Origin of the sequence: Dokdonella sp. (assembly GCF_044227025.1) — a bacterium.
GTDB lineage: Bacteria > Pseudomonadota > Gammaproteobacteria > Xanthomonadales > Rhodanobacteraceae > Dokdonella_A.
Genome location: NZ_JBGAFX010000004.1, coordinates 225797 through 455882 on the forward strand (window position 1 = coordinate 225797; position 230086 = coordinate 455882).

Below are 230086 nucleotides of genomic sequence, written 5' to 3' on the forward strand. Positions count from 1 at the left end.
TTGACCGCCTGGCCGTCGTATTCGAGCGTCGCACTCGATGCCGAGCGCTCGTTGGAGAACGCAATCGCGTCGTAGCCGTACAGGACGGCCGCGACCGCGAGGATCGCCGAGTTGATCGCGGTCACCGGGATGTGCCCGTTGTACGCGCCCTGCTTGTTGTACTCGAACAGCAGCGGCGACAGCTCGCGCCGCATGTTCAGCAGCGGCAGCCCGGTGCGCGCGGCGCAGGCTGCGATCAGCGGCGAATTGCCGACCCACACCGCGGTCGCATCCTCCCCGGCCGCCTTGAGGATTTCGACGCTGACCAGCGAATCCTTGCCGCCGCCGATCGGCACGAGGGTGCGCCGGGGCGATCCGCTCCCCGCACTGGCAAGTGCTCCTGTGGGAGCGGCGGAAGCCGTGATGCCCTTCGCCCCCTCGGTCGCGGCCGAAGCCGCCCGCACTGGAAACCGGATCCTGCCGCGCAAATCGAGCTTGTTGTGGTACGCGAACTCGCCGAGACCGTGCAGATACAGCGCCTCGAGAAATTCCGCCGCCGCTTCGTCGAGCACGCACGACTCGACGCGGATTTCGCCTGGCACACCGGCCTTGTAATAGCTGACCCCGGCGATCAGGTGCAGCAGATCAAGCGCCGCATCGAACGCGGCCGCTCGCTCCGGCGCGAGCGCCGGCGCATCGGGGAACACGATGCGCTCGACGAGTTCGGACCCGTCGTCGAACGCATAGACGAGAGAAGCGACGCCGTCGGCGTAGTCGCAGCGGACGAAGCGGAAAGCGCGTGCCACGCGCGGACTATCGCTGCTCATCGGAATCCTTGCTGCCAAACAGTCTTTGCTCTTCACGGGCGATGCCCGACGCCACCAGTCGTGCGACAGCCAGAACCATGGCCTGTCCGACTACGAGAATCGCCAGGACCAGGATTGCCAGCATGAGCAGGAGCGTGCCGGAGATACCGGGCGTGGACTGATAGTGCGGCATCGGCGCCAGTGCGAGAGGCAGCACCGCGATGAACTGCAACGGGAAATAAATCATCGCCCCGACGAAAATACTGCGTCCCAGGAACGCGCCGAGGCTGCGCCGTGCCCAGCGCGAAGGAAGCCAGCCGTCCCTGCGCGTCACGAGGAACAAGGCGACCCCGTAGGACACCGCCAGCGGAATTCCCACCCACCATACATTGAGCTGTTTTGGAAAGTAGGAAGGGAAATCGGCGACATGAAGCCGATAGAACTCACCAGCGCACCAAATGGCGAGAACAGCCGCCAGCATTCCACCGGCCACGGTTGTCATTCGCGCTTCCGTCACAACACCACCTCGGCGGCCGGCTCGCGCAGGTTGTAGCGCGAGGCCATAACCGCACCATACGCACCAGCCTGCGCGATCAACAGTACGTCGCCTTCGCGGCATTCGGGCAGGCGGCGGTTGTTGCCGAGCACGTCACCGCTTTCGCAGATCGGGCCGACCACCTGCACCATCGTCGAAGCGGGTTCGCCGAGGCGCGTCAGGTTCACGATCTCGTGCCACGCCTCGTACAGCGCCGGGCGCATGAGCGAGTTCATACCGGCGTCGACGCCGACGTAGTGCACGCTGCCCTTGCGCTTGGTCTGGGTGACGCGTGCGAGCAGCACGCCGGCCTCTGCGACGAGGTAACGCCCCGGCTCCATCCACAGCGCGAACTGCGGATACGCGCGCTTCACTTCGGCGAGCGACTCGCCGAGCGCGGCGAGGTCGAGCGCACTCTCGTCAGGGCGCGACGGCACACCGAGTCCGCCGCCGATGTCGAGCGATTCGATCCGGCTGAACCCTTCGGCGAGACTCGCGAGCTGGCCGTACACCGAACGCCAGTGCGAGGCATCGAGGATGCCCGAGCCGAGGTGCGCGTGCAGGCCGGTGATGCGCGCGCCGCGCTCGCGTGCGAGCGTGCGGAATGCGTCGAGCTGGTCGAGCGCGAGGCCGAACTTCGAACCGTCGCCGCCGGTGCGCACCTTGTCGTGGTGACCGCGTCCGCTGCCGAGGTCGATGCGCAGGTGGATCGCGTGATCGGCGAACAGCTCGCCCCAATGCTGCAGTGGATGCAGCGCGTCGAGCGTGACGTGCACGCCAAGCGCGAGCGCGGCCGCGTACTCCTCGCGCGGCGCGAAGTTCGGCGTGAACAGGATGCGCTCCGCTTCCAGCGTCGGCAGGGTTGTCCGTACGGCTTCGATTTCGGCCAGCGACACGCATTCGAATGCGAAGCCTTCCTCGTGCAACGCTTTCAGGATCGCCGGGTGCGGATTCGCCTTCAGCGCGTAATGCCAGCGGTCGACCGCGCCGAGCGCGCGCAGCGCACGCGCCTGCGCGCGCACGACGCCGAGCGAGTAGACGTAGCGCGGCGACGCCGCGCCGGCCAGTTCCAGCAGCGCAGCGCGTTCGCGCCGCCACCACGATTCGCGTGGCGTCGCCGCGGGTTCGCCGAGCTCGCGCCAGCTCGGCCCGAACACCGCACCGTCCTCGACGCGCAGCGCGTCGGCACGGATCAGCAGCGCGTGCAGGCGCGGAATGAGGTCGTCGACGAGCGACTCGTCGACGACGAAGGTGAGGTTGAGGTTGTTCGACGACTGCGAAATCAGGTGTACGTCGAGCGCGCCGAACTCGGCCAGCACGCCGGACAGTCGGTGCAGTTGCGCACGCATGCCGCGTCCGACCAGGGTGATCGCCGCGCACGGCGCGATCACCTTGACCCGGCAGATCTTCGCGAGGTCGGCGGCGAGCGCGGACAGCACGTCGGAGTTGACGAGGTTCTCGCTCGGGTCCAGCGACACGGTCACGTTCGTCTCGGCCGAGCCGATCAGGTCGACCGACAGGCCGTGGCGCTTGAACTCGGCGAACACGTCGGCGAGGAAGCCGACCTGCTGCCACATGCCCACGGTCTCCATCGACACGAGCGTGACGCCCTTGCGCGCGCTGATCGCCTTCACGCACGGCGCCGCGTCGGCGGCGACCGCGCGGATCTCGGTGCCGGCGAGCTGCGGGCGGTTGGTGTCCTTGATGACCAGCGGCACGCCGGCGCGGCGCAGCGGACCGAGCGAACGCGGATGCAGCACCTTCGCGCCGGTGGTGGCGATCTCCTGCGCTTCCTCGTAGTCGAGCCGCGCGAGCAGGCGCGCATCCGGTACCACGCGCGGGTTGGCGCTGAACATGCCGGGTACGTCGGTCCAGATCTCGACGCATTCTGCCTTGAGCATTGCACCGAAATAGCCGGCCGAGGTGTCCGAACCGCCGCGGCCGAGCAGCACCGTGCCGCCGTCGCCGTCGCGCGCGATGAAGCCTTGCGTGATGAACACATCGCCGCGTGAAGCGAGCGACGCGGCGAACGCGGCGTCCGGCACCGCCGGCACATTCGCCGAAAGATGGCGCGCCCACGCGCCCTGGTTCGCCAGCGGCTGCGCGACGAGGTGTTCGCGCGCATCCAGCCAGCGTGTTTCGATGCCTTGCGTGCCGAGGAAGGAGACGCCGAGCGTGCTCGACATCAGTTCGCCGAGCGCGAACACCTCGGCCTGCCACGAGAGGTCGCCGGCGGCGCGACGGCCATCGATGATGAGCTGGTCGAGCCGTGCCAGCCAGCCGTCGAGCGCATTGCGCGACGGCAACTCCAGCTCGCGCAGCAGCGTGTTGTGCCGCTCGACGATCGCGACCTGCGCTTCGCGGCACGCTCCGCTGTCGGTGCGCGACTCCGCGATGCGCTTGAGCAGGTCGGTGATGCCCGACAACGCCGACACGACGATCAGCACATTCCGCCCGCGCGCGTGATGCGCGGCGGCGATGCGCGCGATCGTCTCCCAGCGCGGACGCGTGGACACGCTGGTGCCGCCGAACTTGGCGACGACCCACGGCTTGTGCGCAGCAGACGCGACGGAGCTCAAACGGATCCCAGGAGGTCGGAAGTGGCCGGCATTCTTTCGTGCAGCGCAGCAGAACGCAACCAGATGGCGCCGTGCGGGCAATCCGGTGGCAACGATCTGATCGCCACGATCGGCGCACTTTTGCGGCAGAATCCACACCCCCTGTCATGGACGAACGCTTGGCTTATGAGCAATGGTCATGTCGCGGCACGCATGCGCCGCTTCGCGCAGGTGGACGTGTTCACCCAGCGCGCCGGCTACGGCAACCCGGTCGCGGTCGTGTTCGAGGCGGACCTGCTCGACACGGCGACGATGCAGCGCATCGCCAACTGGACGAACCTGTCGGAGACGGCATTCGTGCTCGCCGCACGCGGCGGACGCGCGGATTTCCGCTTGCGCATCTTCACGCCGCGCCAGGAGCTGCCATTCGCCGGGCATCCAACGGTCGGCGCGACCCACGCGGTGCTTGAAGCGCGCCCGCAGCTGGCCGAGCGCCACCGGCTCACGCTCGAATGCGCTGCCGGCCTGCTGCCGGTGCGCATCGAGCGCAACGGCGGATCGCCACGCATCTTCGTCGAGGCGCCGACCGCGACGTTCGAACCGACCGCCGCGTCGCTGGCGGTCGACCTCGTACTCGGCGGTGCGTCGCTGGCGCATGCGGCACCGCGCCTGGTCGATGTTGGCGCACGCTGGCTGGTGGTCGAATATGCGGACGCCGCGGCGGTGCGCGCGATGCAGCCCGACTTCGAACGCATCACCGCGCTGACCACGCGCGAGCGCGACGTCGTCGGCCTGTGCGTGTTCGCGCGCGAACCCGAGGGCGACGCGGCGATCGTGGTACGCGCGTTCTGTCCCGCCGACGGCATCCCCGAGGACCCGGTCACCGGCAGCGCCAACGCGGCCATCGCGGCGTTCCTGCGCGACAACGGCCGCCTCGCCGCGATCGGCCCGCGCTACCGCGCAAGCCAGGGCCGCGAAGTCGGCCGCAACGGTTTCGTCGATGTCGTCGTCGACGAAGCCGCCGGCACGATCGCGATCGGCGGCGATTGCGTGACCTGCATCAACGGCACGATTGCCTTGTAGGGCGGTACGCGCGAATGCGCGTGCCGCCGCGCGGTTCGTCGCAGCGTGCTCTTCGTGGGAGCGGCGGAAGCCGCGATGCTGTCGCTCGGCACCGGGAAAGCATCGCGGCTTCCGCCGCTCCCACAGAAGTACAATATCCCGAACCGCGCGACGATCGCGCGCGACTGGGGCATGATCGCGGTCCTGTGATCGGCGAGGCAAACGGCATGAACGACACGGCTCCGGTCGAAGCGGTGGCGCAACCCGTCGGCTATGCGAGACGCCTCAACGCATGGGACGCCGCGATGGTCGTCGTCGGCGGCATCATCGGTTCGGGGATCTTCCTCACGCCCGCCTCGATCGCACGCCAGACCGGTTCCAGCGGTGAGCAACTGGCCGCCTGGGCGGTCGGCGGGGTCATCGCGCTGATCGGCGCGCTCTGCTACGCCGAACTCGGCACGCGCCGGCCGAACGCGGGCGGCGGCTACGTCAACCTGCGCGATGCATTCGGCCTGGTCGTCGCATTCGTCTACGGCTGGAACCTGCTCGTCGTCAATCACTCGGGCAGCATCGCCGCGGTCGCGACCGTGTTCGTCGAATACGCGGCGGCCGCGCTCGGCGTCACGCTCGCCGATCCGCGTCCGTACGCGGTCGGCGCGATCGTGTTCCTCGCCGGCGTCAACTGGTTCGGCATCCGCGCCGGATCGCTCACGCAGAACATCCTCACGGTGCTCAAGCTCGCCGCGATCGCGATCCTGATCACGGTCGGCCTGTCGGTGCGCGGCGCGCCGCCGCCGGTTGCATCGACCGGCTCGATCAGCCCGTTCGCGTTCGCCGGCGCGCTGATGCCGGTGCTGTTCTCGTACGGCGGCTGGTACTACGTCAACGACATCGCCGGCGAAGTGCGCGAGCCGCAACGCACGATCCCGCGCGCGCTGATCTTCGGCATGCTGCTGGTCGCCGCGTGCTACCTGCTCGCGAACCTCGCCTACCTCTCGGTTCTCGGCCACGACGGCCTCGCGGCGAGCAAGGCACCGGCGGCCGACCTCATGCGCCATGCGTTCGGCGAACCCGGCGCGCGCGTGATCGCGGCGGGCATCGCGATCTCCACGCTCGGCTTCGTCAACATCTCGATGATCGGCGCCGCGCGCGTGTTCCAGGTGATGGGTGCGGACGGCGTGTTCTTCCGCTCCGCCGGCCGCCTGCACCCGCGCTGGCGCTCGCCGAACGTGGCGCTGCTGCTGCTCGCGTTCGCCGCCAGCATGCTCGCGATGACCGGCACGTTCGACCAGTTGCTCAACTACTCGACCGTCGGCGACTGGCTCGGCATGGCCGCGGTCGTCGCGACGTTGTTCTGGTACCGCCGCCACCAGCCGCTCGACGCCGCGACGTTCCGCACGCCATGGTTCCCGCTGCTGCCGATCGTGTTCCTCGTCGTCGTCGCCGGCGTCGTCGGCACGACGATCTGGCAGCACCCCGGCGACGCCGGGTGGGGCGCCCTGATCACGCTGGCGGGGTTGCCGGTGTATTTCATCTGGCGCTACGCCTTGGGAAGGGTGAATGGATGATGTAGCGACTAACGGCCCGGCGGCACGCGCGGCGCGCGTACCGCCCTACGACGCCATGCACTCACCCAACCCGTAGGGCGGGTCGAGCGCGAAAGCGCGAGTTCCGCCGATCCATCCAGGGGAAAGATTACCGGCCCGGCGGCACGCGCGGCGCGCGTACCGTCCTACGACGGCGTGCACCTCACCCAACCCCTAGGACGGGTCGAGCGCGAAGCGCGAGTCCCGCCGGTCAATCCCAGCTCGCGTTGATGACACGGCATGCGGCCGCCAGCAGGACACCGCTGCATGCGACGGCCGGCCCGCCACGCGCGCCGGATCGAAGCCGCGTCTCGGCAGCCTGCCGCGCGCATGCGACAATGCGCCGATTGCGCATGCAGCTGCCGCGCGTGCGGCCCGCGAGGACTCGATGCCCGACAAGACCCCCGCCCCTTCCGTCGACACCGCTGCCGAATCCGGCGCCCGACCCACGCCGAAGGTGCAGGCGTCGATCCCCGTCACGGTGAATGGCAAACCGTATTTCCACGTCGGTGATCCGGCGATGCCGCTGCTGTGGTTCCTGCGCGATACGCTGCGCCTGACCGGCAGCAAGTTCGGCTGCGGCATCGGCGCCTGCGGCGCCTGCACGGTACTGATCGACGGCAAGGCGGCGCGCGCGTGCGTGATGCCGATGAACGGCGTCGCCGAACGCAAGGTCACGACGATCGAAGGCCTCGAGGGCGATGCGCTGCACCCGGTGCAGCAGGCGTGGATCGACGAGGACGTCGCGCAGTGCGGTTATTGCCAGGCCGGGCAGATCATGGCCGCGGTCGACCTGCTCAAGCGCAAGCCCAGACCGAGCGACGACGACATCGCCGCGATCGGCAACCTGTGCCGCTGCGGCACCTATCCGCGCATCCGCAAGGCGATCCTGCGCGCGGCGGAATCGATGCAGGGAGACAAGAAGTGAGCGCGCCGGTCGATGGCGGGCGGCGCCGCTTCCTCGTCGTTTCGCTGACCGCGAGCGGCGCGCTGCTGCTCGGCGTGCGCGCGGCGTTCGCCGGACCGACGCCGGGCGTTCCGCCGGAACTCCTCGGCGACGACCTCACCGAACTCGGTCCATTCGTGCGCATCGAACGCGACAACCGCATCGTGATCGGCGCGCGGGGTTGCGAGATCGGCCAGGGCGTCATCACCTCGCTGCCGATGCTGATCGCCGAGGAACTCGACGTCGACTGGTCGCAGGTGCGCGTGGTGCAGTTGCCGTACGGCTACATCGACACCGACCAGGGGCCGTCGAACCGCTACGGCGACCAGGGCGCCGGCGGCAGCACGAGCGTGTCCGACGGCTGGAAGGATCTGCGCCAGGCCGGCGCGAGCGCGCGCTGGCTGTTGCTGCAGGCGGCGGCGAAGGAATGGAATCTTCCGGTTGCGCAGTTGCGCAGCGAGGCCGGCGAGGTCATCGCGCCGGACGGACGCAAGCTGACCTACGGCGCGCTCGCGCGCAGCGCCGCGTCGATCGCGCTGCCGGACCAGCCGGTCGCGCTGAAGAAGCCCGAACAGTTCCGCATCATCGGCAAGCCGACCAGGGTCGCCGACGCGCGCGAGATCGTCAGCGGGCGCGCGCGCTACGGCATCGACGCGTACGCCCCCGATGCGCTGGTCGCAGTGATCGTGCGCTGCCCGCACCTCGACGGCACGCTCGACTCGTTCGACGACGCCGAGACGCGCAAGGTCGCCGGCGTGGTCGACGTGATCGCGTTGCCCGGACCCATGCCCGGCGAGCCGTTCGACGGGCCGCTCGCGAGCGGCGTCGCGGTGCTCGCCGAACACAGCTGGGGCGCGCTCAAGGGGCGCGAACTGCTCAAGGTGAAATGGAAGGATGGGCCGTGGAGCACGGAGTCGAGCGCCGCGCTCGCCGCGGCCGCGAAGGCGCTGCTCGACGCCAACACCGATGGCACACCGGTGCGCCACGACGGCGACTTCGCCAAGGCGCGCAAGCAGGCGCGCCAGTTCGTCGAGGCGCGCTACGAGGTGCCGTTCCTCGCCCATGCGACGATGGAACCGCCCGGTGCGCTGATCGAGATCAGGCAGGACAGCGCGCGCCTGGTGGCGTCGCTGCAGAGTCCGGGCAGTGCGTCGGAAATGATCGCGCGCATGACCGGCCTCGCGCGCAAGGACATCGAGATCCAGATGACGCGCGCCGGCGGCGGCTTTGGCCGGCGCCTCGAAAACGATTTCGTCGCCGAGGCGGTCTCGCTCGCCAAGGCGGCGGGCCGCCCGGTCAAGCTGATGTGGACGCGCGAGGACGACCTGCAGCACGACTTCTACCGTCCATTCGGCGTGCATGCGCTGAGCGCGACGCTCGATCGCAGGAAGCAGGTCAACGGCTGGACGCATCATTGCGCGGCGACGCCGCGGCCGTATCGCGAAGGCGGAGGACGCAAGCGGCCGATCAACACCGGCTGCCTCGAAGCCGACGATTTCCCGGCCGGCCTGGTCGCCAATCTCGACAAGACGTTCTTCAGCGTCCCGTCGGGCATGCCGCGCGGCTGGTGGCGCGCGCCGCTGCACACGTTCCATGCGTTCGCGGTGCAGAGTTTCATCGACGAGGTCGCCATCACAAGCAAGCAGGACGCGGTCGCGTTGCGCCTGGCGATGCTCGGCGAGCCGCGCACGATTCCCTATTCGGGGCATGGCGGTCCGACCTTCGACACCGGCCGCATGGCCAATGTGCTCAAGCTGTGCGCGGCAAAGATCGGCTGGGGCGAGCGCCGCAGCGACGGCCACGGCCTCGGCATCGCCTGCCACTTCACGTTCGGCGGCTACGCTGCGCACGCGTTCGAGGTCTCGGTCGAGGGGCGCGAGCTGCGCATCCATCGCGCGGTGTGCGTCGTCGATGTCGGTCGCGTGGTGAACCCTCTCGGCGTCGAGGCGCAGATGATGGGCGGCACCATCGACGGCATCTCGACCGCGCTGCATCTCGCGATCACGGTCAAGGACGGCCAGGTGCAACAGAAGAACTTCCCCGACTACCCGCTCCTGCGCATGGCGCAGGCGCCAAAGGGCGTCGAAGTGCAGATCGTCGAATCCACGGCCGACCCGGTCGGTGCCGGCGAGATGGGCATCCCGAGCGTCGCGCCCGCGCTCGCGAACGCGGTCTACGCCGCGACCACGGTGCGCGTGCGCAAGCTGCCGCTGATGCCGGAATTGATGCGGATGCTGTGAGGTGGCGGCGGCACGCGCTCGCGCGCGTACCGCCCTACATGACGGCGGAGCACCGTAGGGCGGGTCGAGCTGCGCAGCGGCGAGTCCCGCCGCTCAGACCGCCAGCGCGACCGTAGCCGCGAACCCGCCGAGCACGGCAAGACTCGGCACATCGGTGAGTGCGAACACGACCGGGTCGTCGTGCATGCGTCCGCGGCGCGCGAGGGCCCACACGCGCGCGAGCCATCCGGCGAGCAGCGGCAGCAGCAGCCACAACCAGTGCGGATGGCGATACAACGCGGCGCTCTTGGTGCTGTCGATGTAGAACGCCAGCACGACCAGGCAGACCAGGGCGGCCGCCATGCCGCTGCGCCCGATCCAGGCGAGGTCCGCGGCACGGTAACCGCGACCGGCGATGGCCGCGTGCCCGTCCGCCGCGACATGGTGCGCTTCGGCGTAGCGCTTGAGCATCGCCAGGCTCAGGAACAGGCACAGCGCGAACGACAGGAACCAGCCGGAAGCCTCGACCGGAATCGCGACCGCACCGGCGACGATGCGCAGCGTGTACAACGCCGCGAGCACGAGCACGTCGACGACGACGATGCGCTTGAGCAGCAACGAATAGGCAAGCGTCGTCGCCGCATACACCAGCAGCACGAGCGCGAAGCGCGGCGGCAGCAGCAGCGCGACCGCAAACGCCGCGAACGTCAGCACGGGCGCCGCGACGAGGCCGGCCGCAATCGGCAAGCGGCCAGCCGCGAACGGGCGTGCGCGCTTGCGCGGATGGCGACGATCGGCATCGAGGTCGACGAGATCGTTGAGCACGTACGCACCCGAGGCGCACAGGCAGAACGCGACGAACGCCAGCACGGTCGCGCGCCATGCGAGCGGATCGAGTATCCGGTGCGCGGCGATCGCCGCCACGAACACCAGCAGGTTTTTCGACCACTGGTGCGGCCGCAAGGCGCGCAATGCCGCGCGCACGAATCCGCCGCGCGATTCGAATACACGCGCGATCGTGCGCCGCCCACCCAGGCGCCGCAGCAGCGCCCGACTCGCATTGGCGACGATCGTCTCGCGCGCATGCGACCACACGGCAAGATCCGGCGTCGCATTGCCGACATAGTCGAAACCACGCTCGCCGTACAGCGCGACCAGCGCCTCGGCCTTGCGCGCACCGGCGAGATTGCGTTCGCCGTCACTGCCAAGCACGCGCTCGAAGCCCCCGACGTGGGCGGCGACAGCTTCGGCCAGGACTACGTCCGATGCGCTGCACAGCACGCATCGGCGCGCGTGCATCCCGTGCAGCCACGCAAGCACGCGCGTGTCGTACGGCAGGTGCGCGACATCGAGCGTGACGCGCCGTGCGATCTCGCGCTTCAGATGCGCCTTGCCGCGCAGCAGCCACACCGGCAGCAGCAGCAGGTACAGCGGATTGCGACGCAGCAGCGCCAGCGTCGACTCGTACAGCAGGTCGGTATGGACCAGGGTGCCGTCGAGGTCGACGCACAGCGGCACATCGTTTTCCTGCATGCAAACTCTCGCCGCTGGGCGCACGCCGGGGCGTCCGCGTGTCGAAGGAATGCCGGTCGCGCCGGCGCATCGAAGAATAGCCCAACCATCCGCCCAGCATCGCAGGCTGGGAAGCAGGTCGCGCGCGCAGCGGCGCGTCACGCCGCGATGCCCCCTTCGGCTGCACGGGTTACGCGCGTACCGCCCTAGTTCGCGGGTTCGCAACCGCCGGAGTCGGCGCGTTTCTCCGCGCGGTGCCGGATGGCCTGCGCATCGGAGAGGCCGACCCACTTGAGGTACTTGCCCGCAACCTTGTCGCCGAGCGAGACATCGGGCGCGAACGCGCCGGCGAAACGCGTCTTCTTGCAGTCGAGCGGGTTGATCGGCGCATCGATCTGCGCCCAGCGTGCCCTCGCTGCCTCGCGCTCGGTCTTCGGCTTGCCCGGCAGCGTCGGTGCACCATCGCCGAGGCGGATCGAACCGTCCGGATTGAACAAGCGCGGCGCGCCATTGCCGCCCTCACCCACGCGCGCGTGCATCGCGTCGGGATCCTCGATCGCGGTCAACGGCGGTGGCGCCTGTTTCACTTCCGGCAATGCGACCTTCACCCGGCTCGGCCGCGAGACGATCGGCGGTTCCGGTTCCGGCGGCGGTGGCGGCAGTTCGCTCGCGGGTTCGATCAGCATGACCTGGATGATCTGCGGTTTCGGCGGGGCGAAATGCCAGTTGCGCATGCCGAGGCCGAAGCCGACGACCTCGAACAGGGTGATCAGGAATGCGATCGATCCGCCGAGCCACAACAGCCTGCGGTCGCGCAGCGGTTTCTCCCAGCGCAGGCTGCGTTGCCATGGCAGGCGATCCGCGGCGAAGCGCAGGCGACCCGGCTCGGACAGGGGCACGGGCGCGCGCTGCAGCATCGCTGGCGATGGAGGATGCTGCTCGGTCAAGGGAGAAAGGATCGGAGAATGTCGCGGCAGGATAATGATCGCGTGCTAAAGCGCTGTTAAGGGGGCTGTGGACAACTCGACTTTTACCGGCTGTTTCCGCGAAAAACGGAAATCCGCAGCCCTGCTTTCAATGGCTTGAACTCACTGGACTCCGCTTTCATCGCGCTTCGCGTTCGCCCTTCGCGCATGGAGCCAGTCGGCGACCCGCGAAGCGGTGCGGGCGGCGTCATGCCCGAGCAACGGCCCGACATGGCTCGCGCCGGCGATGCATTCGAAGTCGGCGCCGAGCATCGCCGCGAGCGCGCGGCTCGCTTCCGGCGGCACGTCGAGGTCGCGTTCGCTCGCGATCACCAGCACCGGGCAGTCGGGTGGATCGACCACCAGGCCCGCACGCGCTTCGTCGAGCACGGCGCCGGATTCGTCGCGCCAGCGGCGGAATGCGTACATGCAGGCCGCCTCGTCGGCGTCCGGCAGCGCGCGCCGGGTTGCGTGCAGCGATGCGTCGCTGCGCCAGCGGATCACCGCGGGCGAGCGCGGCGCGGGCGAAGGCAAGCCGGCCGGCGGCATCGGATTGACCAGCACCACCGCATGTGCGCGCACTTCGCGCGCGACCATGAGCGCGAGCAGGCCGCCGAGGCTGGCACCGACGAGGTCGATCCCATTGGCCGAATACGCGGCGCACCAGGCGACCACCTGCGCGCGATAGTCGGCCAGACGAGTCGCCGCGAGGCCGCCCCCGACGGGCATCAGGTCCGGCGCAAGCACCGGGCGCCCGCAAACGGCGAAGGCGCGGGCCCAGATGCCCCACTCCCAACCGCCACCCCCCGCGCCATGCACGCACACGACGGCACGCTCGGACGCCCCCTCATCACGCATTGCGTCTTGACCCCTCGCTCCGATAGGTCAAGTCTATGCCTGCGCCGCACCCGCCTGCGGCGCACATCCCGCCATGACCGTCCCCGTGGCGCCCCGAACCGTCCGGCATGGGGCCGAGCGGACGACCATGACGGCCTTCGAGCCGCGCCGGCACATGCCGCGTGGTGCCGCCAATGGGAGGTCCGCTCATGTCGTACAGCACCGATGGCATCAGGAACATTGCGCTTGCAGGTCAAGCGAGCGCCGGCAAAACCACCTTGTTCGAAGCCCTGCTGCATGCCGGCGGCGCGATCCAGACGGCAGGCTCCATCGAGAAGGGCACCACGGTGTCCGACAGCGATCCGATGGAGAAGGAACGAAAACACTCGATGGCCGCGGCGATCGCCTCGATCGATGTCGGCGACGTGCACATCAACCTGCTCGACACCCCGGGTTTCCCCGACTTCCGCGGCCCGACGCTGTCCGCATTGAGTGCGGTCGAGACCTGCGCGATCGTCATCGACGCCGTCACCGGCGTCGCCCACACCACGCGCCGCCTGATGGAGCGCGCGCGCGAACGCGGCCTGTGCCGCTTGCTGGTCGTCAACAAGATCGACCACGAAGGCGTCGACCTCGAAGGGGTGGTCGAGATGCTGCGCGACGAATTCGGCAACGAATGCCTGCCGATCAACCTGCCGGCGAAGAACGGCAGCGCGGTGGTCGACTGCTTCTACCAGCCGCAGGGCGATTCGGACTTCTCGTCGGTCGCCGAAGCACACCAGCACATCATCGACCAGGTGGTCGAGATCAACGAAAGCGTGATGGGCCACTACCTCGACGACGGCGAGGCCGGCCTGTCGGGACAGGAACTGCACGATGCGTTCGAGCAATGCCTGCGCGAAGGCCACCTCGTGCCGATCTGCTTCGTGTCGGCGCGCACCGGCACCGGCGTGAAGGAGCTGCTCAACCTCGCCGCGAAATTGCTGCCCAACCCGAAGGAAGGCAATCCGCCGCCGTTCGTCAAGGGCGTCGGTGCCGATGCGCAACCGATCACGTCCGATCCCGATCCGAAGAAGCACGTGATCGCCGACGTGTTCAAGATCATCAATGATCCGTTCGTCGGCAAGCTCAGCGTGTTCCGCGTCCACCAGGGCACGATCAAACGCGACACGCAGCTGTTCATCGACGACGGCAAGAAGCCGTTCAAGGTCGGCCACCTGTTCAAGCTCAAGGGCAAGGACCACGTCGAGATCGAGCAGGCGATTCCTGGCGACATCGCCGCGGTCGCCAAGGTCGACGAGATCCACTTCGACGCGGTGCTGCACGATTCGCACGACGAGGACCAGATCCACCTGAAACCCGTCGATTTTCCGGTGCCGATGTTCGGCCTCGCGGTGCAGCCGGCGCACAAGGGCCAGGAGCAGAAGCTCGCAACGGCACTCGCCCGCCTCGGCGAGGAGGATCCGTGCTTCCGCATCGAGCACAACAAGGAACTCAACGAGACGATCATCCGCGGCCTGTCCGACCTGCACCTCAAGCTCATGCTCGACCGCATGAAGGAACGCTACGGCGTCGAGGTCACTACCCGACCGCCGCGCATCGCCTACCGCGAGACGGTCGCCGCGAAGGCCGAAGGCCACCACCGGCACAAGAAGCAGACCGGCGGCGCCGGACAGTTCGGCGAAGTATTCCTGCGCATCGAGCCGCTGCCGCGCGGCGGCGGCTTCGAGTTCGAGGACGAGATCAAGGGCGGCACGATCCCGGGCCAGTTCCTGCCGGCGATCGAGAAGGGCGTGCGCCAGGTCCTCGAACACGGCGCGATCGCCGGCTACCAGTTGCAGGACGTCAAGGTCGTCGTCTACGACGGCAAGTACCACGCGGTCGACTCGAAGGAAGTCGCGTTCATCTCCGCCGGCAAGAAAGCGTTCCTCGACGCGATCACCAAGGCGAAGCCGCAGGTGCTCGAACCGATCGTCAACCTCGACGTGACCGTGCCGAACGCACACATGGGCGACGTCACCGGCGGCCTCGCGGGCAAGCGCGCGCGCATCAACGGAACCGACTCGCTACGCGGCGGGGAGATCATCATCAAGGCGCAGGTACCGCTCGCCGAAGTCACCGACTACCAGACCGAACTGAAGGCGATGACAGGCGGCCAGGGCCGCTACGCGATCGAGTTCAGCCACTACGAGCCGGTGCCCCCACAGGTGCAGAAGCAGCTCACCGAGGCGTACAAGCCGCGGCCCGAAGAAGATTGACCTTCGCTTTGATGCCAGCCGGCGTCCGCGCATTGCGGGCGACGGCTGTCAACCATGTCCCGCCATTCCAGCCGAGGAGATCGACCATGGTTTCGTTGTTGCAGTTGTGGCTTCCGATCCTGCTTTCCGCCGTCGCCGTGTTCATCGTCAGCAGCATCGTGCACATGGTGCTCAAGTGGCATGCGCCCGACTACCACGGCTTCGGCAACGAGGACGAAATCCTCGCCGCGATCCGCAAGGGCAATCCGGACCCCGGCATCTACATGATGCCGTTCTGCAAGGACATGAAGGACATGGGTACCCCGGAGATGCAGGCGAAATTCCGCCAGGGACCCGTCGGAAAGTTCATCCTGCGTGCAGGACGGGAATTCGGCATGGGCAAGCCGCTCGCGCAGTGGTTCGTGTTCTGCCTCGTCATCTCGCTGTTTTGCGCCTATCTCGGAGCGCACACGCTCGCCGCGGGAAGCGCGTTCGCGTTCGTGTTCCGCGTGATCGGCACCGCCGCGTTCATGGCCTACGGCTTCGGCGCGTTCATCCAGGGTATCTGGTGGGGCCAGCCATGGGGCGCCGTCGCAAAAGACGCGCTCGACGGGCTCCTGTTCGCACTCTCCACCGCGGCGGTGTTCGCCTGGCTCTGGCCGCATTGAACTCATCGCACACATGAACCCGGCGGCACGCGCGATGCGCGTACCGCCCTACATGCCGCGACATGCCCGTAGGGCGGTACGCGTCTAACGCGTGCCGCCGTCGATACACGATTGGGGGCGCACGCGCCGCGCGCGTGCAGTCCAATGAAACGGCATTTTCCTACGTCGGTTCGATCGCTACTCCACTTCCAGCGCCCATCGAATCAACGCACGCTTCATGCATGCCGAACTATCGACGCGCCTGGATACCGGGAGGCACATTCTTCTTCACGGTCGCGCTGGCCGACCGAAATCAGTCGCTGCTGGTTTCCCACATCGCATCGCTACGACAGGCCTTTCTGACGGTACGCTGCCGGCATCCTTTCGACGTCCGTGCGATCGTCGTCCTGCCCGAGCATCTTCATGCGATATGGACCTTGCCTCCCGGTGATTGCGATTTCGCAATGCGCTGGAAGCTCGTCAAGGAACGCTTCTCAAGCGATATCCGGCGCGCCGACCCACGCCATCGCCAGATATGGCAAAAACGCTACTGGGAGCATGCGATCCGCGACGAGCGCGATTTCGACGCGCACGTCGACTACGTGCATGGAAACCCCGTCAAGCACGGGCTGGTGCAGGATTCGAGGCAATGGCCGTACTCGTCGATTCATCGCCGCGGAGCGGAAAATCCAGCCTGCACATCCACATTGATCGCATCCATTCGCGAATGAGGCGCCGTTCCGGCGGCACGCGCGATGCGCGTACCGCCCTACATGCCGCGAGATCCCCGTAGGGCGGTACGCGTGCAACGCGTGCCGCCGTGCCAATCCCGGCATGGCGTCCATTCGCGAATGAGGCGCCGCTCCGGCGGCACGCGCGACGCGCGTACCGCCCTACATGCCGCGACATGCCCGTAGGGCGGTACGCGTCCAACGCGTGCCGCCGTGCCATACCGCGCATGGCGTCCATTCGCGAATGAGGCGCCGATCCGGCGGCACGCGCGATGCGCGTACCGCCCTACATGCCGCGAGATCCCCGTAGGGCGGTACGCGTGCAACGCGTGCCGCCGTGCCAATCCCGGCATGGCGTCCATTCGCGAATGAGGCGCCGATCCGGCGGCACGCGCGATGCGCGTACCGCCTACGGTTCAGCGGCCGCCGCCGGCGGCAACGCGGGTTTGCGCGAGGCGGGACGGTACGAGCCGACGAAGATGCCGAGCAGCGACAATGCGACGCCGATCCAGTCGAGTGCGTGGGTAGGACGCGCGAACAGCAGCACGTCGAAGATGAAACTCAGCGCCGGTTGCAGCAGGAGCAGCAGGCCAATGGTCGAGGCCGGCAACTGGGGCATCGCGCGCGTGAGCAGTACCCAGCCGAGCACCTGGCCGCAGAATGCGAGGCCGAGCAACGCGGACCAGCTCTGCGCATCGGGGATCGCGAACGACTCGCCTTCGACCAGGGCGACGATTCCGAGCACGAACGCACTGACCAGCGAGCTCACGCACAGCAGCTGCGCCGGCGCGAGCTTCACATGACCGGCGCGCTGCGCGTGCCGCGTCGACAGCATGTAGATCGCATAGGCGAATCCGGTGACGGTGCCGAGCACGACGCCGAGGCGGTATTGCTCGCCGACCGACGACCAGTCGAGGCCGACCAGCAGGTAGAGGCCGACGAACGCGAGCGCGATGCCGGCGATGAACGCTGCGCCGAGGCGCTCGCGATACAGCAGCCAGCCGGCGAGCGCCATCAGGAACACCTGGAAATTGCCGAGCAGGGTCGCGAGCCCGGGTCCGACGTAGAGGATGCTCCGGTGCCACATGACGAGGTCGATCGCGAACGCGGCACCCGGCACCAGCAGCCAGGCGAGCTCCGCCAGCCGCACAGGTCGCCACTGGCCGAGCACGACCAGGCCGGCGAGCAGCATCAGGCCACCGAAGCCCATGCGGTAGAAACCCGACATCGTCGGGCCGACATGCGCGACCTTCACGAACAGGCTGGTCGTGCTGATCGCACTCGCACCGAGGATCATTTGCAGCAGCGCTGCGCGCGGGAGGGCCGCCGACTGCACGTGCATCAGGCGACCCTGTCGGTGGCTTCAAGCGATTCGGTTTCCGCGGCGGCATCGCGCAGCCATTCCTGCAGCGCCGGCAGGTCCAGCAGCGTATCGACGTACGCCTGCGCGACCGCATCGATCTCCACGCCGTAGCTGACGAAGCGCATCACGACCGGTGCATACATCGCGTCGGCAATCGAAAAACCCCCGAACAGGAACGGGCCGCCGGCGCCGAATCGCGCGCGGCAGTCACGCCAGATCGCGCCGATGCGCGCGATGTTCGCGAGCACGTCGGGTCCGAGCGGCGTGCCGTGCGTGCGGCGCCGGCAGTTCATCGGCAGCGCCTTGCGCAGCGCCTGGAAACCCGAATGCATCTCCGCGCTGACCGAACGCGCGACCGCACGCGCCGATGCATCGGCCGGCCAGCCGGCACCGCCGAGGAGGGTCTCGTTGGCGTACTCGCAGATCGCGAGCGAGTCCCAGATCGTGATGCCCGCATGGCGCATCGCCGGCACCGCGCGGTTCGGCGACCAGTCGGCGATCGTCCGAGCGAACTCCGGCGTGTCGAGCAGCAGGCGCTGTTCGTCGAAGGCAACCCCGTGATGGCGCAGCAGCAGCCACGGCCGCAGCGACCACGAGGAATAGTTCTTGTTGCCGATGATCAGCAACGGCGTGTCGGACATGGGGTTTCCCTTTCGGTGGGGATCCGGTCGGTGAGGATCTATGCCGGCAACGCGTCGCCCGCACAGTCGTCGGCGCGCGCGCGCTCCTCGCGCAGGGCGTCGTCGATCGCCTGTACGATCGGCGCCGCACGTTCGACATCCTGGTCGGCCACCATGACGTTGACGAGGTTCCAGTACGGCAATTCGCCGACGGCACCAGTCAGGTATTCGCCGCTGACGAACGCGGTGATGCCGTCGAGCGCGAGCGAACCCTTGACGAGATTCGCATCGATGATGTTCTCGGCCCGATAGACGATCTTCATCCACTCCGCCTTCGCCGGTGCGGGACAGCCAATGTGAGCAACCGTGGCATCTGTCGCAGCGCGGCACATGGCACGGCCCGCATGTGGCTATTATGCCGATCATCGCCGCCCGCCCGCGACCGCCCTCCTGGACGGCGCGCAGCGCCGCGGCTCCGAGAGCCCTGGATGATCCTGCCGTTCCAAGACGACCAGCTGGCCGAACGCATCCGCGACTGTGTCGTCGAACTGCTGGTCGAACGCGGGGCGGGGCGCAGCATCTGCCCGAGCGAGGCCGCCCATCGGCTGGCCATCCAGATCGGCTGGCGCTGGCAGGACCTGATGCGGCCGGTGCGCACGGTCGCCTCGGCCCTGGTCGAAAGCGGGTTGCTCGAGGCGATCCAGCACGAGAGCGTGGTCGACATCCGCCAGGTGCGCGGGCCGATCCGCCTGCGCCTGCGCACCCTGCCGGGCGTGCGCAGCGTCGCCTGAGCCTCGCTCCTCTGGGCAAGACACAAATCCGTTCGTGTTGAGCGCAGCGGAGCGAAGCTCCGCGGAGTCGAAACACTTCGAACGCTCACGGGCCTCCGAGTCCGGCCCTGCGGGCCCTTCGACTGCGCTCAGGACAGGCCTGCGCCCAGGGTGAACGGTGCACAAGTACCTCGTGCCTGCTGATTCCACCCGTCGTCCCCAGGCCAATTCGCTTTCACCGCCTGCCCCGCTACACTCGGCGTTCCCCTTCGACCGGACGCCGCCAGACGCGGCGATCACGCATGACCGACGCCGCACCTGCCGCCGCACCGGGCAATTTCATCCGCCAGATCGTCATCGCCGACCGCGCAGCGGGCAAGCACGACGGTCGCGTCAAGACGCGCTTCCCGCCCGAACCGAACGGCTACCTGCACCTCGGCCACGCCAAGTCGATCTGCCTCAACTTCGGCATCGCGGCCGACTTCGCCGGCACCTGCAACCTGCGCTTCGACGACACCAACCCCGCCAAGGAAGACATCGAGTACGTCGACGCGATCAAGGCCGACCTGCACTGGCTCGGCTTCGAATGGGATTCCCTGCACCACGCCTCGGACTATTTCGAGATCCTCTACCTGTGCGCGGAGAAGCTCATCCGCGACGGCAAGGCTTTCGTCTGCGACCTCAGCGCAGACGAAGTACGCGAATACCGCGGCACCCTGACCGAACCCGGCCGCAACTCGCCGTGGCGCGAGCGTGGCGTCGAGGAGAACCTCGACCTGTTCCGGCGCATGCGCGCCGGCGAGTTCGCCGACGGCGCGCGCACGCTGCGCGCGAAGATCGACATGGCCTCGGGCAACATCAACCTGCGCGATCCCGCGCTGTACCGCATCCGCAAGGTATCGCACCAGAACACGGGCGATGCGTGGCCGATCTATCCGATGTACGACTATGCACACTGCGTGTCGGACGCGGTCGAAGGCATCACCCATTCGCTGTGCACGCTCGAGTTCGAGGACCATCGCCCGCTGTACGACTGGTGCCTCGACCAGCTCGACGTGCCGAACATGCCCGAGCTGGTCGAACCGATGCGCCGCGCCGGCCTGACCGCGGCGAGTCGCCCGCAGCAGATCGAATTCGCGCGCGGCAACCTCGACTACACCGTGATGAGCAAGCGCAAGCTGATGGCGCTGGTGTCCGAGCGCCTCGTCGACGGCTGGGACGACCCGCGCATGCCGACGCTCGCGGGCGTGCGACGTCGCGGTTTCCCGCCGGCCGCGATCCGTGCGTTCTGGGAACGCGCGGGCGTGACCAAGCAGAACTCGGTGATCGAGTTCAGCGTGCTCGAAGGCTGCGTGCGCGAAGTGCTCGACGCGAGCGCGCCGCGCCGCATGGCCGTGCTCGATCCGCTCAGGCTCGTCATCACCAACCTCGAGGCCGCGCACGAGGAATCGATCGAATTCCCGAACCACCCGAAGAACGCCGAGCTCGGCACGCGCAAGGCGCCGTTCTCGCGCGAGCTGTGGATTGAACGCGACGATTTCTTCGAAGTGCCGCCGAAGGGCTTCCATCGCCTCGTGCCGGGCGGCGAAGTGCGCCTGCGCGGCGTCGGCATCGTTCGCTGCAACGAAGTGGTGAAGAACGCCGATGGTTCCATCGCGCGGGTCGATTGCACGCTCGACCCGGACACCCGCACCGGCATGACGGGCGCTGACCGCAAGGTCAAGGGCACGATCCACTGGGTCAGCGCAAGACACGCGGTGGCGGCCGAAGTGCGCCTGTACGAGCGCCTTTTCACCTGCGCCGACCCGGATGACACCAGCGACGGCAAGACCTATGCCGACCACATCAACCGCGATTCCAAGCGCGTCGTGCAGGCCTGGGTCGAACCGGTTGCGGCGACGACGCAGCGCGAACACGTCGTGCAGTTCGAGCGCCTCGGCTATTTCGTCGCCGATCGCCACGACCACGCCGAAGCGAAACCGGTGTTCAACCGCGCCGCGACCTTGCGCGATTCGTACGCGAAGGCGTGAACGAAACGCGGGCACGCGCGAAATCAATGTGTTATGTAACAAAATGCTGCGAGTATTCGGGGACTGCGCGCGCCGATAAGCGATGAGGTGTTCCATGCGACTGAAACTACTTTCGTCCCTGTTCGTCTGCTGCGTCGTGCCGCTCGCCGGCGCAGCACCGACCACCGTCACCGTCGACAACGCGACCGCGGCACCGGGCGGGCAGCCGACCGAAATGGAGTTCCCTCTCACGCGCAGCGGTGATCTCGCCTATGACGCGCTCGTGCGCTACCACACGATCGACGGTACCGCCGTCGCGGGTACGGACTACGTCGCGGCCTCGGGTACGGTCACGATCGAGGCCGGGAGCGACCAGGCGACGATTCCCGTCACCGTGAACGCCGCGACGGGTGCGAGCGAGAGTCGAACGTTCCAACTCCTCGTCGACGATGTCATCGGCGTGGGGGTCATCCCCAGCTATGCGATTCCATTGGCTTCGCCCGCTGGCGACTCACCTCGTTCACCGGTGTCCGCGGACGTCAACGGCGACGGCAGGCCGGACGTGCTCGTCCTCGCGGCCTCGGATGACACAATGTTGGTATTTCTCAACGAAACGCCGCCCGGGGCAGGCGTCGCCACGTACGCGGCGCCGGGCGTGTTCGCGACCGGTGACACGCCTCGAACCCTCGTCGTCGCCGACATCGACAACGACGGCAGGCCGGATGCGCTCGTCGCGAACTTTCTCGAAAATACGATATCGGTGCTCCTCAACACGACGGCGCCCGGAGCGACCACGCCGACCTTCGCCGCGCAGCAGACCTTCGTCGTCGGGATTTTCGATGCCCGCTCGATCGCCGTCGCCGATTTCAACGGTGACGGCCGCATCGACGTTGTGGCCTCGCACGACGATTTCTCCCCTACGCCGGGCCTCACCGTGTTGCTCAACACGACGATGCCGGGATCATCGGTGGTCACGTTCGCACCGCGACAGGACTTTCCCGCCGGAGTGGGCACGTGGGACGTGACCTGCGCGGACCTCAACGGGGATGGCCGCCAGGACGTCGTCGTCGGAGATCTCAATGCTGCTCAACTGTGGGTACTGCTCAATACGACGGCACCGGGTGACACAAGTGTTTCGTTCGCGCCGCCACAGGCGATTCCGGCAGGCACCGAGCCGAGGAGGATCGTGGCTGCCGACATCGACGGTGACGGCAGGCGCGACCTCGTCGTCGCAACGTCCGGCGCCAACACGGTGTCGATCCTTCGCAACACGACGCCTGCGGGCTCGATGACCGCGACCTTCGCCGCACCCGATGCATTCGCGGTCCCCGCGCATTCCGTGGACGTGTTCGTGGCCGATCTCAATGGCGACGGGCGACTCGACGTAGGTGTAGCGGATAACGTTTCCTTCGCGTCCACGTTGCTTTTCAACACCACCACGTCCGGCGCGTCGCATTTCGACTTCGCCGTGCAATCGCAGATCCCGCTCGCCGCGGCGTATCCGTCGGGCATCGCTGCGGCGGACATCAACGGAGACGGAATCGTCGATATCCTCGTGAGCGACGAGGTCAGCAACAGACTGCTGACGGTGCTCGGCGAAACCGTCGTCGATCGCGCGTCGCCCGCGTTCGCCACGGCTCGGACTTTCGCCGTCGGCATGCAACCACGCTACGCAGCAGCGGCCGACTTCAACGCCGACGGCAAACCCGACCTCGTCGTCGACAACGCGTCCGACGATTCGATCTCCGTCCTGCTCAACGCGACCGCGGCTCCCGGCGCCGAGCCCGCCTTCGCGCCGCAGCAGGTGTTCGCCGACGACGACGAACCCTTGCAGGTCATCGCTCCCGATCTCAATGGCGACGGCAGGCCGGATATCGTCACCGCGAACTCGGTCGCGAACCGTTTGTCCGTGCGCCTCAACGCCACCCCGCCCGGAGCCGCGGCTAGCTCGTTCACGCCGATGCAGACGATCGCGACGGGAGTCGGCCACGCGGCCAATTCGATCGTCGCCACCGATCTCGATCGCGACGGCAAGGTCGATATCGTCGCCGCCGATTGGGGCTTGCTCGAACTGGACGTGTTCCTCAACACCACGAACGCCGGAGCGTCGAGCGTGAGCTTCGCGCCGCGGCAGGGGTTCGCCGTCGGCTCGCCGAATTTCGTGACCGCGGCCGATCTCAATGGCGACGGCTTCGACGACCTGGTCGCGGTCAACCTCGGGCTCGACAGCGTGTCGGTGATGCTCAACGCGACGCCGGCCGGTGGTCCGCTCGCATTCCGACCGCCGCAGGATTTCGGTGTCGGCGACGCGCCGCGCGCGGCCGCGGTCGCGGACATCAACGGTGACGGCAAGCCGGACCTGCTCGTCGCCAACCGCAACGACGGCACCGTGTCGCCACTGCTGAACATCACCGAGCCCGGCGCGACCGCTGCCGCGTTCATCGTCGGCGCGCCAATCACTGCCGGCGCCCACGCCTACGCGGACCGGGCCGTCGACATCGACGGCGACGGCAGGGCCGACATCGTCGCGACCGACCAGGAAGGCGCTGGCGCGACGCTGCTGCTCAACGCGACGGTCCCGGGCGCGACGTCGGCCACGTTCGATGCATCCGCGATCGACGCGGGCACGAGGCCGTATTCCAGCATACCGATCGACGTCGACGGCGATGGATGCCTCGATCTCGTCGTCGTCAACGACGTGCTCACCGGTGGCTTCGTATCGGTACTCCCCAACGAACAGTTCCGCACGATGGTCACGGGCAGTCCTGCCATCGGCACCATCCTGGGCGACGCGATCTTCGCCGATGGCTTCGACTGACGAAGCACGGCTTGCTGCGGCGGTCGCAAGCGGCAGCGCCGCTGCGACCACGGATCCCGCGCTCGCGCGGTGCGCCGATTGGTTGGCACGCAAGCCGGCGCTCGCCACACGGCTCGCATCAATCAATGAACCGGACGAACTCCACGCAGCCCTGCTGGCGGCGAACGCGGCACACGGCCATGCGGACGATGCGCCCGCGCTGGCGACGCTCGCGTTCGAGCGCGCTGCGCCGCCCCATCCGCCGCGCGCCACGTGGCCACTCGCGCAGCGGCGCGGCTGGCAACCGCTCGTGCTGGAGTGGAGTGGCGCGGGTGCGGAGATCGTCTGGGGTTGCGGTGAAGTGCCGGACACCGTCGCGTTCCATGAGCAAATCGTCGCCACGCTGCGCTATCGCCCGTTCAACCGCTGGTTCGCGCAACGCACGCCGCTCACGCCCGCGTTCGTCGCCGAGCTCGAAAAAGATGCACTGCCGCTCGCGGGCCTGGTTCTGCATGAGTCGCGCTGTGGTTCGACTTTGATCGCGCAGGTGCTGAAGGCGTGGCCGGGCACGCGCGTGGTCAGCGAGCCGGGGCTGCTCGACACCGCCCTCACCGCTGCGCTGTCGGGCATGGACCCGACCGCGTCCACGTTCCGTGCCGCGCTCGCCGCATTGCGCCAGCCTGCGCACGACGATGCACGCGTCGTCATCAAGCTCGACGCATGGCACGCGCTCGCGCTCGGCGTGCTGCGCTCGCTGCTGCCCGAGGTGCCGTGGTTGTTCGCGTATCGCGATCCGCTCGAAGTGCTGGTTTCGCACCAGAAGGAACCCGGCCGCCACACGGTGCCCGGCATGCTGCCCGAAGCCTGGCTCGCACCCGCCTTCACCGACGACACGCAGCTGCCGATCGAACACGCGGCACGCGTACTCGGTTCGCTCTGCGCCGCCGTCGTGCCGCACGCGCAGGCCGCGCAGCTCGTCAACTACGCGGAGCTCGCCGACCCCACGTCGGACGCGCTGTCGACCCGCATCCCGCGACTGTTCGGCCTCGATCCCGCCGCCGTCGACCGCGAGCGGTTCGCGGCCGCGCGGGCGCATCACTCGAAGCATCCGCGCGAAGCATTCGTCGATGATCGCGCCGCCAAGAATGAAGCCGCGACCGACGCTCTGCGCGAGATCGCGGCGCGCTGGATGGATCCCCATCACGCCGCCCTCGAAGCGATCCGCCTGGGCGCGACCGACCTTTCCGCATCCTCGTAGGGCGGGTCGAGCCGCGCCGCGGCGAGTCCCGCCGCAGCCTGCACGCTCACTGGTGATTGCGATCGCAAGCCATGCCACGGCGGCACGCGCCTTGCGCGTACCGCCCTACGCGTGCACACGGATGGGGCGCATCCGTAGGGCGGGTCGAGCCGCGTCGCGGCGAGTCCCGCCGCAGCCTGCACGCTCACTGGTGATTGCGATCGCAAGCCATGCCACGGCGGCACGCGCCTTGCGCGTACCGCCCGTACGCGTGGACACGCGGCATCTTCGTAGGGCGGGTCGAGCCGCGTCGCGGCGAGTCCCGCCGCTGCATGCGCGTTCACCTGTGATTGGGATCGCAAACCGTGCCATGGCGGCACGCGCCTTGCGCGTACCGCCCTACGCGCTGAACACGAGGCTGCAGCAGGTCACCGCACCTTCGGCTTTCTGCAATTCGGACACGTTCACTGTGACGACTTCGATGCCCGCCGCGCGGATGCGTTCGTGCGTGCGCGGGAAGCATGCCGGCGAAATCACGCGGTCGCCGATGCGCAGCACGTTCGCGGCATGCTCCTCCGCGGGATCGACCTCGATGATGCAATAGTCCGCGAATGCCTCGCGATCCACCCACGCGGGCTGCAGCAGCACAGTATCGTCTGCGAGCGCAGTGACCGCCGACTTCAGGTGCAGACAACCACGGATCGCGACGCCGTACACGGAATAGCCGTACTCGCCGAGGATCGCGCGCAACTGCGCGATGCCTTCCGCATTGCTGCGCGCCGATTCTCCGACGTACACGCGCTTGCCGATGCGCAGCACGTCACCGCCATCGAGCGTGCCGGGCGCCTCGATCGCGCGCAGCTCGCGATAGTCGGCGAGCGCACGCGCGACCTGCGGTCCTTCGCCGCGACGCGATTCGGCGCCAGGACGCGTCATCACCGCGACTTCGTCGACGACGACCGCGACATCCTCGACGAACACCGCATCCGGGAATGCCGGTTCCGCCGGAAGCTCCGCGACCTCACAGCCAAGCGCCGCAAGGGCGCGCTGGTAGGCTCGATGCTGTTCGTTCGCACGCGCATGGTCGATCGGCGCGCGATCGACGAACGACAACTCGCACTCGGACAGGCTCGGACTCACTTCGCGCGTGATTGCGATCAGCATGGGGCATCGACATCCGCTGCGACGCCGGGTCGCGGGACACGCATTGTCGCCCAGCCGGTTCCGCGCCGCACATTCCAAGTGGCCCTATGCGGCGAGGCATCGCGCCGCTAGGCTGCAGCGCCTTCAGCCCGCTGAGGTTGGTCATGCCGCTACCGCACGCGACTCTTGGCTTCGCCCTGCTCTGCCTCGGCATGGCGCTGACGCCGGGCCCTAACATGATCTACCTGACCTCGCGCTCGATCAGCCAGGGACCCGCGGCCGGGCTGACCTCGCTCGCGGGCACCGCGCTCGGATTCGTCGTCTACTCGCTGCTCGCCGCATTCGGCCTGACCGCGCTGCTGTTCACCGTGCCGGTCGCCTACGACGTGCTGCGCTTCGGCGGCGCGCTCTACCTCGCCTGGCTCGCATGGCAGGCGCTGAAACCCGGAGGACGCTCGCCGTTCGCGCCACGCGAGCTGCCGAGGGACTCGCGCCGCAAGCTCGTCGCGATGGGCTTCATGACCAACCTGCTCAATCCCAAAGCCGCGCTGCTCTACCTCTCCCTGCTGCCGCAGTTCATCGACCCCGACGCCGGCCACGTGCTCGCGCAATCCCTGCTGCTGTGCGCGATCCAGATCACCATCAGCCTGCTCGTCAACGGCAGCGTCGTCGTGCTCGCCGGTTCGATCGCCAGCTTCCTCGCCGAACGTCCGACCTGGCTCACGTTGCAACGCTGGTTCATGGGAACAGTGCTCGGCGGCCTCGCGATCCACATGGCCGCACAGGCGAGGGCGCGCTGACGCGTGCATGGCGCGCGAGTGCAATGGAAGGCGCTTGGTACTCCCCTACGCGACCGCCTCGCTCCCATCGGGAAGGTACAGCACCTCGCCCTCGGGATCGAACACGCATAGCCCATGCTGCCCTGCGAGAGATCGCAGCTGACCCAAGCGTTCCTCGTCGAATTCATCGAGGTCGAACGTCATCTCCAGCATGGGGCCGGCCGGCTTGTTGTGCGTGAAATCTTCGTACCAGACCGCTCCCTTTGAACCGTCTTCAGGCCAGGTCTGCAACAAGGCTTCGAAGAAGGCGGCAATGCGCGACGTCGGCGCTCGCGACTGTCTCTCCAGTGGTCGACAAGCTCTGCCGCTGTCCCGGCATCGGCAAGGTCGCGCGCGTCAATCGCGAATAGCATGGCTTCACTCATCGACATTCCTTGCGAGGTTGGGTGGGATGGTGCCCGTACGCCGAGGCCGCAATGGGAACGTGTGGCTTCGTGCCGGCGGATTCCATCATGGCTCGAACGCTTTGCGTTCAACGGAAAGCCGGATACACGACTGCAACCGTACCGCTTGCCAAAGCTGCCTTCACTCGGTCACTTGCAAGGGGAGTCCATACACGAATTGTTAGGTGCCGCCCTTTGAAAGCTGCACCCACCCATACTCTCCGAAGTCATGAACGGCGAGCGTTGCGGGTACAGGGTATGACCACCCACCAGCTTTCCACCATGACTCAGCGAACCAACGCGAGAGTAGCGAGACCGTGAGTTGAAGGCCTGGGAACTCGTCGGGCCCGACAAAATACCGCTCATCTATGTCCGCGACTTCTTCCAGACCGAGTCCGAGTTCAAGTGACCTTCCGGGGAAAAGACTTGGGTCCTTGTGATCCACCTTGTTGTTCCTTCCGCGCCAGTAGGCCCAAGTACTGGGCGCTCCACCGTACTCATCGGGAAAGATCTCGAAGCTCGCCTCATCTACACCTTGACCTATTGGTAGGGCCTGCAGCTCTCGGAGCACGGAAATTGTTCGATCCGAAAGACGATCAAGCTTGTGCTGATACATCAACGCGAATTGCTCTTTGTTCAATCCGTAGGGAACCATCTGCGGCACCTAACGCTTGAGCTAAGCGGCCGCTGCCGCGAATGCGCACGATCTTACACCGTGCCGATCCGCAGCGGTCCGCTTGAGTGATCGAATGGACTCCCCTCGTGTCGCCACACGGCTTCAATGAGCCAGACTGAAGGGTTTAGCCTTCAGGACACGGGATCACGAGAGGAGTCCGCCATGCATGCTACGCCCAAATCCGCCATCGCTTCCACCGTCGCCGTTGACCTCGCCAAGGACGTGTTCGAACTCGCGTTCGCCGATGCCGATGCGCGCATCCTCGAACGTCGACGCCTGAGTCGAAGCGCGTTTGCGAAGGCGTTCGACAACCGCTCCCCGTTGCGCATCGTGATGGAAGCCTGTGAATCGCCCCGGAAATCCCGGAGGCTGTTTGGTTTGAGTCACACCTCGATGGCGGACTCGTGCTGACGATAATAGTTTTCTTCGGCTTCTGCTGGAGGAATGTATCCGATGGAGCCGAGCAGGCGGCGATGGTTGTACCAGTCGACCCACTGTAAGGTCGCCAGTTCGATCTGCTCGCGGCTGCGCCACGACTGACGGTGCACCACTTCGGCCTTGTACAGGCCATTGATTGTTTCGGCGAGTGCATTGTCGTAGCTGTCGCCCACGCTGCCGACCGATGGTTCGATGCCTGCCTCGGCCAGTCGTTCGGTGTAGCGGATCGATACATATTGCGAACCGCGATCGCTGTGATGAACCAGTCGGTTCGCCGGACTTCGCGCATGCAGCGCCTGTTCCAGTGCGTCCAGCACGAACTGCGTTTGCTGGCCAGCGGACACCTTCCAGCCCACGATGCGCCGTGCATAGACGTCGATCACGAAGGCCACGTAGGCGAACCCTTGCCACGTCGAGACGAAGGTGTAGTCGCTCACCCATAGCTGATCGGGCCGCTCGGCCTTGAACTGCCGATTCACGCGATCCAGCGGGCACGGGCGCCCGGGATCGGGCTTGGTCGTACGAACGGCCTTTCCACGGACCACGCCGACGATGCCCAGCTCTCGCATGAGCCGCTCAACCGTACAACGGGCCACGACCCAGCGCTCACGTTGCAACTGCTTCCAGACCTTCCTCGCCCCGTACACCTGCTGGTTCTCTTCCCACGCGCGCCTGACCTGCGGCAGCAACGCGGCGTCGCGTTGTAGACGCGCCGGTCGCTTCGTCGGATTGGCGCGGCGCCCCGCGTGCAGGTAATACGTCGACGGGGCGATCGGCAATACCCTGCAGATCGGCTCGACCCCGTACATCGACCGGTGTTCATCGATGAAACGCGTCATCACTTGGATCGGCGGTCGAGCTCCGCCTGCGCAAAATACGCACTGGCCTTGCGCAGGATCTCGTTGGCCTGGCGTAGCTCCTTCACCTCGCGTTCCAGCGTCTTCACGCGCTCTCGCTCCGCCGTCGTCAGACCGGCACGCGACCCTTGGTCGCGCTCGGCCTGCCGAACCCAGTTGCACAGCGTCTGCGCCGTGCAGCCGATCTTGGCAGCAATCGATTCGATCGCCGCCCACTGCGAGGTGTGCTCAGCCTGGTGCTCGCGCACCATCCGAACTGCTCGCTCTCGTACTTCCGGGGCATACTTGTTGGGCTTCTTCATGACTCCATCCTCTCAAAGGTTGGAGCCTCCGGGAAAGCCGGGGCGATTCAGTGCGTCGAGAGGATCACCTGAATTCTGCGCTGTCGCGAAAGCCAGAGCAGAAACCGCACAAGACGGCGTTGTGCTCTTGGGTGCAATGACGCTTCTACCTCATCAATAAGCAGAAGCGAGTTCTCGGGAAGGCCTTGAAGTGTTCGGAAAAGATCAAGGGTTGCATCCTCTCCGGCGCCTTGATGAAACTGCGACAATTCACCCCATTCGCGCTCTAGAACGCCAACTGATCGCTTCTTGTCAACGTCGGATGTGGCAAAGCGCGCTTTGCTGTACTGGCGCCCAAGAACATGTGAAAGACGATCTCTAAACGCATCGTTAATCTCACTACTCTCTACTTCGGCGGCAGCTGAGCGAGCTATCTTCGCGTAACCAGCTGACGCGTCGAGTGGTAGCGTGCGCGCGATATCGAGCAGGTATACGTCTCTCTTTGGAGCGCTCTGAATCGCCCCGGCTTTCCCGGAGGCTCCAACCTTTGAGAGGATGGAGTCATGAAGAAGCCCAACAAGTATGCCCCGGAAGTACGAGAGCGAGCAGTTCGGATGGTGCGCGAGCACCAGGCTGAGCACACCTCGCAGTGGGCGGCGATCGAATCGATTGCTGCCAAGATCGGCTGCACGGCGCAGACGCTGTGCAACTGGGTTCGGCAGGCCGAGCGCGACCAAGGGTCGCGTGCCGGTCTGACGACGGCGGAGCGAGAGCGCGTGAAGACGCTGGAACGCGAGGTGAAGGAGCTACGCCAGGCCAACGAGATCCTGCGCAAGGCCAGTGCGTATTTTGCGCAGGCGGAGCTCGACCGCCGATCCAAGTGATGACGCGTTTCATCGATGAACACCGGTCGATGTACGGGGTCGAGCCGATCTGCAGGGTATTGCCGATCGCCCCGTCGACGTATTACCTGCACGCGGGGCGCCGCGCCAATCCGACGAAGCGACCGGCGCGTCTACAACGCGACGCCGCGTTGCTGCCGCAGGTCAGGCGCGCGTGGGAAGAGAACCAGCAGGTGTACGGGGCGAGGAAGGTCTGGAAGCAGTTGCAACGTGAGCGCTGGGTCGTGGCCCGTTGTACGGTTGAGCGGCTCATGCGAGAGCTGGGCATCGTCGGCGTGGTCCGTGGAAAGGCCGTTCGTACGACCAAGCCCGATCCCGGGCGCCCGTGCCCGCTGGATCGCGTGAATCGGCAGTTCAAGGCCGAGCGGCCCGATCAGCTATGGGTGAGCGACTACACCTTCGTCTCGACGTGGCAAGGGTTCGCCTACGTGGCCTTCGTGATCGACGTCTATGCACGGCGCATCGTGGGCTGGAAGGTGTCCGCTGGCCAGCAAACGCAGTTCGTGCTGGACGCACTGGAACAGGCGCTGCATGCGCGAAGTCCGGCGAACCGACTGGTTCATCACAGCGATCGCGGTTCGCAATATGTATCGATCCGCTACACCGAACGACTGGCCGAGGCAGGCATCGAACCATCGGTCGGCAGCGTGGGCGACAGCTACGACAATGCACTCGCCGAAACAATCAATGGCCTGTACAAGGCCGAAGTGGTGCACCGTCAGTCGTGGCGCAGCCGCGAGCAGATCGAACTGGCGACCTTACAGTGGGTCGACTGGTACAACCATCGCCGCCTGCTCGGCTCCATCGGATACATTCCTCCAGCAGAAGCCGAAGAAAACTATTATCGTCAGCACGAGTCCGCCATCGAGGTGTGACTCAAACCAAACAGCCTCCGGGATTTCCGGGGCGATTCACTCTCCGGAACACGCCATCGCTTTGTTGGCTTCGTGATCCGGAAACTATCGACATTGGTTCCGCGCTTAACTCGAAAATCAATCAAGACACCTTGGATCGAGTCCCAATGAGTGTCAACAAAGAATGATGAAGGATAAAAGCGCCTTTCTTTGTCCTTGTTGTCATACGCACAAGCAGCAGCTTTCATTAAGGTGCTCTTGCCGCTCCCGTTCTCACCAACCAAAGCAACAACTGGAAAGTTGAACTCTACGGCCTGTCCCGACCAGCCACGGAGCCCGTCAATCTTGACCATTTGGAGAAACTGCGGCCATAGACCAGCTTGATACTGACCTCTAATCGTGTTTACCTCGGTGTAGTCCATGGGTCTCTCAGACTCCAATGCGCTGCGGGCTAACGCTTGAGGTAAGTGGCCGCTGCCACGAGCTGCATGAAGATACCGCGCCGATTCGCAGCGGTCCACTTGACCGAATAGTTAGGTTGCGTTGGCACCACTGCCGATGGGAACTCTGACCTCGGAGTAGTGCATGCGGGCGAGGTCACCACGAGCTTCCAACTTGCCACGTGCAACATGCTCTTTGACCCGCTGCGCGAAAAACACGTCAGGAACGCCGGCAAGTTGAACTTGTTCCAGCGCAGAGCCGACGACGAGCGAAACTTTGCGCCAAGAGCTAGTGCAATGCATCGCGAGGGCGTTGTCGATTGCCTCGACCTGCACATGAGTAAGATTAGCTACAAGGCTCAACTGCGCTGCGTTGAGAGGAGGATCGGCCTGCAGGTGTTCCATGCCGTTCACCAACGAAACCTAACTACATATATACCCCGATACCGGGGCGATAACGCCTATCGTGCGCGTGCCGTGCAAGCGCGGTCAAGCCGAATTCCTACGTCCAATCAATGCTTTCGCCGACAGCGAACGCGCCGCCGGAACGGCAAGCTGCGTGCGCTATCCGACGAATGCGAGCGGTTATGTCATATCACGGCGAATCCGGGGCGATAACAGGTGCCGGCGCGGCGGCGCGCAAACCGACCCTGTTTGCCGAAGTTCGGCGCCGGATGCGGCTCATGCACTACAGTTTGGCGACGGAACGGATCTACGTGCAGTGGATGCGTCGGTTCATTTTCGCCAATGGTCGACGCCATCCGCGCGAACTCGGCGGTGAAGAGGTGGAGCGCTTTCTCTCCAGGCTGGCAACTGAAGGCGACGTTGCCGCGAGCACGCAGAACCAGGCGTTGTCCGCCCTGCTCTTCCTCTATCGCGAGGTTCTGCGCATCGATCTGCCGTGGATGGAGAATGTCGTGCGCGCGAAGCGCCCGCGTCGTGTTCCTGTGGTGCTGGCGCACGACGAAGTGACGCGACTGCTCGCAGCAATGGACGGCCGGACCTGGCTGCTCGCGAGCCTGCTTTACGGTACCGGGATGCGTCTGATGGAATGCCTGCGCTTGCGCGTGAAGGACCTCGATTTTGCACGCAACGAAATCGTCGTGCGCGACGGCAAGGGTGGCAAGGATCGACGCACGATGTTGCCGCGCGCGCTGGTCGAGCCGTTGCAGCGCGAAATCGAGCGTGCGCGCCAGTTGCATGTACGCGATCTGGCCGCGGGCTTCGGCGAGACGCGCCTGCCGCATGCGCTCGCGCGCAAGTATCCGCGCGCGGCGCGCGAGTTCGGTTGGCAATTCGTGTTTCCGTCGGCGCAACGTTCGCGCGATCCGCTCGACGGCAACGAGCGTCGCCACCATTTCGACGATGCCATGCTTTCGCGCGCGTTGAAGCGGGCGCGATCCGTCGCCGGCATCACCAAGCCGCTGAGCGCACATACGCTTCGGCACAGCTTTGCGACGCATCTGCTCGAGGCCGGTTACGACCTGCGCACGATCCAGGAGTTGCTCGGACACAAGGATGTCGCGACGACGCAGATCTACACGCACGTGCTCAATCGCGGTGGGCAGGGTGTGGTGAGTCCGCTGGATCGGCGGGGATCTGCCGCGGTTTGATCCTTGATACCGGTTTGAGAATCCTTGGGACCCGCTGGGCTGGCTTCCGCGACCGGCGTTCGTTGAACGGACACTGCTGCGCGGTCAGCGATGCTGGTTCATGCTGCGATGCGCGGAGACCTTGCGATTCTCATGGCGGCGCAGGCGCGCACATGCAGACGCCGGGGTCGCGGCAGCGGGCGGCTGCATTGGGTGATCCGGCATGGGCTGTCGCCGGATGATTGCGGAATGTCGCTCAGCTATCCCGGCGCGTCGCTCCGCGATATCGACCTTTCACTCTCCGAATACCACGTTTCACCACCCGAACCCGACATTTCGCCCCGCGATCTCGGCGCTTCCCCTTGCGAGTCCGGCCGTTCCCTCCGTGATCTCGACCCGCGAGCTCGCGATCCCGGCGTTCCGCCGCGCGATCCCGAATCGCCGAGTTCCGGGCCCGGCCTTCCGAGCTTCGAGCTCGACTTGCCGAGTTCCGGGCCCGGCCTTCCGAGCTTCGAGCTCGACTTACCGAGTTCCGAGCCCGGCGTTCCGGGCTTCGATCCCGACTCGCCGAGCTCCGATCCCGGAGTGACACTCCGCGTGCCTGGAACGCCGGGTTGCGTTGCCGGCACGCCGAGCCCCAGGCCCCGCTGTTCCTTCTCCCACCCTGCGGGAGAAGATGCCGGAGGCGGATCAGGGGAGGCGTGCGATGACCGCCGGGTGAACGTGCAGGTTGGTGGTCGAGGCACGCTGCCCCTCACCCGCGCCTGCAGCGCGAGCTCTCCCGCAAGCGGGAGAGGTGACAGGTGCGTGGCAGGCGGGGATGCATCCAGGCGATTCCCCTCACCCGCCGCGCTTGCGCGCGTCGGCCTCTCCCGCAAGCGGGAGAGGCGACAGTTTTTGGGACGACACTCAGCGTTGAGCGACCCGTTCGCGCTCCGGCACGCGTTGCGGCCAGCCGCCGGCGAGGGCCTGGTACAGGGACACGGCGCCGGTGATGCTGCGCGTGCGCGCGTCGGCGAATGCGTCCTGCGCCTGCAGGCGGCTGCGTTCGGCGTCGAGCACGTCGAGCAGGCCGATGGCACCGGCTTCGTAGCGCACGCGGGCGAGGCGTGCGGCGGCGGCGCTGTCGGCGGCGGCGCGTTCGAGCTGGGCATCCTCTGCACGCGCCTTGGCGTAGCGCACGAGCGCATTCTCGGTGTCCTCGAGCGCGAGCAGCACGGCCTGGCGGTACTGCGCGAGCGCGGCATCGGCGTCCGCACCGCTCTCGGCGATGCGCGCGCGCACGTGGCCGACATCAAGGAACGACCAGTCGACGCCGAGCGCGAGCAGGTGCGTTTCGCTGTCGCGTTCGAACAGCGCGCCGGTGCCCGCCGCCTGGGTGCCGATCAGGCCGCCGAGGGTGAAGCGCGGGAACAGGTCGGCGGTGGCGACACCGATGCGCGCGGTCGCCGCATGCAGGCGCTGTTCGGCGGCGGCGACGTCGGGGCGACGCCGCAGCAGTTCGCCGGGTGTCGCCGCGTCGAGGCGATCGGGCAGCGCCGGCAACTCCGCCGGCGCCTGCAGGTCGGCGATGAGCGCGTCGGGCGTGCGTCCGGTCAGCACCGCGATGCGGTGCATCGCGAATGCGATCTGCGCTTCGAGCGCGGGGATGCGCGCATCGGTCGTCTCGAGTTGCGCACGTGCGCGCGCGCTGTCGAAGTCGGTGCCGCCACCGGCGTCGACGCGCGCGTCGACGAGGCGCAATGTCTCGCGCTGGTTGTCGGCATTGTCGCGCGCGACGCGCAGTCGCTCCTGCAGGCCGCGAAGATCGATGTACGTGCGCGCGACCGAACCGGCGATCGCGACCTGCGCCGCGGCGAGATCCGCCGCGCTCGCGGCGGCGTCGGCGCGCCCGGCTTCGATCGAACGGCGGATGCGGCCGAACAGGTCGAGTTCCCAGGCGGCGCCAACGCTCGCGTCGTAGCTGCGCGTGTCGCGGTCTTCGCGCGACACGCCCGGCAGCTGGTCGGCACTCGAGCGGATGTCCTGCGCGTTCGCGCCCGCGGTGATCACCGGCAGCGCGTCGAACTTCGCGCCACGCAGTTGCGCATTGGCGCGCTCGTAGTGCGCGAGCGCGACCTTGAGGTCGTTGTTCGCGGCGAGCGCCTGCTCGATCAGCGCGGCGAGCCGCGCATCGCCGAAGCGGGTCCAGAACTCCGCATCCGCGGCGGACGGCGTCGGATTCGCATCCGCTGCCGCCTGTGCGAAATGCTCCGGGACCTGCGTCTCCGGTCGCACGTAGTCGGGGCCCACCGCGCAGCCCGCCAGCGCGAGGGTTACCGCGAGCGCAAGCGCGCTCGTCTTGAACAGGCCGGGACGGATGCTACGCATGGCTCACCTCCAGGTGGTGCGACACCAGCGGACGACTGCCGAACAGCTTGCGCAGCGCGACGTAGAACACCGGCGTCAGGAACAGGCCGAACAGGGTCACGCCGATCATCCCGGAGAACACCGTGATGCCGGTCGCCGCGCGCACCTCCGCGCCGGCGCCGTGCGACAGCACGAGCGGCACGGTGCCGGCGATGAACGCGATCGAGGTCATCACGATCGGGCGCAGGCGCAGGCGGCACGATTCCAGCGCGGCTTCGACGATGCCCTTGCCCTGCATCTCGAGCTCGCGCGCGAATTCGACGATGAGGATCGCGTTCTTGCAGGCGAGGCCCATCAGCACGACCAGTCCGACCTGCACGAACACGTTGTTGTCGCCGCCCGTGAGCTTCACGCCGAGCAGTGCCGCGAGCATGCACATCGGCACGATCAGGATCACCGCGAGCGGCAGGGTCCAGCTTTCATACAGCGCGGCAAGCACGAGGAACGCGAGCAGGATTGCGAGCGGGAACACGATCAGCGCCGCATTGCCCTGGGTGACCTGCTGGTAGCTGAGATCGGTCCACTCGATCTTCATGCCGTTCGGCAGCACCTTGTCGGCGGTGGCCGCGACGATGCCCATCGCCTGTGCCGACGACAGCAGGCTCGGATCGCCCTCGCCGGCAAGGTCCGCCGCCGGATAGCCGTTGTAGCGCAGCACAGGATCGGGGCCGTAGGTCTGGTGGATCTTCACCATCGAACCGATCGGCACCATCTCGCCACGGTTGTTGCGCGTGCGCAGCTTGGCGATGTCCTCGACGCTGTCGCGGAACGACCCGTCGGCCTGCGCGATGACCTGCCAGGTGCGGCCGAACTGGTTGAAGTCGTTGACGTAGACCGAACCGAGGTAGGTCTGCAGCGTATCGAACAGCTCGGTCAGCGAGACACCCTGCGCCTTCGCCTTGACGCGATCGACCTCGGCGTCGAGCTGCGGCACGTTCGCCTGGTAGCTCGAGATCGGGAAGCCCATGCCCGGCGTCTGCGCGATCGCGCCCTGCATCGACTGCACGGCCGTCTGCAACGCGCCGTAGCCGAGGTTGTCGCGGTCCTCGATGAACGCCTGGTAGCCGTTGCCGTTGCCGAGGCCGAGGATCGGCGGCGGCATCAGCGCGAACGTGAAGCCGTCCTGCAGCCCGGCGATCTTCTGGTTGATCTCGCCGACGATCTCCGCCGCACTGCGATGCCGCTCGCTGAAGGGCTTCAGCGGGAAGAACACCACGCCGGTGTTCGGCGTATTGGTGAACTGCAGCGCATTGAGGCCGGGGAACGCGACCGAATGCGCGACGCCTTCGGTCTTCATCGCGATGTCGGCGACCTTCTTGAGCAACGCATCGGTGCGCTCGATCGAGGAACCCTCGGGCGTCTTCACACCGGCGATCAGGTACAGCTTGTCCTGGGTCGGGATGAAGCCCGGCGGCACCACGCGGAACATCATGCCGGTCGCGACGAGCAGCACCGCGTAGACGACGAATACCGCGCCGCGCCGGCCGAGCGTGCGCGACACGCCGCCCTGGTAACGCTCGGAGTTACGCTTGAAGAAGCGGTTGAACGGACGGAACACCCAGCCGAACAGGCGGTCGATCAAGCGCGACAGCGCATCCTTCGGTGCGTCGTGCGACTTCAGCAGGCGCGCGGCGAGCGCCGGCGACAGGGTCAGCGAGTTGATCGCGGAGATCACCGTCGAGATCGCGATGGTGACCGCGAACTGCTTGTAGAACTGGCCGGTCACGCCCGAGAGGAACGCCATCGGCACGAACACCGCGCACAGCACCAGCGCGATCGCGATGATCGGGCCGGACACTTCGCGCATCGCCTGGTGCGCAGCTTCGAGCGGCGTGCGCCCTTCCTCGATGTTGCGCTCGACGTTCTCGACCACGACGATCGCATCGTCGACGACGATGCCGATCGCGAGCACGAGGCCGAACAGGCTCAGCGTGTTGATCGAGAAGCCGAGCAGGTACAGCGCCCCGAACGTGCCGACGATCGACACCGGCACCGCGATCAGCGGGATGATCGACGCACGCCAGGTCTGCAGGAACAGGATTACCACCAGCACGACCAGCAGCACCGCTTCGAGCAGCGTGCTGACGACCGCCTTGATCGAGTCGCGCACGAAGATCGTCGTGTCGTAGACCGCCTCGTACTTGATGCCGGCCGGGAAGCGCTTGGCGATCTCGTCCATGTTCGCGATGACGTTCTTCTGGATCTCGAGCGCGTTCGCACCGGGCGCCTGGAAGACGCCGATGCCGACCGCGTTCTTGCCGTCGAGCTGCGAGCGCAGGGTGTAGTCGCCGGCGCCGAGTTCGAGGCGCGCGACGTCGGACAGGCGCACGATCTCGCCGTCCGCGCCCGCCTTGAGCACGATGCCGCCGAACTCTTCCACCGACTTCAGGCGGCCCTGCGCATTGATGAGGGTAAGGAAGTTGCTGTTCGGCATCGGCTCGGCACCGAGCTGGCCAGCCGAGACCTGCACGTTCTGCTCGCGCATCGCGCCGACCACGTCGCTCGCGGTGAGGCCGCGCGAGGCGACCTTGTCCGGGTCGAGCCACGCGCGCATCGCGTAGTCGCCGCCGCCGAAGATCTGCGCGTCGCCGACGCCGGGCAGGCGCGCGAGCGAGTCCTTGACGTGCATGCGCGCGTAGTTGCGCAGGTACAGCGTGTCGTACTTGCCGTCGGGCGAGGTCAGGTGCACGACCATGAGGAAGGTCGGCGACTGTTTCTGCGTCGTCACGCCCTGCCGGCGCACGTCCTCGGGCAGGCGCGCGAGTGCCTGCGCGACGCGGTTCTGCACGCGCACCGCGGCGTCGTCCGCGTCGGTGCCGGGACGGAACGTCACGGTCATCTGCAGCACGCCGTCGGAACCGGCGACCGACTTGATGTACATCATGTTCTCGACGCCGTTGATCGCTTCCTCGAGCGGCGTCGACACGGTGTCGGCGATCACTTTCGGATTGGCGCCCGGGTACACCGTGCGCACGATCACCGACGGCGGAACGACCTCGGGGTATTCACTGATCGGCAGGATCGGGATCGCGATCAGGCCGGCGGCGAAGATCACGATCGACAGCACCGCCGCGAAGATCGGCCGGTCGATGAAAAATCTGGAAAAGTCCATGGTTTGTCCTTGCGCGGCACGCGGCCGCATCGAAGCCCGCTCCCGCACGGGAGCCTTCAGTCGTGTGGATCAAAGCGACACCGGCGCGCGAACGCGCGTCCAGGTCGAACCCGCATCCGTTTCGCATCGCCCCCTCCGCGCGGGAGGAGGCGATGCACCCGCTTACTTCATGGCGACCGGATCCTTGCCCGGCGCGGCGCCTTCTTCCATCGCGATCGTCTTCGGCTGCACCGGCATTCCGGGGAAGAAGATCTTCTGCATGCCGCGGATGATCACCGCGTCCTGCGCGTCGAGGCCGGAATCGACCACGCGCAGGCCGTCGATGACGCGACCGGCCACGATGTCCTTGCGCACCGCCTTGTTGTCGGGGCCGAGCACGTAGACGTACTTGCGGTCCTGGTCGGTCAGCACCGCCTTGTCGTCGACCAGCATCGCCTTGAACTCGGCGCTGCCCTCGAGCTGCACGCGCGCGAACAGGCCGGGCGTAAGGGCGCGGTCGGCATTCGGCAGCACCGCGCGCGCATGGATGGTGCCGGTCGTGCTGTCGATCCGGTTGTCGATGAAGTCGACCGTGCCGACGTGCGGATACCCGTCCTCGTTGGCGAGGCCAACCCGCACCGGATTGCGCAGCTCGGCGCGCTGGCCCTTGCGGGCGAGGTCGGCATAGCGCAGATAAGCCTGCTCGTCGCCTTCGAAATCGACATACATCGGGTCCATCGAGACGACCGTGGTGAGCAGGGTTTCGTCGGCGCGCGCGAGGTTGCCGATCGTGACCAGCGCGCGGCCGGTGCGCCCGGCGATCGGCGAGCGCACTTCGGTGAACTGCAGGTCGAGTTCGGCGGTGGCAACCGCGGCTTCGGCGGCGCGCACGGCCGCGTTGCCCTGCGCGACGGCGGCATGGCGCGTGTCGAACTCCTCGCGCGAGATCGCCTTCGCCGTGACCAGGGTCTGCGCCCGCGCATCCTGGGTCTGCGCGAGCTGCGCTTCGCTGCGCGCACGCGCGAGGTCGGCCTGCGCCTTGGCGAGTTGGGCGCGATACGGTCGCTGGTCGATCACGAACAGCAGGTCGCCCTTGCCGACTTCACGACCTTCAACATAGGCGACCTTGTCGACGTAGCCACTGACGCGCGGCCGCAGCTCGACCGTCTGCACCGCGGCGACGCGGCCGGTGAAGTCGTCCCACTGGCGCACGTTCTTGACCAGCACCTGGGCCACGCTGACCTCGGGCGGCGGGGGCATCGCGGCACCGCCTGGAGCCGCATGGCTGCTGCAACCGGCGGCGATCGCCGCTGCCACGCCCGCAGCGAGGGCTAGGGCAGCGGGCCGCAAATGGAACTTTGCAAAGGCGGTGTGCGGATTCATCAGGTGTACCTCATGGCATTTTCGAAGGATCGGGGGTGCTCGGCGGCGCGGCTGACCGTGCAGCGTCATGCGGCGGCGCCGTTTGCGGCTATTCGTTTCTTGCGCAGCGTCCCGGGCTGGCGCCAGTCCATTCATCGACGTTCGGCCGCGGCACGGATCGACAGCGGGCGGTATCGGCGTGGCTCGTTGGCCTCGCGCAATGGAGTAAGGGCGGAGATTCATGTTCAATAGAGCTTGAAAGCGGGAATGACCGTCCCGACATCGGGCCAATCCCCGACCGGAGTCCAGCATGGCCCGAGACCTCAACGACACGCTGATCTTCGTAAGGGTGGTCGAACATGGCAGTTTCATTGCAGCCGCGCGCGCGCTGCGGCTGCCGAAGACCTCGGTTTCGCGCAAGGTGCAGGAGCTGGAGGAACGCCTCGGCGCGCAACTCCTGCATCGCACGACGCGCAAGCTCGGCCTGACCGAGGCGGGCACGATCTATTTCGAGCATTGCCAGCAGATTGCGCGCCAGCTCGACGAAGCCGAGAGCGCGGTCGGCCAGTTGCAGGGCGGACCCCGCGGCTGGCTGCGGGTGACCGCTCCGTACTCGATCGGCATCACCTGGGTCGCACCGCTGCTGAGCGAGTTCTACGCGCTGCATCCGGAACTCAAGGTCGAAATGGTCCTGACCCAGGAACCGCTCGACCTGATCGCGAAGGAAATCGATGTCGGCCTGCGCGTCGGCAACCTGCCCGACTCCAACCTCGCCGCGCGCCGCCTCGCCGTATTCCGCACCCAGGTCTACGCGAGCCCGCTCTACCTGCAACGCTTCGGCGAGCCGCTGCACCCGGATGAACTGCCGCGCCACCGCACGCTTGCGATGCACAAGTCGCGCAACAACGGCGACTACACCTGGACACTCGGCGACGGCGAACGCTACATCGACTACAAGGTCAACCCGATCCTCGTCGCGAACGATCCCGCGCCGCTGATCGGCGCGCTGCTGGGCGGGGAAGGCCTGATGCTGGCCAGCGACGTCACCGCCAAGCCTTATGCCGAGCTCGGCCACGTGCAGCGCGTGCTCGCCGGCTGGACCGGACCCGAGGTCGATTTCAATGCGGTCTTCTCGCGCGGCCGCGTGCCGTCGCCGAAGGTGCGCGCGTTCGTCGACTTCCTGGTCGAACGCCTCAACTTCGACGCCGACTACATGCACACGCTCTGCCCGAACGAGCGCGCCCGCGCAGCAGGCGGCGACGCAAAGGCGACGGTCAAGCAACAACTTGCGCAGGCCGACGCGGTGGTGAAGCGGGCGCTGGCAGAGATCGGAGATTGACGTAGGGTGGGCTCAAGCCCACCTTGCGCGGCTCATGCACGAAGCCGGTGGGCCAGGGTCCACCCTACGAGGCTGTGCTTTCGTAGGGCGGGTCGAGCGCGCAGCGCGAGTCCCGCCGCATGCCGCGACCACCGGCCCGGCGGCACGCGCTACGCGCGTACCGCCCTACGACATCGCGGCTTCCGTTGCTCCCGCAACACCTGTCAATCGAGCGTGTAATCGAACACGTACGAATGCGCGCCGCCGTCGGCAATCACGATCGTCATGGACCCGCCGAGGCCGACGAGTTCGCCGGTGCCCGAATCCGGGACCACCTTGATACCCTGCGTCGCCACGCCGCGCGCCATCGTGCAACTGTGCTGGAGTACGAACGTGCCTCTTCGTCCATCGAGCGTTCCGTCCACACGCTCGATCGCGACATAGCCGGCCGAGGTCGGTTCGGCGGTGCGGAACGAAATCATCTCGCCCTGGCTGGTCGCCTCGAGCGCGCCCTGGAAGCGTTTGTCGAGCGCCATGCGGCCGATGCCAGCGGCTTCCGCCTGCGGGTTGTCGGCCTTCTGCGGGATGATCTTGACGTCGAACGGTCCGCTCGCGCGATGGTTCATGGGGACTCCTTTGTCGGTGGCGCTGGCGATGGTCGCCGGCTGTTCGGTCGCACCCGCCGGCAGCGGGCCAGCGAGCGCGAACACGACAACGCAGATGCGCATTCTCGCGTAGAGTGGACTGGCCATGCTCGCCCTCATGGTGACGAGGGCGCATTCGAGCAGGATCGCGAAGATGAGGATTGGAAAAACGCGACGGCACGCGGAAACGCGGCGATGGTGAACTTCGGTCCCGGCCATGCACGTGGCATCCTGCATCGCGTCGCGCCGGTCGAACGCTTCCACCACGCACGGCACCCGGCCGACGGGCCGCTGGCCGCCTTCGTGCAGCACTACTGGATCGTGCGCTGGAACCTCGCCGGCCACGCGCCGCAACGGCAGGAAACGCTGCCGCACCCGAATGCCTATCTCGTGTTCGAACCGGAAAGCGCGCTCGTCGCCGGGGTCGCGACCGGACGCTGGACGCGGCTGCTCGAGGGCGACAGTTTCGCGTTCGGCGTGAAGTTCCGCCCGGGCGGGCTGCGTCCGTTCCTCGGCCGCGCGGTTTCAGCCCTGACCGATTGCCGGCTTCCACTGGGCGACGTGTTCGGCGACGAGCAGGGCCTGCACGCCCGCGTGGTCGCATGCAGCGACGAACGGGCGATGATCGATATCGTGCAGGCATTCCTGCTCGAACGCATGCCCGCGCCGGACCCGCAGGTCGATCGCATCGCGACACTCGTTGCCGAGGTCGAGACGGATCGCACGCTGACCCGTGCCGCTGCGCTCGCCGCGCGTCACGGCACCAGCCTGCGCGCACTGCAACGCCTGTTCGACGACTACGTTGGCGTCGGCCCGAAATGGGTCATCAACCGCTATCGCCTGCACGAAGCCGTCGACCGCCTCGCCGACGGCGACAAGGTCGACTGGACCGCGCTTGCTCTCGACCTCGGCTATTTCGACCAGGCGCATTTCATTCGCGACTTTCGCAGCCTGGTCGGGCGCACGCCGGGAGAATTCGCGCGCGACCTGCGCAAATGACGGGGCGGCGCGATTCGCCATGCCTGCCACCCCATGCGTGATAACGCAGCTCGTGCGGCGTATGCTGCTCGCATGCGCACCTTCATCGTCCTGCTCGCCCTGCAACTGATCGCCTGCGCCACGGCGACCTCGGCGCCGCGCCTGCTCGGCCCGCCGATCAAGGCCGATGCCGTCGACTACAGCTGCGCGACCGACGCCGACTGCGCGATCAAGGACATCGGCAACTGCTGCGGCAGCTATCCGACCTGCGTGAACCAGGCAAGTCCGACGTTCCCCGACAAGGTGCGCGAAGAGTGCGCGAAGAACCACACGGCCGGCGTCTGCGGCCATCCGGACGTCAAGGGCTGCAGCTGCATCGAGGGACGTTGCAGCAATGTGCTCGAAGGCGACGGCGCGAAACACTGACCATCAGTCCGGCGCGAGCGCGGGGCGTGCGGGCGCGTCGTTCGACCGATGCTTGCTTTGCACGAGGCGTTCCCACGGCAGCGACCACGCGCGCGCGACGAGCGCACCGAGCGCCCACGCGCCGAGCACGCCGGGGACGTAGGCGAGGAAGCTCCAGTACGGCGCGATGCCGCTCGCTTTCCACATCGCGACGACCGCGAACACCACGAACATGTGGCCGAGGTAGATCTCGTAGCTGAGGCGTCCGAACGAGCGCAGCCACGCCGTGCCCGCGAGCGCGCGCCGGCCTTCGCGATCGAGACCGACTGCGAGGCAAGCGACCGAGAGCGTCAGAACCAGCATCACGCCGTTGCCGATCCACGACCACCACCAGCCCTCGACGAACAGCACGCTCGCGAGTCCGAGCGAACCGCCGATGACGAACGCGCGATCGAGCCACGCGGGTCGCGCGGGCCAGCGTGCCGCCGCAAGCGCCGCGATGACGCCCGTCGCGATCGCTGCCATGCCCGGCAGGTACGCCTTCTCCTGCCAGATCTCGTTGCCCTCCAGCGCGGCGCGCGTCGCCGGCAGCGACAACGCGAGCGCGGCGAGCAAGGCGACCAGCACGCGCTCGCTGCGCACGACGAGGCACACCAGCGGAAAGCCGAGATAGAACACTTCCTCGATCGAGAGCGACCACAGCACGTCCCAGCCCCCCGGAAGATAACCGGTGACGCCCTCGTACCAGTTGAGATGCAGGCCGGCGACCGCGAGGACCGCGCGGCCGAGCGACTGGCCGTCGCGCTGGATCACGTAGTCCGTGGCGCCCGCCAGGTGCAGCAGCGACAGCACGGCCACCAGCAACACCAGGCACGGCACGATGCGCGCGGCACGGCGCCGGTAGAACGCACCGGCGTCGATGCGCGCGAGCGTGCCCCAGCGGCGGATCGAATGGCCCGCAATCAAGAACCCGGACAGCACGAAGAACACGAACACCGCCTCGTACCCGTTCCAGTTCAACGCGGAAAGGATGCGCCGCGGCACGAACTCGTCGAGCGCGCTCGCCTTCAGCGGCAGGCGCAAGCCGATGTGGTGCAGCACGACGAGCAGGATCGACAGTCCGCGCAGCAGGTCGAGGCCGGGATTGCGCGAAATGCTCGATGCGACGTCCTGCGGATTTTCCACGCCTTGCACCTTCGTTCTGCCTCGACCGGCGCGCATGGTGGAGCGCGGCGCGCGCGTTGGCAACCGGTGGATTCCCGCCCTTCGACTCCGGCGCCGCCGCGCCTGCGCGGTGAATGAAGACCCAGGGATCCGTTCGTGTCGAGCGCAGCCGAGCAAGGCTCCGCGGGCAGATCTACACCACAAGCGTTCGCGTCGAGCCGCGGCGCAAGGCTCCGCGGAGTCGAAACACACCACATCCGTTCGCGTTGAGCGCAGCGAGCGACAGCGAGCGCAGTCGAAACGCCCGCGGCCCCTCTACGCCGGCGTGACGGACCCTTCGACTTCGCGCCTTCGGCGCTGCGCTCAGGGCGAACGGGTTTCGGGTTTCGGGTTTCGGGTTTCGGGTTTCGGGTTTCGAGTTTCGGGTTTCGGGTTTCGGGTTTCGAGTTTCGAGTTTCGAGTTTCGAGTTTCGAGTTTCGGGTTTCGGGTTTCGGGTTTCGGGTTTCGGGTTGGAGCGGGCCGAACGCCCTGATTGCGGCAACGCGGGCCGGACACTAACCTCGCAACGACCACCGACCAAGGGTTCGCCATGCCGAATGCCGCGATCACCCTCACCCTGCCCGCATGGATCGAACAGGAATTCGATCCCGCGCAGGTCCACGCCGGCAACGAGGCGCGCGTCGCGCTCGCGATCCGCCTCGCGCGGCGCAATGTCGAACACGGCACCGGTGGCCCGTTCGGCGCCGCAGTGTTCGATGCAGACGGCCACGTGGTCGCGTACGGCGTGAATCGCGTGATGCCGGAATCGTGTTCGGTTGCACACGCCGAGATGATGGCATTCATGGGCGCGCAGACGAAACTGCGCCGGCACCGCCTCAACGAGGGCGGCCAGCGCTACGTGCTCGCGACCAGCGCGCAACCGTGTTGCCAGTGCTACGGCGCGAGCTTCTGGGCCGGCATCGACGAACTCCTGATTGGCGCGCGCTCGAGCGACGTGATGGAACTCAGCGAGTTCGATGAAGGCCCGCTGCCGGCCGACTGGATCGGCGAACTTGAACGGCGCGGCATCGCGGTGCGGCGCGACATCCTGCGCGACGAGGCGCGTGAGGTATTCCATCTCTACGCGCGTGCAGGCGGCTCGAGTTATTGAATCCCAAGAGTGTCGCGCTGAACGGTGGGACGCGCCGCTGCGCGGCTGTTGTCCCACCCTACATTGGCGCGAACTCGGGCGGCGCGGCATCGCGGTGCGGCGCGACATAGTGCGCGACGAGGCGCGCGTTGTCTTCCATTGGCATGTACGATCCGAATGGGCGGCAGATTGAATGCGCTCCGCAGCGCCGCGGGGCACACATGCCAGGACCGGTTATCAGGAGTTCCCATGCGCTTTTCATACATGCGCCGAATCGCCTCCGCTGCCCTGCGTCCGAGCTTAGGGCTCGCGCTTGCCGGCGCGCTCGGGCTCGCCCATTCGCAATATGTTCCACTGGCTGATGTCGTGCAGATCGCATCCGGCTGGGATCACAGTTGCGCGATCGTCGGTGCTGGCGCCGTCAAATGCTGGGGCATGAACAATGCGGGTGCGCTCGGAGACGGTACGCAGATCGATCGTTCGATGCCGGTGGCGGTCGTGGGATTGCAGGAGGGTGTGACGACGCTCGCGGCAGGGGGCTGGCACTCCTGTGCACTGGTCGCGACCGGCGGCGTGAAGTGCTGGGGCGCGAATGGATCTGGACAACTTGGCAACGGTACCTACGCATCGCAACTCGTCCCGGTCGATGTCGTGGGACTTGGCGCCGCTGCCATCGCGATCGCGGCCGGCGATGACCACACGTGCGCCGTGCTGGAAACCGGCGGAGTCAAATGCTGGGGCTCCAATGGTTCCGGTCAACTGGGCAATGGCTCCTATCTGGGCAGCCCAGTACCGGTGGATGCCTCGTGGCTGCTGGGTGCGCGGGCCGTAGCTGCCGGCTTCGACTATACCTGCACGCTCGTCGATGGCGGCGCGGTCACGTGTTGGGGCACCAACGGATTCGGACAGCTCGGAGACGGGGTTACGCAAGGTCGCCGGCCGACTCCGTGGCCAACGGTGGCCGGGCTGGATTCGGGCGTGGCGTCCATCAGCGCCAAGTCGTCGCACACGTGCGCTGCCATGCTCGTCGGCAAGGCCAGGTGCTGGGGCTCGAATTGGGCCGGTGAACTCGGGGGCGGAGACAGCTCATCCCATTCGACCCCGATCGAAGTCGTCGGGTTGGGTTCGGTCCAGTCCGTCGCATTGGGCAACGGATTCAGTTGCGCGCGCAGCACTGAGGGCGCCATCGAATGCTGGGGAGGCAACTCCGACGGCACGCTGGGCAACGGCACCTTCCGCGGCAGCCTCGTACCGGTCGACGTTGCGCTACTCTCCGGGGCTCTCGCCATCAACGCAGGTGGCCGACATGCGTGCGCAATCACGAACCTGCACGAAGCGGTCTGCTGGGGAAACGATTTTTTCGGGCAGCTCGGAAACGCCACGACGACGCAACGTCTGACCCCGGTTGACGTGATCGGCGTCGGCAGCATCGACGCCGTCAGCGCCGGGTTCAGCCATACATGCGCATTGACCGCCGCGTCGACAGCCGCTTGCTGGGGCAACAACTACGGCGGCCAGCTCGGCGACGGCACGACCGAGCGGCGACTGGTTCCGACGGACGTGACGGGTCTCGGCAACGGGGTCCGGGCCGTCAGCGGCGGCCGCCGTCATTCCTGCGCGATCGATGCATCCGGAGGCGTCGAGTGCTGGGGCGAAAACGCGTACGGCCAGCTCGGCGATGGCAGCACGACCGATCGCGCGACACCGGCGGCGATCTCCGCGCTGGGTGCCGACAACCTCGCGATAGCAACGGGCTGGTATCACACCTGTGCCATCACTTCGGCCGGCGGCGCAAAGTGCTGGGGCGACAACAGCTCCGGCCAGCTCGGCGATGGCAGCACGACGCAGCGCGAAACGCCGGTCCAAGTGGCCGGACTCGCGAGTGGGGTGCTTGCGTTGGCACTCGGGGAAACCCACACCTGCGCCCTCATGCAGACGGGTGGCATCAAATGCTGGGGTGGCAATTGGTCCGGCGAGCTCGGCACGGGAGACGGCCAGCAACACACCACGCCCGTCGACGTACCCGGACTCATGAGCGGTGTCCGCGCGATCAGCGCGAACACCACGATGACCTGCGCGCTGACCGACAGTGGCATGGCGAAATGCTGGGGCTATGGCGTCGTCGGCAACGGCAGCCCCAATGGTTCGTCCCCGACACCCGTCGACGTCGCCGGACTTTCCTCCGGCGTCGTCGCGATCACGCAAGGTGCGCTGCATGTCTGTGCACAGCTCATGGATGGAGTGCGCTGCTGGGGCCGAAACGATTTCGGCCAACTTGGCGACGGAAGTCGCGAAACGCGACTCGTGCCGACGGAAGTAGTGGGACTGGGTGGTCCGGTAGAAGCGGTCAGCGCCGGCAGTCAACATACGTGCGCACTGATGGCAACGGGCGCACTCAAGTGCTGGGGCTCCAATGCCTATGGCCAGGTCGGCGATGGCACTGCCGAAGGCATTCCGCTGCCCCAGACGGTCGTCGTGCCCGGCGATCCAATCTTCCGCAGCGGGTTCGAATAGCCACGGCTCACCGCAAACGAACCGTCGGCGCGACACCGGTGGGACGCGCCGCTGCGCGGCTGTTGTCCCACCCTACCCGCTCCGGTTGTCACGTCGACGCGGTCGGCGCAGGCAGGGCGGTACGCGAAGCGCGTGCCGCCGTCACGCGTCAATTGAAGCCGTCGGCGAAGATCAGGTCGGCACCCGAGACCACGAGCAGGTTCGCCGACATCGCCGGCAGTGCGTTCAAGGTCAATGACGTGGTGCTGATCGTGCCGGTGTCGATCTGATGAACGCCCGTGGCGCCGTCGAAGCCATACAGCTTCCAGCTCGTTCCCGGCACGCTCGCGAACGTCAGCGGGACATTCTGAGCGGTGGTCGTCTTGTTGGTCAGCAGCACCATGGTGCGTCCGCCGGACACGAACGCATACGCGCCGACCTGGTCGACGTTTGCGCTCTGCGCATGCACGCTGCTGCCCTGCACCTTCGCGCCGGCGCCGTCGTAGTTCAGGAACAAGGTGAACGCGCGCTCGGCCTTGCTGTTCGCCTCCGGCGCGACCCAGCGCGTCGCCATGTCGACCCCTTCGCGGGCGAAGATGCCGAACAGTTCCGCCTGCGCGACCGCACCGCTGGTGGTGCCGTCGTTGCCCCAGTTGTATTCGGTGATCGCGAGCTTGGTCCCCGCGCAATACTGGTCGATCCACGCGCGCACGCGCGGGATCAGGTTCGGCTTGCTGTAGTGGTTGGCGTCGCCGTCGCCAAGATCGGCGATCCACGATTCGGATACCCACGCCGGGTCGTACAGTTCCTTGAGCGAGCGCAGGCGCCGCGCCGCCGTGGTTGGCGAATCGTCGTCGTTGAGCGCGACATTGCCCTGCGGGTAGTAGTGCAGGTCGAGGTAGTCGACGACGCGCGCGCCGCCGGCAAGTGGATGCGCGCATACCTGTTGCAGGTACCACGCGACGAACGGCGTGCCGCCGTGCGCGGCGCGGTCGCTGCCATCGGCGCAGTTGTCGGCCGCCGATCCGAACAGGTCGCAGTAGCCCCATGTCACCGGACCGGTCACCTTCGCCGCAGCATCCTGCTGCTTGATCGCGGTGCCGTAGGCGAGCGCCTTGTTCCAGGTCTCGTCATAGGTCGTCGGCGCGGGATGCACGTCGCGGTGGGTCGAATTCCACAGCATCACCTCGTTGTCGAGCGAGTAGAAGCGCACGCCACCCGCCGCGGCGTTGCCGAACGTCGACTGCAGGTGCGCGATCCACTCCTTCTGGAACGCCGGTGTAACTTCGCTCGAGGTGTCGTGCGGATCGTTGTTGATGAGGTGAAAGCGGCCTTCGTTGCCGTAGGGCACGCAATCAGGTGACGAATTGCTGGCAGGATTGCAGTCGCCGCTGCCCGCATCGGTGTCCCACGGGTCGACCGCCGCGCTCCATGGATTGGCGGGCACCTGCGTGCCGTAGGTCGCGACCGAGAAACCGGCCAGATAAGGATGCTGCAGCGGGCTGTCCGCGCGCGGCGTCCAGCCGATCGTCGGGATCGTGATCAACGCATCCGCGCCGTAGCTGCGTGCTTCGCTGATGAACGCGTCCGCGTCGTTGTTCAGCGGCGGCACGTGGGTGCGGTCGCTTGCGCCCGGGATGTTCTCGAAATACCAGTCGAACGCGGTGCTGTGCACGTCGACCTTCCAGTTGTAGCGCGTTGCACCGTTGCCGCCCCAGCGCCGCAGCGGATAGCCGACGACGGCATTGCGTGCTCCGTCGCCGTAGGCGACGCCGAAGATCAAGGGCGTGAAGGGGCGCACGTTCGCGCTCGCATCGACACTGACCGCAACGGCCGCATGCGCCGCATCCGGCAGGAGCGCCACGAGTGCCAGCACCAGCGCGGCGGGCAGGCTCCGCTTGAAGAACATGGGCATGGTCGTCCCCAGTCAATGGCGAGGCGCACACCCTATTCGCCCGCTCGCGCGGTTTCCCGCGAAGCCGTCACACTCGTCAGCGCGGACCGGGCCGGGCATCATGCACAACCCGCCTTGCGCAGCCGCCATGTCCGTTTCCTCCCCTTCCAGCCTGCTCGCCTACTGCCGCCCCGGTTTCGAGGGCGAGTGCGCGCAGGAGCTTTCCGGCCGCGATGCCCTACTCGCCGGCGCCGGCTACGCGCGCGCCGCGCGCGGCAGCGGTTTCGTCGAATTCGTCACGCCGGACGCCGAGGCGCTCGCCGGCAGCTGGCGCGACCTGGTGTTCGCACGCCAGCTGCTGCAGGTACTCGGCAGCGCGCGCGACCTGCCGCCGAAGGACCGCCTCGGCGTGCTGCTGCCGATCATCGAGGCGACGGAGTCCGCGCAGGGCCCGCGCCGCTGGTGCGATGCCTGGGTCGAGGCGCCCGACAGCGACGCCGCGCGCGAACTCGCGCCGCTCTGCCGCGGCCTCAATGCCGCCCTTGTCGGCGTGCTGAAGAAGAAGCAGCTGATCGACCGCGCCTCGCGCTGGCGCCTGCACCTGTGCCTGACCGCGACCGACGCCGCCTACGTCGCGATGGCCGACATCGCGCACACGGCACCGTGGCCGGGCGGCATCCCGCGCCTGAAATTCCCGCGCGCGGCGCCGAGCCGCTCGACGCTGAAGCTCGAGGAGGCCCTGCTGGTTTTGCTCGACGAGGGCGAACGCGAGCGCTGGTTGAAGCCGGGCATGCGCGCGGTCGATCTCGGTGCCTCGCCCGGCGGCTGGACCTGGCAGCTCGTCGCGCGCTCGCTGCACGTGGCGGCCGTCGACAACGGTCCGATGGACGCGGACCTGCTCGCGTCCGGGCTGGTCGACCACCTGCGCGCCGACGGTTTCCGCTACCGACCACAGAAACCGGTCGACTGGCTGGTGTGCGACATGGTCGAGCAGCCGCGCCGCGTCGCCGCGCTGATGGCGGACTGGCTCGCGACCGGCCAATGCCGTTACGCGATCTTCAACCTCAAACTGCCGATGAAGAAGCGCCACGACGAAGTGCAGCTCTGCCTCGCCCTCGTCGCCGACGCACTCGCGGCGGCGGGCAAACGCGTCGAGTTGCGTGCCAAGCAGCTTTACCACGATCGCGAGGAGATCACGGTGTTCGCGCGCGCGTCCTGAACGCCGCGCGACCGCTCGCGATCGGGAGATCTTGTCACTGCGCATCGAGCGGCTATCCTTGCACCGACACGGCCGCGCCCGATCGGCGTGCCCGCATTCCCTTTCATGGATGACGATGAAACGCCTGCGCGCCTTCCTGCCGCTGCTCGTTCTGATCGCGCTCGGTGTCGCGTTGTTCTTCGGCGGCGTGCTCGATCGCTTCGACCCGCATCGGATCGTGCAGGAAGAAGCCGACCTGCGTGCAGGCATCCTCGCCCATCCGCTGCTCGCCGGACTCGCCCAGGTCGGCCTTATGACGCTCGCGATCGCGACCGGCATTCCCGGCGCCGTGGTCATCGTGCTCGCCGGTGGCATGCTGTTCGGCATCGTCGAAGGCACGTTGCTGTCGGCGATCGGCACCACGCTCGGCGCCCTGATCCTTTTCCTCGCCAGTCGTTCCGCCTTCGCGCAGGGGACCGGCAAGGCACCCGCGATGGTGGAACGACTGCGCGCCGGATACGCCGCCTACCCCGTCAGCTATGCGATGTTCCTGCGCCTGGTGCCGTTCTTCCCGTTCGGCGGCGTCACCATCGCCCTCGCCGGACTCGGCTGCCCGCTGTGGCTGTTCCTGCTCGCGACCGCGACCGGCGGCAGCGTGATGATCGCGTTCGAAACAGCGCTCGGCGCCGGGCTCACCGAAACCATTGCACGCGAAGGCGCGGTCTCGCTGAACCTGTTCACCCACCGCGGCGTACTGCTGCCCGTGTTGGGCATGGCCGTGCTCGCGCTGGGGCCGATCGTGCTGGCGCAGTTGCGGCGCAAGCCGAAGGATTGACGTTCGGGCTTCGCCTCCAGCACCGTTCTTCGGCGCCCGCGCCCTTGCCAGCGGGTCGCGCCGGCCCTTCCGCTCGTGGTGCGCAGCCGGACGAATCAACCGACCGCGTCACCCGAGCGATGCGCGACCCATGCGCCGGCGAGCGCCGACGCGTACGGAATCGCCTGGGCGGCAAGAATCGTGATCCACAGCTTGCCTTCGACATAGTGGATGCCGATCGAGTTGATCATGCCGACCACGCAGGCGGCGAGGGCGAGGAACAGCAGCATCTCCTCGCTGACTGCGGTGAACGGATTCGGCTTGGCGCCGATGCGGCGGCTCTTCGCGGTGCGGATGAACTCGCCCTTCTTTCGCCACAGTCCTTCGAAGATGCCGCGCGCAATCGCATGTGAAAGCCCCATGCTGGCGACCGAGGCGGCGAGCGTGTCCTTCCACGAACATGGCACGCGCACGCGGTAGAGAATGATCCCGAACGCCGCCTTGAACAGGAAGAAGCCGATCAGCGGCACCAGGAACAGGTACATCGGCAGGGTGAAGTACTGCGGCGCCACCACCATGCCGAGCGTCCACAGCATCGCCATCAGCGTGAACACGAGGTGCAGCGCGTCGCCGAACCACGAGAACCAGCCGGTCAGGAAGTGGAAGCGCTGTCCGCGCGTAAGCGTGGAAGCGCTCGAGGTCATCCAGTCCCAGCGCGCCTTCATGATCTGCATCGCACCGAACGCCCAGCGATAGCGCTGCGACTTGTACGCCTTGAAGTCGGCCGGAGTGAGGCCCTTGCCCATCAGTTCGTCGACGTAGACGAGGTCGTAGCCGGCCTTCATGAGGCGCAGGCCGAGCTCGGCATCTTCGCAGATCGTCCATTCCGACCATGCACCGGTATTGGCGAGCAGGTCCTTGCGCACCATCGTCATCGTGCCGTGCTGGATGATCGCGTTGCGCTCGTTGCGGTGGTGCATGCCGATGCGGAAGAAACCATCGTATTCCCAGTTCGTCATGCGCCGGAACGCGTTGTGCTCCCAATCGCGGTGCGCCTGCGGGCACTGCACGACGGCGACGTTCGGATCGGTGAAATAGCCGGTCAGCGCGCGCAGCCAGTCGCTGCGCACCTCGTAGTCGGCATCGACGACGGCGACGACTTCGGCGCGCGGATCGGTCACTTCGAGGCCGTAGTTGAGCGCGCCAGCCTTGAAGCCGGGCCATGGTTCAAGGTGGTAGAAGCGGAACCTCGCGCCGAGCTTCGCGCAATGCGCTTCGACCGGCTTCCACACGTCCGGGTTCTTGGTGTTGTTGTCGAGCACGAGCACTTCGTAGTTCTCGTAGTCGAGCGCGGCGAGCGAGTCGAGGGTGAGGATCACCATCTCGGGCGGCTCGTTGTAACAGGCGAGGTGGATCGACACGAACGGCTGCACGTCGCCCGGCGCGGGCACCAGCGGCTTGAACTCGCGCAGCCAGCTCGGGCGCCACAGCACTTCGGTGAACTCGAAGCCGTTGATGAGCAGGATCAGGATGATCGCGAGCTGCGCCGGGAACAGCAGCAGCAACATGCCCCAGTCGAACGGACTCAGGTAGAAGTCGTACGGCAGGGTCGCCATCCACACGAGGATCGACGCGGACAACTGCACCAGCGCAAGGAAGAACGCGATGCCCATGGCGCGGAAGCGGATGAAATGGCGCGCGAACCAGAACATCGGCAGCAGCGCGATCAGCGACGCGAGCGTGGCCTTCCACGGCCAGATCGGGTCCTCGATCACGGTGCCGGTGAACGAGAACTTCGGCTCGCGGCTCGCGTTGAAGATGCCCCAGTACGCCTCGACGCGGCCGCTGAGCTGCTCCTTCCACGGTTGGTCGATCGCCTCCATCACGTAGTAGTCGATCTTCTCGCGCTCGGCGACGTTGAACCACTCGCGCAGGAAGTGCGCCTCGTCGGCGAGCGAAGCCTGCGCGTACTCCTTGCGATCACCGTTCGACGGCCAGCCGACTTCGCCGATCACGATCGGCTTGCCGGGCGAGACCTTGTCGACGATCTCGCGCAGCGACTTCAACTGGCCGAGCACGAAGCCGACCGCGTCCTTGCGCGGCACGCGTTCCCAGTACGGCAGGATGTGCACGGTCACGAAATCGACGTGCCGGATAAGCTCGGGATTGCGCTGCCAGCTGTCGAGCGGCTCGGCGGTCGAGACCGGGATCTTCAGCTGCGCGCGCGCGCGATCGATGTAGCCGACCAGCGTGCGCACACTGGTATCGCCGCGCAGGATCACTTCGTTGCCGACGATCGCACGATCGATGTTGTCGTTCTTGCGCGCGAGCGCGATCAGCGCCGCGAGCTCGCGTTCGTTGCGTTCCGAGCGACCCTCGATCCACGCGCCGGCCATCACGCGCATGCCGTAGAACTTCGCGATGCGCGGGATCTGCGGGTTCTCGACCGAGGAATAGGTGCGCAGGCGATCGCTGTATTGCGACAGCAGGCGGATGTCGCGATCGATGTCCGCTTCGTCGGGATAGATCTGCCGGGTCGGGTCCTGGTAGCGCTGGAACGGGTTGAAGGCGAGACCGCCGATCTTGCCGTGCCAGTCCGCGATGTGCACCGGACGGTTGAGGAACCCCCACAGGCCGATGTTCAGCGCCGCCACCAGCAGGGTCAGGAACAGCGCGCGCCAGAACGACTTGCGCACGACGGGAGGGCGGGTGGCGTTCAAGCGGAATTCTCGACCAGACGGCGCCGAAAAAAGGGGGCGCAAACGCTTTGCAGCATAGCGGAACGGCGCGCGCCGGCTCAACGACCTCGCGGGGCGCTGGCGCCTGGTTCCCGTTGCGCTCGGGAGGTGAAGGCCGGGTGATTCGCGCCGCCTGCGCTGCTGTCAAAAAAAAGGCCCCCTTGCGGGGGCCTTGAATTTTCGCTTTCGAATCGCTCCGCGAATCGCGGAGTTTGGTTACGGGCCGTCGAAGCCGTTCGCGAAGATGCGGTCGATGCAGCTGACGCCGACGGTGACCACGTTCGCGCCGGACACCGTGCCGCTGCCGTTGGTGACCGTGCACACTTCGGTCGGGTTGATCGGCTGGGCCGACACGGTGACCGCGTACGTCGCGCCATTGTTGAGCGGGAGCGGGAACGTGAAGCTGCCGTTCGCCGCGATCGGCAGGGTCTGCGCGCCGGCATTCAGCGACAGCACGAGACCGGTACCGACAAGACCGCTGACATTACCGCCGATCGTGAAGGTGCTCACCGCACAGGTCACGGCCACGTTCGTCACGTTGGCCCCGGCGATCACGCCGCTGCCGTTCGCGACCGAGCAGGTCTGGCCGGCCGGCTGCGTGCCGACGGTGACCGCGTAGCCCGTGCCATTGGCGAGGCCGGTCGGGAACGTGAAGCTGCCATTCGCCGCGACCGGCAAGGTCTGTGAGCCGCTGTTGAGCGAGAGCACGAGGCCCGCACCCGACAGGCCGCTGACGTTGCCGCCGACGGTGAACGTCGTCGGACCCGCGCAGGTGACCGCGACGTTGGTGACGTTCGCACCGCTGATCGTGCCGCTGCCGGTGAACGTCGTCGGACCCGCGCAGGTGACCGCGACGTTGGTGACGTTCGCACCGCTGATCGTGCCGCTGCCGTTCGCGACCGTGCAGGTCTGGCCAGCCGGCTGCGTGCCGACCGTGACCGCGTACGGCGACAGGTCGGCGAGGCCGGTCGGGAACGTGAAGCTGCCGTTCGCCGCGACGGGCAAGGTCTGCGCGCCCGCATTGAGCGAGAGCACCAGGCCCGCACCGGTCAGGCCACTGACGTTGCCGCCAACCGTGTACGTCGTCGGACCGCTGGTGGCCGGCACGAGGCACCACTGGTCGAGCGTGCCGGTGTCGCCACCCGCGTTGTCGGAGGCATTCAGGGTCCAGGTGCCCGCGAGGGTCTGGCCGATGAACGGAGTCGCGAGCGGGTTGTTCGGCTTGACGTTGCCCGACAGCGCCGGCGGCGTCGCATTGCACTGGCTTTCGACCAGCACGCCCGAACCGTCGTCGATGACCACGTCGATGTTGTCGCCGCTGCAACCGAAGCCGCTGCCGGTATAGCCCGGACGGTCGATCACGATCGAGCTGCCCGGGGCCTTGCTGAGCGTGAACTTGAGGTCGCCCACCCAGGTGTGGGTCGCCTTGATCACGAGCTTGAGGTCGGTCAGCGTGCCCGGAGCGGCCACGACCAGGTTGTCGTTGACGCCTGCCGGGAGGTTGTCGGTGATCGCCAGCGCCGGCGAACGGCAGATCAGGTTCGCGGTGGTGAAGCTGAAGGTCGGCGAAGCCGCGCCGGTGCCGCAGGCGTTGCTCGGCGTGACGCGCCAGAAATACGTCGTGTTGCCGGCCAGGTCCGTTGCCGGCGTGAACGTCGTGCCGGTGACGGTCTGGGTCAGGATGATCGAACCGAAGCCCGCATCCGTGGCAACCTCAAGCAGGTACGACTGGGTGTTGCTGCCGGTCCAGGTGAATGCCGGACGCAGCGCCACGCCATTCACGCCATTCGCGGGTGCGGTCAGCGTCGGCGCGCCGGGCGAGCCGACGAACACGGTCATGCCGATGCTGGTCGACTGGTTGGTCGCGGCCGCGCCGGTGCCGTTGATCGTCATCGGGTAGGTACCCGCGGCGACGCCGGTGGTGACGATCGACAGCGCGCTGCTGCCCGGCAGGGTCGGCACCGGATTGGGCGTGAACGAACCCGTGCTCGGCGCAGGATTGCCTGCAAGGGCGAGCGTGACCGGGCTGTTGTAGCCGGAGATCGAACCGACATTGACCGTGAAGGCCGCCGGCGTGCCGGCGCAAACCGCAACGGTCGGCGGCGTCGCGTCGAGGCTGAAGCCGGGCGACAGGCTGCAGCTCGGGAACTTGAAGCTGCCGATGCGCGTCTTCCAGCCGAACGTGCCCGTGGTCGCGTAGTACTCGCTGGTGAACCAGAACGTGCAGTCGTCGACCGGGTCGACGGTCAGGTCGCTGTAGTCACCCCAGCGGTTGCCGGTGCCGGTCTGGTGGCCGGCGCCATCGAACAGGTGCGCTTCGGTCTGCGGCAGCGTGCCGATCGGATCGCCCGAAAGGCGACCGGCGTAACGCAGCTGGGGGTTGATGGTCGGGCTCGACGCACTGTAACCAAGCGCGATGTTGCCGACGGTGTCCATCGCGATGCTGCCCATCCAGCGCCAGTCCGTATCGGGCTGGTAGGTGCCTTCCTGGAAGATCGTCGGCGTACCGCTGGTCGCATTGCGCATTTCGAACCAGCGCACACCGGTGACCGCGTTCGACAGCACGGTGTAGTTGCCGAGTAGCGACTCGTGGCCATTGATGTTGCGATAGGCGAGACGGAACATCAGGCGATCGGCGATGCCGTCGAGACGGTCCGCTGCGACGTTGCCGATCTGCGGTACGCAGGCGCGGCCCGCGGTGCACGCGGCCGCGAAGCCGGCAGCGGCCGGCGGGCTCGGCACGGCCGTGAAGGTCGTGTTGGCCGGCGTCACGAAGTCCGCATGGAAGCGGTAGGTGTCGTAGTTGCCCGTATCCGGGAACATCACGAACGGATTCGGCGCACCAGCGGGTGGCAGCGTCGAGCCGTCGAGATCGGCCGGCAGGAACGGCGCAAACGAGGCACCGAGCGGCGCAGCGGTCGACAGGAACGTCGCCGGCGTGCCCGCGAGCATCGCGGCACGGTCGAACGCATACGGCTGCGGGCCAAGGTAGGCCGTGCCCGCGGCGTTGAACACGTTCATGCTCATGTAGTACCCGTCAGGCCACACGCCCAGATGCGGGTAGTCGTAGAAGTTCGAACCGAGGTGGAAGCCGTAGCGGTTGTACGTGCCCGTCGCATCCGAGGTGGTCGACACCGCGATGCACTCGTCGGTGATGTTCGAGGTCGCGGACGCGAACTGGCTGATCACCCAGCGCTGCGCGATCTGGTCGTACAGCACGACCGGATCACCGTGGCCGTTGTTCTCGCAGACGCCGCCGAAGCCGGCCCAGAACGAGGCGGTGCTGACCGGACCGAGCACGGAGGCACCGGTGGTCTTGTTGAAGACCTGCACGCCGCCGTTGGTCATCTGCACGTACTGGGTCGCGCCGACTTCACCATTGGTATCCGGCGGTGCGCAGCCGCAACCGTTCGGCTGGCCGTCGAAGTTCATGATCGTGCCCGGCATCGGCGCCGCCGGCGATGGCGACATCAGGTGCTGGACGACCGGATCGACGCTGTCGACATGCTGTTTCGGGAAGCCCCAGGCCGGATTCTCCGCGGCCTCCTCGGCGGCTTCTGCCATGTTGTGCTCATGCCAGCCGGTGGCCATGATGTAGAGCGGCAGCGACACATCGTGCTGATACGAGACGCCGACCTGGATCTGGCCCGCTACCTGTTCTTCCTTCGTCCGCGGTGCTTGCGCGAACGCAAGGCTCGCGCAGGCCATGCCGAACGCGGCAAGCACCGCGCCCGACAGATATCGCTGCTTCGTCAACCTCATTGGGTTTCTCCCGGATTGAAATGCGCGCCGGACGAACGTCCGGATCGAGCCGTTTGGCATCCGGATCCCCCGACCCGGTTGCCTTGGTGCAAAACACGAAAAGCTGCCGCCAGCGGAAGCGTTCCGCCGTCACGGCTGATTCCTGATCCCCCCATTTCCGACCGCGCGGTGCAGTGTCAGCACCGGCACGGGGAGTCAAACCCCTAGTCCCGCGGATCCATTGCCGATCAGTCCATGGGCGGACTTTACGGGCGACGCGCGCGCCGGGCAAGTGTGACCGCAAAAACCGGCGGGGTCGGACCCTGCGCGTGCGCGGCCATGCTCAGGCGTATGGATCAATGCCAGGGCGGAACAGCAATCGCGGCCGGGGCCGGCGTGCGTCGCGCGCCGCGGACGCGGGGAGCGCCTCACCAATCGGTGGGGCGGTAGTCCTTGAGGAACTGCCCCCAGACATGTTCGCCGGTATTGATGCCGGAAATGATCGGATCGACGATGCGCGCGGCGCCGTCGACGATGTCGAGCGGCGGATGGAAGCGCTCCTCGATGACCTTGCGCGCGGCGATCTCGGCCGGATCCTCGTCGGTCACCCAGCCGGTGTCGACGCTGTTCATGTGGATGCCGTCGTTGTGGTAGTCGGTCGCGGAGGTGCGCGTCATCATGTTGAGCGCGGCCTTGGCCATGTTCGTGTGCGGATGGCGGGTCGTCTTGAAGTTGCGGTAGAACTGGCCTTCCATCGCCGATACGTTGACGATGTGCTTGTCGCGCTCGGGCGTGCGCAGCATCAGTGGTTTGAGGCGCGCGTTGATGATGAACGGCGCGATCGCATTCACCAACTGCACTTCAAGCAGTTCGACCGACGGCACCTCCGCCATCAGCAGGCGCCACGAATTGCGGCCACGCAGGTCGACCTGCTGCAGGTCCTGGTCGAGGCGACCCTGCGGGAACAGGTGGTCCTGCGCGAGCAGTTCTTCCGGCAGCATCGGGATCTGCGAGAGTTCCGCCGCGCGCGTGAGGCCCGGCAGTGCGGCGCTGCGCGCGCCGATCGCGTTGGCGGACTCCGGCAGGATGTTCGAGCCGCGCAGGCCTTCGTAGTGACCGACCAGCGCGCGCACGTGTTCGGGCAGGTCGTGCAGCGCGGCCGTTTCGCCGTCCATCATGTGCGCGTAGAACTCGGGCGGGCGACGCACGGTCTGGCACGCGTTGTTGATGATGAAATCGAGGCGCGGCCGGGTCGCGACGAGCTCGTGGCAGAACGCTTCCACGCTCGGCGTGTGGCGCAGGTCGAGGCCGAACACCTGCAGGCGATGGCCCCATTCGCCGAAGTCCGGCTCCGCCGCGTAGCGAGCCGCCGAATCGCGCGGGAAGCGCGTCGTCACGATCAGCTCGGCGCCACACCGCAACAGCTTGAGGCCCGCCTGGTAACCGATCTTCACGCGCCCGCCCGTGAGCAGCGCTACGCGCCCGCGCAGGTCCGCGAGTTCGCCGCGCTTGGCGAAGTTGAACGCCGCGCAGGCCGGGCAGAGCTGGTCGTAGAACGCGTCGATCGTCGTGTACTTCTGCTTGCAGACGTAGCAGTGCTGGCGCTCGATCGATTCGCGCGGCCCCGACCCGTCGCCATCCTCGTCCTTGGCGACGAAGCCTTCCGGCGGAAAAACATTCGGCGTGGAAAAGACCGGCTTGCGGCGCAGCGCGCGGATGCCCGTCGCATTCAGCACTGCATCGTCGGCGCGGATCTGCGCCTTGCTGCGCGCGCGCTCGGCCGCCTTCAGGCGCTGGCGGCGCGCGACCGGATCGGGCAGGTAGACGCGCGCGACCAGCTGGTGCAGGCGCGCGCGCTCCGCGTCGGGCAGGCGATCGAGCAGCGTGCGGTCATCGGCGACGGCTTCGAGCACGTCGAGTGCGGTGCGCAGGCGCTCCGCCAGGTCGAGGTCGGCCGCATCCGGCGCGTGCGGGGTGGCCGTCTTCATCGTCACAGGTACATTTCCGTCATCGAGGGACAAGGCGCGCGCCGCGGTCGGGACCGGTCGCGCGAACCGAGTATTTTGCCCGGTTTCGGGCTGGATCACGAACCGTGGCAACAGGGACGGCGCGCGAACGTGCTGGATGTTCGGCCCGGACGCCCGGACCGTCGCGCCAAGAACAGCACCTGTACGGCGATGCTGCGACATCGCGGCGTGCCGCAGCCGCAAGGAAGGAATGCAGCGGCGCCATCGACGTCGAAGATTCGTCGCTGTACTCGGTGCCGTACAGGGCGTGGCCGCCGGTGCTGCTGGTGCTCGCCGCATTCATCTACTTTTCGGGGCGCTGAGAAGCAGTCCTCAGGGTCGAGCGTGCGAGAAGTTCGCGTATCCGCACCGGAGCCCTTCGTACGCTGTCGCGTCCTGCTGGACATCACCCCGCCCTTCCGGCTGAATCGCGCTTCCCGCTCGCGCATTCCTCCGAGGTGATCCATGGACCTGCAACTCACCGGCAAGCTCGCCCTCGTCACGGGTTCAACGAAAGGCATCGGCCATGCGATCGCGGCGACACTCGCGCGGGAAGGCGCGCGGGTCATCGTCAATGGCCGCACGCAGGCTTCGGTCGCATTCGCGCAGGATGGGATCCTCGCCAAGGTGCCGGCGGCAAAGCTCGAAACGTTCGCCGGTGATCTCGCCTCGGCCGCCGACGCCGAACGTCTGGTGCAGGCGTTTCCCGCGGTCGACATCCTCGTCAACAACCTCGGCATCTTCGAGCCGAAGCCGTTCGAGGACATTCCCGATGCGGACTGGCAGCGCTTCTTCGACGTCAACGTGCTGAGCGGGGTGCGTCTCAGCCGCGCGTACCTGCCGGGCATGAAGCAGCGCAACCAAGGGCGCATCGTCTTCATCAGCAGCGAGAGCGCGATCCAGATCCCGACCGAGATGATCCACTACGGCATGACCAAGACCGCGCAGCTCGCAGTCTCGCGCGGGCTCGCGGAAACGTGCGCGGGCACGGGCGTGACCGTCAACGCCGTGCTGCCCGGCCCGACCCGTTCGGCGGGCGTCGACGAGTTCGTCGCGCAGCTCAGTGGCGGCCAGCCGTTCGAGGCGTTCGAGCGCGAGTTCTTCACGAGCGTGCGACCGAGCTCGCTGCTCAAGCGCTTCGCAACCACCGACGAAGTCGCGAGCATGGTCGCCTACGTGTGCAGCCCTCTCGCGTCCGCGACGAACGGCGCGGCACTGCGCGTCGATGGCGGCGTGTTGCGGTCGTGCGTCTAGGCACGCTCCCGGATGCGGTGGGCCAGGGCCCACCCTACTTGAAGATGTCCTTGTTCTTCGCGTAGCTCAATGCCTGTTGGCGTGTCACGACGCCGCGCTTGACCATGTCCTGCAGGCACTGGTCGAGCGTCTGCATGCCGTACTGGCTGCCGGTCTGGATCGCCGAATACATCTGCGCGACCTTGTCCTCGCGGATGAGGTTGCGGATCGCGGGGATGCCGACCATGATTTCGTGCGCGGCGGTGCGGCCGCCGCCGACCTTCTTCAGCAGCGACTGCGAGATGACCGCGCGCAAGCTCTCGGACAGCATCGATCGCACCATCGGCTTTTCACCGGCCGGGAACACGTCGATGATGCGGTCGATCGTCTTCGCGGCGGAACTCGTGTGCAGGGTGGCGAAGACGAGGTGTCCGGTCTCCGCGGCGGTCAGCGCGAGGCGGATGGTTTCCAGGTCGCGCAACTCGCCGACGAGGATGTAGTCCGGATCCTCACGCAGCGCCGAGCGCAGCGCCTCGTTGAACCCGTGCGTGTCGCGGTGCACTTCGCGCTGGTTGATGAGGCACTTCTGCGAGGTGTGCACGAACTCGATCGGATCCTCGACGGAGAGGATGTGCGCGTATTCGTTCTTGTTGACGTGGTCGACCATCGCAGCCAGCGTGGTCGACTTGCCCGAGCCGGTCGGGCCGGTGACGAGGATCAGGCCCTGCGGCTGCTCGATCAGTTCCTTGAAGATGCGCGGACAGCCGAGGTCCTCGAGCGTGAGCACTTCCGACGGGATGGTGCGGAACACCGCACCGGCGCCGCGGTTCTGGTTGAACGCATTGACGCGGAAGCGCGCCAGGCTCGGGATCTCGAACGAGAAGTCGACCTCGAGGAATTCCTCGTAGTCGCGGCGCTGCTTGTCCGACATGATGTCGTAGATCAGCGAGTGGATCTGCTTGTGCTCGAGCGCAGGGATGTTGATGCGGCGCACGTCGCCGTCGACGCGGATCATCGGCGGCAGGCCGGCCGACAGGTGCAGGTCGGACGCCTTGTTCTTGACCGAAAACGCCAGCAGCTCGGCAATATCCATCGCTCTATCCCCTGAATCGACGCAGGTTGGGTCGGCGGATGGTTGTTCGGCCCGCCGTTGCGGCAGTATAGCCACAAGAAAACGTGACCGGGCGCGACCTTGCAATGAATTTCAGCGAAACAGCCTGCGCTTCGGCCCGCGCCGCCGTGCTGGCGCGCATTGCGGCAGCGCGGCAAGCAAGCGCAACCGACGTGCGCCTGCTGGCAGTCTCGAAGACCCAGCCGGCATCGGCGGTGCGCGCGCTGCATGCCGCGGGACAACGCGCCTTCGGCGAGAACTACGTGCAGGAAGCGCTGGCCAAGCAGGCGGAACTGGCCGACCTCGGGCTCGAATGGCATCTGATCGGTCCGCTGCAGTCGAACAAGTGCCGCGAAGTCGCCGAGCACTTCGACTGGCTGCAGACGCTCGACCGCGCGAAGCTCGTCGACCTGCTCGCGCGTCATCGCCCGGCGGCACGCGCGCCGCTCAACGTGCTGGTGCAGGTCAACATCGACGACGAGGCGAGCAAGTCCGGCTGCACGCCAGGCGCGGTCGAAGGGCTCGCGGCCGCGATCGCGGCACAGCCCGCGCTGCGGTTGCGCGGGCTGATGGCGATTCCGGCGCCCTCGCCCGATGCCGCAGTCCGCCGCGCCGCGTTCGCGCGCATGCGAGCGCTGTACGATGCGCTGCGCACGAAGCATCGCGACCTCGACACGCTGTCGATGGGCATGTCGGACGATCTCGACCTCGCCATTGCCGAGGGCGCGACCATGGTGCGCGTCGGTACGGCGCTGTTCGGCGCACGCGCCGGCGCCTGAGCGCGCGACCGTGCTTGCGGCGGTTCCACGCGGTCGCCGAGTCCGCTAACCTCGCGCGTCTACCGGAGATCCACGCATGAGCGAACAGGTACGCATCGCCTTCATCGGCGGCGGCAACATGGCGCGCAGCCTGATCGGAGCGCTGGTGCGCGGCGGCACGCCGGCGCAGGCGATCTCGGTCGCAGAGCCGAATGCGGAACTGCGCGCCCTGCTCGCGCGCGACTTCGGCATCACCGTGCACGACACGGCGCTCGCCGCAGCCACAGGCGCCGGGGTGATCGTGCTGGCGGTCAAGCCGCAGGTGATGAAGGCGGTCTGCACCGAACTCGCCGCCAGCGCCGCGTCGTCGCGTCCGCTCGTCATCTCGATCGCCGCCGGCATCCGCATCACCCAGCTCGCCGAATGGCTCGGCGGCGAGTTGCCGATCGTGCGCTCGATGCCGAACACGCCTGCGCTCATCGGCGCGGGCGCGACCGGGATGATCGCCAATGCAGCGGCCAGCGCGACGCAACGCGAGCAGGCGCAGGCGATCCTTGGCACGGCGGGCACGACCGTGTGGATCGACCACGAGGACCTGATGGACACGGTCACCGCGCTGTCGGGCTCCGGGCCGGCGTACTTCTTCCTGCTGGTCGAGGCACTTGAGGATGCCGCGGTCGCGCAGGGCCTCCCGCGCGCAACCGCGCGTTCGCTCGCGACGCAGACCTGCTTCGGCGCCGGCCGCATGCTCGCCGAGGACGGCGAGCCGCCGACGGTCCTGCGCGAGCGCGTGACCTCGCCCGGCGGCACCACCGCTGCGGCGCTCGAAGCGTTTGCGCAGGGCAACCTGCGCGCGCTCGTCGCCAGCGCCGTCGCCGCAGCGACCGAGCGCGGGCGCGAGCTGTCGGAGAAGTATTCATGAGGCATTGCGCACCCGCTTGACCGCGCCGGTTCGACCACACACGCATCGCGGCTGAAGCCGCTCCCACATCGCTCCGACGCAGGACATCCGATGGGTTATCTCGCCAACGCCGGCCAGCTCCTGATCAACTTCGCATTCGGCCTGCTCGTCTCGCTGCTGGTGATCCGCGTGCTGCTGCAACTGGTGCGCGCGAACTTCTACAACCCGATCTGCCAGATGCTCTACAAGCTGACCAATCCGGTGCTGATGCCGCTGCATCGGCTGGTCCCGAACCGGCGCAACTTCGACATCGCCGCCGCGCTGCTCGCGTGGCTGCTGAGCGCGATCAAGCTCGCGCTGCTGTACGCGATGTTCGGCCAGGGCCTGCGCATCCTCGGGCTCGTGGTGATGGCGCTGGCCGACCTGCTCGACTTCGTGCTGCTGCTCTATCTCGGACTGATCTTCGTGCGCGTGCTGCTTTCGTTCCTCAGTGTGGAACGCGCCAACCCGATCGTGCCGCTGGTGATCCAGCTGACCGAGCCGCTGCTGAAGCCGGTCCGCCGGCGCGTGCCGGCGATGGGCGCGCTCGACTTCTCGCCTGCGATCGTGATGCTGGCGATCGGGTTGCTGCGCCTGCTGCTGGTGGCGCCGCTGCTGGACCTCGGCAAGCAGCTGGCGCAGGCGGCGATGTAGCCGGGCGGACGATGGGGTGCGCTCACCGCGCGGTGATGGCGCGCACCGTGCGCCGCGCATCGAGCACGAGGCGCAGGTCCGCCCGCGCCGGCAACGTGCGCAGCGCATGCCGGCTCAGTCGCTCGTAGTGCATGAGGAACCGTCGCAGCGCCGCGCCATCCATCGCGCGTGGCGCTCCGCGTCGGCGAAGGCGGCGTTCCTGCTCGCCGCGCCAGTGCGCGACCACGTCGAAACGCGGCGCCTGCAACAGCACGAGCCGATCGAGCCGTCGCCACGCGCGCGCGCAGGACCCTGCCAGTTCGTCATTGACGTATCGACGCCACCGGCCGTCGGCATCCTCGTCGCGTTCCAGCGCATTGACCGGTCGCGCGAGCGGCGCAGACGACTGCGGGGCTACGCCAACGCACCAGCCCTCGAGCAGGACCAGTGCCGGCGCCCGAGTCACTGCACGCCAGCGCGACGGCGGCAGGCGCGTGTCGCGCCCCTTGTCGAAACGCGGCACGCGCACCGGCCGCGCCGGGCTCGCGCGCGCGAGGCCGGCGAGCACGCGCAGGAGCAGCGCAACGTCGTGCGTTCCGGGCACGCCGCGCGTGGCGAACAGAGGATGTACCGCCTGCGCAAGCCGCAGGCGCTCGCGCCGACCGAGGTAGAAGTCGTCGAGCGACAGGACCTCGCAGCGCAAACCGCGCGAACGCGCGCGGCGCGCGAGCTGGCGCACCAATGTGCTCTTGCCGCTGCCCTGGAGGCCGGAGACGCCGATGCACAAGGGGCGCTTCCGGTGACGCGGTATCCACCCGTGCACCACGTCGAGCGTGTGCTCGACCACGTTCGCGGCGAACTGCGTGTTAGCATCGCGCCGCATGGCGAACTCCCCGCAACCACCACTCGACGCACTCTATCAGGAGGCGCTCGCGACGTTCGATACGCTGCTCTCGCAGGCGCGCGGCGAGGGCGATCCCGAACCGACCGCGATGACCCTCGCCAGCGTCGAGGGCGCGCGCGTGAGTGCACGCATCGTGCTGCTCAAGGGCGTCGACGCGCGCGGTTTCCGCTTCTTCACGAACTACCGCAGCAGCAAGGGCGAACAGCTCGCCGCCCATCCGCAGGCCGCGCTGTGCTTCCACTGGAAGACCCTGCGCAACGGCGTGCAGGTGCGCGTCGAAGGGCGCGTCGCCACGCTCGAGGCGGCGGAGTCGGATGAATATTTCGCGACGCGGCCGCGCGCCAGCCAGATCGGCGCGTGGGCTTCCGCGCAGTCGCAAACCCTTGCCGACCGCGCCGAGTTCGAGGCGCGTATCGACGAATTCGAGCGTCGCTTCGAATGCGTGCCGGTCCCTCGTCCACCACACTGGGGCGGCTTCGTGCTTGCGCCGGACCGGATCGAGTTCTGGTACGGCGCCGACTTCCGCCTGCACGAACGCCAGTGCTACGAACGCGACGCCGACGGCGCGTGGTCGCGTCGCATGCTGTATCCGTGACGCGATGATCCTGCCGGTCTACCGCGTCAGCGTTTGGGTGCCTACCGAACACGTGCAGCGCGTGCTGGACGGGATCTGCGCCGTCGACGACCTGCGCATCGGTGACTACGACCGCGTCGCGTGGATCGCCGCGCCCGGTGTCGAGCAGTTTCGTCCGCTCACCGGCGCAGACCCCGCACTCGGCACCATCGGCGAGCTCGAAAGCGGTGCCAGCGTGCGCATCGAGTTCTGCATCCCGCGCGATTCCGGGCGCCTGCAGCGCGTGATCGACGACGGCATCCGCCCGCATCATCCATGGCGGATCCCCGCGATCTTCGTCGACGAGTCGCTGCTGCCCCTGCCCTGATCTGCGGCGCCTTGGGAGCGCTGCGGCGCGCCATGCGACAATCCGGCGCATGTCGAGCGCTATCGGTCCACGACGCATCATCTGCCTCACCGAGGAACCGACCGAGGTGCTGTACGCGCTCGGCGAGCAGGACCGCATCGTCGGCATCTCCGGCTTCACCGTACGGCCGGCGCGCGCGCGAAAGGAAAAGCCCAAGGTCTCCGCGTTCACCAGCGCGAAGATCGACGAGATCCTGCGCCTCGAACCCGATTTCGTGGTCGGTTTTTCCGACATCCAGGCCGACATCGCGCGCGATCTCGTCAAGGCCGGCATCGAGGTGTGGATCAGCAACCATCGCAGCGTGGCCGGCATCCTCGACTACATCCGCCGTCTGGGCGCGCTCGTCGGCGCGCACGAGCGCGCGGAACACTATGCGCGGTCGGCCGAGCGCCATCTCGCCGCGGTCGAGCAGGCCGCGCGCGCGTTGCCGCGCCGGCCGCGCGTCTACTTCGAGGAATGGGACGAGCCGCCGATCAGCGGCATCCGCTGGGTCGCAGAACTCGTGCGCATCGCCGGTGGCGACGACGTGTTCCCGGAGCGCGCGCTGAAGCCGCTCGCGCGCGACCGCATCCTCGCCGATCCGCTGGAAGTCGTGCGCCGCGCGCCGGACATCATCCTCGGCTCATGGTGCGGCAAGAAGTTTCGTCCCGAACGCGTCGCCGCCCGCCCGGGCTGGAGCGCGATTCCCGCCGTGCGCGATGGTGAACTGCACGAGATCAAGTCGCCGCTGATCCTGCAACCCGGCCCTGCGGCATTGTTCGATGGCCTCGACGCGATCCACGCGATCGTCGCGCGCTGGAGCCACGCGTAGCGCGGAGCTTGCCCCGCTGCCCTGCGTAACGCGGCCGGACGAGCCGAGCAAGCTCGGCGCTGCAAAATGAGCGCGCGAAACCCTGTCCCGCTTCCTTGAGCGGAGCCAGGTCCGCTATGTCGACTCCTGTTCGATCGCCTGGCGCATGACCGCGACCAAGCGTTCGAGCTCAAGCGGCTTGGTCAGGTAGTGATTCGCTCCAGCGCGCAGCGAGGCATCGCGCGCGTCGGCGCTCGCGTTCGCCGAGAGCGTGACGATCTGGCCGCGATAACCCTGCGCGCGCAACTTGTACGCGGCGGCGTTGCCGGACATCCCGGGCAGTTCGACGTCGATCAGCAGGACGTCCGGCGCCGCTCGCATCACGCTTTCGAGCGCCGCAAGCGCGTCGCCGAGCAGGTCGACCGTGAAGCCGAGATCCGTAAGCAGCACTTCGAGCAATTGCGCGATGTCCGGGTCGTCGTCGACGACCAGTACCCGACGGCCGCGCAACGTCGCATCGTCGACGCGCGCATCCGACGACAGGCTGCTCGCCGAAGGCAGGTCGACGCGGAAACACGTGCCGCGGCCGGGCTCGGACTCGACCGCGAGCGTGCCCTGCATCTGCTCGACCAGCCGGCGCACGATGCTGAGGCCGAGGCCGGCACCCTTGCTGCCGGCCTGGCCACCGCGATTGAACGGCTTGAACACGCTGTCGATGAATTCCGGAGCGATCCCGATGCCGCTGTCGCGCACTTCGATCTGCAGACGCTGTCCCCGCCACGTCAGCGCCAACGCAACCTCGCCGCGCGCGGTGTAGCGGATCGCGTTCGACAACAGGTTCGTGGCGATCTGGCGCAGCTTGACCTCGTCGAAGCGCGGCACGCTCGCATCCTCACGCACGAAACGGGCGAGGAAGCGGACACCCTTCGCTTCGGCCAGCGGCGCGAACATCGCCTCGATGTCGGCCAGCAGCGCAGCGAGGTCGACGTCGACCGGATTGACGAGCCCGCCACCGGCTTCGCCGCGACCGTATTCGAGCAGGTTCTCGGCGAGCGTGAACAGATAGGTCGCGCTGCGTCGCACCGCCTGCAGCGCCTGCTCCGAAGTCGCATCGACGCGGGCGCGGCGCTCGATCAGGTGCAGATAGCCGAAGATCGACGTCAGTGGCGTGCGGAACTCGTGGCTGAGCGTGGCGATTAGCGCATTCTTCAGCGCGTTGGCTTCTTCCAGGCTGGCGCGCTGGCGCTCAAGCTCACTGCGGATGTCCTTGAGCTGGCCAATCGCCTTCGACTTGGCCTGGCTCGCGATCACCGCCTCGTGCACCAGCTGCTGCTGCGAACGCGCTTGCGACCGCGCGTCTTCGACATCGAGCAGCAACAGGTGGAATCCCGGGCCATCCGCGATCAGGTGCACATGCGCGCTGCGACCGTTGGCGAGCTCGACGAACGGAATATCCTGGTCGTGGTCGAGCGGCAGGCCGACGAACAGATCGCGCAACGTGTGCAGGCTCTCCGCATCTTCCACGTCGATGCCGTGGAACGCGGCGTCGCCGTGCGCAGCCTGCAATTGCCAGTCGAGCGAGAAACTCAGCAGCAACAGGTGCGCGCGATCGACCAGCACCGCACGCAGGTAAGCCTGCGCCACCGCCGGCAGGGTCGCGTCGACGATCATGCGCGCAACCTCGTGGCGATTTCGGCAAACACCGCTTCAACGCCGGCGCCGGACAGGGCGCTGGTTTCGAACACCGGCAGGCTGCGGCGCAATTCGGCCAGCGTCGCCGGCGCGACTTCCCAGCGATCCAGCAGGTCGAGCTTGTTGACGGCGAGCACCGCGAACGCGTCGGGAAGGCTGCTGCGCGATTGCATCAGCAGGTTCAGCGCGGAGGACAGACTGCCTTCGCGGGTGCCGTCGGCGACCAGCAGCAGGGCCGAGGCACCGCGCAGATAGCTCACACTGGGCGCATCCAGCGCGCTGCGCCCGGCGATGTCCCACAGCACCAGCTTGACCGCGTCGCCGCCGGGCAGCGCGACTTCCCTGCTGTCCACCTTGACCCCTACCGTGGTCAGGTACTTGTCCGAGAACGTGCTGCGCACGTAGCGCGCGACAAGGCTGGTCTTGCCGACGCCGAAGTCGCCGAGCATGCACACCTTGTACACGGCGGTGCTCATGGCGTCCCCTCGACGATCGTCGCGCGCACATGCGCCGCACGCCGGTCCGGCGCCCCATCCTGGCCATCGAGCGGGCGCGCGCCGTCGATGCCACGCGCGGCGAGCGCGAGCACAAGCCATTGCGCGCGTTGCAGGCGCACGCGCGCGTTCGCCTCGCTGCTGCCGCTGTCGTCGTTGCTGCCGAACACGTTGATGGCGATGCGTTGCCGCGCCACCGGCGCGAGCGCCGATGCGCGCTTGAGTGCGGCCGCAATGCGATCGACGGCGGCTCCCGCGTCCGGCACGGGTTCGGCGTCCCGCACGAACGGCACGACGAGGTCGTCGAGGCTCGCAAGCACGCGGCCGAGTTCGGTGCGCGCGACGGTGGCCGCATCCATCGCGGGTACCAGCCTCGATTCGACGCGCGTGACACCCGCGATCCAGCCCGCGCGCGCCGCGGCGCCATCGATCCATTCCGCCGGCGCTTCGCCATCGAGGTGGAGCACGCCGCCGTGCACGGTCGTTGTCACCGTCGAAGGCGGCGCCAGCAGGCGCATGGCACGCCGCGCGATCAGCGCATCGTCGGTCGAAACGTAGCCGGATGTGTCGAGATGCGGCACCACCTTGCCGAGATCGGCCGCGGCCAGCAGCGGCGCCAGCGGCGGCGCATCGGGATCGAGCAGGCCTCGTACGACGAGCGACTTCCATGGCTTCGATTCGATGCCGCCGAGCACGAACCCGGGCTGCGCGACGAGCTGCGTGCGCAGTGCCTGCACCCGCGTGCTCCAGCGGAAGCGATCGACGGCGAACCAGCCCGCGAGCGCCAGCGCGATCAGCGCGATGACAACGATCGGAGCATGCGAGGTCCTGCGCGCGCCGATCGGCGCGGTCGCGTTTTCGGCATCGCGCAGCAATGCGTGCGGGTCGAGCAGCTCGCGCACCAGCATGTTGTCGCCGATGACGTGCAGCGACGCCTCGGCCGGCAGTGCGAGCATCTGCGCGTGGATCTCCTCGACGCGCTGTTCAAGCAACACGCGCAATTCCGCCGGCGGCACACCGTGCATGAAGCACGCAAGACTCGCCCGCGGGCCATGCTCGACCCACACCAGATACTCGCCGACCTGCGCCGAGTCGAGTGCACCACCGCGGTCGTCGCCGACCGAATCGTCGACGAAGTCGCCGAGCGCCGTCAGCATGCCGGCGATCGCATCCGCATCGAGCGACTGCTGGCCGGTAGCGGAGGCGTGCTGCAGGACGAGGCCGCTGCCGCGTTCGATCAGGAACACGTGGTCGATGCCGTAGGAAAGGCGATGCTTCAGCACGACCTGCGCGTACGGCACGCCGCCGCGCCAGGCTTCGAGGCGCCATTGCAGTCCGCGCAGGGTGAAGCTGCTCTCGATCGCGCCATTCAGGTTGTCGACGAGACCACGCAGCGCCTCGGAGATCGCCTTGCGGATCATCGGACCGATGATCGGGAACAGTGCGTCGACGATGCTCTGGCGGTTGTTCTGCACCGCCGTGCCGAGCGCCTGCGCGACCGGTTCGGAAAGGGCGCTGGCGACGCGCGTGTTGTCGCCGACGCGGAGCGCTTCGACCGCCGCGCCCGGCAGGCGCCGGGGCAGGTCGTGCTGGTTGCGCTCCAGCTCCTCGATGCGCGCGCGCGCGGCGGCGAGATCACGTCGCTCGCCACCGAGCAGCAACTCGCGCAGACGCTCGAAATCGTCCTCGGAAGCGTGCTCGCCGGCGGCCCGCTCGTCCGTCGCCGCAGCCGACGGCACGATCGCGGCAGGCGACGGGTCGAGTGCGTTGCCGGATGGCGGGATGGTCACGCGCCGCTCCGTCCCGCTCCTACTTCGGCGACGGCAGGTCGAACTCGCCGCGCAGGCGCAGCGCGAATTCGGTCAGCAGGGCGGCGAGATCGTCGCGCCCGACCTTGTCCGCGCGCAGCTCGGCGCCGGCGCGCGAGAGCGCCGTCTCGGCTTCCCCCGCGCGAGCATGCAGGCTCGCACCGAGGTCGGCGATGCTGCCGCGCAGGCGTTCGTCGCTCTGCGCGAGCTCGCGGCCAAGCGCCTCCAGCGCCTTGTTGAGTTCCCCACGCGTGGTGCGCGCGGCCTGCTGCAGGCGCGATTCGAGATCGTCGATCGCGCCGTTACGGTCCTCGATCTCCTGGCGCACCAGCTTGTTCAGCTTGTCGAGCTGGTCGTCGAGGCGCTTGTCGATCTGAGAGAGGCGCTTGTCCTGCGCTTCGCGCATGCGGGCGATCTCGGCTTCGAAGCGCTGGTTGAGGTCCTGGAAGCGACGTTCGTAGTCGCGCATCTGCCCGCCGAACAGGATGTCGCGGATCTGGTCGACGTTGCGGTCGGCCGCGTCGGGCGCCGGCTTCTTCGGGTCTGCCATGAGCTTGCTCCTGGTGTGCGGACGGGAGACCTGCGGACGCCGTTCCGGCGTCGCGCGCGCGCGCGCTTCGACCTTCTTCTTGCGGGAAACCGGTTTCGCTGCGGTGGCCATCGCATCCCCCCGGAACTGTAGCGGCATTCTTGCACTCCGCGCGGCCGCCGCACAGGCCGGCTTCAGATCGGTTCGAGCCGGTAACCGTGCTGGTAGATCGCGGCCAGCCGCCAGCCGTGCTCGCCACTCAGTTCGAGCTTCTTGCGGAGCCGGCTGACGTGGGTGTCGACGGTGCGCGTGGAAACAGCGGCGCTGAGGTTCCAGACATTCTCGAGCAGGGCGTCGCGGCTGACGATGCGACCATGTCGCCGGAACAGGAAACTGGCGAGGTCGAACTCGCGCTGGGTCAGCTCCACCTCACGGCCGTCGACGCTGATGCGGCGGCGCGCGCCGTCGAGCGAATACGGTGGCAGTTCCAGGCTGTCGCCCGCCTCGTTGTCGGCGCCGTGACGGCGCAGGACGACATTGACGCGCGCGATCAGCTCGCGCCGCTTCGGCGGCTTTACCACGTAGTCGTCGCCACCGCTGGCGAGTCCGCGCACGATGTCGTCCTCGCTGTCGCGCGCGGTGAGGAACACGACCGGCAAGCGGCTGTTCGGTGACGAGCGGATCGCCTCGATCACCTCGATGCCGCTGCCGTCGGGCAGCATCCAGTCGAGCAGCAGCAGGTCGACCGCCTCGCCACCCTGGCGACGCCGGTACTCGGTGGCGTTGCGGTACAGCCGTACCGTGTAGCCGGCATCCTCCAGCCACTGCCCGACCAGCGTCGCCATGTCCTCATCGTCCTCGAGCAATCCGACTACCAGGCCGAGTTTATTCATGGAGGGGACGCGATAGGTAGAGGGGTCAGGCCGGCCGCTCCTCGGGACGGATCAATCGACGATGAAGTTGATGCGCATGTTGACGCGCCACTCGGTGATGCTGCCGTCGGGACCGGTGACCACCTTGATGTCGTTGACCCAGGCACCGGTGATGTTCTTGACCGTCTGCGAAACCTTGCGCAAGCCGTGCTGCACCGCATCCTCGATGCCTTTGGTGGACGAGCTGCTGAGTTCGATGACCTTGGCGACGGACATGACCAGGCTCCTTCACAGTGATGACGATCCCACTATAGCAAAGCAATGACGAGGCGGATGCACGACCCGCCCGGGCATGTTCAGGCAGGCGCACGCTCGCGTGGCAGCCAGCGCAGCCAGAGCAGGAACACGACCAGCGCGTCCAGCACGATCAGCGCCTGCCAGAGGTACAAGTGGAACCAGTCGAACCAGGTGCGGTTCCACTGGCCGAGGTAGAACAGGCTGATGATGCGCACGAGATTGAGCGACTGGATCGCGCCGAAGCCGACGCCGAGGCCGGCCAGCCGATGCTTCCACGGTGCCGGGAACGCGAGCATGGCCGCGACGAGGATGATCACCGCCTCGACGCCGTTGCAGCCACGCTCGATCGAGATCGCGAAGCCATTGGTGGTGCTCTGCAGGATCTTGCCGTACGAGATCGCATGCGAATCGAACAGGCCGACCAGCCATACGCTGACCTTCGCGATCGCCGCCGTGAACGGTTCGATCACGTGGTGGTCGACCGGTTGCAGCAGTTCGGCGTAGAACAGCACGCCGAGGATGGCGAGGAATTTCAGGATGAAGCCGAGCATCTGCTATTGAGGGCCGAGGAGTGAGGAAGGTCTGAACAACGTCCGCCATTCCGCAGAAGGCCGGAATCCATTTTGATCTTCCCCAGAAGGCCAAGCGCACATGGATCCCGGCCTTCGCAGGGATGACGAGATAGGAGCGATGCATCGCTGTGCAGAAGCACAAGGATAACGGACTTGCCGCAGACGCGGACACGCCGGCAACCCTCGGCCCCCAGCCCCCAGCCCTCAGCCCTGTTAGCATTTCCCAATGAATCCCGCACCCAACCTGTTCCTGGTCGGTCCCATGGGTGCCGGCAAGACGACCGTCGGCCGACAGATCGCCGAGTTGTTCCGCATGCCGTTCATCGACCTCGACCACGAAATCGAAGCACACACCGGCGCCGCCGTCGGCCTGATTTTCGAACTCGAGGGCGAAGCCGGGTTCCGCCGACGCGAGCATGCGGCGCTCGCCGACAGCGTCGCACGCGACGGTATCGTGCTCGCAACCGGCGGCGGTGCGATCCTCGACGCGGACAACCGCCGCCTGCTGCGTTCGCGCGGCTTCGTGATCTGGCTCGACGCGAGCGTCGACGCGCAGCTGGCGCGCCTCGCGCGCGATCGCCAGCGACCGTTGCTGCAGGCGCCCGACCGGCGCGAACGACTGGAGAAGCTCGCCTGCGAGCGCAATCCGCTGTATGCGGAGATCGCCGACCTGCGCCTGCCCTCGACCGGCGTCGGCAACAGCATGCACGCCGCGCACGACCTGCTCGACCTGCTCGAAGCGCGCTGGCGCCGCGGCGACAGCGAGGCCGCCGCATGACGCCGCTCACGCTCGACGTCGCGCTCGGCAAACGCAGCTATCCGATCCACATCGGCACCGACCTGCTCGGCGACGGCGCGCGCTGGCGCAGCGCGATCCGCGCCCGTCACGTACTGGTCGTCACGAACGAAACAGTCGCGCCGCTATACCTCGCGCGCGTGCAGGACAGCCTTGCCGGGTTCGAGCAGGCGGCGCTGATCCTGCCGGACGGCGAGCAGTACAAGACTCTCGCGCATGCGGGCCACGTGTTCGATCGGCTCGCCGCACTCGGCGCGACCCGTGACGCGACCATCATCGCGCTCGGCGGCGGCGTCATTGGCGATCTCGCCGGTTTCGCCGCCGCGTGCTGGATGCGCGGCATCGACTTCGTGCAGATGCCGACCACCCTGCTCGCGATGGTCGATTCCTCGGTCGGCGGCAAGACCGGCGTGAACCTGCCCGCCGGCAAGAACCTTGTCGGCGCGTTCCACCAGCCGCGTGCGGTCGTGGCCGACACCTCGACACTTTCGACGCTTCCACCGCGCGAATACCGCGCCGGACTTGCCGAAGTCGTCAAGTACGGCGCAATCGGAGACGCCGCGTTCTTTGTTTGGCTGGAAGCGAATGCCGGCGCACTGATCGCGCGCGAGCCCGTCGCGCTGGCCGAAGCGATCGCGGCGAGCTGCCGCCACAAGGCCGGCGTGGTCGCCCGCGATGAACACGAACACGGCGAACGCGCGCTGCTGAACTTCGGCCACACGTTCGGCCACGCACTGGAAACCGCGACCGGCTACGGCACCCTGCTGCACGGAGAAGCGGTCGCGATCGGCATGCTGCTCGCCGCGCGGCTGTCCTCGTCGCTCGGCCGCGCACCGATCGAAGACGCGCAACGCCTGTCCGCGCTGCTCGCCACCTTCGCCCTGCCGACGACACCCCCGCCGGGCGATCCGCAGCAACTGGTCGAACTCATGCGCCTCGACAAGAAGAATGTCGCCGGCACGTTGCGCCTGATCCTCTGGCGCGGCATCGGCGCCGCCGAAGTCGTCGCCGGTGTCGACGAACGCGAAATCCTCGCCGCGCTTGCGGAGAGCGGGTCGAACATGAGGCAGTAGGGCGGGTCGAGCGCGATGCGCGAGTCCCGCCATGCGGCGCGATGACGCTTCCGGCGGCACGCGCTTCGCGCGTACCGCCCTACCGCGCTCGCGCACGTGCCGCGACAGCGACAATCAGAACTTGTGCGCGAGCCTCACGAACCACGCCGCGCCGTTGAGCCCGAACTGGACCGCTTCGTACCTGAAGCCGTTGTCGGTCTCGTCGGGGTTCTGCGCGGTCGGGAACTTGTCGAGGATGTTCATGCCGCCGACGGTCAGCTTGGTCGCGTCATTGAAGCTGTAGGTCACGCTGACGTCGGCCGAGGTCGCGGCGCCGTACTGCTGGTTCGGCACCGGCGGTCCGGAGAACGTGCCGAGGGTCATGCGTCCGAAGTAGATCAGCTTGAGGTTGGTGTCCCAGTTGCCGATCGAGTAGTCGAAACCGAGGGTCGCCTTCGAGCGCGGCGCGCCGCCTTCGATGAACAGCCGGTCGCGTTCACCCAGCAGCGAATCCTCGCGGCCGACCAGGTTCGGCGGCGTATGCACCTTGCGCACCTTCGTCGTGCCGCGGTTGAACGCGAGGAAGCTCTCGAGGCGACCGTTGCCGAGGTCCATGCCGTGGCTCACGGTCAGGTCGAAGCCCTGCGTGCGCGTGTCGACCGAGTTCACGAAGAACTGCGCCGAGCCGACGCCGAGCTGTTCGAGGATCGCGCCGATGTCCGGGTCGGAGGTGTCGAAATACCCGGTCAGCACGATGCGGTCGTCGATGTCGATGCGGTAGCCGTCGAGCGTGACCGAGACGTCCTCCATCGGCTTCCATGTGAAGCCGACCGTCGCGCTGCGCGACTTCTCTTCCTTGAGGTCGGGAATGCCGGCGGCGCGCGCGATCGCCCCGCCGTTCGGCGCGAGCACGACATCGACCGGCACGCCGCTGATGAAGTCGGTGAAGGTCGAGGAGAACCAGCGCTGCTGCAGCGACGGCGCGCGGAAACCGGTACTGAGCGAACCGCGCAGGAGGAAGTCGTCGGTGACGCGGAACGCGCCCGCGAGCTTGCCGATCGCGGTCGAGCCGAAGTCGCTGTAGTGCTCGTAGCGCACGGCCTGGTCGGTCATGAAGCGATCGGTCCAGTTCGTCTCGACGTCGGCATAGGCGGCCCAGCTGTTGCGGCTCTTGTCGGTGGCGTCGGCCGGCTGGAATCCGGGGAAGCCCTGGCTGCCGGCGTTGCCGCCGCCGGGACCGTCGGCATCGATGTACGAACCGGGTTCTCCCGCGAAGATCTGGTAGTTCTCGTGGCGGAACTCGCTGCCGAACGCGATGTTGGTGCCGTGCAGCCAGCCGTCGAAGAAGCGCGAGAAGTCGAGGTTGGTGGTCGCCTGCGTGAACGAGAAGCCGCCCGCGTTGAACTGGTTCGGGCTGAGGCCGGCGCCGCCGCTTTCGAGGTCATGGTTCGCGATCGACGCATTCAGCGTGTGGCGGATCGTGTCGATCAGCTTGTTGTAACCGAGCGTCTGCGACACGTCGATGCGCCAGTCGTTCCAGTTCCACCAGATGCCGGCGGTGCCGTGGCGGTCCTGCACGTACGGATCGATGAACGGCACGAAGCCGTCCGGGTACATCGCAGCGGAATTGCGCGACGGGATGTCGTCCGAACCGAGCCCGCCGCGCGCGAACGCGCCGGACGAGGCATCGCGGTTCTGCAGGCCGCCGTCGAAATAGAAATGCGCGCTGTCGCCGAACGGCAGGTCGCCGTTGAAATACACCGTGCCGTTCCTGACCTGGGTGTCGCCGATCGTGCGCGGATTGTCCGGGCCGGAGCGGTTGGAGCGACCGCGATCGAGGTATTCGCCGGTCAGCGCAACCACGCCGTCATTGCCTACCGCGAAGCCGCAGTAGCCGGAGACGATCCAGTTCTCGCCGTCGCCGCGCGAGTACTGGCCGTAGCCGGCGAGGCCTTCGCAACCCTTGCGCCGTTTCAGCGCGATGTTCATCACGCCGGCGATCGCATCCGAGCCGTACTGCGCCGCGGCGCCGTCGCGCAGGATCTCGACGTGGTCGATCGCGAGCAGCGGGATCGTGTTGAGGTCGGTGCCGGTATTGCCGCGGTTGCGCGCACCGAACAGGTTGACCAGCGCAGTGGAATGCAGGCGCTTGCCATTGATGAGGACGAGCGTCTGGTCGGAACCGAGGCCTCGCAGCGCGGCCGAATCGACCGAGTCCGCGTTGTCGGCGCCGGTCTGGTGGCCGGAGGTGAACGACGGCGCGGTGTACTGCAGGGTCTGCGCGAGATCGAACGAACCGCCCTGCTCCGCCGCCTTCTGCATCGGCAGCATGTCGACCGGTACCGGTGTGTCGGTGTCGGAGGAGCGGTCGAAGCGGCGCGAGCCGAGCACGGTCAGCCCTTCCAGTTCGGTGACCTGCTTGTCGTCGACCGCCTTGGGCGCCGAACCCTGCTGCTCGTCGGCGGCGAATGCCGTGCCCGACAGCGTGCCTACGCTTCCAATCAGGGCCGCGGCGATTGCCGCGCGCAGCGTGCGCGATGTGTCCATGAAACCCTCCCCGGGTATATTTTTTTGGTGCGCGGAGCTTACCCGATTCCCTGCGCGGCGAGCTGCGACCGAGAGCCGCAGCGGCTTCAGGTTCTGCCGCGTGGGCGTGGCTAACGCCCGCAGCGCCTGCGGCGCTACAATTGCCTGCTCTGTCGCGATGGTACCCATGCGCCTGTTCATGCAAACCCAACCCGCCGGTGCGGACGCGCCGCGCTACTACCAGCTCGTGCTGCAGCAGGATCTGCTCGGCGGCTGGACGCTGTTCCGCGAATGGGGCCAGCAAGGCAGCCGAGCGAGCAGCAAGCGCGAGGTCTACCTCGAACGCGACGCCGCATTGAGCGCGTTTGAAAGCGCGCGCGATGCGCAGCTCAAGCGCGGTTTCCACGTGATGTTCAGCCAGGGCTTCGAAGGGCCGCACGCGCGATAGGGAACCTCTGTACCACCGATGTCGTCCCTGCGAAGCGCGGGCCCAGCGACTTCAAACCTTTGAATGCAAGACACCGGATTTCCGCCTGCGCGGGAATGCGCGTCAACGAAGGACGTCCCATGCCCACACCCGACCATCGTTTCCTGCGCGCCCTGCGGCGCGAACCCGTCGACATGACGCCGATCTGGATCATGCGACAGGCCGGTCGCTACCTGCCCGAGTACCGCGCCACGCGCACGCGCGCCGGCAGTTTCCTCGCGCTCGCACAGACGCCGGAACTCGCGTGCGAAGTCACCCTGCAACCGTTGGCGCGCTTTCCGCTCGATGCGGCAATCCTGTTCTCCGACATCCTCACGATTCCCGATGCAATGGGCCTTGGCCTGCATTTCGTCGACGGTGAAGGCCCGAAGTTCGCGCGCCCGCTGCGCAGCACGGCCGACATCGCGCGAATCGGTGTGCCCGATCCGGAAACCGATCTGCGCTACGTCACCGACGCGGTTCGCCTCGTGCGCCGCGAGCTGCGCGAACGCGCGCCGCTGATCGGCTTTTCCGGCAGCCCGTGGACGCTCGCCTGCTACATGATCGAAGGCGAAGGCTCGTCGAGCTTCGCGCGCGCGAAGGCGCTGGCGCTCGAGGACCCGGCGACGATGCACCGCCTGCTCGAGGTGCTGGTCGAATCGGTCGTGGGCTACCTCGCCGCACAGGCGGCGGCGGGCGCGCAGGCATTGATGGTGTTCGACACGTGGGGCGGCCTGCTCGCGCCGGCGATGTTCCGCGAGTTCTCGCAACGATCGCTGGCCGCGATCGCCCAGCGCCTGAAGGCCGACGCGGCGACGCGCGATGTACCGCTGATCCTGTTCTCCAAGGGAGCGAATGCACACCTCGAAGCGCTCGCCGACACGGGCTGTGATGCACTTGGCGTGGACTGGACGATCGACCTCGGCGAGGCGCGCGCGCGCGTCGGCCAGCGCGTCGCGTTGCAGGGCAATCTCGACCCGGCCACGCTGGCCGCCTCGCCGGAAACGATCCGCGCGCAGGCCCATCGCGTACTGGACGCGTACGCGGGCGCGCCGGGCCATGTCTTCAACCTCGGCCACGGCATCACCCCCGACATCGATCCCGCCCATGTCGCCGTGCTGGTCGATGCCGTGCACGCGTATCGAAAGAGCGCGTAGGGCAGTACGCCGCGACAACCGGATGCGATCGTGCGCCTGGTCCCACCTACCGGTACGAGCGCTTCCAGGGCTTCTTCAGCTTGCCCATGAGCGAGGGCGTGGGCTCGGCCGGACCGGTGCGGTGCGCGCGCGGCGTCCATTCGATCAGGCCGATCGCATCGTAGGCGTTGACCAGATTGAACACCTCGGCCATCGGCGCGCCGGCTGCGGCGGCGACTTCGTGCAATCGCGCCGGTTCGAGCAACGCCTTGGCGATGCGGAAGTAGCGTGCCAGATCCTTGTCGATATCGAACCACTGCTTGAGCCGGTAGGTTCCGCCCGGGTCGAGATGGCGCGCGAGGTGTCCGTCCCCCTGCAGCAACACCTGCAACCAGACCAGGCGCGGATAGGCATGCGCCTGCTGCTCCGCGCGCGCTTCGGCGAGTTCCGCGCCGGTCAGCGGTTGCCAGTCGCACAGGCGCCACTTCGCCCGGCAGTACGGCTGCAAGGCGCCTAGGCCGCCCGCGGCATGCGCGACCTTGTTCTTCGGATCGAGCATGAGCACCGGCGCGCCCGGGAGCGAATAGCGTGCCGGCATGCGCAGCAGGGAGCCTTCCAGATATTCGCGCAGGTCGCGTGGGGCGGTCTCCTCGAGCATCGCCTCGCGCGTGGCGTACTTGCGCGTGACGTCGGTCGGGATGACCGCGCGCGGCACCGGCGCGTCGCGCGCGACCATCTCGCGCAGTTCCAGCGGTTGTGGCCGCAACGCCTCGTCGAGGCCGCTGGCCGGCAGCGCGAGGTCGATCGGCGGCGCAACCGAGGAATCCTCGCCGAGGTCCTGACTGTAGAAGTCCTCGTTGCGGGTCGCGCTGGCGATTTCCGGCTCGGGCGACGCACTCGCCCGCACCTTGTTCAACACATCGACCAGGTTGGCGCGCGTGAGCGGTCGGCGCAGCACGAGATCGGCGCCCTCGACGTCGCGATCGGAGAACACCACGCAACGCACGCCGGTGCCCTGGGCGCGCGTGCGGGCCATCTGGCCGGCGAACACGTCGGGATCGACCACGAGCAGATCGGCGCCGCTTTCCTCGCCCCAACGCCATTCCTGGCCCAGCGTTTCGGCACACTTGCGGATCAGGAGGCGCAAATGCGCGACTTCCTGCTCGGATACTCCCGCCACAGCGATGGTCTTGACGTCGCTCACGTGCTGCACAACCTGGATATCCCCTTGGCGGGAAGCATCCTACGCGCCCAGTTGCCGTGTCGACAATCCATCGCGCGCGACAGGGTCAGGTGGCGCGGCGTTTTTTCGCGCCGGCGTTGCGTGCCACCGGGCGACGCTTCGGCCGCAGCAGGGTTCCGCTGCATTTCGGCGCACCGCAACGACAGGCCCAGATCGCCTTCAGGCGCGGGGTGAGGCGCTCCTCCAGCACGATGCCGTAGTCGTAGGTCAGTTCCTCGCCGACGCGCAACGGGCGCAGCGTCTCGATCAGCACGCGGTCCTTGCGCCGGTCGCCGCCTTCGTCTTCCTCCAGCAGGGCGCGGCAATTCGGCTTGCAGCTGTGGTTGATCCAGCGCGCGATGTTGCCTTCGCTGGTCGCATCGATGACGTACTGGTCATTCAGCGTGAACAGGAACGTATGGCCGCTGTCGCTGGTGTTCGCGTAGAGACGATCCGCTTGCGCATGGGTCAGGCGCTTGCCGCGGTATTCGATGAGTTCGATGCCCTTGGGAATGTCGACGAGGGCGAAGACGCCATTGCCGTGGATCGGCGAGCGGCGGGCTGCGATGCGTTTTGGCATGGAGCGCTGGGAGTTCGGCTGGAAGGGAACGCGCATCATAACGCGTCCCGCGCGCGCCGCTCGATGCGTTGCGTCGGCGTGCCGTCGTGCTAGCGTGCGCAGCGCATCCCCAGCGCGAGTCCGCCCAGCCCATGCGTTCCCTTGCCCGTGCCTTCCTGACCGGAGCGGTCACCTTGCTGCTCGCGGCGACCTGCGGCAGCGCGCTTGCGCGCCGTTCCCCGCACAAGCATGCGGACCGCGACGCGAGCGCCGCGACCGGTTCCTACGATTACTACGTGATGGCCCTGTCGTGGTCGCCGACGTACTGCCAGGCCCATCCAGACGAGGAGGAGCAGTGCGGCCACAAGGGTTACGGCTTCGTCCTGCACGGACTGTGGCCGCAGTACGAGGGCGGCAATGGCCCGCAGCGATGCACCAGCGATGCGGAACCGGACCGGCGCACGGTGGCGCAGGCGCTCGCGTTCATGCCCAGTCGCCGCCTCGTCAACCACGAGTGGCGCACGCACGGCACCTGCAGCGGACTCGATCCCGCCGCCTACTTCCAGCTCGCCGATCGCGCGTTCGCCTCGCTGCAGGTCCCGACCGAACTGAAGGCGCCGCGGCGCGACGTGCAGACTACCGCGAACGACCTGCGCGCCGCGCTCAAGCGCGCGAACCCGGCGCTGCGCGACGACATGCTGAGCCTGCATTGCAGCCAGGGAGAGCTGGTCGAAGTGCGGCTGTGCCTCGACAAGGATCTCGCCCTGCGCCGCTGCGGCAAGCGCATGCGTACCGGTTGCCCGGTGTCGGCACCGTTCACCATTCCCGCGACGAACTGACCGCGTTCGATATCCCGCAGGGCCGGCGCGCCATGCGCCGGCCCGATCGTCCTCAGCGGGCGCCGAAGGTATAGCGCGCGCTGAGCCAGTACGAGCGCGCGGGCATGCGGTAGTACTGCGCGTCGCCGAGTTCGCTTTCGGCGACGGCATCGCGCCGGTCGGACAGGTTGTAGCCATCCAGACGCAGCTCCCAGCGATCGAACGCATAGCCGATACCGGCATCGACCGTGGTGTAGGAGCCACCGAGCGAGGTATTGCGCTTGTTGAGCCAGCGCTCGCCGACGTAGTCCGCGGCGACATGCGCACGCAGCCCCTGCAGCGGCGCGTAGATCAGGCCGACGCTGGCCAGATGCTCGGGCGACATCTCCAGGCGCTTGCCATCGAGCTGGGTCGGCGTGCCGTCGAAGTCCTGCACGTAGTCGGCGAAGCGCGCGTCGTGCCAGGCCCAGGTACCGATCACGCTGAGGTCGTCGGTGAAGTGCCAGCGCGCTTCGACTTCCGCACCCTTGAAATGCTCGTTGCCGGCATTCGTCAGACCCGGCAGCCCGTCGATTTCCTGGCTGACGACGAGATTGTGGAAGTTCATGCGGAACAGCGAGGCGTCCCACTCGAACCGGCCATCGAGGTGGCGACCCTTGATGCCGACCTCGCCGCTCTGCGCATCTTCCGGCTCGAGGATGTCGAACTCCGGCTCGGGGCCGAAATCCTTGACCGCCGGCTTGAACGCATCGCGGTAGCTCGCGTAGACCGTGAGCTGGTCCCTGCCGTCCTTCCAGAAGCGGTAGCTGGTGCCGAGCGCACCGGACAAACGGCTTTCGTCGCGGTGGTCGCTGCCGGACTCGACGACTTCCGGCTCGTCGCCGGTGAGGTCGACGCCGATGCCGCTCGAGGATTCGCGGGTGTGGTTGAAACGCAGGCCCGCCTCGATCCGCCAGGCATCCGTGACCGCGTATTCGAGGTCGGCGTAGATGCCGGTGAAATTGCGCCGGTCATCGAGCCGGGTCGCCTCGTCGATGTGCAGCGAACGCCAGTCTGGCGCGTTGCTGCCACCCGGGAAGGTCGCGTACTCGAAGTTGTCGCTGTGCTGGTCACCCTTGCCGTACAGATGGTCGATGCCCCAGACGAGGGTCGAGCCTTCCGCCAGCGGCGTCGCGACGTGGCTGTCGAAATACACTTCCGTGCGATGCACGCGCTGGTGGAAGCCGTCGGCATTGTGGGTGACGCCGTCGTCGGCGAAGTCCTCGCGCAGGAAACCGCGCACGTTCGTCGCGTTGCTGCGCGCATAGGCGAGACGCGTGTCCCAATCGCCGAGGCTGGTCGGCACGACGTAACCGAGTGCGAGCTGGCCACGATCCTCGTTCTGCTCGGCGCCGCGCGGATTGGCGTTGCCGTCGAGCGGCATGCGCTCGGTCAGCACGCCGTGCTCGCGCGGGTGCGGACTGGTCGGGTCCTGATTCAGCTGCGTGAAGTCCGCATCGAGCGAGAACCGCCCGGCGCCGAGATCGCCGGCGCCGCGATAGAGCAGGTGCGCGCGGTCCCAACCGGCGCGGTCGGTCGCAAGATCGTTCTTGTCGCCATCGACGAGCAGCGACTGGCTCCAGCCTTCGCCAAGGCCGGAAAGCGGGATCGCGGCGGCAAAATGCGCGCTGCCACGACTGCCGATGCCGAACTCGACCTGCGCCGGACCCTGCCCGGCGCCGTAATGGATCACGTGGATGACACCGACGAAACTGGTCGCGCCATAGCTGACCGGCGCCGCGCCCTTCACGACTTCGATGCGTTCGACGTTGGCGAGATTCAGCGTCGCCAGCGCCGGCGTGAATGCACCGCCGGACGGAATGCCGTCGACGACGAGCAGGAAGGCGTCGAATTCGCGCAGTCCCCACAGCGCCGGAACGGACGAAGCCGGGCCGCCGTCGCCGCCCGGCGCGATGTCGACGCCGGCAACCAGCGACAACGCGGTGCGCAGGTCGTTCGCGCCGCGCGCGCGCAATTCGGCGCCGGTGACGACGCTGACATCGGCGGCGACTTCATCCAGCGCCAGCGGGATCTTCGAGGTCGTGACCTCGACGTCCCCGAGTTGCTGCGACTCCTGCGCGGACGCCGCGCCACCCAGCATTACCAACACCGCCGCCCACGCGACGCGCCGGCAGGACGTGTATTTGCACATGATCCCTTCCCCAAGGTGTATGACCGGGCGCAGTCTGGACTTTCGCGCAGGGGCCGATAACGGCCCGCAGACCGATGCGGACATCGGTCCGTGGAAGTATCGGCACGACCAGCGACACACGTATGCTTCCCCAATGACCTGCACTCCAAACCCGCCATGACCTTGCCGCGACCGCGCCTGCGCGGCCTGGTGGTCAAGCTCGCTTTGTTCTACGCGCTGCTGTCGCTGCCGACCCTGATGCTGGTCGAGGCGGTGATCCTGACGCACGAATTCCAGCGCCTGATGCAGGGACTTGCCGAAGGCAATCTCGAGCGCGCGGCGAGCGAGGGCGCCGCCGAGCTGGCGCGGCATCGGCCGTGGCAGGCACCGGATGCCGACGGCGGCGCGGCGACGCGGATCTGGCTCGACGCCTGGGCGCTGCGCCTGCAGCAGCCGCGCGGCGGGCTGACACCGGACGAGTCCTACCTGCTGCTCGAGTTGTCCGACCGCCCGATCACCGCGAGCGTGCTCGCGCCAGACGGCCGCGAACTCGTGCGCACGCCTGCGCTCGGCGATCCGCGCACGACGCCTCCGTCCGCCGATGAACTCGCCCGAGTCGCCGTGGCTCGGGAAGCGATCGTCCTGCGCGACGACGGCAGCGCCTACCGGACGCGGCGCGCGCTCGCCCCTCTGCGCGACGCCGACGGCAGACTGCGCGCCCTGCTTAGCGTCGAGTTGCGCCTGCCCTCGCCGTGGCGCCACCTGCTGTCCGAATCGAGTTTCGAATCGCCGACCGTGTTCGGCTTCCTCGTCGTGTTCGGCCTCGCCTCCTCGATCTTCCTCGCCGCGTGGGTCACGCGCCGGCTCAATCGCATCGCGCACGCCGCGCGCGGCTGGAGCCGCGGCGATTTCTCCGACCGCATCGACGACCACTCGCAGGACGAACTCGGCGCGCTGTCGACCCTGCTCGACCGCATGGCGCTCGACCTCAAGGGGCTGCTGCGCACGCGCGCGCAACTGGCTACGCTGGCCGAGCGCCAGCGCCTCGCACGCGACCTGCACGACACCGTCAAGCAGAAGGCGTTCGCGCTGAACCTGCAACTGGCGACCGCGAGACGCCTTCTCGGCGACGCGCCCGGCGCCGAGCGGCTCGAACAGGCGCAACGTGTGACCCAGCAGATCCAGCAGGAACTGTCACAGATCCTCGACGAATTGCGCGCGTCCGACGCCGACCTGCCTTTCAGCGAACGCCTGCGCACGCGCGTGGTCGAGTGGTCGCACCTGAGCGGCATCGCGACCGATGCCGCGCTCGAAGATGTGCCACCGCAGGCGACCCAGATCGAGGAATCGCTGCTGCGCATCGTCGACGAGGCCTTGTCGAACGTCCTGCGCCACAGCGGGGCAAGCCGGGCTGAGGTCGGGCTCCGCCAGCAGGCGGAGCGCATCCATCTCGTGATCGCCGACAATGGGCGCGGCGCGCCGCAGCAGCCGGCCGCCGGAATGGGCCTGCGCAACCTGCGCGAACGCGCATTGTTGCTGCCGGGCGGCCAGTTCGAACTCGATGAGCGTCCGGACGGCGGCCTCAGGGTTGCCGTGAGCTTTCTCGTGGTGGAGACTTCCAGTCGATGAATTCCCCGATTCGCATCGTCATTGCCGACGATCATGTGCTGGTTCGGCAAGGCATCCGCGCGTTCCTCGAAACGCATGCCGACCTCGATATCGTCGGCGAGGCCGAGGACGGCACCGAGGCGCTGCGCCTGTGCGTGGAGAAGCAGCCGCACGTCGCCTTGATCGACCTGGTGATGCCGGGCGGCGGCATCGAGACGACGCGCACGATCCGCGAAGCATGTCCGGAGACCCAGGTGGTCCTGCTCACCTCGTTCGAGGACCCGCAGCAGATCGTCGCCGCGGTGCGTGCCGGCGCGCTGTCGTGCCTGCTCAAGGATGTCGACGCCGATGCGCTCGCCGAGGCCGTGCGGAAGGCGGCGCGCGGCGAGGCGGTGCTGCACCAGCGCGTCGCTGCGCGGCTGATGGAACTGCTGCGCAAGGAGAACGAGCCGGGCAGCGAGATGCTCGACCTGCTCAGTCAGCGCGAGCGCGAGGTACTGGCGCTGGTCGCCGAGGGTCTCAACAACCAGCTCATCGCGGAACGCCTCGGCATCGGCGAGAAGACGGTCAAGACGCACGTCAGCAACGTGCTCGGCAAGCTCGACGTCAGCGATCGCACGCAGGCCGCGGTGTTCGCGTGGAAGAGTGGCCTGAAGCAACGCCCGCAGCACTGAATCCCTGGGGCCGTCCCTGGCCCTGCCGGATTCGCATCCGGCCTCCCTCTCTCTCCCGATCAACTGGCGCCGATCGAGTGCGGCGCCTACTTGTCTTCGCCCGCCGGACCCCCGTCGGGCGGATATTCGCCGGTCTCCACCGGACGCACCGAATCGCGCAAGGCCTGATCGGCGCGCGCGCGCTGGCGTCGTCGCAATTCGTCCGCGATCAACTCCTCCGCCAGGCGCCGTCGCTGCTCGTTGCGACGTGCGTCCTCATCACGCGTTTCACCCATTTCGTCGCGCCCCTGTTCGCGATGACGGGTTCGCGACCGCGCAGCCTTCGGCGGCTCGGCCGTCGACGCATCCGTCGGGTATCACCATAGGGGAATGGCAGCCGCCGCGGCGCGCCGGAACGCGTTGGCGTAAGGGGAATCCCCCTCGCGCGCGAGCGGGAAAATCCCTCAGCCCGGACCGGGTCGTGCGCTCGCGATAGACTGGGCACCTAGGATCGCGCGCGAACGGACGGGCCGCTCGATCCACATGGGGGCCGCATGATCACGAGACTATTGCGTCATCCGACGTTCGCGCTGCTCATCATGGCATCGCTGGCCTCTCCATTCGCGTCGGCGCAAGTCGCCGTCGAGATCGTCGGTGACACCGCCCACGCGACGATCCTGCTGGCCGACGGGCAGGGCGGCACCTACGACGCGGAAGTCACGATCGCATTCGACGCACCGCTCAACCTGACCGCAAGCAGCCTCAACCTGACGGCGGCATTGTTCAACCCCGCCGATCCCGTGATGAGAAGCCGCCTGCCCGCCGGGCTGTCCTTCACCGATGCCTTCCCGATGATCGTCACGGTCGAGCCGCCGACGCTCGACTGGATATTCACGACCGCGTTCGACGGCGCCGAGGATGGCAGCGGCGCGCTGTCTTTCCGCAACGACTACCAGTTGGAAATCCACACGCACAACCTGGCCTGGTCACCCGCCGGCCCCCTGCGCCTGCTCAAGGCGCCCGTGGGCGGCTCCTTCGCCGACGTCACCGAAGACGTGCTCGAAGGCAGCGCGCGCGCACGCGGACGCGGCGGCGCATTTTCGCAGTTCGTCATCGGCGTGGATGCCAACAACAGCGGCCTGCCGCTGATTCTCGGCGTCATCATTCCGAAGACATCGGCGCTCAGTTTGCGCCTGGTTTCGGCGGTGCTGGACGACCTGCTACGCGGCCAGCTGGTCGGCTTGCTCGCCGACGTGCTCACGGCGGTCACCAGCGCGATCGTGAATCCGGTCCTCGGTTGCACGAATGCGCTCGTCCCGCTGGACCAGTTCATGGCGAGCGTCCAGCAGAATGCGGATTCCGGAAATATCGCCAATCTCTGGCGCGCGCAGCACGACGTGGTCAACGACGCCGGTGAACTCGAGAGCCTGGCGCAGACGCTCCGCTTCAGCCTGCTGCGCTGCACGGGCGCGCCATGACTGGCATGCGATGCCGGCGCGGCTGACCACCTACCCACCGGACGGTGCCGCCCTCGTGCGGCTGCTGGACGAAGAGGCGACCTATCGCATCGGGAGGGCCAGCACCTGCGAGCTACGCATCGACCATTCTTCCGTGTCGCGCTTCCATGCCGAGATCCGCTGTCGCGAGAACGGCTGGTACCTGCACGACACGGGCAGCAAGAACGGCTTGCGCGTCGACGGGCACCTGGTGCGCGGCAAAGAGCTGGTCAAACGCACCTGGTTCTCGATCGGTGACGTGCAGTGCTCGTTCGAACTGCTCGATGAGTCCGCTGCCGAAGCACAGCGCGCCGCCAACCTGAGCCGTCGCGCGGTTTCGCGCGCACTGTCGGCGCAGCTGCAACAACCCGCAGTGGGGATGAGCACGTTGATCCCCCAATTGCTCGAAATGGTGCTGCAACTGTCCGGCCTCGAACGTGGGTTCGTGTTGTACGCGGCGGCAGGCGAGCCGCTGCGCGTGCGCGCGAGCCGCGCGCTCAAGCCGATCGACTTCGCGGGCGACCGCTTCGCCGGAAGCGCTTCGGCGGTCGACCGTGCCCTCGCCGGCGGGAAGTCCGTCGTGTGTTGCGATACCGCGGATTCGCCTTGGCTGGCAATCCGTCCCAGCGTTCGACTCGGTGGAATCCGCGCAATCGTCTGCGTTCCGCTCGCGATGCAGGACGGCTCTTCCGGCGTGATCTACGTGGACAGCCGTCAGCCTGGTCCGCCCGTCACCGAACTCGATCTGGAACTGGTCGAGAGTGTCGCAAGCCAGGCAGCGACGGCGATCGAGGCTGCGAGCCTTCGCGACAGGATCGCCGGCCTGCTTGATCAGTTGTCGGATGCCGGAGAAGCGGCGCCTGCCTGGGAAGACCTGCTCCGCGCTCGCGCGTAGCCGTTGCCAGCGGCGGGCCGGCCCTGTGCGAACTCGGGCTTCCGCGCTATCGTGCGCGCGTGAATGCCAAGATCTCCGAGGATTCGCCAAGCGACGCGGCAGCAACGCTGACCGGCCATTTCGCCGCCAGCGAACTGCGCGCCGGCGACATTCTCGGCGGACGCTTCCGAATCGAGTCGCTGATCGGCATCGGCGGCATGGGCGTCGTCTACCGCGCGCACGACCTTTCGCTTGAAATCGACGTCGCGCTGAAGCTGCTGCGCCCGGATCTCGCGCGGCGTCCGGAAGCTTTCCGGAACTTCCGCCAGGAACTGTTGCTCGCGCGCCAGGTATCCAGCGCGCACGTTGTGCGCATACACGACATCGCCGAGCATGAAGGACGCTGGTTCATCAGCATGGACTTCATCCGCGGCGAGTCGCTCGAACAGCGCCTCGACGACGTGCGTCGCCTGCCGCCGGAGCAGGCACTGGTCATCACGCGCGGCCTGCTCGAAGGCCTCGGTGCAGCGCACCAGCGCGGCGTGGTGCATCGCGACCTGAAGCCGGCGAACGTGCTGCTCGACGGCGACCACGCCTACATCACCGACTTCGGCGTCGCGCGCATCCTCGGCGCGACGGGCATGACCCAGACCGGCATGATCATCGGCACGCCGGAGTACCTCTCGCCGGAGCAGGCGCGCGGTGCGGCGATCGACGCGCGCAGCGACCTGTATGCCGTCGGTTTGATCTTCTACGAGATGCTCGCGGGCGAACTGCCCTTTTCCGGCGGGACTCCGGCGGAGGCGGTCGTGCAACGAATCCTGCGGCCGCCGCCCTCGCTGGCCAGGATGCGCCCCGACCTCCCGCCCTGGATGCACGCGTTCAGCGAACGCCTGCTCAAGGTGAATCCATCGCACCGCTTCGGATCCGCGCGCGAGGCTACGCGCGCGCTGGATGCGCGACGCGTGCCCCGGCCACCGCTGGACAAGCGCATGCTGTCGTTCGGCGCTGCCTTGCTGCTCGCAGTCGCCGCAGCGGGTAGTTGGCTGTGGCTGCATCCGTGGTCTGCGCGGCCGCCGATCACCGCCACCGTGCCGGCCATACCCCGCATTGGCGTGATGCCGCTGGCAACCGCGGCGAACGACGCCGAGCTCGCGGCTGCGGCTCGTGGCATCGGCGAGCATCTGGGCAACTGGCTGCGCAACGACCCTGCGATCGCTTCGATACCCGGCCGGCGCCTGCTCGATGCACAGGCACGCACCGCACCTGACCTGCAGGGGGATGCATTGCAGCGTCGATTGCCCGATCTCGCGAGGGCCGCCAACGCGACGGCCCTGATCGTGGGCGAACTGCGCCGTGCCCCACCCGGCTTGCTCCTCGAGCTCCGCTGGATCGAACCGGGCAAGCCGGGGAATACACCGGTGCTGACCGCACGCGGTGCGGATTTCGCGTCGCTGTTCAAGGACTACGAATCGGCCGCTGCGACGTGGCTCGCGGCGTCGCAGCTGCGTGCCGGATCGTCGCCCCGCCTGCAGCCAGCGGCGCTGACGGCGTTCGGGCAGGCCCTGCTCGCGCTCGACCAGCACGATGCACAGGCCTCCGCAGCGAGCCTCGCCGCGCTCGTCGCGACCGATCCGGGCAGCGCGCTGTTGCAACGTGCGCTGCTCGAAGCGCAGGAGTCCGCGCACCAGCAACTCCCGGCGGAGAATACGCGCGAGGCGGTGATGCAGCAGTTCGGCAAGGACCCCAGCCCGCTCGGTCGCGAATTGCTTGCGCGCGCACTGGCGAACGACGATGGCCAGAAGGCTCGCGGCGTGCTGGAACAGGCGGTGCATGACTTTCCACACGATCCGGCGCTGGCCCTGTTCGATGCGGAGACGCTGGCCGCGAACGGCAGCGGCATCGAGGCGCTCGAGGTGTTGCGGAAGTTCGTCAAGACCGACGACCAGGACGCGCGGGCGTGGTTCCTCCTCGGACGCACGTCGATCCAGCAGGGCCAGGCGCAGGCGGCGATCGACGACTACCTGGTGCGCGCCCTCGTACTCAACACGCGCGGACGGGACGGCGCGGCTGAAGCCGAAACACGCAATGCGCTCGGCGTCGGCTACGAACGCCTCAGCCAGCTCGATGCCTCGTCCGAGCAGTACACGCGCGCGGCGAAAACGCGCGAGCAACTCGGCGACCGGGTCGGGCTGGCCAAATCGCTGCGCAACCTCGCGATCGTGCAGGCCGAGCAAGGCGAACGCGAAAGCGCCGAGCGCACGCTCGACCGGGTCAAGGGCCTGCTCGAGGATCTCGGCGACCGCGCCAGCCTTTCCGACCTGCACAACGATCGCGGCGTCATTGCCGAGGAGCGCGGCGACTTCGCCGCGGCATTGGCCGCCTACCGCGAGGCGCTCGCGATACGCCAGCAACTCGATTTGCCGGATGGGATCGCGGAAAGCCTCAACAACGTCGCGTTCGCTTCCTTCCAGCTCGGACAGTTCGACAATGCGCTGGTGTATTGGCAGCAGGCCGCGGCGCTGCACCGCAAGCTCGACGACAGCAACGGTGTCCTGCACATCCAGCAGGGCATCGGCCTGCTCGACATCGCGCGCGGACACTTCGCTGCCGCACGCGAAGGCCTGCAGGCATCCCTGCGCAACGCGGAGGACCGCCAGTTGACCGAAGAGGCGGCGGCCGGCCACCTCAACCTGGCGACGCTGTCGCTGGCCGAGGGCCGCTACGCCGATGCGCTCGACCACGCGGAGCGTGCACGGCAGCTCGCCGCGCGTCGTTCCGACCTGCGCATCGCGACCGAAGGCAGCCTGCTCAAGGCGCGAGCGGCCAGTGCACTCGGCGACGATGCCGGGGTCGACGCCGCCCTCGCCTCGATTGAATTGGCCAAGATCAACGACGAACAGCGCGCGATGTTCCTGCTCGCCACTGCACAGCGTGCGCAGGCCGGCGGCGACTACACGACGGCAGCCGCGAAACTCGAAGAAGCCGAGAAGGCCGCGACAGCAGCCCACAGCGGCAAGGTCGGCATGGAGATCGGCCTGCAACGGGTGCGCCTCGCACTCGTCGATGGCAGTCGTGCGCGCATCCCCAAGCTGTTGGCTGCCGTGCGCGCCGACGCGACGCATCTGGGCGAGGTTCCCGTGCGCCTGGAATGGCTTGAACTGGAAATGGTCGCCGCGCTGGACGGTGGCGATCGTGGCGACGCGATACGCCGCTACCGCGAAGCGTTGCCACTGCTGAAGGACGCCGGCCGCTGGGCCGATGCGCTGTTCCTGCATCGTCTGGCAGCACGCGCTTATCCCGGCGCGTCGGCGGAAGCCGACGCGGCGCGCTCGGCCGCCGACGCAGCGCGTGCCCAGATGCTGGCCGATGCGCCGGACGAAACGCGTGCCCGCTTCGAGCAGCGCATGGAACTACGCCTGAAAGCAGAAGCGGGTGCCGCCGATGGGCACTGAGCATCCGGCCCCGGCCGACCTGCGCCTCCAGCTGGCCCAGCTCCTGCAGGAGCACGACCGCCTGGCGGCGCGCCTGCGCGAGGGCCAGACGCATTTCCGCCGCATAGCGCGCTCGGTCTGGCGCGTGCAGGAGGAAGAACGCGGGCGCTTCGCACGCGAACTGCACGATGGTGTCGGCCACAACCTGACCGCGATGTTGCACCTCCTTGCCGGCGCGCTCGCCAGCCTTCCCGCAGGCGCCGGGCTCGAACGCGCGCGCAGCGACCTGGCACGCGTGCAGGCGGTCGCCGAATCGACGTTGCAGGACACGCGTGCGCTGTCTCGCCTGTTGCGGCCGCAGATCCTCGACGATCTCGGTCTCGAGCCCGCATTGCACTGGCTGGTGCGCTCGTTCTCGGAAACGCACGGCCTCGGCGTGACGCTCGACTACGATGCGGCTGCGACGACGCTCGACCGCGACCGCTCCACCCTCGTGTTCCGCATCGTGCAGGAAGCGCTGGCGAACATCGCCAGGCACTCCGGTGCGACACGGGTCGACGTCACGTTCAGGACGGGCGAGCGCGACGCCGAATTGAGTGTGCGCGACGACGGTCGCGGCTGCGTCGCGCAAGCGGCACTCCAGCGGGGCAGTGAGGGCGGCAGCAGCGGCCTCGGCGGAATGCGTGATCGTGCGCGCCTGTTCGGAGGCACTCTCAGCGTAGACTCGGCTCCGGGCGACGGCTTCCGCGTGCACGTGCGGTTTCCGTTGACCGACTCGAACCCGGAGGCCGAAACATGATCCGCCTGCTCATTGCCGACGACCACACGGTGTTGCGCGAATGCATGGTGGCGACGCTGCGCGCGAGCGGCGATTGCCTCGTGGTCGGCGAGGCCGGCGACGGGATCGCCGCGATCGAGCAGGCGCATGCGCTGCGCCCTGACGTCGCGGTCATCGACATTTCGATGCCGCGGCTCAGCGGCATCGACGTCGTGCGCCGCATCACCGAGGAGCTGCCACGCACGCGCGTGCTCGTGCTGACCATGCACGAAGAGGACGAGTACGTCGTGCAGATGGTGCGTGCCGGCGCCGCGGGCTATCTGGTCAAGGATGCCGCCGCGGACGAACTGCTGAAGGCAATCCGCTCGATCGCCGCGGGCGGCGTGCATTTCGGCCCGTACGCGACGAAGATCCTGGCCGGTCGACTGCACCAGCCGCAGGACCTGCCGCAGGATCCGTACGGTTCGCTGTCCGACCGCGAACGCGAGGTGCTGCACCTGGTCGTCGATGGCCTGACGATCAAGGAGATCGCGATACGCCTGTCGATCAGCGCGAAGGGCGCGGAGAACCACCGCAGCAGGGTGCTCGCCAAGCTCGATGTGCGCAACAGCGCAGAGCTGGTGCGCTACGCGGTGCGCAAGCGCATCGTCGAATAGCTGCCCTGGTGATCGGGCCGAGCGATTCGTCCTGCGTCGGACCTAGCGCGCTTCCTTGCCGAATACGGCCTGCGTCTTCGCGCGAACGAAACCGGCACGCTCGTAGAAGCGGTGTGCGCCTTCGCGCTCCACGCGGCTGCGCACGCGCATTCCCTCGCAACCGAGTGCATGCGCCCATGCCTCGGCCGCGCGAAGCAACGCACTGCCCAGACCCTTGCCGCGCGTCGATGCGGCGACGACGAGGGCACGGATCTCGGCGCAGGAGCCATCCGTCAGGCTCGTGCGGATGGCGACGTGCAACCATCCCGCCACCGTGCCCGAAGCATCTTCGGCAACCAGCACGCAGTCGCGCGGGTCAGCCTCGATCGCGGCGAGGCGCGACACGATCTGCGCGCGCGTCGCCGGATAGCCGAGTTCACCGCACAGGTCGGTGATCGCCGTGGCATCGTAGGTGCGTGCAACGCGTATCGTCGTCATCGAAACCTCCATGCCGGGCACACTAACGCAGTCGCCTGCGTGAAGCATGGCGCAGCAATGGCGCAGGCATGGCGATCCGCGGACCTCAGTCGCAGCAGCCGTCCCCGCCCTTGACCGTGTGTGCATGGCTCGCGGCGACGCCACGCGTGTTTCCCTGCACGCTCGCGGTATGGTGGTCGGCGACGACGCGGGCGACGCACATCGACATGCGCTTGCCGGTCGGGATGTGCAGGAACTCGTTCGGGCCGTGCGCGTTCGAGTGAGGACCAAGCACGCCGGTGATCAGGAACTGCGCGCCGGGGAATTTCTCGCCGAGCATGCCCATGAACGGGATCGATCCGCCTTCGCCGTTGTAGGCGACCGGCGCGCCGAAGAACTGGCGCGAGGCAGCGTCGACCGACTGCTCCAGCCACGGCGCCAGCGCCGGCGCTTCCCAACCGCTGCCGGCTTTCTCGACCTCGAACGTGACCTTCGCACCATACGGCGGGTCCTTTTCGAGCAGGCGCTTGAGGAACTCGCCGCCCTTCGCCGCATCCAGCGTCGGTGGCACGCGCAGCGACAACTTCACCGCGGTGTACGGGCGCAGCACGTTGCCGGCGGAATCGAGCGCCGGCAGGCCACCGACACCGGTCACCGACAAGGCCGGGCGCCAGGTTCGGTTGAGCACGAGTTCGGCGAGGTCGGCATTCATCGGCTGCATCCCGTCGACCAGCGGGAACTTCGAATACACCGCATCGCCGAGGATCTGCGCGGTTCGCCGCGCCTGCGCGACGCGCTGCGCCGGGATCTCGACATGCAGCTCCTGCGGCCTGATCGCACCGGTCACTTCGTCTTCGAGGCGCGACAGCACCTGACGCAGGATGCGGAAGCTCGACGCAACCACCCCGGATGCGTCACCGGAATGCACGCCCTCTTCCAGCACCTTCACGGTCAGGTTGCCGCCAGTCAGGCCACGCAGAGAGGTCGTCAGCCAGAGCTGGTCGTAGTTTCCGCAACCGGAGTCGAGGCAGACGATCAGCGACGGCTTGCCGATGCGCGCGGCGAGATGGTCGACGTAGTACGGCAGGTCGTAGCTGCCTGACTCCTCGCACGCTTCGATCATCACGACGCAGCGTGCGTGCGGGATGCCCTGCGCCTGCAGCGCGAGGATCGCGGCGAGCGAACCGAAAATCGCATAGCCGTCGTCGGCGCCACCGCGCCCGTACAACTTGTCGCCTTCGAGCACCGGCTTCCACGGGCCGAGGTGCGCCGACCAGCCGGTCATCTCCGGCTGCTTGTCGAGATGGCCATACAACAGCACGGTGTCCTCGCCGCTGCCGGGGATCTCGATGAAGATCAGCGGCGTGCGCCCCGGGAGGCGCACCACCTCCAGCTGCATGCCGGGGATCGGCTGCGCCTTGGCCCAGCTCGCCATCAACTCGACCGCCTGGTCCATGTAACCGTGCTCGGCCCACTGCGCGTCGAACATCGGCGACTTGTTCGGGATGCGGATGTATTCGGTGATCTGCGGGACGATCTGCGTGTCCCACAAGCCGCCGACGAAACCGCTGATTGCATTGGAATCCATCTGTGCACCTGTTCGATTGTTGGCGCGGCGCGCGAACGCGCGCCGCGCTCGCCGTCTGGCGTTGGCCGCGGCCGTGAATCGTAGCCGATCAGCACGCTTTGTTCGCGTGCCGGCTCAATGCGGGAACGCGCGGATCGCGCCGCACCCGAGCCAGCCCAGCAACACGACAAGCCGGCGCCACGCCGGCCGCGCGCGCCGCGGTGGCGGCCCGCAGGCGAGGCGCCGCGCCAGCGCGGAATCGGCGATGTAACCGTGCACGAACAGCATCTGCGTCGCCGTTCCGCGCGCCGCCTCGAGGAGCGCCGAACCCGTCGGTTCGAGTTTCGTTTCACTGGTCATGCGTATCTCCCGAGAAGGTGGTCGCGCGCATCGAGCGCCGTTCGCTGAATCGCGCATGCCAGTCCGCCAGGCGCGGTCGGCCGAGGGCAAATGCGTATACCCCGCGGAATTCGATCCAGCTGAGCGCCGTCGCCAGCGCGACATCGCCGATGTCGGGTTGCCGCGTCGCCTCGATGCCGGCTTCGGCGAAGTCGCACGCGAGCGCGATCTTGCGCAGTTGACCGTCGCGGAACTCCGGCCAGCGCAGGTGACGCGGTCGTCGCTCGTCCTCCCAGCGCACGGCAATGCCGGCGTCCGCGATGCCCTGTGCGAGCGCCTGCATGCGCAGCGCGCGAAAGCGCTCCGGCGCGTAGGACGGGATCAACTTGCGACCTGCATGCAGTCCGTCGAGGTATTCGCAGATCACGGCCGAATCGAACAGCACGGTGCCCGCAGCGTCGATCAGCACCGGCACCTTGCCGAGCGGATTCGACGCGAACACCTCGTCGTTGTTCAACAACGGGCTGGTTTCGTGATGGATTACATCCAGGTCGCGCGCGATGCCCATTTCGTGCGCGGCGACAAGCACTTTGCGCGCATACGGCGAGTGTGTCTGGTACAGCAGTTTCATCGGTGGACCCCTGTCGAAGAAAGGGCTTGGTGCGACGCTAGCGAGCATCAGTCGGGAAACAGTCGCGCGCGCAGGTCGGGCGCGACGTTGGCGCCGCAAAGAATGGTCGCCACGCGGCGACCGGCATGGCACTCGCGCCGCGCGAGGATCGCCGCGACGCCGACGGCGCCGGCTGGCTCGAATGCGCGCCCGAGGCACCGGTGCAGCAGCCGCATCGCATCGACGATCTGCTGTTCGGACACCGCGACCACTTCGTCGCAGCATCCGCGCAGGAATGTGAGCGTCGCTGCGATCGGCTCGCGCACCGCGATGCCGTCCGCCACCGTGTCGGCCGTGCGGGTGTTCACCGCGCGACCTGCCTCGAGCGAAAGCTTCATCGCCGGCGCATTGGCTGCGACGACCGCGACGATCCGCACATCCGGCGCCCGATCGCGCAGCGCTACGGCGACTCCCGCCAGCAACGCGCCGTTGCCGAGCGGCACCAGGATCGTCTCGAAACGCGCACTCGCGGCCAACTCGAGACCGATCGTGCCGGCGCCTTCGGCGATCGCGGCATGCGCGCCATCCTCGACGAAGCACAGGCCGTGCATGGCCGCGTGTTCGCGCGCAGCGCGCTTGGCAGCGTCGAAGTCCGGCCCGCCGATGCGCACGTCGGCACCGAAACGACGCATCGCATCGACTTTCAATGGATTCGCGCTCGCGCCGACGAAGACCGTGCACGCGTGGCCACGCCTCGCCGCGGCGCGCGCGAGACCCTGTCCGAAGTTGCCGGCGGAAGCGCAGACCACGCGCTCACCCGACCGCAGTGCCGTTGCGGCGAACAATTCGGTACCACGACCCTTGAACGAGCCGATCGGATTGCACGTTTCGTCTTGCGCCGACAAGGTGCAACCCAGTTCGGCATCGAGCGCGGCGCAGCTGACGACCTGCGCGTCGAGGAAGACGGGATCGATATGCGGCGACGCCGCGAGGATGTTGGCGAGCAGCGGCGTGGATTGCATGCGAGGGTGACTCCGATTGCGGCACTCGATGAAGTGACCATGCTAGAGTCACGCTGCGCGGCGCAGCCGCGTTTATTCCGGCGGAAACGCCCAGTTTCCGCGCCATTGCCCGCTTTCGCGCCCAGATGCCACCGGAACTCGACAAGCACGATCGCAGGGTGCTCGCCCTGCTCCAGCACGACGCACGCATCTCGGCCGAAGCGATAGGCGCGGAAATCGGCCTGTCCGCGTCGGCGGTGCAGCGACGCATCGCACGCCTGCGCGATGAGGCCGTGATCACCGGGGAAGTCGTGGTGGTCGACGCACGCAGCGTCGGTCGGCCGCTGACGATGATCGTCGACCTCGAGATGGAACGTGAGCGCACCGATCTGCTCGCCGGCCTGCGGCGCTGGATCGCTGCCGAAGTCGCGATCCAGGAAGCATGGTACGTGACCGGCGATGAGGACTATGTGCTGGTCGTGAGCGCGCGTGATGTCGAGAGCTACGAAGCCCTGATGAGCAGGCTGCTGGCCGAGAACGCGAATGTGCGACGCTACCGGACTCGCGTCGTGCTCGGCACGCTCAAGCGCGGGATGGCCGTACCGCTCGATCCGCCCTGACGCGCGCGACCCTGCGCCTCGACGCTCGGGAGCGTAGGAAATTTCCTACGCGAACGGTCGGCAAGTACCTACGCCGGTTCACGACCCGCGACACTCCCGGCACACCCTGCAGCCGCCTAAGCTGTCTCGGAACCGCGCTACCCGGCCACGAGCCCGACGGCCGGTCGACGTTTCCGGTTTCACCTTCCCCAACGCGATTGCTGATGAAATTCCTGCAACACATCAAGCTCCTCCTGCTGCTGGCCCTCGCACTGCTGCCATCGACGGTGTTCGCACAGGTAGACATCAATCATGCCGACGCGAAGACACTGGCCGAATCCCTGAGCGGCGTCGGTCTGGTCAAGGCGGAAGCCATCGTGGCCTATCGCGCCTCGCACGGTCCGTTCCGGCATGTCGAGGATCTCGGCGGAGTCGCCGGCATAGGCGCGCGCACGATCGAAGCGAACCGCGAGGCGATCGTCATCGTCATCGAGAATCCGTCCGCGCACCACGCCGGCGGCGCCCCGCAACGGGGCCAATGACGCCGCTCGCGGCGCACTTGATCGGCGCGAGCGCGCTTCCTGTACACTCGCGCCCCGCCGAACGGCGGTTTGCACTCGATGATCCTCCCGCGTTACCACATCGGCCCGTCGACGATCGCGGGCGCAGGACAAGGCTTGTTCCTCGACGAGCCGGTCGCGCGTGGGCGCCTGATCACCGCGCCGGACGCCATCCCGCGCGTGTACACGTTCGATGAGATCAATGCCCTGCCGGATGCCGCGCAGCTGTTGCGGGCGACCGTGCGCTGGTTCGAGGACCGCTACACGGTCACGCCGGAATGGCCGGACGAGTGCTACATCAACCACGCATTCGAGCCGAACGGCTTGTGGCACCTCGGCTTCGTGTTCGCCGCGGACGACCTGCCGGCTGGTGCCGAGATCACGGTCGACTACCGCCACCTGCTCGCGCCCGGCCAGGAAGAGGAATTCCTCGACGCGCGCAGTGGCGAGCGCATCGTCGGCTTCGCCTGGACCGAGAGCCTGCGCGCGTCGACGCACGCGCTCGCCGCCCTGCTCGGCTGATCCGATGCTCGAGATCGCGACCCTCGAAACCGAACGCCTGCGCCTGTGCGCGCTCGGCGAACGCCACTTCGAGGCGTACGCGGCGATGCTTGCCGACGCCAGCAGCACGCGATTCGTCGGCGACGGCCAGCCGCTCGACCGCATGAACGCATGGCGCTCGATGGCGATGCTGCTCGGCCACTGGGCGCTGCGCGGCTGCGGCATGTGGGCGGTCGAACTCAAGCACAGCGGCGAATTCATCGGACGTGTCGGCCTGCACTATCCGGAAGGCTGGCCCGACCTCGAACTCGGCTGGATGCTGGTGCCGGCGCAGCGGCGCAAGGGCTACGCGACCGAGGCCGCGCGCGCCGCACTCGCATTCGCCTTCAACGATCTGCACGCCGCGCGCGCAATCAGCCTGATCCGCGCCGAGAACAGCGCCTCCGAACGCGTCGCGCGCCGCCTCGGCGGACGCCAGGCGACGACGATCGATTTCCTCGGTCATGCGACCCTCGTCTACACGTATCATCCGCCGGTCGCCTGAGTTCCCCTGCCGCCCACGCACATGACGCGCCTGTCGCTGCTTTCACCGCCCGCTTACCAGCGCACGCGCTGGAAGAACGACGGCGGCTGGACCACCGAGGTCGCGCGCAGCGGCGGAGACGATTTCCGCTGGCGCGTCAGCATCGCCGAAATCGAGAGCAACGGGCCGTTCTCGTCGTTCCCCGGGGTCGAGCGCGACCTGCTCCTGCTCGAAGGCAACGGCATCGAACTCGACATCGACGACGCGCCGCCGCGCAAGCTCGTGCAGCGCTTCGAACGCGTGCATTTCGCCGGCGAAGCGCGGGTCGATTGTCGCCTCGTAGCCGGCCCGACGCGCGACTTCAACGTGATGGCGCGGCGCGACGCGGTGCGCGCGGAAGTCGTCGCGCGGCCGCTGGTTGGATCGATGGTGATCTTTCCGGAACGCGGCGCCGAATGGTGCGTGCACGTGTTCGCGGGCAGCGCGACCGCACGCTGCGATGCGCAGACGCTCGCGCTGGATACCGGTACGTCGCTGCTCGCGGACTTCCGCGAGGGCGGCAGCCGCCTCGTGATCGAGGGCGGCGGCGAGCTTGTGCTGGTGAAGTTCGTCGCGCCGGAGGCTTGAAGAACCTCCGGGGTAGCGAACGCAGCCGGCGCTGCGCTCAGGGTGAACGGACTATTGGATGGCTGGACTCCCCACCTGTTCGCGTTGAGCGCAGCGAGCGCAGTCGAAACGCTTGCGACCCTTCGACTCCGCGCCTCGACTACGCGCCTCCAGTGCTGCGCTCGGGGCAACGGATTTTGGGGGATCGTCGCGTCAGCCGCCATCGCGACCGCGCAGTGTGTGCCACAGGTACGGCGCCAGCAGTGCGAGGCCGATGATCCAGTGCACGAGCGCGACCGCCGCGCGGGTGTCGTCGCCGCTGCCGTAGTAGAGCAGCCATCCACTCGCGATCAACATGATGAACACGCCCGCGACCACGATGCCGCTCGCGCGACGGCGCGCGCGCCAGGCCGGGATGACATGGATCGGCCACAGCAGTCCGAACAGCCACAGTGCCGCGAACGCGGCACCGCCGTGCAGGCGCAACGACCAGATCTCGAGTGGATGCGGTTGTTCGCCGAATTCGCCCGCCCGGCGCAGGAAATAGTGCAGCACGATCCAGGCAACGCCGCTCAGCCAAAGCACGCCACCGATGCCGTGCACGATCCATTCGCGCCGGCGCGACAGGCGCGCGACGCGCTTGCCGGCGTGGTGTCGACGATGCCTCATTCAGCACCGAGCATGCGCCAGCGGCGCTCGCCGTCGCGCAGGCACGCCGATGCGCGATGCCGACGCAGCAGGCGTTCGCCGATGCGTGCGTCGGCGAGCACGACCTTGGTCAGCGCGTCCGCGATCATGCAATTCGCGGCGAGCACGCTGACCGCGCGGCGTGCCCGCAACGCGCGGCCGGTACGCGGATTCACATGCGCGGCGCACGCGCGCGGCGCGACCACGCTGGTCGCAAGCGCGGCGTCGCCCAGTTCTATCGAGGGTGCGGCTCCACCGTCCCCGTGGCGCAACGCAATGCGTTCCGGTGCGGCGCCGTACCGCGCGAGGTCGCCACCCGCATTGACGCTCGCCGCAGACGCGCCGGTTGCGCGCAGGCACGCGAGCGCGCGATCGACCGCATGGCCCTTGGCGATTCCGCCGAGGTCGATCCACACCGGCTGGCGCCGGCGCACGCGCGAGTTCGGCAGCAGTTCGATGTCGCGCCAGCTCCCCGATGCCGCTGCGCGCGTCGCGGCCGGCGTCGGCAGCACGCCTCGTTCGACCAGGTGCGGCGCGATCGCCGGATCGAAGCGTCCGTTCGATTCCTCGGCCAGCGCACAGGCCGCTGCGAGCACGGTCCAGGTGCGCGCGTCGACCTCGACCACCGCTCCCGGGTTCGCCCGATGCAGGCGCGACAGGTCGCTGTCCGCCTCATGGAAACTCATGCAGCGATGCACCGCGGCGACCTCGGCGAATGCAGCTTCGATCGCCGCGATCGCCCGCGCTTCGGCAAGCCCTTCGACGCGCATTTCGACGAGGGTGCCGAGCCACGGGCGTGCGCGCGTGATCATCGGCATCAGCCGGCCGCAAGCAACGCGCGCTGGTGCAGCTGCAGCAGGCGATGCACGCCCTCGGTGACATGGCGCGTCGAGAGCGTGGCGCCCGAAATACCCTTGATGTCGCGATCAAGTTCGACCGCATCGCGTGCGGTCTTGCCGACGAACTGCCTGCGCCACGCGGCGAGGCGCACTTCGCTGCCGTGCGTCTCGCGATAGTCGAGGATCTCGATCGCCTTGACCGCACCGTTCGCGTCGAGCGCAAGCGCGTAGGTGATGAGCTCGGTCTTGCCGATCACGCGATCGACCATGAACCAGCCAAGACGCGTTCCACCCTTGACCGCCTCGAACAGCTGCGGCGTCCAGCCGGCGCCGCCAAGCTCGGCCGCGAGCACGGTGTCCACCGGCGGCAGCGCGCGAAACGCGTCGGCGTCGGCGAACATCGCCTGTTGTGCCTCGGCGAGGCTGAGGTACTGGGTCGCCCAGGCCGCGTGGAATGCGGGAACGGCAGCCAGACCGAGCGGGAGGATCCAGCGCGAGCGAACGGAAGGCGTCATGGCCGAACTGTCTCCTGCGAACGTGGCGCCGCGCAAGGGGCGGCGCCGCGCCGACGATCAGAACTGGTAGCCGACGCCGAGATTGAAACGGTTGCCGTAGCCCAGCGCGAGATCCTCGAGATTGAAATGCTGGTAGTCGGCCTTGAACACGACCTGCGGCGTCAGGTAGTAGTTGAGGCCGAGCGTCCAGACGCGCTCGGTGTCGGCCGCGGGTACGCCGAGGCCTTGCGGCATCGGCGCATACGCCGCCGCCGTGTTGAACATCTCGTAGCGCAGGAACGGCGCGAGCGAGGAATCGCCGCGTTGCCACGCGCGCCACGCAGCTTGTACATAGCCGCCCCAGAACGACTTCGGCACCGGCGTCGGATTGCCTACGAAGCTGACGTTCAGCGCCTCGGTGTCGCTGATGCGACCGCTCGCATACAGCGCGGCGAAGTCGAACGGACCCGGCTGCCAGCGCACGTGCGCTTCGCCGAGCGTGAGACGCGCGTCACGGGCGAGGAAGCTGTCGTCACCCTGTCCGATCTTGCCGGTGAACACGCCGCCGCCCGCGCTGAAACCCGGGATGCCCTGCCAGTTGAGCGCGGCATAGACCGAGGGATCGTGCGCCTTGGCGAGCGCCAGCTCCTGGTGGATCGCACCCAGCGGGGACTCGCGCCCCTCGGCAGAGGTCGCGTCCCACTTGCCCAGGTCGAAACCGGTGGTGATGCCGACGTTCCATGACAGGCCCGCGTCGGTGCTGCCGAGCAGCGATACGCCACCTTCGCGCCACGTCGAGGGAATGATGGCGGTCTCGACGAAATTGCGTTCGACGCCGTAGTAGGTCGCCGGCTCATGCCGTTCGTTGATCAAGCCAAGCGGGATCAGGGTCAAGCCCGCGCGCACGGCCATCGCCGGATTGACCTGATGCTCGATGTACAGCTGCTCGACTTCGCTCTCGCCCGAATCTTCGGCCGACACGATCGCGTGTTCCCACTCGAGTTCGCCATAGACGTGCGTGTCCTCGCTGAAGGCATGGCTGAAGCCGATCACCGCGCGGCGTACGTCGGCCTGCGCAGCGGCGCCATTGCCGGTCGGACGCGAGTAGTTGAGCTCGCCGTAGCCCCACAGGCGCGTGTCGTCGTGCGTCGCGGGCGGGGCGGCAGCGAGTGTCGCTGCCGGCGCTGGTGCGGGAAACGGTGCAGGCGCGCTTGCCGCGGGCGGTGCAGCGGGCGCGGCGCCAGCTGCGGAATCGTTCGCGCGCGTGCCGCGCAGCTGCGCCATTTCCGCCCTCAACGCCCCGACCTCGGCACGCAGCGCCGCGAGCTCCTGGCGCAGGCTTTCCTCGTCCGCATGCGCAGGTGGGGCGGCAGCAAACGCGGCGACGAGCGCCAGCGCGATCGGGGTGCATCTCATGGTGTTCTCCGTGACATGGGGAATCAGGGTGCGGATGGCGGCAGGTTGCGCGCTGGATCGGCCGTATCGGTCGCCGCGTCATAGCCGTCGGTGAGCGTGCCGAGGAACGCGACCAGATCGTCGATCTCGGCATCGTCGAGGCGCGGCGCCTGGCCCGGGCGACGGTCGTACGGCACTTCCGAGGCATTGACGTTGCGCGCGAACTCGGCCGGCAAGTCGTCGAACTTGCGCAGCGCGCCGTCCTCGCCGCGCGGATAGAATTCGTCGGGATGCGTGTCGCGACGCACGTAGAAGCGGATCGCGTCGCGCAGGTTCTTGAACAGGCCGTTGTGGAAGAACACCTGGCGCGTGGCGACGTTGCGCAAGGTCGGCACCTTGAACGCGCCGCACAGGTCGCGCCGGTCGGCGAGATCGACGCGATCGGGACCACACAGGCCGAGGTCGAAATAGGTCGGCTCCGCGTTCGCGGGAATTTCCATGTTGCGGGGCACGCCGAGGTTGTCGTAGGTGTAGTCGGTGAACAGCGGCGGCGAGCCGTCGGCGCCACGCTGGCTCGCATGGCAGCCGTTGCAGTTGCCCTTGCGCGGATTGTTGAACAGCGCGAGTCCGCGCAACTCGGCCGGCGCAAGCAGGACCCTGCCGGCGAGGAACGCGTCGTACTTCGCGTCGAACGGATGCAGCTCCGGCGCCGACTGCTCGAACGCGGCGAGTGCGAAGCGCACGCGCAGGAACACGCCGTCGGCATCGTCGAACGCATCCTCGCCGAACAACGCACGGAAACGATCGGCGTATGGCGCGGCCTCGACTTTCGCGGTGATCGCCGCCGCGTCTGCGAGCGCCATCTCGTGCGGCGCCACGAACGGTCGCGCCGCCTGTTCGAGCAGACTCGCCGCGCGGCCGTCGCGATTGAAGCCCGCGGTCGGCGTGCCTTCCTTGTCGAACGAGAACGCGGCACGATTGAGGTAGCGCAGCGACGGCACGCTGCGGAAACCAGGCACGTCGAGCAACGCACCACCGGCCTGCACCGACAACGCGTTCGACTGCGCATGCGCGTGAGCGGGGTCGTGGCAGGTCGCGCACGACATCTGTCCGGATGCGGACAGGCCCGGGTCGAGGAAAATCTCGCGCCCGAGCGCGGCTGCCGTGAGATCGCCGTCGGCGGCATGGGCCGGAACCTCGGCAAGACCGAGTGCGAGGATCGCGAAGGCAAGGCGACAGGACGCAAAGCGACGCGGCATGGGGTCGACTGCAAAGAGAATTCAGATGAGAACGATTCTCAATTGTTTCCGCATTCGAGTCAACCGGCAGGCCACCCAGCTCATCGCCTGCGCAACCGCTCCGCCTCCCCGCGCAGCACCGCATGCGCGGACTGCCCGAGATCATCGAGCAGGCGTTCGAGGAACGCCGGCGTGGCGGTTTCCGCGGCATGGCGCAACCACCGCAGCGCGGCTTGCGCATCGCCCTGCTGCATCAGCAGCGACGCATGGCTGACCTGGCCACGGAAGTCTCCCGCGTGCGCGGCGCGCCGATACCATTCGGCCGCCGCTGCGGAATCCCGCTCGACCGCCCAGCCTTCGTCGTAGTGGCGACCGATCATGTTCATCGACTTCGCATGGCCGCGCTCGGCCGCGCGGCGGTACCACGCGAGCGCCTGCGCGCGATCCTGTGCGACGCCGCGACCGGCGCCGAGCAACTGCGCAAAGTTGTACATGCCCCACTCGCTGCCCTTCGACGCAGCCTTGCGATACCACGCGGCAGCGAGTTCCGCGCTCACCGCGGCGCCGAAGCCAAGTTCGTGGCAGCGGCCGAGCATGTTCATCGCCTGCGCATGACCGCTGTTCGCGGCGAGCGCGTACCAGTGCAAGGCCTCGTCCGCGTCACGAACGACGCCGCGCCCTTCCGCGAGCGCCTGTGCGTACAGCGCCTGTGCGTCGACATCGCCCGCATGCGCGGCCGCACGCACTTGCGCGATCGCCGCCTCAGACATCCGACCACTCTCGCAACAGGTTGTGGTACAGCCCGGTCAGGCGCACGAGCTCGGGCGCGTTAGGCAATTTCTGCGTGAGCTGCTGGATCGACACGTCGAGTTCGAACAGCATGCGGCGCCGCGTCTCGGAACGCACGAGGCTCTGGATCCAGAAGAACGCGGCGACGCGCGCTCCGCGCGTGACCGGCTTCACCTCGTGCACGCTGCTGCCCGGATACAGCACGAGGTCACCGGCCGGCAGCTTCACGCCGTGCGTGCCGAACGTGTCCTCGACGACGAGTTCGCCGCCGTCGTAGTCCCCGGGTGCGCTGAGGAACAGGGTCGCCGAGAGATCGGTGCGCACGGGTTCGGGGCTGCTGCCGGAACGGTCGTAGCGGATCGCATTGTCAACGTGGACGCCGAACGACTCGCCACCTTCGTAGCAATTGAACAGCGGTGGATACACACGCCGCGGCAACGCGCCGGCGAAGAACGTCGTGTTGCGGCCGAGCGCCCGCAACACGAGCGCGCCCAGTTCACGCGCGAGCGGGTCGTCCCCGCCGAGCTGGCGGTTGCGCTTCGCCTGCGCCGACTGCGCGCCCGCGGTGACGCGCCCGTCGATCCACGCGGCGCGTCCGAGCGCCTCGCGGCAGTGCGCGAGTTCGCCTTCGTCGAGCACATTGGGCACATGCAGCAGCATCGTCTTCCCTCGAAGACGCGACGGCAGGGCTCCGTCGCGTCAGCTCGATCAAAACACCCAGGTCGCGTTGAGCACGGCGGAACGCGCGTCCCCCGGCGTGCCCCAGGCGACGTCGCCGGCGGTGCGCACGCGCGCGAGGTATTCCTCGTCGAACAGGTTCGTCACGTTGAGCTGCAGGCGCAGGTGCCTGTTGACCTTGTAGGCGACCATCGCGCGATGCATCCAGTAGCCGTCGACCGAATTGAGCGGACCGCTCGGATTCGCGGCGGAATGCTGGCTCACTTTGTAGCTGCCGACATGGGTCGCGCCGTAGCCGAACTGCCACTGTTCGGAGAGGTCGTAGGTCGTCCACAGGCCCAGCGAGTTGTCCGGCGTCGACAACAGCGGGTCGCCCTTGGTGTAGTCCTGGCCCTGCGAGGACACGTAGTTCGACGCGCCCCGCACGACTTCGCTGTCGAGATGAGAGTAGTTCGCGTAAACCGCCCAGTGTTCGGTCAGGTTGCCGCTGACGCCGAGCAGCACGCCGTCGACGCGCGCGCGGCCGTCGAGCGTCTGCTGGCCGGACGGGTTGTCGGGATTGCCGGGGTCGGCGACGCGGTAGTTCCTGCGGTCGTTCCGGAACACCGAGCCGGTCAGCGACAGGCGGCCGCCGTAGAGGTCCCACTTCGCGCCAAGCTCGTAGTTCACGGCCGTCTCGGGATCGACATTGCAGTTCGCGGTGCCGGTCGTGCTCGCCGCCGTGCACGAGCCGTTCACCGACGCCGCCGACGGCGTCTTCGAATTGCTGTAGGCGACGTACACGCTCGCGTCGTCGACCGGCTTGTACACCAGGCCGGCGCGGTACGAGAACAGGTTGTCGCCATTCTCCGCGGTCGGATTGGCACCCGTGATCGCGCCGATGTTGCTGTTGTCGGGATTCGGATTCGCCGCGGTCGGCGCGACGAACTGCTTGACGATCGCGCTGTTCGAACGTGCCTCGTTGCGCTCCCAGCGCATGCCCGCGTTGAGCGACCAGCGATCGCTGAACTTGAGGTTGTCGAACACGTAGAGCGCGCTGTTGTCGAGTTCACCGTCGACCTTCGAGGTCAGTGTGCGGTGAGCCGGACCGGTGTAGTACGAATCCGGATCGCCAATCGGCATGAACGGGAAATAGCCCGGCGCCGCGTACGGATTCGTGCCGTCGTCGTTGCGGTACTGACTGTAGCCGGACAGCGCGTAGTCCTCGTGCGACAGCGAGACGCCACCGACCATTGTGTGTGCGATCGCACCCGTGCTGAACTCGCTGGTCAGGTCGGTCTGGTTGTAGAGGATCTTGTTGGTGGTGTCGCGGATGTTGCCGCGCGGCCCGCTCGGCATGTACATGCCCGTTGGCACGACGACCTCGAACGGCGTGCCACCGTTGAGCGTGCACGACGCACCGCTCGGCTGCAGGTTGCCGGGCAGGCAGAACGTGCCCTGGGGCGGGTCGACCAGCGAGAACTGGGTCACGCGCTGCGCGCGCGCGAGATTGCGGAGCGAAAAACCGTCGCCGAACGTGTGCTGGAACACGCCGGTGAGGGCGTCGGCACGGATCTGTTGCGTGTCGTAGTTGCGGTAGCCGTAGTAGGCGCCTCGGTCGACGCCCGCCAGCACGTCGCCCTTGAACGTCGGGATGCCGTATTGCGGAACATTGTCGTCGTGCTGGTGGAATCCGCTCAGCGTGAAGCTCGTGTCGGTGCCGAGGCCGAAGCCGATCGACGGAGCGATGCCCCAGCGGCGGTAGTTCTCGACGTCGCGCCCCGGCACGTCGTTGCGGTGCGCCATCAGGTTGAGGCGCACCGCGGTGGTGTCGCCAACCTGCTGGTTCGTGTCGAGCGTCGTGCGCGCGTAGTTGTCGCTGCCGATGGCGGCGTTGACCAGCGTGCGGTCGCCGAGCAACGGCGTCTTGCTCACGAGGTTGACCGAACCGCCCACCGAACCCGAACCCGAGTAGACCGAGTTGGCGCCGTTGACGAGCTCGACATGGTCGAGGTTGAACGGATCCGAACGCGTGTACTGCGCGCTGTCGCGCACGCCGTCGACAGTGATGTCATTGCTGCCGGTGAAGCCGCGCAGGTTGATGCTGTCCCCGTAGCCGCCGCCGCCTTCGCCGGCCCCGAACGTGATGCCGGGCAAGGTACTCAGGATGTCGCGCAGGTTGAGCAGGTTTTGTTCGGCAATGATCTTCTGCGGCACGATCGTGATCTGCTGCGGCGTATCGAGCAGGGGCGCGGTGAATTTCGGCGACGCCGCCTGGTTCAGCACGCTGCCTTCGACGGTGATGCTGTCGAGCTGCTCGGCGACGTGCTGGTCGCCGTCGGCGTCGGCGTTGCCGGCGGTCGCATCGCCGACACCGCCCGCACCGGTTGCGAGAGCGGGAACGCCGGAAACGAATGCCGTGCCGAGTGCAGTGGCTAGCAGACGCTTCGGCGTCGCGTGGCTCGCGGTGATGTACGGGTGGTGGGACATGATCACGATCCTTCGGGGCTTGCGGTGGTGGTAGCGAAAGGCATGGGTGGCGGCAGGCTAGGTAACGACGGCATCGAGCGGCTGTCGTGCGGCCGCACGGCGCAACGCGTCGTTGCGCCGGCGCAGTACCCACATCCACACGCCGCTCAATGCGAACAGGGGCATCAGCAGCGCGGCGGTCGCGGCGACGATGCGGCCCGGCACGCCGAACCAGCTGCCCGAATGCAGCGGGAACAACGAGGCGACGAAGCGGCGGCCGCGCGGCAGTTCCGCATACGGCTCGCGGCTGCGCACGCTGCCGTCGCCAGGGTCGAGCTTGAGGGTGTCCCAGGCGCGATCGTGCGGACTCGTCGCCGTCTGGTAGCGGATCTCGAGCGCGCCGTCGACCGTCGCCGACGTCGCGATGCTCGCGCGCGTAGCGTCGGGTGCCTCGCGCAGGAATGATGCCCACGCTGCGTCGAGCGAAGCGACCGCGGGCGCGTCGTTGGCCGGTCCGCGACGCGCAGGCATGGGCACGCCGGCGAGACCGTTGACCGCGTTGCGATAGAAATCGTACGACCACCAAAGGCCGGTCGCCGCCGCGACAAGATAGGGAATCAGCAACCAGGTGCCGACGACCGCATGCAGTTGCCACCAGAAGGCGCGCCCTTTCGCGGCGGTGTTCACGCGCAACCAGGCGGACGGCGAACGCGCCCGCCGCGGCCAGCGCAGGTACAGCCCGGTCGCGATGAACACGAACATCAGTGCCGTGCTCGCGCCGACGACCTGCTTGCCGACCGGCCCGACCGCGAGATTGCGATGCAATTGCTCGACCGTCGCGAAGAACGCGGTGCCACGTTCGGCACCGAGTACGGCACCCGAATACGGATCGATCGCGATCCCGCTCGGCCGCTCGCCCGAACGCGCCATTCGCATGCCGACTGCATGGTCATGCCCTTCCCAGGCGATGCCGCGTACCGAGTGCCCGGGCATCGCCGCGTGAGCGGCGGCGATCCAGCGATCCGGCGTCAGCGCTGCGCGGCCTTCGGCGCTCACGCGCAGCGCGGGGTTGAGCCATGACAGCACGGGCTGTTCGAGCCCGAGAAGGCCGCCACTGAACCCGACCAGGCCGAGCACCAATCCGGCGCTGATGCCGGCGAGCCAATGCAGGCGGAACAGCATGCGTTTGGACAGCGAACGACGCACTTTGCGGAGCCCCACTGGAGAAGGTGCATGATTGAATCACAAATGCGAATCATTCTCAACAGCATTACTTTTGATCGAATCCGTACACCAATGCGTTGGCAGCGGCGAATCCGTTGGGACACACTCCGACGATCTCCCGTCGTCACTGGAATCCGGCGATGCGCATCCTGATCATCGAGGACGACGCCGCGATCGCCGACGCGATCGGAGCGGCGCTCACCCAGGCCGGTCACGCGGTCGATCGCCTCGCCAGCGGTCGCCAGGCCGACACCGCGCTGCGCGACCATCCGTACGATCTGGTGGTGCTCGACCTTGGCCTGCCCGACGTCGACGGCATCGAGCTGCTGCGGCGGCTGCGCGCGCGAGCCGACGCCGTACCGGTGCTGGTCGCGACCGCGCGCGAGGAACTGGAGGAGCGGGTGCGCGCACTCGATCTCGGCGCCGACGACTATCTGGTGAAGCCGTTCGCGTTGCGCGAATTCGAGGCGCGCGCGCGTGCATTGCTGCGTCGGCGCACGACCCAGGGAGTGCCGGAACTGCAACTCGGGCGCATGCGCCTGGACCTGCCGCGCCGGCGCGCGCAGGTCGATGGCACGCCGCTCGAACTCACCCCGCGCGAATTCGGACTGCTCGAAGCGCTCGCCTCGCGCCTCGACCGCGTGATGAGCCGCGAGCAATTGATCGAGGCACTGTGCAGCTGGGACACGACCCTGACCGACAACGGGCTCGACATCGCGGTCTACCGCCTGCGCCGCAAGCTCGACGGCAGCGGTGTGCGCATCCGCACCGTGCGTGGCCTCGGCTATTTGCTGGAAGCGGCCGATGCGCTCACCTAGCCTGCGGCGGCGCCTGCTGACGATCCTGGTCGTGCCGATGGCACTCGCGTGGCTCGGCAGCGGCGCGCTGATCTACGTGCTCGCGCTGCACTACGCCAACATCAACTACGACCGCTCGCTGGTCGACGGCGCGCGCGCGCTGGAACGGATGATCCGCAGCGAGTCGGGCCGCGAGGAACTCAGCCCGCAAGTGCGCATCCTGATGGAGTACGAATCGGCCGAGCCGACCTACTACGTCGTGCGCAGCCTCAAGCACGGTGTGCTCGCCTCAAACATCGACCTGCCGGCCGGGATCCCGTTGCCGGTCATCGACGCGACGCCACGCCTCGATTCCGTCGACGGCATCCGCCGCCCCTTGCGCGTCGCCTCGCTGGCGCTGCACGGAGATGACAGCGGCGACACCATCGTCGTGTCCGTCGCCGAAACCCTCGCTGGCCGCCACGCGCTCGCGCGCGAAATCCTCGTCGGCACGCTGCCGATCGTGTTGCTGCTGATCGCGCTCGTATTGGTATTGGTCTGGGTCGGCGTCAGTCGCGGCCTGCACCTGCTCGACCCGCTGGTCGAGCAACTCGCGCAGCGCCGCGCACGCGACCTGTCGCCGCTCGACCAGCGCGGCGTGCCAATCGAGATCCGCCCTTTGACGCGCACGATCGACGCCCTGCTCGCGCGCCTGCGCGAACTGCTCGAGCTGCAGGAGCGCTTCATCGCCGATGCCGCACACCAGCTGCGCACGCCGCTGGCCGGACTGCGCCTGCAGGCCGAGCGCGCGCTCGGCGACCCGCGTCCGGAAAGCGTGCGCGACGCGCTCGTCCATGTCGAACGCCTGTCGGCCGGCGCCGGGCGCGCCGCCGGCCAGCTGCTCGCGCTCGCGCGGGCGCAGGCGATCAACGAGAGTGCCAGCGGCGCGGCGCGCGTCGATCTTGCGCAGCTGGCGCGCACCTACATCGCCGAACGCGTACCCGATGCGCTCGCCGCGCAGATCGATCTCGGCTACGAAGGACCGGCGCACGGTGCCGACGTCGCCGGGGATCCGGTAATGTTGCGCGAAGCGCTGGTCAATCTGGTCGACAACGCGCTCAACCATGCCGGCGAGCAGGGCAGCGTGACCGTCTCGCTGACCTGCGAACTCAGCACGATCGCGCTCGGCGTGGAAGACTCGGGTCCCGGCGTTGCGGCGGAATGGTGGCCACGCCTTGGCGAGCGCTTCTTCCGCCCGCCGGGGAGCCGGCGCGACGGCTCGGGCCTCGGCCTCGCGATCGTGCGACGCGTGGCCGACAGCCATGGCGCCGCGGTCGTGTTCGGCCGCGGCCGCGACGGCGGTGGCCTGCGCGTCACCCTGCGCTTCGCGGCGCTGGCGCCGGACGAGCCTCAGCCGTCGCGATCGTCGCGCGTGTAGACGACACCGTGTTCGACCTTGACCGGAAATTTCGCGGTCGGTTCGTACGCCGGCGGGCACAGCGCCGCACCGGTGGTGATGTCGAAGCGTGCGCCGTGCCGCGGGCACTCGATTTCGCGTCCCTCGATGACACCGCCGGTCAGTTCACCGCCGTCGTGGGTGCAGACGTCCTCGATCGCGTACAGCTCGCCATCGACATTGAATACCGCGATCGGCGTGTCTCCGTCCCACACGACGCGATACTCGCCCGGCAGCAGATCGGCGGTCTCGCACACGCGCAGCCAGTTCATCGATTCGATCCTCCGCAAGAGCGAAAGCCTGAAACACGAAGCTACACCCCGAGAGACTTCACCAGCAGCTCGAAGCGCAGGTCCGCGCGCTTGGGAATGCCGAAACGCTCGTCGCCGTACGGAAAGGGCCTGTACTGGCCGGTGCGGCGATAGCCGCGGCGCTCGTACCATGCGATCAGTTCGTCGCGGATCGAGATCACGGTCATCTGCATCTCGTTGCAGGTCCAGTCGTCGCGAGCGATGCGCTCGGCCTCGGCCAGCACGGCGCGGCCGATGCCGCCGCCCTGCAACTGTGGGCTGACCGAAAACATGCCGAAGTAGCCGGCCTGCCCCTGTCGCTCGATGTGCGCGCAGGCAAGCAGGCCGGCAGCGGATTCTGCCAGCAGCACCACGCTGCCGGGTTTGTCGAGCAGTGCCGCGACACCGGCCGGATCGGTGCGCTGCCCGTCGAGCATGTCCGCCTCGGTGGTCCAGCCACGCTTGCTGCCTTCGCCGCGATAGGCGGACTGCACCAGCGCGACGATCGCATCGACGTCGGCCGCCTGCGCGACGCGGAAACTCCAGGATGCGGCCGTCGTGGTCATGCGGGTTCCGTCTTCGGTGGTGGCGTGCGACGCACCTGCCAGCGCCGCCCGCAGGGTGGCCCAGGGCAGCACTGCGCATTTTCGTCGCAAAGGATGGTGCTGCAAGTCGCGCATCGCGGCGAGTGCACCCAGCCCTTCGGCGTCGCCGTGGCCGGCGATGAATTCGCCGAAGCGGCGATCGAGCGCCGTGACCTCGTCCGCGTCGAGACCGGTGACGAGATCGCCGAGCATCGACGCGGCTGCGGTCGCGATCGCGCAGGCCTCGCCGCGGTGGCGCAGTTCGACGATGCGACCGTCCTCGCAACGCAGCTCTATCCGCAGGCGGTCGCCGCACAGGGGATTCGCACCGTCGGCGGCATGCGTGCTCGCGACCAGCGAGCCGCGATGGCGCGGCGCGCGATAGTGGTCGAGCACGATTGCGCCATACAGCGCGGCGTCGGTCATTTCGGTCAGGCCAGCAACTTGCGTACGCGCGCCAGCGCCGCGACGAACCGTTCGACCTCCGCATGCGTGTTGTAGAACGCGAGCGATGCGCGCAAGGTCGCCGGCACGCCGTAGAACTGCATCAGGGGATGTGCGCAGTGGTGACCGGAGCGCACCGCGATACCCTCGTGGTCGAGCAAGGTCGCAAGGTCGTGCGCATGCGCGCCTTCGACCAGGAACGAGATCACCGGCACCTTGTGCGCCGCCTCGCCGATCAGGCGCACGCCGGGCAACGCACGCAACGCGTCGGTCGCGTGCGCGAGCAAGTCCGCCTCGTGCGCGGCGACGCCCGCGTGATCGAGCGCGCCGAGGTAGTCGATCGCGGCAGCCAGCCCGACGAAGCCGGCGATGTTCGGCGTGCCCGCCTCGAAGCGGTGCGGCGGCTCGGCGTAGGTGGTGCCGTCGAAGCGCACTTCGCGGATCATTTCTCCGCCGCCGAAGAACGGTGGCATCTCGCGCAGGATTTCCCTGCGCGCCCACAGCGCGCCGGTGCCGGTCGGGCCGAACAGCTTGTGCCCGGTCATCGCGTAGAAATCGCAGCCGAGCGCGCGCACGTCGACCGCGAAATGCGGCGCGGCCTGTGAACCGTCCACCAGCAGCGGGATGCCGCGCTTGCGCGTCGCGCGCGCCAGCTCGGCGACCGGATTGATCGTGCCGAGCACGTTCGAAACATGCGCGACCGCGGCGAGCTTGACGTCCGGCGTCAGCGCTTCGATGAACTTCTCGACGATCAGCTCGCCGCGCTCGTCGATCGGGGCGACCTTCAGCCTGGCGCCGGTGCGCTCGCACACGAGTTGCCAGGGCACGATGTTGGCGTGGTGCTCCATCGTGGTTACGAGGATCGTGTCGCCGGGTCCAAGGCGCGGCAATGCCCAGCTGTACGCGACCAGGTTGATCGCCTGGGTGGTGCCGCTGGTCAGCACGATCTCGTCGCGCGAGGGTGCATTCAGCAGGCGCGCGAGCTTGTCGCGCGCCGATTCGTAGGCCGCGGTCGCCTCCTCGCCGAGCTGGTGCACCGCGCGCGCGACGTTCGCATTGAACTCGCGGTAGTAGCGATCGACCGCCTCGATCACCGCGCGCGGCTTCTGCGCGGTATTGGCGCTGTCGAAATAGACCAGTGGCTTGTCGTGCACGCTGCGCGCGAGCAACGGAAAATCCGTGCGCACGCGGTCGACATCGAAATCGCCAACCGGATCGTGCAACCGCGTCATGCAGCCTCCTCCGCCTGCGGCAGGCGTCCCGCAAGCAGCGCGTCCACGCGCGCACGCAGCGACGGCGGCCCCAGCTCGGCAAGCACGGCGCTGCAGAACGCCGAAACCAGCACGCGCCGGGCGAGATCCAGCGGCAGGCCGCGCGAGCGCAGGTAGAACAACGCGCGATCATCGAGCTGGCCGACGGTCGCGCCGTGCGCCGCCTTGACCTCGTCGGCATGTATCTCGAGCACGGGCTGGGTGTCGATCTCCGCCTGCGCCGACAGCAGCAGGTTCTTGTTCGACAATTGCGCGTCCGCGCCGTCGGCACCGGCGGCGACCGTGATCGCGCCGTGGAACACGCCGCGTGCGCGCTGGTCGGCGACGCCGCGCCAGCGGATGTCGCTGGTGGTTTCGCGTGCAACGTGGGTGACAGCGAGATGGGTGTCCGCATGCTGACGCGCCCGCAACGCGAACACGCCACGCGACTCGAAGCGCGCGCCGCGCCCGGCGAGGTCGACCACGAGGTCGTGTCGCATCAGCTGCGCGCCGATCTCGATCGCGTGCTGGCGCAGCAGCGAGTCCGCGCCGAGATGCGCGGCACTTCGACGGATCAGCGAGGCCCCGTCGGCGGCATCCTGGATCTGCACCAGCTCGAGCCGCGCAGCATCGCCAAGCGCGTGTTCGAACACGAGGTTGCCGAGCTGCGAACTTGCGCCGGCGCCAACGTGATGCTCGATCACGCGCAGCGACGCGCGCGCCCCGAGTTCGGTGCGCGCACGCAGGTTCCACGCGATCTCGCGCTCCGCCGGCGCCCCGATGAAGACGAGGTGCACGGCCGGTTCGATCCGCGCATCCGCATCGACGCGCAGCAGCACGCCATCGAGCGCAAGCGCGACGTTCATGCGCGCGAAGGCGGTGGGGTCCGTATCGGCCTGCAGCAGCGCATTCAATTCGTCCGGATGCTCGCCGAGCCGCAGGATGGTGAGCCCGGCAACATCCATGGGCCGGGAGAGATCGCGCCGATACAAACCGTTGACGAACACGACGCGCGGGCCGTCGACATCCGGCAGCGCGAGAATGGACGCGTCGATCGCACGGCCAAGCCCGCCGCAATCGCCATCGACATGGCGACGCTGTTCAAGGGCGCGCAGGCTGGTGTACTTCCAGCCCTCGTCGCGCGCGCCGGGCAGGCCGTCGCGCAGCAACGCGGCGGCCGCGCCGTTGCGCACCGCCGCCTGCGGCGCGGATGCGACGCGTTCGCGCAGCAGTGAATCAAGCAGCGCGCTCATATCAGGCCGCACCGGCGCTGGCTGCTTCGGGCATCCGGCGCCCGCCGATCCACGCATAACCGTGCTCCTCGAGCTTGTGCGCGAGCGACTTGTCGCCACTCTCGACGATGCGCCCGTCGGCGAGTACGTGCACGAAATCCGGCTCGATGTAATCGAGCAGGCGCTGGTAGTGGGTGATCACGAGGAACGCGCGCGCAGGATCGCGCATCGCGTTGACACCGTCGGCGACCATCTTCAGCGCATCGATGTCGAGGCCGGAATCGGTTTCGTCGAGGATTGCCAGTGCAGGCTCGAGCAACGCCATCTGGAAGATCTCGTTGCGCTTCTTCTCGCCACCGGAGAAACCTTCGTTGACCGCGCGATGCAGCAACTCATCCTTCAGGTGCAGCACGGCAAGCTTCTCGCGTACCTTTTTCAGGAATTGCATCGAGTCGAGTTCCGCTTCGCCGCGATGGCGGCGCTGCGCGTTCAGCGCGGCGCGCAGGAAATACGTGTTGTTGACGCCCGGAATCTCCACCGGGTACTGGAACGCGAGGAACACGCCTTCGGCGGCACGCTGCTCCGGCTCGAGGTCGAGCAGATTGCGACCGTTGTATTCGACCGTGCCCGCGATGACTTCATAGCCCTCGCGACCGGCCAGCACGTTGCCGAGCGTCGACTTGCCGGCGCCATTCGGTCCCATCAGCGCGTGCATCTGGCCCGCCCTGACCTCAAGCGAAAGGCCCTTGAGGATTTCCTTGCCGGCGACGCGGACGTGGAGGTTGTCGATCTTCAGCATGCTGTGCATCTCGTTGGGTCAGGCATTCGCGCGGCGGCGCAGGACTACGTGGACGAAGGGTTGCGGACGTCCATCCGGGGTGACGTGCACGTGACGCGTCTTTTCGGCCAGCTCGAAGGCAGGCGCGAAGGTCGCCTCGAGCATCATCGCGTCGTAACGGCAGACCGGCAGGTCGCTGCACCGTTCGGGACCATCCGGCGCGAACGTGGCGATCAGCGCGAGGCCGCCCGGGCGCACCGCACGCGCGGCCGCGGCGACGTAGCGCGAGCGTTGCTGCGCCTCGGTCAGGAAATGGAACGCGGCACGGTCGTGCCAGAGGCCGTAGTGCGCCGCGGGCAACCTGACGTCCGTGACGTCGCCGACGATCCACTGCACGCGCTCGGCATTTTCGCCGAGTCGCTGCCTCGCCTGCGCGAGCGCGACATCCGACAGATCGAGCACGCTCACGTCGTTGAAGCCACGCGCGAGCAGGTCGTCGACAAGGGTCGAACGACCTCCGCCGATGTCGATGACCGGTGCATCCTGCTTGAGCTTGCGCAGATCGATCAGCCGCAACGACTCGACCAGGTGCGGGCGATACCAGCTCGTCTGCGCCTCGTCCTTCTCGCGGTACACGGCATCCCAGTGCGCAGGATGGGTCGGATTCATCCAACCGCTCCTTCGAGGGAGACCTCGAGCAGCTTCTTCGCCTCGACCGCGAACTCCATCGGCAACTCGCGGAACACCTGCTTGCAGAAGCCGTCGACGATCATCGAGACCGCGTCTTCCTCGCCGATGCCCCGGCTGCGGCAGTAGAACAGCTGGTCATCTGAAATCTTCGAGGTGGTCGCCTCGTGCTCGACGATCGCGCCGGGGTTCTTCACCTCGATGTACGGGAACGTATGCGCACCGCACTTCTTGCCGATCAGCAGCGAATCGCACTGGGTGTGGTTGCGTGCGCCATCGGCGCCCTTCTCCACCTTCACCAGACCGCGATAGGTGTTCTGGCCGCGCCCCGCGCTGATGCCCTTGGAGACGATCTTCGACTTCGTGTTGCGGCCGATGTGGATCATCTTGGTGCCGGTGTCGGCCTGCTGGCGATGGTGGGTCAGCGCGACCGAGTTGAACTCGCCAACCGAATCGTCGCCGCGCAGCACGCAGCTCGGATACTTCCAGGTGATCGCCGAGCCGGTTTCGACCTGCGTCCACGAGATTTTAGAACGCGCGCCGCGGCAGTCGCCGCGCTTGGTCACGAAGTTGTAGATGCCCCCGACGCCGTTCTCGTCGCCGGGATACCAGTTCTGCACGGTCGAATACTTGATGCTGGCGTCGTCGAGCGCGACCAATTCGACCACGGCCGCGTGCAACTGGTTCTCGTCGCGCATCGGTGCGGTGCAGCCTTCGAGGTAGGACACGCTCGCGCCCTCTTCCGCGATCAGCAGCGTCCGCTCGAATTGGCCGGTGTCGCGCGCATTGATGCGGAAATAGGTACTGAGTTCCATCGGGCAGCGCACACCCTTCGGCACGAACACGAAGCTGCCGTCGGAGAACACCGCGGAGTTCAGCGCGGCGAAATAGTTGTCGCCGGTCGGAACGACGCTGCCGAGATACTTGCGCACCAGTTCCGGGTGCTCGCGCACGGCTTCCGACATCGAGCAGAAGATCACTCCGACCGCCGCGAGTTCCTTGCGGAACGTGGTGCCGACCGAGACCGAATCGAACACCGCGTCGACAGCGACGCCGGCGAGGCGCGCGCGCTCGTGCAGTGGCACGCCGAGCTTGTCGTAGGTTTCGAGCAGTTTCGGGTCGACCTCGTCGAGCGACTTCGGGCGGTTCTTCGGCCGCGAGAAATAACTGATCGCCTGGAAGTCGATCGGCGCGATGTCGAGCTTCGCCCAGTGCGGCGGCGTCATCGTCAGCCAGTGGCGGAATGCGGCGAGCCGCCACTCGGTCATCCACTCGGGCTCTTCCTTGCGCGCGGAGATCGCGCGCACGGTGTTCTCGTCCAGCCCGGGAGGCAGGCTTTCACTTTCAATGTCGGTGACGAAGCCGGCCTCGTAACGACGACTCAGTGCGTCCTGGATTTCCTGCGGTTGGGTGGCCATCGGGCTGCCTGTTCTCTTGCTCGTCTTTCCCGCGCAAGCGGGATGCGCCTCAAGCGCTCGCCACGCGCAATGGAATCGTGCCGGCGCGCTTTGGCGGCGGCTTGACCATGTCGGCGAGCGTCACGCTCGCGAGCGCATCGGCGATCGCGTGGTTGATGCGCTGCCAGTTCACGCGCACGCCGCAATGCGGTTCGTGTCCGCAGGCACCGGCGTGCGCGCTGCATTCGGTCATGCCGATCGGACCTTCCATGGCGGTCACGATGTCGGCGATGGTGATCTTCTCCGACGCCCGCGCGAGCCGATAGCCGCCGTTGATGCCACGCGTCGACACCACGAGCCCGGCCTGCGCGAGCTGCTTGAGCAGCTTGCTGACGGTCGGCGCCTCGAGCCGCGCGCGCTCGGCCAGTACCTGCGCGCTGAGCACGCCGTCGCCGGCTGCCGCGAGGCAGGTCATGACGACGGTGGCGTAATCGGTGAGCTTGCTGACGCGGAGCATGGGTGCGGAACCTAATGAGGACTGAAATAGTACTATTTAAGCGCGGTCGCGGTCAAACCGCACTACACTTTCGCGACCTTTCCGGCTGGAACTCCCGCGTTGACCCGTACCCCAGAACGCATGGACGCGCTGCGCCGCTTCGCCGCGGGCGCATCCGGCTCGAACCGCATCGAGGTGGAACCCGCTTCGGCCGACGCGAGTTTCCGCAGCTACTGGCGCGTCGAGGCCGACGGCCATCCGGCGCGCGTGGTGATGGACGCGCCACCGGACAAGGAGGACATCGGCCCGTGGCTCGATATCGGCCGGCGCCTGCGCGCGGCCGGCCTGCATGCGCCGGCCGTGCTCGCGGTCGATCGCGAGCAGGGTTTCGTGCTGATGGAGGACCTCGGCTCGCGCACCTACCTGCCGGCCCTCAACGATGCGACGGTCGATGCACTGTATGCCGATGCGCTCGATGCGCTGCTGCGGATGCAGACGCACATCGGGACCGACGGCCTGCCCGCCTACGATCGCGACCGGCTCGTCGCCGAGATGGAATTGCTGCCGGAATGGTTCCTTGCACGCCACCTCGACTACACGCCGACGTGCGAGGAATGGGACGTGATCGAGGCTGCGTTCACCTTCCTCGTGCATGCGGCGCTGGAGCAGCCGCGCGCGTTCGTCCACCGCGACTACCACAGCCGCAACCTGCTGATCACCGACGACGAAGGCGCGCCCGGACTCGACCGGCCGGCGCTGCCGAACCCGGCCATCATCGACTTCCAGGACGGGGTTAGCGGTCCGATCAGCTACGACCTCGTGTCACTGCTGCGCGACTGCTACATCGAGTGGCCGCCGCAACGGATCGACGGCTGGGTCGAAGCGTACCGCCAGCGCCTTCGCCACGCGCGCATCATCGACGCCGACGTCGACCAAACGCGATTCCGCCGCTGGTTCGACCTGATTGGCGTGCAGCGCCACCTCAAGGTGCTCGGCATCTTCTGCCGGCTCTGGTACCGCGACGGCAAGCCGCAGTATCTCGCCGACCTGCCGCTGGTCTGGCGCTACGTGACCACGGTCGCGTCCGGTTACCCCCAACTGGAAACATTCGTCGCGCTGCTCGAGCGCGCGCGTGGCGGGCGCGACATCACGCAGGCGCGCGAAACTGCATGACCATCCACAGCGCGATGATCTTCGCTGCCGGCCGCGGCGAACGCATGCGGCCGCTGACCGACGGCACACCGAAACCGTTGCTCAGCGTAGGCGGCAAGCGGCTGATCGAGCATCACCTCGAAAAGCTTGCCGCGATCGGCGTGCGCGAGGTCGTGGTCAACACCTCGCACCTGGCCGAGCAATTTCCGCTCGTGCTCGGCGACGGGTCGCGCTGGGGCCTGCGCATCCGCTTCAGCCACGAGGGACCGCAGCCACTGGAGACCGGTGGCGGCATCCGGCATGCGTTGCCGCTGCTCGGCGACGCGCCGTTCATCGGCGTCAGCGCCGACATCGTCAGCGACTACGACTACGCGCGCCTGCCGGCGAAGCCGGCGGGCCTCGCGCACCTCGTGATGGTGCCGAATCCGGACTTCCATCCGCGCGGCGATTTCTGGCTCGACGGCGCGCGCCTCAACGAGGAGGGCGTCGGCGAACGCCTCACTTTCGGCAACATCGGCGTGTACCGGCCCGAACTCCTCGCCGGCGAGACGGCCACCCGTTTCAAGCTGCTGCCGATGTACCAGCGCGCGATGCGCGAGAGGCGCCTCGATGGCGAACGGTTCGACGGGTTCTGGCGCAACATCGGCACGCCGGCGCAACTGGCCGACGCCGACGCACACGAAATCGCGCGGCGGCCCGCAGTGCGGTGAAGGGACTGGTGGCGCCGCCCCGGGATCCGTTCGCGCTGAGCGCGCCGGCCCAGGCCGCGGCGTCGAAGCGCCCCCGGTGCGACTCAGTCCAACAGCGAGCGCAGGAACGGCACGGTCACGCGTCGCTTGGCTGCGAGGGAAGCAGCATCGATCGTTTCGAGCAGATCGAGCAGGGTCGCGAGGTCGCGGTTGCGCCGCGTGAACAGCCAGTCCAGCGCGGCGTCGTCGAGTTCGATCCCGCGCGCGAGGGCGCGTTCGCGCAGCACGATGCGTCGCTCGACTTCATCCAGCGGCTTCAACGCGAACTGGGTGCAGGCGGCAAGGCGCGAAACGAGGTCCGGCAAGCCGATCCCGAGTTGCGCCGGCGGCGCGGCGGCCGCGAACAGCAGTGTCGCATGGTCCGCGCGACAGCGGTTGTAGAGGTCGAACAGCGCATGCTCCGCGTCGCGGTCGCCGGCAATCGCGCCGACGTCGTCGATCGCGAGCAGTTCGCTGCCGCCGAAGCCACGGATCGCCGTCGCGCGCGCTGCGCCCAGCCGCGCGAGCGGCAGGTATTGCGCGCTGCGGCCGTTCGCGTTCGCCGAGGCGCACGCCGCGATCAGCAGGTGCGTGCGACCGCTGCCCGCTCCGCCGTGCAGGAACACCCACGTCGGGTCCGCCGCATGTGCGAGCGCGCGCAGGCCGTCCAGCACGAGGCCATTCGGACCGGCAAGGAAACTCTCGAAACGCTGGTGCGCAGGCCAGCGCAACGCCAGCGGCAACTGTCCGCTCATGAATCGGGCGCGGAGGCAGTCTTCACCGACTCAGCGGGGCCGGAAGCCGCGGCGGCGGAAACCGCTTCCCCCGCCTGCGCCGAGATCGGCGTGCCCGCGACGACGATCACGGGAGGCTCGGCTTCGGTGGTGTACAACGCGCTCGCCAGGTAACGCTCGTAGAGATACCTCAGCACGACCATCACCACCGAAGCGACCGGCAGTGCGAGCAGCACGCCAAGGAAGCCGAACAACTCGCCGCCGGCGAGTACCGCGAAGATCACCGCGACCGGATGCAGGCCGATCTTGTCGCCGACCAGTTTCGGTACCAGCACATAACCTTCCAGCGTCTGCCCGATCGCAAACACACCGAGCACGAGCACGACATGGGTCCAGTCCTGGTACTGCACCAGAGCGGCTATCACGCCCATGACCACGCCGGTGATCGCGCCAAGATACGGCACGAAGCTGATCAGGCCCGCGATCATGCCGATCAGCGGACCGACGCTTACACCCGCCAGCCAGAGGCCGATGCCATAGAACGTGCCGAGCGCGAGCATCACGCTGAGCTGGCCACGCAGGAACGCGCCGAGCACGTCGTCCGATTCACGCGCGAGGCGCGAAACGACCGGCTCGATCGAGCGCGGGACCAACGCATGGATGCGCGCGACGAGTTCGTCCCAGTCGCGCAGCAGGTAGAAACCGACGACCGGGATCATCACCAGGTTGAGCGTCCAGGAAACCACCGCCATGCCGGACTTGGACACCTTGCCGAGCACGCTGGCGGCGAAGCCACCGGCCTCCCTCCAGTGCGCCTGCAAGGCGTCGAAGATCTTCTGCGTGTCGAGGATGTCCGGGGAAACGCCGAAACGCGCCTCCAGCCACGGGGTCGCACGCGCCTGGAACCAGCCGAGCCAGACCGGCAACTGGGCGAGGAATGCGCTGATCTGGCGTTCGACGAACGGCACCAGCAGCAGCAGCACCAGTACCACCACGAGGCCGACGACGAGAAACACGAGCGCGACCGCGAGACCGCGCGTCATCCAGCGTTCGAGGCGATCGACGATCGGATCGAAGAGGTAGGCGAACAGCGCCGCGACCACGAACGGCATTAGCACCGGCGAGAGCAGGTAGAACACGCCGCCGATGCAAAGCAGCAGGATCAGCCACTGCCAGCGCAGGTGCAGGTTGCCGCCACGGTCTTCGATCATGCCTTCTTCTCCCGGCGCGCCTGCAACGCGGCGCGCGCGCGCGCGCCCCAGACGACGATGTAGTGCAATCCGCTGGCGACGGTGGTCGCCGCGGTGGCCGTGACCAGCGCAATGCGCAGCGACGTGGGCAGCATCAGCCAATGCGACAGGCGCAGCAGCTCGCTCAGCACGAACACGAGCTGGACCACCGTGGTCGCCTTCGACAGCCGGCTCGGCGCCGCGTCGAACGGCCCGACCAGGTTGTGATACGCGATCGCGCCCGCGACGATCGCCAGGTCCCGCCCGACCACCAGCGCCGCGAGCCAACCCGGCAGGTCGCCAGCGAGCGCGAGCCAGACGAACGTTGCGGTGAGCAGCAGCTTGTCGGCAATCGGATCAAGCATTCCGCCGATCCAGCTCTGCCAGCCGAAGCGCTTGGCGAGGAATCCGTCCAGCGCGTCGCTGAACGCCGCGATCGCGGCAAGCACCAGCGCTCCGTCATAGCGCCCGCTGTCGATCAGCCAGCACAGCGGCAGCACCAGCAGGATGCGCAGCGCGGTGATCAGGTTGGGCAGGTGGCGCAGCATCGCTGCTCCGCTCAGTGCGCGAGGACGAGTGCCGCGTCGGCACCGTCGGCGTGCGCCGTCGACGCCGCCAGCGTGCGCTCCATGCCGACCGCATCGAGGAAGTGCGCGAGATCGGTCGAGAGCGAGACACGCACCAGGATGCCGTCCGCGGTCGCCTGCATCGGCTGCGCGGCCTTCACGAAGTTGCTCTTGCCGAGATAACCGATCACATGCGCGTAGTCGTCGGCGCTGCGGATGTCGCCGATCCACAGCGTAGCCTCGGTCGGCGTGTCCGGCGCGAGCGGCACGTTCGCGAGGGGCCCGAGGCCGAGCCGCTGAAGCATCTGGTCGACCGCGCTCGCGTCGAACTGCACGACCAGGGTCATCGGCGCATCTCCGCCGTCGTTGCGACGGTAGGAGTACTGGAGCAGGTAGCGCTCGGCCTTCTCGATCGCCTTGGCGACGTCCGGACGCGCGATCACGCTGCTGTCGCCGGCCTGCTCGATCACGACGTGCGCAAGCGCGGTCTTGAGCGCGCCGGCGCGCTCGTCGTCCGATTGCGAATTGACCGGCGCGGTGCCGCTGTAGGTCGCCGGACCAGCCAGACTGGCCAGCGGCGCCAATGCCAGGACCCAGCCGAGCAGGCGCAATGGAGCGTTGAGTCGCACGGGGTCGTCCTTGCCTGTCGATGGCGCAAGTCTGCCCAAAGCATGCCGGCGCGTCCATTCCGCCACGCTTTGCTAGAATGCGCGGCCCCGCGCACGCCGGCCCCCATTCATGTCCGCCGAACTCGAGTCCCTCAGCTACCGCGCCGCCGGCGTCGACATCGACGCGGGCAACGAAGTGGTAGAACGCATCAAACCGCTGGTGCGCCGCACGTTCCGGCCCGAGGTGATGGCCGGCCTCGGCGGCTTCGGCGCGCTGTTCGAACTCGGCGGCCGCTACCGCGAACCGGTACTGGTGTCCGGCACAGACGGCGTCGGCACCAAGCTCAAGCTCGCGCAGATCCTCGGCCGCCACGACACGATCGGCATCGACCTGGTCGGCATGTGCGTCAACGACGTGCTGGTCCAGGGCGCCGAACCGCTGTTCTTCCTCGACTACTTCGCCACCGGCAAGCTGCATGTCGACACCACGGTCAGCGTGATCGGCGGCATCGCCCGCGGGTGCGAACTTGCCGGCTGCGCGCTGGTTGGCGGCGAGACCGCCGAGATGCCGGACATGTATCCGTCCGGCGAGTACGACCTCGCCGGCTTCACCGTCGGCGTGGTCGAGAAGTCCGCGCTCGTCGACGGCTCGCAGATCGAGGCCGGCGATGCGATCATCGGCATCGCCTCCAGCGGCGCGCACTCGAACGGCTACTCGCTGATCCGCAAGATCGTCGCGCGCGTCGGTGCCACCGTCGACAACGGCGGCTTCGATCTCGACGTCGGCGGCGTGAAACTGGGCGATGCACTGATGGCGCCCACCACGATCTACGTCAAGCCGATCCTCGCCCTGCTCAAGCAGCAGAAGCTGCACGGCATGGCGCACATCACCGGCGGCGGCCTCAGGGAGAACATCATCCGCGTGGTGCCCGATGGACTCGGCATCGCCCTTGACGGCAACAGTTGGAAACTGCCGCCGCTGTTCGACTGGCTGCAGCGCGAAGGCAAGGTCGCGCGTGAGGAAATGCTGCGCACGTTCAACTGCGGCATCGGCTACACCCTGATCGTGCAGAAGGACCAGGTTGGCATCACGCTCGACGCGCTCGAAGCACTCGGCCTCACCGCATGGACGATCGGCGCGGTCGAGACCGCGCATGGCGAAGAGCGGGTGCACATCTCGTAGGGCGGTGAAAAGGGGACGGAGGCATTTTTCCGCGAAATGCCGGACACGCAACGGACGAAATCGAAAAATGCCTCCGTCCCCTTTTCGCGTCGCGGTCCTCGCCTCCGGTCGCGGCTCGAACCTGCAGGCGCTGATCGACGCGCGCGACGCCGGCGCGTTGCCGATCGAACTCGTGCTGGTCGCGAGCGACAAGGCGCAGGCGAATGCGCTGCGTCGCGCGGAAGCAGCCGGCATCGCGACGCTCGCGCTTGATCCAAAATCGTTCGCGACACGCGCGGCGTACGACGCGGAACTGTTCGCGCGTGTCGCCGCCGCGGCACCGGACCTGGTCGTGCTGGCCGGCTTCATGCGCATCATCGATCCGGCGGCGCTCACACCGTGGCAGGGTCGCATTCTCAACATCCATCCATCGCTGCTGCCGAAGTATCCCGGGCTGCACACGCATCGACGCGCGCTCGAAGCAGGCGACGCAACGCACGGCGCAACCGTCCACTACGTGACCGCCGAACTCGACGGCGGACCGCCGATCGCGCAGGCGGTCATCGATGTCCGCGCCGGCGACACGCCGGACTCGCTCGCCGTGCGCCTGCTCGCCGAGGAACACCGCCTGCTCATCGCAACCGTCGCGCTGTTCGCCGCCCGTCGCATCGCCCTCGACGGGTCGTCGCGCGTCCTGCTCGACGGTGTCGCGCTGGCCACACCCTTGCGCCTCGGCGCAGACCTTTGAAGCCGAAGCGCTGCACGCTTCGTTCAGGCACACGCGGCGATACTGCGGCGTCCCGTTATCCGGTCCGCGCCATGAAGAGCCTGTTCTTCGCCACCGTCCTGTTCGCTGCCGCGCCTGCCATCGCAGACACGGCCATCAAACCGTTCCACGCCGAGTACGCGACGTTGCGCAACGGCGACGAGGTCGGGCGCACGATGCTCGACTTCGGCGACAACGGCGACGGCAGCTGGACGTTGCGCAGCGAAACGCGCGGTACCTCGGGCCTGGCGCGGCTCGCCGGCATCCATATCGTCGAAACGTCGCGTTTCCGCTGGAAAGACGGCCGTCCTGAAGCGCTCGTCTACGACTACAAGCAGGAAGGCGCATTCAAGCAACGCACGCGCCATGCCGACTTCGACTGGTCGGCGAACGAAGTGCGCGTGAGCGAGGGCGGCCAGACGTTCCGCTACCCGATCACGGCGAAGATCATCGACCGCCAGGCGGTCACGCTGGCGCTCGCCGCGGACCTCGTGCGCGGTGCCAGCGCGTTCGACTACCCGGTCGCGGTCAAGGATCGCATTGAGCCGATGCGTTACGTGCGCGGCGCAGTCGAGACGTTGCATGTACCGGCGGGCGCGTACAAGGCGCAGCTGATGCGGCGCGACGGCGAACCGGGCGCCGATCGCAAGCGCGTCGCGCGCAGCTGGTTCGCCGAGTCGCTCGGCTGGCTGCCCGTGCAGATCGAGCAGACTGAAAAGAAGGGCGATACGGTGACTTTGCAACTGGCCTCGATCAGGGAAGCCAGCCACCGCTGACCTCGCCGGCAAGGCTGCCGCGACGCATCGTCGGCGCAGGTCGCGCACAGGTACTCGCGATTTTTCGCGGCCGGATGTTCGGATTTCGCACCGTTCTCCGTTTCCATCGTTCAAGGCTGCGGCGTATGCTCGCACCCGCCACGAACGACCGGGAATCGCCATGGCAAGAATCCTGTTGCTGCTCGCATTCAGCCTCGCCTGCGCATCCGCGCGGGCCGAGACACCCCCTGCCGATTACACGTGGCCGAACCTGACCGACTTCCTCAAGCAGTTGATCGACAAGGTCGGCGCGCCGGTCAAGGTCTACAAGCTCGAATTGGATCGCGACGGCAAGGTCGACCTGTGGATCCAGAATCAGGCCCATCCCGACCTCGTCGACAGCTGGGAATACGACCAGGGCAGGATCGAGGGACCGATCCCGGTCAAGTTCGATCACTACCCGTCGGTTGCCGCGCTCGACCACCACGTGATCGAACTCACGACGATCGACTTCCCGCGCCTGCCCGACATGCTCGCGACCGCACGCGCAAAGCTCGGTCTGCCGGATGGACGCGTCGTGCTGATCGAACTCGAACGCGGCGATTCGAGCGGATTCATTTCGCTGACCGACTCGCCGATCTGGACGTTCCACCTCGATTCCGCGCGCCACGACGGACGCGTCGAATTCACGCTCGGCGGGAAGGTGCTCGATGTCGACAAGGACTGAGGGGCGCAGCGCGTTCGTGCTCGGCGTGCTCTGCGCGCTGCAGGCGGTTGCCGCCGAAGGGCCGGTCGCACCGGCGCATCCGCTCGACGACCCGGCCGCGCTCAAGGCTGCGTTTGCTGCGCGCATCGCGCGCCCGGTCAACGTGCTCGCGTTCACGTTCGGCGAACACTACGCCGAGGCGCTGGTGCAGGACGCCGCCGCGAGCGACGAGTTCGACGTGTTCGAAGCTGCGCCGGGCCAGCCGATGGCCGAAGGCAAGCCGAAGAAGGCCGGCGAGGTCGACTGCAAGAAGAAGATCCCGTTCGCCCAGCTCGACCTCGCCACCGGCGCGCATCTGCTCGTGCAGACGCGCGCGATCGCCGCGGCGAACGGCTACACGGTGCCCGAGAACGTGCTGCTCGGCGCCGACATCTTCTGCAACCAGTTCGGCTGGCGCGCGCTCCTGACCTCGGAGGCGAACTCCGACACGATGCTCGAGATCTCCTGGACGCCGGACGGCGCTTCGCCCAAGGCGCGCCAGCTGAAGGACGGCGACTGGGTCAAGCTCGACATGAAAACGCTCGCCGCGGGCACGGCCAAACCACCCGCTGCGGCGCCGAAGGCCGAAGAGAAAGTCATCGCCGGCGACGGTCGCGCGCGCGATTTCCTGCGTGGCATCGACGCCGATCTCGCGCGCATCGAGGCGCAGGTCGGCGCGCCGCTCGGGTTCCGCCACATCAGCATCGACGCGAGCCAGCTCGCGGTCGACGTGTTCCGCCCCGACAACCGCAAGAAGGTCGCGACCTGGCTGGTCGACGCCGAGAATGGCGGGATCCGCCTCTGGCGCGAGGACGAGACGATGGTGCTCGACTGCAACAAGCCGTTCGCGACGGCGGATTTCCCGCTCGCGCAGTTGCCAGCGCTGATCGCCGGGGCGCCCGCGTTGATTCCACCGATGGCGCAGGCGTCGATCAAGAACGTGGCGATCTACCGCAGCGGCTTCTGCGGCAAGCCGCACGTGTTCATCCAGATCGAGGACGAGCGCGGCTACGGCAACGTCGAATACGACCAGCGCGGCAAGCTCGTCTCCGCCGAAATCCAGTAGGGCGGTACGCACATCGCGCGTGCCGCCGCTTCGTCGGTTACGGACGGCAATTCGGACTCGGCGGGACTCGCGCTGCGCGCTCGACCCGCCCTAGCTTGCGCGATGCGTTGATGCCTTCGTAGGGCGGTACGCGCGCCGCGCGTGCCGCCGCTTCGACGACCAACGGCAATAGGGGATCGGATGGGCGGGATTCGCGCCGTGCGCTCGACCCGCCCTACTTTGCGCAATGCGTTGATGCCTTCATAGGGCAGTACGCGTGAAGCGCGTGCCGCCGAGTTGCGATCGCAGCTTCTAGTGTCACCCTACGCCGGCAGGCGCCGGATATGCGCGCCGAGCCCGCCGAGCTTCTCCTCGATGTTCTCGTAGCCGCGGTCGATGTGGTAGATGCGGTCGATCTGCGTGTCGCCCTCGGCGACGAGGCCGGCGAGCACCAGCGACGCGGACGCGCGCAGGTCGGTCGCCATCATCGGGGCGCCGGACATCTTCGCGACCCCCTTGATGATCGCGCTGTTGCCCTCGATCTGGATGTCGGCACCGAGGCGTTGCAGTTCGAGCGCATGCATGAAGCGATTCTCGAACACCGTCTCGGTGATGATGCCGACGCCTTCGGCGACGCAGTTGAGGGCAGTGAACTGCGCCTGCATGTCGGTCGGGAACGCCGGATAGGGTGCGGTCGTGATGTTGACGGCCTTCGGGCGGCGTCCGCGCATGTCGAGCTCGATCCAGTCGTCTCCGGTGGAGATGTGCGCGCCCGCATCCTCGAGCTTGGACAACACCGCGTCGAGCGTCTTCGGGCGCGCGTGCTTGGTCATCACCTTGCCGCCGGTGATCGCGCCGGCGACGAGGAAGGTGCCGGTCTCGATGCGGTCGGGGAGTACTTCGTAGGTCGTGCCGTGCAGGCGCTCGACGCCTTCGATGACGAGCGTCGCGGAGCCGGCGCCGCCGATCTTCGCACCCATTGCGTTGAGGCAGTTCGCGAGATCGACGACCTCCGGCTCCTGCGCAGCGTTCTCGATGATCGTGGTGCCATGTGCGAGCGCCGCCGCCATCATGAGGTTCTCGGTACCGGTGACGGTGACGAGGTCCATGTTGATGCGTGCGCCCCTCAGGCGCTTCGCCTTCGCCTTGATGTACCCGTTCTCGACGCTGACCTCGGCGCCGAGCGCCTGCAGGCCCTTGAGATGCAGGTCGACCGGGCGCGAGCCGATCGCACAGCCGCCCGGCAGCGACACCACCGCCTCGCCGAAACGCGCGACCAGCGGACCCAGCACGAGGATCGACGCACGCATCGTCTTGACCAGGTCGTACGGCGCGAAATAGCGCTTGGCCGGACGCGGATCGACGTGGATCTTCATGCGCTCGTCGATGACCAGCTCGACGCCCATCTGGCCGAGCAGTTCCATCGTCGTGGTCACGTCATGCAGGTGCGGAACGTTGCTGATCGTGACCGGCCCGTCCGCAAGCAGGGTCGAGGCGAGGATCGGCAGCACTGCGTTCTTCGCGCCGGAGATCCACACGTCGCCGTAGAGGGCCTGGCCACCATTGATAACAATCTTTGCCACGGTTTCTCCTGACGGGCTTCCGTGCCCGAATGTAGAGCGGCCGTCTTGGCCGCACGATGCTTTCGCGGGCTTCCATGCCCGGACATGAAGCGGCCGTCCTGGCCGCACTCTTGAAGAAGCTTCCGCTCAGCCGCGCGCGGCTTCTTCCGGCGTGAGCGTGCGCAGCGACAGCGCGTGGATCGCGCCGCCCATGAGGTCACCGAGCGTCGCATACACCATGCGGTGGCGCGCGAGCGGCAGCTTGCCGGCGAATGCCGGGCTGACCACCAGCGCCTCGAAATGCACGCCATCGGGTCCGACGACCTCGACCGTCGCCTCCGGCATGCCCTGCCGGATCAGATTCTGCACGGTGGAACTGTCCATTTGCTGCGTTTCCTCGGGCGATGGGGAGACGGCCGCGGGGAACCCGCACCTGCGACGCTGGCGCCGCCAAGGCCGTCCAGTAGCCGGATCGCCGGGACCCATCCCGGGGCGAAGCGGCTACAATGGAGGCGGCGCATGGTACTCAAAATCCTTGGGCAGCGCAGAAAAACCGATGTTTTCCATGCTTGTGCCGCCATCCACCTGGCTACTATGAACGCCCAGATGCTCGCCGCCACCACCCGCCCCATGAGCAATCCGCTGCTCGACGCGACCGCGCTGATCCGCAGCGCGCAGGCCGTCATCTCGACCGAGGCGCAGGCGATCCAGGCGCTGCACGGCCGCATCGACGCGAACTTCCTGCGCGCCTGCCAGCTGATGTTCGAGTGCGCCGGCCGGGTGATCGTGTCGGGCATGGGCAAGTCCGGCCATATCGCGCGCAAGATCGCCGCGACGCTCGCCTCGACCGGTACGCCCGCGTTCTTCGTGCATCCGGGCGAAGCCAGCCACGGCGACCTCGGCATGATCACGCAGAAGGACGTCGTGCTCGCGCTGTCCAACTCGGGCGAGACCGACGAACTGCTGACGATCCTGCCGCTGATCAAGCGGCAGGGCATCGCCCTGATCGCGATGAGCGGCAACAACGGCTCCTCGCTCGCGCGCCTCGCCGACGTGCACCTCGATACCAGCGTGCCGGCCGAAGCGTGCCCGCTCGGCCTCGCGCCGACCTCGTCGACGACCGCAGCGCTCGTCATGGGCGACGCCCTCGCGATCGCGCTGCTCGAAGCTCGCGGCTTCACCGACGAGGATTTCGCGCGTTCGCATCCGGCCGGCAGCCTTGGCCGCCAACTGCTGCTGAAGATCAGCGACGTCATGCACAGCAACGGACAGATTCCCGCGGTCGGTCCGGACGTGACCCTGACCGAAGCGCTGGTCGAGATGACGCGCAAGGGCCTCGGCATGACCGCGATCGTCGATCCTGCCGATCAGCGCCTGCTCGGCGTGTTCACCGACGGTGACCTGCGCCGCGCGGTCGACGACGACGACATCGACCTGCGCACGACCCCGGTCACGCGCCTGATGACCGCGCAGCCCAAGACGATCACGGCGGACAAGCTGGCGGTCGAGGCGGCGCAGCTGATGGAAGCGCACAAGATTCATGCGCTGTTGGTCGTCGACGCGGACAATCATGTGGTTGGTGCGCTCAACATCCACGATTTGTTGCGGGCTCGAGTGGTTTGAGAGCCGGGAATACGGAATGGGGAATCGGGAATCGCACAAGCCACCACCCGATGCGTGAACCGCGCTGGTCGCCACACCTTTGCTCCTGAACCTCCCCGATCCCCCATTTCCATTCGACCCCCATGCTCCCTGCCGACCTGCCCGCCGACATCCGCGAACGCGCCGCGCGCGTCAAGCTCGCCGTGTTCGACGTCGACGGCGTGCTCACCGACGGCAAGCTGCACTTCACCGCGGACGGTCACGAGATCAAGTCTTTCAGCGTGCTTGATGGCCTCGGTTTCAAGCGCCTGCTGGCGAACGGCATCGAGGTCGCGGTCATCACCGCGCGCATGAGCCACGTCGTCACCGAGCGCATGGCCGAACTCGGCGTGGCGCACGTCTATCAGGACCAGAAGGACAAGCGCGCTTGTCTGGCGCAATTGCTGGATGCGCTGCATCTGGCGCCGGATCAGGTCGCCTACACCGGCGACGACCTGCCCGACCTTGCGGCGATGCAGGTGGCGGGGCTCGCGGTCGCGGTCGCGAATGCGCATCCGTGGGTGCGCGAGCGCGCGCACTGGCGCACGCGCCTCGCCGGCGGCAGTGGCGCCGCGCGCGAGGTGTGCGACCTGCTGCTTGCGGCGCACGGCAAGGCCGACGCGGAACTCGCCGCGTTCCTGGGCTGAGCCATCCGCGATGGAACGTCGCTACTGGTTGATCCTCGCGCTGCTCGCCCTCCTTGCGGCCGGCACTGAACTGCTTGTGTGGATCACGCGCGACCGCACCGACGCACAGACCTTCGCCGGTCCACCCCGCTCGGACTACACGCTCGAACAGTTCACGCTCGACGCGCTCGATTCCGCCGGCAAGCGCACGTTCCGCGTCAGTGGCCCGCGCCTGTCGCGGCGCGGCGACGACGGCTCGATCTTCGTCGATGCGCCCGACTACCTGCTCGTCGACGGCGGTGGTCATCCATGGAACGGCAAGTCCGATTCGGCCTGGGTCGACAAGGAAGGCGAGGTGATGAAACTGCTTGGCCACGTCGAGATGCATCGCGCAGCCGAGGCCCAGGAGGATCCGATCGACGTCGTGACGCGCGACCTCACCACGTACCCGAAAAAGAAGACGATGGAAACCGCTGCCGCGGCAACGATCACCCAGCCCGGTTCTATACTGCGCGGCACCGGCATGCGTGGCGACCTCAACGAAAAGACCCTGGAGCTCCTGTCCGATGTCAGCTCGACCCTGCAGTCCAGACATGCGCGCGATGGCGCGCAGTGAGCGCCGCCTGCGTTGCGCCGCGCTGTTGCTCGCCTGCCTCGCGGCGCCCGCGGCGCACGCGCTCGGCAACGACCGCGACAAGCCGATGGACGTGACGGCCGACTACTCGAAGATCAACCAGGGCAAGGACAAGCAGCCCGGCACCACCTACCTGCGCGGCAACGTGCGCGTCGTGCAGGGCACGATGAAGGCGAACGCGGCCGAGGCGACGATCCACCAGAAGGCGAACGGCGACGTTCAGCGCGTGGTGATGACCGGCAAGCAGGCGCACGTCGAGCAGCGCCAGGAAGGCGGCGGCCTTATGACCGCCGACGCCGACCAGATCGACTTCAACAACGACACCAGCGTGGCGGTGCTGACCGGCAACGTGAAGGTGGTGCAGGCGGGCCGCGGCGAGTTCCACGGCGAGAAGATGACCTACAACACCAACACCGGCGAGATGGAAAGCGGCGACACCAACGCCGGCAGCCGCGTGCACATCATCATGCAGCCGAAGGCAAAGGCGGCCGGCGACGGCAAGGCAAGCGACGCCGGCGCGACCGACGCCAAGGGCAATCCGCGCTGATGCTGAGCGCCCACGGCCTGCGCAAGAGCTTTCGCGGACGCGCGGTCGTGCGCGACTTCGCGTTCCACCTGCGCGAGGGCGAGATCGTCGGCCTGCTCGGTCCGAACGGCGCCGGCAAGACCACCTCGTTCTACATGATCGTCGGCCTCGTCGCGGCCGAGAACGGCTCGATCCGCATCGACGAACACGAGGTAACCGGATTGCCGATGCACGCGCGCGCGCGCCTCGGCGTCGGCTACCTGCCGCAGGAACCATCGGTGTTCCGCCGCCTCAGCGTCGCCGACAACATCCTCGCGATCCTCGAACTGCGAGGCGACCTCGACGAGAAGGGCCGCCAGGCCGAACTGGAAGCCCTGATCGACGACCTGCAGATCGGGCACATCGCCGGGCAGAACGGTGTCAGCCTGTCCGGCGGGGAGCGGCGACGCGTCGAGATTGCGCGCGCACTCGCGGCCAAGCCGCGCTACATGCTGCTCGACGAACCGTTCGCCGGCATCGATCCGATCTCGGTGGTCGACATCCAGCGCATCGTGCGCCAGCTCAAATCGCGCGGCATCGGCATCCTGATCACCGACCACAACGTGCGCGAGACGCTCGGCATCTGCGAGCGCGCCTACATCATGAGCGAGGGGTCGGTGCTGGCGCAGGGCACGCCGGCGGAAATTCTCGCCAACGAACAGGTGCGCGAGGTCTACCTGGGGCGCGAATTCCGCATGTGAGCGGGCGCGGACGGCCGGGGCGAACCCGGCGAGGGTCCGCCTGTTGTGCCGCCCCGTCAAGCCCTGCCCGACGGCGATTTTTGGCGCTAGGATGGGTTCAAACGGCTGTTGGCACGTTTTCGGCATGAAACCCGCTCTGCAACTCCGTCTCGGCCAGTCGCTGGCCCTGACACCGCAACTGCAGCAAGCCATCCGGCTGCTGCAGCTATCGCGCATGGAGCTGGAGCTGGAGCTCAATACCGCACTCGAATCCAACCCCCTGCTCGACCTCGAGGACGGTTCGGAAGGCGAAGAAGGCGAGGAAGTTCCCGATGCGGCGGAAACGGAACCGGATCCGTCCGTCGACAGCGAATTCGACGACCAGCCGCTCGACCTTGAACTCGACCGCAGCGACTACCGCGGCACCGCGCTCGACGAGGACGGCCTCGAACCGCAGGACGCGGAAATCGAGGACCTGCGCGACCACCTGCTGTGGCAGCTCAACCTGACCCCGATGGCGGGCCGCGACCGCGCGATCGCGACCGCGATCATCGAGGCGATCGACGACGACGGCTACCTGATCGAGAGCGACGAAACGATCATCGGCGCACTCGCGTCGCTGTTCACGGTGACGGCGGAGGAAATCGAATCGGTGCGCCATCGCGTGCAGCACTTCGATCCGGTCGGCGTGGCCAGCCGCAACCTGCGCGAATGCCTCGCCGTGCAACTGGATGCGTTCGACGTGACCACGCCGGGGCTTTCGCTGGCGCAGATCCTCGTCGCCGACCATCTCGAAGCACTCGCCCGCCACGATCGCACGCGCATCTGCCAGCGCCTGCAGACCGACGAGGCGGAATTCGAAACCGCGCTCGCGCTGATCCGCTCGCTGCAACCCAAACCCGGCGGCAGCTACTCCAATGCCACCGCCGAGTACGTCGCGCCGGATGCGTACGCGCGCAAGGTCGGCGGCCGCTGGCAGGTCGCACTCGCGCCCGGCTGCCAGCCGCGGCTCGGCATCAACGAGCACTACGCCAGCCTGATCGCAAAGGCGCGCCGCGAGGACGCGAACTACCTCAAGGGCCAGCTGCAGGAAGCGCGCTGGCTGATCAAGAGCCTGAAGACGCGCGCCGAAACCATGCTCAAGGTCGCCAGCGCGATCGTGCGCGCGCAGGAGGCATTCCTCGAATTCGGCCCCGAAGCGATGCGCCCGCTGGTGCTGAAGGACGTCGCCGACGAAATCGGCATGCACGAATCGACGATCAGCCGCGTCACCACGCGCAAGTTCCTGCACACCCCGCGCGGCACGTTCGAGTTCAAGTATTTCTTCTCCAGCGGCGTGACCACCGTCGATGGTGGCGCGGCATCGGCGACCGCGATCCAGGCGATGATCCGCCGCCTCATCGACGAGGAGAAAAACGCACGCCCGCTGTCGGACCAGGTACTCGCGACCGAGCTGAATCGGCGTGGCATCAACGTCGCGCGGCGCACCGTGGCGAAATATCGCGAGGCGATGAACATCCCCTCGTCGAACGACCGCAGCCGACTTGGATGAGGAGGACGCGCCACCATCTATCGTATTGCCACACACAATCGCGCAACGGCAGGAGGGAACGCACCCGGCGATCGCTTGTCGAAGTAGTGGGAACCGCAATCCGCGCACCCGGCGCGGCATGCGGCGATCGATCCAGGGCCGGCCGTTGCCGCGCCCGTCCAGCGAGGAATCCAGTCATGCAGATCAATGTCAAGGGTCACCAGGTCGAAGTCACCACGGCGTTGCGCGATTACGCCGCCGGCAAGTTCGAACGCGTCACGCGCGTCTTCGACCAGTTGCATGACGTCACGGTCGTACTCGGCATCGAGAAACTGCTGCACAAGGCCGAAGTCACGATGCAGTTGTCCGGCAAGACCCTGCACGCGGATGCCACCGCGCCCGACATGTATGCGGCGATCGATGCGCTCGTCGACAAGGTCGAAACGCAGCTGCGCAAGCACAAGGAAAAGCTGACCGACCACCACGCGGACGCGGTGCGCGCAACGCGCTACAGTTGACGTTTCCGCAGGGACCCCGCACCCGCCCATGCCTTTCCTCGATTTGCTGCCCGCAGAGCGGGTGCGGACCGGCCTTGACGCGCGTGACAAGGCCGGTCTGATCGATCGGCTTGCGAGCATCCTCGCCGCCGAGGGCGACGCCAGCATCGCGCGCGATGCGCTGGCCGCGCGCGAACGCCTCGGCAGCACCGGCCTTGGACACGGCGTCGCGATCCCGCATGGCCGCAGCGCGAAGATCAGCGAAGCACGCGCCGCGTTCGTGCGCCTCGCCGAGCCGATCGACTTCGGCGCCGACGACGGAAAACCCGTCGACCTCGTCGCCGCCCTGCTCGTCCCGGCGCATTTCACCGACCAGCACCTGAAGCTGCTGGCCGAGCTGGCCGAGCTTTTCTCCGACTCCGCGCTGACCAGTGCCCTGCGCGAGGCGCCGGATGCCCCGGCGTTGCGCACCGTGCTTGAGGGCGGTCTTCGGCACCCGTCGTAGGGCGGGTCGATCTCGCAGGGCGGGTCGAGCGCGAAGCGCGAGTCCCGCCACACACCGCGACAGCGCGGCCGGCGGCACGCGCTTCGCGCGTACCGCCCTACGGAGCTCACCAGCGCGCCGCGCGAGGCTCCGGATGCTCCCGCGCCCGTACCGTGCTCAACGATGGCCTGCGGTACTCGTACGGCGGGTCGAGCGCGAAGCGCGAGTCCCGCCGCACACCGCGACAGCCCGGCCGGCGGCACGCACTGGGCGCGTACCGCCCTGCGGAGCTTCCGGTCCGGGATGCCTTACACTTCCTCGTCGCCTCGACCTCGCCAGCCGCCATGGCCCCCAGCCCTCAGCCCTCGACCCTGCCCCACGCATGGACCGCCTGACCGCACGTCAATTGTTCGACGCGGTCGGCGAGCGCCTCGCGTTGCGCTGGGTCGCAGGCCTGCGCGGCGAGAACCGCGCGATCGAAACCGGCGGCCATCTGGAACGGCGTCCCTCGCTGGTCGGCTACCTCAACATCATCTATCCGAACAAGGTGCAGATCATCGGCACCGAGGAACTCAACTACCTCGACGGCCTCGACTCGCGCCAGCGCTGGGAGACGGTCGAGAAGATCGTCGCCTACCAGCCGACCGCCCTGCTCGTCACCAAGGACCAGGCAATCCCGGCCGACCTGCGCCAGGCCGCGGAGGAATCGAACACACCGCTCTGGCACAGCCCGAAGCGCGGCCATGAGCTGCTCACCTATTTGCAATACCAGCTCGCGCGCAATCTCGCGCGGCAGGTCACGTTGCACGGCGTGCTGATGGAGGTGTATTCGATTGGCGTGCTGATCACCGGCGAGAGCGGCACCGGCAAGAGCGAGCTCGCGCTGGAACTGCTCACGCGCGGCCATCGCCTGGTCGCCGACGACGCACCCGAGTTCACCCTGATCGCACCCGACGTCATTGACGGCACCTGCCCCGAGATGCTGCGCGACCTGCTCGAAGTGCGCGGCCTCGGCGTGCTCAACGTGCGCGAGATGTTCGGCCATACCGCGGTCAAGCCGTCGAAATACCTGCGCCTCATCGTGCACCTCAAGCCACAGAAACTCGACGCACCGCCGGGCGATGCGATGACGCGCCTGACCGGAGATGTCGGCTACCGCGAGGTGCTCGACGTGCACGTACCGCAGATCACGATTCCGGTCGCGCCGGGACGCAACATCGCGGTGCTGGCCGAGGCCGCCGTGCGCAGCCACATGCTGAAGAGCAAGGGCTTCGATCCGGCACAGACCTTCATCGATCGCCAGGCGCACCAGATGCGCCGCCTGCCGCCATGGTAGAGCGCGCCGGGAACGCAAACGGCGGCTCGGACAACGGCAGCGGGAACGACCAGCTGATCGTCGTCAGCGGCCTATCCGGCTCCGGCAAGACCGTCGCCCTGCGCACGCTCGAGGACCTCGGCTACTACTGCGTCGACAACCTGCCGGCCGCCTTGATGCCGGCGTTCGTGCAGGCGATCGCGCAATCGACCGGCGGGCACCACCGCCTCGCGGTCGGCGTCGACGTGCGCAACCGCGCCGAGAACCTCAACCGCCTGCCGCAGATCCTCGCCGAGCTCGCGCGTGCGGACCTGGATTACCGGGTGGTGTTCCTCGACACGCGCGACGACGTGCTGATCAAGCGTTACTCGGAAACGCGCCGTCGCCATCCGCTGTCCGGCGACGGCCTCGGCCTGGCCGAAGCGATCGCCGAGGAACGCCGCCTGCTCAAGCCGATGCTCGCGCTGGCCGACCGCGTCGTCGACACCAGCGACCTCAACGTGCACCAGCTGCGCCGCCTCGTGATCACCGAAATGGGTCTCACGCCCGGCGCGATGACCCTGCTGTTCGAATCGTTCGCGTACCGCCGCGGCGTGCCGACCGACGCCGACTTCGTGTTCGACGCCCGCTGCCTGCCGAACCCGCACTGGGACGCGAAGCTGCGGCCGCTGTCGGGCAAGGATGCGCCGGTGCGCGAATGGCTCGAAAGCCGACCGGAAGTGATCGAATTCGGCGACGACGTGCGCAACCTGCTCGAACGCTGGCTGCCGCACTTCGAGGTCGATGGCCGCAGCTATGTGACGATCTGCATCGGCTGCACCGGCGGCCGCCACCGTTCGGTGTATCTTGCCGAACGCCTGGCCGAGCAATTGCGCGAACGCCACGCGCAAGTGTTGACCTACCATCGGGAGATGGAGTGATGGAAGTCGGAGCGTGCCAATGAGCGTCGGCGTACTGCTGATGACGCATGAGTCGATGGGCGCGGCGCTGGTCAACGCGGCGCGCCACGTGCTCGGCCGCCTGCCGCTGCCGGTGGAGGTGCAGGAAGTCGGCGCCAATGCCGACCCAGACCAGATGCTGCGCGCGGCTGCGGCGAATGCGCGCGGACTCGACCACGGCGACGGCGTGCTGGTGCTGTCGGACCTGTACGGCGCCACGCCCTGCAACATCGCCCAGCGCCTGCCCGATCTCGGCGTGCGCATGCATTGCGTGTCCGGATTGAACCTGCCGATGCTGTTGCGTGTCCTCAACTACCCGGAACAATCGCTCGACGAGCTCGCGCAGACCGCCGCCAGCGGCGGCCGCGGCGGCATCGTGGTGGATAATCCGTGATCATCGCATAGGGCGGGTCGAGCCGCGCAACGGCGAGTCCCGCCATCCGGCCCCAGGCCCTGCTCCAGGAATCCCATGCTCGAAAAGGAAATCACCATCAGCAACAAGCTCGGCTTGCACGCGCGCGCCTCGGCCAAGCTCGTGCAGGTCCTGCATGGCTTCCAGGCGAGCGCGTACATCGCCTGCCGGGGCAAGGAGGTCAACGCCAAGAGCATCATGGGCGTGATGATGCTCGCCGCGGGTCTCGGCACGCCGCTGAAACTGCGTACCGAGGGTGCCGACGAGGAAGCCGCGATGAACGCGATGGTGGACCTGTTCGAGCGCAAGTTCGACGAGGGGCAGTAGGGCCTGCAACCGGCCGTTCGCTCCGGGCGGAGCCCCGAAGTCGCGTGGTCGAAAGGCACGAAATGCGTGGCTTTTCCGGTGTTTCGACTGCGCGGAACTTCGTTCCGCTACGCTCGGCACGCACGGTTCCGATTCGGGATAGGTTGTAGTCTCGGCATTGCGCCTTCCGCTGCGGAGCGGCGACCAGGGCGACCCTGCAGCAACGGGTGGCAGCAACACGAAACACGGAGGCCAGCAAGCGCGTGCGACTCGTACTGACCGGCGGCGGCGCTTCGCGCGGAATGGCGCTCGGTCGCGCACGCCTCGAACAACCGAGCCGCTTCCTCGTCGACGACCGTCCGCTGGCCGAAGCGGACGTGGAAGCGGAGGTCGATCGGCTCAAGCAGGCGATCGCGGCCGCACGCGAGGAACTCGCGGTGCTGCGCGAGAAGGTGCACGGCGCGATGGCGCGCGAAGTCGCCGAGTTCATCGACGCGCACAGCCTGATGCTGGCCGATCGCGAATTGACCAGCGGCCTGTACGACCTCATCCGCCGGGGTCGCTACCGCGCCAGCGCGGCGTTGAAGATGCAAAAGGACCGCCTCGTCGCCGTGTTCGAGGCGATGGACGACCCTTACCTGCGCAGCCGCAAGGAGGACGTCGGCCACGTCATCGCGCGCGTGCAGGCCGGGCTCTCGCGCGAATCGAGTCGCGCCGAACGCCAGCTCGCCTCGCGCGTCGGCGAGATCCTCGTCAGCGACACGGTCGCACCTTCGGAACTCGTTCCGCTGGCCGAGCATGGCGTGCTCGGATTCGTGCTCACCTCGGGCAGCCAGGTCTCGCACAGCGCGATCCTTGCCCGCTCGCTGCGGCTGCCGATGCTGGTCGCCACGCACGACGCGCTCGCACGCATCCAGGACGACGACCTGCTCCTGATCGACGGCGAGCATGGCGAGGTCGTGGTGCATCCGACCGCGCAGGACCTCGCGCGCTACCGCGCGTGGCAGCGCGACTTCGTGCAGCAGGGCAAGCGCCTCGCGCTGTTGCGCGACGCCGACACGCGTACCCGCGATGGCGTCGCGATCGCACTGCATGCAAACGCCGAATCAGCCGCCGACATCGCGCAGGCGCGCACCTGCGGCGCCGCCGGCATCGGCCTGTATCGCACCGAGTTCATGTTCCTGCAACGCAAGGAACTGCCGCACGAGGACGAGCAGTTCCTCGTCTATCGCGACCTCGTGCTCGGCATGGGCGGGCTGCCGGTGACGATCCGCACGCTCGACCTCGGCGCCGACAAGGCCGACTCGAGCGGCCTCGTGCTCGACGACGAGGAGAACCCCGCACTCGGCGTGCGCGGCGTGCGCCTGTCGCTGCGCCACCCGCAACTGATGACGACCCAGTTGCGCGCGATGCTGCGCGCGTCCGCCTACGGCCCGGTGCGCGTGCTGGTGCCGATGGTGTCGGCGGCGGAGGAAATGACCAGCGTGCGGCGCATGCTGAAGGAATGCGCGCGCGACCTGCGCTCTGCCGGCCACGAGATCGCCGACAACGTCGAGCTCGGTGCAATGATCGAGGTACCGGCCGCGGCGATCGCCTTGCCGGGCATGATCCGTGAACTCGATTTCATCTCGATCGGCACCAACGACCTGGTGCAGTACACGCTCGCGGTCGATCGCAACAACGACCACCTCGCAAACCTGTACGACCCGCTGCACCCGGCCGTGCTGAAACTGCTCGCGCAGACGATCACCACCGCGCAACGCGCGAAACGCCGCGTCACCCTGTGCGGTGAAATGGCGGGCGACCCGCGTTACACCGCCCTGCTGCTCGCCCTCGGCCTGACCGACTTCAGCATGCACCCGGGCGTGCTGCTGGAAATCCGCGAGGCCATCGGCAGCCTCGACAGCGCCGGACTGCGCGCCCATGCCAAGGCGCTGCTGGGCGCGCCCACCCGCGCGCGCATCGATCGCGTGCTCGCACGGATGGCGGCTGCGCAAGGGTAGGCGAATCCCGCCATTCCTGCCCAAAGCCGTTCGTGTTGAGCGCAGCGGAACGAAGTTCGGAGTAGCCATTCCTGCCCAAGACCGTTCGTGTTGAGCGCAGCGGAACGAAGTTCCGCGGAGTCGAAACACCAGCCTGCCGCGCACGCTGTGCTCTTCGACTGCGCGCCTCCGGCGCTGCGCTCAGAGCGAACGGATTCTTTGAACCCGACCAGAAAGCCGTTCGTGTCGAGCCCAGCGGAACGAAGTTCGGAGTCGCCATTCCTGCCCAAGGCCGTTCGTGTTGAGCGCAGCGGAACCGAGTTCCGCGGAGTCGAAACACTGCCTCTCGCGAATCCGCCGAGGATCTACCAATGCGGCTCGACCACGATGCCGTGCGCCTTCCTTGCAAGCTCCAGCTCGACATGCAATGCCGGGCGCAGAAGGGGCAACCACTTCTCGATCGCAAGCGCGACATGCCTTGAAACCGCCTGCGGCTGCGCCGGCGGGGATTCCTCGGTGTAGACGGCCTTGATGCAGCGGAAGTCGGGCGAGAGCAGCCGGAAATACTGGATCAGCTCGCGCATCGAGTACTCCTTCCAATGATGTGCGTAGGTGCGAAGGTTCACGATGTCGGAAACATCCAGACCGCCGCCGTAGCGGGCGAGCAGTCTGCGTACGCTCCAGAAGCGTCCACGCAGCGCGTAGTAGTTCGGGGTCGTGACCACGATGCGCCCGCCCGGTCGCGTGACGCGGAAGATCTCGCGCCACATCGCCACGGGGTTGAACGTGATGTGCTCGACGACCTCGGTGAACAGAACCAGTTCGAAGTGGTCGTCCGGAAACGCCTGCAGTGCGGTAATCCGTTCGAGGCTGTCGTTGCAGTGCAGACTGATGCCGAGCTCGGCGGCAGCTGCGATGACATCAGGCAGCGCGAGCGTATCCGGCAGGTCCATCGCCGCGACGTGCATGCCTTCGTAGGCATAGATCGACGTCTGGTGCAGCCAGTGCGCGCCGATGTCCAGCACCTTCGTGCCCGCCACCAGCGGCCTCGTCCGTTCGATCTCCTCGCGGGTTCGTACGAACCGGGGCCAGTGGTGGCACAAGTAGGGCTCGGCGGTGCCGCCGTTTCTCCGGAACAGCTCCAGGGATTGCGCCAGTGTCGGTAGTGTCATGCGCGGATGCGGGGCCGGTTCGCGAGGTACGGATCGCGCTCGCGCAAGCCTAATGCCTGGGAGAACGCCCGAACAAGCTGCGGCGGACTTCTTGCCGCGTCTACGTGGCATCATTCGCGCCCATGAATGCACCCAACCTCGTCGACTTCGTCGCGCCCGGGACGCTCGCAGACGTCGAACGCCACGCCGCTGCGTTCGCGAAGCGCGAACCGTTCCGCCACGTCGTCATCGATGACTTCCTTGCGCCCGATTACGCTGCCGCGCTGCTCGCGGCATTTCCGCCGTTCGAGCGCGGCAACGCCCGCAATGAAGCCGGCGACCTCGGCGGCAAGTCCACGATCGAACGGATCCGGGGACTCGGCGCACCCTATGCAGCGCTCGACGACCTGATCCAGTCGCGCGAATTCCTCGACCTGGTCGGCCGCATCACCGGCATCCCCGACCTGCTCTACGACCCGGACTATTTCGGTGGCGGGACGCATGAAAGCCGGCAGGGACAGGATCTGGATGCGCACGTCGATTTCAACCGGCACCCGAGCGAGGGTTGGCATCGCAGGCTCAACCTTATCGTCTACTTCAACGACGCATGGAACGATGCCTGGGGCGGATCGCTGGAACTGCACTCCGATCCGCGCTCGCCCGACGATCGCGTGACCGTGATCACCCCTCTCTACAACCGCTGCGTGATCTTCGAGACGACCGAATGGAGCTGGCATGCATTCCCGCCCATCGCGCTGCCAGCGGAGCAGCGCTCGCGCACGCGCAAATCGATAGCACTCTACTTCTACACGCGCGACCGCCCGAGCGAAGAACTCGCCGATACCCATTCGACCATCTATGTCGACCGCCCGTTGCCGGAACGCTTTCGCGCGGGACTTACCCTGGGCGAGCACGACGTCGAGGAACTGCGCGTGCTGCTCGCGCGACGCGACCAGCACAACCAACGTTTGTACCGTGACCTGCAGGAAATGACCCGCCAACTCCAGACTGCGAACGCGGCGCTTCGCACCGGCGTGATCGGAAGGCTGGGCTACCTGTTGCGTCGCGTGGCCGCGAGGCTGAAACGCTAGTGGAACGCGCTCCCCCGCGCTCCGCTCCCCTGCATCCCTGAATTCGCCCCTTCGACGAGAAGAATATGGACATCGATGAAATGGCGCGCCGCGCGCGCAAATTCAATTCCGAACTCGATGCGGTCAAGCAGCGCGTGGCTCCGATGGAGTTCGGCTGGTACCCGTATGGAACCCTCAACAACTTCCAGATCCTGCGCTCCCTCCTCAAGGGCGACCGGCGCAACCTGCTCGACCTGACCGACGGTCAACCGATCGTGGACATCGGCGCAGCGGACGGCGACACCGCGTTCTTCATGGAGTCGCTCGGCTGTCGCGCGGACGTGGTCGACTACGCACCGACGAATTTCAACGGCTGTCGCGGCGTGGCCGCGCTCAAGGAGGCGCTGCAGTCGAAAATCAACATCCGGCAGGTCGACCTCGACGCCTATTTCGAACTGCCGGGGGAGCGCTACGGGCTCGCGTTCTTCCTCGGCATCCTGTACCACCTGAAGAATCCCTTCGGTGCCATGGAAAACCTCGCCCGGTTCGCCCGCCATGCGCTCGTGAGCACGCGCATCGCGCGCTACAACCTCGCTTTGAACCTGCCGCTCGGGAAGGACGTGAACAGCATTCGCGTCGACCTGCGCAGCGTTCCCGCCGCCTATCTGGTCGATCCGTACGAGACGAACAACGATCCGACCAACTACTGGATGTTCTCGGACGCCGGACTGCGCCGCCTGTTCGATCGTACCGGCTGGGACATTCTCGACTACACCACGGTCGGCAATACCAAAGCGTCGGATCCGGCGACGAATGCGGGGGACGAACGCGCGTTCTGCCTCCTGCGCAGTCGTCACCACGACTGACCTCCTTCGCGTGGAACCGAGCAGGGAATCGGCTGCGACCACCAGCGGCCCCGACGGGGAGGCAATGGCCGACCCGGTGCCGTCGCGTCGTCGCTGGATGACACTCGCCGATGGCCTCGCGCAGAAGCACGACAACTACCTGCTGCTGCGCTTCCTCGCGGCGGCAGCGGTCATCTACGGCCACGGCTACGCAATGACCGTGCATGCACCGGATGCGAGCGACGTCTTCATCCGCATGGGCTGGGGCAGCTATTCCGGGGCGATCGGCGTCGACCTGTTCTTCATCATCAGCGGCTTTCTCGTCAGCGGCAGTTTCCTGCGCCGACGCAGCGTGGGCGTATTCGTTTGGGCGCGCGCTTTGCGCCTGCTGCCGGCTTTCGTGGCCTGCATGCTGCTCAGTGCGTTCGTGCTCGGCGCGATCTACACGCACCTGCCGTTGCACGACTATCTGCAACACCCGGATACGCGTGGGTACGTTCTGGCAAATCTGCGTTTCGGCCAGGACCTGCACTGGGACCTTCCCGGCGTGTTCGTCGACAATCCGCGGCGCAGCACGATCAACGGCTCGATCTGGACCCTGCCTATCGAGGTCCGCATGTACGTGTGGGTCGCCGTCGTCGGCGGCATCGGCCTGCTCGCACGTCGTGCGTGGGCGAGCGCGGCAATACTCGCGCTGCTCGTCGCGGGCTGGTTCGCGCCGGAGCATGTGCCGCTGCTGGCGATGCCCGGTTCGCCGCGACTCGCCGCGATGTTCGCGCTCGGCGCGCTCTGCTACCTGCATCGCGAACACATTCCCCTGCACGGCGCGCTCCTTGTCGCACTGGTCGCGGCGTGCTGGGCGGCGAGCGGAACATGGGCCTATCCGCCCGCGTTCGCGCTGGCGGAAACCGCCTTCGTATTCTGGTTCGCGTATCGGCTGCGCTGGCATGCGTTCAACCGCTTCGGCGACTATTCGTACGGGCTGTACCTGTGGGGATTTCCGATACAGCAGGTGGTCGCGCACCACCTGCCACAGGCGGCGCCGTGGCAAAACTCCGCGCTCGCACTGCCGCTCGCGACCGCGCTCGGCGTGCTGTCATGGCACTTCGTCGAGAAGCCCGCCCTCGCACTGAAAAGCTGGTCGCTGCGCCCACGCATCGTCGCACTGATGCCGCAAGGCCTCTTGCGTTCCGCATCCGCGCGCGGCGATGCGTGGCTGGCGCGCCATGCGCAGGCACCGCTCGTCCTGGTTTTCGTACTCGCGGCATCCGCGTACCTGCTCACCTCGCTCGTCGCCATTGCGAACTTCGCGCTGCGCTACCCCGCGTTCGACCAGTTCCGACTGTACCGCTACTACCTCGGGCTGCCATTTCCCGACAATGCCATCCAGCTCGAGAACGGGCATCGGCCCATCCTGCCTGCGCTCGTGCGCCTCGCCGATATCCGCTGGTTCGACGCCCACCAGAGCCTGCAGGTCGCGTGCGGAATCGTCGCCGCGTTGCTCGCACTCCTGCTCGTCGTGATCGCGATCGTGCGCGAACGGGCGACGCCCGCGGTCGCGCGCAGCGGCGCCTGTGCGCTCGCGGTGCTCGCGCTGTTCTGGCTCGGCGATGCGCGCATGCTCATGCACGGCAACGAGTCGGTGCACGTCTACTTCGTCGTGCTGTTCTGCGTGACGGCAATCCTCGCGCTGGATGCATCCCGCCGGCAATGGCCGCTACCTTGGATGCTCACCGCCTGCTTCGCATGCGTCGCTGCCACGTTCAGCTTCGGCACCGGCATGGCGAGCTTCGCGTGCGTGCTCGTGCTCGGCCTCGTGCTGCGTCTGCGTGCGCGCGCGCTGGCTGCCGCAGGCGTCCTTTTCATGCTGACGGCGACTGTCTATCTGACCGCGCTACCCGGTGATACGGGCGTGCGCAACAGCCTGCACTTCGATCCACTCGCGAACCTGCTCGTGCTCATGCGCTGGCTCGCAGCGCCATGGATGCACGCATGGCTCGGCAACGGCGAACCGCCGCTCTCGGAGTCGATGCAGGCTGCGCTGATGCAGACGACGATCGGCCGGCCGCTGGTGGCGAGCGCACGCTGGATGGACAGCCTGTTCGGCGTGGACGGCCCGATGACCTGGAGCGCCCTGATCGGCGGCGGCGGCGTCATCGCGTACGCCTGCACACTGCTGCATGCATGGCGCACCGGACGCGCATCCGGCTCCATGCGCGTACTCGGACTCGGCCTCGCGACGTTCGCACTCGGCGCGGCCGCGATCGTCTGCCTCGCGCGCCTGCAGGCTTTTGCACAGGCACCCGGGGAGGTATTCGCGGATCGCTACCTGCCGTGGAGCTGCCTGTTCTGGCTCGGGCTCGCGCTGTATGCGCTCGCCGGTGTTCGCTCCACGGGAGGAGGGCGCACGCTCGCACTGGCCGTACCGATCGCCCTCGTGCTGCTGGCCTTCGCGCCGTCGCACCGCGCTTTCGGCGGTTGGAGTGCGGCCGTGTATCGCCGAATCCAGCAGTCCGCGGTCGCTGCGCAGCTCGGCATCTGGGACGCAGAGCGTTTCCCGGATGGTCCGGATGCGTCACGCGCCGACGTGCTCGACACGCTCGCCCTCCTCCGCGTTCATCGCCTTGCGATGTTCGCCGAACCCGCGTTCGCCTTGCTGAAGCCAGATGCGTGGCACGCGCCGGTCGAACGCCCCGCCGCGATCGGCGATTCGGTCGCGCGCGTCGTGCGCGAGTTCGACGATCCGCTTTCCGGGCAACGGATCGCAGCCCTCGAGGGCTGGATGCCACGCATCGAAGGTCGTCCGGCCGATCCCGTGCTCGTCGTCGTCGATGCCGCAGGTTCGCTGCGCGGCCTGGCGAAGACAAGCTTCATCGGCATGAACCGGAATGCGCTGCGCCTGAACATTCCGCAGCAACGCGGTTTCGACGGCTACATACTTGATCCGCGCCCCGGCGAAACGCTGTCGCTGCTCGTGCTCGATGAGGCAGGTACGCATGCACTCGCCGGGATCGCGCTGCAGATTCCGCCCGACGCGACCGGCACTCGCTGAATCGGCACAGTCACTTCACGCGGCTGCGACGTTGCTCGTCGAGGGTCAGCGCGACCTTGTCGCGCAGGTAGACTGGCAGCGCGAATTCCGGCGCGACGCCGTCGCGCATGCGCGGTACCGCGAGACGTGCGACGTCGACCGCCTGTGGATAGCAGTCACCATCGGCCCACGACGGTTCGCCGACGCGCTCGCGCAGGACATCGCGATACGTCGTCCAGCCGGAGCCGATGACGTTGCAGGCGCCGCCGGACGGCACGGCAAGTTCGCCTGCCTGGCCGACCGTCTCCGCCGAGATCGGCTCGACCAGCCCACCCGGCGTGCGCCGATACCAGCCCGCGTAGATCTCGCCCATGCGCGCGTCGATGACGGCGAGGATCGGCGCATCGTTGTCCGGCGCCTGCAGCGCGAGCGCTGCAAGCGAGGACACCGGCACGACCGGGATGCCGAGCGCGAACGCGATGCCCTGCGCGGCGGAGACCGCGAGGCGCACGCCGGTGAATGCCCCCGGGCCGCAGCCGACCGCGATCGCATCGAGGCCACGGCGTGCGAGGCCTGCTTCGGCGAGCACCTCGTCGCACATCGGCAGCAGCAGTTCCGCATGCCGCCGCGGCGCGAGTTCGCTGCGCGCGAACAGGCGCTCGCCGCTGAGCAGGGCGACCGAGCAGGACTCGGTCGCGGTTTCGATGGCGAGCAGGTTCATGCCGGCGATTCTAGCAAGGCTGGTCGTGGCATTCGTTGGCGAGCGATCGCGAAGGTGATGTTGCGGGAGCGGCGGAAGCCGCGATGCCTTGCCGGAGAGCATCGCGCCTCCCGGCGCTCCCACACGAGGCGAATCGGCTCAGTTGGTCGAGGCCCGCGCTCCGGTCACGTACCAGTCCACGCGACGCGTCAGCGCCATCAGCGCGACGAGGGTCGCGAGCAGGCCGAGTGATCCCATGAGCAACGCGTAATCTTCGCTGCGCACGAGGCCGTACAGCAGCACATAGACGAGCGCGAGTAGTCCGCCGAGCGCGAAGCCGGCGCGACGTTGGCGCAGGACCGCGGCGGCATAGCCACCGACGATGAGCACGATCGCGGCCGCCGCGATCGCATAGGCAATGCCGAAACCGACCTGTTCCGACAGCGCGAGCAGCACGAGGTAGAACGTGCACAGCGCGGCACCGACCAGCAGGTACTGCACCGGATGCACGCGCAGGCCCCGCAGCACCTCGAACAGGAAGAACGCAACGAAGGTGAGTGCGACGAACAGCAAGCCGTATTTCCCGGCGCGCACATTCTGCTGGTACGCGTTCGCGGGCCGCACGAGGCTCACGCCGAACGCGCTCGCGGCAAGATCGACCGTCGACGCCTCGTGCGCGGACCAGTGTTGCGGGATGCGCCGGTTGAGATCGAGCACCTGCCAGTCCGCGCGGAAACCGCTCGCGTCGACGTGCCGTTCGGCGGGGACGAACGTGCCGTCGAAACCGGGGTCCGGCCAGGTGCCCTCGACATGCACGTCGGTCGCGCGGGCGAGCGGCAGTGCCGCGAAGCGTTCACTGCCGGCGACGGTCAGCTCGAACGCGAACGGCAATGGCTGCGCCATCGTGGCGGGGTCGAGCGCGATCGCGGCGGTGATTGCCGACACGTCGCCGATTCCAGCGCCATCCGGGCCGAACGCAAGCTCGCCGCTGCCCACGCGCAGGGCGGATGCGCGGCGGATGCCATGCACGTCGGCGACCGGCACGCGCAGCTCGGTGCGCGCCCACTGTGCCCGGCAACCTTCGCCGGCGACGCGCTCGAAATCAGTCGCCGCGAAACGTCCCTCCGCCTTGATCGCCGCGGTGTAGACGACGGTTTCGTAGATGCCGTAGCTGCGCAGCTCCGGGGTCAGCGTCACGTTGAGCCCGAGGCGGTCGGGCAGCAGGAACGCGATTTCCTCGAGCGTGACGACCTTGTCCTCGCGCTGCCGTTCGCAGCGCACCGGCACCGCGAGCACCGGACCGCCGACGAGCTGCGCGGAGCCCCAGCGCGACGCAATCTGCTGCGTCGCCTCCCGGGCGCGCCCCTCGCGCTCGCCGATGAGCGTGTTGACCTGCGCCAGCGGAATCAGCATGAGCAGGGCCAGCAGTGCGATGCCGAGCACCTTGAACGTGACGCCTTGGGTCTGATGGATCAGTGACATTAGTTCTCTCCTCGCATGTCGCGACGGATTGCACCGCACGTAGCCGGCGGGCAGCGGGCGAAACGGGTCGATTCGAGGGCGGCACCGGGCATCGCCGGGACGACAGCACCGCGCGGACGCGTTTGGCACGGCCGCCCCGGCGGAGCCGCTGACAATCCCGGCGCGACCTGCGACCATCGCGGCCTGAAGCCGCGACCGCGGCGACCTGGGGTCATTGCATGTCGGACCAATCCTCCATCCGCCGCACCGTCGGCCCGTTCGCGCTGATGCTCACCGGACTCGGCTCGATCATCGGCTCCGGCTGGTTGTTCGGCGCCTGGAAGGCCGCCGGGCTGGCCGGTCCCGATGCGATCTGGGCATGGGTCATCGGCGCGGCGATCATCACCACGATCGCGCTGACCTACGCGGAACTTGGCGCCATGTTCCCGGAGTCGGGTGGCATGGTGCGCTACAGCCACTACTCGCACGGGTCGCTGGTCGGCTTCATCGGCGCATGGGCGAACTGGATCGCGATCGTGTCGGTGATCCCGATCGAAGCCGAAGCCTCGGTGCAGTACATGGCCGGCTGGGACTGGCAGTGGGCGAAGGATCTGTACATCCGCGGCGCCGGAGGACACGGCGAACTCACCGAGACCGGCCTCGCGATCGCGGCCGTGCTCGTCGTGGTGTACTTCCTGCTGAATTTCTGGAGCGTGAAGCTGTTCGCGCATTCCAACACCGCGATCACGCTGTTCAAGCTGGTCGTTCCCGCACTCGCCGGCGTGACGCTGATCCTGAGCGGATTCCATCCGGGCAACTTCTCGGTCGGCATCCACGGCGATTCGCACATCATCGATTTCGCGGCGGTGCTCACCGCGGTCGCGACCGCGGGCATCGTGTTCAGCTACAACGGCTTCCAGAGTCCGGTGAACCTCGCTGGCGAGGCGCGCAATCCGGGCCGCAGCATTCCGTTCGCGGTGCTCGGCTCGATCGGCCTCGCCACGATCGTGTACCTGATCCTGCAGGTCGCCTACATCGGCGCGGTGCCGCCGGAGCTGCTCGCCAAGGCCGGCTGGCACGGCATCGATTTCAGTTCGCCGTTCGCCGACCTCGCCAAGCTGCTCGGCATCGTCTGGCTCGCGAACCTGCTGTTCTTCGATGCGTTCGTCAGCCCGAGCGGCACCGGCATCACCTACACCGCGACGACTGCACGCATGATCTTCGGCATGGAACGCAACGGCACGATGCCGAAGATGTTCGGCAAGCTGCATGAGGTCTGGGGCGTGCCGCGCGCGGCGATGTGGTTCAACCTCGTCGTGTCGTTCCTGTTCCTGTTCAAGTTCCGCGGCTGGGGCACGCTCGCGGCCGTCATCTCGGTCGCGACGATCATCTCGTACATGACCGGACCGGTCAGTGCGATGGGCCTGCGCCGCACCGCGCCGGAGATGCATCGCCCGTTCCGCCTGAAGGGCCTGCCGGTGCTCGCCGCACTCGCCTTCATCTTCGCCACCGAACTCCTGTACTGGGCGAAGTGGCCACTGACCGGCGAGATCATCCTGCTGATCGTGGTCGCCTTGCCGATCTACTTCTGGTTCCAGTGGAAGGCCGACTGGGCCGACTTCGGCCGCCAGTTGCGCGGCGCCTGGTGGCTGATCGCGTACCTGCCCTCGATCGCGTTGCTGTCGTGGGCGGGCAGCGAGAAGTTCGGCGGGAAGAACTACCTCACCTGGGGCTGGGATCTCGCCGTCGTAGCCGCGGTCGGCCTCGTGTTCTATCTCTGGGGCGTCAAGTCGGGCTGGCGCACGCCGGCGGTCGAAGCCGCACACGGCGAAGTGCCGCCGTTGTCGAAGGTTCCCGACCCACTGTGAGGAGGTTGGCGTGAGCGAGTTCAACGCGAACCACAACCGCATCGTCTGGTGTGACATCCCGGTCGCCGACCTCGATCGGGCGAGCGCGTTCTACCGCGAGGTGCTCGCGATCGGCGTCGAAAGCATCGCGTTCGGCGGCGGCGCTTTCGCGCTGCTCGAACACGAGCAGGGCAATGGCGCGTGCCTCGTGCAGCAGGCCGGATACGCCGGCAACGCCGACGGTCCGCTCGTCTACTTCAACTGCGACGGGCGCCTGTCCGAAGCGGTCGACGCGGTCGCCCGCAACGGCGGGCGCGTGATCGAGCCGATGCATTCGATCGGCCCGCATGGCATGCGCGCGATCGTGCAGGACAGCGAAGGCAATCGCATCGCATTGCACTCGAGCGCAGCGACCGGCGCGTAGGGTCGGCGCAGGGTGGGCTCAAGCCCACCATCCCGCGCACCCCTGCAACATCGCATGCGCCAAGCCCGTTCTTGCACCGCAGTACATGATCAGCCGCGCAGGAATGCAGCCAGCTGCGCAAGGTCGAACGGCCAATCGAGCTCGCGTCCGTCGCGATCGTCGCGCAGCACCGGCACGCGCGAACCGTAGCGCGCTTCCAGCGCATCGTCGTCATCGATCCATACGCTGGCGAATTCCGGCGCGCGCGCCGCCGCGAGCAGCGCGAGCGCCTGGTCGCACAATGCGCAATCGTCGCGCTGGTAGAGGACCAGATGCATGCGGGCACGGGTGAGCGGACGGAACGCGTAGAATAGCCGTCTGTTCGTCCAGAAGGTTGGCTGCAATGGCCGTCAGCGTATTCGACTTGTTCAAGATCGGCATTGGTCCGTCGTCCTCACACACGGTCGGGCCGATGCGCGCGGCGGCGCGTTTCGTCGAACGCTGGCTGGTCGAAGGCGGCGACCTTGCGCGTACCGCGCGCGTGCGTGCGGAGGTGTTCGGTTCGCTCGCACTGACCGGGCGCGGCCACGGCACCGACAAGGCCGTGCTGATGGGCCTCGAAGGCTACCTGCCGAACCGGATCGATCCCGACCTGATCCCGGCTGCGCTCGAGCGCATCCGTACCAGCAAGCGCATCCGCCTGCATGGCGAGCACGAGATCGCGTTCGACGAGAAGACCGACCTCATCATGAACAAGCGGCAGAAGCTGCCGTTCCACACCAACGGCATGCGCTTCACCGCCTTCGATTCCGACGGCAACACGATCGCGACGCGCGACTACTACTCGGTCGGTGGCGGTTTCGTGGTCAACCAGGACGAAGCGGCGGAAGACCGCATCGTCGCCGACGAGACGCCGCTCGCGCATCCGTTCCATTCCGGCGACGAGTTGCTCAAGCGCTGCGCGGAAAGCGGTCTCGACATGAGCGAACTCATGTACGCGAACGAGCTCGCCTGGCGCACGCGCGACGAAATCGACGCCGGCCTCGACGAGATCTGGGCCGCGATGCAGGCCTGCGTCGCGCGCGGCATCCGCGCATCGGGCACGCTGCCGGGCGGGCTGCACGTCGTGCGGCGCGCGCCGGCGCTGCATGCGGAGCTGTCGTCCAAGCCCGAAGCCGCGATGCGCGATCCGCTCACCACGCTCGACTGGGTCAACCTGTACGCGCTCGCAGTCAACGAGGAAAACGCCGCCGGCGGGCGCGTCGTCACCGCGCCGACCAACGGCGCCGCCGGCATCATCCCGGCCGTGCTGCACTACTACGACCGCTTCTGTCCCGGTGCGAACATCCGCGGCATCCGCACGTTCCTGATGACCGCAGCCGCAGTCGGCATCCTGTACAAGGAAAACGCTTCGATCTCCGGCGCCGAAGTGGGCTGCCAGGGCGAAGTCGGCGTCGCCTGTTCGATGGCCGCAGCGGGCCTCACCGCGGCGCTCGGCGGCACGCCGGGCCAGATCGAGAACGCGGCCGAGATCGGCATGGAGCACAACCTCGGCCTCACCTGCGACCCGATCGGCGGCCTCGTGCAGATCCCGTGCATCGAACGCAACGCGATGGGCTCGGTCAAGGCGATCAACGCCTCGCGCATGGCGATGCGCGGCGACGGCAAGCACAAGGTCAGCCTCGACAAGGTGATCAAGACCATGCGCGACACCGGCCGCGACATGCAGGACAAGTACAAGGAAACGAGTCGTGGCGGTCTCGCGGTCAACGTGATCGAGTGCTGAGCGCGCGATCGCCGCTCACGGCTCACCGGCGCTTGAAATACTGCACTGCGCGCTCGTGCTTTTCCGCCGCGGCGCGGCTCGGGAACGTGCCGAGATTGCGGCGCTTGCCGGTCTTCGGGTCGGTCTTGCGCGAGTAGAGGCGGTACTCGCCGGATTTCAGCTTGCGGATCATGGCGTGATTCCCTCGCTGGCGGGATCGACATGCTCGGCGCGCGAGGCTGAGTCGCGGCTGTCTGCCGCAGCGTTCATTCAGGCACGTTCGAGCATCGCGACGAGTGGAAGGTGGTCGGACGCGATGCGTGCGCTGCGGCTCCGATGCGCGTGCACGCGGGAGATGCGCAATCCGCGCGAGGCGAACACGCGATCGAGTCGTGCGATCGGGTACGGCGACGGAAACGTGGGAGGGCCCGGAACGCGCGTGAGATGACGTTCGAGCGGCGCCAGCGCGCCCTGCAGGCGCCATTCGTTGAAATCGCCGAGCAGCAGCGCAGGCACGTCGTCCTCGCCGAAGAGCGCGCCGATTTTCTCGACCTGGCGCATGCGCTCGTCACGGCGAAGGCCGAGGTGCGTGGCGAGGACGCGCAACGGCCGGCCGCCCCAGTCGATGCGCGCGTCGATCAGGTTGCGTGGCTCGCGTCGCTCTATTCCGAGGTCGTGCGCCTCGAACGAGACGATCGGCAGCCGACAAAGCAGTGCATTGCCGAACACGCGGCCCCGCTTGAGGAACGTCGGCATCAGGACGAGCCTTGCCTTCGCGGCGTGCTCGAGCTGCTGCGCGAGTTCGTCGAACGTGCCGCGACGAGGGGAGAACTCCTGCAGCGCGACGACGTCTGCGTCGAGCTCCGCGAGCACGCGTGCGGCACGCCCGGGCACGCAGCGGCCATCGACCCCGACCGCCTCGTGCAGGTTCCAGGTCGCGATGCGCATCAACGCGGGCCGTGCACGCGCCCGCGCGCATGTGCGAACCACCCGATCGCGACGAGCGCGGCGACGACGCCGAACAGCGAAAGCCATGCGAGCGGGTGCGGGTCGCGAAGGGCCGCCTCCGCGCGCTCCGCGAACAGCGCGTACAGGGCGACGCCCGGCGCCATGCCGAGCGCGGTACCGGCGAGGTAGTCGGCGCGCCGGACGCGCAGCATGCCCGACGCGAGGCTGACCACGCTGTACGGCGCGACCGGCACGAGGCGCACCGTTGCGACTGCGAGCACGCCGTGCGCGAGGAGCCGGTCGCGCAAGCGCGTCCAGCGCAGATGCGTGATGCGGGCGTGGAACCGCTCGGGCAGCGCGCGGCCGGCTTCGTGCAGCGCGATCGCGCTCAGAAGTGCCCCGGCAAGCGCACATGGAGCGCCGGACATGGGACCGAGCACGACGATCGTGAGCGCGATGAGCAGGTTGACCGGAAACGCGATGAAACCGCCGACGAAGAATGCGGCGAGAAGCGCCGGAATCGTCCATGCCGATCCGCGCCAGGACTGCGCCGCGGCGAGCAGGTCGGCGACGGTCGCGCCGGTGAAATGCGGCGCGAGCTGCCATGCGGTGGCGGCCGCCGCGACGAGCGCGAGTGCGCCGGCGAACGCGAGCAGGCGCTTGCGCACGCTACAGCAGTCCCTCGATCGGCATCACCCGCATCACGCGCAGCTTCGCGCGCTGCCAACGGGACGCACCGGGATCGTGGTCGAACTCGACCGCCTTGCCGTCGTCCCTGCCGGTCCAGCGCAGATGGCCGTCGTCGAGTTCGACGCGGTAGGCATTCTCGGGCGCGGTCGCATGCGCGAAGAACTGCTCGACCGCATCGGCGAGGCCGGGGCTGTCGACGATCACGCCCATCTCGGTATTGAGCTTGACCGAACGCGGATCGAAGTTCATCGAGCCGACGAACACCTGGCGATGATCGATCACCATCGCCTTCGCGTGCAGGCTCACGCCGGACGACGTGCCGTAGGCGCGCTGGTTGCCCACGCCACCCAGTCCCTTGAGTTCGTGCAGCTCGACACCGCCCTTCACGAGGGCTTCGCGGTACTTCGCGTAGCCCGCATGCACTTCGGGCTCATCGGTCGCGGACAGCGAGTTGGTAAGCACCTTCACGGTTGCGCCGCGCGCAACCAGCGCGGTGAGCAATGCGACGCCGTCGTCTCCGGGGATGAAGTACGGGGACACCAGCAGCGCCTGCGATTGCGCCGTGTCGAGCACGTGCCGCAAGGCGGGCGCGATGCGGCGCAGGCGTCGCTCATCGACGCCGGGCGCGGGATCGACCTTGTCCGGATCGTCCGCGGCGAGGCGCGCCTCGCCCCAGAACCAGGCGCCCTTGCGTTCGGCGCTCGGTCCATTCGGCAGGTCCTCGGCGACCACGTCGGCGTACTCGCTCTCCTTGAACGCACGCGCATCGCGCAGCAGGCGATCGCGCAGGATCGCGAGGTTCGCCTCGGTGACGCGGTTGTCGCTGTACGCGGTCACGGGGAACGCCGCATCACTGTTCCAGTAGCGGTCGAACATGGCCGAGACCTGCGGCACCACCGGGCCGATCGCGAGCACGTCGAGATCGCGGAAGTGCACTTCGTCACCGGCGTCGAAATACGCATCGCCGATGTTGCGTCCCCCGACGATCGCCTGCATGCCGTCGACGATGAACGATTTGTTGTGCATGCGCCGATTCAGGCGCGGCCCTTCGATGAGGAACTGGCCCGCCTTCGACAGCAGCGAACGCTGGCGGAAGCGGAACGGGTTGAACAGGCGTACCTCGATGTTCGGATGCACATCGAGTGCATCGAGCAGGCGGTCTTCCTTCGAGATATCGAGGTCGTCGAGCAGGATGCGCACGCGCACGCCTCGATCGGCCGCGGCGAGCAGGCGCTGCGCGATGAGGCGGCCGGTCGCATCGTTCCTGAAGATGTAGTACTGCAGGTCGATCGAATGGCGAGCCGCGTCGGCGAGCACGACGCGGCTGATCAGCGCGTTCGCATTGCCGAGCAAGGGGCGAAAACCCGATTGTCCTGGATGTGCGGCAACCTCGCCCGCGACGTAGCGCGTCGATGCCGAGTCGGCGACCGCGGGCAACGCCGACGACTTCGGCCGCGGCATGTCGGTTTGCAGCGTCGCGCAGGCGCCGAGGGCCCAAGCAAGCACGACGACGACCGGCCGGATCAAGGAAGGATGGGCACGCATTCGCGCATCATGCGCAGCATTCCCGTGAGTGGATTCTGAACGGTCGCGGCTACAGGCAGCGGCCCGTTCATGCGAGCCAAGGCCACGGTCCATTCCATCTTGGACTTGCCGTTGGAATGCGCCGGCAGTGCTCCTGCAATTCGACCCACACGGACGTGGGAAGTGTCCGCGCGCGCCGGGAGCGCGCGCGGATCCGACCCACACGGATGTGGGAAGTGTCCGTGCGCGCCTGCGAAGTGTCCGTGCGCGCCGGGAGCGCGCGCGGATCCGACCCACAAGGATGTGGGAAGTGTCCGTGCGCGCCGGGAGCGCGCGCGGATCCGACCCACAAGGATGTGGGAAGTGTCCGCGGATGTCTGGAACATCCGCGGGCCGCCATGCGGACCATCCATGGAATACACCGGTAGTGCTCCTGCATTTCCGGTGTGCCGTCCATCCATGGACATTAAAAAAGAGGCGGGGTTTCCCCCGCCTCTTGAAGTCCATCCATGTTGCCCGTCAGGCGGGCTTGGCTGATTCGATCAGCGGGCGCCGGTCTGGCTGCTGTCGGGCTGCGGGAACGGCGAGCTCGGCGAACCCACGCTGTTCAGCGCTGCCGCCGTGATCACGACGTTGTCGATGCCGATGTAGTCGGAATTGGCGCCAGACGGGCCGCCGCCTTCGACGAAGTAGCGCAGTGCAATTCGACCGGTACCCGAGGTCGGCAGGCTGGCGCTCGGGATCGTGAACTGCGTCCACGCTTGCGGATAGCCGGTCGTCGTGTAGGTCGGGTTGATGTCGAGCAGCAGGGTCGTGAAGTTGCCGACATCCGTCGAGGTCGTACCGACGTTCGAGCAGTTCGCGGCGGTACCCGTGCACAGGCGCACCTGCAGACGATCAGGGAACGTCGTGACTGCCTCGCGGGTGTAGAACGCGAACGACGAACCACTCGCGAACGTGATCGACGGCGTCACCAGCCAGTTGCTGATCGTGTTGTTGCCGGTCGTGTTGTTGTAGTTCGCGCCGATGTACGAGTTGGTTGCGCCGTTGAACGCCGGGAACACGGTGGCGTTGCCCTGGAACCAGTTCGTCGTGCCGATCGTCGTGCTGTGGTTGACCTGCAGCCAGCCCAGGCCTGCCAGCAACGTGATGTCGTCGAAGTCCTGGGTGAAGGTCAGCAGCGGAGTGGTCACCGTCATCGTCACCGGAACCACGGTGATCGGATGCGCGGCATCGTTGCTCGATAGGCAGAGGTTGGCGTTGTACGTACCCGCCACCATGCCGGTGCTGTTGAAGCCGACGCTCACGCTGTTGGTGACACCGATGCCCGCACTGCCGCTGGTCGGGGTCGGGGTCAGCCACGGCGCTCCGCAGGTGACGGTACCCTGGATGTTGAAGGCAAAATCATTGCCTTCGGGCGTCCAGCTGGTTACCCCGTAGCCACTGCCGACCGCGAGATCCGCGGTGCCCTTCGGCGCGCCGTAGAACCACGCCCAGAACGGCGGGATCGAGGTGCTCGCGTTCGTGTAGGTCGGAACCACCGACAGCCAGTACGTGCCCGGCGCCAGCGACAGCGACTGCGACGCCGCGGCCAGATCCAGCGTGATGATGCCGGAACCGCCAATCGTCACGCCGGCACCCGTCGGCGTCGTCGTGTACGACCACACCGAGGTGCCCGTGCCCGTCTGCGGATTGCCCGACGGCTGGCCCGCCACGTCCGAATAGACCGTGAAGCGGAGCGACGGCTGCGTGGCGAGCGAACTCGCGTTGTCGAAGCCGTACGCGGTCAGCGTCGTGATGTTCGACTGCGACGCCACCGCGAAGTCCGAGGCAACGAAGAAGTTCGCGTCCGAGAACACCGTACTGAGGTCACCGCTGGTGCCCTGCTGCGGCTGATCCCACACCGTCACCGGCTGCGGACCCGTGACAACGTTCCAGGTCAGCGTGTGACCGCCGACATTGGTGACATCGAGGTTGGCCGTGGTGGTGGCGTTCGGAGCGAGCGAGGCCGAGAGCGACGTCGGGTTGACGCCGATGGCCGGATCGCCTTCCTTCACCGCGACCGTGAGGTGCTGGTCGGGAGACTGGCTGGCATCTTCATGCAGCAGCACCTGGCCAAACGCGACCGTGCTTGCGCTACCGGTGGCCGTGAACGTGACGGCCTGGGTCGCGCCCGGTGCGAGCGAGAACGTCGTCGGGCTCGCCGACAGCGTGTAGCCCGCCGGTGGCGTGGTCGTCACGGTCCAGTTGCCGGTGGTCGTCAGCTGGTTCTTGAACGTACGCGTCCAGCTGCAGCTCGCGCCACAATGCACGTTGCGCATCGAGGCGAGGTTGAGCTCGCTCTGGTCGATCGAGCCACCGGCCGGATTCGCCGCGTGGAAGTTCGCAGTGGTCTCGTCGAGGGTCAGGCCGGCCAGTGCCGCCTTGGTCAGGTCGACGCGACCGCTGCCAACCTGGTCGGTGTTCCACGGCGTGACGCCGTCTTCCGCGAAGCCGCCCTGGAAGGCCGTGGTCTGGATCGCGGACTTGACTTCCATCGGCGTCCAGGTCGGATGCGCAGCACGGACGAGGGCGCCGGAACCCGCGAGATGCGGCGACGACATCGAGGTACCGCTCAAGAGGCCGTAGCTGCCTTCCGTATCGGTGAGCGCGGCGTAGATGTTCACGCCCGGGCCGGTGATGTCCGGCTTGGTCAGGTTGTCGTACGGCGCCTGGGTCGGGCCGCGGAAGCTGAACTTCGCGAGCACGTCACCCTGTTGAGCGCCGATCGAGATGTAGCGGTAGTCACCCACTGCACCATCGGCGGCGGTCGGGCCGTCGAAGCCGTTCGCGAAGACCCGGTCGGCGATCGGCGCCGGCGGTTCGTTGGCATCGACGAACGCGATCAGCGCATCACCCGGAACCTGCTCCATGCTGAATGCGGCGACGTCGGCCGGCGCACCCGTGGTGTTCATGCTGATGGAACCCGGCTGGTTGTTGCCGATCAGCACGAGGCGCGAACCCGCGTTGTACGCGTTGGTGATTTTCTCGGTGAACGAGCAGGTGCCGCGGCGCAGGATGGCGATTTCGTTGGCGCCGAAGTAGCCGGCGGGGATGCCACCGGTCGCCGTGCAACCGATCGGGTTGGCCGGGTTGGTGCGCATCGGACGGCTGTTGAAGTCCGCATTGATCGGGAGCGTCGTGCTGCCCTGGATCAACGGGATGTTCTGCGTCGCCGGCGGCGGAGTGCCCGGGCCCGCGGCGGAGATCGTCGGCGCGAGGATCTGGTCCTGCGTCGAGGCCGCGACCGTCATTTCCCACGGGCCGTTGTTGGCAACGAGACCGGTCGGATTGGTGCAGGTCGCGCGCGTGTTGCCCGCGGACGCCGCCACGAAGATGTCGGCCGACTCCATGTCGAGGAAAGCGAGCTCGTCCCACGGATTGCCGCCACCGCAGGTCGGGCCGATCGAGTAGTTCGCGACGTCGACCTGGTCGGTGATCGCGTTCTGGAACGCGGCCTGCAGGTAGTCGTCGGCGATGCTGCCGCCATCATCGGCGACGCGATAGGAATAGACCGTGGCGCACGGTGCGACACCCGACATCTGGATGCCGTCCGGAAGCAGCGGCGCCGGCGTGTAGGTGTTGTCGATCGTGTTGCCGGCGGCCGTGCTGCTGGTATGCACGCCGTGGCCGTCGCCCTCGGCCGCATCCGGGTTGGTGCCGGTGCAGGAGGTGCCGTTGTTGACGGTGCAGTCGCGCGGGAACAGCTTCGGATTCGCACCGCTGAAACCGCAGGTCGCGTCATCGGCGAACGACGGATGGCCGATGTTCGTACCGGTGTCGATGATGCCGACCTTGACGCCTTCGCCGCGAGTGCCGACGCCGCCGGGAACCGCGGTGCCGTCCCAGATCTTGTCCGCGCCGATGAACTTCGGACCGCGGAACGTGTCGGCGTTCTTCAGGCCGACCGCCTTGACCGACTTCACGCCGGGCAGCGCGGCGACGCGCACCGCTTCGCCCGCGCTCAGCGCGACGGAGACACCGTTCATCGTGACGTCGTAGGTGAAGCGGGTCGCGACCGGACGTCCGAGCGCCTGCTCGATCGCGCGCATGTGCACCGCGCGCTGCTGCTCGAGGTACGCCTTGTACGCCTGCGCGGCGGAAGAATTGATCTCGAACTTGCGCGAGCTGTTCGCGGACACGCCGTCGAGGTGCGGCGCGGTACGCGCCATGCCGTTGGTGCCGCCCTGGTAGCTCACCAGTCCGGCTTCCTGGAATGCCACGATGTAGCGGCCGGTAACCGATGCAGCCTGGTCGTTGTGGAGGGCGACAAGCTTCGCGCTCGACGATGCTGTTGCATCATTTGTTCGTGCTGCAAGGGCGGACGTAAGGCCCGCCCCGACCAAGGCGAGGCCTACGGCCGACGCCAAGGTAGTGATGTGTACCGACTTCATGCGTGACTCCCTGAAGATTTTCGTGTCGCGATGTGTGGACTTCGCCTGCGCCGACGGACTCCGCGTGCGGATTCCGTTCGAAACGAGCTGACTGGTTGCCGTCTCCAAAACGACCTCTCCCCCTCGACGCCAGGCGCTCCCGAGAAGTCAGGGATGCGCCGCGACGTCAGAGCCTCGCTCCGCTCAAGCTGCAGCGGACGTTCCGAGGAAACTGCTTGATAGCATGATCGTTGCGACCCTTCAATCCTGCCCGGGACGGAGTCCGGCGCCGCTTCGCGCCATACGCAAGCGCAGGTCGTCGAGCAGGGAACCGTATCGCCGCGCCGCAGCATAGTCCTTGCGCAGCGGCTGTCGGACCTGTGCCGCGCTGGCAGTGCGGACCTCTCGCGCATTCGCGTGATAATCGACGCAGCGCGCATCGAACGGAATGCCGCAATGCAACATGGCTTCCCGCAAACGCTCTTCGGGCGCGCCCAGCAACTCTTCATGCTGGAGCGGGTGGATCCAGGCTGGCCAGCGCGCCATCCAGACACTCATCGCGCGCTCGCATTCACGCCAGTAGGCGACGAGTTCGTCGAGGTCGTAGGTGAAGAATTGCGCGTCGTCGAAGTGATGCTTGAAACAACTCCAGAGCATCTCGAGCGGGTCGCGACGGCAATGGATGATGCGAGACGCGGGCAGCATGCGCCGGATCGCGCCGAGCGTCTGCCAGTTCGGCAACGTCTTGTCGGTGAAGTATCGCCGTTCGGTCGTGCGCCATCCGCACATGGCAAGGTACTCGTCGCCGAGACGGCTCCAGTCGGACGGAAGTGCATCCGGCAACCACGCCGGAAAGCGCTTTCCGCGCCGCCTCGATTCCGCCTGCAGCACCTGCGCGACGACGTTGTTCTCGCCGCTGCCCTGCACGTCCGGATGCGCCGACAGCATCTGCTCGACCAGCGTGGATCCCGAGCGCGGCATGCCGACCAGGAATACAAGACCTCGTCCGCGCGCATCGCCATCCGCCGGTTCCGGTGCCTGGGCGAGGCCGTCGAGCACGCCATCCATCAACGCCGTGAACGCCGCCGCATTCCAGCGCACCTGCTTGCGCTTTGCGCTGTTCGCCTGCACGAAAAGGCGATGCGCGGCCGGATAGTCGCCTGCGCGTTCGAGCAACGCGGCCAGGGCAAACGCGAGATCGACGCGCTGCGCCTGCGGCACCCGCCCGCTCGCCTGGAACTCGACCAGGCGCGCCAGTTCACCCGGCGAAGGCTGGAACGTGCCGAGGTTCGCCAGCCCTGCCCACGCCGGCACCGACTCCGCGTCACGCGCGAGCAGCACGCGCAACTCGCGTTCGGCCTCGTCGAGGTCGCCGAGCATCTTCAGCATTTCCGCGCGGCGCAGGCGCGCCGCGACATGCTCCGGCTGCAGGGCAAGCGCACGCTCGAACGCGAGGCATGCACCGTTCGTGTCGCCAGCGGAATCGAGCGCACAGCCCAGGTTGTACCAGGCCTCGGGCAACTGCGGGTCCAGCTCGACCGCGCGCCGGAACGAAACCTGTGCCGCCGCGACATCGCCGCTGCGCGCAAGCGCGACGCCCAGCTGGCAGGCGATGAGCGCGTCGTCCGGCGCACATTCCGCCGCTTCAAGCAGGCACTCCAGCGCGGCGCCGACTTCCCCGCGTTGCATCAGAGCGAAACCGCGCAGGCGCAGCAATTCCGGATGCTCCGGAATCTCCGTGGCCACGCGATCGAGCTCGGACAGCGCGCGGGCACTGTCATTTCGTTCGAGCGCACGCATCGTCTGTTCCGCGACGACGACGAGATGGACCGGCAAACCGGCGAATCGGTAACCGCGGCGCGGCGAGGAAGAAGGCATTCGAGCACCGTGTTGCGGGCGGCAATCGTCGTTTCTAACACAGCGCGCCGTTCGCGTCGAAACGGACCTCGATGTCCTTTGGCATTGAGCGGGGCGACTACCGCATTGCGTGCGGCGGCTACACCGTTCGCACCGAGCGCAGCGACTACACCGTTCGCATTGAGCGCAGCGAGCGATAGCGAGCGAAGTCGAAATGCCTGCGGAAGGCCCCTTCGACTCCGCGCCTGCGGCGCTGCGCTCAGGGCGAACGGAGCATGGTCGCGCCTGCGGCGCTGCGCTCAGGGCGAACGGGTTTCCATGAGCGAATGGGCCTCCCATGCCGTTCGCATTGAGCGCAGCGAGCGGTAGCGAGCGAAGTCGAAATGCCTGCGGAGCGCCCCTTCGACTGCGCGCCTGCGGCGCTGCGCTCGGGGCGAACGGAGCACAGTCTCCGTCTGCATCCGTCAGGCGAAGAAGCGCACCGCGTCGTCGAGATTCGCCGTGCGCGGCAACGGTGGCAGGCTCGCGAGGAACAGTTTGCCGTAGCCGCGCGTGGTCAGGCGCGGGTCGCACAGCATCAGCACGCCGCGATCATGCACGTCGCGGATCAAACGACCGGCGCCCTGACGCAGGGCGATCACGGCATTCGGCACCTGCCATTCGGTGAACGGATTGCCGCCGGCGTCGCGCAGCGCATCCAGTCGCGCGACCAGCACCGGGTCGTCGGGCGCGGCGAACGGCAGCTTGTCGATCACCACCACGCTCAGCGCGTCGCCGGCGACATCGACGCCCTCCCAGAAACTCGCCGCGCCGAGCAGCACGCCGTTGCCGGATTCGCGGAACGCGGTCAACAGCAGGTTGCGTGGCGCCGTTCCCTGCACGAACAACGGGAACGCGATGCGTTGCGGCAACAGTTCGGCCGCGCGGCGCAAGGCGCGGTGCGAGGTGAACAGCAGGAATGCGCGTCCGTTCGACGCTTCCAGTACCGGCACGACCGCGTCGATGACGCGATCGACGTAGTCCGCCGCGGATGGATCGGGCAGGCCACGCGGCAGGTACGCAAGCGCCTGGCGCCCGTAGTCGAACGGGCTGTCGACGCGCAGTTCGAGCGGATCGCTGAGACCGATCTGGCGCGCGAAATGCTCGAAGCGACCACCGACCGCCAGCGTCGCCGAGGTGAAGATCCACGCGGCCTGGCTTTGCGCGCGCAGCTCGCGCAGCGGACCGGCAATGTCGAGTGGCGTCGCGTGGAAGGCGAAGCCGTGCGCGCTCAATTCGTACCAGTGCACCGCATCGCGCGCGCTGCCGTCGGTGAGGTGGGACAGCCGCGCCGCCTGTTCGGTCGCGCGCTCGCCGATGCTGGCCAGGCCGCGACTGCGCGCGGCATGCTTGTCGAGCGCCTCGGCCAGCGCGGCGAGTGCACCGGCAAGTTCGGCCAGCTCGCGCTCGACCTCGCTGTCGTGCTCGATCTGCACGAACGAGCCCTTGGTCGGGAAGCGGTCGAGCGCGAGGCGCAGCCGCTTGACCGCAAGCGTCAACGCCTCGATCGCCGGTTGCAGCGAGGCAAGCGCGCCGCTGACGTTCGCGCATTCGGCCAGCGTGTCGCCGGCGAGTTCGCTCAACTGGCGCGCCGACAACGTGACCGAGAAGAACTGCCCCGCGAGGTCGGGAATCTGGTGCGCCTCGTCGAGGATGAACGCGTGCGCGCCCGGCAGGATTTCGCCGAAGCCTTCCTGCTTGATCGCAAGGTCGGCGAACAGCAGGTGATGGTTGACGACGACAAGGTCCGCTTCCTGCGCGGCGCGGCGCGCCTTCACCACGAAGCAATCGTTGAACATCGGGCAATCCGCGCCGAGGCAGTTCTCGGTGGTCGAGGTCACTTTCGGCCACAGCAACGAGTCCTCCGCGACCTCTGCCAGCTCCGCGCGATCGCCCGCGAGCGTGCGCTGCGACCACACGCGGATCGCATGCAGTTGCGACACCTGCTCGCGGCTCGTGAAGCGACCCTCCTTGTATGTCTGTTCCAGCCGGTGCAGGCACAGGTAATTCGCGCGCCCCTTGAGCAAGGCGGCCGACAGGCGCGCGCCGAGCACTCCGCGCACCTGCGGCAGGTCGCGATGGAACAACTGGTCCTGCAGGGTCTTGGTGCCGGTCGAAACGATCACGCGTTTGCCCGACATCAGCGCCGGAACGAGGTAGGCGTAGGTCTTGCCGGTACCGGTACCGGCCTCGGCGACCAGCATCTGCCTATCCGCGATCGCTTCCTCGACCGCCGCCGCCATCGCCTGCTGCACCGCGCGCGGCGCGAAGCCGGGTACCTCGCGCGCGAAAGGACCCTCGGGACCGAGCAGGTCGGCAGCGGGGGAGCCGGGATGGGGGATCGGGGATTCGGGAGTTGGAAAAACCTTGCTCATCGTGGCGAACCCGACTTCGGCAGCGTCGCTCCGCCCCGGCTAGCCCCAATCCCCAATCGCGGCTCCACCATCACATCCGCAACACCGGTTTGATACGGCATTCCTTGAGGCGCTGGCGCGCGGAATCGGCGGTCACTGCATCGTCGAGCGCGGTGCGCGCCTCGACCACGGTCTGCCAGTTGCGTGCGCACAGGCTGCCCGAGCGCGGGCCGAGCGCATGGCTCTTCAGCGCGAGCTGCTCGGCTTCGTTCCATTGCGCTCGCGCGATCTCGATCTCGGCCTTGTACTGGAGCAGTTCGGGCGCATCCGGTGCGAGCTTGAGCGCATCGTCGGCATCCTGCGCGGCAGACGCGTAGTCCTGCCTCGATTCGGCGGCTCGCGCGGATTTGAGAAATCCCTCGATCGCCGCTTCGCGCAACGGCTGCACCTGTACGGCCGAGTCGAGACCGTCCCCCGCCGCGCGTATTGCGCGAACGGCAGCCGCGGTGTCGACGGGTGGTTTCGGCGGTGGCGGCGGCGGACCTGGATGCGCGCAGGCGGCAAGGTTCAGGGCAATCAGGATCGACGAAAGACGGTAAAGCTTCATGCGGTTCCGGGAATCTGGTGATACACGTGGGTGCGCAATTGTCTCATGGTCGCCGCATCGCGGTCCGCGATGCCGATGCGCTCGCTGGCATCGAGTCAGCCACCGTTGCCGTCGCCGAAGAAATTGCGCAACTGGTCGAGCGGGCAATGCTCCTCGTCCTCGGGCGGGTAGCCGACCGCGAACGGCAGTTCGCGCGCGCCCGAGCAACCCGAGTCGGTGCGCTTGCCCGATGCCGGCGCTATCCATGCGCGCTCGATACCGTCCTGCGGCACCACCAGCGGCGTCGTCGGCAGGCGCTTCATCAATTCGATCCAGATGCGCAGCCCGCCGGTGGAGCCGAACAGGCCGGTCGGCTTGTTGTCGTCGCGACCAACCCACGCAACCGCGAGCGTATCGCCGGTGAAGCCGGCGAACCACGAATCGCGTTGGGTATCGCTGGTGCCGGTCTTGCCCGCGGCATGCAGCCAGCCGAGGCCGGAGTCGTCAATCGCGTGCGCGGTGCCGCCGATCGCGACCTGCTGCATCGCGTACGTGACGAGGCGCGTCGCAGTCGTGTAGTCGCCACCGCCGGGCTTGATCTCGTAGCGCGACAGCGGCCGCCCTTTCGCATCGAGCACGCCTCGCACCGCGCGCAGCGGCAGAGCGTGACCATCGGCGGCGAGGTACTGGTACAGGCGCGCGACGTCGAACGGACTGAGATCGAGCGCGCCGAGCAGCATCGATGGATTTGGATTGATCGTGCGGCCGAGCTTGAACGATTCGAGGAAGCCGCGCACGCGATCGACACCGATGCGCTGGCCGAGGTTGATCGTGGCGAGGTTCCAGCTCTGCTTGAGCGCATCGACCAGCAACACCTGGCCGTGCGACTCGTGGTCATCATTCTCCGGGCGCCAGCGCCCGCCGCCTGGTTGCGGCAGGTCAATCGGGCCGTCGTCGAGCAGGGTCGCGAGCGAATAACGCTGGGGTTGCGCCAGCGCCACGAGGTTCACGAACGGCTTCACCAGCGAACCGATCGGCCGCAGCGCATCCAGCGCGCGATTGAAGCCCGGCTCGTCGACATCGCGACTGCCGATCACCGCCTGCACTTCGCCGTCGCGCGAACCCGTGACGACCAGCGCGGCCTCGACCGCATCGCCGCGCTTGCCGAGCGCGGCCAACGCCTTGTCGATCGCGTCCTCGCCGAGCGACTGCACCGATGGCGCGAGCGTGGTATGGATCGCGAGTCCGGCGCTGTTGAGTTCGGCGTCGGGGAAGTCCTGGCGGATCTGCCGGCGCACGAGATCGAGGAAGGCGGGATAGCGATCGCGCGGCAAGGTCGCATTGGCGGCAGTGCCGATCGGCTGCTTGCTCGCGCTCGCCAACGCGGCGTCGTCGAGCAGGCCGGTGTCGCGGAACACGCCGAGCACGATGTTGCGCCGGTTCAACGCGCGCTCGGGATTGCGGCGCGGGTCGTACAGGCTCGGCCCTTGCACCATGCCGACCAGCAGCGCGATGTCGGCCGCGCCGAGCGAGCGCAGGTCGCGACCGAAGTAGAACTCGCTTGCAGCAGCGAAGCCGTGCACGGCCTGCGCGCCCTGCTGGCCGAGGAACACCTCGTTGACGTAGGCCTCGAGGATGCGCGTCTTGTCGTAACGCGCCTCGATCAGCAGTGACAGCAACGCCTCGTTGCCCTTGCGCGCGAACGTCTGCCCGCGATCGAGGAACAGGTTCTTGACCAGCTGCTGGGTCAACGTCGAGCCGCCCTGCACGACGTGCCCGGCGACCAGGTTCGCCCATGCCGCACGCACGATCGCGCCGAGATTGATGCCGTGATGGTGCTTGAAGTCGCGATCCTCGACCGCCTGCAGGCCGGACAGCAGCAGCGGCGGAATCTCGCCGAGCGTGACGTAGCGGCGATCCTCCTGCTGTGTCCCGTACAGGGTCGCGATGCGCGCCGGATCGATGCGCGCACTGGCGAGCGCCACACCACTGTCGGCATCGACAAGGTTCGCGACGCGACCGTTCGCCAGCGTCAGCACGATGCGCTTCTCGCGTTCGCGTCCGTCGAGATAGACGAAACCGCGCCGCGCGATGGTCCAGCGCGCGCCGTCGCGGTGGAACGTCCCCGGCGACTTCGCCTGCGCATCCTCGTCATAGCGGGCGGCGTCGAGTTCGCTGCCGAGCATGTCCGCGTTCATCGGCATGCCGGACACCAATTGCAGTGGCCGCGCGTAGACGCGGCTCGGCAGTTGCCACGAAAGGTCGTCGAAACGGCCACGCACTTCGCGATCGAGCAGCCAGGTGTAGGGCACGAGGAAGCCGATCGCGAGGCCGAGACCGAGCAGGAACGGAATGCGCACGACGCGCCAGGCGACGTACAGGACGTTGAGCGAACTCGACAGGAAGGGCAAGCGCGTCGGCGATCGTGGCAGGGTCGGGTGAGTGTAGCCGCGTGGCGCGAAGAGCGGGGAGGTGCGTACGCACCGGCCGGTACGCGCAACTGACTTGCATGGCGCGCTGCGATGTCTTGAGCCCTGCCCTTCGAAGGAAGGGTTGGCTGGAGTTGGCGTTGCCCAAGCGGCGCATCGGCGCGAATACATGATCCCCTCCAAACCTCCCGCTTTCCAAGGGGGAGGCATCGAAGCGCGCAGAAGCCGGTTGTGGGGGCGGCGGAAGGCGCGATGCGTCTGCGTACCATGGAGAGCATCGCGCCTTCCGGCGCTCCCGCAAGGCGCTGGAATCGCATGGGATCGGCGATAATCCCCGCTTCGCCGCCACCCGCCCCGGAGTATTGATGCCCGCCAGCCCGTCTGCCGCCCCGCCCTCCGCGAACGACGGACCGGCGATGCGCGAAGCGCCGCTGCGCATCTGCATCTACGCGCTCGATGGTTCTTCCGCGGCGGAACTGGACGCGCTGCGCCTGCGGCTTCCTGGCAACGCGCGCATCGCCCTGTTCGGCCCGTGTGCAGATGCCGTGGAATGGCCGGATGCGGAACGTGTACGCGAGCCCGCGTTCGACGGCTGGCATCCGAATCAGGTGCTGGCCACCGCCGCCATCCGCTTCCGCAGCGAGAATCTCCTGCTCGTGCGAGCGGATCTGGAACCGCCCGACTTCGCATGCGAACGCCTGCTGCACGCACTCGAAGTCGAGGGCGTCGTCGGGGCATTGCCTCTCGACGACGATTGGCGGCGCCCCATTCCACCGGACTGCGGCGTCGATCGCGGCGCGCGCGAGCTCGATGCGCTTTGCTACGCATATTCCGGACGTGCATTGCATGACGATGCCGCCTTCTTCAGAAGCGCACCCGGATGGATGTCTGCCTGGCATGGCGAACGCCTCGCACGGCTTGGGCCAGACGACCTATGCAATCGGCTGCGCGCGCGCGATACGTTCGATGACGCCGGCCTCCGCATCGTCGTCCTCGACCACCTTTACGTTCATTGCACTCCCGCCATCCGCAAGCCGCTCCCTGCGGAGCGCAACCCGCGCGACCCGGCGCCGCCGTCATCACTCGCCCCGTTGCAGCAGCGCATCGCTGCGGCACTCGACTGGGCCGCCGCACCAGCCTGCCCGGGCCTCGACGCAAAGCCGGTGATCCTGCACATACTGCACGGCTGGGGTGGCGGCGCAGAACGCTGGGTGCGCGACTTCGCCGCCGCCGACACGCAGGCGCATCATCTCGTGCTGATCGCGCGCGGCAGCTTCGCGCGCCGCTGCCACGGCGAGTGGCTCGAACTCCATGACGGGTCGATGAGCGGCCTGCCGCTGCGGCGCTGGCCGTTGCCGCGTGCGATCGCCGATACGGCGCTCGCCGATGCCACCTACCGCAAACTGCTCGCCGACGTGCTGCGCACGTATTGCGTCGATGCGGTGATCGTCTCCTCGCTGATCGGCCACAGCCTGGATGCGCTGCGCACTGGCCTGCCGACGACCTGCGTCGTGCACGACCACTATCCGCTGTGGCCGGTCCTGCACCGCGACTTCGGCGACCCCGCGCTGCGCTTCGACGATGCGCAGCGCATGGCCGACCTCGCCGCGCAGGGCGACGACACCGAGTTCGCGAACCGTGATCCCGCGCACTGGCTGCACCTGCGCGACGGCTTCGTAGCCGCCGCGCTCGATGCACGCGCGACGCTGGTCGCGCCGAGCGGCTCCGCGCTCGCGAACCAGCTGCGCCTCGCGCCCGAACTCGCCGCGCTGCCCTCGCAGCTGATCGCGCACGGCCTTGCGGCATGGCCGGACGGCACCACGCGCACCGCCGCACCTCCCGCACGCGAGCGCCTGCGCCTGGTCATGACCGGCCGCGTGCGCAAGGGCAAGGGCGCCGAACTGCTCGCCGCCGCTCTGCCGCACTTGCGCGAGCACGCCGACCTTTTCCTGCTCGGCGCCGGCAGCGATGCGCATGCACTGTTCGGCGAGTCCGGCGTGCACGTGCTGCTCGATTATCGACGCGACGACTTGCCTGCCCTGCTCGCGCGCCTGCAACCGGACGCGGCGCTACTGCTGCCGACCGTCGCGGAAACCTTCAGCTACACGCTATCGGAACTGCGCAGTCTCGGCGTGCCCGTGATCGCGACGCGCGTCGGCGCGCTGGCCGAGCGCATCGAGGACGGCCGCGACGGGTTCCTCGTCGACGCGACCGCCGATGCGCTGGTCGCACGCATCACCGGGCTCGCGGCAGACCGCAGTGCGCTCGTGCGTGTGCGCGCGATGGGCAGCGCCGCTGCGACGACGGTCGCAATGGCGGCTGCCTACCATGCGGTGCTGCGCCTGCCGGCGCGGCCACCGCTGCGCTATCCACTCGCGGGCGTCGACGCCGCAGCGCTCGACGCCGCGACCGCCGCCGATGCGCTGCGTCGTTCACGCGCACAAGTGGCCGCTGTCTCGGCACAGCTAACCGCCGCAATGAAGGAAAGCGAGCGCCGCGGCGACTGGGGCCATGCACTCGACCGCGAGCTGGCACAGGTAAGACGCGAATTCGACGAGCGCACGACGTGGGCGCTCGCGCTCGACAAGGAACTGCAGGACGTCAAACCGCGCTATGAGCAGGTGCTCGCGAGCACGTCGTGGCGCATCACCGCGCCGCTGCGCGGCGCCAATGCGCGCCTGCGCAACCTGCGCGCCGCGCTCGCGTTCCGCGAAACGCGCCTGCGCAGCGCGATCGCGCGCACGCGCGGCAGCCTCGCCCAGCGCGGCTTCGGCGGCACGCTCGCGCGCATCGCGCAGGAGCTTCGCGGACGCAGCCCGACGCGACCGCGCACGACGTACGCCGAGCCGCGCGACGACGCGACGCCGTTCGTGCTGCCGACCCACGCGCAGCCGCGCGTGTCGATCATTATTCCCGTCTACAACAAGGTCGCGTACACGCTCGCCTGCCTGCGCTCGCTCGGCGAACACGCGGGCAGGGTGCCGTTCGAAGTCATCGTCGTCGACGACGGCTCCAGCGATGCGACGCCGGAGCGCCTCGCCGGCGTCGGCGGCATCCGCGCGCTCCGCAATGCCGAGAACCTCGGCTTCATCGGTTCGTGCAATGCCGGCGCCGCCGAGGCGCAGGGCGAGTACGTGCTGTTCCTCAACAACGACACGGTCGTGACCGCGGGCTGGCTCGACGCGCTCGTGCGCTGCATCGAACAGGCGCCGCAGGCGGGACTGGTCGGCGCCAAGCTCGTCTATCCCGACGGCCGCCTGCAGGAAGCGGGCGGCATCGTGTTCGACGATGCATCCGGCTGGAACTACGGCCGCTTCGAGGAACCGGACGACCCGCGCTATTCGTTCCGGCGAGAAGCAGACTATTGCTCCGGCGCGGCGATCCTGCTGCGTCGCGACCTGTTCGTGAAGCTCGGCCGGTTCGACACGCGCTACACGCCGGCCTACTACGAGGACACCGACCTTGCGTTCGCGGTGCGCGCGGCCGGGCTCAAGGTGTATGTCGAACCCGCGTCGGTGGTGGTCCATTTCGAGGGCATCACGTCCGGCACCGACACCGGCAGCGGAATCAAGCGCTACCAGGTCGTCAATCGCGAGAAATTCCAGGAAAAGTGGAAGGACGCGCTTGCGCGCCAGCCGCAGCCGGGCACGCCGATCGTGCTCGCCGCGACACATCGCGCAAAGAGGCGCGTGCTGATCATCGATGCGACGACACCGATGCCCGACCACGACTCCGGCTCGCTGCGCATGGTCAACCTCATGCGCGTGCTCGCCGATCTCGGCTGCCAGACGAGTTTCCTGCCGGAGAACCGCCTGTACGTCGAGCGCTACACCGACGCGCTGCAGGAACTCGGCGTCGAAGCGTTGTACGCGCCGTACGCACAGGATCCGGTCAGGTTCCTGCGCGAGCGCGGGCGCGAGTTCGACCTGGTGATCCTCTCGCGCCACTACGTCGCGGCGCCGTTCCTCGGCCTCGTGCGCCTGCATGCGCCGCAGGCGCGGCTCGCGTTCGACACGGTCGACCTGCACTATCTGCGCGAACAGCGCGCCGCCGAACTCGCTGGCGACGCCGCGCTCGCGCGCCACGCCGCCGCGACACGCGCGCAGGAGCTGAAACTCATCCGCGAAAGCGACGTCACCCTCGTCGTCAGCCCGGTCGAGCAGGAACTGCTCGCGCGCGACGCGCCCGGCGCGCGCGTCGAGGTGCTGTCGAACGTGCACGAGGTCTACGGCTGCCGCAAACCGTTCGGCGAACGCCGCGATCTCGTCTTCGTCGGAGGCTTCCAGCATCCGCCGAACACCGACGCGGTCGAATGGTTCGCCGGCGAAGTGTTCGCGCGCGTGCGCGCCGAATTGCCGGGTGTCCGCTTCCACGTGATCGGCAGCCGCGTGCCGCCGGCGATCCGAGCGCTCGCCGACGACGCGGTGATCGTGCACGGTTTCGTGGAGGACATCCTGCCGTACATGGACGGCTGCCGCATCTCGGTCGCGCCGCTGCGCTACGGCGCCGGCGTCAAGGGCAAGGTCAACATGGCGATGAGCTGCGGATTGCCGGTGGTGGCGACGACCGTCGCGGTCGAAGGCATGCACGTCGTCGCCGGCAGCGACGTGCTCGTCGCCGACGACGCCGCGGCGTTCGCGGCCGCGGTCGTGCGCCTGTACCGGGACGAGGCGTTGTGGAACACGTTGTCGGCGAACGGCCTCGCCAATGTCGAACGACATTTCTCGTTCGCGGCCGCGCGCGCGGCGGTCGAGCGGCTGCTGTGATGCTCGACTGGATCGCGATCATCGCCGGATTGGTGCTGCTGTGGGCGATCCTCGTCGCTCGCCAGCTCGCCTCGATCCGGCTTCCGGAGCTGCGTTGGGTGCCGACGCCGTCGGCGCGCGCCCCGGCCGCGTATGCCGACCTCTACGAACAGGCCGACGCGGACCTTCGCGCGCTCGGCTTCGCTCCACGCGGCTGGGTGTGCGCGACTGACATCGGCACCGGCACACGCACGCCCATGCACGCGTACGCGCATGCGCATGCCTGCGCGGTCGCACTCGTGCAACAACCGGTGGATCCGGCCCGTGCCGATCGCCTGGTGGTTTCGATCGGCCAGATGCTCGCCGATGGCTGCTCGCTCAGCAGCTTTCGCACCAGCCTCATCGACGAGTTGTTCGATACGCCGCGCCATCGCCGGCGCAGCTTCGACGTCGACGACATCTCCACGCTTTGGCAAGCGCACCAGCAATGGCGGCAGGAGTTCGCGATTGCCGATGCTGACGACGCCATCGGGACACTCGACGACATCGTCGCCGGCATGTCGCGCCGCTTCGGCACCTTCGTCGACGCCCTGCTTGCCGCGCGCACGCTGCGGCGCGCAAGCGACGGCAGCCTGCGCCTGCGCACCGGAACCATGTGGCGCCTGCTGCGCGCCCTGCGCCGTGCCCGGAATGGGCGAGCCGCCGCCGTGCCACTCGAGCCCGCGCGCGAGCGCGCTTTGCTGCCGCTGGTGGAGCGCATGTGCGAACGCGCGCCGACGCGCGGCACGCAGTGGCTGCTGCTCGCTGCAACCACCCTGCTGTTCACCCTGCTCGGTGGCCTGTTGTGGGGCTGGACCTACGCCGCGCTGATCGCCGGCGCGTTGCTGCTGCACGAAGGCGGGCACTGGCTGGCGATGCGCGTGCTCGGCTATCGCAACGTGCAGGTGGTGCTGCTGCCGCTGATCGGCGGCATCACCACCGGCGTGGAGCGCGATCCACGCGGCAGCCATCGCGCGATCGTCAGCCTGATGGGGCCGCTGCCGGGCATCGTGCTCGGCTGGGCGCTGCTCGCGTTCGCGATGCGTGGCGGACATACCGGACTGCTTCCGGCCGCGAGCGTACTGCTCGCGCTCAACTACCTCAACCTGCTGCCGCTGCCGCCGCTCGATGGCGGACACTTCGTGCAGTCGCTGCTGCCTCGCGGCTGGGTCTGGCTGGAAGTATTGCTGCTCGTCGCCTTCATGCTCGCCACCGTCGTGCTGATCGTCTTCACGCAATGGTGGCTGCTGCTCGTGCTGGTCGCCATGCAGGCCACTGCACTGGGCATCAACTTCAGCAACGCGCGGCTCGTCGAGAACATCCGTGCCGAGGGCGATCCGCTGACATTGGCGCGACACGAACTGGATGATCGCATCGTCGCTGCCGTCGTGCGCGACCGGCCACGCGCACCGCCGCTGCAGCGGCTGCAAAGAGCGCTGCGCCTGCGCACGCTGCTGTTGTTGCGGCCACCGCGCGTGATGACGCGCATCGCACTGCTGCTCGTGTACCTGGCAGCGTTCGCCGTGCCGCCACTGGCCAGCCCGGCCCTGCGCGATACCGCGCAACTCTGGCTGGCTTCTCGCGGCACACATGTCACCGCCGCAGCCAACGCACGCGCCGATCGCTACCTGCGGCGCCTGCGCGAACAGGAACGGGCATCCGCCGCGCTCGACGACGCGCACCTGCTCGCAGGCATCGAGGCGGCGGCGGATGCGCAACGCGTGATCGACGAATCCGCTCAACCGCCAGCGGTGACGAAGATTCCGGACGAGGCCGCATTCGCGGCGGCGCAGGCGCGGCTTGGCAGTCCGCTGCCGGCGGGCTATCGCGAACTCGCGCGCGCTCCGCAGCGTTACCTGCTCGAGCTGCGCGCGCCGGATCGCCTCGTGCGCGCCGGCGACGAGCTGTCCGACTGGCTCGATCAATGGACCGAGCACGGCCAGCACGAGGTGCCGGTGTTTGCGACGGCTGCCAACAGCGACGATGAACCCAGCGTGCTGACGCGCGCGCGGCTCGCACAGGCACTCGTCATCGGCGGCAATGCCGAATTCGGCCTGCTGCTCCACGACGCCGAAGGCGATGCCTGCTGTCGCATCATCGAGTTCAGTGACGAGGATGCGAGCGGCTACCGGGATCTTCACGCCTGGCTGGTCGCGCAGCACGTGCAGCGCACGCTGATGGCCGAGGACATGCGCGAGCTGCAGGCGCGCCGCGCGAGCGCGCTCGCCGCCACGGCCACGCTCGACGTCGACGCGCTGGTGTCCGCGCTGGGTGCGTCCGCCCACGCCCCGGGATGGCGCCAGGTGGATACCTCGCCACGCAGCAGCGACTCGATCGAAGCCGCCGTCGCGCGCGTCGGCGATCTGCCGGACGACTATCGCGCGTTGCTCGCCCTGCGCAACGGCGTGCCCGCTGCCGGGCTGCTGCCGCTGGAACGCATCGCGCGCGCCGACGCCGCCGCGATCGCACAGCTGATCGGCACCGCGCCGATCACGCGCATCGACGACGACGGCAATCCGCAGGGCACATTCAACGCCAGCGACGTCGCCTCGCCCGCCATCGTCATCGGCACCTGGCAACCATATCGCGGCGAAGCCGACGTGCTTGCGCGCGCATCCGTGTTGCTGGTGCGTTTCGCCGATGCCCCGCCTCGCTACCTCGACATCGGCCGGCATCGCGCCTACGCGAGCCTGCGCGCACTGTTGCGCGAGCAACTCGCCTGGCGCCGCGCGTCCCTGTGGGATTTCGACGGAACCGCCGAACAGGAGCGAGGGCAGGTCAGGCCGGAATAGGGCGGGCCGAGCCGCGCAGCAGCGAGTTCCACCGAATGCGAACCGGCGACACGCCCTCTGCGCGTACCGCCCTACGCGTCTTCAGAACGTCGCGGTCGATTCGAAGATGCCGCCGCGCAGTGCTGCCCAGCGGCTCTCGCCTTCGGGTTGCGCGTCGGGGCCGGAGCGGCGTTCACGCAGCACGACCGAGCGGTCGCGGTGGCGAAGGAGCAGGCTGCCGGCGCGGGTGCCGTACTTTTCGCCGCGGATGAAGATCGGCGCCAGGCGGCGTTCGAGATCGAGGCCGATGCCGGTGTCGGGCAGGTCCTCGTCGGCCGGTTGCGTTTCGTCGATCAAGAGGTCGAGCAGGCGGTTCTCGTCGTCGACCACGCCGCTGCGCACGAGATCGTCGAAGCGCCGCTGCAGGCGTTCGGTCTTCGGCCAGTGCACGCCGATCGCGCCGTTGCTGATCACGTGCACGCCGGGTCGCAGGCGCCGCATCAGGCCCTCGGCGCTGCCCAGCGCGTACACGCCGTCGGCATCCCCGACGACGAGGTTGAACGGACCGTAGTCGCCGACTTGCGCGCGCAGCAGGTCGAGGTAAACGATAGGCGTTGCTGTGCCGAGCACGAAGTCGCGCACCAGCGCGCCACGCGAATTCGGCGCGGTCGCCGGAATGCCGGTGCGCAGGTTCGTCACCGCCGCGAAGCGGCCATCGTTGCGCAGCGCGAGCCACGCCCCGCCGGCAACGAGATCGCGCCCGCCGACGACGCGCGCGTCCTCGTCCCACGGCGCCACCGCTGCGCTCGCGCGACCGTGGAACTCGTCGCGGTTCCCAAGCAGCAGCAGCGGCAGTTCGGGCGTGACATCAATGGCGACGAGGAGCAGGCACATGCTGAGGGCCGAGGGATGGGGGCTGAGGGTTCAGCCGTGCGTATCCTGCATCACTTGCAGGCGTGCGGACAGCGTTGCGATGCGCGGGTTGGCCGGGCTCAGCGCGCGCGCGGCATCGAGTGCGCGCGTCGCATCGGCACGGCGGCCCTCGCCGAGGCGCGCATCCGCCTGGTCGAGGAAGGCGTTGGCGAGCTTCTCGCTCATGCCGGCGATCGCGGCGTCTTCCGGCGCGATCTGGCGCACGGCGTCGAGCTGGGTACGTGCGCGCTGCGGAGCGCCGTCGGTGAGCGCCTGCGCGAACAGTTTCTTCGCGTGGATCGGCAGGCGCGCGAGTCCGGCCAGCGCCTCGCGGTTGTCGCGGTCGATCGCGAGCGCGGCGCGGTACTTGTCGTAGGCGCTGTCGCCGGGCGGGAGGATCAGGTCGCCGGCAGCGGCGGCGCGTGCGGCATCCCCGAGCAGGCGCTGCACCTGCGCGCTCTGCGCGGGCGTGATCGCGACACGCTGCGCGGCGATGTCCTGGCGTTCGCGCAGTTCGCGCAGGTTGATGCGCGCCGCGCGCAGGTCGGGCGAGTCGGGCGCGAGCTGTGCAGCGGAATCGAGCAGCTTGCCGGCTTCGTCGGGGTTGTCGCCCTCGATCGCCGCGTTCGCCTGCACGATGAAGGCCTGCGCCACCGCGCGCAATCCCTGCTTCGCGCGCGCGCTCGCCGGATCCTGCTTGAGCACGGCGCGGAACAAGTCGAGTGCGGAATCCTCGCCGCCGGTCAGGTCGCCGGCGCGCACCTGCGCTTCGGCGTGGTCGAGCGTAGCCTCCAGCGCCGCGCGCGCGGCATCGCGCGCCTGTGCGATCTGGCCGAGCAGTTCCGGCAGTCCCGGCCACGACGGCAGGATGCGTGCGATGTCGTCGCTGCGCGCAGTCGCACCGGTCACGTCCTTCGCCGCGAGCGCGCTGCGCGCCTGCACGGCGAGGGCATCGGCGGTCCTGCGCAGGCCGGCCTGGGCGAGCGCATTGTCCTTGTCGCCGTCGAGCACGCGCTGGTACAGCGTGGCCGCGCCATCCGCGCCGATCAGGCGTCGCGCGTCGAGCGCGGCGCGCGCCTGCTCGAGCATCTGCGCGGTCGCGTCGCCCTTCGATTCGCGTTGCCGGAGCGTCTGCTCGACGCGGTCGATGTCGGTGCCGCCACCGAGGAGCTCGCGTGCATCGTCGAGCAGGCCGCGTGCCGCGACCGCGTCTTCGCGTGCAAGGGCGGCCTCGGCCTGTTCGATCAGCTTGCGACCGACCACGTCGAGACCGCGCCGCGCGATGTCGTTGTCCGGATCCTGTGCGCGCGCGGCGAGAAACAGCTCGCGCGCGCTGTCGCCCTGGTTGCCGACCAACTGGCCGGCATCGAGCGCGCGCTGCGCGCGCGCGAGCGTGTCGTTGAACTCGGTGTGCGGCAACAGCTGGCGCAACGCGTCCTGCCGGTGCCAGGCCGCGAAACCAGCGCCGAGCAGCAACGCGGACGCCAGCAGCACGCCGACCCCGGCACGACGACGTGGCTTGCGTGCCTCGCGCGCGAGCGGTGCATCGCGGTCGGCGCGCATCGGCTCGGCGTCGAGCGTGGCGGCGATCTGGTCGATGCGCCCGATCGCCGGCTCGGCGCGTTCACGCGCATCGGCCGTGAACATCGGTGCCGACGCAATCGGTGGCGTCTCGCTGGAGCGCATCGACGGCCACGATTCGCCTTGCCGGTCGTCCTCGCGGCCGGCGCCGAATGGCGCGAAACCGTCTCGCGGCAAATCGCGTTCGAGCTCCGCGATCGCGGCCGCAACCTCGTTGCCGGTCTGGAACCGGTCTTCCGGTTCCTTCGCGAGCAGGCGGTCGAGCAGGGGTTGCAGCGCCGCGAGCGGACGCGGCAGCTGCGGCACGGGTTCGGTGATGTGCTTGATGCCGACTGCGAGCGAATCATCGGCGTGGTAGGGCACGCGCCCGACCAGCATTTCGTACAGCACGATGCCGAGGCTGTAGAGGTCGGCGCGGCCGTCGATCGGCCGTCCGCGCGCCTGTTCCGGGCTCATGTAGTGAGGCGTGCCGACGATCGCGCCGGTGCGCGTCATGCGCAGGCTTGAATCGCAGGCGCGCGCAATGCCGAAGTCGGTCAGCACCGCCGAGCCGTCCTCGCGCAGCAGGATGTTGTCGGGCTTGACGTCGCGATGGACAAAGCCCTTCTCCTGCGCGTAATTGAGCGCGGTAGCGATCTCGCGCGCGACGCGCAATGCGAAGCCGACGTCGCGCGTGCTGCCGTCCTTCGCCTGCACCACGCCGCCGCCAAGGTATTCCATCGCGATGTAGTGGCAGTCGCCGGCACGGCCGACATCATGCACGCCGACGACGTGGCGATGATGCAGCTTGGCGGCGATACGGGCCTCGCGCAGGAAGCGCTCGCCGAAGTTCTCGTCGACCAGCAACGCCGGCGCCATCACCTTGAGGGCGACTTCGCGTTCGACCGATTCCTGCGTCGCAAGATAGACCGTGGCCATGCCGCCACGGCCCAGCTGACGGAGGATTCGGTAACCGGGAATCTCGATCACGTTCGCGTCTTTTTCACTGTACGCCCGGCCACGCTGGCGGGGCTCGCAAACGGGCTTTCGGGCGGGCGCCCGAGCATAGCACCGGGGCGACCGATAGTCCGTGCCGCGCACTCAGGCAATCCGGCGTGCCTCGATCACGTTAGGCACCGCGAGCAGCTGGCTGAGCAGTCCGCTCAGCTGGTCGAAGCCGCTGACCTTGAGCGCATAGTTCATCTCGACCGTGCCGCGGCGCTCGTCGACGCGCGCGTCGACCGCGATCACATGGGCATTCGCCGCCGCGATCGCGTTGGTGACGTCCTTGTGCAGCCACTTGCGGTCGTAGCCCTTGACCACGATGTCGACCTCGTAGCTTGCCTCGCGCCGCCTGCCCCATTCGACCGCGATCACCCGACTCGCGTCGCGCTCGCGCAGCTTGGCGAGCTGGGTGCAGTCGGCGCGATGCACCGAAACGCCACGACCGCGGGTGATGTAACCGGCGATCGCGTCGCCGGGCAGCGGCTGGCAGCAGCGCGCAAGCTGGTTGAGCAGGTTGCCGATGCCTTCGATGACGATCGCACCGCTGTCGGCGGGCGCGCGATGCGCCGGATGCGGTGCCGGCGCGGGCGTCGACGGCGCGGGTGGCGCACTCAGTTCGTGCAATGCGCGTGCGAGCTGGCCCGTGCTGACGTCGCCCAGCGCAAGCGATTCGAGCAGTTCGTCGTGGGTCTTCAGGTGGAAGCGCTCGGGCAACCCGTCGAGGCCCGGCGGCTGCAGCGCGAGCCGCTTCAACTCGCGTTCGAGCAGCGCACGGCCAGCGGCGAGGTTCTGCGCGAGGTCGACGCGCTTGAACCAGGTACGCACCTTCTCGCGCGCGCGATGCGTGGTCAGGAAGCCGTGCTGCGGCGACAGCCAGTCGCGCTTGGGTTCAATCACCTTGCCGGTGAGGATCTCGATGCGGTCGCCGCTGGCCGGCTGGAAGCCGAGCGGCACGATGCGCCCGTTGACCTTCGCGCCGCGGCAGCGGTGGCCGACGTCGGTGTGGATCGCATAGGCGAAATCGAGCACGGTCGCGCCGCGCGGCAGGTCGATCACCTGCCCCTTGGGGGTCAGCAGGTAGACACGATCCTCGACCACCTCGGTGCGGAAACCCGCGAGCAATGCCGCGTCGTCGTCGGGCGCGTCGCGCGCATCCAGCAGCTGGCGCATCCAGGCGATCTTGCGCTCGAAGCTCGCATCGGCTCCGCCGCCTTCCTTGTAACGCCAGTGCGCCGCCACACCGAGCTCGGCATGGCGATGCATGTCATGCGAGCGGATCTGGACTTCCAGCGTCTTGCCGTCCGGCCCGACCACCGCGGTATGCAGCGACTGGTAGTGGTTGCCCTTCGGGTTCGCGATGTAGTCGTCGAACTCGCCCGGAATGTACGGCCACAAGGTGTGCACGACGCCGAGCGCGGCATAGCAGGCGGCGACATCGGCCACCAGCAGGCGCAGCGCGCGCACGTCGTAGAGCTCGGAGAACTCGGCGCCCTTGCGCTGCATCTTGCGCCAGATCGAATAGATGTGTTTCGGTCGTCCGCCGATCTCGGCCTCGATGCCGGCGCTGCGCAGCGCATCGCCGAGACGCGCCTTCGCGCCGGCGATCCAGCTCTCGCGGTCGCCGCGGCGCTCGTCGAGAAGGTTGGCGATGCGCCGGTACGTGTCCGGCTGCAGGAAGCGGAACGCGAGGTCCTCGAGTTCCCATTTGATCTGCCAGATACCGAGTCGGTTCGCCAGCGGTGCATGGATGTCGGCACACAGGCGCGCCAGTGCACGCTGCTCTGATTCCGGCGCGCGGATGGCCGCGCGCATGCGCACCAGCTGCACCGCGAGCAGGATGAACACGACACGCACGTCGCGGATGATCGCGAGCAACAGGCGGCGAAGGCCCTCGCTGCCGCCGACGCTGCCGTGCGCCGCATACAGCGCCCACACGCGTTCGGCGGCCTGCTGTCCTTCGACCAGTACGCGAACGTCGGGCGGGAATTGCGCCAACACGGCTGCATCGAACGATGGATCGGCCGCCGCCAGCGCGTGCAGCAGGCACGCCGCCTGTGCCTCTTCGCCGACACCGAGTTCGCCGAGCAAGATGATGGTCGCGAGCAGTTCCGGCTGCACCGCGCTCCACGCGAGGGTCGGCGTTTCGCGGGCGAGCGCGAGCCGGCACGCACGCAGGGCAACGCCGTCCGCGGAAACCCTTTCGAGGTGTGTGGTCCAGGACGCCAGCGAGGGCGCGATTTCAATCGACGCATTCACCATGTCGACGCCAGGCCCCAAGGATCGAAGGATCCCATGCCTGATTTGCTCCTGCAATTCGACCCACAGGGATGTGGGAAGTGTTCGCTGGTGCCAGGAGCACCAGCGGACCGACCCACAGGGATGTGGGAAGTGTTCGCTGGTTGCCGGGAGCACCAGCGGACCGACCCACAGGGATGTGGGAAGTGTTCGCTGGTTGCCGGGAGCACCAGCGGACCGACCCACAGGGATGTGGGAAGTGTTCGCTGGTGCCAGGAGCACCAGCGGACCGCCCCACGGGGATGTGGGAAGTCCATCCATGGATCAGCAATTGCTCCTGCATTGCAGGCATTCCGTCCATCCATGGATCAATGCCTGCAATTGCTCCTGCATTGCAGGCATTCCGTCCATCCATGGATCAATGCCTGCAATTGCTCCTGCATTGCAGGCATTCCGTCCATCCATGGACATCAAAAACATCGGCGCCCGCAGGCGCCGATGCAAGCGAATCAGAAACGGCACTCAGGGCACACAGCCCATCCACGAGAAGCTGTCGCCTGGACGGAACCCGAACACGACGTCGTCGCCGACGAATTCATCGCCGGCTTCATGACGCGACACGACCGGATCGGCAATCACCGAAATAGCAGCGGTTGGCTGGCAGGCTGCGGGCGAGCCCCCGCCTGCTTTCTGCCGCACCACTGCGACGTACAGCGACTTCGCCGGGGTGAAGCCCACGTCAAGCGGAATGCGCTCGGAGAGAATGCCATCCGCGCCGACCAGGGAATGGGAGAAATAGACGTCCCCGCCGGAGCAGACGTTGTCGCTCAACGTCGCCGGAAGCTGGCGCAGGAAACAGTACGTGCCGTTTGCGCTCAGATAGGTCGAGTCATAGGCATCGCGGACCGCGATGTCGACCGTGCTTGCCTGTTCCGGACCCTGCGGCGGCGTTGCCGGCGGGAAGTGGCTGTTCGGCGCGCCGTTCGGCACGCCGAAACGGGCGTCGATGCGCGCGAGGTAAATGAAGTTGCTCGTCGTCGAGAGCGTCCACATCGTCGGCGCACGATCACCGTAGCGAGCATCGTTCGGCGAACCGCCAGCCACCGGGCGCACGCCCGCGGCGGCCGCGCACAGCGAATTCTCGCTCGCCACCGGCAGGTTCGGATCCAGATCCCATGTGCACGAATCGTTCGGTACCTGGGTCCAGTCCGCCGCCGACCACGTGAATGCTCGCACCGGCCGCCAGTTGACGAGATTGGCGAACTGCTGGTCAAGCAGGCCTTCCCAGTTGTCGCGGAACAGCATGTCGCCGAAGCCGCTGAAGGGCGAGCGGAGTTCGCCGAGTGGTCCGCGCACCTGACAGGCGAGACTGGTCTCGGTCTGCTGGTTGATCGACAGCACGCCGCCGCTGTAGCCGACCTTGGGGATATCGCCCGCGGTGGGCAGCGTCCAGCGATCATGCTGCGGCTGCATGCTGACCGGGGTCGCAATGGCCTGGCCGACATTTGCGCAGAACACGTAGCCGGGCGTGCCCACCTTGAGCGTGCTGGCCGATCCACCCGCCGTGGTGACGTAGCTGAAACCCGGAGGGATCTGGATGTCGATCGGCTCGCCGTCGTTGATGACAAGACTCGGCGCCGCCGCCGCGGTGGAAACGATCGAAGCGGCGGCGGTTGCAGCCAGCGCGCTTGCAGCAAACTTCTTCACGGAAATCACTTCGGTTTCTCTCACCTTGAGCTGAGGTTCTGGTTCAAATTCAAGCACTCCGCTTGCTATGCGTCGCCTATACGAACCGTGAACGGCTTCGCTCGACCACACCCTTGCACGAGCCGCGGGTCCAAAGCCTGACGTCTCATGCTACACTTGGGCACTGCCGCATTGTACCCCGATGCGTACTCAAGTGCACGTGTTAAGTTCCCGTAAGACAAGGATTTTTGCGGTTACGATCACAGTACGCCCTCCTGCCGAAGAAACCATGCGCCTGATCCCGAGCCTCGCCCTGACCCTGCTCGTCGCCGCCACGGCGGCCAGTGCACAGACTCCGCCGCCAACGCTCGAAGAGCGCATGTCGCAGGCGGAATTCCATGCTGCCGGACTCGACAAGCTGAGCGCCGATGAACTTGCGCAGCTGAATGCGTGGCTGGGCGCCCACGGCGGCGCGACCACCAAGTACGTGACCGCAAGCGGCGCGCCGGTGTTCTATCCGGACTCGGTCGAACGCGAGGCGATCGAGACCCATCTCGTCGGCACGTTCGACGGCTGGAAGGGCCATACCGTGTTCACGCTCGACAACGGGCAGCAATGGCAGCAGGCCGAGTCCGGCTCGTTCAGCTTCCGCGCAACCGACAACGCCAAGGTCAAGATCAAGCCGATGATGCTCGGCAGCTGGCTGATGTACGTGGACACGTGCGGGTGCAGCGTCCGGGTCAACCGCATCAAGTGAGTTCAGGATGAACTCACCCCGTGCGGGCCGTGGATGGCCGATGACACGACGGGGTCCCGTTCCGACTTTGCCTTCATTGCTGCGCTGACAAGCGCGGACGGAAGAACCCGTTCGCGATGAGCGCAGGCGCACCGCGCCGGAGTAGCGGGCGATGTCCTACCCGCGCAGCGCCTCCACCAGCTTCGCCAACCGCTTCGGCGATACCGGTTCCGCGGTGCGGATCTCCTGCGCGAACGTCGAAACGCGCAATTCCTCGACCAGCCAGCGCAGTTCGTCCAGCCGCGCGTCGCCGCCGCGCGTAACGCGCAGCTTCAGGTATTCACGCCAGTACAACTGCACGCCGAGCATGCGCGCCTGGTCGCGCGCCGGATCCTGGCGCAGGCGTTCCGCGCGCAGCTTCATCGCCTTCAGGTAGCGCGGGAACTGCGCCAGGCGGGAGCGTGCGGTGTCACGCAGGAATCCCGGCGCCAGCAGTTCGCGCAACTGTTCTTCTAGGTCGTCGTAGTTCGCGCGCGCGAACCCCATCAGGGGCGGCTGCAGCAGCGGACGCAGTTCCGCGTAGGCGGCGATGATCGCCTCGGCCTGCGCGAGATGCTCGACCGCGACCGGAAACACCTGGCGCGCGATCGTCTCGCGCGCATGCTCGAATGCGACGCGCGTGCGCACGTCCGGATCGAGCGCTGCGAATTGCTCGCGCAAAGCCGCTTCGACGAGATCGACCCGCATTTCATCGACCCCGACGATGGAGCCAAGGGCCAGCGGCGCCGCCGCCACCGCCTGCCCGTTCCCGCCGCGAGGAAGCGCGAGCGAGCGTTGCGCTCCTCGCAACAGGGTAATCTGGTTGGAAATTGGCAGCTGTCGCTGCGCCTGCTTGATGCGGTCGGCCAGCGCGCGTCGCAGCAGGCGTTCGATGCCGCGGCGGTGCTCGGCCAGCGCCTCGTCGCGACGCTCGTACACGCGCAGCGCGACGGTCTCGCCGAGATCGACCAGCGCCGGAAACGCGGTCAGGCCGCCGCTCGACACGATGCTGTCCGGGATGTCCTCGAAGTCGAAGCCGGTCACGTCCTCGCGTGTGAGCTCGACATCGGCGCGGCGCGAGAACGCGACGCGCGCGGCGCCGGTCCACTGCGCCTGGATCGAGGCGAGGTCGCGGCTCTCGGCGAGCACGCGGGCCTGTTCGTCCTCGATGCGGAAGTTCATCGACAGGTGCGCGGGCAACGGAATGCCGTCGAAATCGCCGCCACTGACCACAACGCCGGTCACCCGTTGCAGATAACGCGCAAGCGCGGCGTACAGCGCTTCGTCGCGCGGCGCCTCGGCCTCGGCAAACGCGCGTGCGAAATCCGGCGCCGGCACGAAGTTGCGCCGCAACGACTTCGGCAGGCCGCGAATCGCCTCGGCGACCTTCTCCGCCAGCAGGCCCGGCACCAGCCATTCGCAACGCGCGGCGGGGATCGCGTTGACCAGCGCAAGCGGCACCCGCAAGGTCACGCCATCGGCCGGATCACCTGGAACGAACCGATACGACAGATGCAGCGAGTGCCCGGCGACCTCGAATTCCACCGGGAACTCGCGCGCGCCGACGCCGGCTTCGACACCAAGCACGTCGGCGAGCGACCAGTGCACCGCCGCCTGCTCCGCCGGCGTCGCCCTGCGGTACCACGCGTCGAGGGCCGCCGTCGTGCTGATGTCGTCCGGCAACTTGCCGGCGAAGAACGCGGCGAGTTCCTCTTCGCCGCGCAGGAGACCGCTGCGGCGGCGCTTCGCCTCGATCTCGCGCGCTTCGGCGAGTACGCGCGCATTCGCGCGCACGAAGTCCGCGCGCGCATCGATCTCGCAACGCGCGAGCGCCTCGGTGACGAAGATCCGGTGTGCGAGCGGCACGTCCTGCTTGCCGAACTGCACTGCGCGCTTCTCGACCAGGGTCAGGCCGAACAGCGTCACCTGCTCGAACGCGAGCACCGCGCCACGCTTGCGCGACCAGTGCGCATCGCGCCAGCTCCGGCGCACGAGGTGCGCGGCCTGCTGTTCGATCCATGCCGGCTCGACGCGCGCGCACAGCATCGCGTAGACCTTGGCGAGATCGAGGATCTGCCCGGAAAGCAGCCACTGCGGCGGCGCCTTCGCAAGGTTCGAGCCCGGAAAGATCGCGAAGCGCCGCTCGCGCGTGCCGCGGTACTGGCCACGCTCGTCCTTGAACCCGACCTGGGTCGGCCAGCCCGACAACAGGCAGCGATGCACCGCTTCGTATTCCAGCGCGCTCAAATCCTCCCCTGCAGGCGGAATTGCCCGTTCCTGCCCGGCGGACACCACTCCCACCCCGCCCTTCCCCTTGAAGGCGATGGAGGAAAGCGGCCACCCCAATTCTTCGGTCTGCACCAGCAACTGCCGATGCAGCTCGCGCCATTCGCGCATGCGCAGGAAAGACAGGAAATGCGCGCTGCACCAGTCGCGCAGTTTCGATTGGGTCAGATCCTCGTGCGCAGTGGCGTATGCGCGCCAGAGTTTCAGCACCGCCACGAAATCCGACTTCGGATCGGCAAACGCCGCATGCGCGGCGTCCGCCTGCTGGCGCGCGTCAGCCGGCCGCTCGCGCGGGTCCTGGATGCTGAGGAACGAAGCCAGCACCAGCAGTTCGCGCAACACGCCGCGCGACTGCGCCTCGATCAGCATGCGCCCGAGCGCGACGTCGACGGGCAGTTTCGCCAGCGTCTGCCCAAGCGGCGTCAGGCGCTTTTCCTCATCCACCCCACCGAGCTCGGCAAGGCGCCGATAGCCGTCGCCGATCGCGCGCTCGGACGGCGCCTCGACGAACGGAAACTCCGCCGGATCGCCGAGCTTGAGCGCGAGCATGCGCAGGATCACCCCGGCGAGCGAGGAACGCAGGATTTCCGGATCGGTGTAGCGCGCGCGTTGCGCGTAGTCGTCCTCGTCGTACAGGCGATAGCAGATGCCGGGACCGACGCGCCCGCAACGCCCCTTGCGCTGGTCCGCCGCTGCCTGCGAGATCGGCTCTATGTGCAGTCGCTCGAGCTGGCTGCGCGGGCTGTAGCGCTTCACGCGCGCGCTGCCGGTATCGATCACGTAGCGGATGCGCGGCACGGTCAGCGAGGTTTCGGCAACATTGGTCGCGAGCACGATGCGTCGCTGCGGGCCCGGCTTGAACACCCGGTCCTGTTCCGCGGCCGACAGGCGCGCATACAGCGCAAGTACTTCGGTCTCGCGGTACTTGCGCCGCGACAGTGCGAGGTGCACGTCGCGGATCTCGCGCTCGCCGGGCAGGAACACCAGCACGTCGCCGCGCGGATCCTCGCGCGTGATCTCGTCGGTGACCAGTACGACCTGCTCCGCGAGGGAAAGGGCGGAAAGGGGGTCAGAGTCACTTTTCCGACGGGCATCGATCTTCTGATCAGTATCGGAAAAGTGACTCTGACCCCCTTTCCCGCGCCATCGCACCTCGACCGGGTACGTGCGCCCTTCCACCTCGACCACCGGCGCGCCGCCGAAATGCTGCGCGAAGCGCGCAGTGTCGATCGTCGCCGAAGTCACGATCAGCTTGAGATCGGGCCGCTTCGCCAGCAATCGCTTCAGGTAGCCGAGCAGGAAGTCGATGTTGAGGCTGCGTTCGTGCGCCTCGTCGAGGATGATCGTGTCGTACGCGGACAGCCACGGATCGCCCTGCGTTTCGGCCAGCAGGATGCCGTCGGTCATGAACTTGATCAGCGACCCGTCCGAAACCTGGTCGGTGAAGCGCACCTGGAAGCCGACCAGCCTGCCGACTTCGCTGCCGAGTTCGGACGCGACCCTGCGCGCGACTGATCGGGCCGCGATGCGGCGCGGCTGGGTGCAGCCGATCATCCCGGCGACACCGCGGCCGGCTGCCAGACAGAGCTTGGGCAACTGCGTCGTCTTGCCCGACCCCGTCTCGCCGGCGAGCACGACGACCGGGTGCTTGCGGATCAGTGCAACGATCTCGTCCGCGCGCGCGGTGATCGGCAGCGACTCGTCGAGGCGTACCTCGGGCAGCAGCGCCGCACGCGCAGCGCGCCGTGCCGCCGACGCCTCGATCGCGACGCGCAAGGACTCGACCTCCTTGTCCGGCGGCGCCGGGCGTATGCCGGACAGCCGGCGCCAACGCGCCAGCAGGCGACCGTGATCGCGCGACAGGACGCCGTCGAGCGCGCTGCGCAATGAATCGAGATTCGACATCGGGTACCGGAAACCGGGCGGGACGCGCCGGTGCTGCCATCGGGAACACCGATCATTGCGGTCTATGGGCCCGATTCGCAAGCTCAATTTCACGGCGCCGGCGCATCGGGCTACCCTTCCCGCTCGATCCAACGGGAGCTGCGCCATGGCCATCGACATCGGCATCACGAAAAAGGACCGCGAGAGCATCGCGAAGAACCTGTCGCGCCTCTTGGCCGACACCTATTCGCTCTACCTCAAGACGCACAGCTTCCACTGGAACGTCACCGGCACGATGTTCAACACCCTGCACCTGATGTTCGAGACCCAGTACAACGAACTGTGGACCGCCGCCGACGTGATCGCCGAACGCATCCGCGCGCTCGATGTCTACGCGCCGGGTTCGTACACCCAGTTCGGCAAGCTCACCGTTATCGGCGAGGAAACCGGCGTGCCGGACTGGAAGGCGATGGTGCAGCAGCTCGTCGAAGGCCACGAGGCGGTCGCACGTACCGCACGCGAAACGTTCAAGGCCGCCGACAAGGCCGACGACCAGCCGACCGCCGACCTCGCGACCCAGCGCATGCAGGAACACGAGAAGACCGCCTGGATGCTGCGTTCGCTGCTCAAGTAAGCCCTGTGGCGGCGGCCATCTCGAGCGCCCGCGCGAAATCGTCGGCGAAGCGCAACGACGTGCCGTCGGCGACGATCCCCATGTCGGCGAGGATGCGCGCGGGCTGCGGCTGCAAACCGGTGAAGATCAGCGCGGTGCCCTCGCGCCGGCAGCGCTCGACCAGGTTGCCGATCGCGGTTGCGCCGGAGGCGTCGATCAGCGGCACGAGGCGAAGGCGCAGGATGAACACGCGCGGCGGCTTGCCGAACGCGCGCAACACGTCGTCGATGCGGTTGGCGACCGCGAAGAACAGCGGACCGGAAACGCGATAGGCCTCGACCCCGGCGGGCAGCACGTCGTGCCCGACGGTGCGCCGTGCGCGCGAGAAATCATCCTCGTCATCTTCGAGCAGGTCGACGTGCGACTCCATCGCCACGACTTCGCTCATGCGATGCATGAACAGGAACGCGGCGAGCACCACGCCGACCTCGACCGCTACGGTGAGATCGATCGTCACCGTCAGCACGAACGTGACCAGCAGCACCATGCGGTCGCCGATCGGCGAGCGCATCAGCTGGCGGACGCGCTCGATCTCGCTCATGTTCCAGGCGATGATCAGCAGCATCGCGGCCATCGCCGGCAGCGGCACCCGGTTGGCCAGCGGCGCGGCGATCAGCACGAACAGCAGGATGAACAGCGCGTGCGCCATGCCGGCGACCGGCGAACGCGCGCCTGCGCGCACATTGGTCGCCGTGCGCACGATCGCGCCGGTCGCCGGCAAGCCGCCGACGAGTGCCGAGGCGGTGTTCGCCACGCCCTGCGCGACCAGTTCGCAGTTGGAACGGTGGCGTCCGCCGATCATGCCGTCGGAGACGACCGCCGACAGCAGGGATTCGACGCCGCCGAGGAACGCGATCGTGAACGCGCTCGGCAGCAGCTCGTGCATGCGCGCGAGGTCGAACGCGGGCAGGTGCGGCATCGGCAGGTCGCGCGGGATCGGCCCGAAGCGCGACACGATCGTTTCGACCGGCAACTGGAACACCACCGTGGCGACGGTTGCGACGACCACGCCGATCAGGAAAATCGGCCAGGTCGGACGCCAGCGGCGCAATGCGACGAGCAGCGCGAGCGTGGCCAGGGCGAGACCCGCCGCATGCGGATTCAGGCTGCCGATGTGCGCGGCATAGGTCTTCCAGCGCGCGAAGAACTCGGCCGGGACGCTCGCGATGTCGAGACCGAGGAGATCCTTGATCTGGCTGCTGAAGATGCTCACCGCGATGCCGGCGGTGAAACCGGTGATGACCGGTTGCGGCATGTACTTGACGAGCGTGCCGAGTCGCAGCAGCCCGGCAATGACCAGCATTGCGCCCGCCATCAGGGTCGCCATGACAAGGCCGTCGTAGCCGTAGTTCGCGATCACCCCGAACACGACCGGGATGAATGCGGCGGTCGGGCCGCCGATCTGCACGCGCGAACCACCGAGCGCGGAGATCAGGAAGCCGGCGACGATCGCGGTATGCAGCCCGACCGCCGGCGGCGCGCCCGACGCGATCGCGAGCGCCATCGACAACGGCAATGCGACCACCGCCACGGTGAGCCCGGCCAGCAGGTCGTGGCGCAGGTCGCCGAGGCCATAGCCCTGGCGCAATGTGGTGACCAGCTTGGGGACATAGAGGTGCCAAGCCGGCGCCGGGGCGGACATCGGAATCCCTGCATGCTCGAGTCGCGTGCCGCGACGGATGGATTGTAGCAATCGCGCTACAACTTGCGCCGAGGTGGAACCAGGAAGTCGCCGAACAGCAATCCGGCAACGATCGCGGTGAGCAGCGCGATCATCGTCACCGCGGTGTCGATGCCGAGCAGCACGTCGCGGTCGAGCACGTAACTGAGGCTGCGGAAACCGACGCTGCCGGGCACCAGCAGGATGATGCCGGTCTCGCGCACCAGCGCGCCCGGGCGATGCGCGATGCGCGCGAACAGGTTGCTGGCGGCACCAACCACGAGGCTGCCGGCGAACGTGCCGAACGCCGGCGGCATGTGTGCACCGTCAATCTGGGTGAACACGTAACCGAGCAGCGGCGCCGCGATCACCACCGGGTAGAAGCGCAGCGGGCTCTTGAACAGCACCGCGAACGAAACAGCCGCGGCGATAAGAGCGCACCATTCAAGCGAGGCGGGCAACGGCACGCTGTCGGCGTGCGGCGGCACGACGCCGAACAGCGCGCACAGCTGCAATGCCGCGGCCGTGCCGAAGATCAGCTTCAGCAAGGTGGTCACCGCACCCATCATGCGCGCGGTGCCGGAAATCAGGTGCTGGCTCGACAGTTCGCGCACCGCGGTGGTCAGGGTCATGCCGGGCAACAGCACGATCAGGCTCGCCAGCACGACCGCTCGCAACGACAACGGCACGATCCAGTGCGCGATCGCGATCGCGATCAGCGTGCACAGGAAGGCTCCCGCCGCCTCGAGCGCGGCACCGAAGGATGGCCAGCGCCGCGGCGCGAGCGACATCGCGCCAATCAGCAGGCCGTTCAGCGCCGCGACCAGCGCCTCGATCCAGCCGGTATGCAGGATCACCGCGATCGCGCCGGACGACACACCGAAGCTGAGCACGCTGGCGACGTCGGCGAGCGCGCTCGGTGGCCGCTGCCCGACCTCGCGCAGCAGGCGTCGCCCCTCGCCGAAATCGAGATCGCCGGCGATCACGCGATCGGCGATCTCGTCGACGCGGCACAGGCGCTTGAGATTGACTTCGCCCGGCGGCACGCGCACGACCTGGGTGATCTCGGCGAGATCGTCGCCGCGCGCGGGATCCGAGAACGACATGACGATCGATGTCGGGGTCGACAGCACGTTGCAGGCAAGGCCGAGCCGCGCGCTGACGAGATTGATGACGTCCTCCAGGCGCGGCGCGGTGGTGCCGTACTCATGCAGGCGACGCGAGAGCTCGACGATGAAGCCGATGCGCGTCTTCAGCTCGGCGTCGCCGCCGACCCGGTGCTTCAGTGCGTCCATGTCCATCGCGCAATCATGCCGCGTCGGCGCGATGCTTGGCGAGCCCGCCGTTTGCTGAATCGCCGTGACTTCACATTCCCGATCGGGGCGCCAGCCTGCTAGCCTTGCGCGATGAACGCCGCAGGGACCGCCACACTCCAGCACGGCAATGCGGGCGACGTCATCGCGGTGAGCGGCGACTGGACGCTCGCGGTCGCGCCCGCGCTCGCCATTGCCGTGGCCGGTCTGAAACAGCGCGTCGCCGCGGGCACGCGCGTCGACGCCAGCGGACTGGCCCGGCTCGATACGGCCGGCGCGCGCCTGCTGCTCGATCTTGGCGACGCGGCATCCATCGACGGTCTCGGCGCGAACCACCGGGCCCTCGTCGATGCCGTTGCAGGCGCGGGTGCGGAAGCGAAACCGGCATCGATACCGGATACCGGACTGATCGCCCTGCTCGGGCGCACCGGCGCCGCCGCCGAACAGGTCGCGCGCGATGCCTGGCAACTGCTCGGTTTCATCGGCGTGGTGCTCGCCGCCATGGCGCGCTGCATCGTCGACCCGCGCCGCTGGCGCATCACCTCGCTCGCGTTCCACCTCGAACAGACCGGGCTCGACGCAGTGCCGATCGTGGTGCTGCTGAATTTCCTCGTCGGCGCCGTGGTCGCGTTCCTCGGCGCGACCGTGCTGAAGGATTTCGGCGCGACGATCTTCACGGTCGAACTCATCGCCTATTCGTTCCTGCGCGAATTCGGCGTGCTGCTCGCCGCGATCATGATCGCCGGCCGCTCGGGCAGCGCGTTCACCGCGCAGATCGGCTCGATGAAGTCGCGCGAGGAAGTCGACGCCATCCGCACGCTCGGCCTCGATCCGATCGAGGTGCTGGTGCTGCCGCGCGTGCTGGCGCTGCTGATCGCCCTGCCCGTGCTCACGTTCCTCGCCATGCTCGCCGGCATCATCGGCGGCGCGGTGGTCTGCGCCCTCAGCATGGACATCTCGCCGACGATGTTCGTCACGCGCTTCCACGACCTCGCGGCAACCCGGCACTTCTGGGTCGGCATGAGCAAGGCGCCGGTGTTCGCGTTCCTGATCGCCTCGATCGGCTGCCTGGAGGGCTTCAAGGTGTCCGGCAGCGCGGAGTCGGTCGGCACCCATACGACCTCCAGCGTGGTGCAGTCGATCTTCGTCGCGATCCTCGTCGACGCGCTCGCCGCGATCTTCTACATGGAGATCGACGTATGAGCGACGCGCGCGAAAAGATCATCGAGGTACGCGGCCTGCGCAACCAGTTCGGTGCGCAGGTCGTGCACGACAACCTCGACCTCGACGTCTGGCGCGGCGAAATCGTCGGCGTGGTCGGCGGCTCCGGCAGCGGCAAGTCGGTGCTGATGCGCTCGATCATCGGCCTCAACCGGCCCGCCGCCGGCAGCGTGCGCCTGCTCGACCAGGACATGATGAACGTTTCCGACGCACGCCGCTCCGAGATCGAACGCCGTTGTGGCGTGCTGTTCCAGAACGGTGCGCTGTTCTCTTCGCTCAGCGTCGCCGACAACGTGATGGTGCCGATGCGCGAGCACCACGACATCCCGCTCGCGCTGATGCAGCGCTTCGTCGCCCTGAAGATCGCGCTCGCCGGCCTGCCCGCCGAGGCTGGCGCGAAGTTCCCGTCGCAACTGTCCGGCGGCATGGTCAAGCGCGCCGCACTGGCGCGCGCGCTCGCGCTCGATCCCGACATCCTGTTCCTCGACGAACCGACCGCCGGCCTCGACCCGATCGGCGCCGCCGCGTTCGACCAGTTGATCCTGACCCTGCGCGAAAGCCTCGGCCTGACCGTGTTCCTGATCACGCACGACCTCGACACGCTGTACACGATCTGCGACCGCGTCGCCGTGCTGTCGCAGAAGCGCGTGCTGGTCGCCGACACGCTCGACAAGGTGGAGCGTTGCGACGACGCGTGGGTGCAGGAATATTTCCAGGGACCGCGCGGCCGTTCCGCCAGGCGCGCGGTGTCCACCTCCAGAAACATCGCGGCTGGCGCCGCTCCTACCCGGATCTGACCCATGGAAACCCGCGCACACCATGTCCTCATCGGCGCGTTCGCGATCGGCGCGTTCCTGCTCGCGCTCGCGTTCGTGCTGTGGATGTCCAAGTCCGGCCACGACAGCCAGTTCGCCGACTACGACATCGTGTTCAGCGAGGCGGTAACCGGACTGTCGACCGGCGGCCTCGTGCAGTACAACGGCATCAAGGTCGGCGAGGTGCGCGAACTGCACCTCGCGACCGACGACCCGCGCAAGGTCATCGCGCGCGTGCGCCTCGACGCCGCCGCTCCCGTGCGCCAGGACACCCGCGCCAAACTGGGGATGCAGGGCGTGACCGGCCTCTCCTTCATCCAGCTTTCCGGCGGCGCGCCGGGCAGCCCGCCGCTGCTGCCCACCCCCGAGCATCCGGTACCGGTGATTCCCTCGGAAGAGTCGGCGCTGTCGAAACTGCTGGCCTCGGGTTCGGACATCGTCGTCACCGCGAACGACATCCTGTTGCGCATGAACGAGATGCTGTCGGCCGAAAACGTCGACCGCGTCGCCGCCACGCTCAAGCACATCGACCAGCTGAGCGGCGCTCTCGCCGACCAGCGCGGCGACATCGGCATCGCGATACGCCAGCTCGCAGAGGCGACCAGCACCTTGAAGAAGACGCTCGCGACCGTCGATTCGATGGCGAACACCACCAACACGCTCGTGCGCGAGGACGTGCGCAAGCTGCTGCAGACCGCCGACACCGCGCTCGCATCGGTCGACCGCATGGCCGATTCCGCCGGCCTGCTGGTCGAGGACAACCGCGCCGCGATCGGCGCGTTCAGCAACCAGGGCCTGCGCCAGATCGGCCCGACCGTGCTCGAGCTGCGCGAGACGCTGCGTTCGCTCAAGCAACTCAGCGACAAGCTCGGCGCCTCCGACAGCCTGCTGCTCGGCCGCGACCAGCCCAAGGAGTTCCAGCCCCGATGAACATCCGCCTCCTCCCCGCGCTGCTGCTCGTTCTGCCACTCGCCGCATGCTCGTCGCTGCTCAGCGTGCAGCGCGCGCCGTTCACGATCTACTCGCCGAAGCTTTCCGCGCCCGCCGCGACCGCATCGGTGCCGCGCGTCGCGTGGCAGCTCGCGGTCGAGACGCCGCTCGCCAGCGATGCACTCGACACGGCGCGCATCGTCGTCATGCCGAGTCCCGGCGTCATCGAAGTCTTTCCGGCCGCACGCTGGAGCGACAGCGCGCCGGCGCTGCTGCGCAACCTGATCGTGCAAGGCTTCGAGGATTCGCAACGCATCGTCGGCGTCGGCAGCGCGGCTTCGGGCCTGCGTGCGGACTACGCGCTGGCGGTCGTGGTGCGCGACTTCCAGCTCGAGATGAATGGCGGCGCGCATGCGACGATCCGCCTGCAACTGCGCCTGCTCGACTACACCACCAACCGCGTGCTCGCCACGCGGGCCTTCGAGGCCGAGGCACCCGCCGCCAGCTCCGATGCGGCCACCGCGTTCGGCGCATTCCAGGACGCGATCAACCGGATCGTGCCGGAACTGGTCGAGTGGACGCTGCGCGAGGGCGAGGCGAATTACGCGATGAAGGGCTGACGGCGAACTCGCCGCCAGGCGGCTCGACCCGCCCTGCGTGCAGGCACCGATCACCGTCAGTTCTCTCGCGGCTCGCCGCGGGGACCCCCGTTTCCCTCGCGCGCCCGCAACGGCGACAATAGGCGCAGATCCAGACCCGAATTCCGCGCCACCGGTTCGCCGATGGCGCCCCTGTCGTCGCGCCCGGCCCGAATGAGCGAAGTCGAAACCCGCAATCCGCACAGCCAGTTGCAAGGCCAGCTCGCGCGGGTCAGCGAACTGCTGCGCCGCCAGCACCTGGTCGAGGACCTCGCGCACCGGCAGCAGGGCGACCACCACGATCTGGTCGAGGGACTGGTTCATCGCCAGCACCTCGCCGAACTGCAACGCGAAATCGACGGCCTGCACCCGGCCGACATCGCCTACATCCTCGAAGCACTGCCACCGCAGGAACGCCTCGAGGTGTGGAACCTCGTCAAGGCCGACCGCGACGGCGAGATCCTGCTCGAAGTGTCCGACGCGGTGCGCGAGTCGCTGCTCGCGGACATGGACAAGCCGGAGCTGATCGCAGCCGCCGAACAGCTGGATGCCGAGGAGATCGCCGATCTCGCCGAAGACCTGCCCGACGACGTGCTGGCGGAACTTCTGCACCGGTTGAACGCCGAGGAACGCGGCCAGGTGCAGACTGCGATGGCCTGGGAGGACGACCAGGTCGGCGCGATCATGGATTTCGACATGGTGACGATCCGCGAGGACGTCACGCTCGAGACCGTGCTGCGCTACCTGCGCAGGCTGAAGGAATTGCCCGACCACACCGACAAGCTGTTCGTGGTCAACCAGGACACCGTGCTGACCGGCGTGCTGCCGATCCGCTGGCTGCTCGTCAATGACCCGGCCAAGCTCGTGAGCGCGGTGATGGCCGCCGATGCGAACACGTTCCATCCCGAAGACGACGTCGTCGACACGGCGCAGGCGTTCGAACGCTACGACCTGGTCACCGCGCCCGTCGTCGACACCCTCGGTCACCTGATCGGCCGCCTCACGATCGATGCGATGGTCGACGTGATCCGCGAGGAGAGCGACGCGGAAGTGCGCGAGCGCTTCGGCCTGCGCGAGGACGAGGACATCTTCGCCTCGGTGTGGAAGTCGCTGCGCAACCGCTGGGCCTGGCTCGCGATCAACCTCGTCACCGCGTTCGTCGCCTCGCGCGTGATCGGCCTGTTCGAGGGCTCGATCCAGAAACTCGTCGCGCTCGCGGCCCTGATGCCGATCGTCGCCGGCATCGGCGGCAACTCCGGCAACCAGACCATCACGATGATCGTGCGCGCGCTCGCGCTCGACCAGATCAGCGCGACCAGCGCGAAACGCCTGCTGCGCAAGGAACTCGGCGTGGCGCTCGTCAACGGCCTGATCTGGGGCGGCGTGATCGGCCTCGTCGCGTGGCTGCTCTACCGCAACGTCGCGCTCGGTTTCGTGATGACCGCCGCGATGACCCTGAACCTGCTGCTCGCCGCGCTGATGGGCGTCTTGATCCCGATGACCCTGCTGCGCTTCGGCCGCGATCCGGCAATGGGATCGAGCGTGATGATCACCGCGCTCACCGACAGCGGCGGCTTCTTCATCTTCCTGGGCCTGGCGACGCTCTTCCTCGTCTGAAGGGAAGCCGAACGCGGCGCGAGCGACTCTGGACGCCGCGCCGATCTCGGCGCACTCTGCCGCGGAGCCTCACAGGGAGCGCGATCGCGGCGATGGCCAAGGCGTTCACATCGAGCGATCGCCAAGCGGACGGCTGGACGCCGCCGGCCCCCGACGAGGCGCTGCGCGAGATCGCCGAAGCGGCGGCGGCCGCCTGCGACGGCGTGCTCGGCTTCATCGCCTGGCCGGAGCAGCTCCGCCTCGTCGCGAGCGTCGAGGGGTTGCAGGAAATCCCGCTGCGCGAGGCGATCCCGCTGTTGCTCGAGCGCATCCCGAACCAGAGCGGACCTGCGGCGGCTCCCGGTACCGAGGGCGTCGTGATCATCGACCCGGCGGACGACACGCCCGGCGGTCACCGCATCGCGGCCGTCGTCCTGCCCGCCGGCGAGTACGATCCGCTCGGATTGCTCGGCGTACTCGATCCCCGCTGCAACGAGGCGGCCGCGATACGCGCGCTCTCCGGGATGCGAGAACTCGCCAGCCGCCAGTTCGCCCTGCATCGTGATCTCGAACGGCGCACCGAGACCGCGGCGGCGCGCGGCGAGCCGCCGCGCGTGACCCCGCTCGCGTGTTCCACCGAGGACGCGGCAAGCAAGTCGACGCGGCTCGATCAACGCTTCGCCGAGGCGCTCGTCGAGAGCATGCCAGGCATCCTCTATCTCTACGATGCGCGGGGTCGCTTCCTGCGCTGGAACCATCACCTCGAACATATCTCCGGCTACGGCGCGGAGGAGATTGCCCGCATGCATCCGCGGGCGTTCTTCCCGCCTGCTCAGCGCCTGTCGCTGGAAGCGAACATCGCCGAGGTGCTTGCGTTCGGCGCGTCCTCGTTCGAGGCACCGCTGCTGACACGCGACGGGCGAGAAATCCCCTATTTCTTCATCGGCAAGCGCGTCGAGTTCGACGGACATCGATGCCTCGTCGGCGTGGGCATCGACATTTCCGAGCGGGTGCGTGCGGAGCGCGAGCACGATGCCAGTGAACGGCGCTTCCGCACGCTGTTCGACTACGCGCCCGACGGCATCCTCGTCGCCGACGCCGACAGCGTCTACCTCGAAGCCAATGCAAGCGCATGCCGCATGCTTGGCTACGAGCGGCACGAACTCATCGGCCTCGGAGCGAACGACATCGTCGCGCCGATCGAACACGAAAACCTCCCTTCGGTGATCGAGGCGATCCGCAACAGCGAGGTGCACCACCGCGAATGGCTCATGCGGCGCAAGGACGGCACGACGTTCCCGGCGGAAGCAATCGCGACGCTCATGCCCGACGGCAAGCTGCTCGGGATGCTGCGCGACGTCACCGAGCGTCGGCGCCAGCAGGAAGAGTTGCGCAGCAGCGAAGACCGCTTCCGTGCCATCTTCGAGCGAGCCGGCGTGGGTATCGCGCTCGTAGACGCGCACAGCGGCCACTTCGTGCGCTGCAACCGGGCGCTCGCCGACATGCTCGGCTACACGCCCGAAAACCTGTGCCGCCTGCGCGTCGAGGAGGTCACCCATGCCGCGGACAAGCCCGCGCAGCATGCGTTCACGCAGAAGCTGTTCGCGGGCACGATCGACCGTTACCGGTTGGAAAAACGCTACCTCCGCAAGGACGGCAGCGAAATGTGGGGACTCCTGACGGCGACGCTGGTGCGCGACCGCTGCGGCGATCCGCAATACATCGTCGGCATGGTCGAGGACGTGACGGAACGGCGGGCACTGCATGCTGCGCTCGAGGAAAGCGAGAAGCGCTTCCGGCAGATTGCCGAGCACATTCCCGCCGTGTTCTTCCTCGTCGACGTCGCTTCGGGCGAATGCCTGTACGTAAGTCCCGCGTACGAGCGAATCTGGGGGCGAAGCTGCCAGAGCGTGTACCGCGCACCGAACTCGTGGCTCGACGCCATCGTGCCTGGCGACCCCAACCCGATGCTGCGCGACGGCCAGCCGATCGACCCGACGGGAAATCTCGATTTCGAGTATCGCATTGCACGCCCGGACGGCTCGATCCGCTGGATCCGCTCGCGCAGCTTCCAGGTGAGGGGGAAAGACGGCCAACTCGAGCAGATCGCCGGCATCGCCGAGGACATCACCGCGGCGAAGGAGCAGGAGCGCAGGATTGCGCGCCTTTCGCGCATCCGCGCTGTCATCGCCGCACTTCACTCGGCGATGTTGCGCCAGACCGATCGCGATTCGCTGCTGCAGGCGGCCTGCAGCGTCGCCACCGTCGAGGGCATCTTCCAGATCGCATGGGTGGCTGGACCGCGCGAGGGCGGCGAAACACCGGCGATCCTCGCCATTTCGGATGGCGCCGCGCGCGAGTTCGTCGTTACCAACCTGCGATTGCTCGGTGCGGACCATTTCGCCGCGCGCGCGCTCGCCACGCGCGAACCGGTCGTCATCAACGATTTCTCGAAGGATCCGTCGCTCCAAGCGGTATGCGATCGACTGGTCGCGCACGAATGCCGTTCCGGCGCCGCGTTCCCGCTGTCGTCCGACGGCGCAGTGGTTGCCGCACTCGTACTGCTCGCGCGCGAACGCGACGTTTTCGACGACGAGGAAATCGGCTTGCTGCGCTGGATGACAAGCGATCTCTCGTACGCACTCGAGCATATCGAGAACGCGCAAAGACTCGAGCATCTCGCTTATTTCGACGCACTTACGGGCCTCGCCAACGCCGCACTGTTCCGCGACCGGCTGGCTCGGTTCGTCGCCGCCGCCCAGGCGACGAACGAGAAGGTGTGCGTGGTGATCATGGACCTCGAGAACTTCACCCGCCTCAACGACAGCCTCGGCCGCGAGTGCGGCGACGAGATCCTGCTCGCGGTCGCGCAACGCCTCGAGCGATGCCTCGAGGAGCCCCGTGCGCTCGCCCGCTTGGGCGCCGACACCTTCGCGATCGCGCGACCCGGCAGCGGCGATCGCGTCGCGACGCGGTTGCTCGACCAGGTGGTCGAAGCGCTGCGCGATCCGATAGAAGTGGGTGGCCAGGCAATTTCACTCAGCAGCCAGGCAGGCATTGCGCTCTATCCGGACGACGCGGACGACGACATCGGGCTGTTCAAGCACGCCGAGGCAGCACTCAAGCTCGCCAAGTCGAGTGGCGCCCGCCATATGTTCTACTCGGCGCAGATGAACCGGCGGATCGCTGCGCGACTCGAGGCGGAGGCCGCGCTTCGAGCGGCCGTCGAGGCGAAGCAATTCGTGCTCCACTTCCAGCCTCGCGTGGACATGATAAGCGGTCTCGTCGTGGGGGCCGAGGCGCTGATCCGCTGGCAGCACCCCGAGCACGGCCTCGTGCAACCGGAGGATTTCATCGCGCTGGCCGAGGAAACCGGCCTGATCGTGCCGATCGGCGCCTGGGTGATCGACGCCATCTGCGCGCATCAGGCCGCGTGGCTCAAGGCCGGCGCGGCCATGGTGCCGATTGCCGCAAACGTCTCGTCGGTGCAGCTGGACCATAGCGACATCGTGCGCACCGTAAGCGACGCGCTCGCGCGCCATTCCCTGTTCGCGCGCCACCTGCACCTCGAGCTGACTGAAAGCTCGGTCATGAAGGACCCAGTCGCAGCGACGGAAGTGCTGCGCAGACTGCGCGAACTCGGCGTCGGCCTCGCCCTCGACGATTTCGGCACCGGCCATTCGTCGCTCGCCTACCTCAAGCGTTTCCCGTTCACGCGCGTGAAGATCGACCGCACTTTCATCTCCGACATCACGCACAGCGCGGAGGACGCCGCGATCGCCTCGGCGATCATCACGATCGCGCACCGCATGGGGCTCAAGGTCGTTGCAGAAGGCGTCGAGACGCAGGGACAGTTCAACTACCTGTCGATGCAGGAATGCGACGAGATGCAGGGCTTCTACTTCAGTCCCGCGGTTTCCGCCGAAATGTTCGAGGATTACCTGCGCGGCGGGCGAAGCATCCGCCTGCTGCCGCGCGCGGACGAGGAACGCCGCACCGTGCTCGTGGTCGACGACGAACCCGGCATCCGCACAGCGTTGACGCGCATGCTGCGCAGCGACGGCTACCGCGTGCTGACCGCGGCGGGCGGCGACGAAGGCCTGCACGTGCTTTCCCTCAACACCGTGCAGGTGATCATCTCGGACCAGCGCATGCCGGGCATGTCGGGCACGGAGTTCCTCGGCAAGGTCAAGGACCTCTACCCCGAGACGATGCGCATCATCCTGTCGGGCTACACCGAGATCGACGTCGTCACCGAGTCGGTCAATCGTGGCGCGGTGTTCCGCTTCCTGACCAAGCCCTGGGACGACGACCTGTTGCGCGAGCAGGTGCGCGACGCGTTCCAGCGCTATCGGCCGCGTGCAGCCGGCGACGGCGCGTCGTCCTGACTTCGCCGCAACTGCCAGAACGTCACCGTCGCTCGCACGATGGACTCGCCGCCGGAATCTTCGTCCCGATCCAGTCCGGTCGCCTGCTTAGAAGACCTGCCTTGCCCGAGACGCTCGCGTAACCTCACACCGGATCATCGCTGCGCAACACGATCGCTCCCTCGTCGTCGTGCTCGACATGCGTGACGCGCGCCGGCACCGCCTGGATGCGCGCCGACTTCTGCGCGCCCGCCTGGCGCTGCGCGCGTGCGCGCGCACCGCCCGGCTGCAGCAACGTCACGACCGCCGACGCGAGGTCTTCATCGACCCACGGCTTGCCGATGAATCGGGCGAGCTGCACCTCGTTGACGGCGGCGATGATCACGTCGCGATCGGCGTAGCCCGAGCAGATCATGCGCGGCGCGGCCGGCTGCAACTCAATCATCGCCGACAGGAACTGGACGCCGTCCATGTTCGGCATGCGGTAGTCGCTGATGACGAGGTCGAAATCCTGTTCCTCGCTTCGCTCGAGCGCCTGCTCGGGCGAAGTGAACGCCTCCACCTTGAGCGCCTCGCCGTCAAGTTCGCCGACATCGATCGATGCAAGGCAGCGGCGCAACGCGTTGAGGATGTTCGGTTCGTCGTCGACGAGGAGGATGCGGTACATGAAGGAATGCCTCGGATTGGAGCCTGATCAGTGCGGCTGCGCGATCGGCAGGTCGATGCGCAGCAGCGTGCCCTGCCCCGGCGTGCTCGAGATCTCGATCGTCCCGTGGTGCTTGGAGACGATGCCGTAGGAGATCGCGAGGCCGAGACCAGTGCCGCTGCCGACCGGCTTGGTGGTGAAGAACGGATCGAACACGCGCGGCAGCAGGTCCGCGGGGATGCCTTCGCCGTCGTCGCCGACGTCGATGTGCACGCGGTCGCCTGCGACCGAGGTCGTGACGGTGATGATGCCCTGGTCCTTGATCGCCTGGCCGGCATTCATGAGCACGTTCATGAACACCTGGTTGAGTTCCGACGGCAGGCATTCGACCAGTGGCAGCTCGCCGAATGTCTTGACGATCTGCGCCTTGTACTTGAGTTCGTTCCAGATGATGTTGAGGGTCGAATCGAGGCCGCGATGAATATCCGCCTGGATCCAGTCCTCCGAGCGTTCCTTGCGCGCGAAATCCTTGAGGTCGCGCACGATCTTGCAGACGCGGTCGATGCCTTCGCGTGATTCACTGAGCAGTTGCGGCACGTCGCCGGCCAGGAAATCGAGGTCGAGTTTCTGCCGGATCGATTCCGCCGCAGCCGCGCCGGCACCGCCGGCAAGCGCCGCCTCGTAGGACTGTATCGCCGAGAACAGCTGGGAGATGTAGCGCTGCAGCGTGCTCAGGTTCGAGTTGACGTAGCCGATCGGGTTGTTGATCTCGTGCGCGACACCCGCCGCAAGCTGGCCGATCGAGGCGAGCTTCTCTGACTGCATCACCTGTTCCTGCGCGCCCTGCAGCCTGGCATAGGCCACCTCAAGTTCGGCGTTTCGCGCGTGCAGCTCTGACTCGCGCGCGCTGTCCAGCGTTATGTCGCGCACCGTCATGCCGAACAGTTCGGCGCCGACGCGCGACAGGTGGACGAGCAGGATCTTGTGCTGGCCGCGCCCGACGCCGAGGATGACTTCGCCATTCCAGCTGCCCTGCACGCTGCACAGGTGCAGCGCAACGCTGCTCAACAGCTCCGGGTGCCAGTCGTCGACCGTTTCGAGCGGCCGGTCGCCCTTCTCCGGCGCGCACAGTCGCGCGAACACGCGCGCGGCTGGATTGGCGTAGCGCACGTTCCTGGCCGCGTCGAACAACAGGGTGGCCGTCGGTGCGGCATCGACGAGCGCGCGCAGTGTCGCTTCCATCGCGTCAGGGCACGCCGCAGCCGGCGCGCCGCGCACAGGCGGCACCGCCGCGTCTGGTTTTGACGCGAAAGGGATGGCGGTCGACACGAATCGCGTCCTCGCTCCGTCGCTGCGCGGAATGCGCAGTTGCGACATGGGCGACCATGCTACGTCCCTCCAACCGACGGTCGTAGTGAGGGCGAATGCGTATACGTATCTTCACGTATCGCGGCTCCCGCTGCGGGCCGGCGTCGGCAGCGCACCGACCACCAGGCGCATTCGGATCAGGTCGGCAAGGCTTTGCGCCGCGGTCTTCTCCATGATCCGTCCGCGATGGATCTCGATCGTGCGATGGCTGCCGCCAAGCGTGCGGGCGATCTCCTTGCTCGTCTTGCCGGCCACGATCCATTCCAGCACCTCTCCTTCGCGCGGCGTCAGCGTCCGCAGGCGGCGCTCGAACTCGAGCCGTCGCCGCGCCTCGACGCGTTGCATCGCCTGTCGTTCGATCGCCGCGCGCACGCGGCGCAGCAGGTCGTCGTTGTCGAATGGTTTCTCGACGAAATCGGCGGCACCCGCGCGCATCGCCGCGACCGCCACCGGGACCTCCGCGGCACCGGTGAGGAATACGACCGGCAGATCCGCGGCACGAGCGTGCAGCCGCGCCTGCACTTCGAGTCCTCCCATGCCGGGCATGCCCACGTCCAGCACGACGCAGCCGGGCACGTCGTGCGACGGGCGCGCGAGGAACGCCTCGCCCGTCGCGTAGACTTCGGTCGAGAGTCCTGCGGTGACGAACAGGCGCCGCAACGCGGCGCCCATGTGCTCTTCGTCGTCGACGACGAAGACGATCGGTGCGGCATCCGCCGCGCCAGGATCCACTCGAGTCCCGGGCTCGCGTTCAGGCATCACGGCATCTCGTCGTCGATGCGACAGATGCTACGCCGATTGCAACCGCAGAAGGCAATGAACCCGGAACTCGGATCGGGCCCCCGCGGCTGCCCGGGCGCCTAGCACGCGATCGCATTCCAGCGGCATCACGGACGCGATCGTGCCAGCGCAACCGTCGCGCACAGGGTGGCCTGCGGCTTCGAATCAGTACGCCGACGCGGCGAGCGCGACGTCTGCGTCCTTCCATGCGTGCGCGAACGCCAGCGCGACATCCTCGGCCTCGCGCTGCCGGTGCTGCGCCTGCAGCGCCTGCGCGAGCCCATGCAGCGCCCAGCCATTGTCCGGATGGCGTTGCAAATCCTCGCGATAGACCGATTCGGCCTCGGCGGCACGCCCGTCGGCGAGCAGTTGCGCGCCGAGCAGGTGGCGCACCGGCACGAACCAGTTGGCCGGCTCGTCGTAGGCGAGCAGGTCCTCCGTCGCGACCGCACGGCGCAACGCCGCGACGGCGGCGGCGCGATCGCCTTCGGCGATCGCGATGCGCGCGACGGCGACGTCGGTCGCGACGACGAGCAGATCCTTCGCCAGATTGAGTCCGGCCGGCGCGTCGGCCGGCAACGCTCCGGCGATCGCGTCGAGCTTCGCCTTCTCCTCGCGCGCGTGGGCGATGTCGCCGGTCGCCGCGAACGCGCACGCGCGCGCGTAGTGGTGCGCCGCGCGCAAGCCTTGCAGGCTGGCATCGGGCGCCGGCTCATCGAGCAACTCGCGCCAGCGACCGAAGCGCTCGAGCACGAAGTAGCGCTCGGCCATGTACCAGTCCAACCCGCTACCCATCTGCAGCATCGCGTCCGGCACGTGCGCGCGCATGTCGCGCGTCGCCTGCAGCGCCTCCGCCGAACGTCCCTGCATCGACGCCGCGTAGGCGAGGAACTGGTAGTTGTGCGCGAGGTACATGCCGGCGTAGTAGGCCCATTCCGGCGGCTTCGACTGCTCGATGTAGGCGAGGTCGACACGCGCACCGGCGCGGTTCGCCTCGCTCGCGTCGGCGTAGCGGCCGACCCGCTGGAAGATGTGCGCCGGCATGTGCACGATGTGGCCGCCGCCCGGGATCAGCCCGGGCAAGCGTTCGGCCGCGGCAATCGCCTTTTCCGGATGCGGCGACGCCTCGACGGCGTGGATGTAATAGTGGTTGGCACCCGGATGCGCGGGATTGCGCGCGAGCACCGCCTCCAGCGTCGCAACGATTTCGTCCGTACCCGGAGCGGCAGTGCCGTCGTTGCGCCATAGTTTCCACGGGTTCGCGGTCATCGCCGCTTCGGCGAAGAACACCTGCACGTCGTCGTCGGCAGGAAAGCGATGCGCGACGTCGCGCATGGCGTCCGCGTAGGCGCGGTTGTACGGCGCCATCGCGTCCGGCGACAGCGGCTGCGGCCCCGGATAGCGTTTCGCGAGCGCCGCGATCAGGGCCTGCTCGAACGGCGTCGCATGCGCCGCCTGATGCTGCGCCGACTGCAGCGCCTGCCACAACACGGTCCAGCGTTCAGGCATCGCCGGCATGTTGTAGTTCGGCCCGAGCGCCTCGCCCGCGCCCCAGTAGCAGAGCGCGCACGCCGGATCGAGCTCGATCGCGCGCGCGAACGCACGCGCGGCCTCGTCATGGTTGAATGCATAGATCAGTCGCAGGCCCTGGTTGAAATAAGCCTGCGCCTCGGCCGATGTCGTCGTGACCGCGCGTGAATGGGTGCCGAGGTTGTCGAGCCGCTGCGCGCCTCGTGCCCACTGGGAGAGAGTGGGCCCGGGCGCAGCGGCCGGCGTCGCCGTCAGCGCATGTTCGTCGTGCTCCGGACGATCAAGCGGAGCGGAGCACGCGGCGACGCCGAGTGTCGCGACAAGCAGCAGGGCACCACGTGAATTCGGCATCGCCACTCTCCCGGCATCGACTGGTCGCGCCAGACTACCGCACAAGGGCATTCACGCGGCCACGGTTCAGCCCACGGAATGCGCCGGATGCGAGCGGCGCACCGCCGGGACCGCTTGCGCGAGCAGCGCGCAGCCGACCAGGGTCCACACGATCAACGCACCGCTCGGCAGGTCGAGCACGGCCGACAGCACGAGGCCGGAGGCGTAGCCGAGTGCGCCGATCGAATAGGCCGCGACCAGTTGCGCCCGGCCCTGCATACCCGCGGTTGCGAGAGCCGGAACGATCAGGCTCGCGAACACGAGGTAGACGCCGACCAGTTGCACCGACGCGGTGATCGCAAGCGCGAACAGGCCATAGAACAGCACGCCATCGAGACGGCCGCGACGCCAGCCGAGGAACGCGAGCAGCGCGACCGACAGCAGCAGTGCCGGCACAAGCTGGCCGTAGCTGACCCACAGGATCTGCCCGACCAGCAGGTCCTTGAGGTGTTCGCCGCCCTGCGGATTGTTCGCCAGCAGGAGCAGGCCGCCGGTCGCGGCGAGCACGAACAGGGTGCCGATCAGCGGCTCCTGGTATTCGGGCCAGCGCCGGTCGGTCCACGCCAGCAGTGCGGCGCCGGCGAGCGCGGCAAGCGCAGCGGCGACCTGCACGCCCCAGCTCGCCTCGTCGATGCCGACGTACTGCGCGAGGATCACGCCGAGCCCGGCGATCTGCGCGATCGCGAGGTCGATGAAGATGATGCCGCGCGACAACACGCGCCGACCGAGCGGCACATGCGTGGACAACACGATCAGGCCCGCTGCGCAGGCGGGGCCGAGGATGCCGATGTCGAGACCGGACCAGTTGGGATTCACTTGGCGACTCCGAGCAGCTTGTCGATGGTCGAGTCGTAGAACGAGAACAGGTCCTTCGACTGCGCATCGCCACCGACGGTGAACGGCAGCGTGAGTGCCGGCACGCCGGTGCGTTCGGCGAGCCAGTCGGCCGGCTTCGGATCCTGGTAGGCGGCGCGGATGATCGCGAGCGCGTGGCCGTTCTTCGTCGTGTCGACCAGCGTCGCCAGATGCGCGCTGGTCGGCGGCACGCCGGGCTTGGGTTCGAGCGAACCGATCTCGTGCAGGCCGAGCCAGGTCGTGAGGTAGATCCAGCTGTTGTGGTGGACGACGACGTTGCGGCCCTTGAGCGGCGCCGCCTTGGCTTCCCACTTCGGAATCGCCGCGCTCCAGCGCGTGATGAAATCCGCGAGGTGCTGCTGGTAGGTGGCGGCGTTCGCGGCATCCAGTTCACCGAGGCGAGCGGCGAGCGCTTTCGCGATGACCAGAACGCGCTGCGGGTCCATCTGGAAATGCGGATTGCCGCCCGGATGCACGTCGCCGTTGGCGCGATCGAGTTGCGAGGGCTTCTCCAGCGTCGTGATCTGGTCCGCCGCCATGAACGAGCCGGCGCCGGACGCGATCTTCGGATTGCCGGACTGGCGCACCAGCTGCGGCAGCCAGCCGATTTCCAGATCGGCACCGGTGCAGACCGCGAGGTCGGCGCGCCGCACTTTGGCGATCAGGCTCGGCTTCGCCTCGATCACGTGCACGTCCTGCAGCGCGGAGGTGCCGACGTCGACGTCGAGCTTGTCGCCGCCGAGCTCATTGAGCAGCGAACCCCATTCCGGTTCGCACGCGAACACCTTGAGGTTCGCGTGCGCGGGCGCGGTGAAGGCAGCGGCGCAGAGGGCCAGCGTGCACAGCATGATCAGCTTGTTCATTCGTCCACCTGTCAGGGCAAGAGCATCGCGGCTGAAGCCGCTCCTACGTACACAGCAAGAATCTGCGCATCGTCGGTTCCAGGCGGGACTCCCCGTGGGAGCGCCGGAAGGCGCGATGCTTTTCAGCCCTCGTCCCGGGGGCATCGTGGATGGGGGCGCCCCTTGCCGATCAGAACTTGTGCGCGCCATGTGCGCCGAGGCTGACCTGGTACTGCAGCGTCAGCGCGTTGTCGGTCGTGTTGCTCGTCGGCTGGTCGCGCGCGAACTGCAGGCGCAGCAGGCTGAATTCGCTGTTGCGCCAGGTCAGTTCCAGCGTGTTGCGGTAGGGATCGAACGCGCTCGCATACGGACCCGTGCGATCGGCCCACAGCTTGTCGACGCGGTAACCGATGTCCCAGGTGCGGTTGAAGCGGTAGATGCCTTCGACATAGGCGCCGCGTCGTGCGCCATGCCAGGCGAGCGGCTCGCCTTCGTCGAGCGGATTGACCGCCGTGCCGTTGCGATGGTCGACGAAGTACTCGCCGCGCACGGTCACGCCGCCATCCTTGAAGTTGCCTTGCGGCGCCCATTTCCACGTCGCATCGCCGATGTACAAGGTGCTGTCGCCGCTGAAGCCGTCGGCCGCGCCGGTCGCGCTCGACTTCAGCATCGACAGGCCGGCGAGCCACGAATTCTCGATGCCGATGTCGCCGCCCGCATGCGCGAACAATGTCTTCACGCCGGCGCCGCTGTGCTCGGCCCCGCCACTCGGATAGTTGCCGCCGCGGAAGATCTCGCCGCCGACTTCAAGGTACAGGTCGGTCGGCGCGAGCCAGCGCAGCTGGGCACCGTCGTCGCCGTACTGGCTGCCGAGGAACGCCTGGTACGCGAGCGGCCGGTCGAAGAAGTTGTCGGTGTGCGCGTGATGACTGTTGAGGTAGCCGATGTTGGAGAAGAAGCGGCCGAGGCGCAGGTTGAAACCGTCCGGCAGCGCGGTGGTGTCGATGAACGCTTCCTCGACACCGACATGGTCTTCGCCGTTGTCGCTGTGCGCAGTCAGCGTGAGCTGGCCGTAGAACTTCTCGTCGATGTTCGAGGCCAGCGAGATTTCGCTCTCGCCAAGCGAGATGCCGCGCGGTCCAGGCCCGCCTTCATCGACGACTGGAAAACCGGCGCGCGCGTAGTGGTTCGGGTCGAGCGAGTGGCTCGTGTAGCTGCCGTTGAGGATGACGCTGATCGCCGGATTGAACGCGTTCGCATTGCCACCGGACGGCGCGGCGGCAGGTGGCGCGGCCTCGACCGCGGCGACCGCCGGCGGCGGTGCCGCCTTCAGCGCGGCCAGTTCCGCCCGCGCGGCCTGCGCCGCGGCGATTGCATCCTCCGCCTGTTTGCGCAACAGCCTGTCGTTCGCCTCCAGCACCTTCACGCGCGCGGCGAGCGCATCCAGTTGCTGTTGCACGGTCATCGCGCCTTCGCGGGCGGACGCAGGTCGCGCCGCAACCAGCGGCGCGAGCACGAGGGTGGAACTGAGCAGGAGGACAGGCAAGCGCATGCGAAGCGGTTCCGGGTCGAGGGAGCAACACTCCAAGATAGTTACAATATAACAACTACCTTGCATGTGCCTGTCGTCGGGGGTGGCATCGCTCAGCGCCCTCTGGACGAGCCCACAAGCGCGCGCTTCTCCGCTGGCGTCAGCTGCTTGATCGCGTATTCGGCCTTGGCAGCGCTGGAGCGGTCGGGATGTTCGAAGCTCGCGAGCACGCGCAACGGCGGATGCGAACGGGTGTAGCGGGCACCGCGTCCGGCCGCGTGCAGCGCGAAGCGCATCGCCACGTCGATCGCGATGCCGGTGTAGAGGCTGCCGTCACGGCATTCGAGGATATAGACGAACCACGTCTTGGGCGACGCGGTCGGCCGGACGCGACCCGGCGCAGCGACCGGGCCCTTCAACGGCGGGCGCCGAGCTCGGCCAGCCGCTCGCGCGCATAGGCGCTGAGTCGATCCGGCGGCAGTTGCGCCGCACCCGCGGCGGCGAGGTGCTCCTGCATCGGCTGCGTGCGACCGTTGCGCCGCTCGCAATCGGCGGCGAGCACGTGTGCCTCCACCGCGACGGCTTCGCCGGCGGGCGCGACCTCCAGCACGTGCGCGATCGCGCTGCAGTCCTTGCCCTCCGGCTCGGCTCGCGCGAGCAGGCGCGCATGCATGAGACGCACCTCGGCGCCGCCGGCGCCGGCGTATTGGCTGCTGCTGCGCTGCGTGTGGGGCAGTACGTGGCTCATCACCTGCAACGCCTCGTCGTAGGCGCCCGCCGCTTCGAGCGCGCGTATCAGGTTGAGGTGTGCCGTGATGGCGGAAGCGCGGTCATCCTCGCCGCGCCTGTCGAAGATGGCGACGCTCTCGCGCAGCAACGGCACCGCCTTGTCGAAGTCGCCCGCGCTGCGCCAGATGTCGCCGAGCATCGCCAGCGAGCGCGCGATCGCCGCGGAATCCGCCGGCAGGTGCGCCCTGCGCATCGCCAGCACGCGCGCGCCGAACTCGGCTGCCTCGGCGAACCGGCGCTGGTTGCGCAGCGCCGCGGCGACATTGTTCATCGAGATGTCCGTCGCGAGGTTGCCAACGCCGTACAGCTTCTCGTCCAGCGCGAGTGCCTCGCGATAGGCGCTTTCGGCCTCCGCGGCGCGCTCGGCACGCAGCAGCGAAAGGCCATAGGCCGCGGCAAAATTGGAGCGTTCGAGCAGCGGCAGGTCCGGGCGCCGACGCGAGGCCTCGTAATTGGCCTGCGTCAGCGCGATCGCATCCCCACCGCGATGCGCGGAGATCAGCAGCGAGGAGTACAGGTCGACGAACTTGCCGACTGCCGCGCTGCCGAGGCCGTCGGTCGCGACCGCTTCGCGATAGACCCGGTCCAGATGCGGCAATGCGTCCGCCGCACGGTCGAGGTTGTTGTACACGACCGCGATCAGGTAGCCGAAGCGACGCCTGAGCACGCCGTCGCTGAGCGGATCGGTCGCGACGAACGACTGCGCCTGTTCGAGCTCGTGCAATGCCGCGTTCGACTGGCCGTCCGAGTCGAGCGCGCGCGCGAGCTCGAGCTGCGTTTCGGCGCGCAGGCGCACATCGTCGCCGCGCAACGCCGCTTCGTGCGCGCTGCGCATGAGCTCCAGTCCGCGCGGATGGTCGTCCATCGTGAGGTACGCGCTGCCGATCGCCATCAGCATGCTCGCGCGGCTGGTCGGCGCGATGTCGGACTGCGCCCCGACCTTGTCCGCCGCGCGCCTGAGCAGTTCGCTTGCGCGCGGATCGCGGCCGTCGCTGCTGCCGGGCTCTGCCGCCTTGAACACGCCGGTCAGGAACTCCGACACCGCGCGTGCCTTGCGCGCTTCGTTCTGCGCGACGAGCTCCTGCTGTCGCGCGCGCTCGGCCTGCCACAGCGCGACACCGAGCCCGGTCAGGATGCCCGCGAAGGCGATCGACCCCAGCGCGACGGCGAGCCAGTGGCGCTGCAGGAAGCGCACGCCGCGATAGCGCCAGTTGCCACGTCGCGCCGCGACGGGTTGCCGGCCCAGGTAGCAGCGGACATCGTTCGCCAGCGCCTCGACCGAGACATATCGTTGCTGCGGTTCCTTGCGCAACGCCTTCAGCACGATCGCATCGAGATCGCCGCGCAGGCTCGCGCCGAGCTGGTGCGGCTCGCTCGCACGGGCATGCGCCAGCGGCGACGACAGCGCGTCGCCGGAAACGGCTACCTGCGACGGGCGCTGCGCCTCCTCGGCGAGAATCGCGCGTTCGAGCATCGCCGGCGTCGTCGCGGAAAGGCGATAGGGCCGACGCCCGGTCAGCAGCTCGAACAGCATCACGCCCAGCGCGTACACGTCGACGCTGGTGGTGAGCGGGTCGCCGCGCACCTGTTCGGGCGCGGCGTATTCCGGCGTGAACACGCGCATCGCCGAACCGGTCATCGCGGCATCGTTCTCGAGCAGGCGCGCGATGCCGAAATCGAGCAGCTTCACCTCGCCGTCGCTGCCGACCAGCACGTTCGACGGCTTGAGGTCGCGGTGCACGACCAGACTGCGATGCGCGTAGGCGACCGCCGCGCACACCGCGAGGAACAGTTGCAGGCGATCGGCGACCGCCAGGCGCCGTGCATCGCAGTGCGCGCACAGCGGCTGGCCGTCGACGTACTCCATCGCCAGGTACGGTTTGCCGTCCGCCGTCTCGCCGCCGTCGACGAGGCGCGCGATGTTCGGGTGATCGAGGCTCGCGAGGATGCGCCGCTCGCTGCGGAAGCGCCGCTGCAGCTCGCCTGCTTCCCAGCTCGACCGCACCAGCTTGATCGCTGCGAACTGGCGGAAATCGCCGTCGACGCGCTCACCGAGGTACACCGCTCCCATGCCGCCGCGTCCGAGTTCGCGCTCGAGTCTCCACGGCCCGACGCGCGTACCGACCAAGGCCCCGCGTTCGTCCGCGCCCGCATCGTCGCCGATCCCGGCGAGCAGGTCCGGTGCTGCATCCCCCACGTCGGTCGCAGCGGCCGCCGTGCCTGCATCGGCGGCGAGCAGGGCGAGCACTTCATCGCGCAAGGCGAGGTCGGTGGAGGTCGCCTCGACGAATGAGCGGCGCTCCGCCTCCGGCAGCTCCAGCGCTGCTTCGAACATGGCTCGCACGCGATTCCACTGCCCGGCATCCATCGTCCGCCCTTCCCCGCCCCCGTGCCGCCGCCATCATATCGGCGCAACCGCCGCCATCGGCGCATCGAGGGAATTTCCGCCGACGCTGATACGTCGCTGCCCCTTTCCGCGCTTGACCTCGTTGCCAGCAGAACTTCCGCCCGCAGCGGCGGGCGGTCGCGCGGCTCCGACGAACCTGGGGGAATCCCGAATGCACCCGAAGACACCCGCAACCCGCCTCGCGCGCCTTGCCCTGCCGCTGGCCGGCCTGTGCCTGTTCGCAGCCACGGGCGCCGCCGCGCCCCTGCCGCGTTTCGCGACCCACGTGCGCACCGACATCGGATGCGACAACACGCCATTCGGACGTCGCGTCACCCTCGGCGGCGAAGCCGAGGCGATCGACATGATCGCCGCGAGTGGATTCAACGCATTCGACGAATACCAGCCCGCGGTTGACCCCGAGCCGCCGCCGCTGACGCGCACGATCCGCGGCGGCCTGTTTCCCGGCGATCTCGCCGGCACCACATTCGTCAAGGCGGTGAGCGTCGACCTCGACGGCGATGGCGCCGATGAAGTGGTGACGGCGAACAAGGTCACCGGCTCGAATGCGCTGCGGCTCGGCGTGTTCCGCCGATCCGGCGTGCCTTCGGCGGAGCTCATCGACAGCTGGACCTTGAACCAGTCGATCAACGCGGTGGACCTCGCGGCCGGCGACTTCGACGGCTCCACCGACCGCAAACAGGAGCTGGCCGTGCTCGTGCGCACGGCCTCGGGCATGCAGGTCTTCCTGCTCACCGGCAGCGCGAACGGGACGATCGCGCAGGCCGACGACAGCAGCGCGGGCCACTGGAGCCGCAGCGGTGCGGTCGGCAACATCAGCCTGGCCGCGGACGACATGCTGCTGGACGGGCGCGCGCAGGCAGTGGTGGTGGATGACACCGGTTCCGGCGGCACGCGCACGCTGAACTACCACCTGCTCGAATACCAGCCGACGACGGCGGCGTTGCCGATCGTCGGCAGCGACACCGCGATCGGCAGCAAGTCGTTCCAGAGCGTGCTCGGATTCTCCTACACCGCCGACAACGGCACGCCGGGCATCGACAGCATCGATCGTATCGAGGCCGACGCGGGTGATGTCGTCGACAGCGCGGCGGCGGAACTCGTCGTCCATACACAGTTCCGCCAATCGTCGTTCAACTACATCGGCCAGCGCCTGCATCATTTCACGACCACGCGCGACGCCGGCAACGCGATCACCGACATCGGCTTCGCCAGCCGCGGCAGCGGCGAGGAGTTCGACTCGAGCCACCTCGTGCAGGGCGACTACGAGGGTGGCCTGAAGAGCTTCGAAGCGACGATCGCGAACGTCGATCGCGTGTCGCCGTCGGAAATCGTGCTCGCGCGCGACGACACCAACACGCGCCTCGCGGTAGAGGTGTTCAAGGCCGAGGTCGATCTCGCCGCGGGCTATCTGTACGTCGCCGACGGCCTCACGGTGCAGTTCGACAACACGTCGACCGGGCCGATCGCGACCTATACCTGGGACTTCGGCGACGCCACCGGCGCGATCCACGACATCAACCCGGTGCACGTCTACACCGCGGCCGGCACGCGCACGGTCAAGCTCACGATCGTCGACAATCTCAATGTCACGCGCACGTACCAGCAGTCGATCACGGTCAGTGTCGGCGGCAGCAGCAACGGCGGCAGTGCCCCGGGCTTCATGTACCACGTCAAGACCACGCCGACGTACGCCGCCTACTACCCGGTCAGCGGCGGCAATGATCTGGCGATGGTCAACGTCGCCGTCGCCGACATGGACAAGGACGGCATCGCCGAGGTGATGACGCTGTCGCGCAACCAGACGCAGAACCTGCTGCATGGAATCTGGCACCTGACTGATACCTCGAATCCGTCAACGTTCGGCGGCATGTTCACCACGGAGACCTCGAACGCGCTCAACAGCCTCACCGCGCTCGACCTCGTCGCCAGCGACTTCGACGGCGATTCCGTCGAAGCGACGCTCGGCACCGACTGCCGCATGGTCGAGGAACCGCAACTGCGCCAGGTCGTCTGGCTGCCGCCCTACTTCCAGCGCCTGCAGTCCGCTGCCGCCAAGCTCGGCACGTTCGGCAAGTCGACCTCCGGCGGTTCCAGCCTGGAGGAGCGCTCCGGCAGCTTCACCTCGCACGACGTGTCCGGTTACCTCGGCGTCGCCGTCGGCGGCGACGTGCTCGGCATCGGCGCGAAAGCGACCGTGAAGGCGACCGCGGGTTACAACTACCAGAGCAGCTACGGTGCCATCCACGGGTCGGAGAACGGCTTCCAGGTCGACCAGGGCTATTCGCAGGATCACGGCGAAGCCCTCACCGTGATCGAGGACAACAGCTTCAACTGCTACTCGTACCAGGTCGAAAGCGCCGCCGGCGGCGTCGACCCGGAGAGTGCGGTGCGCATGTGCGAGGTGATCGATGGCAGCCGTTACACCTCGGCCAGCGACGCGCGTACATGGGACACGGACATCGCGGCCGCGTCACCCGGCCACCCGCCCGCGCAATGGTTCCCGCTGCAACGCGACTGGAACAGCATCGCGCTGTTCCGCACCGTCACCAGCAACGCGGCGTTCGCGGCCGGCAGCGCGCAGGACAAGGCGACCGACGGCCGATTCAGCACCGAGGCGCAGTCGAGCGGCGACTCGAGCCAACCGTACCTGCAGATCGATCTCGGCAGCGTGCAGGATGTCTCCAACATCCGCGTGTTCCCGACGTACGGACACGCGGCGGAACTCGCCGGCTTCCGCGTGTTCACGTCGAGCGCGCCGATGAATGGCGCCGCCCTTCCGAGCGGTGCCGGCGTGCGCACGTTCGCGCCGGAAACCGCCGACGACGTCACCTACGATCGCTGGAACATCTGGACGCGCGATCCGGCCAACCCGGCAACCATGCTGAAGGCGCGCTACATCCGCCTGCAGCATCCCGGCGTGGCGAGGCTGCGGGTGGCGGAGGTCCAGGTGTTCGGCGACGTGCATGCGGAGCCGCCCGCGTATCCGGACTCGGTGTGTGACCCGGTCGCCAACGACGGCTGGTTCAATGCACTCGTGTGGGACAACGCCGGGTCGGCGTTCCGCAGCATCGAGGTGCACGGCGACATGCTGTGGAACGGCAGCGGTGCGATGCCGGGCTGCACGAATTACTCGGGCTTGCTGCAAGCGGGCATCTGGGATGGCAATGTCGTCGGCGCCAGCGGTTCGATCGACTGGGACCTCAGTCAATCCTCGACCAACCTGGTCGGCAACAACACCTCGTTCGAAAGCTCCACGCGCGTAGGCGCCGAATTCGACCTCGAAGCGGGCTTCGTCGCCCAGGTGGTCGGCGGCGGCGCGTACGAGTTCAGCGAGGGCGTCACCGAAGAAACCCAGACGACGAGCTATTGGGGCCAGGGCCTCGAGATCGGCGGCTCGATCGCCGGATTCGACAGTGCCTACGCCTCGCTCGTCACCAGTTGTCGATACAACCCGCGCCCGTACGCGTTCCACCTGGTCGATCGTTCCAACACCGGCTACCAGCACGACGTCTACGCGGTCGACTACATCGTTCGCCAGGGCCCGAGCCTGTGGCAGCGCGGCATGGTACCGACGCTGTGCCAGCACGACGACCCGATCTTCGGCAGCGGCTTCGAATGAGTGCACGCGTCCGTCCGTGCATCGGCGCACGGACGGACGCGACTCAGAGCGGGTCGAACGAATCGCGGAAAATCAGGTCGCCGATGTCGATCTGCTCCTCGCCCGGCCCGATGTCGATCGGACCGGGCGCGTTGCCGATCGTCGCCAGGTCCACATTGCGCGGCTGGCCGAGCACATCCAGCACGAGATCCGCGGCGAGCGTCGACTGCAGGTGCGCGGGCAGGCAGCGGTCGACCACGTCGCTGATGGAGCCGCCGTTGCGCGGATACACGCGATAATCGTAGTCGTGCGGCGCGCGGAAGATCGGATCGCCGGTCAACACGACCTGCGCCGCCAGCGGCCATTCGGCGCTGGCACTGTCGGAAAACACGCAAGCGACCTGCGCGTCCGGCCCGCCACCGACATTGAGGTACTTGGTCCGCCCCGGCTGCCACACGTTCACGCCGCGGATCTCGGCGTTGACAAAGTCCAGTTCGATCGCCGCATCGGCGTACGTGTTGTCCGCGATGACGTTCGAGCGCAGCAACGCATTGCCGCCGGACAGGCGCACCACGCTGCTGCCCGGCTGGTTCTGCACGAGGTAGGAACTCTCGACCACGCGCGTCGCGCTGCTGCTGCCGAAGTCGATCACCGAGCCGTTCGCCGCCTGTGCGGCATTGGCGATGAAAAGGCTGTCGGCGACGTGCACGTCGGCTTCGGTGTCGGCGTAGAGAGCCGCACCGCGTCCCTGCACGGAGTTGCCGAAGAACTGCACGCAACTGCGATCGTTCCAGCAGGGCGAGTTGTAGCGCCGCGCCAGCAGGCCGGCGCCACCGACCAGCGCGATCGCGCCGCCGACGCTGTTGTCCACCGCACTGCCGAACGAACCGGCGGCGTTGTAGCCGAAATAGGCATTGGTGATGTCGACCTGCGCGCCGACGCCGCTGGCGAAAACGGCGCCACCGCCGTGGCCACCGGCGACATCGCCGGTGTTGGCAACATTGGTCACGATCGCGGCCAGCCCGGTGCCGCTGCCCGCGCCGACATACAGCGCGCCGCCGGCGGACACGTATACGCCACCGCCGTCGAGCCCGGCAATGTTGTTGCTGATGACGCCGCGCAGGTCGAGGCTGCACCCCTGGTCGAGCCAGGCGCCACCGCCCTGCAGTACCGCCTGGTTGCCACCGCCCGCCGCGGGACTGCCGAGCGTGGTGGGATGATCGTCGAGGAAGACGATCGCGCGCAGGCAGTAGAGGCCGCCGCCGCGCGTGGCCACGTTCGCGCTGACTTCGCTGCGCACGAGGTTGAGGTCGGCATCCTGCACCGCGATGCCGCCGCCGCGCGCGCCGTTGGCGGCGCTGTCGCGAACGATGACGTCATCGAGCGTGACGACGACGTTGCGCGTCGCCAGCGCCGCGTTGCCGGCGATGCGCAGCGCGCCGCCGTCCGCTCCGATCGTTCCGCTGAGCACGAGGTGGTCGAGCGCCAGCGTCATCGCAGCGGTACCGCCTTGCTGGATCAGCAGCGCCCGGCCGGCCGCGGGCGCGATCGTGCTGCGCGCGCCGGCCGCACCACCGACCCCGTTGGCGGCATCGGCGCAACTGGCGAAACCGCCGACGATCGCGACGTTGCGATCGGCGATGCCGACGTTCTCGGCATAGGTGCCGCTGACGACGCGGATCTCGCTGGCATTCGCGGCCACCGCCTGTTGCACGGTCGGGAAGTCGCATGGGCCGCCCCCGGGTCCCACCACTCGGCAGCCGAGGCCCGCGCTGCACACGGTCCCGTCCACCTGGATCGGCGCCGGCAGCGCGGGCGGAGCACGTCCGCCCCACGCGACGGACCCCGCCAGGAGGGCGGATAGCGCCCATGCGATGCGCAGACAACCTTTCATGCGGCACTCCCCAGCTGGACAAGTCAGCGGGGAATTACGCAATCCGGAGGCGATGCGTGACATTGCGGCTGCGGGCGGTCGCCGCGCAGCGCAGCCCGACCGTGCGCTAATCAGGGGTTGAACGCGGCGAGTGCCTGCGCGTGCAGTGCCGGCACGCCGGCGAGCGCGCTGCGCGTGTCGAGGCCGATGTCGGCGCCGTCGAGGTCGGTGAAGACGCCACCGGCCTCGCGCACGATCACGACCAGTGGCGCGATGTCGAGGATGTTGAGGTCCGACTCGATCACCAGATCGATCGCGCCGCGCGCGAGCAGGTGGTAGTGCAGGAAGTCGCCGTAACCGCGGATGCGGCCGACGCGGCGCACGAGGTCCGCGTAGGCTGCCCAGCGCGACGGCGATGCGGCGAGCGATTTCAGGTTGCCGGTCGAGATCGCAGTGGCGGGACCGAACTCGGCGGTTTCCGCGACGCGGATCGCGCGCGTCGCGCCGTCGCGGCCGCGCAGGAACGCGCCGCCGCCACGCGTCGCCCACGCGCGCTCGCCGTACTCGGGCGCAGCCGACACGCCAAGCATGAGTTCGCCGCGATGCATCAGCGCGATCTGGGTCGAGAACATCGGGTAGCCGCGCACGAACGCCTTGGTGCCGTCGATCGGGTCGATCAGCCAGAGGAAGTCACCTTCGCCCTCGCGTCCTTCCTCTTCACCGTAGTACGCGTGGCGCGGGAATGCATCGTGCAACACGCGCTTGATCGCCGCCTCCGCCTCGCGGTCGGCCTCGGTCACCGGGGTTGCGTCGGCCTTGGTGACGACCGAAAAATCCTGCGCGTGCCAGCGCGGCGCGATCACCGCCTGCGCCGCGTCGGCGGCGCGCTGCGCGACGGCCAGCGCGTGTTCGAGGAACGCGTGGTCCGGCGTGGCGCTCACAGCGCCTTCAGCATGCGACCTTCCACCACCACCTTGCTGCTGCCATCCGCCTGCGGCGTGCCGATGTGGCGCAGCATCTCCAGCACCTGCGGATCGCCGTTGCGTGCGGCCAGCGTCGCCTCGCCGGAAATCAGCGGCACGTGCAACGAGTAGCGACCGTTGACGGCGACTTCGCCCTGGCCGTCGTCGCTCAGCGTACCGGCGACGCTGCCGTCCGGTTGCGAAGCGAACTCGCTCAGCAGGTCGGTGAAGCGTGCCTCGACCGCACCGCTCACCCCGGCGCCGCTCCAGCGTGCATGGCCGGTCGCGTTGCGCACGCTCGCGGTCCACAGCGTCGCGTCCTTGAGCACACCGCTGATGGTGCCGAGCAGGTGCACGTCGGGAGCGCCGATCATCGGCTCGACCATCGACGCCGGTACGCTGAAGCGCAGGTCTTCGGCCGACACCGAACCGTCGCCATGGCGCGTCATGAGGCCGGCGATGTCGATCTCTCCGCCCTTGATGCGCACGTCCGCGACCAGCTCGCCGCCGAGCAGCGGGCGCTTGCGCGCGTGCCAGTCGAGTTCGCCGAGATCGTTGCCGAGCAGGCTCACGCCATCCGCATGGCCATCCCACACGGTGCCGCGCACGCCGGTGAGCGCGAACGGACCGAGCAGGTGCGCGCCATAGCGGTAACCGACGTCGGCCGGCAGCCTCCACGCGAACACGCCCGCGACGACGAGCAGGACGAGGAGGATGCTGAGCAGGATCTTGATCGGGCGCATGGTGTCGTTGGCTTGATGGATTCGGGGACTGGACGGGGGACGACGATTATCGGGAAGACTGCCGCGGCGCTTCTTGGCAGGCCGTCAAGAGAATGTTCAAACGATGTAGCGGAGGCACCTACGGCGCATCCTGCAGGGTGACCCGCGCATTCACCAGACCAGTGCCCTCGGCGCGATCGGTCGAGAGTTCGATCGCCTCGACACCGTAGTCGCGCGCGAGCGATTCGAGCCAGCCGGCCAGTGCATCGAAACGCGCCGACTCGAAGCTGACCCTGGCCCCCTTCGCGCCAACCGGTTCGACCCGCTTCAGCGCTTCGCCAAGTCCGCCCGCGCGCGCAGTGGTGTCGGCGAGTGCGAGCAGCGACTTGCCGGCGCGCTGCCCACCCGCGCGCACGCCGGTCGCACGCTGCCGTTCGATCTCGGCCGCACCCGCGCGCACGTAGGCGAGCTCGCTGCGCTGGGTGGTGATGCCCTGTTCGAGGTCCGCGCGCTTGAGCGCCAGCGGATGCCAGGCGAACGCCCAGCCGAGCATCAGCAGCGCGAACAGCCCGCCGACGGCGACGATGCGGCGTTCCTGCGCGGCCAGTCCGTTCCACCATGCCGCGATCATGGCTTGCCTCCGCCCATGCCGGCGCTTTCGATGCGCACGCGGCCGTCGACGCCGTCCGTCGCGGGCGTCGCAGCGGTCAACTCAGCCTTGAGTCCCTGGATCGTGGTGACGCGCTCGCGCACGAGGTCGAGCGCGCTCATGTCCGGCGCGCGCAGCGCGACTTCGAGCACGCCGTTGCGGTATTCGATTCCGCGCACCTGGGTGCGGGTCGAATCACCGAGGATCGGCGCAACCTGCGCCAGCACCCGCAACACGCCCGCGCTGCTCTCGCCGCCGTGTTGGCGTTCGAGGCGACCGCGCATGAGCTGTTCCGCTCCGAGCCGCGCGATCTGTGCGGCGTCGATGTCCGGAAACGCCTTGCGCAGCGCGTCCTGCGTCAACGCAGCGATGCGCGCCGACTCGCGCGACAGGCGCAGCACGTCGGCGCCCAGCCCGGCGAACGCGAGCAGCGCGACGACGGCGGCAAGCACCGCCGCAACCCGCCACCAATGACGTCCGCGCGCATGCCGATGGCGCGGCGCAAACTCGCCATCGCGCAGGTTCAGCGGTGCGGCGGCAAAACCGCCGGCAAGGAACGCCAGTGGATCGCGCTGGCGCTCGTGGTAGCTGGCCGGATGCAGCGGCAATGCGAGCGCCGGTGCGGCACGGAAATCGTGCACATCGAGCGGGTGACGCGGACCGGCCAGCGCGAGCCAGCCGGGCAACTCGGCGAGACTGCATGCGAACGCCGACCACGGCGCAAGGCGCGCGACTGCGCGATCGCCGTCGATCATGAGGCTCGCCTGCTGCGCAGCCGCGCGCAACGCGAGCGATTCGGGCACGACCACATCGGGCTGGATGCCCGCCTCGGCCAGCCGCGCGAGCCAGCCACGCAACACCGCCTTCGCGACAACCGCCACGCCGAGCGTGCCGCTGGTGCCGCGCGACGCCGCGAAATGCAGGTCATCGAGTGGACCAAGCACCTGCTCCTCCACCGCATATGGCAACGCCTGCAGCAGTTGCGCGCGATTGCGTGCGCTCAGGGTCGCCTCGGTCAGCACCACCTCGGTCGCCGGCACCAGCACGATGATCTCGTCGACCGCCGCCAGCACGCCCGCAGGCGGCGCACCCGACGTCGACGCAAGCGCGCGCGCGCCGCCGCCCTGGCGCAACCAGGTCAGGCCACCATCCGGGGCAAGGCGTATGAGCAGGCGATCGGACATGTAGGCGAGGGTGACGGGAACCGCGGCGATTGTAGACGACCGCGGCGGGCGGCGGGACTCGCGCTGCGCGCTCGACCCGCCCTACCAGTGCGCAATGCGTTGCCGGTGCGCCATGTGTTGATGATACGTAGGGCGGTACGCGCGAAGCGCGTGCCGCCGGGGTGCGTTTCGCGGCGGGCGGCGGGACTCGCGCTGCGCGCTCGACCCGCCCTACCAGTGCGCGATGCGTTGCCGGTGCGCCATGCGTTGATGATGCGTAGGGCGGTACGCGCGAAGCGCGTGCCGCCGGGGTGGGTTTCGTGGCGAGCGGCGGGACTCGCGCTGTGCGCTCGACCCGCCCTACAAGGCCGATGCGGCGGGCGGTGCGATGCCGGGCGTCGCAACCACGAGCGCCTCGTCGCTGCCGCGGCTGCGCGCGACCACATGCACGCCGTCCTGTCGGTGTTCGAGCAGGCTCCAGGTCGTGAACGGCACCTCGTCGAGGACGATGTCGCCGCGCAGGAGGAAATACGCGCTGCGGTCGGTAATCTGCGCGGCGAGCGCGGGCGGCACCGGAACGTGCAGTTGCGTCAGCTGCTGCGTGAACTGCTCGGTGCTCCAGTGCGCCGTACCGTTCTGCCACAGGCGTTGCGCGGCGGCCTGCGAGAGACCCGGTCCGACCAGCGCCATCAGCACCGGCACGGTCGCGGTGTTGATGTTGATCTTCGTGCCGGGCGGCAGCGCGCACACATGCGGCGCGAGCCGCGCATAGACCTCGCTGGTGACGCCGCGCACGAGGCGCAGTTCGGACCCGTGCGCGAACAGTCCGCCGCGCGCGCGGTACGGCACGGGTTGGGCGAAATAGAAATTCTCCTCGTCGTGGATCCTTGCCGGATCGAGCCAGTTCTCTATCGCCGCCCGCAACTGCGCATCGAGCCGGAGCGCGCCGAGCAGGTTGTCGAACACTGTCCCCCAATCTCCCGGAGTGCCCGGCGCGAGATTGTTGAGGTTGAAGCAGCCGTTGAGATCGCGCATCGATGCGCCGATCACGCCGCCGGGCACCGGCTGCGCCGGCAACGGCGTCGCCCAGGGACTCGTATTCGTGTCGGGATCTGGCGATGCGCCGTGCGTCAGCATCAGTACCTGCGCCGCGTAGGTATCGAGGCCGAGCGCATACGCCTCCGCCTGCTCGCCGCGCAGCACGTTGCGCGTGCGCGCGAGCGCGAGTTCGCCGCGATCGAGCAGGGCCGCGACCAGGATCACCGCGAGCGCGACGACCAGCAACGCGACCAGCAACGCGACCCCGCGCTGGCGCGAGCGCAGGCGGGTCATGGCGGCGCCTGCAACGGCAGCGTCGACGGCAGCTCGACGACGCGACGAAGTTCGCCGAGGCCTTCGGGCGTGAAGCGGAATTCGATCGCTCGCGGCAACACCGCCAGCGGATCGACCGGCGCGGCCGACGCACACGCCAGCCCGCGCGGCGGCCATGCCTCGTGCCAGACCTGGTCGCAGCCGTAGTAGCGCAGATGCAGTTCGCCCGCGCGTTCGAGCAACTCGCGCACCTGCGGCGCGGAATCGGGCGCGCGGTCAAGCACCGCGTAGCGCGCGCGCCGCAGCGTGCCGCGATCGCTCGCATAGACGACGCGCTCGAGGTGGCTGCGCGGCTCGGCCAGCGGATTGGCATAGCCGAGGCGGGTCAGTTCGATCGAAGAGGAGTTGCCGAGCAGCGCGTTGGTGGGGTGACCGCTGTTGTCGAGCACCGGCCGCGCGATCGCCTGGCGCAAATCACGTTCGAGCGCGGACACCGCGCGCGTGACGGCGGCGAAGCGATCCTGCTGCTGCGCCAGCGCCGCGCGCGTGCGCGCGATCGACGCGAGCCCGCCATACGCCGCCGCCGCCAGCGCGGCGAACACCGCGAGCGCGACCAGCAGTTCGAGCAGGCTGAAGCCGCTGGAAACCCGAGGCTTCATGGCGACAACGCCGTGCCCGCAAAACCGCTCAGGCTTGCCGACGGTTGCTGCGACGTGCCGAGATACACGCGCACGTCGATGCGACGGATCTCCGCATCGCGTGTCGCCTGCACCTCGCGTTGCCACCGCCAGTCGCGCCCGCCCACCTGCATATGGCCATCGCTGCTGCCTAGCGGCGGGAACGCGCTGGCGAGGCGTGCCTCGGTGACGACGTTCGCGGCGACCCATCCGGCCAGCGTGCGTTCGTGCAGGGCATCGAAAGACTGCACCTGCACGCCCGCCGCGCGCACCAGCGCGAGCAGCGCGATCGCGACCACCGCAAGCGCGATCAGCACTTCGACTAGGGTGAAGCCGCGCCGGTGATTCATCGCGTCGCCTCGATGCGTTCGCTCGCGAGCACGCCGTCGTCGTTGCCGCTGACGCGCCAGCTCGACGGCACATCGCCGAGTGCGAGCGTCAGCACGAACGGCGTCATTTCGCCGGAGGAGAAACACACCAGTTGCGGCGTCGGGTGTTTCGGCGACGCGGGCTCCAGTACATGACCGTCGCGACGCAATTCGAAGCGCAACCCGCCCGGCCAGGAGCGTTCGCGCAGTTCGTCGCCGCCCGGCGCATGCCAGTCGGCACCATCGAGGCGTCGGAACGCATAGCCGTCGGCGGCCAGCACGACACCGATCTCGCGCCCGCCAAGCTCCGCTTCGCCGCACGCATGGGCGAGCAGGGCCTGAAAACGCTCGGCCTCGTTGGCAAGCTTGCGCTCCGCGCTGCCGCCGACCGCGATCGTCAACGCCAGCACGAGCACTCCGATGATGACGACGACGACGAGAATCTCGACAAGCGTGAATCCGCGCGGGGCACGCGGATTCGCAATCAGCGTGAACCCCTGCGACGCGCGCGGCCCGCTGGCCGGCGTGACGCGGCATGACGGATGCGGATGCGCGGTCATCGCTGCGCGCCTCGCTCGCCGCGCGTTACTGGTCCCAGTTTCCGACGTCGGCAGCTTCGCCTTCACCGCCCGGCTTGCCGTCGGCGCCGTAGCTGTAGACATCGACCGGGCCGTGCTGGCCGGGTTGCTGGTACTGGTAGGGATGGCCCCACGGATCCTTCGGCGCGCGATCGAGGTACGGACCCTTCCAGTTCGGCGTGTCGGGTGCGCCCGAGGGCTTGCCGACGAGCGCGTCGAGGCCTTGCTCGTTGCTCGGATAGTTGAAGTTGTCGAGCTTGTACAGGCTGAGCGCCGTCACCACGCCCTGGATGTCCTGGCGCGCACGCGTCACGCGCGCCTCGCCCGGGCGCTCCATCACGCGCGGCACGACGATCGCGGCGAGGATGCCGAGGATCACCACCACGACGAGGATTTCGATCAATGTGAATCCACGCGGGGCGCGTGAATTCGCGATCAACGTGAATCCACGCGCTGCGATATTCCCCCTCTCCCGCTTGCGGGCGAGGGCCGGGGTGAGGGGTGCCCTGCGATCACTTCCCGGTCGGGTAGCGGCGCAGATGCAATTCGGAATTCCGGAAGTGCGTGAGCAAGGCATGGCGTGCTTGTATGGCAACAGGGTCACCACGGATCATAGCAGCCATGGACAACACCCACGCTTCACGCCTCGCCGCGCGCGACCTCGCCGTGGTCTGGCATCCGTGCACGCAGATGCACGACCACGAAACCCTGCCGATGCTGCCGATCGCGCGCGCCGAAGGCGCCTGGCTCTACGGCCCCAACGGCGGACGCTGGCTCGACGCGGTGAGTTCGTGGTGGACCTGCCTGCTCGGCCACCGCCACCCGCGCATCGTCGCCGCGCTCAAGGACCAGCTCGACCGCCTCGACCACGTGATGCTCGCCGGCTTCACCCACGAACCCGCGATCGAACTCGCCGAAGAACTCGTCCGCATCGCACCGAAACCCGGCGCGTTCCCTTCCATGCACGCTGTCCCTCCTCCCGCCCTGCGGGAGGAGGTGCCCGCAGGGCGGAGGAGGGGGAGCGTCGTCGAAAGCGCCATGGAAAGCGTCGTCGAAAGGGCCATGGAGAGCGTCGTCGAAAGCGCTCCCCTCACCCGCGTCTTCTACGCCGACAACGGCTCCAGCGCGATCGAAGTCGCGCTCAAGCTCAGCTTCCACTACTGGCGCAACCTCGGCCGCGGCGAACGCACGCGCTTCATCGCACTCACCGGCGGCTACCACGGCGAAACCCTCGGCGCGCTGTCCGTCACCGACGTCGCGCTCTACCGCAACACCTACGCACCGCTGCTGCTCGATCCGATCTTCGCCCCCTCGCCCGACGCCTACGAAGCCGAACCCGGCGAAAGCGCCGCCGACTGCGCGCGCCGCCGCCTCGGCGAACTGCGCGCACTCCTCGAACGCCACGCCCACGAGACCTGCGCGATCATCGTCGAACCGCTCGTGCAATGCGCCGGCGGCATGCGCATGCATGACCCGTCCTACCTGACCGGGCTGCGCACACTCTGCAACGAATTCGACGTGCACCTGATCGCCGACGAGATCGCGGTCGGCTTCGGCCGCACCGGCACCCTGTTCGCATGCGAGCAAGGCGGCATCGTCCCGGACTTCCTGTGCCTGTCGAAGGGCCTCACCGGCGGAACGATGGCGCTGTCCGCGGTGCTGACCACCGCGCGCATCTACGACGCGTTCTACGCCGAATACTCGGCCGGCAAGGCATTCCTGCACTCGCACAGCTACACCGGCAACCCGATCGCGTGCCGCGCCGCACTCGCGACCTTGTCGGTGCTGCGCGACGAACCCGTGCTCGAACGCAACCGCGTCCTCGCCGCGCACCTCGCCGCGCGCATCGCACCGCTGAAGGATCATCCCCATGTGGCCGACGTTCGCCAGACCGGCATGATCGCCGCGATCGAGCTCGTGAAGGACAAGAGCACGCGCGAACCCTTCCCCGCCGCCGAACGCCGCGGCCTGCGCGTCTATCGCCACGGCCTCCAAAACGAGATGCTGCTGCGCCCGCTCGGCAACATCGTCTACTTCATGCCGCCGTTCTGCATTACGCCGGACGAGATCGATCGGATGGTGGCGGTGGCGGTCGAGGGGATTGAGGTGGCGGTGGTGAGCTAGAACGACGGCATCGTCTCACTCATAGACCAGGATCGGTGGCAATGAAGTTGCCGGTGATTCAAACGAATTCCCCCGTCCTTTTGTCCTCTACTCCTCACATAGAAACGCGCCGGATACGGAGAGTCCGCAATCCGCTTCTCCGGGATACTTCACGCATTCGATCGGTTGAGCGATCGATGGACCCGCCAACGCCCGACCGGGTGCCCGCTCGGCAGAGAGAATCAGTTTCCTTTGACCACAATAGGCCTCGGCTGCGGCTTTCCACAACGCCGACAACTCTGATTCATCGCGAATGGGTCGCCTGGATGGATGCTCCGGATCAGGAACCAATGTGATGTAGTACTCGACGGGCAAGCCCGAATCAAAGCTTCGCAACAGATAAAGCTTATAGCCCGGCGGGCGCGGCAACTTGTCCGAAAATATCCGGCGTGATTCGTGCACACCCGTAGCGACCGGCGGCCCGCCGTTGCACGCGGCAAGAACAAGGATGATTGCAATGAGGGGGAAACGCATGATTGACAGCCAATGCCTCGGCAAGCGACCCACAACGGGCTCAGAGTAGATCAGAAAAAAAAGGAGACGGAGAATTATTTGTTTCAATCACGGCTGCTTTGCTAGCGGACATGGATTCAAACGAACAATTCCTCTACCCCCTTTGTCCTATCACGCCATTGTGGCGGGTCGGCGCCGGAACGGCGATGACAGCAAAGGCCAGAGTCCGGGCAGACGTTCGCCCGAGTGCAGGCCGGTGCGCTCCGGTCGTGGTGACGGCGACCGGTAGGTGCGAAAGACGACGTCCCATAGCGGGAACATCGATGCATAGTTCGAGTCGCTCTCGGCGCGATCGGTCGAGTGGTGGATGCGGTGCAGGCGCGGGCTGATCAACAAGGCCGACAGCGGGCCGAAATGGATCGGCAGCGCGGCATGCGCGAAGAACTGCACCATCGCGCTGATCAGCGCCACCCACGCGAGCGTTCGCGGCATGATCGGGACGACCATGAGCAACGGCACCAACACCGCGAAGGAC

At 67.8% G+C, this 230086-nt stretch carries 192 protein-coding genes, 2 pseudogenes and 2 other annotated features (2 of these 196 cut by a window edge); of the genes and pseudogenes, 86 read left to right on the top strand and 108 right to left on the bottom strand.

Going from position 1 to position 230086, the window contains the following annotated elements; all coding sequences use genetic code 11:
- The 3 genes in view from murL to ACILRJ_RS11415 are tightly spaced (at most 11 nt apart) and all read right to left on the bottom strand, a layout consistent with a single transcriptional unit that may run on beyond the window.
- A protein-coding gene (gene murL / locus ACILRJ_RS11405) for a UDP-N-acetyl-alpha-D-muramoyl-L-alanyl-L-glutamate epimerase (RefSeq protein ID WP_395683308.1) crosses the window boundary here: on the bottom strand, positions 1-806 show its 5' portion. The gene continues 583 nt to the left of window position 1, outside the view; only the first 806 of its 1389 coding nucleotides appear in the window; its start codon is at positions 804-806; its stop codon lies beyond the left edge, outside the window.
- Positions 793-1287 carry a hypothetical protein gene (locus ACILRJ_RS11410; RefSeq protein ID WP_395683309.1) on the bottom strand — a complete coding sequence of 165 codons (495 nt, stop codon included), beginning with the start codon at positions 1285-1287 and terminating at the stop codon, positions 793-795. Before ACILRJ_RS11410 ends, murL begins: the two co-directional genes overlap by 14 nt.
- Before the next feature lie 11 nt (positions 1288-1298).
- A complete protein-coding gene (locus ACILRJ_RS11415; protein ID WP_395683310.1) occupies positions 1299-3899 on the bottom strand; it encodes a bifunctional aspartate kinase/diaminopimelate decarboxylase in 2601 nt (866 codons plus the stop codon).
- Positions 3900-4064: 165 nt separating this feature from the next.
- Between ACILRJ_RS11415 and ACILRJ_RS11420 the strand changes: the two genes are divergently transcribed.
- The 4 genes from ACILRJ_RS11420 (at position 4065) to ACILRJ_RS11435 (ending at position 9712) form a co-directional block, all read left to right on the top strand.
- The gene (locus tag ACILRJ_RS11420) at positions 4065-4961 is read left to right on the top strand and encodes a PhzF family phenazine biosynthesis protein (protein WP_395683311.1); all 897 of its coding nucleotides are present in this window, start codon (positions 4065-4067) and stop codon (positions 4959-4961) included.
- A gap of 206 nt (positions 4962-5167) precedes the next feature.
- The gene (locus ACILRJ_RS11425) at positions 5168-6508 is read left to right on the top strand and encodes an amino acid permease (RefSeq protein ID WP_395683312.1); all 1341 of its coding nucleotides are present in this window, start codon (positions 5168-5170) and stop codon (positions 6506-6508) included.
- 406 nt (positions 6509-6914) lie between these two features.
- Positions 6915-7454, top strand: a complete 540-nt coding sequence (locus ACILRJ_RS11430; RefSeq protein ID WP_395683313.1) for a (2Fe-2S)-binding protein — start codon at positions 6915-6917, stop codon at positions 7452-7454.
- Positions 7451-9712 (top strand): molybdopterin cofactor-binding domain-containing protein, encoded by a 2262-nt coding sequence (locus ACILRJ_RS11435; RefSeq protein WP_395683314.1) that lies wholly within the window; start codon positions 7451-7453, stop codon positions 9710-9712. The genes ACILRJ_RS11430 and ACILRJ_RS11435 overlap by 4 nt, the downstream gene beginning before the upstream one ends.
- A 93-nt stretch (positions 9713-9805) precedes the next feature.
- Here the strand turns inward: ACILRJ_RS11435 and ACILRJ_RS11440 are convergent, their stop codons facing one another.
- From ACILRJ_RS11440 to ACILRJ_RS11450, 3 genes are all read right to left on the bottom strand, one after another.
- Positions 9806-11224: a UbiA family prenyltransferase gene (locus tag ACILRJ_RS11440; RefSeq protein WP_395683315.1), complete on the bottom strand. Its 1419-nt coding sequence runs from the start codon at positions 11222-11224 to the stop codon at positions 9806-9808.
- Between the two features lie 185 nt (positions 11225-11409).
- Entirely contained in the window at positions 11410-12102 is a 693-nt protein-coding gene (locus ACILRJ_RS11445; RefSeq protein WP_395683316.1) for a hypothetical protein, read from the bottom strand.
- A gap of 189 nt (positions 12103-12291) precedes the next feature.
- Complete coding sequence (locus tag ACILRJ_RS11450; RefSeq protein WP_395683317.1) at positions 12292-13026, bottom strand: alpha/beta fold hydrolase; 735 nt, start codon at positions 13024-13026, stop codon at positions 12292-12294.
- 188 nt (positions 13027-13214) lie between these two features.
- On the opposite strand from ACILRJ_RS11450, the gene fusA reads away from it, so the two are divergent.
- The 3 genes from fusA (at position 13215) to ACILRJ_RS11465 (ending at position 16620) form a co-directional block, all read left to right on the top strand.
- Positions 13215-15263, top strand: a complete 2049-nt coding sequence (gene fusA, locus ACILRJ_RS11455) for an elongation factor G (protein ID WP_395683318.1) — start codon at positions 13215-13217, stop codon at positions 15261-15263.
- Between the two features lie 86 nt (positions 15264-15349).
- A complete protein-coding gene (locus tag ACILRJ_RS11460; protein WP_395683319.1) occupies positions 15350-15910 on the top strand; it encodes a hypothetical protein in 561 nt (186 codons plus the stop codon).
- A 221-nt stretch (positions 15911-16131) separates the two neighbouring features.
- Positions 16132-16620, top strand: a complete 489-nt coding sequence (locus ACILRJ_RS11465) for an REP-associated tyrosine transposase (protein ID WP_395683320.1) — start codon at positions 16132-16134, stop codon at positions 16618-16620.
- Between the two features lie 409 nt (positions 16621-17029).
- Here ACILRJ_RS11465 and ACILRJ_RS11470 read toward each other — a convergent pair whose 3' ends face one another.
- The 3 genes from ACILRJ_RS11470 to ACILRJ_RS11480 are packed head-to-tail and all read right to left on the bottom strand — an operon-like array spanning position 17030 to position 18926.
- Complete coding sequence (locus ACILRJ_RS11470; protein WP_395683321.1) at positions 17030-17962, bottom strand: DMT family transporter; 933 nt, start codon at positions 17960-17962, stop codon at positions 17030-17032.
- Positions 17962-18624, bottom strand: a complete 663-nt coding sequence (locus ACILRJ_RS11475) for a glutathione S-transferase family protein (protein ID WP_395683322.1) — start codon at positions 18622-18624, stop codon at positions 17962-17964. The genes ACILRJ_RS11470 and ACILRJ_RS11475 overlap by 1 nt, the downstream gene beginning before the upstream one ends.
- A gap of 38 nt (positions 18625-18662) precedes the next feature.
- Entirely contained in the window at positions 18663-18926 is a 264-nt protein-coding gene (locus ACILRJ_RS11480) for a DUF2007 domain-containing protein (RefSeq protein WP_395683323.1), read from the bottom strand.
- A gap of 165 nt (positions 18927-19091) precedes the next feature.
- Between ACILRJ_RS11480 and ACILRJ_RS11485 the strand changes: the two genes are divergently transcribed.
- The 4 genes from ACILRJ_RS11485 (at position 19092) to ACILRJ_RS11500 (ending at position 25437) form a co-directional block, all read left to right on the top strand.
- Complete coding sequence (locus ACILRJ_RS11485; protein WP_395683324.1) at positions 19092-19394, top strand: DUF3253 domain-containing protein; 303 nt, start codon at positions 19092-19094, stop codon at positions 19392-19394.
- A gap of 281 nt (positions 19395-19675) precedes the next feature.
- Positions 19676-21403, top strand: coding sequence for a glutamine--tRNA ligase/YqeY domain fusion protein (locus ACILRJ_RS11490; RefSeq protein ID WP_395683325.1), 1728 nt, complete (start codon positions 19676-19678; stop codon positions 21401-21403).
- Between the two features lie 94 nt (positions 21404-21497).
- Positions 21498-24200, top strand: a complete 2703-nt coding sequence (locus ACILRJ_RS11495; protein WP_395683326.1) for an FG-GAP-like repeat-containing protein — start codon at positions 21498-21500, stop codon at positions 24198-24200.
- Positions 24187-25437: a hypothetical protein gene (locus ACILRJ_RS11500; RefSeq protein WP_395683327.1), complete on the top strand. Its 1251-nt coding sequence runs from the start codon at positions 24187-24189 to the stop codon at positions 25435-25437. Before ACILRJ_RS11495 ends, ACILRJ_RS11500 begins: the two co-directional genes overlap by 14 nt.
- Positions 25438-25815: 378 nt before the next feature.
- Here ACILRJ_RS11500 and ACILRJ_RS11505 read toward each other — a convergent pair whose 3' ends face one another.
- Entirely contained in the window at positions 25816-26580 is a 765-nt protein-coding gene (locus tag ACILRJ_RS11505; RefSeq protein ID WP_395683328.1) for a dimethylarginine dimethylaminohydrolase family protein, read from the bottom strand.
- Between the two features lie 143 nt (positions 26581-26723).
- Here ACILRJ_RS11505 and ACILRJ_RS11510 point away from each other — a divergent pair, with 143 nt between their 5' ends.
- A complete protein-coding gene (locus tag ACILRJ_RS11510; RefSeq protein WP_395683329.1) occupies positions 26724-27359 on the top strand; it encodes a LysE family translocator in 636 nt (211 codons plus the stop codon).
- A 45-nt stretch (positions 27360-27404) separates the two neighbouring features.
- Here the strand turns inward: ACILRJ_RS11510 and ACILRJ_RS11515 are convergent, their stop codons facing one another.
- Positions 27405-27629, bottom strand: a complete 225-nt coding sequence (locus ACILRJ_RS11515; RefSeq protein ID WP_395683330.1) for a hypothetical protein — start codon at positions 27627-27629, stop codon at positions 27405-27407.
- Positions 27630-28619: 990 nt separating this feature from the next.
- Here ACILRJ_RS11515 and ACILRJ_RS11520 point away from each other — a divergent pair.
- Positions 28620-28802: pseudogene (locus ACILRJ_RS11520) on the top strand (IS110 family transposase); the annotation flags it as partial.
- Between the two features lie 38 nt (positions 28803-28840).
- Here the strand turns inward: ACILRJ_RS11520 and ACILRJ_RS11525 are convergent.
- Both ACILRJ_RS11525 and ACILRJ_RS11530 read right to left on the bottom strand, forming a co-directional pair.
- Positions 28841-30054 (bottom strand): IS3 family transposase gene (locus ACILRJ_RS11525; protein ID WP_395681472.1). Its coding sequence is split into 2 segments (ribosomal slippage): positions 28841-29769 and positions 29769-30054, totalling 1215 coding nucleotides; the frame shifts between segments, so codons are not numbered across the junction.
- Positions 29660-29776: a sequence feature (AL1L pseudoknot), on the bottom strand. (Overlaps the previous gene by 117 nt.)
- Positions 30055-30101: 47 nt before the next feature.
- On the bottom strand, positions 30102-30674 hold the full coding sequence (locus tag ACILRJ_RS11530) for an AAA family ATPase (protein ID WP_395683331.1): 573 nt from the start codon (positions 30672-30674) through the stop codon (positions 30102-30104).
- On the opposite strand from ACILRJ_RS11530, the gene ACILRJ_RS11535 reads away from it, so the two are divergent.
- Positions 30597-31810 (top strand): IS3 family transposase gene (locus ACILRJ_RS11535; RefSeq protein WP_395681472.1). Its coding sequence is split into 2 segments (ribosomal slippage): positions 30597-30882 and positions 30882-31810, totalling 1215 coding nucleotides; the frame shifts between segments, so codons are not numbered across the junction. The two genes, ACILRJ_RS11530 and ACILRJ_RS11535, sit on opposite strands and share 78 nt — an antisense overlap.
- Positions 30875-30991 (top strand) — a sequence feature (AL1L pseudoknot). It overlaps the preceding gene by 117 nt.
- On the opposite strand, the gene ACILRJ_RS11540 is transcribed toward ACILRJ_RS11535, so the two are convergent.
- Both ACILRJ_RS11540 and ACILRJ_RS11545 read right to left on the bottom strand, forming a co-directional pair.
- On the bottom strand, positions 31783-32211 hold the full coding sequence (locus ACILRJ_RS11540; RefSeq protein ID WP_395683332.1) for an AAA family ATPase: 429 nt from the start codon (positions 32209-32211) through the stop codon (positions 31783-31785). The genes ACILRJ_RS11535 and ACILRJ_RS11540 overlap by 28 nt on opposite strands.
- 111 nt (positions 32212-32322) lie before the next feature.
- Positions 32323-32634 (bottom strand): DUF3658 domain-containing protein, encoded by a 312-nt coding sequence (locus ACILRJ_RS11545; RefSeq protein ID WP_395683333.1) that lies wholly within the window; start codon positions 32632-32634, stop codon positions 32323-32325.
- Between the two features lie 182 nt (positions 32635-32816).
- Here ACILRJ_RS11545 and ACILRJ_RS11550 point away from each other — a divergent pair, with 182 nt between their 5' ends.
- Entirely contained in the window at positions 32817-33842 is a 1026-nt protein-coding gene (locus ACILRJ_RS11550; protein ID WP_395683334.1) for an integron integrase, read from the top strand.
- Between the two features lie 888 nt (positions 33843-34730).
- On the opposite strand, the gene ACILRJ_RS11555 is transcribed toward ACILRJ_RS11550, so the two are convergent.
- The 3 genes from ACILRJ_RS11555 to ACILRJ_RS11565 all read right to left on the bottom strand — a co-directional run bounded on the left by ACILRJ_RS11555 (position 34731) and on the right by ACILRJ_RS11565 (position 40704).
- The gene (locus tag ACILRJ_RS11555; RefSeq protein WP_395683335.1) at positions 34731-36191 is read right to left on the bottom strand and encodes an efflux transporter outer membrane subunit; all 1461 of its coding nucleotides are present in this window, start codon (positions 36189-36191) and stop codon (positions 34731-34733) included.
- Positions 36184-39342 carry an efflux RND transporter permease subunit gene (locus ACILRJ_RS11560; protein ID WP_395683336.1) on the bottom strand — a complete coding sequence of 1053 codons (3159 nt, stop codon included), beginning with the start codon at positions 39340-39342 and terminating at the stop codon, positions 36184-36186. The genes ACILRJ_RS11555 and ACILRJ_RS11560 overlap by 8 nt, the downstream gene beginning before the upstream one ends.
- Positions 39343-39504: 162 nt before the next feature.
- Positions 39505-40704, bottom strand: coding sequence for an efflux RND transporter periplasmic adaptor subunit (locus ACILRJ_RS11565; protein WP_395683337.1), 1200 nt, complete (start codon positions 40702-40704; stop codon positions 39505-39507).
- A 289-nt stretch (positions 40705-40993) separates the two neighbouring features.
- Here ACILRJ_RS11565 and ACILRJ_RS11570 point away from each other — a divergent pair, with 289 nt between their 5' ends.
- Positions 40994-42022 carry a LysR substrate-binding domain-containing protein gene (locus ACILRJ_RS11570; protein WP_395683338.1) on the top strand — a complete coding sequence of 343 codons (1029 nt, stop codon included), beginning with the start codon at positions 40994-40996 and terminating at the stop codon, positions 42020-42022.
- Positions 42023-42225: 203 nt separating this feature from the next.
- Here ACILRJ_RS11570 and ACILRJ_RS11575 read toward each other — a convergent pair whose 3' ends face one another.
- Positions 42226-42753, bottom strand: coding sequence for a DUF3224 domain-containing protein (locus ACILRJ_RS11575; protein WP_395683339.1), 528 nt, complete (start codon positions 42751-42753; stop codon positions 42226-42228).
- Positions 42754-42840: 87 nt separating this feature from the next.
- Here ACILRJ_RS11575 and ACILRJ_RS11580 point away from each other — a divergent pair, with 87 nt between their 5' ends.
- On the top strand, positions 42841-43644 hold the full coding sequence (locus ACILRJ_RS11580) for a DUF6597 domain-containing transcriptional factor (protein WP_395683340.1): 804 nt from the start codon (positions 42841-42843) through the stop codon (positions 43642-43644).
- 72 nt (positions 43645-43716) lie between these two features.
- Entirely contained in the window at positions 43717-44049 is a 333-nt protein-coding gene (locus ACILRJ_RS11585; RefSeq protein ID WP_395683341.1) for a hypothetical protein, read from the top strand.
- Positions 44050-44052: 3 nt separating this feature from the next.
- Here ACILRJ_RS11585 and ACILRJ_RS11590 read toward each other — a convergent pair whose 3' ends face one another.
- The gene (locus ACILRJ_RS11590; protein ID WP_395683342.1) at positions 44053-45213 is read right to left on the bottom strand and encodes an acyltransferase family protein; all 1161 of its coding nucleotides are present in this window, start codon (positions 45211-45213) and stop codon (positions 44053-44055) included.
- 569 nt (positions 45214-45782) lie between these two features.
- On the opposite strand from ACILRJ_RS11590, the gene ACILRJ_RS11595 reads away from it, so the two are divergent.
- Both ACILRJ_RS11595 and ACILRJ_RS11600 read left to right on the top strand, forming a co-directional pair.
- Positions 45783-46343 carry a nucleoside deaminase gene (locus ACILRJ_RS11595; protein WP_395683343.1) on the top strand — a complete coding sequence of 187 codons (561 nt, stop codon included), beginning with the start codon at positions 45783-45785 and terminating at the stop codon, positions 46341-46343.
- Between the two features lie 228 nt (positions 46344-46571).
- Positions 46572-48836 carry a hypothetical protein gene (locus ACILRJ_RS11600; RefSeq protein WP_395683344.1) on the top strand — a complete coding sequence of 755 codons (2265 nt, stop codon included), beginning with the start codon at positions 46572-46574 and terminating at the stop codon, positions 48834-48836.
- Positions 48837-48984: 148 nt separating this feature from the next.
- Here ACILRJ_RS11600 and ACILRJ_RS11605 read toward each other — a convergent pair whose 3' ends face one another.
- Entirely contained in the window at positions 48985-50724 is a 1740-nt protein-coding gene (locus tag ACILRJ_RS11605) for a glycoside hydrolase family 44 protein (RefSeq protein ID WP_395683345.1), read from the bottom strand.
- A gap of 133 nt (positions 50725-50857) precedes the next feature.
- Between ACILRJ_RS11605 and rlmM the strand changes: the two genes are divergently transcribed.
- Positions 50858-51928, top strand: coding sequence for a 23S rRNA (cytidine(2498)-2'-O)-methyltransferase RlmM (rlmM, locus tag ACILRJ_RS11610; protein ID WP_395683346.1), 1071 nt, complete (start codon positions 50858-50860; stop codon positions 51926-51928).
- A 115-nt stretch (positions 51929-52043) separates the two neighbouring features.
- Complete coding sequence (locus tag ACILRJ_RS11615) at positions 52044-52742, top strand: TVP38/TMEM64 family protein (protein WP_395683347.1); 699 nt, start codon at positions 52044-52046, stop codon at positions 52740-52742.
- Between the two features lie 95 nt (positions 52743-52837).
- On the opposite strand, the gene ACILRJ_RS11620 is transcribed toward ACILRJ_RS11615, so the two are convergent.
- The 3 genes from ACILRJ_RS11620 to ACILRJ_RS11630 form a co-directional block, all read right to left on the bottom strand.
- Positions 52838-55441: a glycosyltransferase gene (locus ACILRJ_RS11620; RefSeq protein ID WP_395683348.1), complete on the bottom strand. Its 2604-nt coding sequence runs from the start codon at positions 55439-55441 to the stop codon at positions 52838-52840.
- A 234-nt stretch (positions 55442-55675) separates the two neighbouring features.
- Positions 55676-59221 carry a proprotein convertase P-domain-containing protein gene (locus tag ACILRJ_RS11625; protein WP_395683349.1) on the bottom strand — a complete coding sequence of 1182 codons (3546 nt, stop codon included), beginning with the start codon at positions 59219-59221 and terminating at the stop codon, positions 55676-55678.
- A gap of 407 nt (positions 59222-59628) precedes the next feature.
- Positions 59629-61188 (bottom strand): SDR family oxidoreductase, encoded by a 1560-nt coding sequence (locus ACILRJ_RS11630; protein WP_395683350.1) that lies wholly within the window; start codon positions 61186-61188, stop codon positions 59629-59631.
- A gap of 483 nt (positions 61189-61671) precedes the next feature.
- Here ACILRJ_RS11630 and ACILRJ_RS11635 point away from each other — a divergent pair, with 483 nt between their 5' ends.
- Positions 61672-62460 carry an SDR family NAD(P)-dependent oxidoreductase gene (locus ACILRJ_RS11635; protein WP_395683351.1) on the top strand — a complete coding sequence of 263 codons (789 nt, stop codon included), beginning with the start codon at positions 61672-61674 and terminating at the stop codon, positions 62458-62460.
- A 34-nt stretch (positions 62461-62494) separates the two neighbouring features.
- Here ACILRJ_RS11635 and ACILRJ_RS11640 read toward each other — a convergent pair whose 3' ends face one another.
- Positions 62495-63532: a type IV pilus twitching motility protein PilT gene (locus tag ACILRJ_RS11640; RefSeq protein WP_395683352.1), complete on the bottom strand. Its 1038-nt coding sequence runs from the start codon at positions 63530-63532 to the stop codon at positions 62495-62497.
- A 104-nt stretch (positions 63533-63636) separates the two neighbouring features.
- Between ACILRJ_RS11640 and ACILRJ_RS11645 the strand changes: the two genes are divergently transcribed.
- The 3 genes from ACILRJ_RS11645 (at position 63637) to ACILRJ_RS11655 (ending at position 65902) form a co-directional block, all read left to right on the top strand.
- A complete protein-coding gene (locus tag ACILRJ_RS11645; RefSeq protein ID WP_395683353.1) occupies positions 63637-64329 on the top strand; it encodes a YggS family pyridoxal phosphate-dependent enzyme in 693 nt (230 codons plus the stop codon).
- 76 nt (positions 64330-64405) lie between these two features.
- The gene (gene proC, locus ACILRJ_RS11650; RefSeq protein ID WP_395683354.1) at positions 64406-65230 is read left to right on the top strand and encodes a pyrroline-5-carboxylate reductase; all 825 of its coding nucleotides are present in this window, start codon (positions 64406-64408) and stop codon (positions 65228-65230) included.
- Positions 65231-65320: 90 nt separating this feature from the next.
- Positions 65321-65902 carry a YggT family protein gene (locus ACILRJ_RS11655; RefSeq protein WP_395683355.1) on the top strand — a complete coding sequence of 194 codons (582 nt, stop codon included), beginning with the start codon at positions 65321-65323 and terminating at the stop codon, positions 65900-65902.
- 22 nt (positions 65903-65924) lie between these two features.
- Here ACILRJ_RS11655 and ACILRJ_RS11660 read toward each other — a convergent pair whose 3' ends face one another.
- A complete protein-coding gene (locus ACILRJ_RS11660) occupies positions 65925-66764 on the bottom strand; it encodes a kinase (RefSeq protein ID WP_395683356.1) in 840 nt (279 codons plus the stop codon).
- Here ACILRJ_RS11660 and pdxH point away from each other — a divergent pair.
- From pdxH to ACILRJ_RS11675, 3 genes are read left to right on the top strand one after another with little or no spacing between them, the layout of a single operon-like run.
- Positions 66763-67380, top strand: a complete 618-nt coding sequence (pdxH, locus tag ACILRJ_RS11665; protein ID WP_395683357.1) for a pyridoxamine 5'-phosphate oxidase — start codon at positions 66763-66765, stop codon at positions 67378-67380. The genes ACILRJ_RS11660 and pdxH overlap by 2 nt on opposite strands.
- Positions 67381-67384: 4 nt before the next feature.
- Entirely contained in the window at positions 67385-67726 is a 342-nt protein-coding gene (locus tag ACILRJ_RS11670; protein ID WP_395683358.1) for a hypothetical protein, read from the top strand.
- Between the two features lie 49 nt (positions 67727-67775).
- Entirely contained in the window at positions 67776-68576 is an 801-nt protein-coding gene (locus ACILRJ_RS11675) for a cobalamin-binding protein (protein WP_395683359.1), read from the top strand.
- Positions 68577-68690: 114 nt separating this feature from the next.
- Here ACILRJ_RS11675 and ACILRJ_RS11680 read toward each other — a convergent pair whose 3' ends face one another.
- From ACILRJ_RS11680 to xrtH, 7 genes are all read right to left on the bottom strand, one after another.
- Positions 68691-70226 carry an ATP-binding protein gene (locus tag ACILRJ_RS11680; RefSeq protein ID WP_395683360.1) on the bottom strand — a complete coding sequence of 512 codons (1536 nt, stop codon included), beginning with the start codon at positions 70224-70226 and terminating at the stop codon, positions 68691-68693.
- Complete coding sequence (locus ACILRJ_RS11685; protein ID WP_395683361.1) at positions 70223-70723, bottom strand: Rab family GTPase; 501 nt, start codon at positions 70721-70723, stop codon at positions 70223-70225. The genes ACILRJ_RS11680 and ACILRJ_RS11685 overlap by 4 nt, the downstream gene beginning before the upstream one ends.
- Entirely contained in the window at positions 70720-72531 is a 1812-nt protein-coding gene (locus tag ACILRJ_RS11690; RefSeq protein WP_395683362.1) for a hypothetical protein, read from the bottom strand. Before ACILRJ_RS11690 ends, ACILRJ_RS11685 begins: the two co-directional genes overlap by 4 nt.
- A 19-nt stretch (positions 72532-72550) precedes the next feature.
- Positions 72551-73099, bottom strand: coding sequence for a hypothetical protein (locus tag ACILRJ_RS11695; protein ID WP_395683363.1), 549 nt, complete (start codon positions 73097-73099; stop codon positions 72551-72553).
- Between the two features lie 173 nt (positions 73100-73272).
- Positions 73273-73971, bottom strand: a complete 699-nt coding sequence (locus ACILRJ_RS11700) for a response regulator transcription factor (protein WP_395683364.1) — start codon at positions 73969-73971, stop codon at positions 73273-73275.
- Between the two features lie 51 nt (positions 73972-74022).
- Positions 74023-74226: a dodecin family protein gene (locus ACILRJ_RS11705; protein ID WP_395683365.1), complete on the bottom strand. Its 204-nt coding sequence runs from the start codon at positions 74224-74226 to the stop codon at positions 74023-74025.
- A gap of 80 nt (positions 74227-74306) precedes the next feature.
- Positions 74307-74798: an exosortase H gene (xrtH, locus tag ACILRJ_RS11710; protein WP_395683366.1), complete on the bottom strand. Its 492-nt coding sequence runs from the start codon at positions 74796-74798 to the stop codon at positions 74307-74309.
- 247 nt (positions 74799-75045) lie between these two features.
- Between xrtH and ACILRJ_RS11715 the strand changes: the two genes are divergently transcribed.
- Positions 75046-75597, top strand: coding sequence for a shikimate kinase (locus ACILRJ_RS11715; RefSeq protein WP_395683367.1), 552 nt, complete (start codon positions 75046-75048; stop codon positions 75595-75597).
- Entirely contained in the window at positions 75594-76688 is a 1095-nt protein-coding gene (gene aroB, locus ACILRJ_RS11720; RefSeq protein WP_395683368.1) for a 3-dehydroquinate synthase, read from the top strand. The genes ACILRJ_RS11715 and aroB overlap by 4 nt, the downstream gene beginning before the upstream one ends.
- A 114-nt stretch (positions 76689-76802) precedes the next feature.
- Here aroB and ACILRJ_RS11725 read toward each other — a convergent pair whose 3' ends face one another.
- A complete protein-coding gene (locus ACILRJ_RS11725; protein WP_395683369.1) occupies positions 76803-79214 on the bottom strand; it encodes a TonB-dependent receptor plug domain-containing protein in 2412 nt (803 codons plus the stop codon).
- Positions 79215-79380: 166 nt separating this feature from the next.
- Here ACILRJ_RS11725 and ACILRJ_RS11730 point away from each other — a divergent pair, with 166 nt between their 5' ends.
- Together ACILRJ_RS11730 and hemE are read left to right on the top strand one after the other, a co-directional pair.
- Positions 79381-79641 carry a WGR domain-containing protein gene (locus ACILRJ_RS11730; RefSeq protein ID WP_395683370.1) on the top strand — a complete coding sequence of 87 codons (261 nt, stop codon included), beginning with the start codon at positions 79381-79383 and terminating at the stop codon, positions 79639-79641.
- A 119-nt stretch (positions 79642-79760) separates the two neighbouring features.
- Entirely contained in the window at positions 79761-80816 is a 1056-nt protein-coding gene (gene hemE, locus ACILRJ_RS11735) for a uroporphyrinogen decarboxylase (protein ID WP_395683371.1), read from the top strand.
- Positions 80817-80862: 46 nt separating this feature from the next.
- Here hemE and ACILRJ_RS11740 read toward each other — a convergent pair whose 3' ends face one another.
- Together ACILRJ_RS11740 and ACILRJ_RS11745 are read right to left on the bottom strand one after the other, a co-directional pair.
- A complete protein-coding gene (locus tag ACILRJ_RS11740; RefSeq protein ID WP_395683372.1) occupies positions 80863-81999 on the bottom strand; it encodes a hypothetical protein in 1137 nt (378 codons plus the stop codon).
- Positions 82000-82084: 85 nt separating this feature from the next.
- Complete coding sequence (locus ACILRJ_RS11745; RefSeq protein WP_395683373.1) at positions 82085-82597, bottom strand: SET domain-containing protein; 513 nt, start codon at positions 82595-82597, stop codon at positions 82085-82087.
- Positions 82598-82728: 131 nt separating this feature from the next.
- Between ACILRJ_RS11745 and ACILRJ_RS11750 the strand changes: the two genes are divergently transcribed.
- Positions 82729-83415: a ribonuclease T2 family protein gene (locus ACILRJ_RS11750; RefSeq protein ID WP_395683374.1), complete on the top strand. Its 687-nt coding sequence runs from the start codon at positions 82729-82731 to the stop codon at positions 83413-83415.
- 52 nt (positions 83416-83467) lie between these two features.
- On the opposite strand, the gene ACILRJ_RS11755 is transcribed toward ACILRJ_RS11750, so the two are convergent.
- Entirely contained in the window at positions 83468-85585 is a 2118-nt protein-coding gene (locus tag ACILRJ_RS11755; RefSeq protein WP_395683375.1) for a TonB-dependent receptor, read from the bottom strand.
- Between the two features lie 156 nt (positions 85586-85741).
- On the opposite strand from ACILRJ_RS11755, the gene ACILRJ_RS11760 reads away from it, so the two are divergent.
- Positions 85742-87193 (top strand): histidine kinase, encoded by a 1452-nt coding sequence (locus ACILRJ_RS11760; protein ID WP_395683376.1) that lies wholly within the window; start codon positions 85742-85744, stop codon positions 87191-87193.
- Entirely contained in the window at positions 87190-87846 is a 657-nt protein-coding gene (locus ACILRJ_RS11765; protein ID WP_395683377.1) for a response regulator, read from the top strand. The genes ACILRJ_RS11760 and ACILRJ_RS11765 overlap by 4 nt, the downstream gene beginning before the upstream one ends.
- An 86-nt stretch (positions 87847-87932) precedes the next feature.
- On the opposite strand, the gene ACILRJ_RS11770 is transcribed toward ACILRJ_RS11765, so the two are convergent.
- Positions 87933-88121, bottom strand: coding sequence for a hypothetical protein (locus ACILRJ_RS11770; RefSeq protein WP_395683378.1), 189 nt, complete (start codon positions 88119-88121; stop codon positions 87933-87935).
- 258 nt (positions 88122-88379) lie between these two features.
- Here ACILRJ_RS11770 and ACILRJ_RS11775 point away from each other — a divergent pair, with 258 nt between their 5' ends.
- The 5 genes from ACILRJ_RS11775 to ACILRJ_RS11795 are packed head-to-tail and all read left to right on the top strand — an operon-like array spanning position 88380 to position 95063.
- The gene (locus ACILRJ_RS11775) at positions 88380-89303 is read left to right on the top strand and encodes a DUF6689 family protein (protein ID WP_395683379.1); all 924 of its coding nucleotides are present in this window, start codon (positions 88380-88382) and stop codon (positions 89301-89303) included.
- A gap of 10 nt (positions 89304-89313) precedes the next feature.
- Positions 89314-90216 carry an FHA domain-containing protein gene (locus tag ACILRJ_RS11780; RefSeq protein ID WP_395683380.1) on the top strand — a complete coding sequence of 301 codons (903 nt, stop codon included), beginning with the start codon at positions 89314-89316 and terminating at the stop codon, positions 90214-90216.
- 59 nt (positions 90217-90275) lie between these two features.
- Positions 90276-93650, top strand: a complete 3375-nt coding sequence (locus ACILRJ_RS11785; protein WP_395683381.1) for a protein kinase domain-containing protein — start codon at positions 90276-90278, stop codon at positions 93648-93650.
- The gene (locus ACILRJ_RS11790) at positions 93640-94428 is read left to right on the top strand and encodes a sensor histidine kinase (RefSeq protein WP_395683382.1); all 789 of its coding nucleotides are present in this window, start codon (positions 93640-93642) and stop codon (positions 94426-94428) included. Before ACILRJ_RS11785 ends, ACILRJ_RS11790 begins: the two co-directional genes overlap by 11 nt.
- Positions 94425-95063, top strand: coding sequence for a response regulator (locus tag ACILRJ_RS11795; protein ID WP_395683383.1), 639 nt, complete (start codon positions 94425-94427; stop codon positions 95061-95063). Before ACILRJ_RS11790 ends, ACILRJ_RS11795 begins: the two co-directional genes overlap by 4 nt.
- A 42-nt stretch (positions 95064-95105) precedes the next feature.
- Here the strand turns inward: ACILRJ_RS11795 and ACILRJ_RS11800 are convergent, their stop codons facing one another.
- The 5 genes from ACILRJ_RS11800 to ACILRJ_RS11820 form a co-directional block, all read right to left on the bottom strand.
- Positions 95106-95540, bottom strand: a complete 435-nt coding sequence (locus ACILRJ_RS11800) for a GNAT family N-acetyltransferase (RefSeq protein ID WP_395683384.1) — start codon at positions 95538-95540, stop codon at positions 95106-95108.
- Between the two features lie 85 nt (positions 95541-95625).
- On the bottom strand, positions 95626-97107 hold the full coding sequence (locus ACILRJ_RS11805; RefSeq protein ID WP_395683385.1) for a M20 family metallopeptidase: 1482 nt from the start codon (positions 97105-97107) through the stop codon (positions 95626-95628).
- Positions 97108-97221: 114 nt separating this feature from the next.
- Complete coding sequence (locus tag ACILRJ_RS11810) at positions 97222-97446, bottom strand: hypothetical protein (RefSeq protein ID WP_395683386.1); 225 nt, start codon at positions 97444-97446, stop codon at positions 97222-97224.
- Positions 97436-98056, bottom strand: coding sequence for a glutathione S-transferase family protein (locus ACILRJ_RS11815; RefSeq protein WP_395683387.1), 621 nt, complete (start codon positions 98054-98056; stop codon positions 97436-97438). The genes ACILRJ_RS11810 and ACILRJ_RS11815 overlap by 11 nt, the downstream gene beginning before the upstream one ends.
- Before the next feature lie 47 nt (positions 98057-98103).
- A complete protein-coding gene (locus ACILRJ_RS11820) occupies positions 98104-99057 on the bottom strand; it encodes a threonine/serine dehydratase (RefSeq protein WP_395683388.1) in 954 nt (317 codons plus the stop codon).
- 125 nt (positions 99058-99182) lie between these two features.
- Between ACILRJ_RS11820 and ACILRJ_RS11825 the strand changes: the two genes are divergently transcribed.
- The 5 genes from ACILRJ_RS11825 (at position 99183) to ACILRJ_RS11845 (ending at position 101846) form a co-directional block, all read left to right on the top strand.
- The gene (locus ACILRJ_RS11825; protein ID WP_395683389.1) at positions 99183-99656 is read left to right on the top strand and encodes an Lrp/AsnC family transcriptional regulator; all 474 of its coding nucleotides are present in this window, start codon (positions 99183-99185) and stop codon (positions 99654-99656) included.
- 203 nt (positions 99657-99859) lie between these two features.
- Positions 99860-100177 carry a ComEA family DNA-binding protein gene (locus tag ACILRJ_RS11830; RefSeq protein WP_395683390.1) on the top strand — a complete coding sequence of 106 codons (318 nt, stop codon included), beginning with the start codon at positions 99860-99862 and terminating at the stop codon, positions 100175-100177.
- Between the two features lie 78 nt (positions 100178-100255).
- Complete coding sequence (locus tag ACILRJ_RS11835; RefSeq protein ID WP_395683391.1) at positions 100256-100717, top strand: hypothetical protein; 462 nt, start codon at positions 100256-100258, stop codon at positions 100715-100717.
- A gap of 4 nt (positions 100718-100721) precedes the next feature.
- On the top strand, positions 100722-101240 hold the full coding sequence (locus ACILRJ_RS11840) for a GNAT family N-acetyltransferase (protein WP_395683392.1): 519 nt from the start codon (positions 100722-100724) through the stop codon (positions 101238-101240).
- A gap of 21 nt (positions 101241-101261) precedes the next feature.
- Entirely contained in the window at positions 101262-101846 is a 585-nt protein-coding gene (locus ACILRJ_RS11845; RefSeq protein WP_395683393.1) for a HutD family protein, read from the top strand.
- Positions 101847-102038: 192 nt separating this feature from the next.
- Here the strand turns inward: ACILRJ_RS11845 and ACILRJ_RS11850 are convergent, their stop codons facing one another.
- From ACILRJ_RS11850 to ACILRJ_RS11890, 9 genes are all read right to left on the bottom strand, one after another.
- The gene (locus ACILRJ_RS11850) at positions 102039-102494 is read right to left on the bottom strand and encodes a hypothetical protein (RefSeq protein ID WP_395683394.1); all 456 of its coding nucleotides are present in this window, start codon (positions 102492-102494) and stop codon (positions 102039-102041) included.
- Complete coding sequence (locus ACILRJ_RS11855; protein WP_395683395.1) at positions 102491-103324, bottom strand: FAD:protein FMN transferase; 834 nt, start codon at positions 103322-103324, stop codon at positions 102491-102493. The genes ACILRJ_RS11850 and ACILRJ_RS11855 overlap by 4 nt, the downstream gene beginning before the upstream one ends.
- A 5-nt stretch (positions 103325-103329) precedes the next feature.
- On the bottom strand, positions 103330-103866 hold the full coding sequence (locus ACILRJ_RS11860) for an FMN-binding protein (RefSeq protein ID WP_395683396.1): 537 nt from the start codon (positions 103864-103866) through the stop codon (positions 103330-103332).
- A 57-nt stretch (positions 103867-103923) separates the two neighbouring features.
- Positions 103924-105261: a hypothetical protein gene (locus tag ACILRJ_RS11865; RefSeq protein WP_395683397.1), complete on the bottom strand. Its 1338-nt coding sequence runs from the start codon at positions 105259-105261 to the stop codon at positions 103924-103926.
- Positions 105262-105284: 23 nt separating this feature from the next.
- Entirely contained in the window at positions 105285-106499 is a 1215-nt protein-coding gene (locus ACILRJ_RS11870; protein WP_395683398.1) for a cytochrome-c peroxidase, read from the bottom strand.
- Positions 106500-106579: 80 nt separating this feature from the next.
- On the bottom strand, positions 106580-107248 hold the full coding sequence (locus ACILRJ_RS11875) for a tetratricopeptide repeat protein (RefSeq protein WP_395683399.1): 669 nt from the start codon (positions 107246-107248) through the stop codon (positions 106580-106582).
- Positions 107241-107927 carry a Fe2+-dependent dioxygenase gene (locus ACILRJ_RS11880; protein WP_395683400.1) on the bottom strand — a complete coding sequence of 229 codons (687 nt, stop codon included), beginning with the start codon at positions 107925-107927 and terminating at the stop codon, positions 107241-107243. Before ACILRJ_RS11880 ends, ACILRJ_RS11875 begins: the two co-directional genes overlap by 8 nt.
- Positions 107928-107975: 48 nt before the next feature.
- On the bottom strand, positions 107976-110414 hold the full coding sequence (locus tag ACILRJ_RS11885) for a TonB-dependent receptor (protein WP_395683401.1): 2439 nt from the start codon (positions 110412-110414) through the stop codon (positions 107976-107978).
- A 57-nt stretch (positions 110415-110471) separates the two neighbouring features.
- Positions 110472-111599, bottom strand: a complete 1128-nt coding sequence (locus tag ACILRJ_RS11890) for a PepSY-associated TM helix domain-containing protein (RefSeq protein ID WP_395683402.1) — start codon at positions 111597-111599, stop codon at positions 110472-110474.
- A gap of 158 nt (positions 111600-111757) precedes the next feature.
- On the opposite strand from ACILRJ_RS11890, the gene ACILRJ_RS11895 reads away from it, so the two are divergent.
- Positions 111758-112435 carry a response regulator gene (locus ACILRJ_RS11895; RefSeq protein ID WP_395683403.1) on the top strand — a complete coding sequence of 226 codons (678 nt, stop codon included), beginning with the start codon at positions 111758-111760 and terminating at the stop codon, positions 112433-112435.
- Entirely contained in the window at positions 112422-113831 is a 1410-nt protein-coding gene (locus ACILRJ_RS11900; RefSeq protein ID WP_395683404.1) for a sensor histidine kinase N-terminal domain-containing protein, read from the top strand. The genes ACILRJ_RS11895 and ACILRJ_RS11900 overlap by 14 nt, the downstream gene beginning before the upstream one ends.
- On the opposite strand, the gene ACILRJ_RS11905 is transcribed toward ACILRJ_RS11900, so the two are convergent.
- The 9 genes and pseudogenes from ACILRJ_RS11905 to ACILRJ_RS11945 form a co-directional block, all read right to left on the bottom strand.
- Positions 113804-114121, bottom strand: a complete 318-nt coding sequence (locus ACILRJ_RS11905) for a Rieske (2Fe-2S) protein (RefSeq protein ID WP_395683405.1) — start codon at positions 114119-114121, stop codon at positions 113804-113806. The two genes, ACILRJ_RS11900 and ACILRJ_RS11905, sit on opposite strands and share 28 nt — an antisense overlap.
- Positions 114122-114162: 41 nt before the next feature.
- Positions 114163-114705, bottom strand: a complete 543-nt coding sequence (locus ACILRJ_RS11910; protein WP_395683522.1) for a GNAT family N-acetyltransferase — start codon at positions 114703-114705, stop codon at positions 114163-114165.
- A gap of 51 nt (positions 114706-114756) precedes the next feature.
- Positions 114757-115149 (bottom strand): annotated as a pseudogene (sufU, locus tag ACILRJ_RS11915) (Fe-S cluster assembly sulfur transfer protein SufU); the annotation flags it as partial.
- 5 nt (positions 115150-115154) lie between these two features.
- Positions 115155-116399, bottom strand: coding sequence for an aminotransferase class V-fold PLP-dependent enzyme (locus ACILRJ_RS11920; RefSeq protein ID WP_395683406.1), 1245 nt, complete (start codon positions 116397-116399; stop codon positions 115155-115157).
- A complete protein-coding gene (gene sufD / locus ACILRJ_RS11925) occupies positions 116396-117670 on the bottom strand; it encodes a Fe-S cluster assembly protein SufD (protein WP_395683407.1) in 1275 nt (424 codons plus the stop codon). The genes ACILRJ_RS11920 and sufD overlap by 4 nt, the downstream gene beginning before the upstream one ends.
- 1 nt (position 117671) lies before the next feature.
- On the bottom strand, positions 117672-118448 hold the full coding sequence (gene sufC / locus ACILRJ_RS11930) for a Fe-S cluster assembly ATPase SufC (RefSeq protein WP_395683408.1): 777 nt from the start codon (positions 118446-118448) through the stop codon (positions 117672-117674).
- An 18-nt stretch (positions 118449-118466) separates the two neighbouring features.
- The gene (locus ACILRJ_RS11935) at positions 118467-119096 is read right to left on the bottom strand and encodes a class I SAM-dependent methyltransferase (protein ID WP_395683409.1); all 630 of its coding nucleotides are present in this window, start codon (positions 119094-119096) and stop codon (positions 118467-118469) included.
- Positions 119093-120532 (bottom strand): Fe-S cluster assembly protein SufB, encoded by a 1440-nt coding sequence (gene sufB, locus ACILRJ_RS11940; protein ID WP_395683410.1) that lies wholly within the window; start codon positions 120530-120532, stop codon positions 119093-119095. The genes ACILRJ_RS11935 and sufB overlap by 4 nt, the downstream gene beginning before the upstream one ends.
- A 49-nt stretch (positions 120533-120581) precedes the next feature.
- On the bottom strand, positions 120582-121028 hold the full coding sequence (locus ACILRJ_RS11945) for an SUF system Fe-S cluster assembly regulator (RefSeq protein ID WP_395683411.1): 447 nt from the start codon (positions 121026-121028) through the stop codon (positions 120582-120584).
- 99 nt (positions 121029-121127) lie between these two features.
- Between ACILRJ_RS11945 and ACILRJ_RS11950 the strand changes: the two genes are divergently transcribed.
- Positions 121128-122180 (top strand): aminoglycoside phosphotransferase family protein, encoded by a 1053-nt coding sequence (locus ACILRJ_RS11950; protein WP_395683412.1) that lies wholly within the window; start codon positions 121128-121130, stop codon positions 122178-122180.
- Positions 122181-122182: 2 nt separating this feature from the next.
- A complete protein-coding gene (gene murU, locus ACILRJ_RS11955; protein WP_395683523.1) occupies positions 122183-122869 on the top strand; it encodes an N-acetylmuramate alpha-1-phosphate uridylyltransferase MurU in 687 nt (228 codons plus the stop codon).
- An 83-nt stretch (positions 122870-122952) separates the two neighbouring features.
- Here the strand turns inward: murU and hda are convergent, their stop codons facing one another.
- From hda to ACILRJ_RS11975, 4 genes are read right to left on the bottom strand one after another with little or no spacing between them, the layout of a single operon-like run.
- Positions 122953-123642 (bottom strand): DnaA regulatory inactivator Hda, encoded by a 690-nt coding sequence (gene hda, locus ACILRJ_RS11960; RefSeq protein ID WP_395683413.1) that lies wholly within the window; start codon positions 123640-123642, stop codon positions 122953-122955.
- On the bottom strand, positions 123639-124832 hold the full coding sequence (locus tag ACILRJ_RS11965; protein WP_395683414.1) for an AI-2E family transporter: 1194 nt from the start codon (positions 124830-124832) through the stop codon (positions 123639-123641). The genes hda and ACILRJ_RS11965 overlap by 4 nt, the downstream gene beginning before the upstream one ends.
- Positions 124829-125398, bottom strand: a complete 570-nt coding sequence (locus ACILRJ_RS11970) for a CDP-alcohol phosphatidyltransferase family protein (RefSeq protein ID WP_395683415.1) — start codon at positions 125396-125398, stop codon at positions 124829-124831. Before ACILRJ_RS11970 ends, ACILRJ_RS11965 begins: the two co-directional genes overlap by 4 nt.
- Before the next feature lie 11 nt (positions 125399-125409).
- Positions 125410-126045, bottom strand: a complete 636-nt coding sequence (locus ACILRJ_RS11975; protein ID WP_395683416.1) for a DUF2066 domain-containing protein — start codon at positions 126043-126045, stop codon at positions 125410-125412.
- Between the two features lie 109 nt (positions 126046-126154).
- On the opposite strand from ACILRJ_RS11975, the gene purM reads away from it, so the two are divergent.
- The 5 genes from purM to ACILRJ_RS12000 all read left to right on the top strand — a co-directional run bounded on the left by purM (position 126155) and on the right by ACILRJ_RS12000 (position 130518).
- Positions 126155-127207: a phosphoribosylformylglycinamidine cyclo-ligase gene (gene purM / locus ACILRJ_RS11980; protein WP_395683417.1), complete on the top strand. Its 1053-nt coding sequence runs from the start codon at positions 126155-126157 to the stop codon at positions 127205-127207.
- 67 nt (positions 127208-127274) lie between these two features.
- Positions 127275-127934, top strand: coding sequence for a phosphoribosylglycinamide formyltransferase (gene purN / locus ACILRJ_RS11985; protein ID WP_395683418.1), 660 nt, complete (start codon positions 127275-127277; stop codon positions 127932-127934).
- Positions 127935-128005: 71 nt separating this feature from the next.
- Positions 128006-128728, top strand: coding sequence for a DUF3108 domain-containing protein (locus ACILRJ_RS11990; protein ID WP_395683419.1), 723 nt, complete (start codon positions 128006-128008; stop codon positions 128726-128728).
- 160 nt (positions 128729-128888) lie between these two features.
- Positions 128889-129434: a hypothetical protein gene (locus ACILRJ_RS11995; RefSeq protein ID WP_395683420.1), complete on the top strand. Its 546-nt coding sequence runs from the start codon at positions 128889-128891 to the stop codon at positions 129432-129434.
- A complete protein-coding gene (locus tag ACILRJ_RS12000; protein WP_395683421.1) occupies positions 129418-130518 on the top strand; it encodes a hypothetical protein in 1101 nt (366 codons plus the stop codon). Before ACILRJ_RS11995 ends, ACILRJ_RS12000 begins: the two co-directional genes overlap by 17 nt.
- Positions 130519-130820: 302 nt before the next feature.
- Here ACILRJ_RS12000 and murA read toward each other — a convergent pair whose 3' ends face one another.
- Entirely contained in the window at positions 130821-132080 is a 1260-nt protein-coding gene (gene murA, locus ACILRJ_RS12005) for a UDP-N-acetylglucosamine 1-carboxyvinyltransferase (RefSeq protein ID WP_395683422.1), read from the bottom strand.
- A gap of 126 nt (positions 132081-132206) precedes the next feature.
- A complete protein-coding gene (locus tag ACILRJ_RS12010; RefSeq protein WP_395683423.1) occupies positions 132207-132443 on the bottom strand; it encodes a BolA family protein in 237 nt (78 codons plus the stop codon).
- Positions 132444-132653: 210 nt separating this feature from the next.
- On the opposite strand from ACILRJ_RS12010, the gene ACILRJ_RS12015 reads away from it, so the two are divergent.
- The 13 genes from ACILRJ_RS12015 to ptsP all read left to right on the top strand — a co-directional run bounded on the left by ACILRJ_RS12015 (position 132654) and on the right by ptsP (position 143691).
- Entirely contained in the window at positions 132654-133682 is a 1029-nt protein-coding gene (locus tag ACILRJ_RS12015) for a KpsF/GutQ family sugar-phosphate isomerase (RefSeq protein ID WP_395683424.1), read from the top strand.
- A gap of 122 nt (positions 133683-133804) precedes the next feature.
- Positions 133805-134347 (top strand): KdsC family phosphatase, encoded by a 543-nt coding sequence (locus ACILRJ_RS12020; protein ID WP_395683425.1) that lies wholly within the window; start codon positions 133805-133807, stop codon positions 134345-134347.
- A gap of 10 nt (positions 134348-134357) precedes the next feature.
- On the top strand, positions 134358-134942 hold the full coding sequence (lptC, locus tag ACILRJ_RS12025; protein ID WP_395683426.1) for an LPS export ABC transporter periplasmic protein LptC: 585 nt from the start codon (positions 134358-134360) through the stop codon (positions 134940-134942).
- Positions 134920-135507: a lipopolysaccharide transport periplasmic protein LptA gene (gene lptA / locus ACILRJ_RS12030; protein WP_395683427.1), complete on the top strand. Its 588-nt coding sequence runs from the start codon at positions 134920-134922 to the stop codon at positions 135505-135507. Before lptC ends, lptA begins: the two co-directional genes overlap by 23 nt.
- The gene (lptB, locus tag ACILRJ_RS12035; RefSeq protein WP_395683428.1) at positions 135507-136226 is read left to right on the top strand and encodes an LPS export ABC transporter ATP-binding protein; all 720 of its coding nucleotides are present in this window, start codon (positions 135507-135509) and stop codon (positions 136224-136226) included. Before lptA ends, lptB begins: the two co-directional genes overlap by 1 nt.
- A gap of 124 nt (positions 136227-136350) precedes the next feature.
- Entirely contained in the window at positions 136351-137757 is a 1407-nt protein-coding gene (locus ACILRJ_RS12040) for an RNA polymerase factor sigma-54 (RefSeq protein ID WP_395683429.1), read from the top strand.
- 176 nt (positions 137758-137933) lie between these two features.
- Positions 137934-138254 (top strand): ribosome hibernation-promoting factor, HPF/YfiA family, encoded by a 321-nt coding sequence (hpf, locus tag ACILRJ_RS12045; RefSeq protein WP_395683430.1) that lies wholly within the window; start codon positions 137934-137936, stop codon positions 138252-138254.
- 28 nt (positions 138255-138282) lie between these two features.
- On the top strand, positions 138283-138738 hold the full coding sequence (locus ACILRJ_RS12050; RefSeq protein ID WP_395683431.1) for a PTS sugar transporter subunit IIA: 456 nt from the start codon (positions 138283-138285) through the stop codon (positions 138736-138738).
- A gap of 361 nt (positions 138739-139099) precedes the next feature.
- The gene (gene hprK, locus ACILRJ_RS12055) at positions 139100-140053 is read left to right on the top strand and encodes an HPr(Ser) kinase/phosphatase (RefSeq protein ID WP_395683432.1); all 954 of its coding nucleotides are present in this window, start codon (positions 139100-139102) and stop codon (positions 140051-140053) included.
- Complete coding sequence (gene rapZ / locus ACILRJ_RS12060; RefSeq protein WP_395683433.1) at positions 140047-140952, top strand: RNase adapter RapZ; 906 nt, start codon at positions 140047-140049, stop codon at positions 140950-140952. The genes hprK and rapZ overlap by 7 nt, the downstream gene beginning before the upstream one ends.
- A 19-nt stretch (positions 140953-140971) precedes the next feature.
- Positions 140972-141364 carry a PTS sugar transporter subunit IIA gene (locus ACILRJ_RS12065; protein WP_395683434.1) on the top strand — a complete coding sequence of 131 codons (393 nt, stop codon included), beginning with the start codon at positions 140972-140974 and terminating at the stop codon, positions 141362-141364.
- A 75-nt stretch (positions 141365-141439) separates the two neighbouring features.
- Entirely contained in the window at positions 141440-141709 is a 270-nt protein-coding gene (locus ACILRJ_RS12070; RefSeq protein WP_395683435.1) for an HPr family phosphocarrier protein, read from the top strand.
- A 242-nt stretch (positions 141710-141951) separates the two neighbouring features.
- Positions 141952-143691, top strand: a complete 1740-nt coding sequence (gene ptsP, locus ACILRJ_RS12075; RefSeq protein ID WP_395683436.1) for a phosphoenolpyruvate--protein phosphotransferase — start codon at positions 141952-141954, stop codon at positions 143689-143691.
- 344 nt (positions 143692-144035) lie between these two features.
- On the opposite strand, the gene ACILRJ_RS12080 is transcribed toward ptsP, so the two are convergent.
- Positions 144036-144956 (bottom strand): class I SAM-dependent methyltransferase, encoded by a 921-nt coding sequence (locus tag ACILRJ_RS12080; protein WP_395683524.1) that lies wholly within the window; start codon positions 144954-144956, stop codon positions 144036-144038.
- 8 nt (positions 144957-144964) lie between these two features.
- On the opposite strand from ACILRJ_RS12080, the gene ACILRJ_RS12085 reads away from it, so the two are divergent.
- The 3 genes from ACILRJ_RS12085 to ACILRJ_RS12095 all read left to right on the top strand — a co-directional run bounded on the left by ACILRJ_RS12085 (position 144965) and on the right by ACILRJ_RS12095 (position 149788).
- A complete protein-coding gene (locus ACILRJ_RS12085; protein WP_395683437.1) occupies positions 144965-145912 on the top strand; it encodes a 2OG-Fe(II) oxygenase in 948 nt (315 codons plus the stop codon).
- 65 nt (positions 145913-145977) lie between these two features.
- The gene (locus ACILRJ_RS12090; protein ID WP_395683438.1) at positions 145978-146757 is read left to right on the top strand and encodes a class I SAM-dependent methyltransferase; all 780 of its coding nucleotides are present in this window, start codon (positions 145978-145980) and stop codon (positions 146755-146757) included.
- A gap of 64 nt (positions 146758-146821) precedes the next feature.
- Positions 146822-149788 (top strand): acyltransferase family protein, encoded by a 2967-nt coding sequence (locus tag ACILRJ_RS12095; RefSeq protein ID WP_395683439.1) that lies wholly within the window; start codon positions 146822-146824, stop codon positions 149786-149788.
- Positions 149789-149798: 10 nt separating this feature from the next.
- On the opposite strand, the gene tsaB is transcribed toward ACILRJ_RS12095, so the two are convergent.
- Both tsaB and creD read right to left on the bottom strand, forming a co-directional pair.
- Positions 149799-150488, bottom strand: a complete 690-nt coding sequence (gene tsaB / locus ACILRJ_RS12100) for a tRNA (adenosine(37)-N6)-threonylcarbamoyltransferase complex dimerization subunit type 1 TsaB (protein WP_395683440.1) — start codon at positions 150486-150488, stop codon at positions 149799-149801.
- A 138-nt stretch (positions 150489-150626) separates the two neighbouring features.
- Positions 150627-151949, bottom strand: coding sequence for a cell envelope integrity protein CreD (creD, locus tag ACILRJ_RS12105; protein ID WP_395683441.1), 1323 nt, complete (start codon positions 151947-151949; stop codon positions 150627-150629).
- Positions 151950-152167: 218 nt separating this feature from the next.
- Between creD and ACILRJ_RS12110 the strand changes: the two genes are divergently transcribed.
- Positions 152168-153796 carry an APC family permease gene (locus ACILRJ_RS12110; protein WP_395683442.1) on the top strand — a complete coding sequence of 543 codons (1629 nt, stop codon included), beginning with the start codon at positions 152168-152170 and terminating at the stop codon, positions 153794-153796.
- A 10-nt stretch (positions 153797-153806) separates the two neighbouring features.
- The gene (locus ACILRJ_RS12115; protein ID WP_395683443.1) at positions 153807-154199 is read left to right on the top strand and encodes a VOC family protein; all 393 of its coding nucleotides are present in this window, start codon (positions 153807-153809) and stop codon (positions 154197-154199) included.
- 89 nt (positions 154200-154288) lie between these two features.
- Here ACILRJ_RS12115 and ACILRJ_RS12120 read toward each other — a convergent pair whose 3' ends face one another.
- Complete coding sequence (locus tag ACILRJ_RS12120) at positions 154289-154516, bottom strand: glutaredoxin family protein (protein WP_395683444.1); 228 nt, start codon at positions 154514-154516, stop codon at positions 154289-154291.
- Between the two features lie 65 nt (positions 154517-154581).
- Here ACILRJ_RS12120 and ACILRJ_RS12125 point away from each other — a divergent pair, with 65 nt between their 5' ends.
- Entirely contained in the window at positions 154582-155964 is a 1383-nt protein-coding gene (locus ACILRJ_RS12125) for an L-serine ammonia-lyase (protein ID WP_395683445.1), read from the top strand.
- Between the two features lie 22 nt (positions 155965-155986).
- Here ACILRJ_RS12125 and ACILRJ_RS12130 read toward each other — a convergent pair whose 3' ends face one another.
- The 9 genes from ACILRJ_RS12130 to mrcB form a co-directional block, all read right to left on the bottom strand.
- Positions 155987-156136: a hypothetical protein gene (locus ACILRJ_RS12130; RefSeq protein ID WP_395683446.1), complete on the bottom strand. Its 150-nt coding sequence runs from the start codon at positions 156134-156136 to the stop codon at positions 155987-155989.
- A 77-nt stretch (positions 156137-156213) separates the two neighbouring features.
- Complete coding sequence (locus ACILRJ_RS12135; protein ID WP_395683447.1) at positions 156214-156891, bottom strand: endonuclease/exonuclease/phosphatase family protein; 678 nt, start codon at positions 156889-156891, stop codon at positions 156214-156216.
- On the bottom strand, positions 156891-157559 hold the full coding sequence (locus ACILRJ_RS12140) for a TVP38/TMEM64 family protein (protein WP_395683448.1): 669 nt from the start codon (positions 157557-157559) through the stop codon (positions 156891-156893). Before ACILRJ_RS12140 ends, ACILRJ_RS12135 begins: the two co-directional genes overlap by 1 nt.
- A gap of 1 nt (position 157560) precedes the next feature.
- Positions 157561-159126 (bottom strand): phospholipase D family protein, encoded by a 1566-nt coding sequence (locus ACILRJ_RS12145; protein WP_395683449.1) that lies wholly within the window; start codon positions 159124-159126, stop codon positions 157561-157563.
- Between the two features lie 521 nt (positions 159127-159647).
- Positions 159648-163343 (bottom strand): S8 family serine peptidase, encoded by a 3696-nt coding sequence (locus ACILRJ_RS12150; RefSeq protein WP_395683450.1) that lies wholly within the window; start codon positions 163341-163343, stop codon positions 159648-159650.
- A gap of 435 nt (positions 163344-163778) precedes the next feature.
- Complete coding sequence (locus ACILRJ_RS12155; RefSeq protein WP_395683451.1) at positions 163779-165395, bottom strand: tetratricopeptide repeat-containing sulfotransferase family protein; 1617 nt, start codon at positions 165393-165395, stop codon at positions 163779-163781.
- 443 nt (positions 165396-165838) lie between these two features.
- On the bottom strand, positions 165839-167788 hold the full coding sequence (locus tag ACILRJ_RS12160) for an ATP-dependent DNA helicase (RefSeq protein WP_395683452.1): 1950 nt from the start codon (positions 167786-167788) through the stop codon (positions 165839-165841).
- 70 nt (positions 167789-167858) lie between these two features.
- Positions 167859-168374, bottom strand: coding sequence for a tetratricopeptide repeat protein (locus ACILRJ_RS12165; RefSeq protein ID WP_395683453.1), 516 nt, complete (start codon positions 168372-168374; stop codon positions 167859-167861).
- A gap of 95 nt (positions 168375-168469) precedes the next feature.
- The gene (gene mrcB / locus ACILRJ_RS12170) at positions 168470-170764 is read right to left on the bottom strand and encodes a penicillin-binding protein 1B (protein WP_395683454.1); all 2295 of its coding nucleotides are present in this window, start codon (positions 170762-170764) and stop codon (positions 168470-168472) included.
- Positions 170765-171147: 383 nt separating this feature from the next.
- Here mrcB and ACILRJ_RS12175 point away from each other — a divergent pair, with 383 nt between their 5' ends.
- Positions 171148-175548, top strand: a complete 4401-nt coding sequence (locus ACILRJ_RS12175) for a glycosyltransferase (protein WP_395683455.1) — start codon at positions 171148-171150, stop codon at positions 175546-175548.
- A complete protein-coding gene (locus ACILRJ_RS12180) occupies positions 175548-178358 on the top strand; it encodes a hypothetical protein (RefSeq protein WP_395683456.1) in 2811 nt (936 codons plus the stop codon). The genes ACILRJ_RS12175 and ACILRJ_RS12180 overlap by 1 nt, the downstream gene beginning before the upstream one ends.
- A gap of 81 nt (positions 178359-178439) precedes the next feature.
- Here the strand turns inward: ACILRJ_RS12180 and ACILRJ_RS12185 are convergent, their stop codons facing one another.
- The 4 genes from ACILRJ_RS12185 to ACILRJ_RS12200 form a co-directional block, all read right to left on the bottom strand.
- Positions 178440-179231 (bottom strand): NRDE family protein, encoded by a 792-nt coding sequence (locus ACILRJ_RS12185; protein ID WP_395683457.1) that lies wholly within the window; start codon positions 179229-179231, stop codon positions 178440-178442.
- Between the two features lie 30 nt (positions 179232-179261).
- Positions 179262-181910 carry a protein kinase domain-containing protein gene (locus ACILRJ_RS12190; RefSeq protein WP_395683458.1) on the bottom strand — a complete coding sequence of 883 codons (2649 nt, stop codon included), beginning with the start codon at positions 181908-181910 and terminating at the stop codon, positions 179262-179264.
- A complete protein-coding gene (locus ACILRJ_RS12195) occupies positions 181911-184073 on the bottom strand; it encodes a RelA/SpoT family protein (protein WP_395683459.1) in 2163 nt (720 codons plus the stop codon).
- A gap of 498 nt (positions 184074-184571) precedes the next feature.
- Positions 184572-185756, bottom strand: a complete 1185-nt coding sequence (locus tag ACILRJ_RS12200; protein WP_395683460.1) for a hypothetical protein — start codon at positions 185754-185756, stop codon at positions 184572-184574.
- Between the two features lie 268 nt (positions 185757-186024).
- Here ACILRJ_RS12200 and ACILRJ_RS12205 point away from each other — a divergent pair, with 268 nt between their 5' ends.
- A complete protein-coding gene (locus ACILRJ_RS12205) occupies positions 186025-186492 on the top strand; it encodes a hypothetical protein (RefSeq protein ID WP_395683461.1) in 468 nt (155 codons plus the stop codon).
- Between the two features lie 156 nt (positions 186493-186648).
- Here the strand turns inward: ACILRJ_RS12205 and hrpA are convergent, their stop codons facing one another.
- Complete coding sequence (gene hrpA / locus ACILRJ_RS12210) at positions 186649-190701, bottom strand: ATP-dependent RNA helicase HrpA (RefSeq protein WP_395683462.1); 4053 nt, start codon at positions 190699-190701, stop codon at positions 186649-186651.
- Positions 190702-190846: 145 nt separating this feature from the next.
- Between hrpA and ACILRJ_RS12215 the strand changes: the two genes are divergently transcribed.
- Entirely contained in the window at positions 190847-191314 is a 468-nt protein-coding gene (locus ACILRJ_RS12215) for a Dps family protein (RefSeq protein WP_395683463.1), read from the top strand.
- Here ACILRJ_RS12215 and ACILRJ_RS12220 read toward each other — a convergent pair.
- Together ACILRJ_RS12220 and ACILRJ_RS12225 are read right to left on the bottom strand one after the other, a co-directional pair.
- Positions 191307-192995, bottom strand: coding sequence for a SulP family inorganic anion transporter (locus ACILRJ_RS12220; RefSeq protein WP_395683464.1), 1689 nt, complete (start codon positions 192993-192995; stop codon positions 191307-191309). The genes ACILRJ_RS12215 and ACILRJ_RS12220 overlap by 8 nt on opposite strands.
- Before the next feature lie 56 nt (positions 192996-193051).
- Positions 193052-194308: a threonine/serine exporter ThrE family protein gene (locus tag ACILRJ_RS12225; protein WP_395683465.1), complete on the bottom strand. Its 1257-nt coding sequence runs from the start codon at positions 194306-194308 to the stop codon at positions 193052-193054.
- 111 nt (positions 194309-194419) lie between these two features.
- Here ACILRJ_RS12225 and ACILRJ_RS12230 point away from each other — a divergent pair, with 111 nt between their 5' ends.
- The 6 genes from ACILRJ_RS12230 (at position 194420) to ACILRJ_RS12255 (ending at position 203914) form a co-directional block, all read left to right on the top strand.
- Entirely contained in the window at positions 194420-195529 is a 1110-nt protein-coding gene (locus ACILRJ_RS12230; protein WP_395683466.1) for an MlaE family lipid ABC transporter permease subunit, read from the top strand.
- Positions 195526-196344: an ABC transporter ATP-binding protein gene (locus tag ACILRJ_RS12235; protein WP_395683467.1), complete on the top strand. Its 819-nt coding sequence runs from the start codon at positions 195526-195528 to the stop codon at positions 196342-196344. The genes ACILRJ_RS12230 and ACILRJ_RS12235 overlap by 4 nt, the downstream gene beginning before the upstream one ends.
- A 3-nt stretch (positions 196345-196347) precedes the next feature.
- Positions 196348-197292 carry an MlaD family protein gene (locus tag ACILRJ_RS12240; protein ID WP_395683468.1) on the top strand — a complete coding sequence of 315 codons (945 nt, stop codon included), beginning with the start codon at positions 196348-196350 and terminating at the stop codon, positions 197290-197292.
- Positions 197289-197912 carry an ABC-type transport auxiliary lipoprotein family protein gene (locus ACILRJ_RS12245; RefSeq protein ID WP_395683469.1) on the top strand — a complete coding sequence of 208 codons (624 nt, stop codon included), beginning with the start codon at positions 197289-197291 and terminating at the stop codon, positions 197910-197912. Before ACILRJ_RS12240 ends, ACILRJ_RS12245 begins: the two co-directional genes overlap by 4 nt.
- 192 nt (positions 197913-198104) lie before the next feature.
- Positions 198105-199547: a magnesium transporter gene (mgtE, locus tag ACILRJ_RS12250; RefSeq protein ID WP_395683470.1), complete on the top strand. Its 1443-nt coding sequence runs from the start codon at positions 198105-198107 to the stop codon at positions 199545-199547.
- 92 nt (positions 199548-199639) lie between these two features.
- Positions 199640-203914, top strand: coding sequence for a PAS domain S-box protein (locus ACILRJ_RS12255; protein WP_395683471.1), 4275 nt, complete (start codon positions 199640-199642; stop codon positions 203912-203914).
- A gap of 124 nt (positions 203915-204038) precedes the next feature.
- Here the strand turns inward: ACILRJ_RS12255 and ACILRJ_RS12260 are convergent, their stop codons facing one another.
- From ACILRJ_RS12260 to ACILRJ_RS12300, 9 genes are all read right to left on the bottom strand, one after another.
- A complete protein-coding gene (locus ACILRJ_RS12260) occupies positions 204039-204560 on the bottom strand; it encodes a response regulator (RefSeq protein ID WP_395683472.1) in 522 nt (173 codons plus the stop codon).
- A gap of 27 nt (positions 204561-204587) precedes the next feature.
- Positions 204588-205781, bottom strand: a complete 1194-nt coding sequence (locus ACILRJ_RS12265) for an ATP-binding protein (protein WP_395683473.1) — start codon at positions 205779-205781, stop codon at positions 204588-204590.
- Between the two features lie 198 nt (positions 205782-205979).
- The gene (locus ACILRJ_RS12270) at positions 205980-206666 is read right to left on the bottom strand and encodes a response regulator transcription factor (RefSeq protein WP_395683474.1); all 687 of its coding nucleotides are present in this window, start codon (positions 206664-206666) and stop codon (positions 205980-205982) included.
- 186 nt (positions 206667-206852) lie between these two features.
- Positions 206853-208568 carry a tetratricopeptide repeat protein gene (locus ACILRJ_RS12275; protein WP_395683475.1) on the bottom strand — a complete coding sequence of 572 codons (1716 nt, stop codon included), beginning with the start codon at positions 208566-208568 and terminating at the stop codon, positions 206853-206855.
- Between the two features lie 66 nt (positions 208569-208634).
- A complete protein-coding gene (locus ACILRJ_RS12280; protein WP_395683476.1) occupies positions 208635-209423 on the bottom strand; it encodes a metal ABC transporter permease in 789 nt (262 codons plus the stop codon).
- Complete coding sequence (locus tag ACILRJ_RS12285; RefSeq protein WP_395683477.1) at positions 209420-210325, bottom strand: metal ABC transporter substrate-binding protein; 906 nt, start codon at positions 210323-210325, stop codon at positions 209420-209422. The genes ACILRJ_RS12280 and ACILRJ_RS12285 overlap by 4 nt, the downstream gene beginning before the upstream one ends.
- Before the next feature lie 169 nt (positions 210326-210494).
- Entirely contained in the window at positions 210495-211856 is a 1362-nt protein-coding gene (locus tag ACILRJ_RS12290) for a hypothetical protein (RefSeq protein ID WP_395683478.1), read from the bottom strand.
- 92 nt (positions 211857-211948) lie between these two features.
- Positions 211949-212254 (bottom strand): GIY-YIG nuclease family protein, encoded by a 306-nt coding sequence (locus ACILRJ_RS12295; protein ID WP_395683479.1) that lies wholly within the window; start codon positions 212252-212254, stop codon positions 211949-211951.
- Positions 212251-214959 carry a protein kinase domain-containing protein gene (locus ACILRJ_RS12300; protein ID WP_395683480.1) on the bottom strand — a complete coding sequence of 903 codons (2709 nt, stop codon included), beginning with the start codon at positions 214957-214959 and terminating at the stop codon, positions 212251-212253. The genes ACILRJ_RS12295 and ACILRJ_RS12300 overlap by 4 nt, the downstream gene beginning before the upstream one ends.
- A gap of 223 nt (positions 214960-215182) precedes the next feature.
- On the opposite strand from ACILRJ_RS12300, the gene ACILRJ_RS12305 reads away from it, so the two are divergent.
- Complete coding sequence (locus tag ACILRJ_RS12305) at positions 215183-218653, top strand: PKD domain-containing protein (protein WP_395683481.1); 3471 nt, start codon at positions 215183-215185, stop codon at positions 218651-218653.
- 43 nt (positions 218654-218696) lie between these two features.
- Here ACILRJ_RS12305 and ACILRJ_RS12310 read toward each other — a convergent pair whose 3' ends face one another.
- The 10 genes from ACILRJ_RS12310 to gspG form a co-directional block, all read right to left on the bottom strand.
- A complete protein-coding gene (locus ACILRJ_RS12310; RefSeq protein ID WP_395683482.1) occupies positions 218697-220334 on the bottom strand; it encodes a hypothetical protein in 1638 nt (545 codons plus the stop codon).
- 302 nt (positions 220335-220636) lie between these two features.
- Positions 220637-221446: an inositol monophosphatase family protein gene (locus ACILRJ_RS12315; protein WP_395683483.1), complete on the bottom strand. Its 810-nt coding sequence runs from the start codon at positions 221444-221446 to the stop codon at positions 220637-220639.
- A complete protein-coding gene (gspN, locus tag ACILRJ_RS12320) occupies positions 221443-222210 on the bottom strand; it encodes a type II secretion system protein N (RefSeq protein ID WP_395683484.1) in 768 nt (255 codons plus the stop codon). Before gspN ends, ACILRJ_RS12315 begins: the two co-directional genes overlap by 4 nt.
- Positions 222211-222328: 118 nt before the next feature.
- Positions 222329-222820, bottom strand: coding sequence for a type II secretion system protein GspM (gene gspM / locus ACILRJ_RS12325; protein WP_395683485.1), 492 nt, complete (start codon positions 222818-222820; stop codon positions 222329-222331).
- Entirely contained in the window at positions 222817-224022 is a 1206-nt protein-coding gene (gene gspL / locus ACILRJ_RS12330) for a type II secretion system protein GspL (RefSeq protein WP_395683486.1), read from the bottom strand. The genes gspM and gspL overlap by 4 nt, the downstream gene beginning before the upstream one ends.
- A gap of 339 nt (positions 224023-224361) precedes the next feature.
- Positions 224362-225333, bottom strand: coding sequence for a type II secretion system minor pseudopilin GspK (gene gspK / locus ACILRJ_RS12335; RefSeq protein WP_395683487.1), 972 nt, complete (start codon positions 225331-225333; stop codon positions 224362-224364).
- Positions 225330-225971 carry a type II secretion system minor pseudopilin GspJ gene (gene gspJ, locus ACILRJ_RS12340; RefSeq protein WP_395683488.1) on the bottom strand — a complete coding sequence of 214 codons (642 nt, stop codon included), beginning with the start codon at positions 225969-225971 and terminating at the stop codon, positions 225330-225332. Before gspJ ends, gspK begins: the two co-directional genes overlap by 4 nt.
- Positions 225968-226339 carry a type II secretion system minor pseudopilin GspI gene (gene gspI / locus ACILRJ_RS12345; protein ID WP_395683489.1) on the bottom strand — a complete coding sequence of 124 codons (372 nt, stop codon included), beginning with the start codon at positions 226337-226339 and terminating at the stop codon, positions 225968-225970. Before gspI ends, gspJ begins: the two co-directional genes overlap by 4 nt.
- Positions 226336-226917 carry a type II secretion system minor pseudopilin GspH gene (gene gspH / locus ACILRJ_RS12350; RefSeq protein ID WP_395683490.1) on the bottom strand — a complete coding sequence of 194 codons (582 nt, stop codon included), beginning with the start codon at positions 226915-226917 and terminating at the stop codon, positions 226336-226338. Before gspH ends, gspI begins: the two co-directional genes overlap by 4 nt.
- Positions 226918-226942: 25 nt before the next feature.
- Complete coding sequence (gspG, locus tag ACILRJ_RS12355) at positions 226943-227374, bottom strand: type II secretion system major pseudopilin GspG (protein ID WP_395683491.1); 432 nt, start codon at positions 227372-227374, stop codon at positions 226943-226945.
- A 182-nt stretch (positions 227375-227556) separates the two neighbouring features.
- Here gspG and bioA point away from each other — a divergent pair, with 182 nt between their 5' ends.
- Positions 227557-229059 (top strand): adenosylmethionine--8-amino-7-oxononanoate transaminase, encoded by a 1503-nt coding sequence (bioA, locus tag ACILRJ_RS12360; protein ID WP_395683492.1) that lies wholly within the window; start codon positions 227557-227559, stop codon positions 229057-229059.
- A gap of 87 nt (positions 229060-229146) precedes the next feature.
- Here the strand turns inward: bioA and ACILRJ_RS12365 are convergent, their stop codons facing one another.
- Both ACILRJ_RS12365 and ACILRJ_RS12370 read right to left on the bottom strand, forming a co-directional pair.
- Complete coding sequence (locus tag ACILRJ_RS12365; protein WP_395683493.1) at positions 229147-229572, bottom strand: hypothetical protein; 426 nt, start codon at positions 229570-229572, stop codon at positions 229147-229149.
- Between the two features lie 150 nt (positions 229573-229722).
- Positions 229723-230086, bottom strand: partial view of a sterol desaturase family protein gene (locus ACILRJ_RS12370; RefSeq protein ID WP_395683494.1) — the 3' end only. Its footprint extends 449 nt past the window's final position; the window shows 364 of its 813 coding nt (coding positions 450-813); the start codon falls outside the window, past its right edge — the gene reads right to left on this strand; the stop codon is at positions 229723-229725.

What these genes read in the sequence shown, in the direction of transcription:
- ACILRJ_RS11410 (WP_395683309.1), bottom strand. Translation starts at nt 1,287, where the DNA reads ATGACAACCGTGGCCGGTGGAATGCTGGCGGCTGTTCTCGCCATTTGG.
- ACILRJ_RS11420 (WP_395683311.1), top strand. Translation starts at nt 4,065, where the DNA reads ATGAGCAATGGTCATGTCGCGGCACGCATGCGCCGCTTCGCGCAGGTG.
- ACILRJ_RS11425 (WP_395683312.1), top strand. Translation starts at nt 5,168, where the DNA reads ATGAACGACACGGCTCCGGTCGAAGCGGTGGCGCAACCCGTCGGCTAT.
- ACILRJ_RS11430 (WP_395683313.1), top strand. Translation starts at nt 6,915, where the DNA reads ATGCCCGACAAGACCCCCGCCCCTTCCGTCGACACCGCTGCCGAATCC.
- ACILRJ_RS11440 (WP_395683315.1), bottom strand. Translation starts at nt 11,224, where the DNA reads ATGCAGGAAAACGATGTGCCGCTGTGCGTCGACCTCGACGGCACCCTG.
- ACILRJ_RS11450 (WP_395683317.1), bottom strand. Translation starts at nt 13,026, where the DNA reads ATGCGTGATGAGGGGGCGTCCGAGCGTGCCGTCGTGTGCGTGCATGGC.
- fusA (WP_395683318.1), top strand. Translation starts at nt 13,215, where the DNA reads ATGTCGTACAGCACCGATGGCATCAGGAACATTGCGCTTGCAGGTCAA.
- ACILRJ_RS11460 (WP_395683319.1), top strand. Translation starts at nt 15,350, where the DNA reads ATGGTTTCGTTGTTGCAGTTGTGGCTTCCGATCCTGCTTTCCGCCGTC.
- ACILRJ_RS11465 (WP_395683320.1), top strand. Translation starts at nt 16,132, where the DNA reads ATGCCGAACTATCGACGCGCCTGGATACCGGGAGGCACATTCTTCTTC.
- ACILRJ_RS11470 (WP_395683321.1), bottom strand. Translation starts at nt 17,962, where the DNA reads ATGCACGTGCAGTCGGCGGCCCTCCCGCGCGCAGCGCTGCTGCAAATG.
- ACILRJ_RS11475 (WP_395683322.1), bottom strand. Translation starts at nt 18,624, where the DNA reads ATGTCCGACACGCCGTTGCTGATCATCGGCAACAAGAACTATTCCTCG.
- ACILRJ_RS11480 (WP_395683323.1), bottom strand. Translation starts at nt 18,926, where the DNA reads ATGAAGATCGTCTATCGGGCCGAGAACATCATCGATGCGAATCTCGTC.
- ACILRJ_RS11485 (WP_395683324.1), top strand. Translation starts at nt 19,092, where the DNA reads ATGATCCTGCCGTTCCAAGACGACCAGCTGGCCGAACGCATCCGCGAC.
- ACILRJ_RS11490 (WP_395683325.1), top strand. Translation starts at nt 19,676, where the DNA reads ATGACCGACGCCGCACCTGCCGCCGCACCGGGCAATTTCATCCGCCAG.
- ACILRJ_RS11495 (WP_395683326.1), top strand. Translation starts at nt 21,498, where the DNA reads ATGCGACTGAAACTACTTTCGTCCCTGTTCGTCTGCTGCGTCGTGCCG.
- ACILRJ_RS11500 (WP_395683327.1), top strand. Translation starts at nt 24,187, where the DNA reads ATGGCTTCGACTGACGAAGCACGGCTTGCTGCGGCGGTCGCAAGCGGC.
- ACILRJ_RS11505 (WP_395683328.1), bottom strand. Translation starts at nt 26,580, where the DNA reads ATGCTGATCGCAATCACGCGCGAAGTGAGTCCGAGCCTGTCCGAGTGC.
- ACILRJ_RS11510 (WP_395683329.1), top strand. Translation starts at nt 26,724, where the DNA reads ATGCCGCTACCGCACGCGACTCTTGGCTTCGCCCTGCTCTGCCTCGGC.
- ACILRJ_RS11540 (WP_395683332.1), bottom strand. Translation starts at nt 32,211, where the DNA reads ATGGACTACACCGAGGTAAACACGATTAGAGGTCAGTATCAAGCTGGT.
- ACILRJ_RS11545 (WP_395683333.1), bottom strand. Translation starts at nt 32,634, where the DNA reads ATGGAACACCTGCAGGCCGATCCTCCTCTCAACGCAGCGCAGTTGAGC.
- ACILRJ_RS11550 (WP_395683334.1), top strand. Translation starts at nt 32,817, where the DNA reads ATGTCATATCACGGCGAATCCGGGGCGATAACAGGTGCCGGCGCGGCG.
- ACILRJ_RS11555 (WP_395683335.1), bottom strand. Translation starts at nt 36,191, where the DNA reads ATGCGTAGCATCCGTCCCGGCCTGTTCAAGACGAGCGCGCTTGCGCTC.
- ACILRJ_RS11560 (WP_395683336.1), bottom strand. Translation starts at nt 39,342, where the DNA reads ATGGACTTTTCCAGATTTTTCATCGACCGGCCGATCTTCGCGGCGGTG.
- ACILRJ_RS11565 (WP_395683337.1), bottom strand. Translation starts at nt 40,704, where the DNA reads ATGAATCCGCACACCGCCTTTGCAAAGTTCCATTTGCGGCCCGCTGCC.
- ACILRJ_RS11570 (WP_395683338.1), top strand. Translation starts at nt 40,994, where the DNA reads ATGGCCCGAGACCTCAACGACACGCTGATCTTCGTAAGGGTGGTCGAA.
- ACILRJ_RS11575 (WP_395683339.1), bottom strand. Translation starts at nt 42,753, where the DNA reads ATGGCCAGTCCACTCTACGCGAGAATGCGCATCTGCGTTGTCGTGTTC.
- ACILRJ_RS11580 (WP_395683340.1), top strand. Translation starts at nt 42,841, where the DNA reads ATGGTGAACTTCGGTCCCGGCCATGCACGTGGCATCCTGCATCGCGTC.
- ACILRJ_RS11585 (WP_395683341.1), top strand. Translation starts at nt 43,717, where the DNA reads ATGCGCACCTTCATCGTCCTGCTCGCCCTGCAACTGATCGCCTGCGCC.
- ACILRJ_RS11595 (WP_395683343.1), top strand. Translation starts at nt 45,783, where the DNA reads ATGCCGAATGCCGCGATCACCCTCACCCTGCCCGCATGGATCGAACAG.
- ACILRJ_RS11600 (WP_395683344.1), top strand. Translation starts at nt 46,572, where the DNA reads ATGCGCTTTTCATACATGCGCCGAATCGCCTCCGCTGCCCTGCGTCCG.
- ACILRJ_RS11605 (WP_395683345.1), bottom strand. Translation starts at nt 50,724, where the DNA reads ATGTTCTTCAAGCGGAGCCTGCCCGCCGCGCTGGTGCTGGCACTCGTG.
- rlmM (WP_395683346.1), top strand. Translation starts at nt 50,858, where the DNA reads ATGTCCGTTTCCTCCCCTTCCAGCCTGCTCGCCTACTGCCGCCCCGGT.
- ACILRJ_RS11615 (WP_395683347.1), top strand. Translation starts at nt 52,044, where the DNA reads ATGAAACGCCTGCGCGCCTTCCTGCCGCTGCTCGTTCTGATCGCGCTC.
- ACILRJ_RS11625 (WP_395683349.1), bottom strand. Translation starts at nt 59,221, where the DNA reads ATGAGGTTGACGAAGCAGCGATATCTGTCGGGCGCGGTGCTTGCCGCG.
- ACILRJ_RS11630 (WP_395683350.1), bottom strand. Translation starts at nt 61,188, where the DNA reads ATGAAGACGGCCACCCCGCACGCGCCGGATGCGGCCGACCTCGACCTG.
- ACILRJ_RS11635 (WP_395683351.1), top strand. Translation starts at nt 61,672, where the DNA reads ATGGACCTGCAACTCACCGGCAAGCTCGCCCTCGTCACGGGTTCAACG.
- ACILRJ_RS11640 (WP_395683352.1), bottom strand. Translation starts at nt 63,532, where the DNA reads ATGGATATTGCCGAGCTGCTGGCGTTTTCGGTCAAGAACAAGGCGTCC.
- ACILRJ_RS11645 (WP_395683353.1), top strand. Translation starts at nt 63,637, where the DNA reads ATGAATTTCAGCGAAACAGCCTGCGCTTCGGCCCGCGCCGCCGTGCTG.
- proC (WP_395683354.1), top strand. Translation starts at nt 64,406, where the DNA reads ATGAGCGAACAGGTACGCATCGCCTTCATCGGCGGCGGCAACATGGCG.
- ACILRJ_RS11655 (WP_395683355.1), top strand. Translation starts at nt 65,321, where the DNA reads ATGGGTTATCTCGCCAACGCCGGCCAGCTCCTGATCAACTTCGCATTC.
- pdxH (WP_395683357.1), top strand. Translation starts at nt 66,763, where the DNA reads ATGGCGAACTCCCCGCAACCACCACTCGACGCACTCTATCAGGAGGCG.
- ACILRJ_RS11660 (WP_395683356.1), bottom strand. Translation starts at nt 66,764, where the DNA reads ATGCGGCGCGATGCTAACACGCAGTTCGCCGCGAACGTGGTCGAGCAC.
- ACILRJ_RS11670 (WP_395683358.1), top strand. Translation starts at nt 67,385, where the DNA reads ATGATCCTGCCGGTCTACCGCGTCAGCGTTTGGGTGCCTACCGAACAC.
- ACILRJ_RS11675 (WP_395683359.1), top strand. Translation starts at nt 67,776, where the DNA reads ATGTCGAGCGCTATCGGTCCACGACGCATCATCTGCCTCACCGAGGAA.
- ACILRJ_RS11680 (WP_395683360.1), bottom strand. Translation starts at nt 70,226, where the DNA reads ATGATCGTCGACGCGACCCTGCCGGCGGTGGCGCAGGCTTACCTGCGT.
- ACILRJ_RS11685 (WP_395683361.1), bottom strand. Translation starts at nt 70,723, where the DNA reads ATGAGCACCGCCGTGTACAAGGTGTGCATGCTCGGCGACTTCGGCGTC.
- ACILRJ_RS11695 (WP_395683363.1), bottom strand. Translation starts at nt 73,099, where the DNA reads ATGGCAGACCCGAAGAAGCCGGCGCCCGACGCGGCCGACCGCAACGTC.
- ACILRJ_RS11700 (WP_395683364.1), bottom strand. Translation starts at nt 73,971, where the DNA reads ATGAATAAACTCGGCCTGGTAGTCGGATTGCTCGAGGACGATGAGGAC.
- ACILRJ_RS11705 (WP_395683365.1), bottom strand. Translation starts at nt 74,226, where the DNA reads ATGTCCGTCGCCAAGGTCATCGAACTCAGCAGCTCGTCCACCAAAGGC.
- xrtH (WP_395683366.1), bottom strand. Translation starts at nt 74,798, where the DNA reads ATGCTCGGCTTCATCCTGAAATTCCTCGCCATCCTCGGCGTGCTGTTC.
- ACILRJ_RS11715 (WP_395683367.1), top strand. Translation starts at nt 75,046, where the DNA reads ATGAATCCCGCACCCAACCTGTTCCTGGTCGGTCCCATGGGTGCCGGC.
- aroB (WP_395683368.1), top strand. Translation starts at nt 75,594, where the DNA reads ATGACGCCGCTCACGCTCGACGTCGCGCTCGGCAAACGCAGCTATCCG.
- ACILRJ_RS11725 (WP_395683369.1), bottom strand. Translation starts at nt 79,214, where the DNA reads ATGGACACATCGCGCACGCTGCGCGCGGCAATCGCCGCGGCCCTGATT.
- ACILRJ_RS11730 (WP_395683370.1), top strand. Translation starts at nt 79,381, where the DNA reads ATGCGCCTGTTCATGCAAACCCAACCCGCCGGTGCGGACGCGCCGCGC.
- hemE (WP_395683371.1), top strand. Translation starts at nt 79,761, where the DNA reads ATGCCCACACCCGACCATCGTTTCCTGCGCGCCCTGCGGCGCGAACCC.
- ACILRJ_RS11745 (WP_395683373.1), bottom strand. Translation starts at nt 82,597, where the DNA reads ATGCCAAAACGCATCGCAGCCCGCCGCTCGCCGATCCACGGCAATGGC.
- ACILRJ_RS11750 (WP_395683374.1), top strand. Translation starts at nt 82,729, where the DNA reads ATGCGTTCCCTTGCCCGTGCCTTCCTGACCGGAGCGGTCACCTTGCTG.
- ACILRJ_RS11755 (WP_395683375.1), bottom strand. Translation starts at nt 85,585, where the DNA reads ATGTGCAAATACACGTCCTGCCGGCGCGTCGCGTGGGCGGCGGTGTTG.
- ACILRJ_RS11760 (WP_395683376.1), top strand. Translation starts at nt 85,742, where the DNA reads ATGACCTTGCCGCGACCGCGCCTGCGCGGCCTGGTGGTCAAGCTCGCT.
- ACILRJ_RS11765 (WP_395683377.1), top strand. Translation starts at nt 87,190, where the DNA reads ATGAATTCCCCGATTCGCATCGTCATTGCCGACGATCATGTGCTGGTT.
- ACILRJ_RS11770 (WP_395683378.1), bottom strand. Translation starts at nt 88,121, where the DNA reads ATGGGTGAAACGCGTGATGAGGACGCACGTCGCAACGAGCAGCGACGG.
- ACILRJ_RS11775 (WP_395683379.1), top strand. Translation starts at nt 88,380, where the DNA reads ATGATCACGAGACTATTGCGTCATCCGACGTTCGCGCTGCTCATCATG.
- ACILRJ_RS11780 (WP_395683380.1), top strand. Translation starts at nt 89,314, where the DNA reads ATGCCGGCGCGGCTGACCACCTACCCACCGGACGGTGCCGCCCTCGTG.
- ACILRJ_RS11790 (WP_395683382.1), top strand. Translation starts at nt 93,640, where the DNA reads ATGGGCACTGAGCATCCGGCCCCGGCCGACCTGCGCCTCCAGCTGGCC.
- ACILRJ_RS11795 (WP_395683383.1), top strand. Translation starts at nt 94,425, where the DNA reads ATGATCCGCCTGCTCATTGCCGACGACCACACGGTGTTGCGCGAATGC.
- ACILRJ_RS11800 (WP_395683384.1), bottom strand. Translation starts at nt 95,540, where the DNA reads ATGACGACGATACGCGTTGCACGCACCTACGATGCCACGGCGATCACC.
- ACILRJ_RS11805 (WP_395683385.1), bottom strand. Translation starts at nt 97,107, where the DNA reads ATGGATTCCAATGCAATCAGCGGTTTCGTCGGCGGCTTGTGGGACACG.
- ACILRJ_RS11810 (WP_395683386.1), bottom strand. Translation starts at nt 97,446, where the DNA reads ATGACCAGTGAAACGAAACTCGAACCGACGGGTTCGGCGCTCCTCGAG.
- ACILRJ_RS11815 (WP_395683387.1), bottom strand. Translation starts at nt 98,056, where the DNA reads ATGAAACTGCTGTACCAGACACACTCGCCGTATGCGCGCAAAGTGCTT.
- ACILRJ_RS11820 (WP_395683388.1), bottom strand. Translation starts at nt 99,057, where the DNA reads ATGCAATCCACGCCGCTGCTCGCCAACATCCTCGCGGCGTCGCCGCAT.
- ACILRJ_RS11825 (WP_395683389.1), top strand. Translation starts at nt 99,183, where the DNA reads ATGCCACCGGAACTCGACAAGCACGATCGCAGGGTGCTCGCCCTGCTC.
- ACILRJ_RS11830 (WP_395683390.1), top strand. Translation starts at nt 99,860, where the DNA reads ATGAAATTCCTGCAACACATCAAGCTCCTCCTGCTGCTGGCCCTCGCA.
- ACILRJ_RS11835 (WP_395683391.1), top strand. Translation starts at nt 100,256, where the DNA reads ATGATCCTCCCGCGTTACCACATCGGCCCGTCGACGATCGCGGGCGCA.
- ACILRJ_RS11840 (WP_395683392.1), top strand. Translation starts at nt 100,722, where the DNA reads ATGCTCGAGATCGCGACCCTCGAAACCGAACGCCTGCGCCTGTGCGCG.
- ACILRJ_RS11845 (WP_395683393.1), top strand. Translation starts at nt 101,262, where the DNA reads ATGACGCGCCTGTCGCTGCTTTCACCGCCCGCTTACCAGCGCACGCGC.
- ACILRJ_RS11850 (WP_395683394.1), bottom strand. Translation starts at nt 102,494, where the DNA reads ATGAGGCATCGTCGACACCACGCCGGCAAGCGCGTCGCGCGCCTGTCG.
- ACILRJ_RS11855 (WP_395683395.1), bottom strand. Translation starts at nt 103,324, where the DNA reads ATGATCACGCGCGCACGCCCGTGGCTCGGCACCCTCGTCGAAATGCGC.
- ACILRJ_RS11860 (WP_395683396.1), bottom strand. Translation starts at nt 103,866, where the DNA reads ATGACGCCTTCCGTTCGCTCGCGCTGGATCCTCCCGCTCGGTCTGGCT.
- ACILRJ_RS11865 (WP_395683397.1), bottom strand. Translation starts at nt 105,261, where the DNA reads ATGAGATGCACCCCGATCGCGCTGGCGCTCGTCGCCGCGTTTGCTGCC.
- ACILRJ_RS11870 (WP_395683398.1), bottom strand. Translation starts at nt 106,499, where the DNA reads ATGCCGCGTCGCTTTGCGTCCTGTCGCCTTGCCTTCGCGATCCTCGCA.
- ACILRJ_RS11875 (WP_395683399.1), bottom strand. Translation starts at nt 107,248, where the DNA reads ATGTCTGAGGCGGCGATCGCGCAAGTGCGTGCGGCCGCGCATGCGGGC.
- ACILRJ_RS11880 (WP_395683400.1), bottom strand. Translation starts at nt 107,927, where the DNA reads ATGCTGCTGCATGTGCCCAATGTGCTCGACGAAGGCGAACTCGCGCAC.
- ACILRJ_RS11885 (WP_395683401.1), bottom strand. Translation starts at nt 110,414, where the DNA reads ATGTCCCACCACCCGTACATCACCGCGAGCCACGCGACGCCGAAGCGT.
- ACILRJ_RS11895 (WP_395683403.1), top strand. Translation starts at nt 111,758, where the DNA reads ATGCGCATCCTGATCATCGAGGACGACGCCGCGATCGCCGACGCGATC.
- ACILRJ_RS11900 (WP_395683404.1), top strand. Translation starts at nt 112,422, where the DNA reads ATGCGCTCACCTAGCCTGCGGCGGCGCCTGCTGACGATCCTGGTCGTG.
- ACILRJ_RS11905 (WP_395683405.1), bottom strand. Translation starts at nt 114,121, where the DNA reads ATGAACTGGCTGCGCGTGTGCGAGACCGCCGATCTGCTGCCGGGCGAG.
- ACILRJ_RS11910 (WP_395683522.1), bottom strand. Translation starts at nt 114,705, where the DNA reads ATGACCACGACGGCCGCATCCTGGAGTTTCCGCGTCGCGCAGGCGGCC.
- ACILRJ_RS11920 (WP_395683406.1), bottom strand. Translation starts at nt 116,399, where the DNA reads ATGACGCGGTTGCACGATCCGGTTGGCGATTTCGATGTCGACCGCGTG.
- sufD (WP_395683407.1), bottom strand. Translation starts at nt 117,670, where the DNA reads ATGAGCGCGCTGCTTGATTCACTGCTGCGCGAACGCGTCGCATCCGCG.
- sufC (WP_395683408.1), bottom strand. Translation starts at nt 118,448, where the DNA reads ATGCTGAAGATCGACAACCTCCACGTCCGCGTCGCCGGCAAGGAAATC.
- ACILRJ_RS11935 (WP_395683409.1), bottom strand. Translation starts at nt 119,096, where the DNA reads ATGAATCCGACCCATCCTGCGCACTGGGATGCCGTGTACCGCGAGAAG.
- sufB (WP_395683410.1), bottom strand. Translation starts at nt 120,532, where the DNA reads ATGGCCACCCAACCGCAGGAAATCCAGGACGCACTGAGTCGTCGTTAC.
- ACILRJ_RS11945 (WP_395683411.1), bottom strand. Translation starts at nt 121,028, where the DNA reads ATGCTCCGCGTCAGCAAGCTCACCGATTACGCCACCGTCGTCATGACC.
- hda (WP_395683413.1), bottom strand. Translation starts at nt 123,642, where the DNA reads ATGAGCGGACAGTTGCCGCTGGCGTTGCGCTGGCCTGCGCACCAGCGT.
- ACILRJ_RS11965 (WP_395683414.1), bottom strand. Translation starts at nt 124,832, where the DNA reads ATGATCGAAGACCGTGGCGGCAACCTGCACCTGCGCTGGCAGTGGCTG.
- ACILRJ_RS11970 (WP_395683415.1), bottom strand. Translation starts at nt 125,398, where the DNA reads ATGCTGCGCCACCTGCCCAACCTGATCACCGCGCTGCGCATCCTGCTG.
- purM (WP_395683417.1), top strand. Translation starts at nt 126,155, where the DNA reads ATGTCCGCCGAACTCGAGTCCCTCAGCTACCGCGCCGCCGGCGTCGAC.
- purN (WP_395683418.1), top strand. Translation starts at nt 127,275, where the DNA reads ATGCCTCCGTCCCCTTTTCGCGTCGCGGTCCTCGCCTCCGGTCGCGGC.
- ACILRJ_RS11990 (WP_395683419.1), top strand. Translation starts at nt 128,006, where the DNA reads ATGAAGAGCCTGTTCTTCGCCACCGTCCTGTTCGCTGCCGCGCCTGCC.
- ACILRJ_RS11995 (WP_395683420.1), top strand. Translation starts at nt 128,889, where the DNA reads ATGGCAAGAATCCTGTTGCTGCTCGCATTCAGCCTCGCCTGCGCATCC.
- ACILRJ_RS12000 (WP_395683421.1), top strand. Translation starts at nt 129,418, where the DNA reads ATGTCGACAAGGACTGAGGGGCGCAGCGCGTTCGTGCTCGGCGTGCTC.
- ACILRJ_RS12010 (WP_395683423.1), bottom strand. Translation starts at nt 132,443, where the DNA reads ATGGACAGTTCCACCGTGCAGAATCTGATCCGGCAGGGCATGCCGGAG.
- ACILRJ_RS12015 (WP_395683424.1), top strand. Translation starts at nt 132,654, where the DNA reads ATGAACGCCCAGATGCTCGCCGCCACCACCCGCCCCATGAGCAATCCG.
- ACILRJ_RS12020 (WP_395683425.1), top strand. Translation starts at nt 133,805, where the DNA reads ATGCTCCCTGCCGACCTGCCCGCCGACATCCGCGAACGCGCCGCGCGC.
- lptC (WP_395683426.1), top strand. Translation starts at nt 134,358, where the DNA reads ATGGAACGTCGCTACTGGTTGATCCTCGCGCTGCTCGCCCTCCTTGCG.
- lptA (WP_395683427.1), top strand. Translation starts at nt 134,920, where the DNA reads ATGCGCGCGATGGCGCGCAGTGAGCGCCGCCTGCGTTGCGCCGCGCTG.
- lptB (WP_395683428.1), top strand. Translation starts at nt 135,507, where the DNA reads ATGCTGAGCGCCCACGGCCTGCGCAAGAGCTTTCGCGGACGCGCGGTC.
- ACILRJ_RS12040 (WP_395683429.1), top strand. Translation starts at nt 136,351, where the DNA reads ATGAAACCCGCTCTGCAACTCCGTCTCGGCCAGTCGCTGGCCCTGACA.
- hpf (WP_395683430.1), top strand. Translation starts at nt 137,934, where the DNA reads ATGCAGATCAATGTCAAGGGTCACCAGGTCGAAGTCACCACGGCGTTG.
- ACILRJ_RS12050 (WP_395683431.1), top strand. Translation starts at nt 138,283, where the DNA reads ATGCCTTTCCTCGATTTGCTGCCCGCAGAGCGGGTGCGGACCGGCCTT.
- hprK (WP_395683432.1), top strand. Translation starts at nt 139,100, where the DNA reads ATGGACCGCCTGACCGCACGTCAATTGTTCGACGCGGTCGGCGAGCGC.
- rapZ (WP_395683433.1), top strand. Translation starts at nt 140,047, where the DNA reads ATGGTAGAGCGCGCCGGGAACGCAAACGGCGGCTCGGACAACGGCAGC.
- ACILRJ_RS12065 (WP_395683434.1), top strand. Translation starts at nt 140,972, where the DNA reads ATGAGCGTCGGCGTACTGCTGATGACGCATGAGTCGATGGGCGCGGCG.
- ACILRJ_RS12070 (WP_395683435.1), top strand. Translation starts at nt 141,440, where the DNA reads ATGCTCGAAAAGGAAATCACCATCAGCAACAAGCTCGGCTTGCACGCG.
- ACILRJ_RS12080 (WP_395683524.1), bottom strand. Translation starts at nt 144,956, where the DNA reads ATGATGCCACGTAGACGCGGCAAGAAGTCCGCCGCAGCTTGTTCGGGC.
- ACILRJ_RS12085 (WP_395683437.1), top strand. Translation starts at nt 144,965, where the DNA reads ATGAATGCACCCAACCTCGTCGACTTCGTCGCGCCCGGGACGCTCGCA.
- ACILRJ_RS12090 (WP_395683438.1), top strand. Translation starts at nt 145,978, where the DNA reads ATGGACATCGATGAAATGGCGCGCCGCGCGCGCAAATTCAATTCCGAA.
- ACILRJ_RS12095 (WP_395683439.1), top strand. Translation starts at nt 146,822, where the DNA reads ATGGCCGACCCGGTGCCGTCGCGTCGTCGCTGGATGACACTCGCCGAT.
- tsaB (WP_395683440.1), bottom strand. Translation starts at nt 150,488, where the DNA reads ATGAACCTGCTCGCCATCGAAACCGCGACCGAGTCCTGCTCGGTCGCC.
- creD (WP_395683441.1), bottom strand. Translation starts at nt 151,949, where the DNA reads ATGTCACTGATCCATCAGACCCAAGGCGTCACGTTCAAGGTGCTCGGC.
- ACILRJ_RS12110 (WP_395683442.1), top strand. Translation starts at nt 152,168, where the DNA reads ATGTCGGACCAATCCTCCATCCGCCGCACCGTCGGCCCGTTCGCGCTG.
- ACILRJ_RS12120 (WP_395683444.1), bottom strand. Translation starts at nt 154,516, where the DNA reads ATGCATCTGGTCCTCTACCAGCGCGACGATTGCGCATTGTGCGACCAG.
- ACILRJ_RS12125 (WP_395683445.1), top strand. Translation starts at nt 154,582, where the DNA reads ATGGCCGTCAGCGTATTCGACTTGTTCAAGATCGGCATTGGTCCGTCG.
- ACILRJ_RS12130 (WP_395683446.1), bottom strand. Translation starts at nt 156,136, where the DNA reads ATGATCCGCAAGCTGAAATCCGGCGAGTACCGCCTCTACTCGCGCAAG.
- ACILRJ_RS12135 (WP_395683447.1), bottom strand. Translation starts at nt 156,891, where the DNA reads ATGCGCATCGCGACCTGGAACCTGCACGAGGCGGTCGGGGTCGATGGC.
- ACILRJ_RS12145 (WP_395683449.1), bottom strand. Translation starts at nt 159,126, where the DNA reads ATGCGTGCCCATCCTTCCTTGATCCGGCCGGTCGTCGTCGTGCTTGCT.
- ACILRJ_RS12155 (WP_395683451.1), bottom strand. Translation starts at nt 165,395, where the DNA reads ATGCCTTCTTCCTCGCCGCGCCGCGGTTACCGATTCGCCGGTTTGCCG.
- ACILRJ_RS12160 (WP_395683452.1), bottom strand. Translation starts at nt 167,788, where the DNA reads ATGAGCAAGGTTTTTCCAACTCCCGAATCCCCGATCCCCCATCCCGGC.
- ACILRJ_RS12165 (WP_395683453.1), bottom strand. Translation starts at nt 168,374, where the DNA reads ATGAAGCTTTACCGTCTTTCGTCGATCCTGATTGCCCTGAACCTTGCC.
- ACILRJ_RS12175 (WP_395683455.1), top strand. Translation starts at nt 171,148, where the DNA reads ATGCCCGCCAGCCCGTCTGCCGCCCCGCCCTCCGCGAACGACGGACCG.
- ACILRJ_RS12180 (WP_395683456.1), top strand. Translation starts at nt 175,548, where the DNA reads ATGCTCGACTGGATCGCGATCATCGCCGGATTGGTGCTGCTGTGGGCG.
- ACILRJ_RS12185 (WP_395683457.1), bottom strand. Translation starts at nt 179,231, where the DNA reads ATGTGCCTGCTCCTCGTCGCCATTGATGTCACGCCCGAACTGCCGCTG.
- ACILRJ_RS12195 (WP_395683459.1), bottom strand. Translation starts at nt 184,073, where the DNA reads ATGGTGAATGCGTCGATTGAAATCGCGCCCTCGCTGGCGTCCTGGACC.
- ACILRJ_RS12205 (WP_395683461.1), top strand. Translation starts at nt 186,025, where the DNA reads ATGCGCCTGATCCCGAGCCTCGCCCTGACCCTGCTCGTCGCCGCCACG.
- hrpA (WP_395683462.1), bottom strand. Translation starts at nt 190,701, where the DNA reads ATGTCGAATCTCGATTCATTGCGCAGCGCGCTCGACGGCGTCCTGTCG.
- ACILRJ_RS12215 (WP_395683463.1), top strand. Translation starts at nt 190,847, where the DNA reads ATGGCCATCGACATCGGCATCACGAAAAAGGACCGCGAGAGCATCGCG.
- ACILRJ_RS12220 (WP_395683464.1), bottom strand. Translation starts at nt 192,995, where the DNA reads ATGTCCGCCCCGGCGCCGGCTTGGCACCTCTATGTCCCCAAGCTGGTC.
- ACILRJ_RS12225 (WP_395683465.1), bottom strand. Translation starts at nt 194,308, where the DNA reads ATGGACGCACTGAAGCACCGGGTCGGCGGCGACGCCGAGCTGAAGACG.
- ACILRJ_RS12230 (WP_395683466.1), top strand. Translation starts at nt 194,420, where the DNA reads ATGAACGCCGCAGGGACCGCCACACTCCAGCACGGCAATGCGGGCGAC.
- ACILRJ_RS12235 (WP_395683467.1), top strand. Translation starts at nt 195,526, where the DNA reads ATGAGCGACGCGCGCGAAAAGATCATCGAGGTACGCGGCCTGCGCAAC.
- ACILRJ_RS12240 (WP_395683468.1), top strand. Translation starts at nt 196,348, where the DNA reads ATGGAAACCCGCGCACACCATGTCCTCATCGGCGCGTTCGCGATCGGC.
- ACILRJ_RS12245 (WP_395683469.1), top strand. Translation starts at nt 197,289, where the DNA reads ATGAACATCCGCCTCCTCCCCGCGCTGCTGCTCGTTCTGCCACTCGCC.
- mgtE (WP_395683470.1), top strand. Translation starts at nt 198,105, where the DNA reads ATGAGCGAAGTCGAAACCCGCAATCCGCACAGCCAGTTGCAAGGCCAG.
- ACILRJ_RS12255 (WP_395683471.1), top strand. Translation starts at nt 199,640, where the DNA reads ATGGCCAAGGCGTTCACATCGAGCGATCGCCAAGCGGACGGCTGGACG.
- ACILRJ_RS12260 (WP_395683472.1), bottom strand. Translation starts at nt 204,560, where the DNA reads ATGTACCGCATCCTCCTCGTCGACGACGAACCGAACATCCTCAACGCG.
- ACILRJ_RS12265 (WP_395683473.1), bottom strand. Translation starts at nt 205,781, where the DNA reads ATGGAAGCGACACTGCGCGCGCTCGTCGATGCCGCACCGACGGCCACC.
- ACILRJ_RS12270 (WP_395683474.1), bottom strand. Translation starts at nt 206,666, where the DNA reads ATGCCTGAACGCGAGCCCGGGACTCGAGTGGATCCTGGCGCGGCGGAT.
- ACILRJ_RS12275 (WP_395683475.1), bottom strand. Translation starts at nt 208,568, where the DNA reads ATGCCGAATTCACGTGGTGCCCTGCTGCTTGTCGCGACACTCGGCGTC.
- ACILRJ_RS12285 (WP_395683477.1), bottom strand. Translation starts at nt 210,325, where the DNA reads ATGAACAAGCTGATCATGCTGTGCACGCTGGCCCTCTGCGCCGCTGCC.
- ACILRJ_RS12290 (WP_395683478.1), bottom strand. Translation starts at nt 211,856, where the DNA reads ATGCGCTTGCCTGTCCTCCTGCTCAGTTCCACCCTCGTGCTCGCGCCG.
- ACILRJ_RS12300 (WP_395683480.1), bottom strand. Translation starts at nt 214,959, where the DNA reads ATGTTCGAAGCAGCGCTGGAGCTGCCGGAGGCGGAGCGCCGCTCATTC.
- ACILRJ_RS12305 (WP_395683481.1), top strand. Translation starts at nt 215,183, where the DNA reads ATGCACCCGAAGACACCCGCAACCCGCCTCGCGCGCCTTGCCCTGCCG.
- gspN (WP_395683484.1), bottom strand. Translation starts at nt 222,210, where the DNA reads ATGCGCCCGATCAAGATCCTGCTCAGCATCCTCCTCGTCCTGCTCGTC.
- gspM (WP_395683485.1), bottom strand. Translation starts at nt 222,820, where the DNA reads ATGATCGCGGCATGGTGGAACGGACTGGCCGCGCAGGAACGCCGCATC.
- gspL (WP_395683486.1), bottom strand. Translation starts at nt 224,022, where the DNA reads ATGTCCGATCGCCTGCTCATACGCCTTGCCCCGGATGGTGGCCTGACC.
- gspK (WP_395683487.1), bottom strand. Translation starts at nt 225,333, where the DNA reads ATGACCCGCCTGCGCTCGCGCCAGCGCGGGGTCGCGTTGCTGGTCGCG.
- gspJ (WP_395683488.1), bottom strand. Translation starts at nt 225,971, where the DNA reads ATGAAGCCTCGGGTTTCCAGCGGCTTCAGCCTGCTCGAACTGCTGGTC.
- gspI (WP_395683489.1), bottom strand. Translation starts at nt 226,339, where the DNA reads ATGAATCACCGGCGCGGCTTCACCCTAGTCGAAGTGCTGATCGCGCTT.
- gspH (WP_395683490.1), bottom strand. Translation starts at nt 226,917, where the DNA reads ATGACCGCGCATCCGCATCCGTCATGCCGCGTCACGCCGGCCAGCGGG.
- bioA (WP_395683492.1), top strand. Translation starts at nt 227,557, where the DNA reads ATGGACAACACCCACGCTTCACGCCTCGCCGCGCGCGACCTCGCCGTG.
- ACILRJ_RS12365 (WP_395683493.1), bottom strand. Translation starts at nt 229,572, where the DNA reads ATGCGTTTCCCCCTCATTGCAATCATCCTTGTTCTTGCCGCGTGCAAC.